The organism is Flavobacterium oreochromis, from assembly GCF_019565455.1.
Taxonomy (GTDB): domain Bacteria; phylum Bacteroidota; class Bacteroidia; order Flavobacteriales; family Flavobacteriaceae; genus Flavobacterium; species Flavobacterium oreochromis.
In genome coordinates this window covers 3,177,845-3,408,530 of the sequence record NZ_CP067377.1, presented here as the reverse complement: position 1 = coordinate 3,408,530, position 230,686 = coordinate 3,177,845, and the positions used below count along the sequence as shown (strand labels likewise).

Sequence of the window (230,686 nt, the reverse complement as noted above, 5' to 3'; positions counted from 1 at the left end):
AGCAGTATCTTTTTTTATAATATTGATAATGATTTCTTCTTCGTTTTTATTTAACTTTTTGTTGCGATCAATTGATTGTTTCATAAATTCCCCTGTCTTATGCGATATAGGTCTTCTAGCTTCTTGTTTTTGAGTACAGCAAGTAACTAAATTCATGCTAAGGACTATGAATGTAATGATTCTTAATGTTTTCATTTTCTTATTTCTTTAACAATACTTATAAATTGATTTACAGTTTCTTTTAAACTCAAAGTTGATTTACCTCCTGCTGCATTTAAATGCCCGCCTCCATTAAAATAATTTCGGGCAAATTGATTAACATCAAAATCTCCTTGAGAACGGAATGAAATTTTAATAATTCCTTCTTCTTTGTTTTCTATGAAAATAGCTGTAAAGTCTATTCCTTTTATGCTTAGTCCATAATTTACAAAACCTTCTGTATCTCCTTTTTGATGAGAGAAATGATTTAATTCTTCTTGATTTAATGTAATATAAGATGTTTTATAATCTTGCATTAATTGCATATTTTGTAAAGCTTTACCTAATAATTGTAGTCTGTTATAAGAACTAGTATCAAAAAGGTTGTTGTGTATTTCAGCATTTCTAATTCCTTTTTTATTAAATCAGAAGCTACTTCGTGTGTGGTACTGGTTGTAGAAGAAAATCTAAAGGATCCTGTGTCAGTTACTAATCCTGTATAAATACAGGTTGCTACAGTACTATTAATTAAATTGTCATATCCCATGAAGTGAATAAAATGATAAACCATTTCGCAGGTAGAACTCATAGATGTATCAGAATATTTGTAAAGCGCGTAAGAATCGGGTAATTGATGGTGATCAATCATGATAAAGGTTTTGTTAAGTGTTAACAAAAAGCTTTCCATTAAATCACCTGTTCTGTGTAAGGCGTTAAAATCAAGTGTGAAAATTATATCTGACAAGTTGAGTTGTTCTTGACAATGTTGAATTTCTTTTTCATAGATTAATACTTCTTCTGAGCCAGGTAACCAAGCTAAAAAACTTGGAAAATCATTTGGAGCCATTACGATGGTTTTATGTCCTAATTGTTTTAAAATATGACATAATCCTAAAGTTGAACCCATAGCATCACCATCTGGATTGCGATGAGGTATAATCGTAATATTTTTTGGGGTAGCTAATAAGTTTTTTATAGCTATAATTTCATTTGCATTCATCATAATGCCAAAAATAGTATTTTTTTATTCAAATATATTAAAGATGATAGGTCTTTATGTTTTTTTTAAAATAGTTATCTTATAAAAGCAGAAGGTTGTATTAATTTTAATACAACCTTCTGCTTTTATTTAAGAGATTTTAAGTTTATTTTTCAAAATAATTAGTCTCTTTCCCATTAGATTTTATTGTAATGAGAGTTGGTTTTTGATTAGATTGACAATGTATAGTATCAGTTCCATTTACATAGTTAGCACCTTTAGACCAAGCTTCTACTTGAGTGTATATAGTTGATTTTCCAGATTTAGTAATACGTAATAAATGTAATTTTTCTGTATTGATGTATGCTAATTCAATTTGATCATCTTTATCTTGATTGTTAATAGCTATTGAATTTAGAGGACTTAATAAAACAAGTTTTTGATCTTTATCATCTATTTTTAATATCGCTTTATCTCCATTGCTTTCTAGAGTATATTTACTATCTTGGTAAATAGCTCCTTTAGCCCATGCTTGTTTTTGCGATAATGTAACTAATTCTTTTTCATCTAATGTTATTATAACTACTCTTTTTCCTTCTTTTTCTGTATAATAAAAAGAGTAGTTCTTACCATCTAAAGCTTTGTAAGTATAAGTATTACTTGCTTTTTCTATAGCTTGATCATTGTTTTCTTCATTTTTTGTTATACTATCTACACTTACAAGTGTATCATTTTTAATTGAATTATTAGTTTCAGTGGTAACTTCTTTTTTGCAGCTTATAATACATAAAAGAATTCCTAAGCCTAATGTTATTTTTTTCATGTTTTATATATATAATAATGACAAATTTAAATTTATTTTGGTTATTATAATTTTTAAAATTATAAATTAAATGTAGAAATATTTAATAGATAAAATTTTGGTTAATTGAATTTAAATAGTCATAGAAAATAATTGTCTTTGCGGTGTTTTTCTTTTTAATCTTAAATCAAATGCCATGCAAATGTTACGGACAAAAGGTTTCCCTTTTTCAGTTACAGTTATTGCATTGGGTTGAAGAATAACTAATCCGTCTAATTCCATTTCTTTTAATTGGTCAAGAATAGAAGGGATATCTTTTAGAAATAAATGGTTTGTATCCCATGAAGTGGTAAATTGACACATTATATTTAGTATATGCTTACGAATGATTAAATCTTCTTTTGATAGTATATGACCTTTACAAATAGGTAGTTCATTATTTGATAAAGCGGTATAATATTCTTCAATTGTTTTTTCATTTTGAGCAAAACTATACCAACTGTCACTAATGGAAGAAATTCCTAGTCCAATCATTAATTGAGTTTTAGAAGCTGTATATCCCATAAAGTTACGATGCAGTTTTCCTTCTTGTGAAGCGACATAGAGTGAATCTTTTTTCGAGCAAAATGATCCATTCCAATTTCGTGATATCCTTTTTTATGTAAAAGTTGTTTTCCTATTTCGTATAATGTTCTTTTTTCTTCATCCTTAGGTACATCCTCATCATTAAATCCTCGTTGTCCATTACCTTTTATCCAAGGAACATGTGCATAACTATAAAAGGCTAATCGTTCAGGTAAAAGCGATTTTGTTTTTTCAATAGTGTCTACTATATTTTCAACTCCTTGAAAAGGAAGACCAAAAACTAGGTCATGTGATATAGAGGTATATCCTATTTCTCTTGCCCATAAAGTAACTTTTGCTACATTTTGAAAAGGTTGTATTCTATTAATTGCTTTTTGAACTTGTTCACTATAATCCTGAACACCAAAACTTACTCTACGAAATCCTAAATCATAAAGAGTTTGTAAATGTGCTCGAGTTGTATTATTAGGATGTCCTTCAAAGCTGAATTCATGATCTGGAGCTATTTTTGCTTTTGACAAAATTCCATTAATAAGAAATGTAAGGTTTTCATTAGAGAAGAAGGTAGGAGTACCTCCTCCTAAGTGAATTTCTTTTATAATTGGCGTTTCTGCAAAGAGATTACAATATAAACTCCATTCTTTTAATACAGCTTCTATATAAGGCTTTTCTACTTCATGACGTTTAGTAATACGTTTGTGGCAACCACAAAAAGTACAAAGGCTTTCACAAAAAGGAAGGTGAATATATAAGCTTATACCTTCTTTTTGATTACTTTCTTGAAATGATTTTAATACTGTTTTTGTCCATTCTTTAACAGTAAATTCCTGATCTTCCCAATAGGGTACAGTAGGATAACTAGTGTATCGAGGACCAGGAACGTTGTATTTCTGTATTAATGATGTTGACATACCTAATGATTTACATAATCAAAGGTAGTCTACAGTAAAGGGATCTAAAATGATATTTGTCAGTTTTATTATTCTATTGTAACTTCCATAATCCAATATTCATCAAAAAAACGATTGTTATAATTAGAAAAATAATCAATTTTTATTTTTTCTAAATCAGTATAATAATCAAGATAAGTATAATAATATTGGTTTTTTGGATTAATAAAATAAGAAGGGGTAAAGCCTCTTTTTTTTAATAAGTCTATGTATTTTGAAGCATTTGTTCGAATTTCAAACACATTAGAAACTAAATAATAACCTTTTTTTAAAGTAGAATTAGAATTGTTGATTTTTATAGTTGCAATTTCTTTTTCAATCCTATTTGTATTTTTGTAAGAACTTGATAGGGGATTATTGATATGTTGAATTTTAGCAATCCAATATTCTTGAAAATACGTATTGTTTATATTGTTATAATAGGCTTTTTCTGCTTCTATTTGTGATTTATAATGATTTAAAGTCAAATAATGTAACTGATTATCTGGATTTTTAAAGATAAAGGGTTTAATTTTTTTGTTGTTTATTTTGTTTGCAAAATCATTAGCATAATTTATATTTTGATAAGCATTGGCAATTATATAATAACCTTCAGGAGCTACGTTAGAATTAAATAAATAAGTTTTTATTTCTTTTGGTTTTCGGTTATGTATTGTAGCTATTGATTGATTAATCGTATTTGTTTTTTTTCAATTATAGTTTTTTTTGGAGAAGTTGTATCAACTGGAATTCTATTTATTGTTTCTGCTATTTCTAGTTTTGTCTTTATAGTTGAATTTGTAGTAGATGAAAAGGGGGGGTTTTTTCTAGCAAATTCTTCACTTACTTCAATACTAAAACCTATATTCGTTACATAAAATTTATCACCTAAAGAACTTATTTTTAAATTAACTTGATCAATATTACTAAAAGAAAGTTCCTTTGTTTGTATTTTATCTAAAAAAACGTCATATCCTAAAGTATTTAAAGAAGCGGGTGTTCTTTTTTGAAAATCAGTATCATAATAAGTGATTTTACTATTAAATATGTTTTGTCCGTTTCGTATAGAATTCCCAATATATGACCATTTATTAGTATTAGAGGTATTTATTCTTAAATTATCTCCTTCGATATTTAAGTCTCCTTCTAATGCTGCTACGGTAAGTTTTGGTATAATTTTTCCTGTTTTTGGTGTAATAAAGTCTTTAAAATGGATTTCAACGGGTTTATTATAGATATATGAAAAGCCATCATATAAACTGATTTGATGATAGGGTTCTAAATCAGATTCATAAACAATATAAAGAACCCAACCAGCAGCACTTCCTCCTTCTATTTTTTCTTGAGAAGCTTGAATATTCGCTATAGTATAAGTTCCCCAAGGATTTTTTTTAACCTCGTTAGTTATTTCTGAAAAGCATAGGTAAGGACTATTTGTATTGTGCTTATCATGTTCTTTTGCATCATATATAATATCTCCATTTATTGTAAAATACTTTTCAGACTGTGGTGTTTTAATTAATATTTCGGAGATAGGTTGTGTTGATTTGTCTCTATTAGGCAATGTGGCAGACCAATATAGTCCCGCAAAAATAATTTTATCATTTGAATGAATAGGTTCTAATGTAGCTGAACTAGATGAAAAAGTTTGAGAATCTTCATCTATGTCTATATAAGACATAGTAATTTCATCATTTAATTTTGCACTAGAATTTACTTTATTATAGGCTTCATTAGCATTTTTCCCGATTTTTTCCCGATAACAGTATTAGCAATAAAATGAATATCACCTTTTAAATAATTTTGATATCGGATATTGAATGTCTTTTCTTCTTGGGCTTTTGATAGATAAGGAAATAAGAAAAGTGATAACAGGAAAATATGTTTAATCATTTTAGGCGGTTTTTTGTACTACTTCAAAAATAGCTCCATCTTCACATTTTAATGTTTTAGAAGGGTATTTCATTAATAGCGCATAATCGTGTGTAGCCATTAAAATTGTTTTTCCATTTTGATTAATTTTACGAAGAACTTCCATAACTTCCATACTAGTTTGAGGATCTAAGTTACCTGTTGGTTCATCTGCTAATATTAAATCAGGATCGTTTAATAATGCACGAGCAATAGCTACGCGTTGTTGTTCTCCTCCTGATAATTGATGAGGCATTTTATTTGCTAAATTTATAAGACCTACTTTTTCTAAAACTTCATCAATTTTTGCTCTCATGTCTAATTCATCTGTCCAACCAGTAGCTTTTAGGACAAAATATAAATTAGCATGTATACTTCTGTCAGGAAGTAGTTTGAAATCTTGAAATACAATTCCAATTTTTCGTCTTAAAAAAGGAATATCGTTGTCTACAAGCCCATGTAAATCATAATCTACTATAGTACCTTCACCTTGTGTAAGGGGTAAGTCAGCATAAAGTGTTTTCATTAAACTACTTTTTCCAGAGCCAGTTTTACCTATAATATAAATAAACTCTTCCCGGAATAACATTTAGGTTGATATCTGATAGAATTTTATTTCCTTCTTGATAGATAGTTACATTTTGGAGTGATAATATAGTGTGTGACATGAAATATATGTTTAGTTTGGTAAAAATAATAACTTAAGTCTCGTATTCAAAATAATTTTTAGAATATGTTGTCTTTTTGATATTTATTATCAAAAAGAATCTTATAATATGATTATAAGTAAGAGGTATTAAGTTTTTAATTATTAGGTAAAGTTAGTTTGTATATCTGTTATTTTTAAACAAATAATAAAGAAGGTGTCCTAAAACTAAAAAATAAACGTACCATTTGTCACTCTGAAAGAAAGAGGAGTCTAATGAGTTATTATGTGATTTCTTTCTTAGGTTAAAATGGGCAAAGTTACAGCCTTTTAGGAGACCCTCTTTCTATTAAGTTAATTGGGTATATTCTTTTGTTTGAGTTGGAGTAATATGTAAAATTGAATTCCAAAAAGTATAGATGCTAATAAAAGATGTATTGTTTGTGAACCAAAAGGGAAATTCATATAGTATATAAAAATTCCTGAAAGAATTTCAAGAACTAATAATAGTAATACCCAATTCATTTCTTTAAAGCCAAGACTTAGTTTTCTATTTCTCAAGAATAAAAAAAGATTAGTTACTAAGACTAAAATAGAAAAACTTCTATGGATATAGAACGTTACTTCTGGGTTAGATAGCCATAAGGTTGGATTTTCGATTCCTGATTTGACTTGTTCGTCTATGAATTGTCTAACTTGAGTACCTAAAATGACTTGTATAAATGTCATGATAATAGTGATCCACATTAGATTTCGGAATGTAAGATCTGATTTCTTTGAGTAAGATTTTGCATCAGCTAGAGTAATTATGTAAATGATGAAGGCTATGATAATTAAAGCCATTACCATATGCAAAGTTATTTTAACGGGATTTAATACAGAATATACTACGGTAGCTCCAAGCCAAGCTTGAAAGCCCATCATAAAAACAACAAGCAATGATAAAACAGGAATTAGTCTGCTTTTGTTCCAGTAATTAAAAGAATAAAAAGCCATAAATAAACAAGCAAAGCCTGATAATGCGCCAAAAAGTCTATTGATATATTCAACCCAAGTATGAATAGGGTTAAATTTAGCGTAGTCATGTTTAGTATATTTATTCCATTGTTTGGAATCAAAATTTTTGCCAGTAATGCAATCTTCTTTGGCTACAAGTAATTGTTTATCTTTAATTATAACTTGTCCTTTTTTAAATAATCTATTTTCAGTCCAAGTTAATTCCTGGATATTTGTTGGAGGAATGTAATAACCAAAACATTTTGGCCAGTCTGGACATCCCATGCCGGATCCAGTCATTCTAACTAAAGCACCAGCTATTACAACCAGATATACTAAAATAAGTGCCGTTTTTGCTATTTTTATAAATTTCATTTTATCTTTTTTAAATACAAAATCATTAAAAAAAATTATCAAAACGTATGATTTAAATCATGTATCATTTTACGTAAAGATTATTTAATTCTTTTTAGTCCCATTTTTTCCGCTTTTTCTAAAACGAAAGCTAAAGCGGGTTCGTATTCATTAGTGATTATACCTTCTAAAATGGCTTCTTTTACAGCTTCTTTTAATGTACCAATTTCTTTTGAAGGTTTTAGATCGAAAATTTCCATAATTTCTTCTCCTGTGATAGGAGGTTGAAAAACTCGTACGCGATCACGTTCTTCTACTTCTATTATTTTTTCACGAACAATTTTGAAATTGTTATGGTATTTTTGAAATTTTTTTGGGTTTTTAGTAGTTATATCTGCCTCGCATAAAGTCATGAGATTTTCAACATCTTCACCTGCGTCAAAAACAAGTCTTCTAACCGCACTATCTGTTACAATATCTTGTGCTAAAACAATAGGACGTGAACTCATTTGAACCATTTTTTGTACAAATTTCATTTTATGATTTAGAGGCATATGCAAACGGATAAAAATGTTTTTTACCATTTTGCCTCCTAAAAATTCATGGCCATGAAAAGTCCATCCTTGCTTTTTATGAAATTTTTTAGTTGGTGCCTTTCCTATATCATGTAATAAAGCAGACCATCTTAACCATAAATCTTCTGTGTTAGGACAAATATTGTCTAGTACCTCTAATGAGTGATAAAAATTATTTTTATGTGTATGACCTTCTAGTTCCTCTACGTTATTTAAAGCTGTTAATTCAGGTAAAATAATTTCCAACAGTCCTGTTTGGTGTAGTAATAAAAAACCTAGAGAAGGCTTAGTAGAGAGTAAAATTTTATTTAATTCATCTACAATTCTTTCTCCTGAAATGATGTGTATACGATCTTTATTTCTTTTTATTGATTCTATGGATTCTAATTCAATTTCAAAGTTTAGTTGTGAAGCAAAACGAATAGCTCGCATCATTCTTAAAGGATCATCACTGTAAGTTATATCAGGATCTAATGGAGTACGTATGATTTTTTTGTTTAAATCTGTAACACCTTCAAAAGGATCTATGAGATCTCCAAAATTATCTGTGTTTAAAGAAAAAGCTAAAGCATTTATAGTAAAATCCCTTCGTTCTTGATCATCTCTTAAAGTTCCGTTTTCAACAACTGGTTTACGACTATCAAAATTGTAACTCTCTTTACGAGCACCAACAAATTCGATATCGATATCTTCAAAACGAAGCATAGCCGTGCCATAGTTCTTAAAAACTTGTACTTTCGGATTATGTGGAATTAATTCGGATACTTTTATGGCTAAATCAATACCGCTACCTACAGCCACTATGTCGATGTCTTTTTTATGGTCACGGTTTAGTAGAATATCTCGCACAAAACCACCAATTACATAACATTCAAGGTTTAGTAACTGAGCGGCTTCTGATACAATTTCAAATATTTTGTGATCTAAATGTTTTTTATAATTCATTAATATGTGTTTAAAAATGTAGTTCAAAGTTTTTACAATTCTTTAAACTTTAGATTTGGAATAAATTATTTACGAATAATTTTTACCTGACTATCATTCGTTATTTTAATGATGGTAGAGGGTTTATTGCAAATCTTTTCGTGTTGCAAATTTACTACATAGTCTACACCTTTAATAATTTCGGGGTTAATTTCTTTGAAAGAAAAGGGAGTAGGGTGATTAGATATATTAGCAGAGGTTGAAACTAATGGTTTTTTCATTCGTTCCATTAATTTAAAACAAAAAGCTTCTTTTACCACACGCATGGCCAAGGTTTTATCTTCTGCTATGATGTTTGGTGCTATATTTCTAGGGTTATCTAGAACTAAAGTTGTGGGTTTTTCGGATAAATCCATAATTTGCCAAGCTACTTCAGGTATATTGTTAAATATGTTGTGTATCATACGATCCCCATTTACTAAAACAATCATACTCTTACTTTCTTCTCGTTGTTTGAGAGTATAAATTTTTTTAATAGCTTCGGGATTAGTAGCATCACAACCTATTCCCCATACGGTATCGGTAGGGTATAGGATGATACCTCCATTTTTAATGACTTCAAAAGCATTGTGTACTTCAGTGTTGATGTCCATAATTTTAAAATTCTAAAGGTGCTATTTCTTTTTTAATCACTGCGGGGATACCTGCAACCATGCAATTATCAGGGATATCCTTTGTAACAACAGATCCAGCTGCAATAATTACATTAGAGCCAATTGTTATTTTGGGGAGTATAGTGCTATTTGTACCTATAAACGTATAGGAACCAATGTTACAATTTCCAGAAATATTCACACCAGGACAAATTTCAACATATTCTTGAATTATAGTGTCATGACCTATCGTGCAATTTAAATTTATTAGGCTCCCTTTTTTTATTGTCACATCATTTGTTATAACTGTACCAGTCATAATATTACATCCATCTTCAATAGTATTTCCAAAATTCCCAATTGAAGATTTTGGACTTATAGTAGAGGTAAATTGTCCTCCTAATTCAGTAAATGCTTCGAAGGTTTTTTTTCTTAGAATGGGATTACCAATTCCAATGGTAAATTTATTTGTTTTTGTTTCAAAAAATACTTTTGCTTCTTCAAAAGATTTTAGAATAGGAAAAACTTCATATAAATTGCCTATTACTTCAGGATTTATATTGTCAAAAAAGCTACATTTTGAAGGTTATTAGATTGATGAATAATTTCTAAAACCTCTTTAGCAAAACCTCTAGCACCTATAATTAGCATATGGAATTGATGATTGATGTGATTAATTTTAACTCATTTTCTTGTAAGCCTACGTATAGTGGTAGGCATAAAACACAGGCTGCAATAGATTCTGAAACAGGCATTTCTTTACCATTTATATAATTTATTTTATTTAATGATGGATAAAAATATCGTCTAGGTATTACATTGTGTTTACTTAATTCTTGTTGAACTTTTAATAGAGTATTTTCTGAGTTAAAAATAACAGGATAATAACTATAATTCCAATTAGTATTTTCGCGGATTTTAAGAACTTGTATTTTTTCTAAATTTAAATGAGAATTATAAAACTTAACAACTTTTTTTCGTTCTTCAAAAATGTGATCAATAGAATCAAATACTGCTAAGCCCATTGCTGATTGCAGTTCTGAAATTTTAGCGTTAATTCCTAAACCATGAAAATCTAAAGGGCCGTTGTGACCAAAATTATGGCTATAAAAAAGTTTGTGGTTTAACTCATCATTGTTGCAAATCATGGCACCACCTTCGCCTGTGTGAAAAATTTTTGTAGCATGAAAACTACAAGTACTCACATCACCAAAGTTAAAAATTGACTGATTTTCATACGTTACCCCAAAAGAATGAGCCGCATCATATATAACATGAAGATTATGTTTTTTTGCAATACTTTCAATTTCATTCACGGCACAGGGGTTGCCAAAAACATGAGTAGCAAGAATAGCCGTCGTATTTGGAGTAATAGCATCCTCAATTTTAGTTTCATCAATAGTTAAATATTCAGGATGAATATCTACGAAAACTGGTTTGCAATTTTCCCAAAGTATTGATGATGTTGTTGCTACATATGAAAAAGGAGTAGTGATTATTTCTCCATTATTACCTAATATCTTTAATGCAATTTGAATAGGAATAGTACCATTATTAGTTATAATAATATTGTGAACTCCTAAATATATTTTTAACTTTTCTTCTAACTCAAGTGTTAATTCACCTCTATTTGTTAGCCACACTTTTTCCCAAGCACGATTAAGGTATTTTATGTATTCTTCTTGTTCTGGTAAGAAGGTTTTGGTAACATTAATTGTTTTTGATGACATCAGAATAAATTTTCTTTAAATTATTTGCAAAGGCTTTATTTTCAAATCTATCAAGAATATTTTTTGATATTTTTTTATTATCAAAAATAATCTCTTTTTTATACATTTATCAATAGATTTAGCTAAATTGACATAATCTTTAACTTGTACTAATATACCATTTTCATCATTTATTATTTCTTCAACTCCACCACATTGTGTCGTAACAACAGGTATCCCACATGCTAATGCCTCTAGGACTGAAACTGGCATCCCTTCTACTAAACTTGAAAATACAAATAAATCAGAATGTTGTAACAGATTCGCTAATTCATTTCTTCCAAGTAAAGGGAATAATTCAATTTGAATGTTTTTTAAGTTATATTCTTTTATTAAGTTGTTAACGTATTCATTCATTTCTACACCCCATCCATTGAATCCGATCCATTTGAATATAATTTTTTGATTATATTTATGCTTGTCTAATATTTTTAAAGCATTAAATAAAGTTTTATGATCTTTTTGCAGCGAATATGCACCTACGGTAGTAATAACAAAATTTTTATCATTAGTTTTAATTTCTTTCTGAAAAAATATTTTTTGAATCGATAGAATTTCCAACTATTAAAAAAGTATCTCTAAAAAAATTATTTGTAGCAAATTGTCTTATTTTATCTGAACTTACAACTAAAATTTCTTTTGAATTTTCAAATGCTTTTATTCCGTATTTTAGGTCTAATTTTGTTTTGTTTAGTAAAGTAATTTGATCATGTTCTGTTATTATGTAAGGGATATTAGTTTTCTGTTGATAGTGATAAGCATTTATACCAGCATTAAATAAACTTTGAGCATGTATTAAATCAATATGCTTTGCCTCATTTTTTAATTTTTTTTTAAATTTTTTTATGCTTCTTTTTAGTAAAAAGAATTAAAAAAATTAGGTAAAAATAAAAAATTATTATATTCAACACTATAGCAATCAATGAAATTATATATCTTTTGATTTTTAATTTCAGTTTTTTTATACTTAAAAATATCTTTTAATTTGTATTTTTTTTTGTTGAAAAAGCATAAAATAAAAATATAATCATCACTAAGGGCATATGCTTGCTCCCAGAAAAATACACCAATATTTTTCTTAAAGTCTAACCATGAGCAAATCATTAGGATGGTTTTTTTATTGTGCATATTCTATTTTCTTGATAAAAAATTTGATATTTTTTTAAAAAAAGTAGTTTTTCTTCTAGGTAATTTTTCTAATTGTATTTGTAGTATATCTTGAATTTCTTGATTAAAATGAGGTTTGATATTTGTAATGAACCTATTTAAAATTTCTGCACGTTCTAAAGAATTCTTTGTAGACCAGTAAGAACTGTCATGTATTCTATAATTAGCCATTTTTTCTTTTATATAGAAAATATCGCCTTTTCTTGCATTTAGCAAATGTAAGAAATAATCACCAATAGGAGAAGAAATAAAATAATTGGGTAATTCATTAATTAAACCATTCCTATAAACTACTGAGCAGTTTACAATATAATTTTCTTTAGCAAGATCTTTAATGCTAGTAATTGACTCTTTATCAGAAGTATAATCAGTTATAGATCCATTATAATCTGAATTTACTTGATGATAACAAATTGCAATGTTTAAATTAGATTCTAAAAGATCAATCTGTTTTTGTAGTTTTAAAGGATCAGTCCAATAATCATCTCCATCACAAAGTGCAATATAATTGCCATCACAGTGTTCTAAATTATGAATGAAGTTAGGCATCATTCCTTTGTTTTCTAAATTATTAAAATATTTGATTTTAATATTAGTATTATTGGTTGCAATAACGTCTTTAATAATTTCATGTGTATTATCCGTTGAATTATCATTAGATATTACTAATTCAACTTCAAAATTTGTTTTTTGCATCAAAACTGCTTCAATGGCTTGAGCTATATAATTTTCATGATTATAAGTAATCATACTTACACTGACTTTCATCATTATAGTTATTTATAATATTTTTTGTATGGATCGGCAAATATGCTTGAATGGATTTGAATTTTATTTAAATCTTTGAATTTTAAATATTTGAGGTGTTTTCAATTGTAAAAAGTAAATAGAACCTTTAATTTATTTTAAAAAAACACTTTTAATATTATCTAAAATTATTTTTTTCTTTCACGTAATGCTATTTTTTTTTATTCTTGATATGTGAAGCTATTTGTTTTTTAAGAATTAATTGAACTTCAGTATTAAATAATGGGGTTATTTTTTCTAAGAATTCAATCCAAATTGAAATTCGTTCTTTATCAGCTTTACTAGACCAATAGGAAGAGTTATGAATACGGTAATTCGCCATTTTTTCAGATATATGATATATATCTCCGTATTGAGCGTTTAGGAGATGTATAAAATAATCACCAACTGGTGCATCATAAAAATAGTCAGGAAAATTGACAAATAAATTGTTTCTATAAACAACTGAACATGTATGTATGTAATTTCCTAAAGCTAAATCATGTATTGTGGTATGTTCATTAACTTTTTTAGTAATGTGATCTTCCGAAATTGTAGTACCGTCATCAATAGCAACTGAATGGTAACAAATTGAAAAACTAGGATTTTTATCTAAAAAATCTACTTGTTTTTGTATTTTTTTAGGGTCTGTCCAATAATCATCACCTTCACATAAAGCAACATATTCTCCTTGGCAGTTTTGGAGTGCCTGCACAAAATTTAGCATCATACCTAGATTTTGTTGGTTTTTAATATATTTTATTCTATTTGCTTTTGGATGAGATGTTAAAAGATCATTGATTACTTTATCCGTATAGTCATTAGAATTATCATTTGAGATTATTAATTCAAAATCAAAATCTGTTACTTGCATTAAAACACTTTCAATTGCTTGTTTTATATATTTCTCATGATTATAGGTAATCATGCAAACACTTATTTTCATCTTTTTATTTTAATAATTTCTTAATGTTTAAAGCTATTGATTTTGCTGCTAATGCCCCCCAATGGGTATCGTCAAATAAGTAAACATCTTTCTCTTTATTTATTTCTTCTTTCAATATACTCTTACTGTCTAAGTATATATAATTTTTTGGTAAAGAGTTGAATATATTAAAGAAGATTGGGGCTGGATATTTATCTTTATTTTGAAAATATGGATAGTAGATATCATATTTATCTGGACTTATTAATGTTATTAATTTTATATTTTTTGAGTTTAATATTTTAGATAAATTATTTAAATATTTATTTGTTTGCTCTATAGCACTTCTATCACATCTTTTTTTTCTGAAATCTAAATCATCTTTGTAAAAGAGACAAAAATTATTATTTGTACTAAATAATGATTTATTAGTTTTTACGTGATATGTTTTTGATATATACGCATTATCACTAAATAGATACAAAAAATTATAAAGAGGTAATCTTATAACATCTTTTGAGAAGAAATTTATTTTATATTCAAGATTTAATTTTTCATTTACCTTATCTTTCTCTCTTTTAGCATTAATGCTATCAAGAGATGAAATATTAATATTATTTTTGTTTTGATCGGCTAAAAAATAGCCTCTTTCGGTAATGTATCTTTCTACACTTTGTAGTATAATATATTTACACTTTATTTTTTCGAAAAAATCTCCTTTAGCAAGGCGTTTTACGGTTTCAAGAGGATTATCATGATAGAAACGATCTAATTGTAATACTTTTTTTCCTGTGTATTCAGCTAAAAAATCTTGATGAGAATAAGCTCCTTGTTCTGTGAAAGAGTCTCCAATTGCTAAAAAATCATATTGATGTTTTTTAGATAGGTCTATTTCAGAAACTAAATCAAAATGTCTTTTTCTTTTATATTGATCACTATTGAAAAGTTTTTTCCACTCGTAATTATAATTATGAGTATAATAGCCTAATCTAAATAAATCTCCTTGATAATGTATATAGAAATACTTAAGTACTATAAATGATACAAAAAGGGAGTGGAAAATAATAGGGTTTTAAAAATTAATTTTTTCATTATTTAAAAAATAAATCTATATTGTTTTTAGATTAAACGATTTTAAAAATCAAAATATATAAATTGTTGTTCTTTCCCTCCAAACCAAAATAAACAAATAATTATGGCTATATAAAATGTATATCGGAGTGATGAGGCCCATTTTAAACCGAAATTTGCTATAGCATATTCTTGGTCTCTTCCAATCCATTCTATTAAGAAGAAGATGATAATGGGAATAATAAGATCTTCTCTAACATTTAGGTGCAATCCTTCTGTAAAGCTAAAAAGTCTAATGATAAAGTTTAAAGCATTATTCATGTCTAAGGATCTAAAGAAAATCCACGCAAAAATGGTTAAAGCAAAGGTAGATGTTATTTGAATACTTTCTTTTAATGAGGGTAATAATTTTCCTTTGGCAACTATTTCTAAATAATTTCTATTCGTTTTGAAAATAATAGATGGTATAATGTATAATGCATTAAGTAATCCCCAAACTATAAAAGTCCAGTTTGCTCCATGCCAAAAACCACTTACAATAAAAATAATAAAAGTATTTCTTACACGCATCAAAGTCCCTCCTTTACTACCTCCAAGTGGTATATATAGATAATCTTTGAACCAAGAAGATAATGAAATATGCCATCTTCTCCAGAATTCAGCTATATCTCTTGAAAAGTATGGGAATGCAAAATTGCGGAGTAGTTCAATACCAAATAATCGAGCTGTTCCTAAAGCTATATCCGAATATCCAGAAAAATCACCATAAATTTGAAAAGTAAAAAAGATAGCACCACCTATTAAACTAATACTTGAATATTCTTGATAGTTTCCAAAAATGATGTTGGCCATTTCGGCGCATTGATCAGCAATAACAATTTTTTTAAATAATCCCCATAATATTTGTCTTAAACCATCTACACTTTTGTGATAATTAAATTTACGTGATACTTTGATTTGTGGTAATAAATGAGTTGCTCTTTCAATAGGGCCTGCTACTAAAAGAGGAAAAAAACTCACAAATAATGAGTAATCTACGAAATTTTTTTCTGCTTTTATTCTACCATAGTAAATGTCAATAACATATGATAAACCATGAAAAGTATAGAAAGATATTCCAACAGGTAAAATTATTTTTAGCGACCAAGAATTGATTTGATATCCGAAAACTGAAATTAGATGAGTAAATTCAGTAACAAAAAAATTATAATACTTGAAGAATCCTAAAAAGCCTGCATTTATTATGATACTTAACCAAAGCCAAAATAATTTTTTATTTCTAGAAACTGATTTGTCAATCTTTAACCCAGTAAAATAATCTAATAATGTTGAAAAGATTAATAAAAATAAAAACCTCCAGTCCCAGCAAGAATAAAAATAATAGCTAGCAACTAAAAGTAGAATATTCTGTAATTTTAAATTGTTATTAGTTATAAACCAATATAAAATAAAGACTAAAGGTAAAAATAATGCGAAATCTAAAGTGTTGAATAACATTGTTTGAATTTGTTAAGTTTTCAAATATATGAAAAAATGTAATCTCTTTACTTTTTAATATTTTGGGGTAATTTTATCATTAATCAAAATTTCTTTTATTTAGTATTTTATCTGAAATAGATAGTAAAAAAAATTTAATAGGATGTTTTTTTTTCATTTGTCTTTTATTACGTTGGTATTGTTTTATAATTATCTCTTTATTACTTTTAAGTAAGGAGCTTAGTTTCAAATTTGTTTTTTCTAATTCAGAATTTAGCTTATAATTTGAAATTAGTTTTCTTATTCTTTTCTTGTATATATTGAAAGAATTAATAGGGCTTTCAAAATTAAAAATATCCAATAATTTTTGTTTTTCAGATTTGTTTTTTTTATAAAAACTCCTCCAACTTGTTGGTTGTTGTGTATTCTATAGTAAAAGTATTGTTTATCTAAGAAGCTAAATTGATTTTTTGAACTTGTAATCATAGCAATCCACTCATCATGATGAAAATTATCTATTGTAGGGAAAGGTAAGATGTCTTCAATTATAATTCTCCTAAAAGCCATTGATGCACCAGTAGCTATATTTCTACCTAGTATAGTTAATTGATGATAATTAAAATCTATTTTCTTTTCTTTTAAAAATTTAGGAACATCCCATATAGAATACATCTCATGCTTTTTAGAATTTTCATCTATATAAAAACCGTTTGATGCGATTACATTGATTTCTGGATGTTCTATAAAATATTTTATATAATCTTCTACTTTGTTATTACACCATATATCATCTTGATCTGATAAGAAAATAATATCTCCATTGCATAAATTTATTGCTTTTTCGAAATTTTTAACACTTTTAAGGTTATTCTCATTTTTATAAATTTTAAAAATATTAGGGTTTTCTTTTGCAAAATTATTTATAATTGAAAAAGTATTGTCAGAAGATATATCATCACAAATAATAATTTCATCTACTTTTTTTGTTTGATTTAATATAGAAAGGATTTGCTCCTTGAGATATTTTTCACCGTTATAGGTGCATAATGCAACGGAGATTTTCATTTTCATTTTTTAAACAAAGGTAAAGAATAAAAATTTTCTTTTGAATAAATATTTTTATTTGCTCTTCTTCTGGAAATATATTACCATCAGGTAAAACTGTTCATGTTTTTCTAAAATAATGAATAAATTTTTTAAATGTAAATTTTTATTATCTTTAAGGTATAAATAACTTCTGGATTTAAAAGAAGGCTTAATCGTTGTGTGAATAATAAGATTTTTGTAGGATTATAAGAGCTTATTTAATATCTATTTTTTCTTAATCAAATTATCTTTTTAATGTATGAAAACGAAAATATTGATAGCAGGAGTAGGAGGGGTTGGAGGATATTTTGGAGGATTGTTAGCTAGTTGTTTTAATAATAGTGATGCTATTGAAATTAATTTCTTAGCTCGTGGTGAACATTTAAAAATTATTAAAAATCAAGGGCTTACTGTTTTAAAAGAAGGAGCTGATTTTATTGCTAAACCTTTTATTGCATCTGATAATTCATTTGATTTTGGAGTAGTAGATTTAATAATCATAACTACTAAAAGTTATGATCTTGATGATGTAATTTTACAACTAGATCCATGTATTGCTAAGCATACTATTTTACTCCCTTTACTTAATGGTGTTAATAGCAAAGAGCGAATAAAAAGAAAATATCCTAATAATATTGTATTAGAAGGATGTGTATATATTGTTTCACGTTTAAGAGAAGCAGGTGTAGTTGAAAATATAGGTAATATTGAAACTCTTTTTTTGGAGATGTTGAATATAGAGATGATAAATTAATATTTTTTGAAAAGTTAATGAAACTAGCGGGTATTCAAGCTACTTTATCTCAAGATATTTTATCTATAATTTGGGAAAAATTTATTTTTCTTTCTCCTATTGCTACAGCTACTAGTTATTATAATAGATGTATTGGAGATGTTATTTCTACATCTGAAAGCTTAGAAACTATAAAATTATTAATAGAAGAGGTAAAGATACTAGCTCAAGCAAAAGGTATTATTATTTCAAAAGATATAACAGAAAAAACTCTTATGAAATATTCATCTTTACCTTATCATACAACTTCATCTATGCACAATGATTTTAAAAATAAAAAAGAGTATACTGAATTAGAAACATTAACAGGATACATCATTAAATCAGCGGTGGATTTTGGAATAAAAACCCCTACATATTCAAAATTATATAAAATTCTTATTGATAAATAAATATTTACAAAGAGTTTTTAAAAGGAAAAATCATAATAAATTTAAAAATATAAAAATGGATCTAGAAAAAATTATATTCCAATTGGATTATACTACTAATGAAATATTGAATTTCATAAATACTACAACAGAAGCTGAACGAAATTTTAAAAAGCAAGAAAATTGGAATATTCCCGAAATTTTAGAGCATGTTTATTTAACTGATCAAATTATCTTTTCTATTATTTCGAAACCTTCTTCTACAATAAGTACTCAGACTGAAATTGTTGGAAATGACAAAATAAGAGAAGGTTTAATGGATAAAAGAAAAGAGCAAAAAATTTTAGCCCCTGAATTTCTTTTACCAAAAGGAGAATTTAAAGAAATGACTATTCTTACAGAAGTTTTTATTAACGAACGAGAAGCTTTTAAAATTGCCCTAAAGAAAGGTGAAGTATTAGTAGATAATAGGGTTCATAAGCATCCTAAAATAGGAGATATGACCATTGTAGATTGGTTAAATTTCATGATTCATCATACCCAAAGACATATTGAACAAATGAAAGATAATTTGAGTGATTTTAGGGCTAAATAAATTATTGAATTTGAAGATATAGTTAAAATGTAATTTTTTGTTCTTTATCCAAGGAAGTGTTTAAAAATAATTTAACTATATCTTTTTTGAATTCTTTTATTTATTATACAAAAAAATCTCTTTCAATGATTTTATGCCCTGTTTTTTTAGTACCTAAAAATAAATTTTTAGCTAATTCTTGACCTGTAATTGAACGGTACTTTTTCATTTTACCTATCAAAAGAAATCGTAATCCGTTAATTAATAATTTAGCAATATTTTCTATAAAACGTTTATCCCTTCTTTCTCCATAAATTAGGGAAGGTCTATAAATAAGTATGTTAGGGATTTTGTACTGTAAAATAGTTTGCTCCATTAGACCTTTAGTGCGACTATAAAAAACAGATGAATTAGGGTTGGCGCCAATGGCGGAAATTACGCTAAAAGTAGAAATGTTGTTTTGTACACATAATTTAGCAGCATTAACAGGTATACCATAATCAATAGCAAAATATTCTTCTTTATTAGGTGTTTGAGCTTTAGTTGTACCAATACAACAAAAACTTCATCTGCTTTAAAATCTTTAGAATATTTCTCCAAATGAAGAATATCTCCTGTAATTTCATCTAACTTTGGGTGTTTTATACCAGTACTTTTTCGCGTAAATATTTTTACTTTTTCATAATTTTCACTTGTTAATAATAATTTTAATAAATAACTTCCAGTAAGTCCTGTGGCTCCAAGTATGATAGCAGTTTTTTTCATTTTATATTTTTTAAATGCTAATAATAAGTTTCTAAGGTAGAATTATAGTTTTTGTATTATGAAAATAATGAGTTGCACAACTCTGAATTAAAATGTTTTTATATAATTCTATAGTTGTGCAACAGTTATTAGTTTGTTACGTTTTGTTTGTTTGATCTTGAAGTAAGTATAACAAGATGTTTTTTGTATTTAACATATTAATTATTTTCTTTTTCAAGAGCTAATTCTCTTAGAAATAAATAAAAAGGAAATGTAAAAGCGACAGCAATTAAAAAAGTGAGAGGAATTAAAGTCCACCAATATTTAATTTTCAAACGGATAGCATCAGGAATGTAAAAAGCAAAGAACGTTAGAACTACTACCTTTAAATCTGCTTCTAGTGATTGTGCAGGAAGACTACATTTTGCATCTCTAAAGAAATTTAGAAGAGAAGGATCCACTGCTGTTTGAAAATATTGAATATTAAAAAACCAAGTGTAGCAAATTCCCAAGATACTTAATAATAAATAGATATGTTTTCTTTTCATACGGTTTGTTTTATTGTTTATTTTCTGAAGTTTCGTTTTGTTTTTTTAAATGGTTCCAAATACCCCATGACCAAGCTAAAAATATAAATTGGAAAGGTAAGCGTATGATAGCTAATTTATGAGATCCTATAGAAGGATTTTCAACTAATACATCTTTAATATGTATAGGTAAAAAGACTAGCATTAATATAAAAATTCCCAATCCTGCATATTTTGCTAAATTGTTCTTTAAAAGTAATAAGATACCTAAAGCTAATTCTATAATCCCTGATCCGAGTATAATAAATCCTTTAAAAGGAAGAAAATCAGGAACAAAAGGAGTATAAAAATCAGGTTTAATAAAGTGTTGAGCACCAGCATTTATCATAAATAGCGCAAGTAAATAGCGTAATACTATGAAACTAATTGATTTAAATTTGTTCATTGTTAGAATAATTATTATTTAAAATTAAGATCATTTATTGTCGGTTCTATTATAGGTTTATTATCTCGTTCATGACGAAATTTTGATAAAGCTTTATAAATCTCTATTCTAGCACGGTTTATTCCTCCAATTGGTCTATGGGCTTCTAATGAATTAGATGGGGAAAATGATAACTGTTCAGCAAGATCAAAACGTTCTTCTGTATTAAAATTTTGAATAGGAATTTCTATTTCTGCAACTTTTATAAAAGGACTATTCCATTCAATTCCAGCATTTTCTATAGGAGTATTTATTTCATCACTGAAAGGCTGAATAAAAAAATCAAATGTTGCAATATCCTTTTGAAGATGCGTTATCATATTTTCAGTTAGATAATTTTCACTAAGAACTTTTGGTAATTCGCTTTTAGTATTGGAGGTAGGAACTATCCTAAACTTTATTTGTTTATCTCCATACATATAGGGTGTTGTACTCCAATAAGTTAAGTCTAATGGGCTTGTCTGATTTTTTTTAGCATTATTGAGTTCTTTCAAAATTTTGCCATTACCAGTAAAAAACATTTTCATTGCTAAAATCAAAGGATTCCATTTTACTGCATAATATATAGCGTCTCTAAAAAGTTTTATAGTGCCAAGAGGCATTGTAGGATGAGATATCATTAAAAAATCTTGCGTATGACTTTCAGTAGTATCAAAACGTTTTCCTTCTATTTCAATAAGTTTCATAGCAAAACCTCTGATATCTTTTTCTTTATCAGATTGTACTTTTCCACTAGCATTAGATATTCTTACAAAAGATTTATAAATTTTACCAGGTTGAAATATGCCTACTTGTAAATCTATTGGTAAGTTTTTTATAATCTTGAAATTAGCTTTTAATAATCCTAAAGATCTAGGATGTGCATCTCTTTCAGTTTTACCTTTAGCATAATCTTTCTCCATTTTTTCTTGGAGAATAGTTTGCATATTTAATATTAGTTCTTGTTCGCTCATTATTTTTATTTAAAATATTTTGATTAATCTCAGAGTGTATTATTTTTTAAATTTTATTAAAAAGTAATATTTCATTTTTTATAGTGTACAATCATTCTTTTGAATTGTATTATGTATAAGTAATTAAGTACTTCAAAAGAAGTTTATACTTATATTGTTTTAATTGCTTCTTTTTCTTTGTTTACTGAAAAATTCACTGTGTAAAATTAAAAAAATAAATGAACGTTCATTCATTTTTGAGTAAAAATTCAAATTTTTGTTTTTTATTTGTACTATAGATTGAAAATAAAGAGGCTCTCCAAAAAGTCCGAAATCTTGTCACTTCGACCAAAGGGAGAAATCACATAGTACTGATTATAAGACTCCTCCTTACGTCGGAGTGACAAACTGTGTGTTGATTTTTTACTTTTAGGACAACCTCTTTGAATTTTAAAAGTTTATTTTTTAAGTTCTAATATTTTAGTTTACGTTTTAAACTAAATGAATTGTGATGAAAAAGGATCAATTTTAATATTGAAGATAATTGCTTTTTATATTTGAAATATAATGATAGCTTTATAAGTTACCTTGTTTGAAAAATTTAGTTTTAAGATGATACTTTTGTTTGTAATTAAAATTATAAACAAGTTGCAATTTATAAATTACCTCATTATTTTCGGTTTAGATTTACTTGTATTGGATAGATTTTCATTAATTTCATTATGATGAATTTTTCCACCAGATGTACCTACTGGTTGTGAAAGAATTATTCCTATTGTTCCTGTAATTAATATTAAAATTGCTATTAAATGTGTTTTAGAATGCTTTTTGTTGTTAGCAATTAATCCTATAATAGATGTTACGCCCAGTATATACATAATTTTCATAAAGATTTCTGCCTTTTCTTCATGAATTTCAATTAAGTTATTGGAAAAGTTATTCATTTTTTCTATAAAATCTTCTGCTTTATCCCCTGTAATCATCGATAATTTTCCGGTTACCATTGAAAAAATTAAAATCATATAAGCAATATTCAAAACTAAATGATTTCTTTTGAAAATTCCATAAATTAAAATAATTATACCAAAAAATAATCCAATAATAGGAAAGTGATTGATCAATAAATGTAAATGTGCAGAATTCATTATCTAAAATTTATACTATGCCAAAATTAATAGTTAATTTTGCCAAAATTTAAAAAACAATGAATTTTTTTGAAAAAAAGTCGCCCTACAAACAGCTATTAAATCTATTTTTACTTAGTAACTTTATTTTAAGAATTATACTCTTATTTCATCCTATTACTTCTACTAGTTTTACTTGGAAAGAATTAGGGAAAATTTTTCTAACAGGATTAATTTCTGATTTTTTTGTTTTTACTATTGCTTCGGGCTTACTATGGCTGTATTTATTATTTTTATCTAATGATAAATATAAAAAACCTTGGGGATACATTCTTTTTGGATCCTTTTGTGTCCTTTTATTTTATGTAAGTTTTGGTAACACAATTTTAAACGAATACGGAGGTGTTTTACCTGAAATAGGTATAACTTTTATTGCCCTTAAGACTTTATTCTTTGGGTTAATGCTTTTTCTTCCTAAGCATAGAACCCTAATACGTACTATTTTATTTTCAATAACGGTTTTCATTGTGGTTCTTATCATAGTGCAAAATACCATTAGTGAATTCTTTTTTGGAATGAATTTGGTGTCCGTTATAATTTTATAGCTGTTGATTACTTAGTTTATACAAATGAAGTAATAAAGAATATAATGGAATCGTATCCTATTGTTCCATTGTTTACTGCTGTTGGATTGATTACTGTTTTTTTTACATATAGAATTGTGAAAAAATCTTCTAATTTTTTAAATAAACTTCCTTCTGTTCAAGATAAATTGAAGTCAACTCTAGCTTATATTTTTTTAACTTTTATTGGTGTTTTAGTAATTCCTATTTTAGTTAAACAAGAAACTTCTTCAAATGTTTTTGTTAATGAATTGCAAGCAAATGGACTGTATCGTTTTTATTTAGCATTTATGAATAGTGAATTAGATTATCAAAAATTTTATAAGACTATTCCCCAAAATGAAGCATTTACATTATTAAAAGAACAATTAGGAGATTTGAAAGAAGAAACGTCTCAAAGAACAATTATCTCTAAATTACCAGAAACAAAGAAAAATGTAGTATTGATAACAATTGAAAGTTTGAGTGCTGATTTTATGAAATGTTATGGAAATCAGCTTAATGTTACTCCTTTTTTAGATAGTTTAGCTGTTCAGAGTACGCAGTTTACTAATTTATATGCAGTTGGAAATAGAACAATTAGAGGATTAGAAGCCGTAACTTTATGTCTTCCTCCATCACCAGGAGAAAGTATTGTAAAAAGAAAAGATAATAAAAATAAATTTTCTACAGGTAGTGTTTTTAAAGAAAAAGGATATACCGTAAAATATTTATACGGAGGAGATGCTTATTTTGATAATATGGAAGATTTTTTTGGAGGAAATGGTTATGAAATAGTTGATAAGAAAACATTCAAATCTACTGACATAACCTTTTCAAATGTTTGGGGGTTTGTGACGAAGATATGGCTAAAAAAGCAATTCAAGTAATGAATGAAGAAGCTAAGTCAGGAAAACCTTTTTTTAATCATTGGATGACGGTAAGTAATCATAGACCTTTTACTTATCCAGCGGGTAAAATTGATATTCCAAATGATGCAAAATCGCGTGAAGGAGGGGTTAAATATACAGATTACGCATTGCGCCAATTTTTTAATAAAGCAAAAAAGCAAAGTTGGTATAATAATACCGTTTTTGTTATTATTGCAGACCATTGTGCATCAAGTGCTGGAAAAACAGAATTGCCAATGGATAAATATCGTATACCTGCTATGATATTTGAGCCTAATAAAAAAGGAACTATAAATCCAATTTTAATGTCACAAATAGATATTATGCCTACATTATTAGGGAGATTAGGTTTTAGTTATACAAGTAAGTTTTATGGACAAGATGTTTATTCTTTGAGTTATAAACCAAGGGCTTTTATAGCAACTTATCAAGATCTTGGTTATATAAAAAATAATATACTTACAATTATTTCACCTAAGCAAAAGGTGAAACAATTTGATTTAGTTCTGCAACCATCAGCTTTACCAAAAGAGTTTCAGATTATGTATGATGAAATTCCTAAAAAAGTTTTAGATAATCAATTAGAGAAAGAGACGATTGCGAATTATCAAACAGTTTCTAAAATTCTTAAATTAAAACAATATCAAAAAAAATAGTATTATTTAATCTTGATAATTATGTAGGAGCTATCTTAAAATAAACTCGATACCCTCTTTTTACTTTAAATAATTAGTGTTTTATAGAAAGATAAAAAAGAAATAGAAATGACTAATGAAAGAATATTATCCTAGTTTAACAGGAATACGCTTTATTGCTGCCAGTATGGTTTTTTTCATCACTTTAATCCAATTTCAAATAGAAAATCATTACCATTTATATATGATTTTTTTACAGAATTACATGTTGGCGTGACATTATTCTTTTTTTAAGCGGATTTTTGATTGCGAATCGATATTTTGATGAAAAGGTAATATGGAAATCATACTTTATAAATAGATTTGCAAGAATTTATCCTAGTTTTTTTATTCTGACTACTCTTACTTTTTTGTATACATCTTATAAAACTAATGTATTTAATGCTGAAATATATTTATCAAACATAACTTTTATAAAAGGTTTTTTTAATAACTTAAAATTTACAGGTATAGCTCAAAGTTGGTCGTTAACTGTAGAAGAATTTTTTTATTTATTAGCTCCTTTTTTCTTATTAAGAAAAGAAATTTTTTTGTTTATTTCTTACCTATTATTAGTATTTTATTAGGACTAATTTTTTATAGAAATGATATTACTTTTATGCTAGATTTTACCTTTTTTGGTAGATGTTTTGAATTTTTTTCAGGGATACATCTAGCATCATTTATAAAAAGGAATAAAGAAAAACAGTCTAAAAATATGACTTATATTGGGACTTTATTTACTTTCTTAGGTATTTTTTGGTTAGTATATTTAAAGCCAACAGCTGGATTATATGGGAATGATCTTTTGGTAGGAAAAATTATAAATACGATTTTTTTCCATTATTTTGTTTTACACCTCTTTTTATAGGGTTAATTAGAGAAAAAACGATTATTAGTAAATTTTTATCAACTCAAATAATCCAAATTTTAGGTAAAAGTTCTTATGCTTTTTATTTAATTCATTTGGGAATTTTATATGATTTCTTTCATAAATATTTTGGTTACTGGACCATTTTTGTAATCATAAATTTAATATCAATATTATTTTATACAAAAGTAGAAACTTTCTTTTATAAATTAATCAGAAATCAAACACAATTAAAATATAATTAATTCACATAGGGACTTTTGGGAGTATGTCTAAAACGTATTCGTGCATTACTTGACGGTAATCTAAATGTGTTACCATACGCAATTTTCCTTGTCCCATTGAACTGATGTGTATAGCTCTACTTTTAAGTTTTTCAAGTATCATTTTTTCATCTAAATAAGGTTGAATAGAAAAGATGACAATATTTGTTTCTACAGGCTCTACAGAGGCTACCCAAGGTAATTGCTTAAGCATTATTGCAAGTTCTTCCGCTCTTTTATGATCTATTTTTAATCGTTCAAAGTGATTGTCTAAAGCATAAATACCAGCAGCTGCTAAATAGCCTGATTGACGCATACCACCACCAAATATTTTACGAATTCGAAGAGCCCTTTTTATCGTTCTCTCATCTGAAATTAATAAAGATCCTATAGGAGCTCCTAATCCTTTTGAGAGGCATACAGATATGGTGTCAAATAATTCTCCAAATTGTCTAGGAGATTGTCCTTTAGCAACTAAAGCATTCCAAATACGAGCACCATCTAAGTGATATTTCAGATTGTTTTGAATACAAACTTGTTTTATTTCTTTCAAGGTTTGAACATCATAACAAGCTCCACCTCCTTTATTTGTAGTATTTTCTATGCTAACTAGGCTTGTTTTAGGGGCATGATAAAATTCAGGATCGTTAATTGCTTTCCGTACTTGATCTGCATGTATCATGCCTCGTTGTCCTTCAATTAAATTTAATGAACAACCACTATTAAAAGCGGTTCCACCTGCTTCATATAAATAAATATGAGACCAGCGATCACAAATAATTTCATCTCCTGGTTGTGTATTTAATTTCAAGGCTGTTTGATTTGCCATAGTACCAGATGGAAAAAATAATGCAGCTTCCATACCAAATAAATTGGCAACTTTATTTTCTAGAGCATTAACTGTTGGATCTTGTTTATATACATCATCACCTACTTTTGCATTGTACATAGCATGTAGCATTTCTTGTGTAGGCTTTGTAACGGTATCACTTACCAAATTTATTTCCATAATTATAAAAGGATTGGTACTTTTGCTTAGGAAAGAACTCTGTATATTTACAGATGATGTTCCAAGTAAATACAAAAATAGTATTTTAATTTTTTTTTAAAAACTCCAAAAATAGAAATTTATTATGACAAATGCCGATCAAATTAAAGGTATTGTAGAACGCCTAGGTGCGTTGAGGAGGTATCTTTGACATAGATGCCAAAATAATTGAAATTACAAATGAAGAAGAAAAAACATTTGCTCCAGATTTTTGGAATAATCCAAAAGAAGCAGAAGTTATTGTAAGAAATTTACGCTCAAAAAAGAAATGGGTTGAAGATTATAATAAAGCCATTGAATTGGCTGATGAGCTTCAAATAGCATTTGATTTTTATAAAGAAGGAGAATTTTCGGAAGAAGAGCTGGATGATCTTTATTTTCAAACTACAGAGCATATAGAAAATATTGAATTCCGTAATATGCTTTCAGATGAAGGAGATGTAATGAGTGCAGTTTTACAGATTACAGCTGGAGCAGGAGGAACAGAAAGTTGTGATTGGGCGAGTATGCTCATGCGTATGTATCTAATGTGGGGAGAAAAAAATGGATACAAAGTCAAAGAATTAAACTTTCAAGAAGGAGATGTAGCAGGAATTAAAACCGTTACTTTAGAATTTGAAGGAGAATTTGCTTTTGGTTATCTTAAGGGAGAAAATGGAGTGCATCGTTTAGTTCGTATTTCCCCATTTGATAGCAATGCTAAACGTCATACCTCATTTGCATCAGTTTATGTTTACCCTCTAGTAGATGATACTATTGAAATAGAAATTAGCCCTGCTGATATAGAAATAACCACAGCTCGTTCAAGTGGGGCAGGAGGTCAAAATGTTAATAAGGTAGAAACAAAAGTTCAATTATTACATAAGCCAACAGGGATTCAAATTCAATGTTCTGAAACACGATCTCAACATGATAACCGAGAAAGAGCGATGCAGATGTTGCGTTCACAGTTATATGAAATAGAGTTAAAAAAGCGATTAGAACAAAGAGCTGATATAGAAGCTAGTAAAATGAAAATTGAATGGGGCTCTCAAATTAGAAATTATGTAATGCACCCTTATAAATTAATAAAAGATGTTAGGACTCAGTATGAAACCAGTGATGTAGATGGTGTTATGAATGGTAATCTAGATTCATTTTTAAAAGCTTATTTAATGATGATGGGGCAAAAACAAGAATAAATAGTGTAAAAAAGGTTTCTAAAAAAATAAATCTCTAGTTTGATCTTCTCATGTTTTGGAAAACATAAAGTTTTGATTTTTTTGGATCCCTTTTTTATCATAATTTTTAAACAGGACTTTTTAGTTTATTTTATAAAATAAAAAAAGAAATAATTTTAACTTAATTTTGATCTTTTAAGTTTATTATACTATAACTCTATATCAATAAAAAAAATATGGCTCAGTTTCTAAAGATTTATCCTCAAAATCCTAATGAAAAGGAAATAGCAAAAGTTATTAAAGTTCTAAAAGAAGGCGGACTTATAATTTATCCAACGGATACTGTTTATGGTTTAGGATGTGATATTACAAATAGTAAAGCTTTAGAACGAATTGCTAAAATTAAAGGAGTAAAATTAGAAAAAGCAAATTTTTCATTTGTATGTAGTGATCTAAGCCATATATCAGATTATATAAAACAAATAGATACATCTACTTTTAAAATTTTAAAGAGAGCATTACCAGGACCATATACTTTTATTTTGCCAGGTAACAATAATTTACCAAAAGAGTTTAAAAAAGAACAACAGTAGGTATTCGAGTACCTGATAATACAATAGCTATTGAAATAGTAAAACAATTAGGAAACCCTATTGTTTCTACCTCAATTCATGATGAGGATGAAATTATTGAATATACAACAGATCCTGAGTTAATTTTTGAAAAGTGGCAAAATATCGTTGATTTAGTTATTGATGGTGGTTATGGTGATAATCATGCTTCAACCGTAATTGATTTATCAGGTTCAGAACCAGAAGTAATTCGCGAAGGAAAAGGAAGTATTGAAATTTTTTAAGTATTAAATTTTACTATTTAGAATTTACTTAATTTTAAACAATAGGAAGAATGAAAATAGCAATAGTAGGTTATGGTAATTTAGGAAAAACTTTTGTTGGGAGTTTTATAAAATCACATTTTATAAAAAAAGAAGATATCTTTGTTTACACTCGTACATTGCCAAAAATTCAGGATTGTTTTTCAATTCCCTTAGATAATTTTTCTATAGATAACTTTCCTTTTAACCAAGATATAGATATTGTTATATTAGCAGTAAAACCACAAGAATTTGAAAAAGTAGCACAGGTCTTAGAAGGAAAACTAAATAAGCAAACGATTGTTTTATCTGTTATGGCTGGTGTTTCTATTAAAAAAATAACTCATTTGTTAAAAGTAGATAAAATAGTACGTTCTATGCCTAATTTAGGAACTCAAATAGGACAAGGAATGACTGTTTTTTCAGCGTCAGATAAAACAGATAGAAAAGATCTATTTATTATTCAAAATTTGATTAATACGACAGGAAAATCTATTTATGTTGAAAATGAAGAAATGCTTAATCCTGCAACTGCTGTTTCAGGTAGCGGACCAGCCTATGTTTTTTATTTTATGAATGCTATGATAAAAGTAGCTCAAGAATTGGGATTTTCTACAGCTGAAGCAGAATTATTAGTACATCAAACTTTTTTAGGAGCAGTTAATTTACAAGCTTCTTTTGGATTATCTAATGATGAGTTGATAAAAAAGTAGCTTCTAAAGGAGGTACAACAGAGCAAGCAATTTCAGTTTTTGATCAAAGTAATTTGAATTCTATTGTAGCTATGGCTATTAAAAAAGCAAATCAAAGAGCAATAGAGTTAGGAGACTAAATAATGTATTTAAGAAATTTATAATATTGTACTATTGTTAAAGATCAATTTTAAAACAAATGTTAATAGAAAATTAGTTGTAATCACTTCTATTATTACAGAGGGAGGAATTTTGTGAAGAATTATTAAAATAATAGAAACAAAGAAGTGTTTCAAAATATTTGTTTTTTGTTATTTGAATAGTAACCTCTCTAAAAAAACTTTTAAAGAGGTCGTTTTTTATGTTCTTTAATAAAAGTTTTGAGTTATCACTTTTATCAGTAGTAGCTATTATTCTTTATTAAGTTGATTTTGGAATTCATTTAAATACTTTGCAATATGAAAACCATCCACTAATCCATGATGAGCTTCTATAGAAATAGGAAGCATTTTTTTCCCTTCTCTAATTGTAAACTTTCCAAAAGTAATTTTTGGGACAGATTCTTTTTGATAAAAATTAGTTGGGTGTAGTAATCCACTAAATGAATTCCAAGGAACAGTTGAATGTCTGATTAAATCTTTTTTAATATCATCATCATTAAGTCTTAAACCAGAACAACTTTTAACAGCTAAAATTTCATTTTGTAATTCGATATTAAAAGTTTCAAAATCTTGAGAAAAATTAACAAAACCAAAGCCAAAAGTTTCATCATCTCTTCCTATAGTTATTCCTGCATGAATTTTTTCGAATTCTATTATTTCATCCTCAATAATCCTATATTTTAGTTCGTTAACAGAGTTAACAGCAATCATTGATTTATGTAAATACATTGCAAAGAAAGATTTGCCATTCTTTTTAGAATTCTTATAGCATTCATCGCAGTCAACTTCGGTAACTATTCCGAAAATTGGACTGGTCATTTTAGAGAAAAATTCAAAATGTTCTTTTCTTTTCCAGTTAGCTAAGTCAATTTTTTTCATTATTATTTCATTAGATTATTTAAAAAGCTTTTTTTAAAAATCATTACTACAACGGGCTAGTGTATTTAGTGGGATTCGTGGAAATGGCTCTAAGGATTACTTTTAATTTGATTTTTGAAGTTAAGATATATTTTGTGTCCTGTTTTTATTGGTAAAAATAAATTAAATCACTTTTGTAAAATAAAAATATTTTAATTGCAGAGATCCTGTTTCCACATCAGTTACAGTTGGTCTGAATAAAGCAGGTATCTCCAAAATTTTTTTAAATTTTTCATCAGTAATTTTAGTGTTGAATTTTTCTAAATCAGGGTTCGTAAAAATTTCACCAAATACCCAAAGTGAATAATAACCTGTTTTTTCAATGATTAAAGTATGATTAGTATATTCAGCTTTAGTTTCTAGAATAACTTTTCCACTTAATAATTTGATAAACATTATGATTGATATTAAAAATATAATTGCACAAAAAGTTATTATTAAATATTCCATTATTTGTTTTTTATTGGTTTCAAATATAGTTTAAAACTAGCTATCAAAGTATATTTCGCTTTAACTTATAAATATTTTCTACCACGGTTAGCTATCTTCGATTGAAAACAATCTTTCTAACTTTTAAAATAGTTGTTCACCTAATGCAACAGCACCAACAAAATCATCCCATTGAGAAGTAAGCATTGCAATCAAGTTAAGCTTTTTTAGAATCTTCCTGCGTCAGATTGACAAACTGTAGGGTAAAAAAGTTCGATACCTCTACACGCAATCTTGTCACGCTGAGGCACGAAGCGTCTTTTCTTTTTAATTTGTTTTTATGGTTATATATATTCTGTATTACTATTGCTTCGAAACTCATTTTATGTTATTACTTTAATAATGAGTTTTAATTATTTTAGCTGATTGATGTTGTGAAATTTTTATAAAGTTTCCATTCTCCATTTACTTTTCTATAAACTTGTTTTCCTCGAGCTTTAAATCCTTCTTTATGTAAAACTTCAGTAGTGATTATTACAATTTCTTTGTTTAATGAGAATATTGGCAAGCTTATAGAAAAAAACGATTCAGTTTCATATTCGTTTTCAAATTCTTTCCAAAAAGTGTTTAGATTTCTATTTTCACGAAACATTTTTTTTAATTTTCCTTCTGGAATAACATCGTAATCATTTAAATATTCTGAATTAATAGAGAATTTATTTTCGTTTCCTATTTGTTTTTTTATATACACCAAATCTTTTTCAGTGAGCATACTCTTCAATTCTTTATTTTCTTGAACAAATTCAAGAACATCATCATTATTACATTTTGTAATGGATTTCGTTTGATTCTTTAAAATAGAACTCAAAAAACTATAAATTTCTTTATCTGAAACAATATGATTCTTGTCGGTTATTTCAGATATGTTTTTGTTCTTACAAGAAATACTTATGATTGAAAAGTATATTAAAATTATTTTTCTCATTTCTATTTTAAAGCTTTTTTGTTTGTTTATATAAAAACTAAAATATAATTAATTCGTTAAATGAATAAGAAATAGGTGTTAGATTTATCAAGTTTTTACTAACCTTTCTAACTTTTGAAATAGTTGTTCCCCTAATGCAACATCACCAACATAATCATCCCATTGACAAGTAGGAGCAAACCAATGCCATAATTGGGGTAGTACACTTTTATCACCGCCTTATAGCTTTTGTATTTTGTTTACAAGGTCTTTATGAAATGCTTCCGCTGAGGTATATTTCACTGAATAACCTCCTGTATATTTAGATAAAATGGTAGCTGCTTGATGTAAATCTTTTAATAAGGATTTCATATTTAGTGGGATTTGTGGAAATGGTTGTAAGCGAGTTTTTTAATTTTTTTTTTTTGATGGATAAATTACTTTATGTGCTACTGTTGTGGACACAGATTACTAGTTGCAATTATTTTGTTGTGTATAATTTGTGCTTCTTGCTAAACGGAGAATTAAATACTTAAATTTTACTAACAAACAAATAAAATACTATTTAGTATATTAAAAAAACTTACTATTTAATTATAGATTTTTTTGCTCTCTGCATCAGTATATATTATTTTTACTTGAAACCATAATGTATTTTTGATTTAAATATTTTACATCAAATAAAATGAAAAAATAATAAAATGATAGAAATCGAATTTCCAAATCCATTTTCGTTTGATTTTAAAACAGATGAAATACTTCAGAAAATAGATTTTCAAAGCATAAATAAAGAAAATCAGGATTTTATAAATTTCTCTATAGAATGCAATAACATATATGTAAAAAGTGTAAATAAAATATTAAGTGTTTTCTCTACATTTAGTAATAAACAAGAAATCTTAGACTTTATATACAATTCTATAAACCAGATTCAACTAAAAGCATACTCTGATATTTTTAAGCAAGCTCTTGAAGGAGAAACTTTATCTATTAATACTGAGAGTCTTGCTTTTATAAAATATAATAATAATGAAAATGTTGAGATTAATGCAAAAGATATCTTGGAGAGAGGAGGTGATATTCTTAATATATTAATATTTATACTTGAGAATTATCTTAAAAGTAAGCAGGATATAAAAAAATGTTTACCTGAAGAAGAGAAAAATTTTTATGTAGTATGGCACTTTGCAAGTAATTTACATAGCTTTAAATCTTTCTACGAAATTCTTATAGAAGAAAGAGGTTCAATATTGATTGATGAAGAATTTAACAAAACGAAAATTACAATTTCAGAAGAATTCAAAAAAATTAAAACTTTTATAACTACTTCAGATATAAGAGATAGAAATCATATCAATGAATATAGGGCATTTACACATAAACATAATAAAAAATTCAATTTTATTAAGAACACCATACTAGACTTAGAAGTTGTAAAAGGCAATATTTGTAATGTACAATTTAAAAAATCTAATCAACAAGATGATAATGAATCATTGGATTTTTCTAGGTATTTAAAAACAGATAAATATATTGAAAACATAATTCTTTCTTACTTTGATAATTTGAAATTAATAGATATTTATCAAATAATAATTTACATAGAAAGAATTATTAATCATCAAATTAGAAAACACTTTAATGCAGAAAATAATTCACTGGCGTACAAAATAAAAAAACAAGATTTAATAGATGCAATATTTTATTTAAGCTCCGTAGAAAAAGATTCCATTGGTAAAATTATTGATGCAATAACAGAGACAGACAAAGAGCCTTATTTTTGGAGAAAACCATTATTTTGTTTTGATGAAACAATATATTTATCATTTTCCTTATTAAGTTCACCAAATGTTGATTTATTGTTAGAAAGCATTTTTGAATATGTTAATGTTAAAATAGAAGATCAAATACTTAGTTTTAAAAATGAATTAATTGAAGGACTAAATATAGACAATGGATATAAATTTGATTTGATAGAAAACAATGAAAAAGGATTTGAGAATAATATTATTTATGAGCTAAGAGATTACATACTGCTAATTGAAATTGTTCTATTAGAGAAAATGCCTATTGAATTCTCTGAGATTGCTATTTCGCTAAATTATATAAATGAACACATTGAGAGGATTCCAGGAAAAATAGAATTTTTAAAGGAATCAAATGATATCAAAAGTATTTTGCCAATAGTGTTAATAAACTATTCTCTTTTTTCAGGAATGTTTCTAAATGGAATAAGTGTCTTTGATAAGAGATTACTGAAAAATTATTTTGTAACTGGGGAATTTCAAAGAGCAAGGATAAATTATAATTCTAAAAATCAAAAAACTTCTATCTACAATAAATTTAGATACTATGAAAATGAGGATGAGTTTAATGATGTTTTTATTAATTTTCAATATAATCCTTTACCAGTTGTTGAAATATTAAATAAACTATATTGGAAAGAGGTTTCTGTTTTCCCTAATTCAACTTTAATGCAATTATATATTGATGTTTGTGATTATGTGGATGAAAATGAAAATATTGAAGCTAAAATTCATCAACTGAATTCTGTGTTAAAAGAGCAATATTATAATTCTTATAATGATAATGAAATTAAAAAAATTGATAAATCCATTCAATATTATTTAACGGATATTTTTAATTTATTAGCTCACTGTAAATATGACTTTAGCTTGAATAGATTTGAAATTTCAAGGTCTTTTCAAAAAATTAATATAAGAGGATTTGCCCATTTAATTCATTATTTTACTAATACACTGAATGAACTCGGAGGTATAAAAATTAAGAGTACAAAAACTTTTAATACCGTAAAATTTGAAAGTGATAATGTTATGAAATTAATGGATAAATTAATTGGGGATAAAAATTTAATTAGAATTTCGGAATTTAAATCAGATTCAATTTTTACCAAAATTGAAGAAAAACAGATAATAACTTTTAATCTTAAAATATTATCTACTGTTACAATTACCAGATATTCTCCTGATGATTTTCAAAATTTTTTATTATCATTGAGTATTATAAAAAATTTTAAGGAAAAATATTTTTTACATTTTGAATTTTATAGTGCTGTTAACAATATTATATCTGCATTGAATTTTAACAATCATTATCAAACAGCCAGAAACCTTTCAGAAGAAATTCTCTTAATTTCAATTCAAGAAAAAAAAGTTTATAGAGGTTGGGGAATTCTATTTTTATGTTCTGAACAACAGAAAAATATATTTGATGCAACTGTTTATGGATGTTTATATATAACTTCATTATCGATTGAAGAAAACTTAACTTATTCAGAAATTGTTGAAGTGTTTTTTAATATCTTAAAATTCTCAAGAAATATTTATTCAACCCATTTAATTAAAAGTGTTTTTAACTTTCTAAAATCAATCAAACTTAAAGACTATGATGAACAAAAAATTCATTTAAGTTATTACTTATCAGCATTTTTAAATGCAAATATCAAAAATAGGGATTCGTTAATTGAAGATTCTTTTACTTATTTTAACAAAAGTGTTAACAAAATTCTTAAGTATAAAGAAAAGGGGATTTTACCTTGGTTAAATTATTTTTACAATATCAAGAGGTTAATTAATGATGGTTTTGTAAACGAAAAATTTGATGTAGATAAATTCATTGAGTTACTTGAAAGTAAAGTAGACCAAGAATATTTCTTACCAATAAAAGAAAAACATTTTTCTGATGAAAATCTGAAAAATAATTTTATAGAAGCCATAAAAAAATCATTAAATACTATATCATTTTCTGATTATATTTTTGAAAATCAAAACCTCGAATTAGATATGCATAATCTTATTCAACAAGGAATAACAAACAATGACATTGAAAGCATTTTGTTATCTGGTTTAATTGCAAATGACATTAGACTAATTTATAAGAACTCATATTTTGAAAAAAATACTCTAGTACCATTTATACAGGATAATAGTGATTTAAATTTTATTGATAATTATTTTGAATTTATCAAAAGTAAAATTAAGATAAAAGAAAATCAGCTTTATGTTTATTTGTTTGAATCAAATAAAGAAGTTTACTATTTATTGATAAATTCTGGCGGAGATTTTTTGATAAGAAAGCCAAGAGAATGGAATGCTGATAAGATGAATAGTTGGCTCAAGAATAAAGAAAATTTTTACTTTAATTCTAAGAATTATTTTGATATTAGTGAACAAGAAAGTGCTTATAACAAACTCCTAAATGACTTATCTTTTACAAATTTGGAGTTAAACTTTGAATATGATGAAATTTTAATTTCAACAAGTTTAGATTTAATTAATTATCCAATTAATTTGATAGTAGACAATGGAGATTTTCTAGGTTCAAAATATAAATTAACTAATGTAATTTTATTAGAGTGGTTTATTGAAAATAATAAAGAATTTATAATAAAGAAAGATTTTACTTCTACTTGTTGGGTTCCATTAGAAGCAGCAGACCCTGCAATAAGTTATGGTTATGAGAAATTAAAACCTGTTTTAGAAGTAAATAATGTAAAAACAATAACTAGTATCGATTTAGAGTCAATAGATTCAAATATAAATATTTTCTTTGCTCATGGAGAATTAAATGGGTCATCGTTTAAAGCTATCTATGAGAGTCAAGAAAACTACAGTGCGATAATCTCGAATAAGGTATTGTTTGGCAAGGGTGATGTAGCAATATTATTTGTTTGTCATTCTGGTAAAATGGATAAAAACTTTTTCTCTAATAGCGTTATTTCGTTGGTGCATGAAATTATAGAACTAGGATATAAGAGTGTAATTGCTCCATGTTGGGGATTAGAAGTTACTATCCCCGAGTTTTGGTTTGATGAGTTTATTAAAAAATTTAAAACAGGTGTTTATATAAGTGAAGCAGTTTTTTATGCCAATAATGAATTAGCAAGATACAAAGAGTCAAATTCAAACGCATATTATGTAGCAGAAGGGAGACTAGCAATGCACTTGTTTGGAAATCCTAATTTAAGGATTGAGGTTATATAAAATAAGTTTATAAATACAAAGTGTTTGTTATAATGCTTATAGAATAAGTGTTTTGTTGATGTTTTTGGAAGTTTTTTTATTATAAATTCAAGGAGAATATTTAGTAATTAGCTGTTAAAAGTATATTTTATAAAAAAAAGCCTGAAAAAAATTCAGGCATTTCCTTCATCGCAACAATTTCACAAAATCATCTATCCCATTCACTCCATTCACTCTCAAATACTTAATAAACGCACTACCTATAATCGCGCCCTTTTGGTACGTAGTCGCTTGTTGAAACGTTTCCTTGTCTGAAATACCAAAACCAACAATTTGTGGGTTCTTTAAATTCATAGCAGCAATGCGCTCAAAATACTCCATTTGGGCGGTGCCAAATCCTGTTTGATTTCCTGTAACACTCGCGGTACTTACCATATAGATAAATCCGTTAGATAAGGCATCAATCTGGCGAATGCGGGTTTCGGTTGTTTGTGGGGTAATCAAAAAGATGTTGGTTATCTTATATTTTTCGAAAATGCTTTTGTATTCGGCTTCGTAAATGTCCAGAGGAAGGTCGGGGATAATTAAACCATCGATACCTATTTCGGCACATTTCTGACAAAATTTTTCGACACCATATTGCATCATTGGGTTAAAATATCCCATAATTAATAAAGGGATAGAAACGGATTTTCGAATGTTTTTTAATTGCTCGAAAAGTAGGGCAGCAGTCATTCCGTTTTCTAGTGCAATGGTCGAACTTTCTTGTATGGTGGGACCATCGGCCAATGGGTCGCTAAAAGGCAAACCTATTTCGATCATATCGACTCCGTTTTTTTCTAAGGTCTCGATAATGGTTACGGTGTCGTTTAGGTTGGGGAAACCTGCGGTAAAATAAAGGGAAAGAACAGCCTCCCCAACCCCTCCAAAGGAGGGGCTTGTTGTTGCGTTTATTTTTGATGTAAAAAGATTGTTTATTCTATTCATTGTTTTAATTTATATATGATATTTATTTAGATGAATTGTTGCATACAGTTAAGCCCCTCCTTTGGAGGGGTTGGGGAGGCTTTAAAGTTTAAAATAATCAATATACGTATTCAAATCTTTGTCGCCTCGTCCAGAGAGGTTAATCACCACAATATCTTCGGGTTTAAATTGTTTCTGGTTGAGTACCGCCAAAGCGTGCGAACTTTCTATGGCGGGGATAATACCTTCTTGTTTACAAAGGTTTAGACCAGCTTGCATTGCTTCGTCATCGGTAGCCGACATAAAAGTGGCGCGTCCGCTTTTGAATAAATGCGCGTGTAAAGGCCCTACGCCTGGGTAATCGAGTCCCGCTGAGATAGAATAAGGTTCTGTAATTTGTCCGTCTTCGGTTTGCATCAACAAGGTTTTGCTTCCGTGAATGATACCTTCTTTCCCTAATACCGAAGTCGCTGCGCTTTCTCCTGAATGAATTCCTTTTCCAGCGGCTTCTACGGCGATTAATTGTACTTTTTCACTATCTAAAAAATGGTAAAATGCTCCAGCGGCATTACTACCTCCGCCTACACAAGCAATCACATAATCTGGGGTTTCGCGACCTTCTTTTTCGAGTAATTGTTTTTTTATTTCTTCGGAAATAATACTTTGAAAACGCGCTACCATATCAGGGTAGGGATGAGGTCCTACTACAGATCCTATGATGTAAAAAGTGTCTAACGGATTGTTAATCCAGTCGCGTATGGCTTCGTTGGTAGCATCTTTTAAGGTTTTTGAGCCCGAGGTTGCAGGTCTAACTTCGGCACCTAGCATTTTCATACGAGCTACGTTAGGTGCTTGACGCTTGATGTCGATTTCGCCCATATACACAATACATTGCAAGCCCATCAAAGCACATACGGTTGCCGTTGCCACACCGTGTTGACCAGCACCTGTTTCGGCAATGATTCGATGTTTGCCTAAACGCTTGGCAAGTAAAATTTGACCAATGGTATTATTAACTTTATGTGCGCCTGTATGACACAAATCTTCTCTTTTTAAATAAATCTTGGCTCCGAATTGTTTGGATAAATTTTGCGCTAAATATAAGGGCGTTGGTCGGCCTACATACTCTTGCAATAAAGCTATATACTCGGCTTTAAATTCTTCACTTTCAATGATATTTAAATACTGTTGGCGTAATTCTTCCACATTAGGATACAACATTTCAGGAACAAATGCCCCTCCAAATTCGCCGTAAAATCCTTTTTCGTTAACGTTATATTTCATTTTATATTTTTATATTTTTTTGTTTCAAGTTTCAGGTTTCAAGTTTCAGGTTTCAAGTTTAAAGTTTTTCTAACTGAACACTGATAACTGAATACTGAACACATCTAATTACTTTTCACTCTTCACTAATCACTAACTCCTCAATAAATTTCTTGCAAGCTGGAAAGTATTTCAACCCTGGTTCAATTTCTAATTGGCTATTGATATCTAATGCGTGGCACCATCGTGCTTTTGTGCTTTTTAAGAACTGTTTTACTTCTTCTAATTCATTTATTCCGATGCCTCCACTCAAAAAGAAAGGTTTTTCAGAGGGGTAGTTGTCTAAGAGTTTCCAATCGAAAGTTATTCCGTTACCTCCGTGTTGTTTTCCTTTGGTATCAAATAAGAAGTAATCGCAAACTGCTTCATACGGAAGTAAGGTGCTAAAATCGAAAGTTTCACCCACCGAAAAGACTTTGATTAAGGATATCTTTTTCGGAAGGGTTTCCACGTAAGCTTGTACTTCTTTGCAAAAGGCAACCGATTCATTTCCGTGTAATTGAAGGACATCTAAATCGTACTGATTTATTTTACTTTTGATTTCTTCTACTGTAGCATTTACAAAAACACCCACTTTTTGAATGTTTTCTGGAAGTGTTGGAAGTGTATTGATTTCAACGTTTCGAGCACTTTTCTCATAGAAAATAAATCCGAGATAATCGGGTTGCAATGAAGCGATCTCCTGAATGTTTTCAGGGTATTTCATTCCGCATATTTTTATTTTTATTGCCATTTCTTTTTTTTGGAACACAAAGTTTCTCAAAGTTTAACACGATGTTTCACAAAGTTTTTTAAAATACTTCTGTGACTTTGTGCTTTACTTGGTGTGACATTGTGTAACTGATATTTTGATTTTTATTGCCATTTCTTTTTTTGGAACACAAAGTTTCTCAAAGTTTAACACGATGTTTCACAAAGTTTTTTAAAATACTTCTGTAACTTGGTGTGACGTTGTGTAACTGATATTTTGATTTTTATTGCCATTTCTTTTTTGGAACACAAAGTTTAACACGATGTTTCACAAAGTTTTTTAAAATACTTCTGTGACTTTGTGCTTTACTTAGTGTGACATTGTGGAACTCATATTTTGATTTTTATTGCCATTTCTTTTTTTGGAACACAAAGTTTCTCAAAGTTTAACACGATGTTTCACAAAGTTTTTTAAAATACTTCTGTAACTTGGTGTGATGTTGTGTAACTGATATTTTGATTTTTATTGCCATTTCTTTTTTTGAACACAAAGTTTAACACGATGTTTCACAAAGTTTTTTAAAATACTTCTGTGACTTTGTGCTTTACTTGGTGTGACATTGTGTAACTGATATTTTATTGTTCATATTGATTCATAAATTCTTTCAATGCTAGTTCTGGATTATCCGTTTTCATAAAGTTTTCGCCTATTAAAAATCCTTGATAACCATAAGGTTGTAATTCTTTAATAGCATCAATGTGGCTGATACCGCTTTCTGATACTTTTACGAATTCGTTCGGGATTTTTGGAGCAAGTTCTTTACTGAAATCCAAACTCACCTCAAAGGTTTTTAAATTACGATTATTTACGCCTATCATATCTAAACTTGGCATAATTGATTTCTCTAGTTCTTCCTCATTATGCACTTCTAATAAAACCTCTAAGGCTAGAGATTGGGCGAACTCTGATAAATGTTTTATTTCTTCCCGACTTAATACGGCTGCGATTAATAAAATTACATCAGCGCCATAAGCTTTGGCTTCTACCAATTGGTATTCGTCAATGATAAATTCTTTGCGAAGGATAGGGATAGAAGTAGCGGATTTTGCTAAAAGTAAATCATCGAGTGAACCTCCAAAATATTTTCCATCGGTTAAAACTGAAATTCCTGAAGCGCCTGCATTTTGATATCCCATTGCGACTTCATCGACCGAAAGACTTTGATTAATCACTGGTTTTGATGGCGACCGACGCTTATGCTCGGCGATAATGCCCAATACATTGTTTTTTAAATTTTTACTTAATGATTTTGTCGCAGAACCAAATAAAGGAAATCCTTCTAATTGACTCGCCGAAATCAAACGCTTTTTTAGCTCGACTTCTCTTTTTTTATCTGCTATTATTTTGTCTAGGATGGTCATTTTTATTAAGTGATTAGTGATTAGTGAAAAGTAATTAGTGATTAGTTGTTTGGAGAGTGCAGAATAATGAACATTACATTTAATACTACTAGCTCTTTACTCTTCACTTTTCACTTTTCACTCAATAATTGTAACTTTTTCAGCTTCTCCAATGCCTTTCCGCTTTCAAGACTTTCTTTTGCTAGGGCAAAGCCTTCATTTATCGAGCAGTTATTTACCGTAGCAATGGCAAGTGCGGCGTTTGCACAAACTACATTATTTTGTGCTGTGCTTCCGTTGCCTGATAGAATTTCATAGAATAACTTAGCCGATTCTTCTACAGTAGTTCCTCCAGCAATATCGATTGCATTTAGTTTCGTCACCTCAAAATCTTCGGGTTTTAGGATTTGTTCTTTTTGGCGAGAAATGACTTTAGTATCATTCGTTAACGATATTTCGTCATAACCATCTAATCCGTGTAAAATGGTAAAATTGGTTTCGGTATTTTGGTACAAATACGCATACATACGTGCTAATTCTAAATTGAAGACACCCACCATTTGGTGTTTAGGGAAACTCGGATTCACCATAGGACCTAACATATTGAAGAAGGTTTTTACACCTAATTCTTTACGGATAGGAGCTACTTGCTTCATCGCCGGGTGGAAAAGCGGTGCGTGCAAAATGGCAATATTTGCTTCTTCGATGCATTTTGTAAGATAATCAGAGTCATTGCTAAATTTTACGCCTAAGTTTTCCATTACGTTACTCGATCCAGAGATAGAAGAAACGCCGTAGTTTCCGTGTTTAGCCACTTTAACACCTGCACCCGCCGAAATAAACGAAGCTAAGGTTGAAATATTAAACGTGTCTTTACCATCGCCGCCTGTTCCGCATAAATCTATAGCTTCATAAGCCGAGAAATTGACAGGAATACATAGTTCTAATAATGCTTGACGGAAACCTGCCAGCTCGTTAATGGTAATAGGGCGCATCATAAATACGGTTAGAAACGAGGCAATTTGGCTCGGATTGTATTGTCCGTGTGAGATGTTAACTAATATTTGGTACGCCTCAGCTTGTGACAGCGTTTCGTGTTGGAATAATTTATTAAGTGTTGATTTCATTGGATTTTATTTAATTAAATTTTTTTGTTTTGTGATGCTACAAGGAGCACAATGTTTCACAACGTTTTCACAGCGTTTCACAATGTTTAAAAACTTCTTTGACTTTGTGTGACTCTGTGTACCTACAAGGAGCACAATGTTTCACAACGTTTTTCACAACGTTTCACAATGTTTAAAAACTTCTTTGACTTTGTGTGACTCTGTGTACCTACAAGGAGCACAATGTTTCACAATGTTTTTCACAACGTTTCACAATGTTTAAAAACTTCTTTGACTTTGTGAAAGGACTTTGTGTGACTCTGTGTACCTATTACCCACGCCAATTCACCCAATTCTCCAATATTTTTTTACCCAACGGAGTCAACACACTTTCAGGATGGTATTGCACCCCACGCACTTCATACGTTTTATGCTTTAACGACATTATTTGTCCGTTTTCATCTACCGAAGTAACCTCCAAAACCGCTGGAAAGTTTTCATTTGCTACCACCCACGAATGGTAACGACCCACTTCAAATTCTTGAGGTAGATCTCTAAAAAGTACCTCGTCAGGATGAGTTAATGTAACTTTTGTGGCTACCCCGTGATATACTTTTTCTAAATTGGTTAGATGCCCACCAAAAACTTCTCCTATTGCTTGTTGACCTAAACAAACCCCAAGAATGCTTTTTGTAGGAGCATATTTTTCAATTACTTTTTTTAGTAAACCCGCCTCATCAGGAATACCAGGGCCAGGTGAAAGAAGAATTTTATCGAACTTTTCAACTTCTTCTAATTCGAACTCATCGTTGCGATATACCGTTACTTCACAATTTAGATCCTCCAAGTAATGCACTAGGTTGTAAGTAAAACTATCGTAATTATCTATGACTAGGATTCGCCCCCTAGCCCCCAAAGGGGGAATATTTGTATGTTGTGTATTCATAATCTTTTATTTTTAGTTGCTCTTAAGCCCTCCTTTGGAGGGTTTGGGAGGCTTATATCGTTTCCGCCAACTCCAACGCCTTATTCAACGCTGCTAATTTGTTAAACACCTCATTTTTTTCATTTTCTTCCACCGAATCATTTACAATTCCTGCTCCGGCTTGGAAATGCAGTTCGTGATTCAGACTGATAAATGTTCGAATCATTATGGCGTGGTTAAAATTACCTTCAAAATCCATTACACCTATGGCACCTCCGTAAAACGAACGGTTGATGTTTTCAATATCGTCAATTAACTGTAAGGCTTTGTGTTTAGGAGCACCCGAAAGCGTACCTGCAGGAAAAGTATCGGCTACGACTTGCATCGTGGTTGCTGATTCGTGCAACTGACTGGTAACTTTGGAAACCAAATGAATTACGTGTGAGAAATACTGCACTTCTCTGTATTTTTCCACTTGTACTTGATGACCGTTGCGACTCAAATCGTTACGTGCTAAATCAACCAGCATTACGTGTTCGCTATTTTCTTTAGGATCTTCCGAAAGTTCTTTGGCTAATTGCGCATCTTTTTCATCGTCACCTGTACGTTTAAAAGTCCCTGCTATTGGGTGAATTTCGGCTTTGCGATTTTGAATGATAATTTGTGCCTCGGGAGACGAACCCATAATTTTGAAATTACCATAATCAAAATAAAATAGGTAAGGAGAGGGGTTTATGCTTCGTAAAGCGCGATACACATTAAATTCGTCGCCTTTAAATTTTTGTGAAAACCGACGGGATAAAACCAACTGGAATACATCGCCACGTGCACAATGTTTTTTGGCTTGTGCTACTTGCTCTTTAAAAAGCGCATCCGTTAAGTTAGAGTTTATGGCTCCCTCGCGAGTAAAGCTATAAGAAGCAAAAGTTTTAGATTGGATGTATTGTTCAATTTCGGCTAAATTATCGATGCCAGTTGTGTTGTGACAAAATAGATAAGCCTCATTTTTAAAGTGATTGATGGCAATCACATTTTGATAAACACTATATTGCAAATCGGGTAAATTCAAATTTCCTTCTTTAGGGGTAATGGCTGTTTTTTCAAAATAGCGAACGGCATCGTAAGTAGTAAAACCAAAAAGTCCATTAGTAATAAATTTGAAATTACTTTTATCTGTTTGAAAACTATCTTTAAAATCTTGGATAGCCAAAATAACTTCTTTTTTATCAGTAATAGGTTTTACAACCAAAGTTCCGTCAGGAAAAGAAGAAGTAATCGTTTCGTTTTCCACCTTGATACTCGCAATAGGGTTACAACAAATGTACGAGAAGCTATTATCGTTAGTATGATAGTCATTACTTTCCAGTAAGATACTATGCGGGAATTTATCCCTAAGTTTTAAATAAATACTAACCGGCGTAATCGTGTCGGCAAGGACTTGTTTAAAAGATGTTTTTAAAATGTATGTGTTCATAGATGTTTGTTTCAATTTTTTAAAATTTAATCAATAAAAAAAGGCTTGTCGTGATTGACAAGCCTTTATTGTATATGTTTATTTAAACTTTACATAGCTGGTACCGCTCACGACGTTTGACGTAAGTTGTTCCACCACCAAGTATTGTTTAAAATATTTTGCATTTTTTTATGTGTACGTTTTGTATGTTGCAAATGTATAGAATTATTTTTTTAATATCCAAAAATATTTTTTTAAAAAAGTTTTTTCTAAATCTTGTATTATTTTATCTATTTGTTTTAAATCATCCCCTTTTAAAGGTATTATTTTAGTATGGAAATTTGGAAAAACTTTGTCAATTTTCTTGAAATTGTTGTAATCTGTAAAATATTCTGCAAAGAAAAGTTTTTCGGACATATTCTTGTCTGGAAAATAACTAACAGCTATTATAGCGTTGTCAATTTCTATTTTTGAATTTTTTGCATTAAATTCAGTTAAGTTATAACATTTGTAGTTTTTCTCTTTTCCACAACAATTACCAGATAACTTTTCATCGGTTATTTCAATATTATCAATTTTTAACATATTCCCTTGAATTTGATTTTTTTATAAATATAAATAATATTTTCAAATGAAATTTTGTTATGTAAATATTTTAAAAAATTATCGTTTTATTTTAATTAATTATTATATTTGTAGTGTTAATTAAAATAAATCGAATATGAAATTAGTAAAAATAATAGCCCAATTTCTTTTTTATATAGTACGAATAGTGGCAGTTGGGTATCTACTTACTTCGTTATTTGTGTTAGTGAGTACCTTGTTTAAATTACCCAATTTGCAAATGCTTGATGCGAAACGTTTTGCGATTAATTTACCTTTTTCGGATTTTCCTCTTTTATTGGGAACGGAGTTTACTTTTAACTATGTAACAGAAATGGTTTTAGGAATAGGCCTTTATGGTTTGTTTTTTTGGGTGCTGAGTGGTGTTTTTAGTACCTTTAAACAGGAGCGTTTGTTTACTGTGCAAGGAATGACCAACTTAAAGTATTTTTATTTATTTAATTTGATTGTTTATCCTTTGTTAATCATCGTTTGGGCGGTGGTGTCAATAGAAGATTTTCCGTTTTTAGTAATGGTTATTGCTCACGCTATTATGGGCGTCTTTATTCTTTTTATGTATGCTATTTTTGCGCAAGGTGTACATTTGCAAAACGAACAAGATTTATACATTTAAGTTATGCCTATTATTGTAAATATAGATGTGATGCTTGCCAAACGAAAAATGCAATCGAAGGAGCTAGCTGAAAAAGTAGGTATTACTACCGTGAATTTATCCATACTCAAAACGGGAAAAGCTAAGGGGCTTCGGTTTGATACTCTCGAAGCTATTTGTAAAGCACTCGATTGTCAGCCTGGTGACATTATAGAGTATGTAGCTGAATAATAAGAGTTTATTGGTAAAATGCAAACATCGGTGAAAGCCCGATAGGGAGTGTTTTGCTTAAACCTGACAGGTTTTATACTTGTCGGGTTTCAAAAACCTGTCAGGTGTAAAACAACAATCATCATAAATCATCAAAAAATGAACAGTTTAATCATCAAAAATCTCCAAAAAACGTACAGTAACGGAGTGCAAGCTTTACAGGAGGTATCGCTTGAAATTACCAACGGAATGTTTGGTTTATTAGGGCCTAATGGGGCTGGAAAGTCGAGTTTAATGCGAACTATAGTCGGCTTGCAATGTGTCGATTCGGGGGAAATTTTTTTCAATGGGGTCAATGTACTTGAAAACCCAAGATACCTTCAGGAACGTCTTGGATTTTTGCCTCAGGATTTTGGAGTATATCCTAAAGTTTCGGCTTATGATTTGTTGAATCATTTGGCTATTTTAAAAGGGGTATCCGATAAAAAGAACGCAAAAATCAAATTTTGGCCTTATTGGAAAAAGTCAATTTAACTGCACACCGAAACAAAGAAGTGGCGACATTTTCAGGAGGAATGCGTCAGCGATTTGGAGTAGCCCAAGCCTTGTTAGGGAATCCATCAATTATTATTGTAGATGAACCTACAGCGGGTTTGGATCCCGAAGAGCGTAATCGGTTTAATGGTTTGTTAGCCGAAATTGGCAACGAAAAAATTATCATTCTTTCCACCCACTTGGTAGAAGATGTCCAACATTTATGCGCCCAAATGGCTATTATCAAAGGCGGAAAAGTAATTCTTCAAGGAAGTCCTAATGATTTGGTTAGAGATTTAGAAGGTAAAATTTGGCGTAAGAAAATCAGTCCCAATGAACAAACCTCTTTTCAAAAAGATTTCCAAATGATTTCTTCGCAATATGCAGGGGGACAGTTGTATGCTCAAGTAGTTTCGGAAGAGGTTTTACCTCAATTTGAAGCTGTGCAACCCACACTCGAGGAAGTTTATTTTTATCAGTTACACACTAAAACGATCGAGAAATGAAAAGCGTGATTACATTTGATTTGAAATCGTATTTGACTAAAAAATCTCTTTTAGGAATACTGATTCTGGTTGGTTTTGGGATTTTTGCAGGGAAAGCAGCCCGATTTACTTTAAGTGAAGGTTTGTGTTATAACGGAAGTTATCAAGTTGCATTTATTACAGGTTTTTTGAGTTTGACAGGTATTTTCTTTGGTACTTTTTTTACTGCACAAATGGCAATGAAAGAAAAAGATAATCATTTTGAACTTATTTATTTTTCGCTGCCCATTCCTAAAACACAATTCTTATGGAGCCGATTCTTTTCCATTTTCAGTATTAGTGTTATTTACACTTCTTTGTTTGCGTTGAGTTTTTTTATAGGTAGAACATTATCAGCAACAGGTTCAAAAGATGCAGGTTTTCATCTGTTGTATTTTGTATTGCCTTTCGTAACGCTTACAATAGTTAATGTTTTACTTGTGGCAGTAACAACAACTTTAGTGTCGTGGTTAACCCAAAATAAAATGCTGGTTTATGTAAGCGGATTGCTTTTGTATGTACTTTATATGGTTGCCTTGGTGTTTTCAGGTTCGCCTTTTATGGCCAATCAAATGCCACAATCAGAAAGCACACAAATGTGGTCGGCAATACTTGATCCTTTTGGGATTTCAGCCTTTTTTTATCAAACAGCAGGTTTATCGGTCGGTGAAAAAAATAGCGAATTACTTTCTTTGACTGGAATTTTATTAGGAAATAGATTGGTGATTGCCCTTTTATGTTTAGGTAGTCTTTATTGGGTGATTAAGCGATTCAATTGGCAACCTCAGTCAAAAAGTAAAGTCAAAAAAGCAGTAGAAATCGTTTCTAAAACCAATTTTATAATTATTCCTAATGCGAAAACAGCTTATGATTTCAAAGCCCAACGACAAGCTTTTTTTTCTTTCGTGCAACTAAATTTAAAATATGTTTTAAAAGGAATTCCGTTTGTCGTAATTGTACTGAGTTTGCTTTTTGCTGTTGGAATGGAAATGTATGCCGAAATTGAAAAAGGAATTCGCATCCCACAACGTTATGCTACTTCAGGGCTGATCTTATCAACAATTATCCAAAATTTTTACGGATTAGGTGTATTGGCTATAACATTTTATGCGCACGATTTGTATTGGCGTAGTCAAGTTTCCCAATTTAATTTTTTTGAAAATACTACAGCGCATAGTACTTTGCGATTCTCGACTTTATGGTGTACTTTATCTCTAGTGGCTATTTTGTTGTCAGTTATTTTAGGTATTGAAGGAATGATATTTCAATGGTTTTATCATTATCCAATCGAAATCGCTGTCTATAGTCGATTATTTATTTTTACGACTTTCCCTTTGGTATTAGTGAGCGGAATTGCGCTTGTTTTTCAGCGGATGATACCACAGCGTTATGTTGCATTGGCAGTATCGGCAATTGTTTTAGTACTGATGACCACCAGTTTAGGAAAAGTAATTATTACGCATCCGTTGCTTAAATTTTTATATACACTAAATGCCGATTATAGCGGTATGAATGGTTTTGGAAGCTATGAATGGGCATTCATCCAGCGATTGCTTTTTGGGTTTTCGATAGTTTTTGTATTGATTTATAGTAGCAAACTCACCAAAGAAAAATTTCGAAGTTTCCGTTTTTTAGGGGTTTTAATTTTAGGAATAGTTTGCAGTTTTTGGTTGGGTTTTCAGGTAATAAAAGCGTACCAACCTAAAGACAAAGAAGCGCAACTTTTGGCACAAGCCCAATATGAAAAGCAGTTCCGAATTTTTCAAAAAATGCCGCAACCTACCATTACTAAAGTACTTACCCAAGTAGATTTGTTTCCAACCTCTAATGCCTACCGAATACACGGAACGTATTGGCTTGAAAATAAAACCAATAAACCCATTGAAAAAGTGGCGTTCAATTTTCAAGAAGATTTTACAATTGAAAAAGCGATAGTAACTAGTTCTTCCAACCAACAAAAAGTAACCCAACACCGCCAAATCATAAATTTAGACAAAGCCCTCCAACCAAAAGAGTCTTTGCAATTTGATTTTACGATTTTCTACCAATGGCATCCCGTGAATAACCATCAATCTTTTAATGCAATTGTAGAAAACGGAAGTTTTATGCGTATTAGTCGTTATTACCCGCAAATAGGATACGATAGCAGTAACGAAATTGAAGATAAAGTAGAGAGAAAACGATTGGGTTTAGGAAATCCAACGGCATTACTGAAGTTAGAAGCCCCCAAAACTTTACGCAATGAAATGATTGATTTAGAAATGACCATTACCACTGATGGAAACCAAACAGCGGTAGGAGTGGGGCAATTAGTAGAAACAATTCGAGAAAACAATCGTAAAAGGATGCTGTACAAAGCCAATCAAATTCCTTTTAGATTTGCCATTTCGTCGGCAGATTATGCGGTTAAAAAAGAACGTCATAAAGGTAAAATGATTGAGGTTTTATATCACCCTAATCATTATCAAAATGTAGCTCATTTAATTAAAAATGCAAAAATTACGCTGGATTATTGTCAGAAGAATTTTGGAGTTTATCCTTATGATACGATTCGGTTTGCCGAGATTTCAAGCTTTACAAATGGATTTAATGCCACAGCTTATCCAGCTACGATTTATATGGTTGAAAATATGGCATTTCACTGCGATATTACTGCCGATGAGCAGCAAGATGTGATAAACGAATTAGCAGGACACGAACTAGCGCATCAGTGGTGGGGCAATGCTCAAATAGATCCAGACAACCGAGAAGGAAGTCCTTTGCTCACCGAAACTCTAGCGATGTACACTGAACTAATGTTACTTAAAAAAATGTATGGGAAACCCCGAGTAGCAAAATCGGTTGCGATGCATAAGGATATTTATGAAAATGAAAAAGGCTTTGAAGGAGATCTTCCGTTGATTAAAACTACTCCCGAAATGCCTCATATTTCTTATTCAAAAGGAGCTGTGGTTATGTACCAACTTACGCAATGGATAGGGGAAGAAAAAGTGAATATTGCTTTGCGTAATTTTTTAAACAAGTATAAAAATAATTCTTACCACCCTGTTTCTACCGATTTCCTGACGGAAGTGTATGCCGTTGCCGATAAAAAATGGCATAAAAAGATAGGGAAGTTGTTTGAGAAGTAGAATTTTAAGAGTTTTTTGGGCTTATTTCTATAATATTCAGCACTTTGATAAATTACTCGCCACTCTTAATTTTAGTGTAAACGCTTAATTAATTCGACCATTAAGATTATTTAGGAATTAAGTTTTGCTTAATAAATTAAAAGCTTAATTCCTTAAATTATTAAAGATTAATTAAGAGCATTGAAATGCTATTACTTTTAGAATTAATCGATTTTTTAAAGAAAAAAGGTTGTTATTAATTCCCTTCATATACAGAAAAGATTTTCAATTTTGTTCACTAGTAATTAATTCAAGTTGCTAGTTATGAAATTAAAAAACAAAGCAAAGGTTAAGTAAATTTGTTTTGCTGACCAATAAACAAAACCAATGCTTTGCAAAGACAAAATTATTTCAATTTTTTGTTTAATTGATGATATTTTACAAGGAATTAACCATAAAGAAGATATAAGAAGACAAGTAAGTGATAGCGAGATTATTCTAACAGCAATTGTTTCTTCAACAAGTTTTTATGGTAATCATAGCTCCGCTATCCAATTTATGAAGCAATATGGATTTATTCCTAATATGTTAGAAAAAAGCAGATTTAACAGACGTCTTCATAAAATAGGGAAGCTTCTTTATGAATTGTTTGAAATTGTAAGTTGTTATTTTAAAGATTTTTGCTGCGAAATGCAGTATATCATTGATTCTTTTCCAGTTGCTATATGTAATAATATGAGAATCGCAAATTGTAAAATAGTAAAAGAAAAGAAGTGGAGAGGATACACAGCCAGTATGAGAAATTATTTTTATGGAGTTAAAGTACAATTAGTAACTACAAAAGATGGAATTCCAATTGCTTTTCATTTCACACCAGGAAAAACAGCTGATGCAAAAGCTCTTGGGAAAATGATAGATAAATTACCTGTTGAAGCCTCAATTTATGGCGATAGTGCTTATTTAGATTATGGTTTGGAAGATGCTGCTTTTGAAAGAAAATGTATTTCTTTAAAAATTCAACGAAAATCTAATTCCAAAAGAATCGATACTTTAGAACAAAAAATAGAGAAATTAAAAATGAGAAAAAGAGTAGAAACAACTATCAGCGATATTAAAAAATTATTTCCAAGAACCATACATACTGTTACCTTGGATGGATTTCTAATAAAACTAACATTGTTTGTATTCGGATTACAATTAAGTAAATCAATCAACTAGCAACTTGAATTAATTATTGTTTTTGAATAGATTTGTACGTTTTAAAGTCATTAGGTATGAAGAAAATTATTGCTATTGTATTCTTATTTGTTACGAGTGTTTATTCTCAAACAGATTTAGATTCCTTAATTGATGTAGGGAATAAATATTATAACGAAGGGCAAAAAGAAAAGGCACTTAGAGTTTGGGAAGATATTATTTCAAAAGCTAATGATTCTACGGCTACTTTTGGCACAACGATGCAAAATATTCAATGGTATTATATTGAGGCAAATAATGAAAAAAAGTTATTGGAAGCTTATGAAAAAATAAAGAAATCAAAAGTAAAAGATAAAGCATTGAATAACCAAATAGGAAAACCATTTAAAAATTATAGGTACTATTCTACAACAAACTTAGCAACTTTTTTTGCCAAAAATAAAAGATATCAAAAAGCATTAAAATATGCTAATATTGCAGATAATGATTTGGTTTTTTATACAACAAGTTTAACTTCTTATATTTTCCAAAAAGTAGATTTGGCTTTTTTAAAATATAGATTGTATAATGATTTAGGAGATAATGAAAAAGCTAATTTTGAATTAATAAAAAGAGCTCTTGAATACAATTATCACTTAATGTGTAAAGACTGGGCAACGAGATCTCAGAGTAATGACGAGTTAGAACTTGCAGAAACTATTTTAAAAAACCAAGATGCTAAAAAATTTTTAGAAGAAATGAATGGTTCTATTGAACAAATAGAATTTAAAAATGATAAAACAACTGTAATCTATCTTTCATTCAGAAATCAAAAATATGAAATTAATGTATTTGATGTTTTGAAAAATAAAGAAGAATGTATTCGTTATTTAAAGGAGTCTTTTTTGTATAAATATTTAAGTAGAAAATAAGATTAAAGGAATTTACGATTGAAATTTTTGTAGGCTCTAGTTTATTATGAGCCTACCTTTTTAGAGAAAATACAAAAACTTTGAATTTTGAAATTGAATAATGAATTATAATTTTCAACACCCCACCTCGAAGCCGAAATTTATTATTTAACCGAAGCCGAAGGAGGAAGGAAAACCGCTGTAGCATCGGGGTACAGGGGGCAATTTTTTTATGATGGTAGAGACTGAGATGCTCCTCAAGAATTTATAGATAAAAAATATTGTAATCCAGGTGAAAAAGTTCAAGTGAAACTAACTACGTTGAGTCCTTTTCTTCATATTGGTAAATTTAAAATTGGGATTAGGGAAAGAGGGAGAAATTTATATGAAGATTTTATAAAAAGAGGTATTTTTGATGAGGTGATATTTTTAGCTTATTTTAACACAGAGACGAAATATTATTATTTAGAACAATGATTATCTTTGTAGCGAAATAAATCAAAGAATGGATACAATAAATACTTCAAATATACTCCCAACAGGAAAACCTAAATGGCTTAAAGTAAAACTTCCTATTGGTCAAAAATATACAGAGCTTAGAGGATTGGTAGATAAGTATAAACTTAATACAATTTGTACTTCAGGAAGTTGTCCTAACATGGGAGAATGTTGGGGAGAAGGGACTGCTACTTTTATGATTTTAGGAAATGTTTGTACAAGATCTTGTGGTTTCTGTGGTGTAAAAACAGGACGTCCAGAGGACATTGAATGGGATGAACCAGAAAAAGTAGCACGTTCTATTAAAATCATGAAAATTAAACATGCTGTTATTACTAGCGTTGATCGTGATGATATTAAAGATATGGGGTCTATTATTTGGGCAGAGACAATTAAGGCAATTCGTAGGATGAATCCTCAGACAACTTTAGAAACATTAATTCCCGATTTTCAGGGAGTTGAACGTAATATAGACAGAATTATAGAAGCTAATCCAGAAGTTGTATCGCACAATATGGAAACAGTTCGTCGTTTAACTAGAGAAGTGCGTATACAAGCTAAATATGACAGAAGTTTAGCTGTTTTAAAATATTTAAAAGAAAAAGGTATTCGTAGGACTAAATCTGGAATTATGTTAGGTTTAGGCGAAACAGAAGAAGAAGTTTACGAGACTATTCGTGATATTCGTAATCAAAATGTTGATATTATTACAATAGGCCAGTATTTACAGCCTAGTAAAAAACATTTACCAGTAAAACGTTATATTACTCCAGAAGAATTTACTAATTACGAAAAATATGCGAAAGAATTAGGTTTTCGTCATGTAGAAAGTGGTGCATTAGTACGTTCAAGCTATCATGCAGAAAAGCATATACTTTAGAAATAGGGTAAAAATTTTAATAAACAAAAAGCTAAAAAGTATTTTAGCTAGTAATTTTATATTTTGAAATTGAAACTTGATACGAAAATAAGAATTGCCATAAATGGTTTTGGGCGTATTGGTAGAAATCTATTTAGATTGTTACTTAATCATCCAATGATAGAAGTGGTTGCTATTAATGATATTGCAGACAATAGGACTATGTCTCATTTATTAAAATATGATAGTATACATGGTGTTTTACCTTTTGATGTTTCTTACAATGAAGATTCTATTATTATAGATGAAAAAGTCTATGCTTTTTTTCATGAAAGAGAAATAAAAAATTTGAATTGGAGCGATTTAGAGATTGATTTTGTTATTGAAAGTACAGGAAAATTTAAGACATATGAAGAAATATATGCTCATATTAAGGTAGGTGCTAAAAAAGTGATATTATCAGCACCGGCAGAAGTAGATACTATCAAGACAGTAGTTTTAGGAGTGAATGAGAATATTTTAGATGGAAGTGAAGTTATTATTTCTAATGCAAGTTGTACTACTAATAATGCTGCACCTATGATAAAAGTAGTAGAGGAATTGTGTGGTATTGAACAAGCTTATATTACTACTGTACATTCATTTACTACGGATCAGAGTTTGCATGATCAACCTCATAAAGACTTGCGTAGAGCAAGAGGAGCTTCGCAGTCTATAGTGCCTACAACAACGGGAGCAGCAAAGGCATTAACTAAAATATTCCCTAATTTAGTAGGAAAAATAGGCGGTTGTGGCATCAGAGTTCCTGTTCCAGATGGTTCTCTTACTGATATTACATTTAATGTTAAAAAAGAAGTTAGTATAGAAGAAATTAATCAAGCATTTCTTGATTCTTCTAAAAATCAATTAAAAAATATTTTAGCATATACAGAAGATCCAATAGTTTCGGTTGATATATTAGGTAATACCCATTCCTGTTTGTTTGATGCACAATTGACATCTGTAATAGATAAAATGGTAAAGGTAGTAGGGTGGTATGACAATGAAATAGGTTATTCTTCAAGAATTATTAATTTAATTGAATATATTATTAAAAAATAATTATATTTAGGGAGTTTTTTCAACTCCCTATGAACAAAATATATTTATATATACTTCTTTTTATTAATTTACAAATTTCAGGATTTTATGATAATAGAGGCACTTCTATAGACAGTTCTTATTATTATTCTGAAAAGGCATTGCGTTTTAAAGATTTTAAGATTTATGAAAGAGCTTTAGAAAATGCAAATAAATCAATTGTCTTTGCACAAAAAGTAGCTAATAATGCTTCACTTGCAAATGGTTATTATACTTTAGGAATTATTTATTTGGATTTCGAAAAGTATGATGATGCTATAGAAAAGTTTATCCGAGCCATTTCTATTTACAATACCTTAGAGCCATCTAATAAATTGGCTTTATCTTATTTTAAAATAGGGATTTGTCATTTACATAAAGCAAATAATATAAAAGCAGAAGCTTATTTTAGTAAAGCTAACTCAGTATATGATAATATAGATTTGCCAGAAGCAAAAGTTGTATTATTATTAGAAAAAGCCAAAATTTATATTGAACAAAAGAGTTTAAGATTAGCTGAAGCTAATTTATTAAAACTATTAAACAGTCCTCATACAAAAGAAATTGATAAAAATAGATCAGAAATTTTTTTTCAATTGGGTATTATAAAGCGTAAGGAAAAGAAAAATATAGCTGCTTTAGAATATTTTAAAAAATCTTATTTGTTAAGTAAAAAACAAAAGAATGCTTGCTTACAATTACGATCTACTGAAGAATTAAGTAAGATATATGAAGCAGCTTCTTTGACTAATAATTCTTTATTGTTTTTAAAAAAACATCTTCATATTAAAGATTCTTTGGAAATAGTTGGTGAACTCAAAAATCAACATTTAATCAATGAGCAGGTTAAAGTAGACGATTTAATGAAGTCAATGGAAAAAATGGATAAGGATAAGAAAAGTCAAGAAAAAGCTACTCAATTTTCGAAACTGATCAATATTTTAGCAATAGCACTTATTACAATCCTTTCATTGTTGAGTCTTTCTCTTTATAAGAATAATATTATTCGTAATAAATCTAATGAGCTACTAAGGGAAAAGAATAATGAATTAAAAATAGCAAAAGAAAGAATAGAAAAAGCATCTAAAGCTAGAACGGAATTTTTATCTACCGTAAGTCATGAGTTAAGAACGCCTTTAAACGCTATTAATGGTATTTCGCATTTATTATTAGAAGAAAATCCTAAAAAAAGCCAGATTGAATATTTAAAATCGTTAAAGTTTTCAGGGAATTATCTTTTGACTTATATAAATGAAATTTTAGAAATTAATAGAATTGAATCAAACAATATAGAAATAGAGCTGATTAATTTTAATTTTAGAGAACTAGTAAATAATATTCATAAGTCTCTAAAAGAATTAGCGGAGCAAAATAATAATCTTTTTAGATTAGAAATTGATGAAAGAATCCCAAAAAATTTAATTGGAGATACAACTAAAATATCCCAAATTTTTATTAATCTAATAAATAATGCTTTGAAATTTACAAAAAATGGAGAAGTTATATTTATTGCGAAATTACTTTCAGAAGATAAAAACTTCTGTAATATTCATTTTGAGATTAAAGATACAGGAATTGGAATACCAGAAAATAAACAAGAAGAAATTTTTGAAAGTTTTTCACAAGGATCAGTTGAAATAAACAGAAAATATGGTGGTACAGGATTAGGACTTACAATTGTAAAGCGATTAGTAGCCTTAATGAAAGGAAATATAAAAGTAGAAAGTACAGTAGATAAAGGTTCTCGATTTTATTTTGATTTAAAATTAGAAAAAGGACCTTCAGAAATAGAAATCTCAGATCAAGCATTAAATAATGAAATATTTATTGGTAAAAAAGTCTTACTTGTAGAAGATAATAAAATCAATCAAATGATTACAAAGAAAATATTAGAAAAGAAGAAAATGCTTGTAACCTTATGTGAAACAGGAGAAGATTCTATTGAAATGATGCGAAAAAACCATTATGATATAACTTTAATGGATGTTCACTTGCCAGGAATAAATGGTACAATTGCTACTGAAAAAATTAGAAAATTTGATGATGAAACACCTATTATTGCGCTAACGGCAATTTCTTTAAATGAAAATAGAGAAATGCTCTTATCATATGGTATGACAGATGTTATAACCAAACCGTTTAATCCCGATGATTTTTATAAGATCATCGAGACTAACTTAGTTTGATGTAGATAATTAATACTGTGAAATTATTTCTTTTATTAATTTACGTATTTGAGGTTCTGTACTTTTTACTGCTTGTAGTACTTCCTCGTGCGTTACACTGTCTATATTTTCAGCATCCCCCATATCAGTGATAACTGAAATTCCAAAAGTTTCTAGCTCCATGTGTCTAGCAACAATAACTTCTGGTACTGTGCTCATTCCAACACAGTCACAGCCAAGAGCTTTTACCATTTTATATTCAGCTAAGGTTTCATAAGTAGGTCCCTGTAATGCTAAATAAATTCCTTCATGTACTGTAATTCCTAAATCATTTGCAATTTCTTTTGCTTTTGATAACATTTGTCTGCTATAGGGTTCGCTCATGTTTACAAATCGAGGACCAAAACGTTCATCATTTTTACCACGTAAAGGGTGTTCAGGCATCATGTTTACATGATCTTTTAATAAAACAATAGAGCCTACATTGTAATCAGTATTTACACCACCAGAAGCATTGGAAACAATTAATTTGTTTACGCCAATGTATTTCATAACTCGTACAGGAAAAGTAACTTCCTGCATTGTATAACCTTCATAATAGTGAAAACGTCCTTGCATTGCTACCACTTTTTTTGAACCTATAGTTCCGAATACTAATGCTCCTTTATGCCCTTCTACTGTAGATACAGGGAAATTAGGAATTTCACTATAAGATAATATAAACTCAACTTCAATATCATCAGTAAAACCACCTAATCCAGAACCTAGAATGATACCGTATTCAGGTTCAAAATTGATTCTATTTGTAATGTAATCAACGGTTTCTTGTACTTTTTCCCACATAGTTTAAAATTTCAGATTCAAATAATATATTTTCTTTACTTAATATACTTTTTATAGGTAGATAATATAGCTGTTCATTTGGTAATTTTCCTTTTAAACGAACATAGTCTTTTTCTGTTGTTATAATTTTTCTACCTGAAGCACGATTTAAAATAGTTTTTAAATCACTTGCTGTAAAATTATGATGATCAGAAAAGACCATTTGATTTTCTTTTTTTACTTTCAAAAAATTAAAAAAAGGCTCAGGTTTTGCAATCCCTGATATTACAAGACAATCTTGTTCAAGAGATAAGATATTAATAGCTCCCTTCTCGTTAAATACTTTTTCGTCATATCCTATATAAGAAAAATAAATAGGGGTAGCTTTTTTAGAAAATTTCTTTACCTTTTCTATTATTTTATCTTTTGCAATTTCATTAATTTCTTCAGGACATTTTGTGATAATTATCATGTCAGCTCTTGTAGCCCCCTTTTTATTTTCACGCAAGTTGCCGGTTGGCAACATGCAATCATTATAAAATAAGTCATCATATGAAGAAAGCATTATATAAAACCCAGCTTTTACTTTTCTATGCTGAAATGCGTCATCTAATAAAATAACCTCTGGTTGATCCTGTAATGATAATAATTTTTTAATCCCTTCTTTTCTATTAGCATCTACAGCTACTTTAATATTAGGGAATTTTTGAAAAAATTGATAAGGCTCATCTCCTAATATTTCACTTGTAACATTTTCATTAGCTAATATAAAACCTTCTGATTTACGTTTATATCCGCGGCTTAATGTTGCTACTTTGTATCGGTCAGATAATAAACGGACTAAATATTCAATTTGTGGTGTTTTACCTGTTCCTCCTACACTTAAATTACCAACTGCAATAATGGGAATATCAAAGTTATATGATTTTAAAAATCCTTTATCATATAAATAATTTCGAATATTGGTTATTAAACCATATAATAAAGAAAAGGGAAAAAGTAGTTTTCTAAGCGTTTTCATTCTAATACAAATAATACAAAGGTAACAAATCATATGGCAACAGTAAAAAATATAATTTGACAGAAATTAAAAAAAGAGTTTTTAAAAAATAACGGTTTTATTAATATCCGTTTTTTATTTATTAGATTCCTTCTAAAATGAATAAATTTGTAAAAATTCAAGAAATAAAAGTTTATGGTGCTGAATGATATAATTACTATTTTAGATGAAATGGCTCCTTTAGCCTATGCAGAAGATTTTGATAATGTAGGTTTATTAGTTGGTAATAAAGATCTTGAAGTTACAGGTGTCTTAGTCTGTCATGACGCTTTGGAAACAGTAATTGATGAAGCTATGTTTAAAAAGTGTAATCTGGTGGTTTGTTTTCATCCTATACTATTTTCAGGTATTAAAAAAATTACAGGTAAAAATTATGTAGAAAGAGCTATTTTAAAAGCAATTAAAAATGATATTGCTATTTATGCTGTGCATACAGCATTGGATAACCATCAAGAAGGAGTTAATAAAATATTTTGTAAAGCTTTAGGGTTACAGCATACTAAAATTTTAATCCCAAAACCTCATTTTATTCAAAAGCTGGTTACGTATACTATTCCAGAAAATGTAGAGCAAGTTCGGAATGCCTTATTTGAAGCAGGAGCTGGTAAGATTGGTAATTATGAAAGTTGTAGCTATAATTCAAAAGGTACAGGGACTTATAAAGGAAATGAAAATAGTAATCCTAAAATAGGAGAGCGTCAGGAATTTATAGAAACAGAAGAAGTTAAAATAGAAGTGACATTTGAAAAATACAGACAAGGAAAAATATTGAAAGCCCTTTTTAAAAATCACGTTTATGAAGAAGTAGCCTATGAAATATATAATTTAGAAAATTTACACCAAAATATAGGGTTAGGAATGATAGGAGAACTAGAAACACCTATGAATGGAAAGGAATTTTTAGAATTTGTAAAAGAAAAGATGCAGTGTGGAGGTATTAGACATACTGATTTTACAGAAAAACCAATAAAAAAAGTAGCTGTTTTAGGAGGTTCAGGAGCTTTTGCAATTAAAAATGCTATTCAAAATGGGGTAGATGCGTATCTAACAGCTGATTTGAAATATCATAACTTTTATGAGGCTGAAAATAAAATTTTATTGGCAGACATTGGACATTTTGAAAGCGAAAGATTTACAAAAAAATATATTGTTGATTTTCTTAAGAAAAAAATTTGTAGTTTTGCGAACTATTTGTCGGAAGACAGAATTATATTATCTGAAATAAATACAAATCCAGTTAATTACTTGTAGAAATATGGCAACAAAAGAATTGAATGTAGAAGAAAAATTAAGAGCGTTATACGACTTACAATTAATCGATTCAAGAATCGACGAAATTAGAAACGTAAGAGGAGAATTACCTCTTGAGGTGGAAGATTTAGAAGATGAAGTTGCTGGTTTGACTAAAAGAGTTGAAAAATTAAAAACTGATTTAGAGTCAATCGAAGAACAAATAAAAGGTAAAAAGGGTTCTATAGAAGAACACAAAGAAGCTATTAAAAAATATACTGCACAACAAAAAGAAGTTCGCAATAATCGTGAATTTAATTCTTTAACGAAAGAGGTTGAATTTCAGGAGCTTGAAATTCAATTAGCAGAAAAACATATTCGTGAGATGAAAGCTTCAATTGAACACAAAAAAGTTTCAATTGCTCAAACAAAAGAAAAATTAGAAGGGAAATCAACTCACTTGAAGCATAAAAAATCTGAATTACAAGAAATTATGGCTGAAACAGAGAAAGAAGAAGCTTTCTTAGTAAGTAAGTCACAAGAATTTGAAGACCAAATTGAAGAACGTTTATTAAAAGCTTATAAGCGTATTCGTGGAAATGTTCGTAACGGTTTAGCAGTAGTATCTATTGAACGTGGTGCTTCAGCAGGTTCATTCTTTACAATTCCACCGCAAACACAAATGGAAATAGCAGCTCGTAAAAAAGTAATTACTGATGAGCACAGCGGAAGAATTCTTGTTGATGCTGTTTTAGCTGATGAAGAAAGAGAAAAAATGGAACAATTATTTGCTAAAATATAATTATACTAAATCCCGAGAAATCGGGATTTTTTTTTATGAATCAAATTTTTTATTTTTTATTTACGAAATCTATAGGTTTATATCTTAATTTTTTAAGTTTTTTGTTTCCTGAAAAAGCTATAAATATTGCATTTAAGCTTTTTACAAACCCTAGAAAAGGGAAATTAAAGAGAGAAAAGCTTCCTGAATTTTTACAAAATTCTAAAATAGAAAAGTTAAATCATGAAGATTCTTTTTTTACACTTATGTTTGGGAGGGTAACGATATTAAAATACTTTTAGTTCATGGCTGGGAAAGTAATTCTTCACGTTGGGAATATTTATTCCCTTATTTAAAAAATACAGGAAGTACTATTATATCTCTTGATGCACCTGCTCATGGGCTTTCTGAAGGAAGTGAATTTAATATACCTCAATATAGTCAATTTATTCATAAAATAGTTCAAAAATACCAACCACAATACCTAATAGGGCATTCAATAGGAGGGAAAACTTGTTTGTATTATCAATATACTTTTCAAATACCTTTTATAGAAAAAATAATTATTCTAGGAGCACCTTCTGATTTTACAATTATTCTAAAAAAGTACACTGATTTGTTAAGCTTAAATTCAAGATTAATAAATGGATTAAAGAATAAATGGAGTATAAAATATGAACAAAAATTAGAAGAATTTTCAGCTCAATTATTTGTGAAAGAAATACGAACAAAAGGATTAGTTATTCATGATCTAGAAGATAAGACAGTCTCTATAGATGAAGGAAGAAAAATTATACAATCATGGAAAAAGGCTCATTTTATTCAAACTAAAGGATTCGGTCATTCATTACAAGATGTAAAAGTATTTAATGAAATTTGTCTGTTTCTGTTTGCTTAAAAAATAAGTGTAATTTTTGTGAGTTAGTGTGAAAAAACTTAAATAAGAAAAAAATAGTTGATTCATTATAACTGTTTTTTTTGTAAAACTATGATCTGATTTCTAACATCTAAAATTATAATTTTAATATCTATTACTATCTTTGTAAAATGGAAGAGAATAAGACAAGAATTAATAAATTTTTATCAGAAACAGGTTTTTGTTCCCGTCGTGAAGCAGATAAATTATTAGAACAAGGAAGAATAACGATTAATGGGAAAGTACCTGAATTAGGAACAAAGGTATCTTTAGAAGATGAAATAAGGGTTGATGGTAAGCTTATTCTAGAAAAAAAAAGTAAGCCTATTTATTTAGCTTTTCATAAACCTATAGGGATTGAATGTACGACTAATTTAAAAGTTAAAAATAATATAGTTGATTATATTAATTATCCTAAGCGAATCTTTCCTATTGGTCGATTAGATAAAGCTAGTGAAGGACTTATATTTATGACAGATGACGGAGATATCGTTAATAAAATATTAAGGGCTCGTAACAATCATGAAAAGGAGTATGTTGTAACTGTAAATAAACCTATAAACGAACGTTTTATACAACGAATGGGAGATGGAATTCCTATTTTGGGAACTGTAACACGTAAATGTAAAGTAGAACAAATTAATACTACAACTTTTAAAATAATATTAACACAAGGATTAAATAGACAGATTCGTCGTATGTGTGAATATTTAGGTTATGAAGTATTACGTTTAAAAAGAGTGAGGATAATAAATATATCGTTGGATATTCCTGTAGGTCGTTATAGAGATTTAACAAAGAGTGAAATAGATGAGTTGAGTAAATTAATTGCACCTTCTAGTAAAACAGAAGAGGCTAGTTTTTTTAAATTAAATAAGAACAAATAATTTTCTTTAAAAGAGAATATAGATTACAAAAAAATCCAATTATGTATTTACATAATTGGATTTTTTGATAATTAGATTATTATTTATTAATTGTTATTATTCGTTTAAATGCTGATAAGCTCCTAAATCAGGTGGAGAGGTTCTATTTATACCACTTAAGTCCTTAGGTATTAAGAAAGCATTGTTTCCTTTGGCAATAGCAGGAGAATTTTTAAGTATGTTAAGGTTATTTTTTGAAGGATCTTTAAATTTGGGATCAAAATTATTAAGTCTTGTGTCTACAATATTATTATTACTAGCATTTTTTATAAAATCATATAAAGGAATATTGTATTGATTATTTGTGTCATTGAATTTTATTAAACAATAGTTAAACTCAACGTTAAATGCTGCTGAATCATTTTTTTCAGTCCTATTTCAAGATTATAATTGCCATATATAATACAATTTACAAAACTGGCTAAAATTAGATCAGAGACAAATAATGTGTCTTTTTGTTTATAAGAGTTATCTATGTAAACACATGGAATTTGGCGATGGCTATTGTTCCAGTAATTAGCAAAAGTGCAAGATTTAAAACGATATTCTCCTCCTAAAATACAGGCTAAACTGGCTTGCCCACATTTGTTTATAGCAATATTTTCACCATAGATTTTCCCTTTTCTAGCAACTAATCCATAATCGCTAGAATTGTATATCTGCGTATTGAATATATTAGTGGTAGATCCATCATTTCGATCTACAAAGATGCCAAATGAACTATTTTTTATTGTTAAATTATGAAATTCATTGTTACTACTTCCTTCTGCTAAATAAATTCCTCCCCATTGACCAGGTATTTCAGCATATTGAGGTTCTAAACGGTCTCCTTCAAATACAACTTCTTTTTCTAATTTCTTTTGATCAGTAGATACTTCTCCATTTATTTTAATACTTCCTGATTTTTTTACAAAAATTCCAGACTGATTATGACAGTATATTCTAGCGCCAGGATCTATAATAAGGGTTTTGTTAGCGGGAACTCCAGCATAACCATAAATAACATATGGTTTTTTGTTTGTAAAATGAAGCTCATTACCATTAATTGGGTCTTTATCATTTAATTCAAATCCATAAATAGTATTGTTTGGGATTAAATTATCAAGAATTAATTGTTCTTTTTTTCAGGATACAAAAAAACAGCATCTTGAATAAGTGTTACTAAATCAACTTTTTGCTGATTTGTGCCTGTATCAAATAAAATTTGATCAGTATAGAGATAATCGGTTGTGTTAGCATCTTTAATGTCAGCTGTTTCTTCAATAAAAATATATAAACTGTCATTAGCCAAAAGCTCTATATTATTGAAGTTTTTTCCTTGATTATTTATTCCTGTAGTACCATCAATCATGAGTCTATATTTTGATAGAGTACCTTTGGCTAACGAAATAGTAGGTATGTGTATATCTTTGTTACTTCTATTGTATACTTTTAATGAATAAGTACTGGAAGAAATACCTGAAAAAACAGTATCAAGATAGATTGTATTTTTAGAAAAAAATAATTGTCCGTTACTAGGGTCTGTTTCAAAATCTTTCCGACAAGAAATAAATATTGAAATCATACCGATTAAAAAAAAGAAGTATTGACGCATTATAATCATAATTTGGTATAAAAATACTGAAAATAAAAATGTAAAATATTGTTTTTTTATCCTCTCAATATCTTTTAATGCTAATTTTGTACTTTTGATAGGATATTATTTTATTAATATGATACTTGATAAAGAAAAATTTGTTGAAAAATGCAATGTTTTGTGTCAAAATACATTGATGCAAACTTTAAAAATAGAGTTTATAGATGCGGGAGAAGATTATCTTGTAGCTAAAATGCCTGTAGACAGTAGTGTACACCAACCAATGGGATTGTTGCATGGTGGGGCTACTGTAGCTTTAGCTGAAAGTGTAGGAAGTGCAGCATCATTGATGTTTATAAATCTAGATAAACAGGAGGTCAGAGGTATAGAAATATCTGCTAATCATTTAAAAAGTAAAAGGACAGGAATGGTAACTGCAACAGCTAAATTACTTCATAAAGGAAGATCTTTGCATTTATGGGAAATAAGAGTTGAAGATGAAAATAAATCGTTGATCTCATTATGTAAACTAACAAATATGATATTACCTAGAAGAGAGCAGTAGTTTGTTTTTTTGGGGTAGTGTTTCAACTAAGTAATAAAATTAAATGAAAAGCATATTTGAAAGGGTGAGAATTCAACAAAAAATGAATTTACCATTTGTTGTATATCGTAAACCTAATACGAAAACATTAGTAGGGATTTTTCAAGAAAACGATCATATTTATTTTACAGAAGATTTTGTAGAAGAAGCCTTTGTTTTTGCTCCTTTTAGTGGAGTGCCTATAATTTTTCCATTGGAAAAATCTGAAATAAAATACAACTCCGTTTATTTTGATCATCAAATACAAGAATTAGATGCTAATATTTTAGAAGATCAAGTGCAAAAACAACGTTTTATGGAGTTAGTTCAAAATGGGATACAAACCATAGATGCTGGTGTTTTTCACAAAGTAGTACTTTCAAGGACAGAAGAGGTTCAAATAGATGATTTTAATTTATTTGAAACTTTTGAAAATATCCTTTTTAAATACCCTTCTGCTTTATGTTATGCTTGGTATCATCCAAAGATTGGATTATGGATGGGGGCAACTCCAGAAAAATTATTTAGTATTAAAAAAAATGAGTTCCAAACTATGGCTTTAGCGGGGACTCAAGTTTTTAAAAATGAGCAATATAATGTGGTATGGGGTGATAAAGAGAAGAAAGAACAACAATTTGTAACTGATTTTATAAAAAACGAATTAGAGACTATAGTTGATGATCTTCATGTTTCAGAAGCTTATACAAGTAAAGCAGGAAATTTATTTCATCTAAGAACAGATATTAAAGGATTTATTAATACTACTGTTTTAAAACAACTTATAAATGTCTTACATCCAACTCCAGCAGTATGTGGAGCACCAAAGAATTTAGCAAAAGCTTTCATAGAAAAATCAGAAGGATATGATCGAGAGTTTTATACTGGATTTTTTGGAGAATTAAATTTTGATTTTAGTACAAATGAAAAATCAACTGATTTATATGTTAATTTAAGATGTATGAAGGTTTCAGAAAAAAAAATAAATTTATTCATGGGATGTGGAGTTACAATAGGTAGTAATCCTGAGTTAGAATGGTACGAAACGCTCAATAAGAGTAAAACTATGCGAGTAATTATAAACAATTCTAAATAATAATAATTCAAATAATGAAATTAGATATATTAGCATTCGGTGCTCATCCTGATGATGTAGAATTAGGTTGTGCAGGAACTTTGGCAAAAGAAGTTAGTTTAGGTAAAAAAGTAGGTGTAGTAGATTTAACGAGAGGAGAGCTAGGTACACGTGGTACAGCTGAAATTAGAGATTTAGAAGCTTCAAAATCAGCTCAAATTTTAAAAATACAAATACGAGAGAATTTAAACTTTAGAGATGGTTTTTTTAAGAATGATGAATACCATCAAATAGAAGTTATAAAAATGATTCGTAAATATAAACCTGAAATAGTATTGTGTAATGCTGTTGAAGACAGGCATATAGATCATCCAAAAGGAAGTAATTTAGTGTCTGATGCTTGTTTTTTATCAGGATTACAAAAAATAAAGACAGAGTTAGAGGGGCAGTTTCAAGAAGCTTGGCGTCCTAAGCAAGTATACCATTATATACAATGGATGAATATAAAACCAGATTTTGCTGTTGATATTTCAGGGTTTATGGAATTAAAAATGCAATCTATTTTAGCTTATTCATCTCAATTTTATGACCCTAATTCATCAGAACCAGAAACTCCTATAACCTCAAAAAACTTTTTAGATAGCGTTCAGTATCGAGCACAGGATTTAGGAAGATTAATAGGAACAAATTATGCTGAAGGATTTACAGTAGAAAGATGTTTGGCTGTCAGTACTTTAGATAATTTGTTATAATTTTTTAATAAAATTGTTTGCAAAACTAAACTTTTGTAGTATATTTGCACTCGCAATACGGAAGTGATTGGTGTTGTGTAAAAATGGTGATTGTAGCTCAGTTGGTTAGAGCGTCGGATTGTGGTTCCGAAGGTCGTGGGTTCGAGACCCATCATTCACCCCAAGTAACGCTTACAGCGTTTTTTAAAAAGATATATAATGGTGATTGTAGCTCAGTTGGTTAGAGCGTCGGATTGTGGTTCCGAAGGTCGTGGGTTCGAGACCCATCATTCACCCTAGTTTTTTAAAGTCCCGCTCTTAGAGCGGGATTTTTTTATTTTAATATTTCTCTAAAAAGATAAACTCCTAATTCTTGAAATATTAAAATAAATCATATTAAATTTTTACTTTAATCATATAGTCAGTTATAACTCAAAAAAAGTATTAGTTATAATATTAGAATTGCCCCAGTAAAAATGAATATAAGATGCTATAACATTCTTTAATTTATAAATAGGAGTAGTTACTTCTGTTCCTTTAGCATTAAAAACCTTTCCTATACTTAAGATGTTATTTTCTTCAATAACTTTAGAATAGTGAAATTCATGTCCTTTAATAATTTTATTATCAAGTTGTACCTCCCTATATCCTAAAGAAAGTTTAGCTTTTTCCATTGATGTTTTTATAGGTAAAAAACCTACCATTGAATATTCAACTCCTTCATTATTAATAATTTGATTACCTAAGTACATCATACCACCACATTCTGCTATTACTCTTCCTCCATTAGAACAAAAATTTAAAATAGATTGGCGCATAGAAGTATTCACAGTTAAGTTTTCTAAATATAATTCAGGATAACCCCCAGCTAAATAGAGGATATCAGCATTAGGCATTTTTTTATCATTTAGAGGGCTAAAATAGATAACTTTTCCAATGTTTTTTAAAGCTTTTATATTTTCAAAATAAGTAAAATTGAAAGCATCATCATTTGCTACTGCTATAGTATAATTTTTTGAAAAAGATGATTTTGTTGTTTTTAAGTTTATTAATTTTTTTTCAATAGGAACATTAGAAATATTTGTATTACAAATACTTAAGATACGATTTATATCAATAAATTTTGCTAAGTGCCTAGCTGCATTTTCTATTATTGATTCATAATCATTTTCTGGGGATATAAACAATCCTAGATGGCGAGAAGGGATTGCTATTTCTGAATTAGAAGGAATATATCCCAAAGCTTCAATACCTACATCATCACAAGCATCTTTTAAAAATGAATAATGACTTTCTGTATTTACAAAATTAAAGATGACTCCAGCAATTGTTATATTTGGATTAAAATGCTTTAGTCCAAATAATAACGGAGCTATGCTATAGGCTATAGATTTAGCATTAACTACTAAAATAACGGGAATATTCAGTAAAATAGCTATTTCAGCACTACTTCCTTGCATACGATTAGCACCATCAAAAAGTCCCATTACTCCTTCAATGATAGAAACATCAGCATCTTTATTATATTCATTATATAATGATTTAACATGCTTTTCACCCATCATATAAGTATCTAAATTAATACTTATTTGACACGCTGCTTTTGTGTGGTGTTTTGTATCAATATAATCAGGTCCACATTTGAACGGTTGGACTTTATATCCTTGATTTTTTAATAATCGTAATAAACCTAAAGTAATGGTCGTTTTTCCAGAATTACTAGAGGGTGCTGCTATAAGAAATTGTGGTTTCATAATTTCAAAGATAAAAATCAATTCCCAATTTTTATCTTTGTAACCTTATAAAGAAACAGAAAATGACAATTAAGATTACTACTTACGCTAAAGTGGGGGAGCTCATACAAGGGGTCTTTGATATGAATCAACCATTTTTAGTAAGCAATAAGTCTTCTAAAATATTTAAAACCAATACTATTGTAAGTATAAATCCTATAGATAATGAAACAATCTTAGATTTTAAATCTAGACAAGCATTAGAATTATTTCATACATTAATAAAAGAAAAAAAAGGACTCTTATTAATCCGATATACTTTTATCAAGACCGAAACTTTGAAGAAGGTAAAGGATTATCTTCTAGTTCAACGGATATATTAAGTCTTTTGTTAGCTTTGAATCAATTGTATAAAACACATTACACAAATTCTTTTCTTTATAAAATAGCATCTCAAATAGATCCTACTGATCCTTGCCTAGATCAAAATTCTTTATTGTTTAATCAAAAATCAGGTGAAATTATAGAAAACCTTCATGTTATTCCTTATGTTATGTTGTATTTTGATTCAGATCCTGATAAAGATGTTGATACTGTTAAAATATCACGAGATAGAAAATATTCTGAAAATCAAGTAGAAGAGTTTAAAAAGCTTTATTATAACTTAAAAATAAGTATGGAAAGAGGGTATTATACAACATTTTTTGAATGTGTTACACGAAGTGCAGTTATTAATCAAGCTATTTTGCCTAAAAATAAATTTGATGTATTATACCATTTTGCCTTAGCAAATAATTGTGGTTTATTTGTAGCGCATAGTGGAACATATATGGGGTTACTCATAGAACCCTATCGTTTAGAATCGATCGAAAAAGAAGTTAGCGATTTAGTAGCTAAACATTGGCACACAAAGCTAATTATTGAATAAAATTTATGCAAAAGTTACGTCCTATAATGTTTGTTGGTACAGCCTCTGATGTAGGTAAAAGTATCATTAATACTGGATTTTGCCGTATTTTTAAACAAGACGGTTATACACCAGCCCCTTTTAAGTCGCAAAATATGTCGCTTAATAGTTTTGCTACTCCAGACGGACTTGAGATAGGTCGTGCGCAGGCGGTTCAAGCAGAGGCTTGTGGCATAGCTTGTAGTACTGATATGAATCCTGTTTTATTAAAACCTACAAACGATAAAAGTTCACAGGTGGTTTTAAATGGTAAGCCTTTAGGGAATCAATCTGCGTTTGATTATTTTATGGGGAATGATAAAATGGAATTGCTCAAAGAAGCTCAAGCGGCTTATGATCGATTGAGTGAAAAATACAACCCTATTGTGTTAGAAGGAGCAGGAAGCATATCCGAACTAAATCTAAAACATAGAGATATTACCAATATGCGTATGGCAAAATATGCTAATGCAATGACTTTTTTAATTGCAGATATTGATAGAGGGGGTGTATTTGCTAGTGTTTATGGAAGTATAGCATTATTAACACCCGAAGAAAAAGTTTTAATAAAAGGAATTATCATTAATAAATTTCGTGGAGATGCACGACTTTTTGAAGAAGGAAAAAAATAATAGAGGAGCTTTGTGGTATTCCTGTGGTGGGCGTTGTACCTTATCGAGGGGATATTTATATAGAAGAAGAAGATTCAGTAGGACTCCAACATAAACGTTTCGCTACAGTTGATGATAAAATAAATATTGCCGTTATTTTACTGAATAGATTATCTAATTACACCGATTTTAATGTGCTGGAACGTCAAGAAAATGTAAATCTATTTTATACAAAAGATCCTTCGGAAATAGAAAAAGCCGATATTGTAATTCTTCCAGGGAGTAAAAACACCATTTCTGATTTGATTGATATTAAAAATAATGGCGTTGCCAAAGCCATTATTAAAGCGTATAAAAATAACAAAACAGTTATAGGAATTTGTGGCGGTTACCAAATGATGGGACAAATTGTGGAAGATCCTAATCATATAGAAGGAACAGTCGAAAGTATGTCAGGATTAGGCATACTACCTATAAAAACAGTGCTTAGCTCAGAAAAAACCACCCGACAGGTACAATTTCAATTTAAAAAATACCCCGAAATATGTGAAGGGTATGAAATACATATGGGGATTTCGACTATGGAAAATGAGGGATTTGATCTTAACTGTTTTGATAATGATAACAAGGAAGGCTATTATCTATCAGATACTTGTTGGGGTACGTATATTCACGGTATTTTGGATAACGAAATAGTAATTCAAGATTTACTTTCGCAAACAAAAAAAGAAGTAGTAGCAACTTCTTTTGATTATAAAACTTTTAAAGAAGAGCAATACGATTTATTAGCTCAGCATTTAAGAGAGCATATAGATATCGAATATATTTATAACGTTCTTAAACAGACAGAAATATGATTTTAGGACACGGTGATGATGGGTATTTATTTAACGGAAAAATAAAAGTAAATTTTAGTTCCAATGTTTTTTATGATGGACCACCTAAAGGCTTGCAAGAACACCTTATGTTACAATGGGACAATATTGCTCGTTATCCAGAAGCTAATGCCGAATCGCTACAAAATGAATTAGCGAAATGGCATCGGTTGGAACCGCAACAAATTATAGTGACTAATGGAGCTACCGAAGCCTTTTATTTACTGGCTCATTTTTTACAAAAGAAATCGGCTACTATTATAATTCCGTCGTTTGCAGAATACAATGATGCTTGCCAAATTCATAACCTGTCATTAAATTTTGTCAATTGGTCAGAAATCACCGAAACGAGTCGGTTTGCTACTGATGCTCTGTTTTTAGGAAACCCAAATAATCCTACGGGCTTGTTGCTTTCTAAAAACGTTCTTTCTTCGTTGTTACAAAATAATCCAGAAACCCTCTTTGTTATTGATGAAGCTTATGTTGATTTTACGACCCATCCAATTTCTATGATCGATGAAATTACCAATTTTTCAAACTTAGTAATAGTAAAATCGTTAACAAAAACGTATGCTATTCCAGGTTTACGATTGGGTTATATTATTAGTCAAAGCCAAAATATACAAGCCATAGAAAAAAATAAAATGCCTTGGTCTGTTAATACATTTGCCATCGAAGCAGGGAAATATATTGTAAAAAACGCATCAAAGTTGTTATTACCCATAGAAAAATTAATGACCGATACAGCTCATTTTTACAATGCTTTACAACAAATTGAACATATAGAAGTCTATCCTACAAATACTAATTTTTTCTTGTGTAAAACCCAACTAAAAACGGCTTCTAATTTAAAAGAATACCTCTTGCATAATCATCAATTACTCATTCGTGATGCCAGTAACTTTAGAGGACTGTCTGCACACTATTTTCGAGTAGCGACTCAAAAACCTTTGGAAAACCAATTATTAATTGATACAATTTGCCAATGGACAATGCTGTAATTTTATTTTCAATTCCGTTGCTGTTGGGGTATTTATTCGACCTACTTTTAGGAGATCCAAGAAAGTTGCCACATCCTATTCGGCTTTTTGGGAATCTTATTTATTTTGGCGAAGGTATTTTAAATAAAGGGAGTTTTAGAATAGCAAAAGGAGTGGCACTAACCCTGTTGTTATGCACTGCCGTTTTTACTTTTTTTTATTTTATTTCTAATTTGTTGTTTGCACTTCATCCGCTGTATTATATACTTTTTACCACCGTTTTTGTTTTTATGGTCTAGCCAATAAAAGTCTTCTTCAAGAAGGAAAGGAAGTGTTTACTACCCTACAAGAAAAAGGATTAGAGGCAGGAAGAAAACGATTAGCTTGGATAGTAGGAAGAGATACTACATCACTAACTGAAAATCAAATACGAATTGCCGTTTTTGAAACCTTATCAGAAAACTTGAGCGATGGTGTTATTGCCCCTCTCTTTTATTACGCTCTAGGCGGATTGCCTTTTATGATGGTTTATAAAATGATAAACACCTTAGACTCAATGATAGGCTACAAGAGTGATAAATATTTCTATTTTGGAAAATTTGCTGCTCGATTAGATGATGTTGCAAATTATATTCCAGCTCGATTCACTGCTTTTTTGATGATTGTAATTAGTGGAAAACTTGATTTATTTTTTTTTGTATTGAAATTTGGAAAGCAACACGCCAGTCCTAATTCAGGTTATCCGGAAGCCGCCTTAGCAGGAATTATGAATTGCCGTTTTGGAGGACCTAATACCTATCACGGAAAAATAGTTGATAAACCATTTATTGGAACAAATCCTAGAACTATTGCACATTCTGAAATAAAAAGAGTAAGTTGTATAAATCATTCCGTTACTTTTCTTGCTATTGTTGTCATATTGATAATAAACGGTATAGTTTTAGGTTGTTTTTGATAATACTTCAGTAGAAATAAGTTTTTTATAAAAAACGCTCTGCTTTTTTGTATTTTCGTACCCGCAAATGGTTGAGGCTGTCCAAAAAGTCAAAAATCAACACACAGTTTGTCACTCCGACGTTAGGAGGAGTCTCATAATCAATATTATGTCATTTCTCCCTTTGGTCGAAATGACAAGATTGCGGACTTTTAGGACAGCTTTATTAAAAGGGAATCCAGTGTAAATCTGGGACAGTACCCGCTGCTGTAAGTTCTAAAAAAAGATTATAACAAAAGGCCACTATTTTCATTTAAAAAGAAAACGGGAAGGCGTTATAATTAGAACAAGTCAGAAGACCTGCCTTTGCATTGATTCGCGGCTTTCGGAGTAAAGGCTAACGAGTGAATGTAATGCTTCCCTTATTTCACACGTCCTTTTTCTATGGTCGCTAATAATCAGTTAACGGGATTATTAACGAAAAAAAAAATTAACATGTCAAAGGATCTATCAAAGATTAAAAAAATCATTTATTTATGTAATGGTACTTGTTGTACTGATAATGGAGCAGAAGAAAATATTCAAACACTCCGAAAAAGTCTAACAGAACAAGCACTTAATGAAGAAATTCATACGATTAGAACCAAGTGTCAAGGTTTTTGTAAAAAAGGCCCTATCATAAATATTCAACCTGAAAATACTTGGTATAAGGAAATGAATGTTCAAACTTCAAATGATTTAGTTACTACTCATATTTTAAAAAATACGAAACTAAATGATCACTTGCTTTTTTCTTCAAGTAATACGATTGAACAACTTATACCTAAAAAAAATAAAACTCATATACTAACAAGATTATTTAATATAATTTGTTTTTCGTTACTACTATTTTTATCTCCTACTTTACAATCACAAAGTACTATTAGTGGTTATGTTATAGATGCAACGAATCAAAATAAAATAGAAGGAGCCACTATAAGAATAAAAGAATCAGGTCAAAGTACCATATCACAAGAAAATGGAGCTTATAAAATAGAATCTATTTCAGAAGGAGCTAAGACAATTATTATTTCTCACATGGGATATAATTCGCTTAATTTAAACCTTAATTTTAAAAAAACGAACAAAAAACGCTTAATATTACCTTGTTGCATAATGTGATGAACTTGGCGGAATTAGTTATTTCAGCTTCATCTATTAAAAAACAAGAAAATAAAATAGATCAAATAAGCTTACAATTACAACCTATAAAATCAGCTCAAGATTTACTAAGAGCCGTTCCAGGGCTATTTATTGCACAACATGCTGGAGGAGGAAAAGCAGAACAAATTTTTGTTAGAGGAATAGATAATGATCACGGAACTGATTTTTCTATTCAAATGGATGGAATACCTGCAAATATGCCTTCTCATGCACATGGTCAAGGATATGCAGATATGCACTTTATGATTCCTGAAACTATAGGTTCAGCTAATTTTTTTAAAGGACCTTATGAAGCAAGTCTTGGTGATTTTTCCGTAGCAGGAGCAGCCCAATTTAATTCTAAATATCGTTTAGAAAAAAATATGATCAAGCTTGAATCAGGCTTGTTTAATACCCAAAGAGCTTTAGCTATGATACAAGTTTTAGATCAAAAACATTTAGTTTCAAAATGGAATGACAATGCTTATTTTGCATCAGAATACAATTATACAGATGGTTTTTTTTGAAAGTAAATTAAAATTTAAACGTTTTAATTTTTTTGGAAGATATAATGCCCAATTAACAGAAAAAACTTCATTATTGTTGTCAGGATCGTATTTTTCTAGTAGTTGGAATGCTTCTGGTCAATTACCTTTACGAGCAATAGAAAAGGGTTTGCTATCTAGATATGGTTCTTTAGATGATTCTGAAGGAGGAATAGCGTCAAGAATTAATGCAAATATAATTTTAGATACTAAATTCAGTGAAAATCAGTCTTGGAAAAATCAATTATATTACTCTAAAAATATTTTTGACTTATTTTCAAATTTTACCTTTTTATGAATGATCCTATTAATGGAGATGAAATATTACAATGGGAAAAAAGAGATTTATTCGGTTTTAAAAGTACTTACAGTAGATTAGATAATATAAGTTCAACAAAATTATCCTCTGAAGCAGGATTAGTTACCCGAACTGACATTTTAGGATTAGGTAGAGATTATGTTTTAAGAAGAGGATTTTTAAGTAAAGCAGCAAACGATCATTTAGCAATTACTAATTATAGTTTTTATTTAGATGAAGATTGGCAGTTTGCACCAAAATGGTCTCTTAAATTAGGTTTTAGAAATGAACTTTTTGATTTTTATTTAAATGATAAAATGAACAATGATAACTCTGGTAGAAAAAAGGTTTATCGTTTCAATCCAAAAGCACAATTATATTTTAATCCTACTACTAATTTTACAGTATTTACAAAATGGGGTATAGGATTTCATTCTAATTATGTACATACAGCCGTTAGTAAAGATCCTGTAGCTGATAATCCTGTTCCTCAATCTGAAAGTCTTGATTTGGGTTTTATTATAAAATTGTATAAAAAATCTATCTTTAGCTTTACGTCTTGGTGGACAGACAGTGGTTCAGAATTTAAATTTGTTTCAGATGATGGAAGCTTTGAAAATTTAGGTCGAACTAGAAAATACGGAATAGATGCGTCTTTAAAAATTCAATTTGCAGATTTTCTATGGGCAGATACTAATCTAAATTACGCCTATAGTTTTTTGAGAGATGCTCCAAAAGAAGAAAATTTTATTCCTTTAAATACTAGATGGAATTCAACCGGAGGATTAACGCTAAAATTAGAAAATGGGATTAATGCTAGTTTACGCTATCGTTTTATGGGTAAACGCCCTGCTATTGAAGATGGATCTGTATTTTCTAAACCCTATACCATAGCAGATTTAGTGATCAGATATACTAAACCTAAATATGAAGTTAGTCTTTCTACTGAAAATATATTAAATATTAAATGGGATGAAGCACAGTTTTATGACAAATCACAATTAAAAAATGAAGTAGAACCTGTTATGGATTTTCATAATACACCAGGGACTCCTTTTTTTGTAAAAGCCAGCTTTTCCTATTTCTTTTAATCTTAGATAATAAAAACAATGGAACTACTTAATAATAATTTATCGGCTTTATTAATCCTATTTATTTTAGGTTTACGACACGGCTTAGATCCAGATCATATTACTGTAATTGATAATTATACGTATCGCTTACATGAAAATAAAAATTCTTGGTCTAGATGGGTTGGAACGCTATTTACTTTAGGACATGGTGTTATGGTTACTTTAATAGCTTTAGCATTAAGCTATTTAAAGAATAATTTCGAAGTTCCTTCTTCAGTTGATTTTTTACTTAATTGGTTACCTATGTTCTTATTATTTGTAATGGGAGTAAGTAATATAATTTCATTATTAAAATTTAAACCAACCAATTCTCTTAGTTTAAAAAAATATCTTATACCTAAATTTTTAGATAAAAACTTAAGTCCCATTACAGTCTTTATAACAGGAGTAGTTTTTGGATTTATATTTGATACCTCTTCCCAAATAGCAGCTTTTGGCTTGGCTGTTTCTGGAACCCATCATTGGTTATTCTCAGTTATAGGAGGATTTATTTTTTCTATTGGGTTAATGTTTACAGGAACCATTGATTCCTATTTATTGAGTAAACTATTAAAAACATTTGATCGTACAAATATTCAAAAACATCGTTTTAAATTAAATATACTTATTACAGTAATGTGTTTTATTATTCCTATTTATAAATTAACCACTGTTTTTAATCCTAGTTTAGAATTAAATGATTTGCAAAACAATATAGTAGGTTTAGGATTTCTTGGAATCATTCTTTTACTATATTTTGATTTGTATCTTCGCTCTCAAAAAAGAATAAAAGAAAACTAATGAAAAGACAAAAAATAAGTATATTAGGTTGCGGTTGGTTAGGTTTACCTTTAGCCGAAAATTTAGTGAAAAAAGGTTTTTACGTAAATGGTTCTACAACCAGTTATGATAAAATAACTTTACTAAAAGAAAAAGGAGTTCAACCTTATCTTATTTCAATAACTAATACCGCTATTGAAGGTCCAGAAATAGTAAATTTTCTAGATTCTGATATTTTAATTATTAATTTCCCGCCTAAGCGAAGAGCAGATGTTATTGCTTTTCACACAGGTCAGATAGAGCAATTATTATCTGAAATTTTGAAAAGTAATATTAAAAAAGTGCTTTTTATAAGCTCTACTTCTGTATATCCTGATACTAATGGAGTTGTGACTGAAACAGAGTTACAATTACCTGAAAAAGAGAGCGGAAAAGCATTGCTTTTAGTAGAAAAAATGTTACTCGAACAAACTCAATTTGAAACTACGATAGTCCGTTTTTCAGGATTAATTGGCTATGATCGTATGCCAGGACGTTTTTTAGCAGGTAAGAAAGAGGTAGAAAATGGTGAGGCACCTATAAATGTAATTCATCAAGATGATTGTATCGCTATTATTGAAAACATTATAGAAAAAGAAATTTGGGGCGAATTATTTAATGCAAGTACAGATATACATCCTAAAAGAAGAGAATATTACGAACTAGCAGCTGAAAAAATTGGGTTAGAAAAGCCTACATTTGCTACCACTCAAAATTTGACATATAAAATTATTAATTCAGAAAAGTTAAAAACACGATTAAACTATCAGTTTAAATATCCTAATCCGTTGGATCTATTAAATGAAGAGTAGTATATGGATTTACAAAATAAAAAAGAAAAGACCATAAGTATTGTGGGTGCAGGACCTGGCGATGCTGAATTGCTTACTGTAAAAGCTGTAAAACGCATTCAAGAAGCAGAAGTGATATTATATGATAATTTAATCTCAACAGAAATTTTAGATTTAGCTTCAACTCATGCTCAAAAAATATATGTAGGTAGAAAATATGGTGATGTGCAAGACGCTATGGAACGACAAGATACCATACATGAACTTTTTATTAAGTATGCAAAAGAAGGAAAAAAATTGTACGTCTTAAGTCAGGTGATTCCTTTATTTATGGTAGAGTAGCGGAAGAAATTCGTTTTTTAACCCAAAATGCAATTTCTTTTGAAGTAGTACCTGGAATTACCTCAGGAATAGCAGCGGCTAACTCGCAACATATTCCACTTACAGAACGTAACAAAACAAACTCTGTATTATTTTGTACAGGGCATACAGCTACTTACGATTTTGAGCAATTAGAAGCATTAGCGAATATGCTCAAAACAGGAACTACACTCATTATGTACATGGGGTATAAAAATTTAAAAGAAGTGATTGCAACTTTTAAGAAAATTACACCTCATGAAATACTTTACATTTCGGCAGTTTCTAAAGTTTCTCAAGAAGAAGAAACAATTTTTAGCGGAACTTTAGATGAAATGGAACAAAAATTAAAATTAGAAACAGTTCCTATGCCTGTAGTGTTTATAGTAGGAAAATATGCTTTTCCTATAGATAGTAATCCGATTAAAATTATAGAAGAAAATGAATGCTAAAAAGGAATTCTAATTTGCGGACACGGCAGTCGTGATCCCGAAGGTGTAACTGGATTTAAAGAATTAGTACGTCTTTTAAAATTACGTTATCCTAACTATGAAGTAGATTACGGGTTTCTAGAATTTTCTCATCCAGTATATGCTGCCGCTGTAGAACGTTTGTATACAAATGGAGTACGTGAAATTATTGCTATTCCTGCAATTCTTTTTGCTGGAAGTCATGCAAAAAACGACATACCATACGAAATGAATGCAATACAAAGTCAGTACCCTGATTTAAAAATTACATTAGGGAAACATTTTGGAATCACTCCTTCTATATTGCAACTTTCAAAAAAATTAATAGAAAACATAGAGGTAACCTTGCCCAGTATTGATAGAAAAGAAACCTGCTTGTTAGTAGTAGGTCGTGGTACTGCCGATCCTGATGCTAATTCAGATATTGCAAAAATGACCCGAATGCTTTGGGAAGGTATGGGTTTTGGCTTTGCTACAACTACATACATAGGAGTTACACAACCTTTATTAAATGATAGTTTAGTTTTAGTAGATAAACTCCCTTTTAAACGAGTAGTGGTTTTACCAGTGTTTTTATTTACAGGAGTTTTATTAAAAAAATATATTCGCAAGTAGAAACATTTGCTCAAAACGCTTCTAATGAATATCATTATACAGCTTCTTTTGAATGTGACGAATTGTTATTACAAACGATAGACGAACGTATTGCTGAGGTAGAGCAAGGAAGTCCTAATATGAATTGTCAGTTGTGTAAATACCGTACACAAATAATTGGTTTTGAAGAAGAAGTAGGCAAAGAACAAATAGGACATCATCTAGCGGTAAAAGGAATTTTGTTTGAAGAAGAAGAAAAAATTACAACTAAAAAATCAAGTTTTTCAGGATTAAAAAAACTTTTAGGAATTTAAAGCTCGTTCATAAAGATATAATTCATGAAAAAAGGAAAGATTTATGCCGTTTCGTTAGGGCCTGGTGATCCAGAATTGATTACGTTGAAAGGATTAAAAATTCTAGAAAAGGCGGATAAAATTTATTATCCAGGTTCTTTATTGACTAATGGGAAAACAACAAGCTTTTCGTTACCTATTTTACAATACCATCAATTAGATGAACGTAAATTAGTTGGGATGTTTCTTCAAATGTCTGATGATCGCTCACAAGCTGAAGCTACTTATTGGGCTACTTTTCAATCCATCGTACAAGACTATGATAAGGGGTTGACTATTGCTTTTGTAAGTGAAGGTGATAGTTTGTTTTACAGCACCTTTGCTTATCTTTTGGAACATCTACAAAAACACCAGTTAGAGGTCGAAATTATAGCAGGAGTTCCTTCATTTATCTTAGGAGCGGCACAACATCAAATGCCTTTAGCTATTTTAAATGAAAAGATTGTTATTATCCCAAGAATCCAGCATATAGCTGAATTAGAAAAATCATTACAAGATAATGATACGGTGGTTCTTATTAAGATAAGAAGTGTCTTTCATAAATTAAGTTCTTTTTAGAATCGAATAATTTAACCGTTTTATATTGCGAACGATTAGGCACCACACAGCAATACATTACCACTAATTTAGAAGATATTAAAAATAGAGAGATTCCTTATTTCTCTTTGTTAATTATAAAAAAAGAAAATGAAATTAAGCGTAGTAGGCATAGGCCCTGGAGGACAAGAATATATTTTACCTTTTGCACAAAGTGTTTTAGCAGATGCCGATGTGGTTATAGGTTATCATTATTATTTTCAATTTATTGAACACTTGCTAAAAGAAAACTGTGAGTGTATAGGTAAAGAATTAACCGAGGAAGAAGCACGTGCTGTTTTAGCAGTCAATGCCTGTGAAAAAGGGAAACACGTAGTGGTAATAAGCTCAGGCGATGCGGGAATTTATGCAATGGCATCTTTAGTTTATCAATATGCCAGTACACAAACAGATAAGGATATAGACTTACAAACTATTCCAGGAATTAGTGCCTTTATTGCTTCAGCAGGAAAATTAGGAGCGCCACTAGGACACGATTTTTGTTGTATTTCATTATCTGATTTAATGACTCCTTGGACAACTATTGAAAATAGAATTTATGCCGCTGCTAAAGGTGATTTTGTAACTTCATTATACAACCCAAGAAGCAAAAAACGTTTTTGGCAACTCGATCGATTAAAAGAAATTTTCTTAGAATATCGTAATCCAGCTACACCTGTAGCGATAATCCGCCAAGTAACACGCCCTGACGAACATATTACTATCACCACTTTGGGTGAATTTGAAACCGAAATGGTGGATATGTTTTCGCTGGTAATGATAGGAAACTCACAAACCTATCAGTTCAAAAATTTCTTGGTGACACCTAGAGGATATTTGGCACGAAAACCACATACTGGACAAGAAATTCAGGAGGAAAGTTTTCGTCAAATAGAAGGAAATTTACAACGAAACGATCTTGCTGAAAATGATAAATGGGCAGTAATGCGTTGCATTCATACCACTGCCGATTTTGAATATGAGGATCTTTATATAGCTAATGGAGATGCTATAAATAGATGGAATACTTATCTTAAAAACGGTGGCACTATTATAACCGATGTTACAATGGTACAATCAGGTATTACCAAAGCGTTTTCAAAAGAATATAATAACCAAGTGCTATGCTATTTGAATGATCCTGAAGCAACCGCTTTAGCCGAAAAAGAGAATATCACACGTAGCCAAGCAGGAATTAGATTAGCCTTACAAAAACATCCAGAAGCTTTGTATGTTATAGGTAATGCTCCTACAGCCTTATTTGAAATTTGCGAACAAATAATAGAACAAAAATGTAACCCTATAGGAGTTGTAGGTGCTCCAGTAGGATTTGTTAATGTAATAGAATCAAAATTAAAGTTACAAGCTTTGTTAACCATTCCTTATGTTATCATCAAAGGGCGTAAAGGAGGAAGTAATGTAGCAGCAAGTATCGTGAATGCAGCTTTTACAGTACATACAAAAAATAATTATCAGGATGGAAAAAGGGAAGTTGTTTAGTAAACAAGAGGCTGCTCTTTTAGAAGAAATCATTGTAAACAGAAGAGATGTTCGGGGTACTCGATTTTTAAATAAGGCTATTGAAAATGATTTACTAGATAAATTATTATTTTCCGCATTACACGCACCATCGGTAGGATTTTCTCAACCGTGGGAGTTTGTAATTATAAAAAATACAAGCATTAAAGAACAAATAAAACAAAGTTTTGAAGAAGAAAATCATAAGGCTTTAGATTATTTTAAAGATGAAAAACAAGAAGAATATATTAAACTAAAATTAGAAGGAATTTTAGAAGCACCTATAAATATAGCAGTATTCTATAAACCAGCCGAAAAACCAGTACTTGGTCAAACGAGTATGCCTGAAATGGGTTTATATAGTGTGGTTTGTGCCGTTCAAAATATGTGGCTTACCGCTCGTTCTTTAAATATAGGACTGGGATGGGTAAGTATTTTAAATGAAGAAAAAGTGAAACATATTTTAACTGTACCTAACGAAAATAAGTTGGTAGCTTATTTATGTGTAGGATACGTTGATAAGTTTTATACACAACCTGAATTAGAAACCCTTAAATGGGAAAAGAGAAAAGAAAAAAACAGCGTGGTTAGAACGATTGATTAACGAAGTACAAATTATGAATAACAATAATTTACCTTATACAACACCCGTTGAAGCCTGTACTTTACCATTTTCATTGGTAAAATATTACGTTATTGGTATTTCAAATAATCCACAAATGGATTTAAGTGCTGAGGTAAAAAAAATAGTACAGCAACATCAGGTTTTCTCAGGAGGAAAAAGACACTATGAACTAATAAAAGAGTTTTTGCCTACTAACCATCAATGGATTGAAATTGCAAAAGAAATGTCAGTTCTTTTTGAAACGTATAAAAAAATAGAACAACCAATAGTTGTTTTTGCCTCAGGCGATCCTTTATTCTATGGTTTTGCAAATACAATCAAAAAAAATGACCCTACGGCTAGAGTTCAAATTTACCCGCATTTTAATAGTTTGCAATTATTGTGTCAAAAAATACCATACCGTACCAAAATATGGTAAGTACTTCGGTTCACGGACGTTCTTGGAAAGAATTAGACATAGCACTTTTACAGCAAACTAATTTGATAGGAGTGTTAACAGATGCCACAAAAACACCTAGTGCCATAGCACAAAGAATGCTTGACTATAATTTTGATAATTATACAATGATTGTAGGAGAAGCTTTAGAAGGTGAAAATGAAAAAATATCTTCTTTGAGTTTAAAAGCTGCCTCCCTACAAACATTTGATGCACTCAATTGTTTGTTGTTACTAAAAAAAACTGAAAAGAAAAAACAGTTTGGTATCAAAGATGCAGCCTTTATAGGCTTAGAAAATCGTCCAAATATGATTACTAAAATGCCTATACGATTAATAAGCCTTTCGCAATTAGATTTGCCTAATCGAAAGACTTTTTGGGATGTAGGCTTTTGTACAGGATCAGTTTCTATCGAAGCAAAAACACAATTTCCACATTTAGATATTTTTGCTTTTGAAATACGAGAAGAGTGCAGCTCCATTTTTGATGAAAACACAAAAAAACATTCCACACCAGGAATCAATAAATTAATAGGTGATTTTTTTGAAATAGATTTAAACACAGTTACCGCTCCTGATACCGTTTTTATTGGTGGACACGGCAACCGATTAGAAGAACTTATCTTGTTAATCGATCAATATCTAGTAGCAGGCGGAAGAATCGTAATGAATACAGTAAAAAATGAAAGTAAGGAAGCTTTTATTAAGTGTAGTAACAAAATAAACTATCAGTTACTTGAATCTATAGAAATTACCTTAGATAAACATAATCCAATTACCATATTAACAGCAGAAAAAAGAAAAAATGAATAAAACAGCCATCATAGCAAGTACAGATAAAGGTGTAGAACTTGGATTAATCATTCAAAAAGAATTTCAAAAATCAATAGTAGTTTCTACTAGATCTCATAGCAAGGTTACTCAAATAGAATCTATCCATTCTTTTTTAGAAAACAATTTTTCAAAATTTGATTCTTTTGTTTTTATTGGTGCATTAGGAATTTGTGTAAGAAGTATTGCACCTTATATTGAAAATAAAACAAAAGACCCCGCTGTAATAAATATTGATGATGCAGGTACTTTTGTTCAAGCTGTATTATCAGGACATTTAGGAGGTGCAAATGCTTTAACCCAAAATCTTTCTAAAGTTATAGGGGCACAAGCAGTTATTACCACCTCAAGTGATACACAAAATATTTGGGCATTAGACACTTTACCTGCAACTTATAATTGGAAAAGTAAAAGTAGTATCGAAATGAATAAAATCATTTCCTTATTTGTGAATAATAAACCTACCGCCTTATTATTAGATATAAAAGATAAAGGATGTACATTCTTAGAAAGGAATAAACCTGATTTTGTAACTATACATTATCGATATAACGATATTGATTTTTCTAAATATGAATTATTAATTGCAGTAACCTATAAGGTATATGAAGCACCCATACCAGCCTTATACTATTATGCGCCCGTAATAACTATGGGAATGGGTTGTTCACGTGGTATTGAATACGATTTGTTAGAAAATTCATTTAGAAATCAATTGCAAGAACAACATATAGCAGTTGAAGCTATAAAATCGTTAGGTTCTTTGGATGTAAAACACGACGAAGAGGCTTTTATAACTTTGGCTACTACTTTAAAAATTCCATTTATCACTTTTACGGCAGAAGAATTGAACTCAAAAAATGCCATAAATCCATCGGAAGTAGTAATGAGTAAATTAGGAGTTTATAGTGTTTCCGAAGCAGCAGCGATGCTATTAGCACAAAACAATGAAGTAATTTTAGAAAAGAAAAAAATACATTTATCATCAGGTAAAAAACACACCATTGCTTTATCATTAGATGCCAAAGCACAGCGCAAAGCTGAAATTATCATTGTAGGGGCAGGTCCAGGAGCAGCCGATTTAATTTCTGTAAAAGGAAAAGAATTATTAGAAGATGCCGATTTAATTTTATATGCAGGGAGTCTTATTCCTATAGAATTAACACATTATGCTAAACCAAGTGCAATTGTACGTAATTCGGCAAGTATGACTTTGGAAGAACAAATTGAAATAATGTGTGAGCATTATGAAAAAGGAAACTTAATTGTTCGTTTACAATCAGGAGATCCTTCTATATATGGAGCAATTCAAGAACAGATGACAATTTTTGATGAAAAAGGAATGGAATATTCTATTGTTCCTGGAATTTCCTCTTTTCAAGCAGCAGCAGCCTATTTAAAATCAGAATTTACCATTCCAGAAGTAGTACAAAGTATTATCCTTACCAGAGGAGAAGGAAAAACACCACTTCCTGAAAATGAAAAATTAAACGAAATGGCAAAACATCGAGCAACGATGTGCATCTTTTTGAGTGCTACAATTGCTAAATCAGTTCAAGAACAATTATTAGAACATTATCCCGAAGATACACCTGTAGCGGTTTTATACCGAGTTACTTGGCAGGACGAAAGAGTATTTGTGGGCAAACTCACAGAATTAGCTCAAATTATTCGTGATAACAAACTAACATTAACCACTTTAGTAATTGTAGGAGCGGCCATTGGAGCAAGAAAAAATCGTTCGTATTTATATAGTCCAGAATGGAAACATATTTTTAGAACTGGAAAAGAAGTGAAAATAAATAATAATTGACAATGGACAATTAGCAATGAACAATGGATAATTAACAATGGACAATTAACAATGGACAATTAACAATGGACAATTAACAATGGACAATTAACAATGGACAATTAACAATGGACAATTAACAATGGACAATTAACAATGGACAATTAACAATGGACAATTAACAATGGACAATTAACAATGGACAATTAACAATGGACAATTAGCAATGAACAATTAACAATGGACAATTAGCAATGAACAATTAACAATTAACAATGGATAATTTAAATTACACGGTATCTAATAATTGTCAATTATCAATTATCAATTATCAATTATCAACTGTCAATTATAAATTTTCAATTAAAAAAAAATATGATATTAGTTTTTGGTGGTACAACCGAAGGAAAAAAGTAGCAAAGTGGCTTGAAAAACGAGCTTTGCCTTACTTTTATTCTACTAAAACGGAGATTGAATTTGATCAAGGTCAATTCGGACACTACCGTTTTGGTGCATTCACTACGACCGATTTAATTTCGTTTTGCCAAAAGAACCACATAAAAACAATCATTCACGCTTCACATCCATTTGCTGAATTATTGCATCAGTGTATAGAAGAGGTAAGTACTGTTTTAGCAATTCCAGTATTTCGTTTTGAACGAGCTTATCCAGAAAGAATAGTTTCTAAAGAAGTTAATTATGTAAAAAATTATGAAGAAGCTATAAATTATTTGCATACTCATACTTTTTCTAATTTACTAGCATTGACAGGTGTGCAAACTATTGAAAAGCTAAAACCTTATTGGGAAAAACACACCACTTACTTTAGGATTTTACCTAGAGAAACTTCTGTGACTATAGCTGAAAAAGTAGGATTTCCAAGCCAAAATTTAATTTTAGAATTTCCTAATACTAATATAGATGATGAAATTGCAACGATAAAAAAATACAATTGCGAGGCAGTCATTACTAAAGAAAGTGGAGAATCAGGATATTTGTCAGTAAAGATAAACGCAGCAAAATATTGTAATATTCCTATAATAGTTATAGAAAGAAAACCTTTGCCAAGTAGTTTTATACTCGTTTCCAATGAAAATGAATTGTTTAACTCTTTACTTATAAATCAATAAAATGGCTCTACTACCCGTTCCAGAAGGTCCTTTACGCAGTGGTTATACAACTGGTGCTTGTGCAACGGCTTGTGCTAAAGCCGCATTGATAAGCCTTTTGGAACAAAGAGAGATAAACGAAGTAGAAATTACATTACCATTAGGCGAAAAAGTAAAATTTAAAATCACTTCTTGTGTTTATACTTCCGAATATGCTACCTGTACTACTATTAAAGATGCTGGTGACGATCCTGATGTTACGCACGGAGCTACGATTGGTTGTATCATTTCATTAAATGAAAGTCAGGAGGTTCTTTTTAAACAAGGTAAAGGTGTGGGCGTGGTTACTTTGCCTGGACTTGCTATTAAAGTAGGTGAACCTGCTATAAATCCTGTCCCTAGAAAAATGATTACCGATGCAATACACTTCGTAAAGCATACAAAGCAATGTAATAAAGGTGTAAACGTGGAAATTTTTGTTGAAAATGGAGAAGAAATTGCAAAAAAAACACTCAATGCAAGAATTGGCATTTTAAACGGAATTTCAATTTTAGGAACAACAGGAATTGTGAAACCATTTAGCGCATCGGCTTATATAGCTAGTATTACACAAGGTATAGATGTTGCCTTAGCTAATGGTTGTAATGAAATAGTTATCAATTCTGGTGGTCGTTCAGAAAATTTATTAAAAGCACAATTTAACCATTTACCAGATTTTGCTTTTATTCAATACGGAAATTGGATAGGTGAAACTTTGACAAAAATAAATTCGGTAGCACTCCAAAAAGTAACTATTGGAATAATGATTGGTAAAGCGGCTAAATTAGCACAAGGCGAATTAGATACCCACAGTGGTAAATCGACTTGGGATAAAGAGTTTATTTATGAAATGGCAAAAAAGTGTGGTTATACTAACGAACAATGCGCTCCAATTTTAGATTTGAATATGGCTAGAAGACTTACTGAGATTTTTGATTTTACAGCGGAAGAACCATTTTTTAAATCTTTACAAGAACATTGTTATACTGTTTGTAAATCCCATATTCCAAAAGTAGAACTAAAGATTCTTTTAATTGATGCAAATGATAAGATAATAGATGTTAACTAAATGATTATTAGTTAAATAATGATATGTGAAAATAATAAAATAATAGGTTATTTATTTACAAATAATTAATGTAAATAATAAGATAATAGGTGTTAACTAAATGATTATTAATTAAATAATAATATATAAAAATAATAAAATGATAGGTTATTTATTTACAGATTCACTTTTACTAGGTATACAACACTCTTTTGAACCCGATCATATGGTGGCGGTTTCTGTATTAGCATCAGAACGTAGAAGCAATAAAATAGGTTTAGGAACACTTTTATGGCGCTCTTCCCAATGGGCTTTAGGGCACTCTGTATCCTTATTGCTTTTTAGTGCTTTTGCCTTATTATTAAAATCTACATTACCACTTAATTTATCTACTTATGCTGAAATGTTAGTAGGACCTGTAATGATTTGGTTAGGTATATCAGCCATTCGTCGTAATCATGAACTTAAAAAAATAATGGCTGATCATCGAGCTATTCCAGATCATGAACATACTACAAACGTATTACATATACACGGTAAGCAAGGAGAAGAAATAGCTATGAACTTATTAAGTCGTACCTTTTGGGTAGGAATGTTACACGGTTTAGCGGGTACAGGTGGAGCTTGTTCTATTGCACTCGTTATGGCATCAAAAGATGCTTATACCGCCATAGGGGTTATTGTTTTGCAAAGTATAGGAATTATCATCGCTATGACTACTTACAGTTGTGTACTGACTTTCTCGGTTTCTCGCTTTATTGAACGAAATCAAATAGCTTTCAAAATAATGAATGCAACAGTAGGTGTTTTCTCTATATTTATTGGAATTCTTTGGATTTATAACGCTATAAATAGTTAATATGGAACACAAAAGTTTCCCTTTTACAGCCATTTGTGGGCAAGACGATTTTAAATTGGCCTTACTTTTATGTATGATTGATCCATCACTTGGAGGAGTTTTAGTTCAAGGAGATAAAGGAACAGGAAAAACAACTACAGTTCGTGCTTTGCAAGGCTTGATGAAAAATATTGAAACAGATTTTCCCTTTGTTAATTTGCCAATAGGAGCTACCGAAGATCGTGTTTTAGGTGCTATTCATTTAGAGCGATTAATTAATGATAAAAAAGTAGAAGTACAAAAAGGATTATTAGCCAAAGCACATCAAGGTATTTTATATATTGACGAAATTAATTTGTTAAATGATTATTTAATGGATGTTTTGCTAGATGCTTCTTCAAGTGGAGGGTATTATTTAGAACGAGATACCATTTCGCAATGGCTAGATAGTAAATTTTGTTTGGTAGGAACAATGAACCCAGAAGAAGGCGATTTGCGTCCGCAATTATTAGATCGTTTCGGATTATCTGTGACTATAAAAACACCGAGTGATAAGGATATAAGAATAGAGATTGTAAATAGGCGTTTGAATTTTGATATTGATTCAAATTTGTTTTGCCTTCAATTTGAAAACCAAGAAAAGGAATTAGCTAACCAAATAGCAAGAGCAAGAAGACAACTTTCTCAAATACACTTTTCGTCCGAAATAAAAGAAAATATTGCCGAAAAATGTATTTCCCATCAAGTAGAAGGATTACGTGCCGATATATTGCTAATGAAAGCCAGCCGAGCTTTTGCAGCTTTTGAAAATGTTAATGAAGTCACCTTAGACCATCTTGAAAAAATAGCGCCTTTGGTTCTAAATCATAGAGCAAAACATTTTCCAGAAAATAATCAAAATAACGAAAACAAAGGAAATAACCAGCAAAATAACGAAACTACTCAAGAACAAAATGAAAATACAAACTCGGGATTAAATGATTATTTGTTACAAGCCACAGCTACAAATCAGTATCTAAAAATTCAAACCCCCGAAGGAATCTCAAAAAAGGATTGTTTTTTAAAAGTGAGATGTTGCAGAAAAACAAAACAACTTCTTTTGGAACAACATCAACAAGTATAAACGTTTTGCAAACAGTAAAAGAATATTTACTTACGAATGCATTTAAGATTCATTATAAAAATGCTATTTCGCAATCTAAAATTCACTTGGTATTTTTAATAGATTCCAGTAGTTCGATGATACAAGACCAACAAATTTCTTTTATAAAAGGATTAATTTCCCAAACGCTGCATAAATTTAAACATAAAAAAATCCTGCTTTCTGCGGTGGCATTACAAAATGGTACAGCCTCGATTGTGTTACAACTTTCGCAAAATATAGAAACATTCATCGCACAAATTCAGCAATTACGCTCAGGAGGCAAAACAAATTTAAGCGCTGGATTACAATTAGTACACCAATTATTAAAATCAAAAACGCCACAAGAAGAAACACTTTTATACATACTCACCGATGGTAAAATTAATCAAGGTAAAACTGAAAACCCATTTGTTGAGGCAGTTTCGTATTTTAAAAAATACCTAAAAATGTTTAACCATACAACGATTATAGATACTGAAAAAGGTTTTATAAAATTAGCTTTAGCTAAAAAATTAGCAAACGAAATGAGAGTGAGTTATCAATCTATGTTACATTAAAATATTAAATAAATGAAAATATACACTAAAAAAGGAGACACTGGTAAAACAGGATTATTTGGCGGAAGCCGTGTTTATAAAGATGATGTTCGAGTAAATTGTTATGGCACTTTAGATGAGGTAAATTCTACCATTGGATTACTGCGAGCTAAATTAGGACCTACACACGAATGGCAACCTAATTTGCATAAAATTCAAAAAGATATGATGGATATGATGTCGCATTTAGCACGTCCGTCTGATTGTAAAAAAATTAACCCGAATCCAAAACCTGAGGATGGTGCTTCTTTTTGTGAAACTTGGATAGATGAATTGGAGGCTGCAATGACAACCAAATCGGATTATTTTTTACTTCCTGGGGGAAATGAAATATCTGCTTTATGTCACGTGGTACGTACACAAATTCGTCGAGGTGAACGATTATTAGTAAGTTTAATGAAAGAAGATGAGGTTGATGATTATATTCCTGCTTATATAAACCGACTTTCGGATTTGTTCTTTATTTTAGGTCGTGCCGAAATGGACAAAGCGGGTGTAGCCGAAGAAAAATGGCAATTGTTTTTGTACAAAAGAAAGAAACAACCTGAAGGGAAATAATGATAGTTATACCTGTCAGGTTTAAGAGACCTGACAGGTATAGCTTTCCTACATCATAATTATTCTGCATTTATAAAAAGTTGCTGTAGTTTTTCTAGTGTTTCAGGTTTTGGTTCTTTCCACATACCCCGCTGAATTGCTTCAAGCATTCTTTCGGTCATATCTCTTAATGCCCAAGGATTTACTTTTTCAATAAATGCTTTGTTTTCGGGGTTAAATAAATATTCTTGCGTAATGCCTTCATACATAAAATCGTCTATCATATCTGTAGTAGCATCATAGGCAAAGAGGTAATCCATTGTGGCTGCCATTTCAAAAGCACCTTTATATCCGTGTCGTTTTACTCCTTCAATCCATTTCGGATTAATTACTCGGGAACGATATACTTTTAATAATTCTTCTTTGAGTGTTTTTACTCTAGGATTTTCAGGACGAGAATGATCACCAAAATACACTGTAGGTTGCTGACCACTTACCGTTTGCACCGCATTAGTCAATCCTCCTTGAAATTGATAATAATCATCAGAATCTAAAATATCGTGTTCTCGATTGTCCTGATTGTGCATTACAATTTGAATGTCAGACAAACGCTGTTCGAAAACTTCGTGTGCCGATTCGCCTAGTCTATCATTTCCATAAGCATACCCACTCCATTGCATATATACTTTGGCTAAATCTTCTTTGGTTTGCCAATTTTTCTCATCTATCACCGCTTGTAATCCAGCACCATAAGCACCAGGTTTTGAGCCAAAAACACGAAACAATGCGCGTTTATGTGCCTTCTCTTCAGTAATTCCTTTGGATAACCAAGTCGCTTTTTCTTTTAAAAAACGTTTTCTTATAGGATTGCTTTCTGGATCTTCATCTAGTTGAGCTAATCGTTCAACTACTTTATTAAATAATGAAATTACATCTGGAAAAGCGTCTCTAAAAAATCCAGATATACGTAACATAACATCTACCCTTGGTCGTTTAAGAGTTAAAAGAGAAATGATTTCAAAATCAATTACTCTACGATTAGCACCTTCCCAAACAGGTTTTACCCCCATTAAAGCAAAGGCTTGTGCAATGTCGTCACCACCTGTGCGCATCGTAGAAGTTCCCCATACCGAAAGTCCAATAGTTTCAGGATAATCGCCATTTTCTTGCAGATAACGCTCAATGATTAAATTGGCACTTTTAATTCCTAAAGTATAAGCAGTAGGGGAAGGAATGGTTCGAACATCTACCGAGTAAAAATTTCTACCCGTAGGCAATACATCTAAACGACCTCTTGTAGGCGCGCCTGAACTTCCTGAAGGAACATATTTTCCATTCAATCCTGCTATTAAATGTTCAATTTCATTAGTTGTTTGCAGGATTTTTGGATAAGTTGTATTTGCTATATAATCAAGTACTTCATCAAAAGACGAATGTCCTGTTACTTTTCTGTTTATTAAAAACTGAGAAAGGTATTCTCTTGCTAATAATTCGAGTTGCTCTATTGCATCTCCAATTGTTCTGCAATATACTTGCAGAATTTTATTTTCAAAAGGGTTTGAATAATCACACTGTAAAGGATCAAAAGCTAAGGTTAAGTCGAAAGCTAATGCCTGTGTTATTCCTTTAATTGCTCCTGATGGCAAACGATGTAAGGCAATTAATAAGTCTAATAATTGATCATTTTCAGGTACTTTTCCAAAAATATGTAAACCATCTCTTATTTGCGCTTCTTTTAAATCACATAAATAGCCATCTAGTTTTACTAATAATTCGTCTATGTCTTCCGCGGAAGTTTGTAAATCAGTATCCAAATGCGCTTCTTGAACCAAAGCTTTAATTTGTTTTTTAAGAGCAGAAGCTCGTTTTGGATCAAGGGTAAACGCTTCATAGTATTCGTCTATCAAATGCTCTAATTTAGTAAGACTACCATAATTTTCTGCTCGTGTCATAGGCGGAATAAGATGATCTAGTATTACTGCTTGATTTCGGCGTTTTGCTTGTGTGCCTTCACCAGGATCATTGACAATGAATGGATAAAAATGCGGAATGGCTTCAAACAATACGCGTGGATAACAACTTTCTTTACTTAAGGCGATACTTTTTCCTGGTAACCATTCTAAATTCCCGTGTTTACCTACGTGTACCACTGCATCGGCTTGAAAAATAGAATTTACCCAAAAATAATAAGCTAAATAGTTGTAGGTAGGAGGTAAATCAGGTGAATGATATATGGCTTTTTCATCTTGATTATAACCTCTCGCTGGTTGAATACTTACAAATATATTACCCAATAAAAAACCAGCAATCGCAAATTTTCCATTACTACAAAAAGGAGAATCTTCGGGTTTTCCCCACTGTTTTTCAAGTTGTGCTTTTAGTTGCGGGCTTAGAAAATTGTATTTTTTATAAAAATCTTCTAATGACAAAGAAATTTGAAACGGACGAGTTTGTGTGGTATCAACATCATTCGTTATATAATGAGTAATTAATTGAATTAATTCTTCGCTCGAGTTAGGAATAAAATTTCCTAACTGGTATTCATTTTCTTTAAGTGCTTTGATAATGTTAATCATACTTTCAGGCGTGTCAAGTCCTACACCATTTGCTAGACGACTATCTTTGTTAGGATAGTTAGGCATTATCAAAGCAATGCGTTTCTCTGTATTTTTTTTGGTTTGTAATTGATGCCAGCGATAAGCAAAATCAACTACAAAATCGACACCCTCCTGATGAGTTTCATATTTTAAAATATCAGAATCCGTGATAGAATCTTTCCCTAAAGCTACTTTAAAAGAAACTGCTGTAGTAATAATTCGACCATCTAGTTCGGGTAAAGCGGCATTTATCGCAATATCTGTAGGAGTTAAGCCAAATAAATTATTTTCCCAAATGGTTTTTGTACACGAAGCAAAAATTGCTTGAATAACTGGAATATTGAGTTTTTGAAAAATAAAATCGTCTTCGTTTTCGGTAAGTGATTTTATTGAAAAACTCGTTGTGTTAATAAGCGAACTTAGTGCTAGATTTTGATATTGGGTAAGTAATTCGTGCAATTCATTCGTTGTGTTTTTATCTCGAAGATTATTAGCAAAAGCTATAATAGGATGTATATTTTTTTCTTTCAGTTTTTGATAGATTGCATATACAGGTTCTAAATTATCTGCCAAGTAATGAGATTTATAAACTAAAATTACCGAATTGAATACTCTATTTAATGTTTGTTCTTTGGTTAAAATTCCCTCTTCTAAATCATACAAAAATAAATCAGGGATACGTTGTGGTTCTTTATAAACTAATTCTTTTGCACCAAAAAAATGATGCTGAATAAAACGTAATAACTCGATTAAATTATCTTTTCCTCCTGCACAAAAATATTTCCAAACCAAATCAGAAACAGCTACATCTACAGTGGATAGATTCATTAATTCAATATCAGGAATATCATATCCTGATAAGAAAAGTACAGGGATATTTTTTTTCGGCACACTATTTCTAAGGATTCAACCAGATAAGGATAATAACTTTGTCCTCCTAATAACCTGCATATAACTAGTTTAGATTCGGAAATAACCTCTTCAACATATTTGTCTATAGTGAGTTCTTGTTTTAAGTAGGTAAGGTTAGTCATTCTAAGACTAGGTATCTCGTTTGTTATCTTGCTGTTTTTAAATTCTTTATAAGCATTATTTAAAGAGTTGATTTCAGTATCTGCTGCCGATAAAAAAATGATATCACCTTTTGATTGTTCGATGTAAAACACACCGTCCTCATTAGGATTCCATCCTCCAGGAATTGTTGGTATTAAATGCATTTCTAGTAGTCAAAATTAAAAAATGGATAATCAACAGTTGTTAATTACCCATTCAAATATACTTTCAATTTGGTTTAATTTAATCTTTCGTTGATAATTTGTTGCAAATTTTTATGCTTTAATTCATCACCTATGATAACTAAACTCGTTTTTCTAGTTTCGTCTTCTTTCCATTTACGATCAAAATAACTTTCAAAACGTGTTGAAACACCTTGAAGTACCATACGCATTGGTTTTTCAGGAACATTTATAAACCCTTTTATTCTATAAATTTCGTGTTCCTCAATAATTTCTTTCAAAGTTGCTACTAAGGTTTCTTGAGTATGCGGTGCAGTTATTTCAACTACTACAGAATCAATATGATCGTCGTGATCGTGTTCGTGACCATTTGCGTGGTCTTCCTCGTGATGTGAGTGACGGCTTTCTAAGTCGTTTTCTGCTTGTGCTCCCACACCAAGTAATATATCTGAAGCAATATTTCCTTTATTAGCACTTACTATTTTTACATTAGGTCTAATTTTGTTTGTAATAATCGTTTGAACTTCTTCAAATTGATCGTGATCTAATAAATCTTTTTTAGTCATTACGATCAAATCTGCACAAGATAATTGATCTTCAAACAACTCTTCAATAGGAGTTTCGTGATCTAAGGAATCATCTGCTAATCGTTGAGCTTCAACTCTAGCACGATCACATATTTCACCCGTAGCTTGACCTACTGCATCAACCACTGTTACCACCGCATCTACCGTGATTTGTGGTTTTAATTCTGGCCAATTAAAAGCGTGTAATAAAGGTTTAGGTAAGGCAAGTCCCGAAGTTTCAATTATAATATGATCGATAGTCTCTTTGCGTTCCATCAATTGCAACATAATGGGTAAAAACTCATCTTGTACAGTACAACAAACACAGCCATTATTTAATTCCATTATATCTTCTTCAAAGGCGCAACAAGATTTTAATAATTCGCCATCAATTCCCATTTCTCCAAATTCATTTACAATAACAGCTAATCGTTTCCCATTGTTGTTTACTAATAAGTTTTTAATAATAGTAGTTTTTCCTGAACCTAAGAAACCTGTTATTATCGTTACTGGAATTTTATTTGTCATAATAGTTCTAGAATTTATTTTATTGGTTAAAAATACTATATCTGTAAGTAAAAAAACAAAAATAGTTGAAGGAATTTTAATTTACAGGAAAAAAAAATCAGCATCAGAAGAATGAGGTAAGGTTAGATTTGTTTTGATTATGATTTGTTTACTCGTATTAAATTATGAAATGATAGAGGTTAAAAGTATATGTTTTTTCTATATGATCTAGCAAATTTACTCATTAGGTCTAGTTGTTCATTAGTGAAATGATTTCTACAGAATCCTGGTGAATAGCTCATAAAATTTTGAATAGGAGGGGTGTAGTTTTTATAATTAATGCCAACGTATTGGCAGTTTTTATCTATAGGCAAATTATAATCTGTAGGTGTATCACAGATAAAATCTCCCTCAGAATTACAATTGTTACCTTGTATACTTTCTTTTGAGCTAAATTGTTTTGATGAAGATCCGAAGGTGTGTTGTAGTCCAAAAAAATGTCCAATTTCATGTGCAAATGTGGCTAATCCTATGGTTGGATTATCAGATATGTATATTAAATTATAGCCTAGTCCTAGGTAATATTCAAAATTTTGGTTTAAAGTATAAGTAAAACCATTTAATTTTTTAGCGGAAGGTACAATAATAAAAGTTAATTGCCTTGTTGTTATTTTTGATTCAATTTTTGTTCTTATTGCATCATTATAGGCTATTTCATCAATAGTATATTTTTGATGAATGCGACGTATTTTAGAATTAAGTATGATTTTAATTTTTGATTTAGTTATTTTATAATTTAGGTTTTTTATTATGTTTTTATATTTTAAATAATTTTTAACATGAGGAGAAGCTATAATTATATTAGCTGGAAAGTATATGTAGTGTGTATAATTTAGTGTGTTTTTTAGATGAAGTAGTTCCTTTTTTCCGTTTGTATTGCAAGGTTTTGAAATACAAGTGTATTCTGTATTATTGGGATGATTATTCTGGCAAGCAACTAATAAAAAAGCAAACCCCAAAAATGAATGGATGAATAATGGTATTTTTTTGTGGTTTGCTAATCGTTTCATTATTATTTTATTCTTCAATTTTAATACCTTTCCAGAAGGCTACATAATTTTCTATGAATTTAGCATTATTTATTATTTCTGGATAATACCATGCTGCGTCATCTCTAAATTTACCATTTACTTCAATATTATAATATTGAGCTATACCTTTTCATTGCAAATTGAGTTTATTTTACTAGGTTTAAAATATTCTTTTTTATGCTTTGATGTGGAAAATAAGTAGTTCCTTCATGACTAATAGTATCATTACTTTCAGCTATAATTTTGTTATTAAAAGTTGCTTTCATAGGATGAATATTATTTTTTAATTAATGGGAGAGTTAGATGTTTGTATTTTAATGTTTTACAAAGAAGAAAGATACTTTTGAATTATGATAATAAGTCTACAATTTTTAATAGATCAGTTGCTGATTTTTTTTCACCTGTAGTATGTAGCGCATAAATAAGGTTCTTCATTACTCTTTTAATAATATCTAAGTTCGTTGCTGGAAGAAAAATTTTTTCATTTAAATCAAAATTAATTTCAGTTAGGATGGAATTAAAGCGATCGTTTCCATAAAATACTCCTTGATAAAACGGATCTATAAAAAAGTCTATTTGATTAATAGGTTCATCGTTGTAAAAGGATAATTCAGTAGGGTTATTATTTAATATAGCTAATATGAAATGTTTTGGAGAATTTATTCCTATTAGATGTATGTTTAATTGTTGTGCAACTAATAGATACAAAACACATATCATGATAGGGTTTCCTACTTTATCTTGTATAACTTTGTTGATGAATGAGTTGTTAATTCCTTTATAATTTTTATAATTACCTCCAAATTTATGATCATCTAATATTACAGTATTCATTGCTTGCATAATTTCATAGTTGCTTTTGTTTTGCACTAATGGTTTAATTTCTTGGGTGAGCAATTGAATTGTTGTTATTACTTCATTTTCATTTAAGTTTGGATAACCAAATTTAGCAATCAAAAATAATCCTTTGAGTAAATTGTTTGTTTCATTTTGACTCCATTTGACTATTTCATTCTTTAAATGTTCTAATTTAAAATTATCGAGTAGTTCTGCTAGGCGGTATTTTTGCAGATCACTATTTGAATGATCAAATTCTTCTTGTAAAAAAGGAATTAGTTGACTTCCTAATAAGAGTATTTCTTTTTTACTGTATTATATATTTCTGTATTCGGATCGTCTAATAATTGTATTAATGCGGTTGTTTTATTTTTATCAATATTTAATGTTTTCACGGTTAATTCCTTTCATAATGAGATTTTTTTTAGTTTATCGCTTTTATTAACGATTGTTTTAATGTATGAACATATGGCTATTCCTTTTATTTTATGTTCGTGTAGATATTCAAAGGTTTTTTCTACTAATTCTTTTCCTATTCCTTGACCTCTCAATTTTTTGGGAACTTCTGAATGAATTAAATAGTAACAGTTGTTTTTTTCGGTATATTCTATTTTTGCAAAGTCGTCCCCAACTTTCATGATGAATATTTTAAGTTCCGGGTAATGTTGTATGTCTGACATGGTCATGATTGGTTTATTTTATCTGTTTTAAGTAGCTAATTGCTTTTTCTGTATCTAAATGATAATCATTAAAAACTACGTTATCATTTTGGTCAATAAATATAAACCAAGGGGTACCACCTGTTCTATAGTTTACCATTATATTTGATATATTGTTAGTGCTAGAATTTCCATTGTCTTGAGCAAATGGAATTTTTAGATTGTATTTTTTTTGAATTTCTAGCATTTTTTCATAGGTATTACTACTATTCCCTTCAAATACGGTTTGAATAGCTAAGAATTGTATGTTTTTATTCTCTTTTAGTGCTTTTGTCATTGCTTGTAAGGAAGGAAGTCCTATACTATGACATCCAGGGCACCAACTTTGAAAGCAGTAAATAACCTTAAATTTTCCTTTTAGATCGGATAGTTGAATAGGGTTTCTTTTGTTTCCATTTTCGTCTACCCAAACTTTAATATTCCATTCGGGGGCCTTTAATCCTTCGATGCCATATGATTGAGTTGTGTTCATTGTATGTTTTTTTGTGTTGTTAATATGTTTTTTTTGTATTTTACTACAGCTTATTAGAAAGATAAGTAATGCTATCGTAAAGAAATAGTTATGTAATATTATCTTTGATTTTGTCTGCATACATTTTTTTAATTTTGAAATTTTAGGTGTAATGACTGCTTGACAATAGCCTGCATAAGTGTTTTGATTATAATAATCTTGATGAGAATCTTAAGCAGGGTAAAAAGTTTTTATTAGGTGTAAGTTCAGTAATAATTTTATTTTGATAAAATGGATTTAATTTTTAATTACTTCTTTAATAATGTTTTTTTGTTGAGTATTATGATAAAATATAGCTGATCTATATTGTGTTCCATAATCTGCTCCTTGATGATTTAGTGTGGTAGGATTATGATTAGTCATAAAGATAATCAGTAATTCTTCGTATGATAAAATAATGCTATCAAAAGTTATCTGTATGACTTCTGCATGTCCTGTATTACCATTGCATACCTCTCTATAAGTGGGGGGGTGTCCACCTGTATACTCAGAAACCACCTTTTCTACGCCTTTTACTCTTTGAATTATAGCTTCAATACATATTTTACCTGTCTCAAATTCAACGTTTACTACTTTTGAATGTTCTGTTTTCCTTCCGCATAAATTTGAATAATTAAATGAATAAAGTTGATTCTAGTATATCTTATAAATACTATTATTACTTCAGATACATTTTACAGGTATTTTTATTCTTCAAAAACATTTGTTACTAAGATTTTTTTATTTTTCGTCTTTATTTAATGAAATAGAATTAATACAGTAGCGTAACCCGCTTGGTTCTGGTCCATCAGGAAAAACGTGACCTAAATGAGCATCACATACATTGCACATTACTTCTACTCTGATCATTCCAAATGAAGCATCTTTTTCGTACTTAATAGCATTTTCTTTTATTGGTTGAGTAAAACTAGGCCAACCAGTTCCTGAATTAAATTTTTCTGTTGAATCAAAAAGAGGAGTCTCACAACAAGCACAATTGTATATTCCTGGTTCATGGCGTGAACAATGTTCCCCTGAAAAACGAGCTTCTGTGCCTTTTTTTCTTGTAATATAAAATTGTTCGTCAGTTAGTATATTTCTCCATTCATCATCTGTTTTTTCAATTCGTTTATCAGGTGTTAGGTTTCCTTTGTTAGTAAATCTGATTACATCTGCCCAGTTTAATGTTTTTGCATCCATAATTTTTATTTTTTATTTCGTTACACAAAGTTAGAGTTAAGTTCTTTAAAAAAGATAGTTTAAAATTCCTAAATATTTGTGAATAATTCCTGTAAATAGAATGCTGTTAAGAGGGATATTTTGTTTTTTAATACCTATAGAGGTGATTTTTAAATGTAAATATATGAAATATACAAGAGTTAAACTTATTAATAATTCCTTTTGTTTATTTAGATTGTTTTGTAGTTTTTTAAAAAATAGTTTGATAATTTTAATTATATTCTCTTATGATTATGTAGAATTAGATAATTTAAAAGTGTGTTTAAATAAGATACATTAAAAGTCTTTTAATAATTATTTTAGGGATAAGAGATAACTTTAAAAATATTTGTAGTAAAATAAAGTAAGAAAACCCCATAAATTTGCATCTAATACTCAACTGCTGTCCATAAACTATGTGCAAAAGGTATTGATATAACTGTTTTAAATAAAGTACTCGCTCTTACTATTGCTAAACAAAAAGTTTTTGTGGATGATTTTGCTAATACCACTTCTGGTAATTTAAATAAACTTCAATATAATGGTTTATTTGAAATATGGGAATCATTTGCAACTGAAACTAATATTTTAGCAGTAGAAATGCAAGCAAGATACATAAGAGATTTAATGTCTCTTGAAGCAAATATGGATGTAATTGCTTCGAGTATAAACAAAACAATTAGACCAACAGTTAGTAATAATCGTTTTTTTGCAATATCTGGTGGAGGACAAGATATTGAGGCTAATATAGTTGAATATTTTATGGATCTTTTGGCTCGTGAAAAAGATATCAAAAATACCCAATGGAGCAGATAGAACTAAATTAGTAGAACAAATTTTAAGCGGCTCAAATGTAAAAATTAATATTACTACCGAAATGAGTCCTTGTGAGTCTTGTGAAGCTATTATTGGTAAATGTAATGAAAGTAAAGCAGGAGTTGAAGTAAAAGAAAAGCACGGAGTTATTTATTAAAAAAATAATTATGAAAAGAGGAGAGAAATATATTCCATTTTATGAATCTGTGAAACAGTTTGTATTAGATACAAAACTAACATTAGTTGATGAAGTTGAAGGTTTAGATGAAACTGTTATACATCAATTTGAAAAAGAGCATCAAATTAAATTTCCAGCGGCATTGTATGCTTTTTTGATTTTATTTGGGACTAAAATAAGAGTAAGAAAAACAGAAGATTATTTCGATATGACAATAAACGACATAAAAGAGGCGATGTCGGTGGGTATCAATGAGAATTATAAAGAAATAATTATAAGAGAAAAAGGTTTTCTTGATTATGATACTGGTGATGATGATTTTTTTATTTTAAAGATATTATTGATGTTAATAAATTAATTTTCATAACACAATACCATCGTTGGTTTAGTTTGGGTTTTATTGACAGTCGCTCAGAAAATCCTATTATTTACCATATTAATGAGAAAGAGTATTATTCAACACGAGGAGGAGTAAGTTTTACTTTTACCTCTTTTATAAGAGATGTTTTATTTCTTGCTATAAACTGGAGATTTGATATAGAGTCTATTACTGATGAAAATATTGAAAAATCATCAGAATCGGAAAAAGAATCACTCATAGTGATAAAAAATCTAATTATAGACAAACTCCCTTGGGCGAATTTTTATGTTGAGAATGTTGATATTTTTTATAGTTCTAAATGTAATTACAGAAAACATCGATTAAATTTTTATAAAATTATAGAAGAACAAGAAAAGCAAACAGGTTATATAATGACTGTAGATGAGTTTGAATGGGCATTTATTGATTATTTGAAAGAGCAAGGTGTATTGAATAAGATAGAGGAATGATTTGTAAGTTTTTCCTCGATAACTATGGTTTTTTCGAGGTACTATAACATAAACTGTGTAAGTATAAAAAATAATGGGGTTTTAAAACCCCATTATTTTTTTGTTTAATTTTAAATATTACTCAGTCTTATGAAAAAAGAAGATTTATTATTATCAGATGATTTTTTGAAGCAATTCAAAACAGGCGAAGATCTAAATGGATTTCTTGCCCAATTACAAAAACGTGGATTAGAAGCTATCTTAAATGGTGAGTTAGACTCTCATTTAGGTTACGATAAACACGAAAAATCAACTTCTTCCAACTCTGGTAATGGTTTTTCAACTAAAAAAGTTAAAACCTCATTTGGTGAATCTGAGATTCAAGTTCCTAGAGATAGAGAAGCTTCATTCAATCCAATGATTGTCCCTAAAAGGCAAAATATGGTTGATGGTTTAGAGAATGTAATCGTGTCATTATATGCAAAAGGGATGAGTGTTAGTGATATTGAAGAACAGATTAGAGAAGTATACAACTTTGACATTTCTACTTCGAGTATATACCGCATTACTGAATTAGTGTCTAATGACATTATAGCTTGGCAAAATCGACCATTAGATCCAGTCTATTTAATTGTTTGGATGGATGGCATTGTATTTAAAGTTCGTGAAAACTCAAAGGTTATCAATAAAACTATTTATCTAGCCGTAGGCCTTAATAGAGATGGTAAAAAAGAGGTTTTAGGTATGTGGCTAGGCAAGAATGAAAGCGCTAGTTTTTGGTTGGGTGTATTGACCGATTTAAAAGCCAGAGGTCTTGAAGATATCCTCATTACAGCCACTGACAACCTAAAGGGCTTTACCCAAACCATTAAAAACGTATTCCCAGAATCACAAACACAAATCTGTGTGGTACATCAAATCAGGAACTCAGCTCGCTATGTAGTCTGGAAAGATAAAAAGAATTTTCTAGAGATATGAAGCAGATTTATGACGCTCCAACCAAACAAGCCGCCAAAGGAGCTTTGGAAGATTTTGCTAATAAATGGAATCATAAACATCCTTATGGAGTAAAATCTTGGGAAGAGAACTGGGAAGAACTACCGTTTTTTTTGACTTCTCTTTAGAAATCAGAAAAATCATTTATACCACTAATTTAATTGAAAATCTAAATGGGAAAATTAGAAAATACACTAAAAACAAATTATCATTCCCTACGGATGAAGCTGTTTTAAAATCTGTATATTTGGCATTAAGAGAAGCAACCAAAAAATGGTCAATGCCAATACCTAATTGGGGACTAATTCTTAATCAGTTCTTAACTATATTTGAAAAAAGGGTTCAACTTTAATTAAAAGTCAAACCCCATTATTATAACTTACACACTTTTTAGGATAGTGTCTTTTAAGCTTAAAGGAAGGACCAAAGAATTAATTTTAAAGTAATACTTAATAAAGCATTTTAATTTCTTTTATTCCGAATACTTTAATACTTTCATCTTCTAATATAATTTCAATTAGCCCATCTTGATTCACCTTTTTAATAATTCCCATAAATTTGTGGTTAAATGAATCTTCAAAAGCAGCAGGTTTGTTGAATTTAAATAAAAAATTGTGATATTTTTCCCATAGTATCATCTTTTTACCTTCTTTTATTTCTTTTAGATTTTTCTCTAGTCTTTTTAAAATAGAAAATAATATTTCCTCTATCACATATTCCTTTCCTGTAATAGATTTCAAAGAAGATGCTTTAGGTAAATTATCAAAATTTTCTTGATTAATATTTAGACCAATTCCTATGATAGATTCAACTTCCTGATTTTCTTTAAAGTTGTTTTCAATTAGTATACCTGAAATCTTTTTATTGCCTGACATAATGTCGTTGGGCCATTTTATAGATAAGTCAGGAATTTCATATTTTTCAAGAGCTTCTTTTATCGTTACTGCAACCGTTATATTAAGATCAAAAATAGTAATATTTGTATTAATTATTTTTTTTATTAATATACTGGTTATTAAGTTTTTATCTTTTTCTGTAACCCAGTTGCTACCCATTTGTCCTTTACCTTTCCATTGGCTTTGAGCTGTTACTACAGTAAAATTTTCAAGGTATTGATTTTGTGAAAGTTTTTTTAAAAATCATTTGTAGAATCTATGGCATTGAGTTTGATTAACTTCATGTACTGTGATTTGAAATAGTAAAATTTAAGTATCTATTTTTTATCTTTCAAAATAAAGACAAAAAACAATAACTTTGCGAAAAATAATTATTAAAGATAAATGGCGAACAAAGAAGTAGGAAACGATATTTTATTAGCAAATATCATTAAAGGTATTGAAGACGTAAAAGGTAATGATATAGATATTTTAGATCTTAGAGAATTAGAAAATACAGTTTGTGATTATTTTGTTATTTGCAATGGTACCTCAAATACACAAGTAAATGCAATTGTAAATTCAGTTCAAAAAGCTGTTTCAAAAGAGCTCAAAGAAAAACCTTGGCATGTTGAAGGAACTGATAATGGAGAATGGGTATTAATGGATTATGTACACATCGTAGTTCATGTATTCCAAAAACATATTAGAGAATATTACAACATAGAAAGTCTTTGGGGAGATGCTAAAATTACATCAATCGAAAATAAATATTAATTGTTAGAGTATCTATGTCAAAAGAAAATAAGCAAAATAATTTTAAATTTAATCCTTGGTGGATATATGGCTTGATAGGAGCTGTATTTATAGGGATGTATTTATCAGGGCAGTCTCGTTGGGTTGAGCCTACTAAAACAAATGTTTCTAAATTTTATGAGTTTTTAGAAGCAGGAGATGTAGATAAAGTAGAAGTTGATAATGATCGTTTCGTTACGGTTTATTTAAAAGAAAATGCTTTATCCAAAGAAGCCCATAAAAAACTAGCTAAAGAAGATATATTAGGTAATAAAAATTTAGGTCCTCATTATTCTTTTGAAATTAGTGGGGAAGATGGAAGTTTTTCTAAAGACCTAAAAGAAGCAAAATTAGGAAAAAAAATCTCCCAATATGAATATAAAACATCAGGAGGTTGGACTGACTTTATGATTCAATTACTACCAATTTTTATTCTAATTGGATTTTGGGTTTTTATGATGCGCCGTATGTCTGGAGGAGGTTCTGGAGGAGGAGGTCAAATTTTTAATATTGGCCGTTCAAAAGCAAAACTTTTTGATGAAAAAACAGATGTAAAAGTTACATTTAAAGACGTAGCAGGATTAGAAGGAGCCAAAGAAGAAATACAAGAAATTGTAGAATTCTTAAAAAATCCTCAGAAATATACAGATTTAGGAGGTAAGATACCTAAAGGAGCTTTATTAGTAGGTCCTCCAGGTACAGGAAAAACATTATTAGCAAAAGCAGTAGCAGGTGAGGCTAAAGTGCCATTCTTTTCTCTTTCAGGATCAGATTTCGTAGAAATGTTTGTTGGAGTAGGAGCTTCTAGAGTACGTGATTTATTTAAACAAGCCAAAGAAAAATCACCAGCAATTATCTTTATTGATGAAATAGATGCTGTAGGTAGAGCTAGAGGAAAGAGTAATTTTTCAGGTTCTAATGATGAACGTGAAAATACATTAAATCAACTTTTAACAGAAATGGATGGTTTTGGAACAGATACAAGTGTAATTGTATTAGCAGCCACTAACCGTGCAGATGTGCTAGATAAAGCATTAATGCGTGCAGGACGCTTTGATAGACAGATTTATGTTGATTTACCAGATATTAGAGAACGTAAAGAAATTTTTGAAGTACATCTAAAACCTTTGAAAAAGGTAGAAGGATTAGATACTGACTTTTTGTCAAAACAAACGCCTGGATTTTCAGGAGCTGACATAGCTAATGTATGTAATGAAGCAGCCCTGATTGCAGCTAGAAATAATAAGTCAGCAGTAGATAAACAAGATTTTTTAGATGCTGTAGATCGAATTATTGGAGGATTAGAAAAGAAAAACAAAATTATTACCCCAGAAGAAAAGCGAGCAATAGCTATTCATGAAGCAGGACATGCTACAGTAAGCTGGATGCTAGAACATGCTGCACCATTAGTAAAAGTTACTATTGTGCCAAGAGGACAAAGTTTAGGGGCAGCTTGGTATTTACCTGAAGAAAGGCAAATTGTTAGACCACATCAAATGTTAGATGAAATGTGCGCAACAATGGGAGGTCGTGCTGCTGAAAAAGTAGTTTTTGATATGATTTCTACAGGTGCTTTAAGCGATTTAGAAAAAGTTACAAAACAAGCTCGTGCTATGGTTACCATATACGGATTAAATGAAGCATTAGGGAATGTAACTTATTATGATTCATCAGGTCAATCAGATTATAACTTTTCTAAACCTTATTCAGAAGAAACAGCTTTAACAATTGATAAAGAAATATCCTCTATTATTGAAAAACAATATCAACGTGCTATTCATATTCTTCAAGAAAACAAAGAAAAGTTAGAGCGTTTAGCAGATATTTTAATTGAAAAAGAAGTAATCTTTAAGGATGATTTAGAAGAAATCTTTGGAAAACGTCCTTATGACAAACCTTTACAAGAAGAAATTGTTTAAAACTTAGTTAATAAAATCTTTAAAAAACTCAATCTTATGTTAAAATTAGATTGAGTTTTTTTTAACTTTGCCTATTAAACCAAACTACTTCTATTTGTAAGTAATATATGAGTATTTTTAGGAAAATTTTTGGGTCAAGTAATGATGCTTCTCAAGAAGCTAATGAAAGTGAATATAACCCTTTTCAAGAAGTAAATGTTAATTTGCCAGTAGATGAATTGTTTACCTTAAATTTTAAAAAAATGGAGGTAAATTCTTATACTGCGAGAATTTAGCAGAACTAAACGAACAGTTTGAAAATATCTTAGAAGAGAATGATTGGTTCGAATCAGAAGCTATTTGTCTAGAATCAAAACTATTTCGGATGCTTGATTCGAATAATATAAGTTATTCTAATATTGCAAATCCTAAATTTTTATTAGCAACTTGTGAAGGACTAATTGCTGAAGATGGCTCTATTATGTTTTCTTCTAGTCAGATAAAACATAATAAAATTAATGAATTACCAGATAACATAGTGGTTATAGCAGCTACTAGTCAAATGGTTCCTGGTAAAAGTGACGGATTACGTGAGATAAAAAAACGTTACACGACCAACTATCCGACTAATATTACAACCATTAAGTATTTTGAAAAAGTCAAAGAAGAAGATTTTCTTCATTATGGAAGTTCTCCAAAAAATTTGTATTTACTTTTATTAGAAGATTTATAGCATGAACGAAACATTAGTCCGTGCATTATCAGGCATTGTATATGTTGCTTTGTTAGTGTCTGCTACTCTATATTCAGAAGAATCCTTTTTAATTCTTTTTGGACTTTTCTTATTGCAAGCAGTAAATGAATTTACCAATTTAGTTAAAATAAATAAACTATTAGCTTTTCTACTAGCTGCTGTTTCTTATCTAAACTTTACCTATTTTAATAATTATCATTTTAATAATTGGATGTTAACCATTATTAGCTTGATTGTTTTAATATTTCTTATCAATTGGTTACTTGATAATAAAATTAAAAATATAAATTACCTAAATTGGATTATTTTGATAGGTTATATTATTATACCGTTTATATTAATTACCAAATTAGGACAAATAGAAACTAAACATTATCCCCATATTATTATAGGAATTTTTATTTTGATATGGACAAATGATACTTTTGCCTATATCGTTGGGAAAAAATTTGGGAAGAAAAAATTATTTGAAAAGATTTCACCTAAAAAAACAATAGAAGGTTTTTTAGGAGGAACTATTTTTGCCATCTTGGCAAGTTTTATAATCAGTCGATATTATGTAAATTTGTTACCAGTAATATATTGGGTTTTAATTGCTCTATTTACAAGCTGTTTTGGTACAGTTGGTGATTTAGTAGAATCAAAATTCAAACGTTTAGCTGGAGTTAAAGATAGTGGAAATATTATGCCTGGTCACGGTGGAATATTAGACCGACTAGATAGTATTATTTTTACAGCCCCATTTGTTTATTTATTATTAAAAATTGTAGGATATGTTTCATAAAGAAGGAATTAAAATTATTTCAGTAGCTTCATTAATAATGATTATTAGCTTATTTTTAGCTGATAAGTTTTTAATTAATATTACATGGTTACGTTTGACTATACAAATAGTAGTCTTGTTTCTATATGTAATGATTTTACAATTTTTTCGAAATCCTAATAGAAAAATACAACCTAATGAGCATACAATTTTAGCACCTGTTGATGGTAAAGTAGTAGTGATAGAAGAGGTATATGAAGAAGAATATTTTAAGGATAAACGTTTAATGGTTTCTATATTTATGTCACCTATCAATGTACATGTTACACGTTATGCTGTATCAGGTGTAGTGAAATATAGTAAATATCACCCAGGTAAATACTTAGTAGCTTGGCATCCAAAAGCTAGTACAGAAAACGAACGAACATCTGTAGTGGTAAAAAATGAAGCTTTTGGTGAAATTATGTATCGTCAGATTGCAGGAGCCCTAGCCAAAAGAATAGTAAATTATGCTGAAGAAGGAGATGTAGCCGTTCAAGGTACAGATGCTGGATTTATAAAATTTGGTTCTCGCGTAGATTTATATTTACCTTTAGGTACTAAGGTTAATGTAAAATTAGAACAAAAAGCAATTGGAAATTTTACAGTTATTGCCCAAGCCTAAAATGTTTGATCAAGAATTAGATACGAAATTTAAAGAAGCTTTTATTAAAGTTTCTAAAATGCAACAGGATTCTCTTCCTCAAGACGTTATGCTACGTTTATATGCTTATTATAAACAAGCGAGTTATGGTTCTATGTCTAATATGAATTATAATAGTTTAGACGTACGGGATGCTTTTAAATTAAATGCTTGGATGCAAGTAAGTAATTTGTCTATTGAGGAAGCTAAAAAAAATATATAGATTTAGTAAACGAAATAGTTACAATAAATGAATAAAAAAGTTTTTTTTATCATAAACTGCCTTGTATTATCTCTTTTAAGTTGTAAAAAAGATACTTTAGTAGAAGTTGTAGACGTTCCAGCTACTCCTATAATGGCTGTTGAAAAGACAGAGACTAAACCTTCAGACTTAAAAGCTAATGAAGGAGCTTTTCAATTATATAATTTACCTTTTGAATATAAAGCTTTAGAACCTTATGTAGATTCTAATACTTTGGAGTTGCATTATTCAAAATATTTATTACCTTATGTAAATGCTTTAAATAAGGCAGTTATAGGTACAAAATATGAAGTATTAGATCTTTTAAATATATTTAAAAATTTAAATTATTCTGATGCAGATATTCGTAATTATGCAGGAGCAGTATATAATCATAATTTTTACCTAGAGTCTATTGCTCCAAAAGCAGGAGGGCAGCCTAGCGGAGAATTATTAGATGCAATTAATAGAGATTTTGGTTCTTTTGATCAATTTATACAAAATTTTTCAGATACTTCTGTAAAAATTAATGGTTCTGGTTGGACTTGGCTGCTTTCAGATAGATATGGAAAATTAAAAATTATAACAACAGCTAATAATGATGCTCCTCAAATGAAAGGATTAGGTATTAAAGGAGTTCCTTTGTTATGTTTAGATATGTGGGAGCACGCTTATTATTTAAAATTTCAAAATAGAAAAAAAGAATATGCAAATACATTCTTTAGTATTGTTAACTGGCCTAAAATAGAAGAGAGATATAATGCTTTTTCAAAATTGACTTATCCTACAACAAATCCTGTTTCTACCACAACCATAGAAGAAGAAGTTGATTTAGTTCCTTCAGAAGATAAAAAAGAAAAAGAATAATTTTTTTAATAATAAAGAGTCCAATAATAAAGAATGTATTTTAATTATTATTGGACTCTTCGCTTAAAATAATATATCTATAGAAAATATATAGAGAAGATGTATTTAATACAATATTAATAGGTTCAAAAAGTTTTTCTAGAGTATAATATTTTTGAAGAGTAAATATTAAATTTTGCATTACAAATAAAATAATGGTAATAAGTAAAAAATAGTTTTTATTACTGACTTCATTGTTTTCTAAATAATAATTAGATAGAGCAAGCCCTCCAAGTATAGACATTAAAACAGCATTAGAGATAAGCATTAAAAAATTTAGATTATAAAAATCATCAATTAAAAAAATTACATATAGATAGAAAAATAAGAATGGAAATGTAGCAATTAAAATTGGAATTATCCTTTTTTTACTTATAGTTTTATAAACTAATATAAGGCTTAACAATCGATTAATTAAGTAGGCAATTAATCCATACACTAAAAAAGATTTTACTTTATTTTGAAAAAAGAAGTTACTTATAATAACAAAAAGAATAACACCTATAAAAAGATAATTTCTCTTAGACGAACTGTATATATAGAGGATTTGTAATAAAATAAGTCTTAATAAACCAAAATATGATAATAGAGGATTTATTTTAAAGATTTCGTTTATTAAAAAGAGCAATGCAGTAGCAAAGTAAATAAAACTTACTAATCGTATTGTCTTTTTTTGACTAAATCCTCCATAAATTTATTTTAAACATTATATTACGCTGTTTATAAAAGATAATATGATTTAAGAATTATAATTTAAAAGAACTAATTCTTATTCTCAAATTTAGTAAAAAAAAAATAAAAGTATGTAGGAAAATAATGCTTAAATTTTTTATAATTTAAACAAAAAAAGCTATATATTTGAATTATTTTTTTCGAAAAAATTTTGCTAATTTCTTTTAGTTTATTTTTTCTTTCTATTTTCTTAGTTTCATTTTTAATTTTAGCTTTTCTCAATTTAGTATTAAATTTCTGAATATTTTCTTCATTTTTACGGCTCATAAATATTTCTTTTTTATTTCGTCTAAACTTAATTCAGTATATGTTAAATCATGTATTATTTTTTTTCTTAGAAGTGAAATCTCTTCATCAAAATATTTTGCCCAGTTGGTGAGATTTAAAATATTACGAGCATTTTTTAATCTTTTTTGAGTTTCTTTACTTGTTCTTAAAATAGCTAAGCCATCATAATTCTTTGTTTGTTTATGTTGATAATGTATTTCATTATGAGTTTGATCCCAATGAATATAGTATAATTTTTCAATATCATTATCCGGAAAAAAACTATCCCAAGTGGCAAAACCTACTTTGTATTTCGAAGGTTCTAATGAATTGTCTATCAGTCTCCATTTAGCATTAGCAAATCGTCCCCAATGATTAGATAATCTGTAAATTCCTTTCTGAGAGTAATAATATTCACTTCCCGATTTACTGATAAAATCAGGAGTTAAATTAGAAATTGATGAATGTGATACCTCTTGAAAGACACAAAAAGTTTTCTTTAAAGAATTTACTTTAGGGTAATATTTGGAATTTGTTTGTTTCAAAATTTTAAATAAAACTTAAAAATGATTTATGTAAACACAAAAAGGTTATTTTTGTGTTTCAAAATTAGTAAAACTATTTTATAGTTTTTTATATTATTAACAAATACATACAGATGAAAAAAATTTTAGGAATTAGTTTAGTAACTTTGGCTATTGCATGTAATGGTATAATAGGTGATGGATTTAAATTTGAAGGAGAAGTAAATGGTCTGAAAGATGGAACAAAGGTTTTTTTACAAAAACAAGATGAAAATACAGGAATGCCAGTAGCTATTGACACTGCAAAAATAGAAAAGGGTAAATTTGTTTTTGAAGGAGAAGCTAAAGAACCACAGGTGCATATGGTTTCTATTGAAAATCAACAAGGAGGATTTATATTTATTTTAGAAAAAGGAAATATAACAGCAAAAATAAATAAGGATAGTATACCTTTAGCTAAAATTGCAGGTACTTATAATAATGATGAATTAGTTAAATATAATTCTCAAATGATGGGTATTTCTAAGCGTATGATGTCATTTCAAAAAGCAAATATTGCAAAAATGCAAGAAGCTCAGAAAGCTAATGACTCAGTAACAATGAAGAAGTTAAATGCTGAATTTTCTAAATTTCAAGAAGAATTTATTGTTTCTGGAGATAAATATATTAATGAAAATCCAAAATCATTTATTTCCTTATTATTAATTCCGACACTTTTTAATACACCTAACGCAGATATAGCTAAGATAAAAAAATCGTTCGATGCTTTAGAAAAGGATATTAAAGAAACAGCTGCTGGTAAAAAGATTAAGAAACAATTAGAGGAATTTGAAAAAACAATGGTAGGAGCAAAAAAAAAAATGAAATAAAAGCTCCCAATTTTACGGCTAAAACACCTGAAGGGAAAACATTAAGTTTAAAGCAAGTTTTAGGAAAAGTGACTTTGATTGATTTTTGGGCTTCTTGGTGTGGTCCTTGCCGAAAAGAAAATCCAAATGTGGTGGCACTTTATAAAAAATGGCATCCAAAAGGATTAAATATTATAAGCGTATCTTTAGATAAAGATGTAGCGAAATGGAAAGAAGCAATTAAGAAAGATCAATTACTATGGAATCATGTGTCTAATTTGATGCAATGGGAAGATCCGATTGCTAAAATTTATCAGATAGAAAGTATTCCTTCAACGGTTCTCGTTGATGAAAAAGGGAAATATAATAGGAACTAATCTTTTTGGTAAAGATTTAGAAAACGAAATTCAAAAAATATTAGTTAAATAATCAATAAAGTTATATAATATTATATTTATAAAGTAGAAATATTTTTTTCTGAATACCCCGAAAAGTTAAATACTCTTTTGGGGTATTTTTATGAGGAACTATTCATAAAAATATTATTTATTCTCTTGATTTATTTTTTATCTTAATAAATAAAATATAAAGTTTAATTACTTTTATAAAAAACATTTTATTTGTGAAATAATAAACAGGTTACTGAAGAAAAAGACCTCTATCAAAATATTTTAATAGAATACTTTTTTCTATCAGAAATGAAACAGTGATATCCCAATCATAAGCAGATTTTCTTTGAATTATTTTTGTAATGTCTAACTACTATACTAGTCCTTTGTTAATTTTTTTGTTGTTCTGTTAATAGATTTTCAGAATGCTTAGAATGGAAGTTTTTTAGTTGTTTCTGTTTACCCGTTTCCTTATTATATTTTGAACTATTATCATATAAATTGATGAATATTAGAGAAATACCTTGATTAAATCGGCTACTTTTTGTACTTATTGATATCTGTAAAAATATTTGTTATTTTTAAAGAATTTAAATCTGTAACTCTTTTATAAAAAGATTATACTAACTAAAATTTATATATTTATTTTAGTTCTTAAATATTAAAATGAAATAGAGTACTCGTTCGAGATATTTTTTTGAATTTATTGAGGTTGTCCTAAAAGTAAAAAATCAATACACAGTTTGTTACTCTAAGGGAAGGAGGAGTCTTATAATCAGTACTATGTGATTTATCCCTTTGGTCGCAATGACAAGATTGCGGACTTTTTGGACAGTCTCCTTTATTATAGTAGACATCAGACTATTCAAAAAAATATGAAGTAGTAGTCATATGAATTGAAAAATAATTGATTATATAATTCAATTAAAAATTTATAGTTTAAAGAGAATAGGTGTCTAAAAAATATAAGTTTATTTATTTTAATAAATTTTACTTAAAAGTTAAGCTTATCTTATCATTTTATCTTAACAAAGAAGTTTTTCTTAAGATAAGGATAGAAGATGAAATGTTAATTTTTAAGACACCTATTTAGTATATTTATTTTTGTTTTGCAACTAATTGTGCTATTTCTATAATTACATCTACGGCTTTTTGCATACTTTCTACAGGAACGTATTCATATTTTCCATGAAAGTTATGACCACCAGCAAAAATATTAGGACACGGTAATCCCATATACGATAATCTTGATCCATCAGTACCACCACGTATTGGTTTAATAATAGGAGTAATGCCTAAATTTTTCATAGCTTTTTCGGCTATTTTTACTATATGCATCATTGGTTCTACTTTTTCACGCATATTATAGTACTGATCTTTTATTTCTATATCTACAATATTGTCACCAAATTGTTTTTTATATTTTGAATTGATTTTATCAGCTAGTTTTTGTGCTATTTTTTTGCGTTTTTCAAATTTTTTACGGTTATGGTCGCGAATAATTAGTTGAACGGTTGTTTCTTCTATGCTACCTTTTATATCAACTACATGGAAAAAACCTTGATAATCTTTTGTTCTTTCTGGTACTTCTTTTTTAGGTAATTTGCTAATATATTTATTAGCCAAAAGCATTGAATTGATCATTTTACCTTTTGCATAACCAGGATGAACACTTTTACCTTTAAATGTAAGTTTTACACCAGCAGCATTAAAGTTTTCATATTCTAATTCACCTATTTGACTACCGTCCATGGTATAGGCCCAGTCGCAACCAAATTTTTCTACATCAAAGAAATCAGCACCACGACCTATTTCTTCGTCAGGAGTAAATCCTACTTTTATTGTACCGTGCTTAATTTGTGGATTTTGAATTAAGTACTCCATCGCAGTCATAATTTCAGTTATACCTGCTTTGTCATCAGCACCTAATAGGGTAGTCCCATCCGTAGTAATAAGCGTTTGCCCTTTGTATAGCAATAAATCCTCAAAATAGCTAGGTGAGAGAATGATGTTTTTTTCTTGATTTAAAACAATATCTTTACCATCATAGTTAGGTACAATTTGTGGTTTTATATTAGCACCTGTAAAATCAGGTGTTGTATCAAAATGTGAAACAAAACCAATAGTAGGGACTTCTTCGTTGATATTAGAAGGTAAAGTAGCTTGAATATAGGCTTTATCGTCTATACTTACATCCTGCATTCCTATGTTTTTTAACTCTTCTACTAATTTGTTAGCTAAATCCCATTGTTTAGCAGAACTTGGTGTTGTATTAGAATTTGGGTCTGCTTCTGTATCTATTGTTACATAGCCTATAAAGCGATCTATGATATGTTGCATAAATTACGATTTTTGTTCTTTATTGAAATACACTAAATAATAATACATCTGTCTTTCTTCATCCCAACCTTTTTCTACAAATTTTTCAGCACTTTCTGGGTTTACGAAATCTAATTTTATTTGAATATTCGTATCTAATTCTATTACATTTTTCATTTTTCTACGAACATCTGTTACGGCTTGATTAGCAATTGGAAAATTAGTTAAATCTTCAATACTATATTTTTCTCCTTTATCAACTTTGTAATTTTTAAATTCAGAAATTAAATCAGGATTATCTAATACGTCATTTAAAAATGTTGATTCTTCAAAATTATCATTTTTAGCAAAATGATTTACAGCTCGGTTCATAAAAAGAACTTCTTCTTTTTTATCTTCAGCTGGTAAAACTACTTCTTTTGCAAAATCTTGACAGAATTTTAAATATTTTTTAGTCATAAAATTTTCATCTTGAAAAGCATCAACACTTAAGAAATGCTCTAACCAATAACGGGCATCATAGCGATTACTATCTACCGTTAGAATTTTATAACCTTCTTCTTTTTTGTAGTTAAAAATAAGACAACCTTTATCTAACTTTTGTAAGTTAATTCCTTGTTGCAAAATCATCTCAAGATTAGTTCCTTTTTCTTCAAATTGAAGAAAATCTGATTTTATTTCACTTTTAAAAACACCAATTGCATCTACTGGTTTATTGTCAATTGAAACGTTTGTTAGATAGGTAATGTATACTTCACCATTCTTGATATGCGGATGGTTAGACTGCTCAAAAAGATGTTTTGTTATTTTTTTTGAAAGATCGTGAATGTTAGCAGGATTTGAAAAAATTTCGGTTGCTAGATTGTACATTTCATTGTACTCTAAATCTACATCATGTGCAAACTGATAGTAATTTTCTTCTTTTTCTCTAAAAGGTTTGAAGAAGAACTCTTTTAGTAAAGGCATGATTTCATCATTTAAACCATAAGGTTGATCTGATAAAAATATAGCTTCATTTCTGCTTTTATTTCCTACACGATGAATAGATAGGTTTTCTATTTGAGTATTAAAAAGATTAATCATATTTTATAATAAACGAACAAATATTTATATAAATTATTTTTTAAATATTTGTTTTCTTAGGTTTTATGGTGTTTTTAAAATTATTTTTTAACTCTTTTAAAAAGAATTAATTCCAGTTTTCTTCAAACCCAAAATCATTAAATGAATCATCACCATCAAACACATCAAAATCTTCATCATCATAATCATCTTCAAAATCACTATAAAAATCATCTTGTTCAGAATCAAAATCTTTATCTGGTGCTGTAAGTGGTAATATTCCGTGTGAGAATAATAAATCAGGATAAGCAATACCTTGTTCAGGTTCTTCAATCGCAGCCAATTCAACAAAGAAAGTCCACATATTAAGGAAATCGTATACGTAGATTATTTTTGTGTTGTTTTTATCAAAAGTAGATGATAAGACATGATCTGCCATCGTTAACCCTTCACCTGGGTTATCGCTTGTGTCAAATAAAGGAATTTCTTGATCTTGATTCCATTGATCATCACAGGTATAAAAAGCTGCCATTTCCATACCATCAAAACCAAAAGCGTTGACAATAGCGTTATGTAAATCTTCTAAACTATCATTTTCTTCAATAGCTATATCTCTAAACACATCCTCTTCAGCATCAAGGATAACTCTGAATTTGTAAATCATAAAACGAATTATTTGCTAGGGTCAAAGGTAACTATAATTTTAGAAAACGAAATTTAGAATTGTTTTTTATTAATAATATTTTTTTATTCCTTTTTTAATATCTAATGTTTATAACCTCTTAGAATGGTTAATTTTTAAAAGAAATCATAGTAGTCGATTTATAAGGTAGTTTTAGTAAGTTATAGTTTTTTATTTTTTTATACAATAATATATAATTGTTTAGTTTGGGTTTTGTAACAAAATAATAAATTTTATATACTGTGGATTGCTATATACGATAAAATTGAAGTATTTTTGCCTAACGCATGATAAAATCTAATAGTTTTGGTTTTATTTTTTAAGTGTTAATTATTAATAATTTTATAATAAAATAACTGTATTGTTATGAGTAAAATACAATGGGAAACAGCCCTAGAATTTGAAGATATTACTTACAAGAAATGTAACGGTGTTGCTCGAATTGCCTTTAATCGTCCAGATGTTCGTAATGCTTTTAGACCCAAAACGACTTCAGAGTTATTAGTTGCTTTTAAAGATGCCCATGAAGATACATCAATAGGTGTAGTATTATTATCTGCTGAAGGACCTTCTTCTAAAGATGGTATTTGGTCTTTTTGTAGTGGAGGAGATCAGCGAGCAAGAGGACATCAAGGTTATGTAGGGGAAGATGGATATCATAGATTAAATATTTTAGAAGTACAACGTTTAATTCGTTTTATGCCAAAAGCTGTTATTGCTGTGGTTCCAGGATGGGCTGTTGGTGGAGGACACTCTTTACATGTAGTTTGTGACTTAACATTAGCAAGTAAGGAACATGCAATTTTTAAGCAAACAGATGCTGATGTTACAAGTTTCGATGGAGGGTATGGTTCTGCATATTTAGCTAAAATGGTAGGACAAAAGAAAGCGCGTGAAATTTTCTTTTTAGGTAGAAATTATTCTGCACAAGAAGCATACGAAATGGGAATGGTAAATGCTGTGATACCACATGCTGAATTAGAAGAAACAGCATATCAATGGGCTCAAGAAATATTAGAAAAATCACCTATTTCGATTAAAATGTTGAAGTTTTCAATGAATTTAACTGATGATGGTATGGTAGGGCAGCAGGTTTTTGCTGGTGAAGCCACGCGATTAGCTTATATGAGTGACGAAGCTATTGAAGGAAGAAATGCGTTTTTAGAAAAACGTAAACCTAATTTTGAAAAAAATATATTCCATAGGAATAATATTTTAAATTACTTCTAACCCTTTGTATTCATATATAGAGTTAGAGGTATTTTCATTATGATTTTTTATATTAGTCATAATGAATGCTATTAGAAAATTAGGGTTTGAAAATTATAGAGTATATAAGGAGGTTCGTATTTTTTTATTATATTTGACCTATTGCCTCCATTATTTCTACTAATATCTGATTTTATACTAATTAGTTTCTCCTAAATAATCTTAGGAACTTGTAGTTTTTCGTCGAATTTATAATTTTGACCTCATTTTAAAAGAATTATTAATTTTGTAGCCTAAATAATTTAATTGCTAATATTTTGTATATTAATTGATTAGCATTTGTTGGTTATTGTTTATTTAAAATATATGAAACACTGGATACAAGCCGCACGCCTACGAACTTTACCTTTATCGTTGTCAGGTATTTTAATAGGTAGTATGTATGCTTATAAAACAAGTAGATTTACTAATGAATTGTTTGATTGGCAAATTTTTATATTAGCTATTTTTACAACCATAGGATTTCAAGTGCTCTCTAATTTTGCAAATGATTATGGGGATGGAATTAAAGGTACTGATGCCAATAGAATAGGAGAAAAAAGATTAGTAGCAAGCGGAGAGATAACTCCTAAACAAATGAAAATAGCTGTATATGTTACTGCAATAATTAGTCTTCTATCAGCATGTCTACTTATTTATACTTCCTTTAAAGGGATGTATCTTAATTATTCTTTATTTTTTCTTGGATTAGGAGTAATTTGTGTTATAGCTGCTATAAAGTACACTGTTGGGAATTTTGCCTATGGTTACAGAGGATTAGGCGATGTTTTTGTTTTTATTTTCTTTGGATGGGTAAGTACTTTAGGAGTTAATTTTTTATTTACAAAAGATTTTAGTATCTTATTAGTTTTACCAGCATCAGCTATTGGTATGCTCAGTGCAGGAGTATTAAATTTAAATAACATGCGTGACGAAATTTTAGATCGTCGATCAGGTAAAAATACAATAGTTGTAAAAATGGGAGGTAATAATGCGAAAAAATACCATTATTTTTTGATTATTACAGCTATGTTATTAATTCTCGTGTTTGCATATTTATCTAATTTTAATTGGGAACAATATTTTTTCTTAGTGGCCTATTTCCCTTTGATAAGTCATCTTATGACTGTTTATAATTGTCCTGACAATAGAACGCTAGATCCTCAATTGAAAAAATTAGCAATAAGTACTTTTTTAATATCTTTAATATTATCACTAACATTAATTTTTAATCAATAATGAATTGTAGTTATCATCCAATTACAGAAAAAGAAATAAACGAATGGTATTGTGATTTGAAATTTCAAAGTATATTGGATCATGTATATTATGAAATTGTAAAAAATGGTAGACGTTTTAATCTTGGTGAAGAAAGTTTAAAGTCCTATGTTGAAATAATGAAAATGGCAGCTAAAAATGCCCAATCAAAAAATAATTTTGATGAAGCTCATGGTTACAACATAGCCCTTGTTCAAGGTCTTTTTAGGAAATATTTTTATTTAAAAGATTTTTCTTTTTCAAAATTAATAGACAAAAAATCTTATTTCGAGCGATATACAAAAAAATGGCAAGAAATAGTAAATCAAGAAAAAGATATACTTCTGAACGTTAATAATAAGATTTCAGGAGAAAAGAGTGGAGGTGTCTATATTCCTTATAATAAAGTAATAGAATTGCTACAAGATTATGGTAAAAAGGGAGTGTACAAAATGATTTAAATTCTTTTTTTGGTGAGTATATCACTATTTTTTTAAATAGTTTAGAATATGCTAAATCAAATAATTTAGGAATACTAGAAGCTGTAGGTATAATAAACAAAGATTTTTTAGTTTCTTCAAATGATGTAAGTGATATTGTTATAGAAAATTGTGATGCTCAAAGTTTGCAATTTGCACCTCAGAATGGTCTATCAAAACAAGAAAAACCACTTAGAAAAACAGAGTTAGACGTTCCTATTCCTAAAATAGAAAAAAAGAGTCTTTGGAAAAAGTTATTTGGATAGTTAGATTAAACCAATAAAATATATATTAAAGGCTGTTTAAAAGTTAAAAAATAAATTATTTTTTAGTAAATAGAGATTTATCTATAAGACAAAAAGTAAGTATTATTTTATTTATTTTTGACTTTTGAACAGTTTATTTTTTTAATATTTGATAGGATTCAGATGAAATTTTATTTTTATAAAGTATTTTTTATTTTAAGTTATATTACAGCATATACACAGTCTCCATCTGGTTATTGGGATAATCAAAGAGGAACTACTAAAGAAATAAATCTTTCTGCTGGTGAAAAATTAATTGTAAAAACACAAGATTTGCCTGTAGGAACAACTGAAATTGCTTACAGGATTACTTTGCTTGATGAAAATCAAAAAATGGTAAATGATCTTGCTTCTGTATTAAAAGCAATTCCTGATCCTTATTTTATAGGAAAAGGTACAGGAAGTGCTATTTCATTAGTATCATCTATTTCAGGGATAGATAAATGTACCTATGCTATATTTATAGATGAGTCGTCTAGTAATGAATTTATTAAAACAGAATCAATTCAAAAAGCTTGTTTATATCAAAAAAATCCTGTTAGTAAGGATGGCAAACTAATTTCTTTAAAATCAGCATGTCTGAATGAAAATACTAAAAACCTTTGGTTTACTTTTAAAAGCCAAAATTGGTTAATGAGTGAAAAGATAATATTAGAGGTAATCCCTTGGGTTGATAATATAGCGAGTAGAGGATGGACTAAGAATAATAAGGAAATAGCTATAGAAAATATTAAACAAATCTCTTTATCTAAAAATTTAAAAATAGATTTATCTAATACAATTGCTTTTTGTTTACTTAATAAAGTAATGGATAAATATCGTTTTCAAGATTTTTTAAACTTAAGTAAACAAGAACAAATTCTTTTTATAGAAGAAAATGATGCAATATGTTTTAAACAAGCAAATTGTATGCCTTTTTATAATAATTTAATCTGCCAACAAGCTGAAAACTTATTTAAAAGTAAAAAAGAAGAAGAGGCTATTAATTGGATTCAAAATAGATTAATTAGTACAGAATATGCTACTGCTTTAGATTATAATTTTTTAGCAGAAATGTATATGAATACAAATCAATTTGAAAAATCATTGCAAACATTACTCTTAGCAGAAGATAAAGATAAAAGCGAGTTGAAAATCAAATTAAACTTAGCGCATGTTTATATGTTTTTAGATGAAGTATCTAAGTCTAAAGAGATTCATAAAAAATATAAAACTCAAAACATTTCAGCCAAGCAAACATGGATTAATAAGGTGGTAAATGATTTAGAAAAATTTAAAGTATCTTCTTCTTTACCACAAGAAAATATAGATAAGATTTGGAGATTATATAATTAATTTTAGTATCTGTAATCCAAAAATGAAAGCTACTTATATAAATTATTTATTAGATTTTAAACGTCCTGCAGGAACTTCAAGAGGGGTATTAAATCAGAAAGAAACATGGTTTCTTATTTTAGAAGAAAATAAAAAAAAAGGAATAGGAGAGTGTGGAATACTTCGCGGATTATCAGTAGATGATCGACCTGATTATGAAGAAAAACTAAAATGGGTTTGTCAAAATATTCATCTAGGAAAAGATAAACTTTGGAATGAGCTTTTAGAATTTCCTTCAATACAATTTGGAGTTGAAATGGCTTTTAAATCATTAGAATCTACCAATTCTTTTGAGTTATTTCCTTCTAAATTTACAAAAGGAGAAGCTGCTATTCCTATTAATGGTTTAATATGGATGGGAGATGAAGCTTTTATGAAGCAACAAATAGAAGAAAAAATTAATCTAGGTTTTTATTGTATAAAAATGAAAATAGGAGCTATTGATTTTGATGCTGAATATAAATTATTAAAATTCATTCGCTCCAATTTTTCAAAGGAACAGATAGAATTACGAGTAGACGCAAATGGAGCTTTTGATCATGAAACTGTATCTGATAAATTACATAAATTAGCTCATTTGTCTATTCATAGTATAGAGCAGCCTATATCTAAAGGACAAAGAAAAGAAATGAAAGAACTATGTAGTCAATCTCAATTACCTATTGCTTTAGATGAAGAATTAATAGGAATTTTTTCATTAAGAGAAAAAGAAGCTCTTTTGTTAGAAATAAAACCTCAGTATATTATATTAAAACCTAGTTTTATAGGAGGGTTTAAAGGTACTGATGAATGGATACAATTAGCTGAAAAATATAATATAGGTTGGTGGATTACTTCCGCGTTAGAATCTAATATAGGGCTCAATGCTATTGCTCAATATACTTTTATGAAGAAAAAACTTACACCACAAGGTTTGGGTACTGGTGCTTTATATCTCAATAATATTGATTGTCCTTTAGTGGTTAGTAATGGATTTTTATCATATAATCCTTCTCAAGAATGGAGTTCTAAATTTATAAATACTTTTTTATCGTAATTATTTACTTACTGAAAGCATTCTATTAATTTAATACTCACTTTACTAAAATGATATAAGGATTTTTTAAAGAGTAAATAAAAAACTGTATCTCTTAATTTATAACTCTAATCTTAGTTAGAATATTTTTTTAAAAGCTGTAATAATTTTAAAGATTTTATAAAAAAGTTTAACCTCTTTCTAAAGGTTAAACTTTTTTATCGATAGTGTATGAAATTATATTTTTTCATGATACATGGCTTTTATAATTCCATCTGAAAGACCTATTTTAGGAACATAAATTTTATTTGCTTTACTCCATTTCATTGCATTTAAATAAATTCTAAGGGCATGAATGATAACATCTGCTCGGTCTGTATTTAATCCTAGTTCTGCAATTCTTTCTTCGTAAGATAATGAGGAAAGATATTGATATTGTGTATTTAAATAAATATAGGATAAAGGTTTGTCTTGTTGTTTACCAGATAGTTTAAATATTTTATTGATATTACCTCCAGAGCCAATTAAGGTAATTTCTTCATAAGGTTCTGTAACACATTTTATCCATTTTTCAATTTCTTCCCATACAACATTATTTACCATTTCATTTAGTAGTCGTACAGTTCCATTTTTAAATGATTTAGAAGCCATCATTCTTCCTTCACTAAATAATGAAAATTCAGTACTTCCTCCTCCTACATCCACATATAGATAGGTTTGTTCTGTTTTTATAAAAGAGTGTAAATCAGAAGCTGCTATTATGGCTGCTTCTTTTTTTCCATCAATAATATCAATTTTTACTTCAGCTTTCTTTTTATTAATTCTACGACCTCTTTTGCGTTATAAGCTTCTCTCATGGCTGAAGTTGCACAGGCCTTATATTTTTCTACTTTATAGACTCCCATTAGTAATTTATAGGCTTTCATAGCATCTATCATTCGATTAATATTTTCCTGAGTAATTTCTCCTACAGTAAAAGCATCTTGTCCTAATCGGATAGGTACTCTAAATAGAGCACTTTTGTTAAATTGAGTTTCTTTTCCTTTTTGCTCTACTATGTTCATAATTAGTAACCTGACAGCGTTAGATCCTATATCTATTGCTGCATATTTTTTTATATTAATCATTTGAATTGATTTAAATTATTTCTTCTATAACTTCTATTTTATTTCGATAATATTGATAGGTTTCTAATTGTGCTCTGAAAACAGGATTATTTCCTCTTAGTCGATATTTATTATCTAATTTTTCTGAGTGAAAACGGGCTTTAACATTGCCTTTCCAGCCTATATCAAAAGTATTTATTAATTCTTCTTTTATATCTTCATCATAAATAGGGCATGATACTTCTACTCGGGCATCTAAATTTCTAGTCATAAAATCAGCGGATGAGATAAAGACATCAGGATTATTTTCGTTACAAAAAATGTAAACTCTAGAATGTTCTAAATAAGCATCAACTATAGAAATAGCTTCTATATTTTCACTCATTCCTTTTATACCAGGAATTAATGAACAAATACCTCTAATGATTAATTGTATTTTTACACCTGCTCTGCTAGCATCGTATAATTTATCTATCATTTTATAATCAGATAAACTATTCATTTTGAGTTTTATATAAGCGGGTTTTCCTAATGAAGCATTAAGTATTTCACGATCAATTAATTTACAAAATTTTGATCGGGTATAATGAGGTGAAAGAATTAAGTGTTTATAACGATGTACTTTATAATTAATTTGAAAGAATTCAAAGACTTTAACCATGTCTTTTAAAATTTTTGATGTGCCGTAAATAAGGTAACATCTGTATATATTTTAGCACTAGACTCGTTAAAATTACCTGTAGAGATAATTCCATAGCGTTTTAATTTTCCTCTTTCATCAATTCTTTCAACATAGCATATTTTACTGTGTACTTTTAAACCTTTTACTCCAAAAATTAATTCTATACCTTCTGTTTGCATTATTTCTGCATAGGAAATGTTACTAGCTTCATCAAATCGAGCTTGAAGTTCTATTTGAACGATGACTTTTTTTCCATTTTTAGCAGCATTAATCAAGGAGCTTACTATTTGTGAGTTTTTTGCTAAGCGGTATAAGGTAATTTTAATTGTTGTAACATAAGGATCTAATGCAGCTTCTCTAAGAAATTTTATTATATAAGAAAAAGACTGATAAGGAGCATTTATTAAGTAATCTTTGTGTTCAATTTTTTTTAAAAAGCTACCTTCTATGCTTAATCCTTTTACAGATAAAGGAACGTTTGATTTATATAATAGATCAAATCGACCTAAATTAGGAAAATCCATATAATCACGACGATTATGGTATCGTCCACCCGAATTAAGCTGTCTTTTGAATTTATCCCCATTTTTTGTAAGAAAAATTTAAGGGTATCTTTATCAATCGTCTGGTCGTATACAAAGCGTACAGGTTCTCCTATTCGTCTGTCTTTGACTCCTAATGAAATTTTTTCTAAAAAACTTTTATTTAAATCAGTATCAAGTTCTAATTCTGCATCACGAGTAATTTTAATCATATGAGCAGTTATGCTATCGTAATCAAAAATGGTAAATATTTGATGAATATTATAGCGTATTACATCATCTAGCATGATGATATATTGTTTGTCATTATTTGAAGGTAAAACGACAAAACGATTAATAGTTTTAGGAATTTCAATTACGGCATATCGAACATCTTTTTTGAATTTTATTTTTTCCAAAATAGAAGACTCTTCTTTTGGTTTCATGACCATTTTTATTGCTAAGTATCCTGATGTGTCTTTTAATAAAGGAAATTCATCTAAATCATTTAATATGATAGTTACTAATTCAGGGCTTACTTTTTGAATAAAAAAGTCTCTAATAAAATTTTGTTGCTCTTTGTTTATTTCAGTTTCATTAATGATAAAAATACCTTCTTTTCCTAGTTCTTTTTCAATAATGCTTAATATTCTAAGACTTTCAGATTGTTGTTCTATAACTGTATCTGTAATGTCTTTGATTAATTGTTGTAATGATATTCCTCCTAAAATTTCTTCATTTGTTTTTCCTTCTAAAGCAAGTCTTCTAATGGCGGCATATCGAACGCGGAAGAATTCGTCTAAATTATTTGAAAAAATTCCTAAGAACCGTAAACGATCTAATAAAGGTACTTTTTCATCACCTGCTTCTTGTAATACTCTAAAGTTAAATGCTAACCAGCTTTTTTCACGGTCTATATATCTATTTTCATTATTTGGCATATATATACTTTATTTCTTTTGCTACTATTGATGATTTAATGTTTAGTTTTATTTAATTTAGAATTGTTTGAGAATACAATAAGAAATAAAAAATTAACTAAAACATTTTATATAATACCATCAAATTTATTGACAAAATTTGTAATGGCATCATGATCTTTAAAAAGAATTAATTGTTTAACAATATTTTTACATTAATTTTATATTAAAATTAAAAAATAAGTATTCTAAAGGATAAAATACGATTGTTTTTAATTCTTTAATTTGCTGATATTTAGTTTTTTATATAAAATAAGTAAGTCGCGTTATGTAAAAAGATAAAGTGTATAACATATTGTGTTTTTATCAAACATTAATCTTTTAATGTTTAAATATAAGTTATAATCTAGTGTAAAAAACTCTTTTTGTATTAAGGAATTGATATGAAGTGATTGGGGTGTAATAAAAAAGTTATACTATTTAAAGTTACGTTGTCTTTTTGCTTCAAAAATTAGGATAGCGGCTGCAACGGATACATTCATACTATCTATGGCTCCTTGCATAGGTATTATTATGTTTTGAGTAGCTTCCGTTCTCCATTTTTCACTTAATCCTGTAGCTTCAGTACCTACTATAAGGGCAGTTGGTTTTGTATAATCTTGTATGTGATAATGTGTTGAATTTTGAAGGGTAGCTGCATAAAAATTAATATGGTTAGTTTTTAGAAATTCTATAATTTCATTAGTCGTACCTGTAGCAATTTGATTTGTAAAAAGACATCCTACGCTAGATCTTACAATATTAGGGTTGTAAAGATCACTTTTAGGATTAGCAATAATTACAGCATCTAAATTAGCTGCATCTGCTGTACGAAGTATGGCTCCAATATTTCCTGGTTTTTCAGGAGCTTCTGCAACTAGTATTAAAGGATTATTAGGTAGTTTTAAATCTTCTAATTTAAATGATTTTGTTTTGGCAACAGCAAGAATTCCTTCAGTAGTATCACGATAGGCTAATTTGTGATATACTTCTTTTGATATTTCAATAATTTGATTGTATTCAAATTCAGAGCTATTAAATTTGGGTATTATTTCAGTACATGTTAAAATGGTATCTATTTGATAACCACCTTTTTTAGCTAATTCTATTTCACGTATTCCTTCAATTAAAAAACTTCCTGTTCTCTTTCTTTCTTTTGCTTTTTCTTGTAGTAAGTTTAATGACTTGATATAAGAATTTTGAATTGAGCTAATTTGTTTCATTGTATTTTAAATAAAAACCAAAATTATCTAAAAAAACTGAGATGTTAAAATTTGTATTGGCATATTAAAATGTGTACTTTCGATTTTAATTTTTAAAATTTAAGTTTGTTTACAATCGTATTATATAATTCTAATTACTATACTATTTGGAATCGATTTATTGAAACATCCGAAAATGCTACTTTTTTATTTCATCGTGATTATATGGAATATCATCAAGAGCGTTTTGAAGATTTTTCATTAATGATTTTCGATCATAAAACATTAGTAGGAGTCTTGCCAGCTAATAGGATAGATGAAGTATTATACTCTCATCAAGGATTAACCTATGGAGGTTTTTATTTTTCATCAAAATTAACTTTGGATAAAATAGAAATAATTCTTCAAGATATTTTTCATTTTTTAAATGAAAACAACATAAAGGAAATTATATTAAAACAAATTCCAAATTTATATCTACAATACCACCAAGGAATAGATTTTCTTTTATTTAATCGTTATAAGTCTTTATTAGTTAAACGAGAAATGAACTTAATGATTAATTATAGAACATTATTTTCAATTTCAAAGAGTAAAATGAAGCGCTTTAATAAATTAGATAAATTAGGGTTAGAAATAAGAAAAGAAACCAGTTTAATGCCTTTTTGGACTAATGTTTTAACACCTAGACTAATGGAACGTTATAAAACAAAACCAGTTCATTCCTTATTAGAAATTCAGAAATTGCGAGATTTATTTCCTTCTAATATTGTACAATATTCTGTTTATTTTGAAAATAAAATTATAGCTGGAATTACACTTTTTATATCAGAAAGAGGAATAAAATCACAATATGGAGCTACTACTGTATTAGGGGAGAAATACCGAGCACTTGATTTTTTATTTATCAAATTAATTCAAAAGTATAAAGATTCATTTCATTTTTTTGATATGGGAACAGTTAGTAATAGTAGTTCTTTAGGGTATAATATAGGTTTACTACAACAAAAAAAGGAATTAGGCTGTTCAATTTATAATTTAGATACATATAAAATTGAAATTGGAAATACAGTTAATTAAATTCAAAAAATGATTGTATAATAGAAATTAAAATTTTATGAACTATATAGAACCTAATCCTAATTTAATGAATGTCTCTTTTTGGATCTAAAGAAAATAAATGAGCCTTATGAAATGCTTTTTCAAGATAAATTGCAAGAATTATTGCAATCAGGATGGTATATTTTAGGAAAAGAAGTGACTTTGTTTGAAAAACAATTTGCTAGATATTGTGAATCTAGTTATTGTGTAGGAGTAGGGAATGGACTTGATGCAATAACACTTACTTTTTTAGCATATATAGAAAAAGGTAGTTTAAGTAAAGGAGATGAAATTATAGTACCAGCTAATACTTATATAGCTTCTATTTTAGGGATTATACAAGCGGGTCTTATCCCGGTATTAGTAGAACCTGAAATAGATACGTATACACTTGATCCTTCTAAAATAGAAGAAAAAATCACCTCTAAAACAAGAGGTTTGTTGATCGTTCATTTATACGGTCAATTAGCTCATATGGATGCTATTATGAAAATAAGTTGTCATCATAATTTGTTGGTCATAGAAGATTGTGCTCAGGCTCATGGCTTAAAGTTTAAAGGAAATCATACACGTACTTTTAGTTTTTACCCAGGTAAAAATTTAGGTGCTTTGGGAGATGGAGGGGCTATTGTGACAGATGATGAATTCATTGCAAAAACTATACAAAAACTACGTAACTATGGCTCTTCAAAGAAGTATTATAATGAATTAAAGGGTTTTAATTCTAGATTAGATGAATTACAGGCTGCATTTTTAAACATTAAGTTGCCAAAATTAGATTGTGATAATAATGCGAGAAGGAGGATAGCAGATTCTTATTTAAAAAATATTCAAAATTCTAAAATCATTCTTCCTAAAATTACAGCTATAACAGAACATGTATTTCATGTATTTGTTATTAGGTCTAAAGAACGTGATGTGTTACAGAAATATTTAGAGGATAAAGGAATTCAAACACTTATCCATTATCCTGTTCCACCGCATAAACAGGAAGGAATGAGTGAGTGGAATCATTTAAGTTTTTCTATAACAGAACAAATTCATGATGAAATACTTAGTTTACCAATAAGTCCTGTAATGAGCGAGGAGGAAGTGAATTATGTAATTAAAATATTAAATGCTTTTTAGTATTAATTTTACATTAATAAGTTTTATTAAATGTATTATTCTTGCTTTATATTTTTATAATTATGGAAGAAGAAAACCTAAATATTAAAAGTTATAATAAAACCTTCGTTAATACACTAAGTTTTGGACTTGTACAGTTTATAAATGTTGTAATTGCCTTATTTAAAGGTAAAATAATGGCTGTTTTTTTAGGACCTTCAGGTATTGCTTTAAATAATCTTTTTAATTCTACCCTAAATATTGTTTCTACTTTTAGTTTGTTTGGTTTAGAGCTAAGTGTTGTACGGGAAATATCAAATAATTTGGAATATGATGATAAAAAGGCGTTAGAAAAAAGTACTAATATTTCTATTTTATTGTTTTTATTTTCAGCTTTTTTTGGTGCCTTATTGACCTTAATTTTTGCTAAACAATTAAGTTTGTTTACCTTTAATTCATTTAGATATTATAATGAGTTTGTTTGTTTGTCATTATGTGTATTGTTTACGATTTTAGGAAAAGGTATACAAACTATTTTCAAATCCTTACAAATGATAAGAGATATTATTATCTCAAGTATCTATATTTCTATTTTTAGTTTTTTATTATCAAGTTTCTTCTTTTACACTAATAAAGAGCAAGGCGTCATTTATTCAATTTTAGGCTCAGCATTTATCAGTTTTATAATTTCATTTTTTTATTTACTAAAAAATAAAATAAAAGTAAATTTTAAATTGGATCGTACCGTTTTATTGTATGCTAAAAAAATTATACAGTTAGGTTTTGTTTTAATTATAGCTTCTCTTTTAGCCTTAGTTACGAATCAAATAATAAATGTTTTTATAGAAAAAAGAGGAGGTTTAAAGGATTTAGGGTTGTATTCAGCTGCTATTTCATTGACAACTCAATATGTAGGTTTTCTATTAACAGCATTAGCAACTGATTTTTTTCCTAGATTGTCTATGGTGTCTAAAAATAATGATAAAATTAAACAGTTAGTTAATGAGCAAACAGATGTGGTTGTTTTGTTAGTTTCTCCATTATTAATTTTATTAATAATTTTAGCACCTCTTTTAGTACAATTATTTTTATCTAAAGAATTTATTGATTCTGTTTTATTAATTCGATTAATTTCTTTTGCAACTTTTTTTCAATTAGTTTCTTATTGTATGGGATATATCTCTTTTGCTAAAAGTGATAAAATATTTTATCTTCTTTTTGAAGGTGTATATGGAAATTTAATTAAACTAGTGTTTTATATCTATTTTTATATCTATCATGGAATTAATGGCTTAGGATTTGCTTATTTAATTCACTTTTTTCAATACAATATATTAATTTATTTGATAGTTAAAAAACGTTATTCGTTTGAATTTGAGCGATCAATTTTAAAAAATAGCATCGTCATGATGTTTTTGTTAGCCATTGTTGTTTTGATATTTATTTGTCAAAAATCAACTTATTGGAGTTATATCGTATCTTTTTTTATATTCTTATTTAGTATAAAATATTCTTTTAATGAATTAAAAAAGAATAAGGTAGCAACAAATCCAATATTGAGTGATTTAACATATAGAATTAATAAATTTTTAAAAAAAGAATTTTAATTTATAAACGGAGATCGAAACCTCCGTTTGGGGCGGTAACCTAAAAAGAGGATTTTTATGATAAATCTTTTTTGAAATTTTATTTAATGGAGAAAAGATTAAGTTTTAAAAGGAGTAGACCATTTAGGATCAGTATATACATTAGTTCCAGATAATGTTTTTAAGAAAGCAATAACAGCATTAACCTCAGTTGTATTAAGATGAAGTTGTTGTCCAAAACCATTAGGTTTTAATTTGTTATCAAGATTAGGATTATTTACAGCAGCATGAGTTAAGTTTCCGTAATGACCTATAACTGCTTGTAAAGTTGTAATAACTCCTGTGTGCATCATAGGACTATTTACAGTTCCATCTGTTTTGACTAAATCTCTTAAGCTAGGGGCTTTGGTAATAGTAAAATCTGATCCACCATTAATAGATCCTCCTATACCATTATTTTTACTATTAGGATTTATGTCAAATTCTGGAGCAGCATGACAAGAAGCACAGCCAAGTCCTCCACTTATTCTATTTCCTGTGGCATCAAATGTTGAAGGTGTAAGAAATAAATTTTTCCCTACATTTTCTTGCGTTGTAAAGTTAGGAAATGATTGGTTGTCATTTGCAACAAGTGCTCTACCTATATCATATTTAGAATCAAAAGATTGTATACTTTTTACAAATTGAGCTAGAGCAAGTTGTATTTTTGTTTCAGTAATTTCTTCAGAACCATATACAAACTTAAAAAGTTCTTTGTAATAAGAAATTGTATTTAATTTACTTATTAGTGCATTAAAATCTAAATCACCATTTGTACCACTAAATCCCATTTCAGTATGATTTCTGATTGGTTGAGTAACTTGAAATTCTAGACTAGTAGCACGTTCATCCCAAAAAAACTTTGTTTCATTAGCAAAACGATTATTAACTAGTCGCATAGAATGTCTATCAGTAGTGCCATTAACTCCTTTACTTGCTAATTCAGTATCGCTAAAAGCGTTGATTTGCTGATGACAACTAGCGCAAGAAATAGTATTATTAGAAGAAAGATTTTTATCATAAAACAATACTCTTCCTAAAGTAGCCCCTTTATCAGTTATAAGATTTGAACCTGTGTTAGATTTAGTTATATATTGAGGAATTGTTTGATTAGCATAGTTATATAGATTGTTTAAGTCTATTTTATTGCTAAAAGTAGATACAACATTAGGATAAGCTTCTGTTGTTTCAGGGATTTTTAGATATGAGTTATTATTAGACTCACAAGCTATGCTAAAGATTGAGCATAATGATAAGTAGGTTAGTTTTTTCATGAGGTTTGAATTTTAGGTGATTAAGAGCTTTTAGTACTGTTACATATATGACTGAAGAAAAATAGAAAGGTTTAATTTTAAATTTAAAATCTTATAGAATAATATTAAAGTATTTTTATATTTGTTCGACCAAACAAATTATAATACATATTAAAAAAATAAAATGAAATTATTAGAAGGAAAAGTAGCTATTATTACAGGTGCTAGTCGTGGTATTGGTAAAGGGATAGCAGAAGTATTTGCTAAAAACGGAGCTAATGTAGCTTTTACTTATAGTTCATCTGCAGAAAGCGCATTAGCATTAGAAAATGAATTAATTGCGTTAGGGGTTAAAGCAAAAGGATATAAATCGAATGCTGCTGATTTTACTGAATCACAAAAATTAATAGATGATGTTTTAGCTGAATTTGGTACAATAGATATTCTTATAAATAATGCAGGAGTTACAAAAGATAACTTATTAATGAGAATGTCAGAAGAAGATTTTGATGCAGTAATAGATATAAACTTAAAGTCTGTATTCAATATGACCAAAGCAGTACAAAAAACAATGTTAAAAAACCGTGCTGGATCCATTATTAATATGAGTAGTGTAGTAGGAGTAAAAGGAAATGCTGGTCAAGCAAATTATGCTGCCTCTAAAGCAGGTATGATTGGTTTTACTAAATCGATAGCATTAGAATTAGGATCTCGAAATATTCGTTGTAATGCTATAGCTCCAGGTTTTATTGAAACAGAAATGACAGCTAAATTAAACGAAGAAGTGGTACAAGGCTGGAGAGATACAATTCCTTTAAGAAGAGGTGGTAAACCAGAAGATATTGCAAATGCTTGTGTGTTTTTAGCTTCTGATATGAGTGCTTATGTTACAGGTCAAGTATTAAATGTAGATGGAGGAATGTTAACTTAGTAGGTAATAACAGTTTTAGGAAATTAATACAATTTATAAACTGAGTCTTATTAACTGAACATCCAACACTTTTTAAAATATGTCGATAAATACAATTTTACTTTTACTTTTAGCAATAATAGTTTCTGCTGGAATTGCTTTTTATCAATATTTATATAAAGCCAATTACAAATCGCGTTTGTATTTGTTTTTGGCTTTTTTGCGTTTTGCTTCTTTATTTTTAGTTTTATTACTATTGATTAATCCAATTATTAGTAAAACTACTTATGAAACGACAAAAACCCCTTTACCTATAATTGTTGATAATTCAGAATCAATAGAATTTTTGAATCAAAATAAAATAGCAAAAGAGGTATCTCAAAAGATTTTTGAAAACTCAAAACTTCAAGAAAAATATCAAGTACAATTATTTTCCTTTGATCAAGATTTAAATATAAATCAACCACTTGACTTTAAAGGAAAACAATCAAATATTTATAAAGTTTTTGAAAATTTAAAGCAACTATATCGTACGCAAAATCATCCAGTAGTTTTATTAACAGATGGAAATCAAACACAAGGAAATGATTATGTCTTTAATATTCAGCAGAATACAAATGTTTTTCCTGTTGTTTTAGGTGATACGATTGAACATTTAGATTTAAAAATTAATCAATTAAATACTAATAAATACGCTTTTTTAAAGAATAAATTTCCTGTAGAAATATTTTTAAATTACACAGGTAATAAATCAATAAATGCTAATTTAAGTATACAAACAACTGATAAAACTATTTATAAACAGAATGTTTCATTTTCAGCTAATAAAAAATCAGAAATTATATCTGTATTATTAAATGCTGATAGAGTAGGAGTCCATACTTATAAAGCAGTTATCACTTCTAGTGAAAACGAAAAAAATAAAATTAATAATACTAAAAATTTTGCTGTAGAAGTAATTGATCAACGCACAGAAGTTGCTTTAGTATCTTCTATTGTTCATCCTGATTTAGGAGCCATTAGAAGAGCTATAGAATCCAATGTACAACGAAAGGTAACTTTAGTTAAACCAAAAGATATTAAAAATTTAGCAGATTTCAGTGTCTTGTTTCTTTATCAACCAAATTCAGAATTTAAATCTATTTTAGAGCAAAATAAAAGTAATAAGATTAATACTTTTATTATTACAGGACTTAATACTGATTTTAATTTGTTATCACAGTATTATAATCAATTTGACTTTAAGATATCTAGTCAAAAAGAGGATTATTCAGCTAATTTTAATAGTAATTTTAATTCTTTTTCGATTGATAATTTTGGTTTTGAACAATTCCCTCCTTTAGAAAATCCATTTGGAACGATTATATCTAAATCTAATGTAAATCCTTTGCTTAATGCGCGTATAAGAACAGTTTCTACTGAAAATCCTTTGTTAGCTTTTAGTGAAAGTGGTATTAATAGAAATGCTTTTTTATTTGGAGAAAATATTTGGAAGTGGCGATTAGAATCTTATTTAAGAGAGAAATCTTTTGAGAAATTTGATGTTTTTTTCGATAAAATGATTCAATATGTAGCTTCAAATTCTAAAAAGAAAAATTTAGTTGTAAACCATGAGAATTTTTATAATTCAGGTGAAACACTTATACTTTCAGCTCAATATTTTAATAAAAATTATGAGTTTGATGAAAATGCACAATTAACGATTCAGCTAAAGAATAACAATACAAAACAAACAAAGATATATGATTTTGTTAAGGGAAATACTGATTTTTCTGTTGCTTTTGATGATTTAGATGCGGGTAATTATAATTTTATAGTAAAAGAAAAACAATCAGGAACTCAGTATATAGGGGGATTTCATATCTTGTATTTTGATGCAGAGAAGCAATTTGTTAATGCTGATTTAATTCGATTAAAACAGTTAGCAGAAAATACAGAAGGACTTGTATATACTCCCAAACAAATACATGAACTTATTAATTATTTAGAAAAATTAGAAAAATATAAACCTGTACAAAAAGAAGTTGTTAAAAAGGCTCCTTTTATAGATTGGGTTTATGGATTAATTTTGTTAATAGTCTTATTAAGTACTGAGTGGTTTACTAGGAAATATAACGGATTACTCTAAATTTTATTATAGAGAAAAATCAAGTATTAAAGTTTAAAATTTATAGAAACCCAGTATAAAATCATATTAAATACTTCTAATAATTTTGTTATTTAATTTTAAATACTTGATCTAGAGTGACTTTTTTGTTATTTTTGGTGTATAATTATATGCCAAAATGTTTGATTTAAAGCCCTACAGTTTCGATTAGGTTCGCATCGCAACCAAAAGGTAATTTTCATAACTTTTGAAAAAAGAGATTCTTTAATTTTACCTATTAGATCTTTAAAAGGTAGTCGTTGGAGTCAATCGCAATTAGCTTGGTATGTTCCTGACGTACTTCAATATCGGAAATTTTTTGGTTTAACAATAGATTATCAAGTCAGTCAATTAATTCATTCTAAAATTTATCCAGATAATCAAATTGAACTTAACAAAATGGTTAATCAATTAAATTTGTTAGGTTATAGTCAAAGTACAATAAGATGTTATGTACAAGAACTCGCTCAATTTTTATATTTTATAAAGGATAAAAAAGCTAGCAAATGTAAACTTGAAGATATTACAGAATTTCTTTTGCACTGTTTAAGTGCTTTAAAATTAAAAGAAAATACAATTCATAGTAGAATTAATGGTATTAAATTTTACTTTGAAGAAATATTGAAACAACCAAAGATTGTACTTGAAATTCCAAGACCAAAAAAGCAATTAAAACTACCTAAAGCATTACATAGTACTGAAATCAAAGCTATTTTTAATGTCACAGAAAATTTGAAGCATAATACCATTTTAAAACTTTGTTATGGAATGGGGCTTAGGGTTTCAGAAATTGTACAATTGAGAATTTATGATATTGATAGTAAAAATATGAGAGTACATGTTCAAAAGGGAAAGGTAAAAAGATAGATATGTAAATTTACCAGAAAGTATTTTATCTCAGTTACGAAAATATTATCATGAGTACAAACCAAAGAATATTTATTTGAAGGGCAGTATGGAGGGCAGTATTCTATAAGAAGTATTCAAAAAATTTTTAAAGAAGCATTATGTAAAGCTGGTATTCGTAAACCTATAGGAATTCATAGTTTACGACATAGTTATGCTACTCATTTATTAGAAAATGGAACAGATATTCGATTTATACAAGAGTTGTTAGGTGACAATGATATAAAAATGACTTTAATTTATACAAAATTGACAGATATGAGTTTAAGAAAAATTATTAGTCCTTTAGATAACTTGTAGAAAAGTTATATATTTAGATGAAAAGATTAAAAACAATTTAAAATACGAAGTACATATTTTTAAATTGTTTCAATAATAACAATAAAAACGATTAAGATAGGTTCGCCTATTTATGAGTTAGCAGTAATACTACCAAGAAGAACAAAAAATTATGCCCGAAGTATTGAATTTACTATATGATTTATATTTAAAAGCAAAAAACAATGTTGCAAACTTTAAACATCTACCTGAAAAAGACATAAGAAGAAAACACATTGAACTTTTCCAAAGTGAAATAACAGTTGCTTACATAAATTATGATATAAACGTTCGTTTTTCAACAGAAAATAGAAACGAATTTTTAAAAATATTTAATGATGATATTATTCAAGCACAAAATTATTCATTCAACTTGACTCAAAATCTAAATAAAAATATTATTGATACAATACTTTTTCAAACAGAATTAATTTTTAGATTTTACTACTCAAAAATAACAGGATTAACTCCTGGAAGTGAAAAAAAATTTTTAAAATTATTGCAACTCTTTTTGATGATTCAGAAAATAATTGGCAGAATGAAGATTGCAAGTTTCTTGTATTGTTTTGGACTTTGCGAAACACAATTCATACTGGAGGAATATATTTTGTAAAAGAAGAAGGTCGAAAGATTGAATATAAAGGAAAAGAATATGTATTTGAATATGGTAAAAGTCCAGAATTTTTAAAAGATAATTTTTCTTTGAGCCTTATATCAGATATTATAGATGTTTTAAAAAATCTTTTTGAAAGACAAAATATCATTGATTTGGGATATATAGAGCATCCATCTTATTTTGCGTTAGGAAAATAAGTACTACTGCTAACAGCTAAGGTTTCGTTGCGTGCGAAGCAAGAACAATGAATTGTAATCACTGAACACCAAAACAAAATAGAAACTCAGTGAAGTAAACCTCTGTTGAACGGAACCGATTGCATTCCATCGACTCACTATGGGAATTTCGAACTAAAAGTTTAATGATATACAAGAGGCACTCTGTGCCTCTTTTTTGAAGTCTGTATTTCGGAAGTTTTTTATTGTTTCCCTTTGATACTGGGTATCAATACTTGTCTTCTAAGCAGGACAAATGTAACTGATTACGCGAGATTCCTTGGATGTGTTGTTTATTTAAAAATACGAAAAATCGATTTTTTAACAAACTATTTTGGCTATATTTGACAGGGTTTGTGAAGTTTTTTCACAGACTGACGTTGGCAGTAATTATAAAAAACGTTGTAAAATTTAATGTATCTATTAAAAAAACATAAAATGAAATTAATTGGGCTAATTATATTTGTCTTTTTTTTAATTTCTATAAATTATATTTTTTTCAACAAAACAGAATTCATTGTCCTTAATCACCTGACGAGAATTGACACTATTGAAAATAGAATTGATGAAATAATCTTAGTTAAAAATCATCCAAAATCCTCCAAAATCCTCAAATGAATTAAAACAAATGATATTAGATTTTAATTCAAAAAGACAAGTAAAATACGAGAATATTAGGCAAACTTTTATAAAAGAACACGATTATAAATTATTTCCTGCTTTATTTTTAAGTGAAAACTATAGTTATGATGATATAAACACCAAGTCAGATAAACTTGATAATATTGACTTTTTAGCTGAACGATCAAAATATATAAATTGGAATAAAGTAATAATAGACACTGTAAGATGCTTTGTGGGGAAATATGACTATTATAAAAAATAAAACCTACTTTTAATAGCGGTTTGCCAAGAGGGAGAATTTTGTAGTAAATTCACGTTTACATTTCACAAGAAATATTATATTAGCAGAAAGAACTCGGTCACGAGTCCGCCACTTCATGAAGCCACAAGACGTTAGCAGTAATTGTATAAAAACGAAATGAAAAATAAACTTTTACATACATTTTTGATTATTACTTTGATTTCTTGCAATAAAAATGGAAAATCTGAAATAATTGAAAATGATAAAGCAAAAAATAAAACTGTATTTAAGCTTGATTTTTTTAAAACTATTCCCGACACGATTGACGGATGCGGAGATTATTTCACACTCGAAAATGAAAAATCAGTTGATCAGAATTATATATTTCTATCAAATCTATCCAGTTTTGCAATTATAAAAGTTAACGGCAAAAACGTGTTTTTGGAAAAAGACACAATAAATAGTAAAGAAATTTCTAAAAACGAATACATAGAAATCTACAGCGGAAATGGATATAAAGCAACTTTAAAAACCAAAATGATAAAACAATATGATGAAGGAGGATTTTGTAAAGGAACTTTAAAAATAAACAATAAGTCCGAAGAAATCGAATATAAAATCAAGGGAGAATTTGGCTGCTGAATAACAACTACTGCTAACAGCTAAGGTGTATTCATTCGTTTATATTGTTTTTTTATAGGTATTCATCATCACTCCGTGGGTCGTTGCGTGCGAAGCACGAACAATGAATTACAATACTTCGTCAATTTGCCTATGGCTCGGGTTAATGAACACCTATGAAAAATATAAAAATAGTGAAGTAAACCTCTGTTGAACGGAACCGATTGCATTCCATCCACTCACTATGGGAATTTCAAACTAAAAGTTTAATGATATAAAAGAGGCACAGAGTGCCTCTTTTTTGAAGTCTGTATTTCGGAGTTTTTTATTGTTTCCCTTTGATACTGGGTATCAATACTTGTCTTCTAAGCTGGACAAATGTAACTGATTACGCAAGATTCCTTGGATGTGTTGTATTTTAAAAATACGAAAACTCGATTTTTTTAACAAACTATTTTGGCTATATTTGACAGGGTTTGTGAAGTTTTTTCACAGACTGACGTTAACTGTAATTTTTCGCCGAACGAAAAAAAGAGGATTTATTTTTTAATTGTTACCAAATTTTGGTAACTTTACGAAAAATATTTAAAATTATGGGACGTAACACATCTGTTTCTTTAGGTAATTATTTTGAGACTTTTGTTGACAACAGAATCACTGAAGGTAGATTTAAAAACGCTAGCGAAGTTATTCGTGCTGGTCTAAGATTATTAGAAGAAGAAGAAAACAAAATAATTGCACTTAAAAAGGCAATTAATGAAGGAATTGAAAGTGGAATTGTAAAAGATTTTAATCCAAAAGAGCATCTTGAAACATTAAAAGCCAGAAAAAGAAATGGCTAAATATTTCCTAACTAACAAAGCTCTTGAAGATTTATCAAAAATTTGGGATTATACATACGAAGTCTGGTCAGAAAAACAAGCAGACAAATATTATTTTGAACTCTTAAATGACTGTCAAGAATTAGCAGAAAATCAAATATTGGGTAAAAATTATGAAGAAATAAAAAATGAAGTTTTCAGTTACCAATCTGGTAAACACCTAATTTTTTACAGAATTTTAAATGCTCACGAAATTGAAATAACTAGAATCTTACATTCAAGAATGGATTTAAAAAATAGAATTCAAGAATAAAACTACAGTTAACAGCTAAGGTTTCGTTGGGCTCGAAGAGCCAATAATGAATTGTAATCACTGAACACCAAAACAAAATAGAAACTCAGTGAAGTAAACCTCTGTTGAACGGAACCGATTCAATTTCATCGACTATAGGAATCTTGAACCAAAAATTTAATGATATACAAGAATCTGTTTCAGAGGTTTTTTTAAATGTTTTCCTTCATTTTTTGGCATACTAACTTATCTTCTAAACTGTATAAATGTAACTATCGTACGAGATTCCTTGAATATGTTGCATCATTAAAAACACAAAACCACTTCTTTTTCTACTAATTATTTTAGCTATATTTGGCTGATGCTGTGAAGTTTTTTCACAGACTGGCGTTGGACATCATTATACACTAAAATATAGACAAAATGAACGATACTTTTACAATTGACGATTTGCAAGATTTATGGGGAAAAGTTAGTATTTTACATAGTGGACAAACATATGGCGGACAAAATCCTGGCCAAAAAATTGAATACATTAATCATATAGGAAGTGTTGTGTTTGAAATAATTAATGCCTCGAAAAACACATCAGAATTTAATTTCGAACTTGCTATAAAATGTGCACTATTACAAAACAACTTTATTAGTGTAAAACAATTAATTTTTTTAAATAAAATTATATTAAACTCATGTATTTTAAGAATGATTTGTTCTATCTCAAGTCTAATTCAAAAAAGAAATTACTATTTAGCTTTTCCTGCTATACAAATTACAATTTCACCTTTTGGAGGTTTTGTTTCAAAATGTTTTAATACTTCTTCTGCTTTACCTCTTACTGTTTCTTCGTGAAGTTTAGAAAGTTCTCTAGAAACACTTACCAAACGATCAGGACCAAAATATTGAACAAATTCAGTTAATGTTTTAATTAATTTATGAGGTGAAACATATATAATTATCGTTCTGGTTTCCTCAGTTAATTGTAAAAAACGGGTTTGTCTTCCTTTTTTATCAGGTAAGAAACCCTCAAAAACAAATTTGTCATTAGGTAAACCACTATTTACTAATGCTGGGACAAATGCTGTTGCGCCAGGTAAGCATTCTACTTCTATACCATTTTCTATACAAGCACGTGTTAATAAAAACCCAGGGTCAGAGATGGCAGGAGTACCAGCATCACTAATTAATGCTATATTTTGCCCTGTTTGTAAGCGTTGTACTATTTGATCAACTGTTTTATGTTCATTGTGCATATGATGACTTTGCATAGGAGTAGTAATTTCGAAATGTTTAAGAAGTTTTCCACTCGTACGCGTATCTTCTGCTAATATGTAATCTACTTCTTTTAGAATTCTTATAGCTCTAAAAGTCATATCTTCTAAATTACCAATAGGTGTAGGAACTATGTATAATTTACTCATTTTTTAAATTCATTTTATCTAGTTGAAATAAATTTTAGTTTATTTACTAAAAATATTAATTAATCAACTGTATTTTGTTATAATGAAAGCAAACAGTCGGAATAATTTATTCCGACTGTTTAGATGTATTTAATGTATTAAATTTGTAAAATAATATTATACAAATTTACTTGTTATATATTCCATAAAGCGTTCTTCATAATCCTCACGCCCTAACCAGTTATTATAATCTGGTTTTACCATTTCTTCTATAAAATCCTTAGCTTCTTGATAACTTTTAAATGTTTCTAGTTGTGATAAAACACGATTTAAATCTTCTGTACTTCCATCAAATAAATGTTTCTCAAATGCCATACGATCATTTAATGATAGGCCAACGGATCTCGAAATTTTGTCATTTAAATTACTTAAAGGTTTTTCTATTACACGTTCAAAAGTAATTTCATTGAAATTAGGCATAAAATCTGGAAAAATTTCTTTTACAGGTGATGTGTTTATTTCATTAACTGTATTTTTTATTTCGTTTATTTTTTCATCTGATTCTATATTTATTTTTTTCAGAAACGGATTTAGAATGTATTTGATTAAGAAAATCATCTATAGATATATTTTCAATTTCTTCTTTATTTTCAATTATTTGTGGAATAATTTCGATCTCTCTATTAAGATCTATTTTTTCTTGGTTTGTTATAGTTTCCTCAATTTGGAGACTTGATTCTTGAAAAGTTTCAATGGGTTGATTTTCAGTAATTTCTTCTTCTTCTTCTTCTAGTTCGGCTATTATTACTTTATTATCATAATCAAAAGTACGTTCTAGTTTTTCTTCTATTTGTTTTATTCCAATAGTAGGTTGTATATCACTAAAATTTTCTTCAACAAATAGTAAAACAGAAAGTTTTTCATATAATCGTTGTGCCTCACGATGTAATTCACGTACATCTTCTTTATGCTTTAATTGTAAAACTTTATGGGCAATACTAATCAATTCGGCTTCCAATTTCTTTTTCATTGCGTTTAAATTTTTAGTGATGAAAGAATTAAAATTTATTAATAACTTTATCAGTTAAGCTGTAAAACAACCAGTCTTTTTTAATAATTTTGCGAGTTACAAAGTAATAAAAACTATTCATTTTTATCATTATAAAATTAAAAAATGTTTTTAGAAAATACAGTAAACCCAAAAGAACAGTTTGGATGGATTGAAGTAATCTGTGGATCAATGTTTTCAGGAAAAACGGAAGAATTAATCCGTAGATTAAAAAGAGCTCAGTTTGCTAAACAAAAGGTAGAAATTTTTAAACCAAGTATTGATACACGCTATGATGATGAAATGGTAGTTTCTCATAATAAAAATGAGATTCGTTCAACCCCTGTGCCAGCAGCTGCTAATATTCGTATTTTAGCTCAAGGTTGTGATGTAGTGGGTATTGATGAGGCGCAATTTTTTGATGAAGAAATAGTATCTGTTTGCAATGATTTAGCAAATGCAGGTGTAAGAGTAATTGTAGCTGGTTTAGATATGGATTTTAAAGGAAATCCTTTTGGTCCTATGCCAGCTTTAATGGCTACGGCAGAATATGTTACAAAAGTACATGCGGTATGTACTCGTACAGGAAATTTAGCGCATTATAGTCATAGAAAAACAGCTAACAACAGTTTAGTACTTTTAGGAGAAAAGGAAGAATATGAGCCTTTAAGTAGAGCCGCTTATTTTAATGCTATGCGTAATAATATTGAAGTAGTTGATGAACAAATTATAAAGAAAGAAAAGGATAAATAATGGCTCTGATACTTAAACAAATTGTAACAGCATTGTCGTGTGAATTTATAGAATTAGACAGTTCTATTTTAATTAATACAATTTCAGTAGATAGTCGATCACATCAGAATGCAGAATCTACACTTTTTTTTGCTCTTGTAGGACCCCATCATGATGCGCATCAATATATAGAAACTTTAATAGCACAAGGAGTAAAATCATTTGTAGTACAAACAGTTGATGAAAAATGGTTAGGTAAAGCTAATTTTTTAAAAGTAGTAGATACCTTAGAAGCTTTACAATTATTTGCTGCTTATTATAGAAGTTTATTTTCATTTCCAGTAATAGGAATTACAGGTAGTAATGGCAAAACAATTGTAAAAGAATGGTTAAACTTTTTGTTAAGTCCAGATTATACAATTATAAGAAGTCCAAAAAGTTATAATTCACAAGTTGGAGTACCTCTTTCAATAATAGGTATTAATGAAATGCATAATTTAGGAATTTTTGAAGCAGGAATTTCTACTGTTAATGAAATGCGTAATTTGCAAAAAATAATTCAACCAACTATAGGGATTTTAACTAATATTGGTTCAGCTCATGATGAAGGTTTTTTAAATATTTCTCAAAAAATAAGAGAAAAATTAAAACTTTTTGATAAGGTTGAAGTTCTAATTTTAAATAAAAGTCAAGTAATAGAAGACTGTTTAAATAAGTCCATAAAAACTTTTACATGGAGTACAGAGGATAAAAGTGCTGATGTATTTTTTCAAAAAAAAATTATTGGTCAAAATACTATTTTTACCCTTTTTATAAGGATTTTAGTTTTAAAATACAACTTCCTTTCATAGATGAAGCATCATTAGAAAATAGTATACATTGTATTTTAACAATGTTGTATTTAGGGTATGATCAGGATATAATTCAAGAAAGAATAGCTGAATTGTATCCTGTAGAAATGAGGCTAAAAATCAAAAATGGTATTTATAATTGTACTCTAATTGATGATAGTTATAGTTCTGATTTTGAGTCACTAAAAATTGCTTTAGATTTTTGCAAAATCAGAGACAACATAAAAAAGAACCCTTATTATTTCAGATATTTTTCAATCAGGATTACCTGATGAAGAGTTGTATTCTAGAGTAGCACAGCTTATTGTATCGAATAGGATTACAAGAGTTATTTGTATTGGAAGTACAATTACTAAATTTAAAAATTTATTTTTAAATACTATTTCTTTTGAATCAACAGCTTCTTTTGTTAATACCTTTGATACTCTTGATTTTTCAGATGAAACTATTTTGATTAAGGGAGCTCGTGTTTTTGAGTTTGAAAAGATTGTTTCCTTATTAGAGGAAAAAAAGCATGAAACTGTTTTAGAAATTAATTTAAATTCCTTAAGTCATAATTTTAATTATTATAAAACTAAAATAAAATCAACAACCAAAATAATGGGAATGGTAAAAGCTTTTGGTTATGGAAGTGGAAGCTTTGAAATAGCTAAATTATTAGCACATCATAAAGTTGATTATTTAGGGGTAGCTTTCGCAGATGAAGGGATAGAATTGAAAAAAGCAGGAATTGAAGTTCCTATTATGGTTATGAATCCTGAAATGACAAGTTTTAAATCAATTATTAAACATGGGTTAGAACCTGAAATTTATAGTTTACGTGGTTTAAAAGCTTTTATAAAAATTTTAGAAGAAAAAAAGAAAGAGCAATATCCTATACATATTAAGATTAATACAGGAATGAATCGTCTAGGATTTGATGAAGAAGTAATTCCAGACTTAATAGAGGTAATTCAAACTAATAAATGGATTAAGATCAAAACAATTTTATCCCATTTTGCTGAAAGTGATAATGCTATTGATAAAACGTTTAGTTTAAAACAAATACGATTGTTTGATATTCTTTCCAATCAAATTATCAATGTTTTAGATTATAAACCTATCCGTCATATTTGTAATTCTTCTGGAATTAGTAATTATCCTGAAGGTGAGTTTGATATGGTTCGATTAGGAGTAGGTATGTACGGGGTTTCTAATGATTTAACTGAAATGAAATATTTAGAAACAGTAGGAACCTTAAAATCTGTTATTTCACAAATTAGAACATTAAAAATAGGTGATACCGTTGGGTATAATCGTCGTTTTGTTGTAGAAAAACCAATGCGTATGGCTGTAATTCCAGTTGGTTATGCAGATGGAATATCTAGAAAATGGGGGAGAGGAGTTGGTTATCTTTTAGTTAATGGTCAAAAAGCACCTATTTTAGGAAGTATTTGTATGGATATGCTTATGATAGATGTAACAAATATAGCTTGTGCAGAAGGAAATGAAGTAATTATTTTTGGAAAAGATTTGCCTGTAACAGTTATAGCTACTGCTATTGACACTATTCCTTACGAGATATTAACAGGTATTTCACGTCGTGTGTCGAGGATTTTCTACAGAGAATAATTCTTAACTTGTTATTTAAATTTTAGTTTTGTAACTTTAATTAACTAAAAAAACAATTACAATTATGAGTATTATTTCTGAATTTAGAGATTTTATAGCAAAAGGAAATGTAATGGATCTTGCGGTAGGAGTAATTATTGGTAGTGCTTTTAGTGCTATTGTAAACTCTTTGGTAGCAGATGTTATTACTCCTGCCTTATTAAATCCAGCTCTAAAAGCTGCACAAGTAGAAAATTTAGCTGAATTAAAAACAGACGGAGGAATTTTATATGGTAAGTTTTTAGCAGCTATTATTAGCTTTTTGGTTATTGCTTTTGTTATTTTTATTTTAGTAAAAAGTATTAATTCATTAAAGAAAAAGAAGAGGCTGCACCAGCATCAGCTGCGCCAGCAGGTCCTACACAAGAAGAATTATTAATTCAAATTAGAGATTTATTAAAAAAATAGTTAAATAAAATTTCTTTTAAACTTATATAAAAACCTCAAGTATTTTGCTTGAGGTTTTTATTATTCTATTTTATAACAAATTTGTTACATCTATTCTTTTTATTACTTTTACCCTCTAAAATATTATAGAATTATGTCAACAGCTAAAAGTGATTACAAAAGAGTAACTACGAAATCGTTATTTGATATGAAAGCCAAAGGTGAAAAAAATTTCAATGCTAACTGCATATGATTATACAATGGCTAAAATTGTGGATTCATCAGGTGTAGATGTAATTCTTGTAGGAGATTCAGCTAGTAACGTCATGGCAGGTCATGAAACAACATTGCCTATAACATTAGATCAAATGATCTATCATGCTTCTTCAGTTGTTCGTGCGGCTCAAAGAGCATTAGTAGTTGTGGATTTACCTTTTGGATCTTATCAATCTGATTCTAAAGAAGCATTACGTTCTGCTATTCGAGTTATGAAAGAAAGTGGTGGTCATGCTGTAAAATTAGAAGGAGGTAAAGAAATTAAAGATTCTATAAGAAAGATATTACAAGCAGGTATTCCTGTAATGGGACATTTAGGACTCACACCACAATCTATTTATAAATTTGGAACATATACTGTAAGAGCCAAAGAAAATACAGAGGCAGAAAAATTAATAGAAGATGCAAAACTATTAGAAAAAGTAGGCTGTTTTGCTTTAGTTCTCGAAAAAATACCAGCGCATTTAGCTCAAAAAGTAGCAGAAAGTATTTCAATCCCTGTCATAGGAATTGGAGCAGGTAGCGGAGTAGATGGACAAGTACTTGTTTTACATGATATGATCGGTATGACACACGAATTCAGTCCTCGTTTTTTACGTAGGTATATGAATTTATATGAAGAAATGACACAAGCTATAGGGCAATATGTAGCAGATGTTAAAGCTGTAGATTTTCCAAATCCTAATGAACAGTATTAAGAGTATATAACTTATATTTATAGTAAAATTGCATAAAAGTAGTATTTTAATAAATAACTAAATATTGTTTTTTTACTATAATTTTTATCATTGAAAAATGAAAATAGTTTCAGATAAGAATAACCTAAATGTTCTGTATGAAGATAATCATCTAATTGTAATTAATAAACGGGTAGGTGATATAGTACAAGGGGACAAAACGGGTGATAAGCCTTTGTCAGAGGTAGTAAAGGAATATATCAAGGAAAAATATAATAAACCTGGGGAAGTTTTTTTAGGAGTAGTACATCGTTTAGATAGGCCTACAACGGGAATTGTGCTTTTTGCTAAAACATCAAAAGCATTAAGTAGACTTAATGATCTTTTCAAAAATAGAGAAACCCAAAAAACCTATTGGGCAGTAGTTAAAAATAAACCAGACCAAAAGGAGGCAACTCTTATACATTATTTGAAAAGAAATCCTCAGAAAAATACATCTAAAGCCTATATAAAAGAAATCCCGGATAGTAAAAAGGCTATTTTAGATTATAAAATTATAAAAGAATTAAATAATTATTTTGCTTTAGAAATAAATTTACAAACAGGACGACATCACCAAATACGATCACAATTAAGTGCTATTGGTTGTCCTATAAAAGGGGACTTAAAGTACGGATTTGATAGAAGTAATATAGATGGTGGAATTCACTTACACGCACGTAATTTACAATTAATTCATCCAGTATCAAAAGAAAAAATTAATATTATAGCTCCTGTACCTGACGATGTTATTTGGAAATCAATAGAATAAAATATTACTATGTATACCGTAACCCAACGAAAAAAAGTTTTAAAAAAGTTACTAGATAATCTAGTAAAATATGAAACTGATATGCAAGAAGCCCTATATAAGGATTTTAAAAAACCTTATTTTGAAAGTATGGTTTCAGAAACAGAATATATTATTAATGAATTAAGATATACAATAAGGAAACTAGATTCATGGGCAAAACCCAAAAGAGTATTTCCATCATTACTTAATTTTCCATCAATGGATTATTTGTATTCTGAGCCATATGGTAAAATTCTTATTATCAGTCCTTGGAATTACCCTATTCAATTAGCATTTTCACCGCTAATTGCAGCAGTAGCAGCAGGCAATAAAGTAACATTAAAACCTTCAGAGCTTACTCCAAATTGTTCTTCTATTATTTCTAAAATTATTAGAGAGTCTTTTGAAATAGAGCAAGTAGTTGTAATAACAGGAGATTATACTATTGCGCAAGATTTATTAAGTAAGCGTTGGGATTATATTTTTTTACAGGAAGTGTATCAGTAGGAAAAATCGTAGCTAAAGCAGCAGCAGAACATCTTACTCCTGTTACATTAGAACTAGGAGGAAAAAGCCCTTGTATAGTAGATCAAACAGCAGATTTAAAGTTAGCGGCTAAAAGAATTATATGGGGAAAATTATTTAATGCTGGACAAACTTGTATTGCTCCTGATTATTTAGCAGTTCATAAAAGCGTAAAAGAAAAACTTATTCCTTATTTAATAGAAGAAATAAAAAAAGCATTAGGAGATACTATAGAAAAATCAGATGATTTTGCTCGCATCATTAATCTAAAAAATTGGAAACGTCAACTGAATTTACTAGAAAATCAAAAAATATTATTTGGAGGTCAAACAACTCAGGCTGATCTATATATAGCACCAACTCTCTTAGATGAACCAACTTTAAATAGTTTAGTTATGCAAGAAGAAATATTTGGTCCTATTCTACCAATTATTTCTTATACTACTGAAGAAGAATTATATAATCTTATTAATCATTTTGAAAAACCACTCGCTTTATATCTATTTACAACAGATAAATCTTTTGAAAAAGAATTGCTTTCTAAATTCTCTTTTGGGGGAGGATGTGTTAACGATACATTGTCACATTTTTCTAATAAAAATTTACCTTTTGGAGGAGTAGGACAGAGCGGTATTGGAGCCTATCATGGTAAATTAGGCTTTGAAACATTTTCACATCAAAAATCAATAGTAAAAAAATCAAATTGGATTGATTTACCATTTCGATATGCACCTTATAAAGGTAAATTTAAAATGGTAAAAAAAATCTTAAAATGGCTATAATTAAAAATGAAAAAATTTAAAAAAATTGACTTATATCAAGTAATTAAAGAAAGTATAGAATTGTATAAAAAAAATATATTTCTTGTTGGATTTGTTTTTTTAATTCTAACAATTGTATTAGTTAGTTTACTTAATATTGGGATTAAAACACTGTATAAAGGAGATGGTTTATTAGAATATTTAAAACATTTTAATCCTGAAAAATTTTCAATGCAAGCTAAATTTTTATATTTATTAGCAGTAAGTATAATTGTTGTTTTAGTTGCACCTTTTAATGCAGGAATCTTAAAAATGATGAAAGATGCTCAAGAAGGTAACAAAATGAGTATTAAAACTTTTTATTATTATATTAACAGTCCTTATTATTTTTCAATAGTTCTTGTTACTTTGTTAATTAGTGTATTAGGTTTATTTTTTACTATAATTCTAGAAGGATTAATAAGTAATGATATTCTTAGAAACTATTTTTCATTTTTTACTTCTGCATCTACTTCCATACTTACTTTTACAGCACTACCAAATGTTATTTTTAGCGATTTAAAACCAATGGATGGAATAACTAAAAGTTTTAAAGATTGTTTTTTTAATTTTGGTAAAATATTTATATTAATTATTGTATCAGTAGTTTTTGGCTATTTAGGATTTTTTGCTTTTTTTATAGGAATCTTTTTAGTTTTCCATTTTACTTTGCGATACAATATAAAGTATATGATGAATTAAAATAAAGAGTATTTATCATTTACTACTCAAGAAAGTTTAGACAGATTTAAATTTAATTTTTTATTATAATGAGCTCGATATTTTTTATCGGGCTCATTTCCTTTAAAATAGACTTTATTTTTGCTTTTATAATAACCTATATATTGTTTTATTTTATTCTTTTAATTATTTAATATAGTTGTTTTTTATGGGCTAATAATTAAAATGTAATAAATATAATATATAAAAAACCCCGAAAACCCCTTTAAAAACAAGTAATTAGGCCTAAAAAGGCCTTTTTTTTGTTTAATTCAAATTGTGCAAAAATGTATAATTAATTGACGTTTAATTACCTGTTAATTATTCTTTAAATACTATTTAAACCCTGTTATTTTCCGTTTTAGTTGATTAACTGCTACATACTACTATATACAAGCAGTTAAGCCCTAAAAATGCCTTTAAAAACCCTTAATATTTATCAGGTTTTAATACCAAATCGTTATAACCTAAAAAAATAACGATTTGTGTCATTTTCTACATTATTTACTACTCTATTTACTACAAATGTGTGTTTTATTTTATAAAACACGGCTTGATTAAATGCAAAAAACCGGATTTTTAGCAACAAAACGCAGAACTCACGCAAGATAATTGCATTTACTCTATAAAATAAAAACAATTTAACTTATTGAATATCAGTTATTTATATTAATAATAATACTCTTTATTTTATAAAATGTTAGTGAATAATCTAAATATTTAGAGTTTTTACTCTAATCTTATAACTCCAACAACTAACGCGAAGCCGACAATCTCCTCTTTTGGCACTTCAAACGGATCATAACTTTGATTGTCAGAAATCATGCATAAAGTATTATCAGTTGAGCCCTTTTTTACTCTCTTGATAATAATACCTTGATTTTTTGTTGCTATAACGTGGGTTTTATTCCATTGTATGAAAGAGCTTTCGTTTATCACAGTACAGGCCACAATATCCCCGCTACTATATTTCGGATACATACTACTACCCTCAACCTCAATCATAAAGTCAATTTTTTTGGTTTTAAATTTTGGTATTACGTAATAATCTCTAACATCTTGATTTGATATTGAAAAAGTCGAGTTTCCAAATCCACCAATTGCCGTTACTGCAACTAAAGGAATTCCGGTTACAACACCATTTGCAGGTATTGCGATATTTCCCTCGCTTTTAGTCATAGCACCTTTTCCCATAAGTAACCAATCGGGGCTAATATCCGGGTATGTATTGAGTATATTCTCAATTTTAGACGCCCCAACATCCTTTACTTTGTCTAAAAAGCCATTCGAAAGACCGGTTTCATTATAAAATTTATTCTTACTAATTCCTTTAAAATCAATTATTTGCAGAATTCTATCAACAATCATTTTGTTAAATTTAGATTATTTACTCAATTTTATTTTTTTATATAGAATACACTCTATGTATTTGCTACATAATAAGAAACAATTAAAGCGATGAACAAAGGTATCACAAAAAACAAGAAATACACGTATAGCCCTGAAATTATTTCGGCTTTGGTTGTAAAACACGGTTTTAGCGCTCAATACATTAGACAATGTTTAAGCGGCAATAGAGAAAGTATAACGGCTGATACAATTCGTAAAGAGTACAAGGGATTAAAAAGTGAGTTAGATAAAACTCTAGATAAATTCAAAAAAAAGCTAAAAAGCGAATTGTACTAAAAACAAAATCAATTAAAAACGATTTAATCAAGATTTAAACTATGCCATTTGAATACTCACATAACGTTGTTGCTGTCGAAATTGAGGAGCTTGTTCCAAGATTTTGGAGTAAATCAAAAAGTTTATATCAAGAGCTTTGGAGATACAAAGAGAAACCTTACGGAATCAAGCGTATTGAGAACGCTTTTTTAAACGGTATTCCTTTAATCAATTTTGACAGCCTTAAACCGGAATATCAGGAGGCACTTGGTGACCCTCGAAAAGTAAATCATCCATTAGACTTATTTTTTCAATTTGATGCTGAGGCCGTAAGATATTACGCCGCGTTTAAAAGAAACGGTTCGGCTTTAAAATCAGACGAGCAAGAGCGATATATAATCAACGCTAGTGTAATGCAGGCCGTTATTAAGTTAGAGCAAAAAAGAATTGAGGAGCGAATCAGAATGAGAGGCTCACTTCGCGGAATAATGGAAACTTTGATTTATGATGTTGAGAGCTTCCAACATACTTTAAAAGTCAAGTATAAAACGGAGCACACTCTCCCAACTTCAAAACGCTTTAAAGATGCTTTAAAGGATTTTAAAGAAAATAGTTATTATTCGCTAATAAAAGACCCGAACGGAACCGGTAAGCAAAACGCCCGAAAAGTTGACGAACGCGTAGAAATGATTTTTAACGCACTTTTTAAGAATCAGATACACAAACCTACCCCGACAGAAGTTGCGCGCAATTACGAGGCGTTTTTGAATGGATACGCGCAAGTTTTTAATGAGGACACCGGAGAACTTTACAACCCAAAGGAATTTAAGAAACTTTCACAGGCCACAATTATAAATTATATAAACAAGTGGGAAAACAGAATCGCCACTCACCACGAAAGAAGTGGAGATCGTCAAAAATTCATGGGAAAATACAAACCACACCATCAATTAGATTTACCAACGTTGGCCGGTGAACTTATTTCAATCGATGATAGACAACCGCCATTCGTTTATAACCAAAACGGTGACAGAATGTGGTTTTATTTAGGGCTAGATGTAGCGAGCCGTTGTTTTACAACATTCGTTTACGGGAAAACTAAAGAGGGATTAATATTGGAGTTTTATCGTCAAATGGTACGCAATTATACAGAATGGGGATTTTGCTTGCCGTATGAGTTAGAGTGTGAGAGTTCATTAAACAGCAGTTTTAAAAACAATTTATTACGTCCGGGAGCAATGTTTGATGCCGTAAGAATTGAGGCTAACAACGCCCGAGGAAAATATATCGAGCGAGCTTTTGGAACCCTAAGAAATAACGTCGAAAAACAAAATTTAGGTTGGTTAGCAAGGCCACACGCAAAAGCAGAGGCAAATCAAAAACGTACAGATAAAAAACTGATCATTCCTTACGACACATTGGTTAATGAAAGGCTTTTAGATATTGAAATGTCAAATAATATGCCTCACCCGGAAAATAAAGAGCTAACACGTTGGGAATATTTCCAAGCAAATCAAGCCCCGAACTTAAAACCAACAAATTGGGCGGCAATACTTCCGGTACTTGGTCACAAAACACCAACCTCTTGCCACTTAGGATATGTAAACCTACAAGGCCGTAAAAGAGCCATTGCAGAAAACGGGAAAATCCTAACAGGTGAGGCCTTAATACAACAAATGAAAATTATTGAGGGCAAAGATGTGGACGTTTATTGGCTTGACGCAAACGACGGCTCAGTACTTAAAGCATTGGTTTACTACAAAGATCGTCTTATCTGTGAAATTATGGAAATGCCAAGATATAACAGGGCGTCAATGAATAGAACCGAAGCGGACAAAGAGGCTCAACTTTTACAAAGTGCTTATGTTGCATCGGTAGAGGCTTTCGCCAAGAGAAAACGAAACAACATCGAAAACATTAACATCATTGATAGCACTCCTAAAACGCTTAACAATGGCTTTAGAATTCCAAACCTAAAACGCTTTGAATTAAACGAGGAGCCCGCTGAAGTTTTCGACGATGAATTACAAGAGGAATACGCATATAACACAAATCAACGGCCAACAGAATGGCGCTCAAATTTTAACCTTTAAAAAAATTAATTATGAACCTAACAAATGAATTCAGACAAAAAGTAGTAAACGCACTTTTAGAGCAAAGAGAAAATTACGGTGGTTCCGATTCAGATTACGCAAAATCAAAAGGCATAAAACCGGCTATTTTCTCAAGGCTTAAAAACGGGGGAAACTGAGCGCCTTTTATCTGACACCGCTTGGATATCACTTGGACGCGAATTACAAGTAAAAGTTTATGAGGACACTTGGAAAATTACTCGCACATCTGTTTACGCCAATATGGAGGACAGCTTAAACTTTTGCAAAGAATTGAGTAAGTCAATGATGTTAGTTGACGATTGTGGAATAGGAAAAACGGCCTGCGCAAAACACATCAGCCGAAAAATGAAAAACACCTTTTACGTTGATTGTTCCCAAGCTAAAACCAAACAGCAGTTTATTAGACTTATTGCAAAAACTGTGGGTATAGACAATGCCGGAAAATATATTGATGTAAAGGCAAATCTAAAATACTACTTAACCACACTTGAAAAACCTCTTATCATACTTGACGAGGCTGGAGATTTAGAGTACAGCGCATTTTTAGAAGTAAAAGAGTTGTGGAATGGTACCGACGGCGTTTGCGGTTGGTATATGATTGGAGCCGATGGGTTACGCTCAAAAATTGAGAAAGGTATCTCAGGCAAAAAAGTTGGTTACGCCGAAATTTTCAGCCGTTTCTCTGACGAGTTTATCAAACTGGTACCAAACGGAAAAACAGAAAGGCAGGCTTTTTATAGTGACCTAATTGGAACCGTCGCAAGTGCCAACGTGGAAGACCAAACAAAAGTAAAACCTCTTATAAACAAGTGTATAAACAAAGAGGCGACACTTAGATATTTAGAAACCCTGATAAAGATAGGAGCTTAACTATGGCAAGAGCAATTTCAACAAAATCACTTTTAGAAAAGATATACAAGAACTTCGAGTTCGACGGGATTTGGCTCTTAGTTCTTGGAGTTATCGCAAAAGGGGGATTTTGGTTGATATATGGGAACGAGAAAAACGGCAAAACGCTTTTCGCCCTAAAACTCGCCGAGTATTTAACCAAGTTTGAAAGTGTCCTTTATGTATCTGCCGAGGAGGGAACTGGTAAAGAGTTTCAAGCAAATGCAGAGAGGGCAAAATTAGACCCCAAAATTAAACGATTAAAGTTCATTGAATACATTGATTTGGAAACGCTAAAAACGAAATTAAGAAAGCGACAAAGCCCAAAAATTGTAATAATAGACAATATAACGGTTTATGTGAGCGAGCTTAAAAACGGACAGCTTTACACCTTGAAAGAGGAGTTCCCAAACATCACTTTTATTTTCATGGCTCACGAGGACAAAAACGAACCTTATACCTCTACGGCCAAGTTATGTAAGAAGTTAGCAAAAGTAATCATTCGAGTAGTAGGATTAACCGCTTTTGTTTCCGGTAGATGTCCGGGAGGCCAAATCGTAGTAGATGAACAAACAGCAATGTTATTTCACGGGAGTAAAATCAAAAACAATTAACAAATGAACGCAATTTTAGTAAACCTGAACATTACACAAGAGCAATACGAGTTTGAAGTCTTAGACATTTTTTTACGTTGGTCCATGGACTTTGCAACAAACTATGAAAATGACCTGCAAAAGATTGTACAAAACGCGCCAGTATTTAATTACTTCAAAACGGAGTTTGCTAAGTGCGAAAGAGAGTTTTTAAACATTATGAAAGAGTACGAGAATCAGCCAAACATTAAACCGAAAGACGTTAAAGAGGCTTTTAATCGATCTACAATTTCAATCTTTAACAAATACCCAAAAAGTTTAATCATTAACGCTAAAAAACCAATCATTATAGCTTATGACATTGCAGCAAATTAAAAACAAAATCGGAGAGCTCAAGTATTGGCTTGAGCACAACGTAAACCACCCAAATAGAACAACTATTGAGGGGGATTTAAGAAAATTAACCGAACAATTAACAGAGGCCGAGAATGGTAGAGTTTGAGTACACCCCGGAAAACATAGACAATCGACTTAGTGACCTTTACTCAGTTTTAATGTATGACTCAGAACAAAGTGAGCTAACAGTTTGGGAGCGAATTCTTATCAACCAAGAGCGGGGCTCTTTGTTCGATAACCAAAATTACAACTCCGGTTTTTTAGAGCAAAAACAAACTCGTAAATACCAAGTACCGGAGGAAATAGAAATTAAAGTTCAAACCATTTTAAAAACCATTCAATTAACCTTTTGGGCGCCAAAACCGTACAAATTTAATATTTCAGAAATATGAGCGCAACAATCAATTTAACAGACTTAACGCCGGAACAAAGAGCGGCACTTATCGAGGAGGCGAAAGACCTTAACAAAAAACAGAAAGAGGAGAAAAAGAAAACGTGAAAGCATTAAAAGAGCTTTCTGAGGATTTCGTAAGGGGCAATATTGATGACCTTGTTTTCCAACAGGAAAAAGTGGAAAATCTGATCATAAACCTTTTTGAAGATTATAATACCATCAAGGAAATGAAAGCGGAGATTTACGGACTTGAGAAAAACGCACAAGACAGTCACACAAGTACACTATCTGATGGTTCCGCATCAATAACAATAGGCTATAATGTAACAATCGGTTTCGACGGTACAGAAAGCGCCGGAGTTGAAATTATAAAAGAGTTTATCAGTTCATTGGCCACAGATGACGAGAATGTAAAGAGGTTGTCAAAAATGGTTAACACTTTTTTGAAACCAAACGCAAAAACCGGGATGTTAAATCCGTCAAAAATAATCGAATTAAGCAAACTCCGTGACGAGTTTAATAACGAAAGGTTTAGCGAGGGAATCGACATCATATTAAACGCACAACAACGTCGTCAAAACAGTATGTACGTTTCCGGTTGGAAGTTCATCGAGCATAACGGACTACCTAAAAAAATAGAGTTCAGATTTACAGTATAATCCCGCAAGGCATACGGAGCGGTTCGAGTCCTATCAAAACAACAACAAAATGGAAAAAAGGGTAAAACTATTTGACTTTACAAATTTATTACAGTGTACACTTTTAAAAAGAATAGGTAAAGGCGAAAAAGATGTAATTGTAGTGACAGTATACAGGTATACTCGTTTAAGAGACCATGTTGAGTTTAGCTATGAAATTGCTTTCAATAACGAGGAGGACAGAGATTTGACATTTATGGAAATAACATCGGAGCTACTGTTTGAAGACATTAAAAAAATAATTTCAAGTAATAACATACCAATTTTAATTTAAACAAAATGGCTAAAAGAAAATATACTAAAAGCGGCGAAACCCCAAAAGGTTATGAGTGCACAAATAGAAAATGCAAATGGGCGGGTACAGATGACGAGAAAGCAATGAAGCCAATTGAAAACGGATTTTTAGAGCACGTTTGTCCTCAATGCAAAAATAACGAGTTCTACGGCCTTTTGGAAAACCCTAATATCTGTTTGCAGAAATGTGAAAGTTGCGAAAATGATTTTGATATAAGTAAAATGGCACAGGACGCAGGCGATAATTACTTATGCCACGATTGTTGGGACGAATTGTGGCCAATTATGGCACAGCAACACTCAGAAATGAAAGCAAAAGGAGAAATTGACTAACCGACTAAATAAGATAACCATGGCAACAAAAACAGAAGCAAACCAATCACCACAGGAATTTATGAAAGCTCACAAGCCAATTGCCGCACAGGCATTGGCTAAAGCAAAAGCGCAGGAGCAAGAAAAAATAAACAATGGCTACCGATATGTAAGAGTCGGTAACTCTTTAATCTTAAAAAAGTATGGCGACAACTAAAGTAAAGCCAAATGAGACCATAGGCGACCATTTACCAATACTTACTTGGCAAGTTAACCGGATAATGAAAAACGTCCATTACAAGAAGGATATTAAAGCCGAATGGGTGCAATGGGTAACCGGTGATGTAAAGAATACGAGCTTAAAATCAATAACCCAAGCTCAAGCAAAAAAATAATAATGTCTCAAGAGGGTTCAACACCGGTAAACGAACCAAAAACCGCCTCCGAAAACTGGGCGATGTTCGATAAAAATAACCAAAAACACCGTGTTATACTTTCCTGTCTGTATCAACTGCAATGGACGGTACCAAATGACCGCCGCGGAGAGCTACCGGACTTGGAACGCCTGAGCAACTTTTTAAAGAGTGATAAATCTCCCATTAAAAAGCCTTTAAAAGATATGCAACCGTTTGAACTGGATAAAATAATAACGGCATTAAACGGTATAATTCAAAGCAGATTTAAGTAAATGGAAAATTGCGTCCACGAAAAAAAAAAACAGTAGTCCTCGAAGTGGCGGCAACGTGCGAAACAACCGCCGTTTTTTGCGAGGACTGTAACGAACAATTAACAAAACCTAAAACTGATTGTGTATGAAAATATCTATAATATTAACACCCGAAACGTTATTACTAGTTTCGTTAACATTACAGCCGGTTTATAATACAAGAGCTCATACTCGTAGAGAAAAGTCAACATTATCAATCGCCTTTGACGTTTCTAAGAAATTGGAAAGTAAGGCCTGTAATTTAAAAGGACAGCAAACAATATTCAGCCCAAAAAGAAAGTAACGGTATCACTAAAGCATCACGAGGCCGATATGCTAGAGCTTTTACTCATTGACCAAATAAAAACCGTCAATGACGAATTTATTAAAACGAAACTCCAAGGAGTTATTAATCAAATAAATCAAAAATTGGCATAATGGAGCAAGTAACAACCTACACAGTAAAAAGCAAAATGGACTGTTTTATATGGGTATTTAAATACAATTTAAACGGCGTTTTTAGAAGTTTTGAAGTACTTGATGGTGAGTTATCCCCAAAGCAATATAATTGGCTTTTTAACTCCGGTCAGTTTCCGGGTGTACAAAGTATGATTGATTCTTGGAGAGAAAAACTAAAAGAAAACTTTGAAATCATAAAAGCGGAGCCGGTTCTTGACTTCGATGTATTTTGGAAACTATACCCATACAACCCGCTAAGTAAAAAGAAAACTGCAAAAGAGCGGTGGGAAAAGCTCAAGGATGCTCAAAAGATTAAACTGCTTATGAAGCTCCCAGAGTATAAAAAATTAAAAACCAAAGAGGGTACATCGTTTCCTTATGCGGAGGTATTCATTAAAGGTGGTTGGTGGGATGACTAAACAAAAAGAAAGTATTTTTAAATATAAGTCTTACACCGGTGTAAATGTAATATGGAAATTCATTTGTTTAACTGTGGTTGCAAAAGTGTTTATAGGCATAAGTTTGATTATGGCAGCACTTTTTTGAGGGTCACTTTCATTGTATTGGGTGCAAAAAAGAGGTTAACTATGCCTCAGACGATTTTATAAGAATTGAAATTAATAATAACATTCAACTAAAACTATTTTAACATGTCAAAAGACTTCATTAAAGTAACACAAAGTTACTCTACCAAAAACAGAGTACAGGAATTGGTTTTAAATAGCCTTATAATTTTAGATCATACTCTTTCCTCTGACATTGGAGCGGCAAAGAAAATGATTAAAAAGAACTTCAACTCGGGTGTTAACTCATACAATGGCCGGGCAAAGCTCCCAGAATTAAGGGAGTACCAACCCGATAACAATACAACCACTTTTATAGTTGATGATGTTATCATTATACAAGTTTATAAAGTATCAATTGATTTTACACATTAATAATATGCAAAGTATATCAGCAACTTACACAGGAAAAACAACTAATGATATTGTAAATGGTAAAACTTACATTATCCAAGTAAATAAAAATTCAATGATTGTCAATGTGGGAAAAGTGAAAATTCCATACAAAAGCATTTATGACTTTTTGGGTAACTGGACTAATTTAATGCAGGAAGTATGATACTATCATTTAGCACACAATTAAAGGGGCATCCAACGCTTTTTCCTGAGAAAATATTGTCGGGATTGTTAAAGGAGTATGAGATTAAAGAAAATCAATTATTTAAAGAGGTCCCCGATTTTATTTATAATTACGGCGAGTTTACGGGTTATCATTCTGCAGATTGTATACTTCAAGTGGTTGACCAATCAACCCCGAAAATTCACACTATTCGTGAAGACAAAAAAGAACGTTGGAAGCTCGGCGTTAAAATAGATTTCTTTATAAACTCTCGTAAACCTGATATGTTTCGCTTCGCTCCGGTTCTGCCGGGTGGTTAGCACACAGGAAATTGAGATAGTGTATTATCACAATAGGGAAACATTTGTTAATGACTTGCTACAAAAAAAGGCGGTATTTATTGGTAAAAGGCGGTTGAATAATGAAGAAATAAAGTCTTTGTCACAAAATGATGGTTTCGATAGCGTAGATGATTTTTTTACGTACTTCAATACTGATTTTGTTGGAAAAATAATCCATTGGACTGATTTAAAATACTAAAGTAATGGAACTAGAGGAGGAACTTAAAATTATTGAGGAGCAACTAGAGGAGCTTTTAGCCTGTGGCTCAAATGATGAGAAACTGGTCACTAGAAAACGGGAAATTCAAAAACAATTACGTGAATCCGTAAAGAATTAATTTATAAACTTTATACTTTTACAAATGAGACTATTTGAAACACATAGCGATTTAAAAACAATTGAAAAAAAAATTATTTTTTGCATTGGAACTGCCTTTGGAGTAATTATTTCATTTTTGGTTATGACAATTATACATTTTTTTATTTTTTAAATTAGACTCGAAAAGGCGAACGACTTTGTACACCGTTCGCCTTTTTTTATTTTTAACTATATTTGAGCCATGAGAGACATTTATAAAAAATATATTACATACGAAACAACGGCGGATAAATTACACAATTTAATTACTGAAATTGGGCAAAAAACATTTGATGTTTTAGATAATACAGATGGACGACAGGAAAACATAAAAGTTTTAATGCCGGAGTGGTTAAGAGAGTTAATTGAGGCTTATAACAGGCAAAATATATCAATAAACTCGCCACATAAGAATAAAGAGATTTATGGCTATGAAGTACTGCCAAACTATCAGAATGAAATAGTAATTTATAACAAGTATTTTAACCCAAAAGAATCAAGTAAACATCATATTATAAAATTGTAAAAAATGAACAAAACAAAACTTATCATCGGAGCCGTGTTATTTGTAGCCGTTTTAGGCGGTGTAAAAGCCTGTAAAGGAGAAAGCGAAAGTGTTCCCCAGGAGACAGTTAAAAAAGACAATTCCGAGGCAATAAATAAAGCCGCTGTCGAAGTAATCAAAAAAGAGCCAAAAGTTAAAGACGCCTTTTTAACAGATGCAAACATATTGTACGTAGCTGTAGAGAGTGACGGAACTGACCGAAGTGGTTACGCCTCATACATCTGCGAAACGTTAAAAGAAAACAAGGCCAAAATTGACGCGGTTAAAGTTGTAGAATTCGGAACAACAAACAGTCCGGACAAAGACAACGCCTATGGAGTTCTTTTAGGAGAAAGCCGATGTAATTAACATTATAAAAGCCCACCAAAATGGTGGGCTTTTTTTTATAATAAAAAATTCGATTTGTAAGATTTATGTCAACTCATTATATTTGCATATGGCCGCTAGAAAACAAAGACTTACCGAAAGAAACTCACAAGTACGTAAATTATTTTATGATTTACTTGCTAAAAATCCAAAATGGAGGATTGATGCGGTTATTGAGGAGGTTGCAAAAAAAGTATTTTTATCTAACAGAACGGTCGAGGCGATTATTAATTATGAGGGTATTTATAACGACCAAGCTACACCTCAAAAAAGTAATCAATTATCAATTTTTAACGGTATTTAAAAACCATTTAAAAAGAATTCATATATTTGCATTATAAATAAGTCTACTACAATTCAGTATAAAAATGCAGTCGAGGTGTAAACTGAGACAGCCCGAACGATAAAAGCCCCTTTACGGGGCTTTTGTCATTTTAATACGTCAAGGTTTTTGAAATCTCTTTTAATAATTTGCTCTCGGGTTAAATGAGCCGCTTTGCCTTTATACTGAAAAATCATTCCTTTTATTGACCGACCCCTCTCGCTTGTAATTTTGCGTTGTAAGGTTCTTATAATCTCGTCAACGTCGAGACCTTTAATTTTGTCAAAATCCCAAACAATGTAATACGGAATTTGCTCCGGGTTAACTGCCTTGTTTAGCATTTGTTTTTTTGGCGTCGTCAATAACTCCGCGCATATTATTCAAACCATCAATTGATTTACGATCACCAAGAAATTTATTAAAAATTAAATACTCCGGGTTAGTAAGTCCTTTGAGCTCTGAGTGCGTTCTGATTAAGAAATCAATATTTAGCTTTTTAGAGCAAATGTCGGCAACTTGGTAGTTTCTTCTTAAGTCTTGATAATCGGCTCCTAAACTAATTTTAACACGTGAGTTTTTAGTATTTATTAAGTTTGTTTCAGACTCCAAGAAAGTAGAGAGGTTTTTCTTGGCCTCTTTTATTTCGTCGTTTCTTAATCCATCAGCGTAAGGATTACTTTTAAAAACTTTTCCACTATAATAGGGGTTATTTTTAAATTCCTCTTTAAACTTAAAATTCGGTGCCTTTTCGTCCGGCTCCTCGTCTGTTTGTATAATTATACAGCGGCAACCCCAATCGAAAGGCGGTGTATGTGTTTTCCAAAAAGGGTGATTAATTGGTAAAATCACGCCATCTAAAACCCTGTGCGAATCCCTTACTCGAGCATCACCGGCGGTTACAATTTTAAGGTTTGGATACAGGTCTGCATCGGCCTCAAAATCTTGCCATTTTTCGGCCATATTGGCGGCCGCAACTGTATGGTGATATTCAGTTTCTAACCAACGGCGATTATAGTCTATATTAAGGCTATCCGCTACTTTCTTAAATTCTGACCACGGCACAATTTTACCGTCTTTTACAAGAGCGGCCTCTAATTGTTTTCTAAAGCTCGTTTCTTTGAGAGCAGAAAATTGAGCAATGTTGTATTTTAACGAATGAGCTAAAGCCGGGTCGTACATTTCCAAGCTTGGACTGTAACCAACATCGACACCTTTAGCAAAAGTGTTATAATAAAGCTCAACGGCTTTTTGTTGGTTTTCCGAGCTTATTTCACGAGTTCCAAATATTTCCTTAATGTAGTCCTCAAATAGCCCGCTTAAGTCGATTTTATCCGTTTTATCTAATTGTATAGGCGTACTACAACAATTCGTACGGTAAAACAATTTAAGCAGGCTTAGGGCTTTTTTGAGTTGTCCGGCTTAGAGTTTTTTCCGTCTCCTGGGGATGGCATAAATTCAACCTCTACTCCGTAAGTTCCCTCTACATATTTTTGTTTTAATATGTAACCATTAGACATTAATTGGCTATCGATTTTAATTTGCTTTTCGGGTCGGTAGTTTTTTCAACTGCAATTTTTGCTTTGTCAGGTATTTTATAACCAAGTAGGCGCATTGCCGGAACCAACTTATTATTTAAGAAAGCAAGCTCTTTCTTTTCATCTGCATAAATAACCTCGTTTAAGGTGTTTTCGTGTACTTCCCCCTGTGATTTACTTGAGCCGTTTTCGGTAGTCATTGTTTGATGTAAAACTAACTTTGAAAGCTCAGCGTCCAATGCTTTAATCTTTTGAAAGAATACGTTAAAAGAATCCGTTTTACTATTTTCTTTAATGTCAACCTCTGTACCAATTGGGAAAACACCATAAGGAGCTGACCCCATTTCCTCAAGCCAACCGGCAACCTCATTTTTGACGGTTTCACTTTGAGAGGCAATTTTTGCAATCCTGATCGGAATACCGAAAAGCTCCTCGAATTCGTCCCAACTTCCCCACGAGTGACGTTTTAGAATTGTATAAACGGCGGCCTTTTCTAATAAACCTATATTATCGTAAAATTGGGCATATAAAAGAATGTCTTTTATTTCGCTGTAATCGATACCCTTATCCGAGTTAACGTCATATAAAAGCACACTATGCTCAGGTATAACGATACCTCTATCGATGAGCTCAACTTTTTTAATTTCTCCTTTTGCCCAATCACTTACCCAAATTAGAGAATATCCGTAGTAAGTTGATTCGTGCGCCCATTGAATAACGTTTTCGAACCATTCCTTATCCTTTATAAGTTCTGTTAAAGCGTCGTCTTTAATGCCATCAATGGTAAAAATGTAATCTTTGTTTGTTGTTCGTAAAGTTCGGTTTCCCGTGATACCCGTTAAATGGCCGTCAAGCATAACATCTTGATAAAGTTCTTGCATCGGGTAAGTTTTAGGTATTTCGGCCTGATAACGTGCATATCTTGGCGCCGTCCAGTCGTTCAACTCTTTACGCCAAAGCCTCCTTTGACGACGAATTACGTCAACCATTAATTGAGTAACCTTTTCAATATTATGGGCATCACCGCCGGAAAGGTTTACTTTTTTCCCCCAAAGCGTTGCCAGATAAATGAACCGTGTTTTTTGTTGGTCTTGCGGTTGTTTTTTCAACTGCTTGTTGTCCTCTACTTCCAAATATTTTGCTTAACATACTATCGTAATAATTTATCTAATTCCTTTTTAATTTTCGCGGCAATCTGCTTGTTTAAATATTCAGATTTACCCATAAATTGACGTTTTGGCATTCCGTCTAATCCCTCGTTATGTCTTGCGGCATAACCTTTATAAGTGTAAAAACTTACTGAGGAGCTGCCTAAACTTATTCGGTGCCGGAATGAGCTCTTTAGTTTATCGCCTCCAGTTCCATGACCGACCAATATTGCCCGGTCTTTATTCTTGCTACCGTATCGGTTAAGATTTCCCTGTTTCCCTCGTCGGTTGGTTCTGTAACGGGTAATGTCTCGGCCTCGATTGTCTTCGGTTTTTCTTTCTTCCCATTTTTTTGTACTCACGTCAGTAAAGCCCTCGTCTCTAAAATTCTTTTGAATGAAGTTCAAACCCTCAACACCAATAATCCGTAAGGCTTTATCCGGCATTTCTTTTGCCGCCTTATTTAATAAGTTTTGTAAGTCTGCTAAACTGGCCATTTAAAAGTGATTTTTATAGTTTTTACGGCTACCGCATTTCATAAATGTTGCCGGAGTGTCGGGAGTTCCATCGCCGTTTGTGTCGTTTAACCTGATCGGCAAAGGTGGCTTAATTTTTCCCTCTGATACTTTCTCAAGCCATAACATAGCCTCGTCGTATCTTGTTTTTGCAACCTCGTTGAAAGTCTTAGTACGGCGAATGTATATTTCGTGTATAACGATTCCTTTAAGTTGTTTTAAAATGGTTTTATTTCGAGGCGTCTCCTGTGGCCCCGAAAATTGTTTCAGTATTATAATACTGGTATAAATAACCGGACATTAAGTCGATACTCTCGTCAATAATATTGGTTACAATTGAATCATCGTTATTGATGATTTTATTGATTATTTCGTCCGTTGCAACGGTCTTTAATTCGCTTTTTTCTAAAAACATAGTTTTAAGGTGTTGGTTGGTTTATACTTAATGATGCCTTGCCGTATTTTGGATTTATTCGCCTGTAAATATTCGTGGTAAAGGAAAGCGTGTAAGTCATAATTCCGTTTTCTTCACCGGCCACCTCCTCGCTTAGCTCTAACACTTTAAAATAGTCGCCCTGCAAAAATTGTAAGCTCTCGACCATTTTATCAATTAAATCAATCTCGATTAAACCGTGCTCGTCGTCTGCGGTTCCGTTGTGTTGGTCAAGCCAACCGTCTTTACAATAAAGCGTAACGTCAACCGTACAAGTGCCCTCTTGTTTTTGCTCGACCATACTTTCCCAACGGATTGAGGAAATAGCAATTAAAGCCGCCGTCCATACTGTACCATATTCACTCTCTGGGTTAGAAAATTGCTTTCTCTGTAAATCCACTTTTTCAAGCTCCGGGACATTATCACTTAAAGCCTGTTTAACCTTTATAAAAAGTTCTTTTCTTGGTGTCATACTCTGCGTTTTTTGTTTCTTGTGCCTATTACTGGCCTCGAGTTATTTACGGCGTCTTGAGAATAGCCGAAATAGTTTCGGCCTAACCTTACGGCGTTTTCTAATGTGTCGGGAAAGTCATCGTGTGCTTTAGTTCCTTTTTCAAATGATAATATTTGCTCCTCTGCACTTTGCCAGTCTGCCGTATCTTTTAAGCCTTTATTTATACTAAGCAGTTTGTTGAAAAATACGTCCGTTAATGTGGCCTCAATTCTTATGTGCTTATCTGAGTTTGTATGATTTGGCAAAGGAACTGAGGCGTATTTTTCACGCTCTGCCGTAGATAGCCAAGCAGTTGAAAAAACGGCCGCTTGTGATACTGTTGCGTCGTAAAACGACAAAACAGAAACCCCTTTAGAGGTGTATTCCCTCATTTTAGAAAAGTGCCACTCCATTGCCTCCGGTAAATCACATTGACGACAAAAAACGTCTAATAAATAAGCCTTACCACTTTTAAAGCCTACAATCGCACAGGCTTTAAAATCCCCGTTTCTCGTATAAGATAAATCCCAATGCGCTATAAGACCGTCCCACATCATATCGCCCGAATATCGACGTATTTAAGCCACTCAGCTTTAAATAATTTTCCTTTTTCAATTGGGTTATTGTAGTCCTCTCTTTGCGACGTGTAGTAGTCTGTTTTTTTGTTTATTTGGATTACATCTTTTTACTTAATCTTTGGTGCCAACTTGGGTTATTATTTTCGTCAGATAGGTTGACTATGGACTCGTCAAAGTGTTTGGAGTTTTTAAAAGCATCTTTAATTCCGTCGAGAATTCCGCCTTTTACTATGTAGTTATTTGGAACCAATAAACGGCCACGTCTCAAGTGAAAAGCTTTACCTAAATCACCTGTAATTTTTTCAACGTTCTCTCGTGTTAGCTCGATATTTTTAGCCTGTTTTCTGTCCTCGCAGTCATCAACTGAGGCGAAGTCAATACGGTTGGCTCCTGACCTTAAACCCCTAAACGGTTGATTAAGCCCCAAGGCCTTAAATTTCTTATTGTCGGTTGTATCAAACTCGCCATCTGCCCAACTACCGTAACTCATTTGCATACCAAAATCTTTGATATACCTTTCATTAAACTGTAAATGTTGTTGCAAATCTGATAAAAGGATTTTGGCTAAATTTTCATTTTTACCAATTAACACACCAAAGTAAAGCTCGTCGTTTTGCTTTAGATGACACATATTTCCAACGTTAGTATGGATTGATTTTGCGCTACCTCGATACCACTTTCTTAATTGAACAATAAACCGATCATTAAATACTTTTTCGTATGAGCTTTGGTGAAAATCTGCGCAAGGTGCATCGGCCAAAGAAAAAGCAACCCCAACCCCAAAATAATAATCAAAGAATTTAGTGTAATTTTCAGGTCTAAGTAAATACGCAATTCGCTCCTCTTGCTCCTCAATAGTTTCTTTTACTATTGAGTTGTAAGTAAGCTCCTGTATTTGCTTTGACTTCATTTTAAAGTTTTCTAAAGCCGTTTTAAATTCGGTTGCTGTCATTATATTAAGGTTTCAATGTAACTGTCTTGTAATGTTCTAACGGTTTTTAAAATCTCGAGGTTTTTATCCCTTTTTGCCCCTTTTGATTTAGCCACTATGTCGGTAAACCAATCAACAAAGCTGTCGAAAGCCTCCATTGAGTAAACCGCCTTTTTCTTATTGTCGTCCATTTTTTCCCATGCTGCCGCTAACTTTGAAATATCATCCGGTTTATATGGCATTTGTTTACCCGTTTTAATTGCTGCAATATTTGAGCGAATCATTTTTTTGATTTCGTTTGGCGAGATATTTTGGAGGCTTTTCTCCTCATCCCAATTATGAGCTTTTTTCCAAGCCGTTAATGTTTTAACACCTACTCGAATTGTTTCCATTTCGGAAATCGTTTGCAAAGAATATCCGCGAATGTACAGGCCAAGAGCGTCTTGCATTTTTTTATCTCTTTCGGAGTTTTTAAGCCTGCCACTACTTAAATTATTCTCGTTAGTTTCCTCCTCAATCGGCTTTAATTTTTTACTTGTAATCCCCATCGATGTTTAAATTTCCGTTAGCTTCAAATTTGATGTTGTTGATTTTCATACCGTCATACTCAAGGTTCTTTTTGGCCTCAATTAATACGCTCATATAGTCGTCGTCGTCAAGCATTTGAACAATGCTGACACCAAGCTCAGGGAACTCCCTAAATTCTCCTTTGTTGGCAATCAAAATATGCTCTTGATGTTGGTTGTTGGAGTATCCTATTTCTAAGTCCCCATTCTTGAAACTTAAATCGCCATTACTGTCTAAAAGTATATCGTTCATAAAGGCAAAATTCGGCTAACAATAACTACTATAAAATTTCAATTTCAACGCTTGTATAAAAGTTGTACAAACCTTGTATTTAAAAGGCACAAGCATTGGAAACCGATTTTTTTTTACTTCAAAATCGATACAATTTTGCCTCAGAAATCAGAACAAACAGTACTTAAAAAATGACTTACGATTTTATCATAAATACCGAAAATGTAAACGAGTACTACTACCGTGTTTTAACATCCGAATTGATTACACGCAGTATATGCGTAACCCGGTTGTATTGTTTATGCACGAGAGAGAATACGATAAAGACTCAGATAATAAAGGCACGGCCGTAATAGGTAGATGTATAAAACTTTGGACTCGAGGGACTGAATTAATAGCCTCGATTGAGTTTGACATGGCCGATGAATTTGCGGCAAAAATTGCGGGTAAAGTTGATCGCGGTTTTATCAAAATGGCCTCAATGTATGCCGACGTAATAACTGCATCGTCAGACCCGGAGCTTATTATGCCCGGACAAATATTTGAAACTGTAACCGCTTGTAAGTTGGTTGAGATTTCAATTGTAGAAATAGGCGGCAACGATGACGCTTTAAAACTTAATAAAAAGCACTTGGAGCAGGTACAACTTAAAAAACTTAATTCAGAAAAAAAATCAGATATGTCACAATTTAAAACAGTTGCATTAGCATTAGGCCTTTCGGCGGATAGCCCGGAGGACACAATTTTAAAAGAAGTCCAATCTCTAAAGTTAGCAAAACAAGCGGCTGAGGATAAGGCGACAGGCTTCGAAAATCAGTTAAAAGGAATTCAAACGGCAGAGGCTACAGCTTTAACAGATAAAGCGGTGTCTTTAGGTTTAATTCCTGAGAGCTTAAAAGATACTCAAATCAAAGCGTTTGAGGCTAACCATGAGGTACAAAAAGCCATTCTTTCAAAATTAATTGAAGAAAAAGAGGGCGATGACACTCAATCAGAAACGCACAAAGCAGTCAAAGAGGTTGTTCTTTCAGGAAAAGGAAAACAGGCAGTCACAACTACCGAGGAAACTTTCGACTATTTGCAAAAACACAATCCTGTGAAACTTGGCCTAATCCGAAAAGACGATCCGGCAAAGTATGAGCAATTAGCAAAAGACTACGCTAACGGAGTAAGACACAAAGAAGATAAATAATAACTTAAAAATAGACAAATGCCAGGATTACAAAAAGAAGTATGGATTGCAGGTATTCAAGAAAACCCAATCCCGGATAACAGTTTCGTTTTCGCGTCGGTTGATAAATCCGAATATGTAGAAAACAATAAGCTACACCTTGCTGAAGCCGGAATCGAGCCGGACGTTTACGAGGACTATTTTGCAGGCAACGAAAATGACTTGCCATTACAAGCAATTACGGACATACCTAATGAGGTAGTTTTAAAGACGTATTCAACTGCAAGAACTCGCCACAGAAAATTACAAGAGGTTGAGTTAAGCTATAATAAGCGTATGAGTGTTATTGGACGTCACAAAACATCTTTAGCTAGAAACATGGGTGTGAGAGCTGCTTATGCATGGTCTCCTACAGCAAGTAACACGTTTAATAAAATCGCTAATCTAGGAGCTAATGACTCAATTATCGACGCAATTATTGATATGGAGGCATTTTACAATGGCCTTGATATTTATGATGGGTTAAATATTTGTTTGACTGCTGAGCATATGGCTCGAATCAAAAAAGAGAATAAAGTTCTGCATAAAGAAGTTTTGAACACAAATGAGATGTTTGGGTTTAAAGTTTACAGATACAACAAAAACGCTCTTTATACTTCTGCGGGTGTAAAAAAACCTTTTGGAGCTGTTAAAGAGGCAGGTGATAAAGTTTGCTCTTTTACTTGGTGTAAAGACGAGGTTTTCCGTTGTTTTGGTGACACAGATATGTATGAGACTTTAGCATCGGCCGCTTCTCAATCTGATGAGCTTTCATTTGCTCAAAGAGCTCTTGTGGGTAACATTCGTGCAACAAATCCTAAATATCTAGGAGCAATTCTGTAACCTATGAGTAAAGAAAACTTAAATGAGTCCACTTTAACCGAAGTGGACTTAAAATCAAAAGCCTACAAATATTTTGAAGAAAATAAAAAAGTCAAAGAATTACACTTAACTGACGACGGATTTATTTTCCTAAAAAGAAATTTTGCCGCTGATCATGCTCAGACATTGGAGGGAAAACAAGTCCACACCTTTAAAAATCCTTTACAAATTGATTTGGAGGTTGAAGAGGTTATAGAAACTAATAATGTCCTTTCCGCTGATGAAAAAAAGTTATTAGCTACCGAATTGTTAAGTAAAAACTACCCCGAGATGAAAGCCCTTATTAAGGCTTTAAATATTAATGTAGTTGACGGAAAAGCAGAAACTTTAATTACGGCATTACAGGAATATAAAGACAAAATCCAAAAGTAAACATGAGAATTATAAAATATTTAGCCGTGCATTGCACCGCAACGGCACAGAGTGCAACCGTTGAAAACATTAAAAATTATTGGCGTGAACATCTTAGATGGCAAAAGCCCGGCTATCATTTTATAATAATGCCAAACGGGACTGTGGTTCCATTATTGCCAATTGAGGAGGTTTCCAATGGCGTGAAAGGCTTTAATAGCGTATCTATAAATATCTCCTACATAGGAGGCGTTGATGGAAAAGGAAAGCCAAAAGATAATAGAACTGAAGCACAAAAGGTAAGCTTATTAAAATTACTCAAGGACTTAAAAAGAAATTTCCAACCGCGATAATTCAAGGGCATAGAGATTTTCCAGACGTGAAAAAGGCATGTCCAAGTTTTGACGCTAAAACAGAATATAAAAATGTATAAGAAAACGCTCATTTTATTAGTGTTTTGTGTTAGTTGTTTGATGATTTCCTGCCGAACTACACGGCAGGAAATTCAAAAAATAGAAACCGAAACAAAGGCTACATCTGAGAAATCAGTAACCTATAAAGACACTACTTTGTTTGCGCCAAAGGCCGAAACAAGCCTTAAAATTCCGGTTAGTGAATTGGGAATTAAACCCGGTTTAAACACCGTTTCAAAGCCGAATAGCTACACCCAAAAAAACGGCCAAGCAAAAGTTAAAATTCGGATTGTACACGATACAATTTACGCAACTGCCACCTGTGATAGTTTAGCACTTCGAGCTCAAATTAAAACCGAGCTCATTAAAGAAATGCAAAGGGAAAGTAAAAACAACCAAAAGGGAACAACTAAAAAAACCGGGTTCACATTTCTTTATTTGATTTGGGCTTTTATAGCGGGATTTGCGGTTTGTTATCTACTTAAATTTTTCAGAATAGTATGAGTTTACCAAACATAAAATTTAACATCTCAAAGAACGGTTTGGGATTGGCAACTGCCGAAATACAAAAAATACCTGGTCTTATTTTAACCGGTGTTACTGTATCAGGAACTAACAAGGTTACGGCTGGCGTTGCTTACCAAATCTTCTCGCTTGAGGAGGCCGAAAACTTAGGTATTGAGGCGACAGGAACCAACGCTTTTGCGCATAAGCACATAGCGGCGTTTTACGGCGAAGCCCAAAAAGGTGCCGAGCTTTGGTTTATGGTTGTTCCGGGAACTATTACACTTACCGAAATGGCCGATTTAACCAACCCATACGCAAAGAAGCTATTATCTGACGCAAAAGGTAAAATTCGTGTTTTAGGGTTCTTGAAAAAATCGGGAACAACGGAAACAATCACCGACGGTTTAGACGCTGATGTACATACGGCAGTTGTTAAAGCTCAGGTGTTAGCCGATGACTTTGCAAGTAGATACTTTCCAGTTCGTACAGTAATCTCCGGGAATAAGTTTTCGGGAACTGTAGCCGATTTAAAGGATTACTCTACTACGGAGTTTAACCGTGTATCAATTTTATTGGCAAATAACGACGGCTCAAAAGAGGCCTCAATTGGTTTGTTTTTAGGCCGACACGCAATTATTCCAAGCCAAAGAAAAGTATCCCGAGTTAAAGACGGTGCAATTGAACCGCTAGCGGCTTATTTCACTAACGGGGGGCCTGTGGAATCATTAGACACCGCTTGGGACGCAATATCAAATAAGAACTACATCTTTTTGAGAGGCTTTGCGAATCGCTCAGGTTATTGGTTAACTGGAGACCAAACTCTAACACTTCCAACGGATGACTTTAAAATACAATCGCGTGGTTTGGTAATGGACGAGGCTGTTTTAATTGCCTATGATACAATGATTGAGGAGTTGTCGGATGAAATCCCAGTAACTGAGTCAGGAACTGTACACCCGGCAATCATTAAAGGGTGGCAAAATAAAATCGAAAGTAACATTAACCGAAATATGATTCAAGTCGGAAAACTTTCAAGTGCGAAAGCCTTTATCGACGAAAATCAGGCCGTTTTAACTAATAACGAAATAGTTATTCAGTTACAGTTATTGCCGGTTGGGTATAGCGATTTTATTACAATTAATATCGGATTCACAACAAAAATAGAATAAAATGGCAGATACAGTTAGCAGCGCACAATTCGGTTGGAATGACATTTCCATTGCGATAGGTGGTAGAATTATTGAGGGGTGTTCTGAAGTTGAATATACCAAAAAACAAGATAAGTCAGTATTGAGAGGTCGAGGCAGTAAAGGGCATAGGATTTTAAGGGGAGACGTCAATGTCGAGGGTAAAATTACAGTTTGGCAAAGCGAGCTTGAGGCAATGGCTGCCGACGCCCCGGACAAGGACATCCTTAAATTGACTTTCGATATTATTTGGAGTTTTGCGGCTACGCCATCAGACCCAAGCGTCACGGACGTTATTCAAACTTGCGAATTTACAGAGTATAAAAAGGCATGAAACAAGGTGATAAGAACATGACCGTTGAGCTTCCTTTTATTGCTTTAGACGTAAAACCACAACAATAAAAAATTTAGATCATAACTATAAAAAGCCGCTTTAAGCGAGCGGCTTTTTTTAAAACAACTTATAAATGACACCAAAACAAATTAACGAGTTAAAAGAAAAACACGGAGACATTTACGAGCTTCCGGTTGAAGATAAAAAGGCGTATTTAAGAACGCCAAAAATGACCGATTATAAAAGAGCATTTACGGCTTTACAAAATGACGGTGAGATTGCCTTTGGAGAGGTTCTACTAAACTTATTGTTCGTTGGCGGTGACGAGGAAATTAAAACAAATGATGATTATTTCTTCCCGGCACGTAAAGAGTTAAAAGAATTCTTTATTTACGATGACGCACAAATTACAAAAGAAGGTTACAACTCAATTATTACAATTGGTGAGGCTAAATGTAAAATTAGAGTTATTGGCCGTGATGATATTAAAATCGCGGAAAAGAAAAATCCATCAAATAAAGCCTTTGTTACTCAAGAGAAATTATTTGATATGGTTTGTATTGAAAAAGACGACGCTTTTAACGATACAAACGACGCCTCAATTAGAATGCCACTTTATCAAGCCATTGAAAAGCTACAAAATAAAAAAGTTGCAATCCTAAAAAAGCTTTAGAAGAGGCGGTTATCGACAAAAATGACCCCTCGGCCTTTAAACTGGCCGAAAATATCAACTATAGATTATTTGACGCCTATTTAAAGTATTACATGCACATTCCTAAGCCTAATAAATTGAACGACGTGGAATGGGCTGAGGCAATACAAGAATTACATTACATAAGAACGAACGAGGAGAAAAGCTCACAAATATAGCCATAAGAAAATGAATGCTTACGAATTTATGATTAAAATGAAAGACTATGCGAGCTCCGCCGTGCGAAGCTTGGCTAGTTCCGTAGGCATTACCACGAATAAAATTGACGGTATGGACGGCTCTTTGAAAAAAGTTGATAAAACATCAGCGGGCTTGGGCAATACATTGGGCAAACTAAAAAACTTAATTGCCTCAGTTTTTGCAATTGCCGCCGTGTTTTCATTTACAAACAAAGTCATCGAGGCGCGGTCGGAGTATGAAAAGTTTAACGCAGTTCTTACCAATACATTCCAATCCGATAAGGTTGGAGCGGCCGCCTTAAATATGCTCACCGATTTTGCAGCTAAAACGCCGTTCCAGTTGAACGAGTTAACCGGGGCATTTGTCAAATTAGTTAACCGGGGTTTCAACCCAACTAAAAACGAAATGACAAAACTCGGCGATTTGGCAAGCTCTCAGGGCAAAAGTTTTGACCAATTAACTGAAGCAATGCTCGACGCTCAAACAGGTGAATTTGAAAGGCTAAAAGAGTTCGGAATTAAAGCCTCAAAAAGTGGTGATAAAGTAACCTTATCTTTTAAAGGAGTCACCAAAGAGGTTAAAAATAATGAGTCGGCAATACGTGACGCTTTAATGCAGTACGGACAAATGACAGGAGTTGCCGGTTCAATGGAGGCAATCTCTAAAACTTTAGGGGGTAAAATATCAAATTTAGGAGACCAATGGAATAGCTTTTTAGTTGCCGTTGGTGGTGAATCTGGAGGGATTTTCACGGCCGTGATTTCAATACTAAGTGCCGGTCTCGGTTTTTTAACGGAGTATTTACCTTATATATCAGAGTGGTTTAATATCCTTTGGACAATGATTGAGCCGGTTGTAATTGCCTTGGGTGAGCTAATAAAAGCCGTTTTTGGGTTTACCGACGCTGGTACCGCAATGCAATCCTTTGGGGATATTATGACTTGGGTTTTAGTTGGTATCGATTGGTTAACGACCGGCTTAGTTACGGTTATTGGATGGTTAATGCCTTTTTCGGATTATATCTATGCGGCTGTGATAGCTTGGGCGGCTTTGAATTTGGTTTTTGCTATATCGCCATTAGGTTGGATTGTTATGGCCATAATGGCAATAATTATGGTTATTGGAATGGTCGTAAAATATACAAGTGGTTGGGGCGAAAGTTGGAGGCATACCGTTAATGGGGCTAAATTTCTTTGGCAGGCTTATACTGATTATGTAAAGGCAAATTTCAACACTCTTGTCAATGTTTTAATGATCGGAATCGATAAAATTAAACTCGGTTGGTATAAGTTTAAGGAGGCCGTTGGTATGGGCGACAGTTCGGAAAATCAAAAGATGATTGCCGAAATAAACAACGATGTTGAAGCCCGTAAAAAGTCAATTGCTGACGGTTATAAGAAAATGCTTGACTCGGCCAAAAACGCCAAAAATGAGTTTAACCAAGCAGGAATAAAAGTCGATACTGAGGGAATTAAAAAAAGACTTCGCCGGGCTTAAAAACAAGTTTAGAGGTTTGGGCCAAAAAGATACCGGGACAGGAGCTTATGACGATTTTCTCAGTAAACAAAAAGGCGGAGGTCTTGGAAAAGATAAAGCTGACAGTAAAGGGAAAAAAGAAAAGGACTCTATTGTTTCCGGAGGCTCTAAAATCACTCACATAACAATCAACATAGAAAAGCTTCAAGATGATACTAAAATTTATGTTGAAAGTACAGAGAAAGGCTTAAGCAATTTGGGCGAGAAAGTTCAAGAAATGTTATTAAGAGCTGTTAACAGCGTAAACCAAATGCAAACAGGATAATGGCAAATATTGATTTAAGGCAACTAACGTACCGTATATTTTATGATTATATCGGGCCAAGTTTCCCGGAATGGTGGAAAACAAACAAGAAGTTTTTCGAATTGCCTGATTTAAGAGGCATTAATTCGGAGCAGGTTAAAGGCGGCAAGTACTTTATGCAACTAAAGTTGTCTTATAAAGGGCAAGTTTTCGAGCTTCCAAATGAGCCGTTAGTTTCTATCTCTCGAACTAAAACCATTGTTAAAACGGTCACCGTTGGTAAAAAAGAAAAGGAACCGTAAAGGAATTTATTACTAAAGACGACGAGGTCATTAATATAAAAGGGGTTTGTATCAATATTGATGAACCGGAACTTTACCCGGCTGACCAAGTGGCGATATTAAACGATATATACGAGATTGACGATGCCCTCGAGATTGAATCGAATGCCTTTTTTGAGCTCTTTGGAATTAGAAAGCTAGCAATTGAAGACATTAAGTTTGACGAAATGGTTGGGGAATCAGGGCTACAGAGTTACACGATTTCGGCAATTAGCGACCAAGATTTTTACGCTGATTTAAACGAAAAAGACACGGAGAAAAATAATTTATTAGGCTAATGTTTATACTTGATAGTAAGGTAGAAATTGGGGAGTACGTTTTTAACTCTATTCACGAAATCGAAATAACAAAATCGGTTGAGGATATGAGTGACACGGCAGTAATAAAATTGCCAACGCGCTTTAAAGTAAGGCAGAACGACGAGCAAAAATATACCGAAAACGCAATTAAAGTGGGCGACAAAGTTGTTATCACTTTGGCCTATGAGGGAAAATACTCCGGTGTTGAGTTTACCGGTTTTGTAAAAAAGATTAGCCCTAAAACACCTCTTGAAATTCATTGCGAGGACTCCCTTTGGTTGCTTAGACGTAAGAACATAACAAAGAGTTGGGAAAGTACCACAATGAAAGAAATTTTAAAGGAGGTTGTAAAAGATACTCCGGTACAATTGGCCGATAATATACCGCACGTTAAGTTAGATAAATGGATTATCAAAAACGCAAACGGTGCTCAGGTTCTTGAGAGTTTGAAAAAAGATTTACTAATGTCTGTTTTCATTGATGACGCGGGCAAATTGTATTGCGGTCTAGAACAACTCACAAATGTTAGCCAAACTGTGGTTTATGATCTAAACTACAATTTAGTTGAAAATAACCTCGAGTTTAAAACCAAAGAGGACAGGAAAATAAAAATTAAGTACACGTACATAGACAAAGAAAACAAGCGGCAAAGTATTGAAGTTGGTGACCCTGACGGGGAGCAAAGAACTTACCATACCTCTGTTATTTCTGACACTAAAAAATTGGAGGAAATGGCAAAAGCCGAAATTGAAAAATTGAAATATGACGGTTTCGAGGGCGATGTTACAGGCTTTTTAATTCCATTCGCCACCAGGGGAATGAAAGCAAAAATTTTGGACAGCGAACACCCAAACAGAGAGGGAAACTATTTTATTAAAAAAGTAGTCACCACGTTTGGAACCGGAGGAGCTCGTCGAAAGGTAACGATAGGTAATAGACTGTAATGGAAAAAGAGCTACAAGACGCATTTAGAAAACTTAAACAAAGGGACGTCGATACGTTCCCGGTTGAAGTTATCTCAATTGATAAATCGTCCGGAACCTGTAAGGTTAAAGACGATGCTCTCGAATACACAAACGTAAGACTATCATCTGTTATAAAGGCAAACGGGAAAGCGTTTTTCTTGTTTCCTAAAGTCGGGAGCTCTGTTTTAGTAAGCCCAATTAATGAGGATTTAAAGCAGCTTTATATTGAGGCATACTCTGAGGTTGAAAGTTTAGATTTTAACATTGAACAATCGCAGTTATTTATTGATAAAGATAAATTTTTGTTTAAACGCGATAAGGTAGAGTTTGAGATTGACCAAGAGGGTTTTCTTCTTAAAAAGGAAAACGAAACCCTTAAAAAAATAATGGCCGATTTAGTAAAAGCGTGTAAGAAATTAAAATTTACGACAAATACCGGCTCTACAATTCAACTTGTAAATATTGCCGATTTCGTTGATGTTGAAAACCGAATTAATCAATTTTTAAAATGATTTTAAAATGCCTTTAAACGAGCAAAGATTAACAAATAAGATTGTCGCCATATTGGACGAGTGCCAACAGGAAAATGATAATCCAAATGCCTCAAAACAAAACTTTGCCTCAAAATTGGCAAAGGCAATTATTGAAGAAATTAAAGAAGCAAAAATAAATTATACGACCGGTTTAGTCGCCCCGTCAGGTGGTGGTCCGGTTACTGGAACAATAACGCATACAATTACTTAACTATGAGTTTAACTTTTTTTACGGCACTTTTAACGTCGACAGGCGGTGCAGGGATTATTACATTTTTATTTACTCGAAGTAAGTATAAAGTTGATGTAGAAAACACAGCTATTGAAAATGATATAAAACTATCAAACCATTACCGGGGTATGCTTGACGATTTGGAGCGACGATATGAAAAAAAGTATATCGAGTTTGAACAAATTATGCAAAGAAAGGTTCAGATTTTAGAGGAGGAAAACCAGTTAAAAGACCGTAAAATTAGGCTTCTTGAAAGAGAGATAACGGAGTTAAAAAAGAAAATAAACAGCTCAAAAATGCAAAAAACAATCCTACATAACCAAAGCCTTTTAGATTTCACTTTGCACCATTGCGGAACCTTACGCGGTATTTTGGCAATAGCTGTAGAAAATAATATCAGTATTACTGAAATGTTGTCGCCCGGTGATCAGTTAAATGTACCAAATGAAATCGCAAAAGAGAATGATATAGTAGAGTTTTACCAAAACAAAAAATTAATACCGGCCGCCGGTTTTGATACAATGGAAAAACAGACCTTACAAGATTTGTTTGCCTATGAGTTCCCAATAATGTTATAAGTATGTCAAGAAATATAAACGAAATTCAAAAAACTATTTTAGACGCAAAAGCGCAAGCCGGGAGCTTTCCACTTTGGAAATTTTAACGGATGATGAAAAAGCGTTTAACAATATAAACAGTACTAGCAAAGCGGCAGTTTGGCGCTTATGGGTTTGGATTTACTCTTTTGCCCAATTCGTACAAGAGCAATACTGGGATACTTTTAAAAAGAAGTTGAAAAACGAATCGCGGAATCGCGCATACATACACCAAAGTGGTACCGCGAAAAAGCTCTTGCCTTTATGTACGGTATTCCATTGGTCTTTGAGAAAGATTATTATGATTTATCAGGGCTTACGGACGCTCAAATTACAGCGGCTAAAATTGTAAGTAATGCGGCAACGGTTCGAGTTGTACAAAACGGTTATGGGACTTTAAGGTTAAAAGTTGTTAGAACTGTAAACGGAGAGTACGTTCCTCTAATACCTGAGCAAGTGACCGCGTTAAGCGATTATTTTAACAAAAATGTTGCAGACGCCGGAACCGTGGTAAATGTAACAACCGGCAACGCCGATATGCTAAAATTGAAATTGGATATTTATTACAATCCTTTGGTTTTGGCGGCCGATGGTTCAAGGCTTGACGGAACTGAACAAAGCCCAGTAATAAGCCAAATTAACAAGTACTTAAAGTCTATTGATTTTGAAAACGGAAAGCTTGTTTTGACCTATTTAGTTGACAAGTTGCAACAAGTACCAGGAGTAATATTGCCGGGTCATAAAAGAGGCCTTTTCAAAATATGGTGATTATGATTACACAACGCCTGACATACAAAACGTAGGGGCAATAAATGAGATAAGAATTGCCGACGCGGGGTATATGAAACTTGACGAGCCAAATTTGTTAATTAACTATATACCGTATTCAGAATAATGGAAAACGCATACAGTATAAACTGGCGAACTTTTATAATAATTAATCTTCCGGTCTTTTGCCGAAAGTTTAAATATATAAAATTGTTCGAGGTATTTTTTAAGCCGATTATTTGGTTACACCTCGAGTTTTTGGATTTTAGAAAAGAGTCGCTTTATAAGTTAGACCATAACAGCCAAATATGCAATTTACAAGCTGTATTGAATGATATTTTTGATAATACAGAAAGACGAATTATTATAAGAAATGCCGTTTTGAGAGAGCCATTATGGTTCTATGAACCCGAAGAAAATAAACCAGTATTGTTTTATGAAGAAAGCGATAACAAGCCCGTTTATTTTCGTGAGGAAAGTGAGTTTATTGGAGATGGAGCAGACTTTTTGGTGTTAGTGCCAATTAATTTGAAACCAACCAACACACAAGAAGAAAATGCCTTTTTAATTAAAATGAGAGCGCAACTAGATTATTACAAACTATTCGTTAAAAATTATAAGATATTATGGGTTTAGGTAACAAATTAATCGTATCGGCAACTGGCTTTCCTGGCACAAATAAAACCTTGCGTTTTATACAGGATGCGTTCCGTGAACCACTTGGAGCTTTGGCGCAATTAGCAGGAGACAAAACCATTATTACTGGAGTTGTAAATACTGCAGGTGTAGTATCAAATGGTTTCATTACTTACAATGGCGAAATTATACCATTTCAAGGTGGTAACTATGCTTCTACTGTTACTATTGTTGAAGCGTTTGAAAATGTAAATTACAATACAGATGCAAACGATGATACGGTATTAGATAGTTTGCCAGCGTACCGAACTATTTACGCAATGTGCGGAACTGGTGGGATTGATATTTTCAATTTTTCGGAGTTGGCACCACTTAAAACAATCAAAGAACTTTCTGCATTTTCATTACCTGCAGGAATTGTTATTGATCCTAATTATGTTCATACAGATAATAATTTCACTTTATCATTGTTGAATAAGTTGAATTTTTACAGCAACCCGATTGGAACGATTCAAACTCTTTAAGTGGAGGGTATATAAAAAATAAACCAGCCAACTTGCTTAATTATTTGTATAAAGGTGTAGCGATATTAGGAGATTTTCCAAACGACTTAACGGCAACTGTTTATATTAATTTTCCTAATATAGGAACTAGTAATTATATGGTTTTGGGCACAATTCACTCTTTTAGACCTTACGGTAATGCGGCAGAGGACTTAATTGTTTGGTTTACCGCGGCCCACGAGCCTACTAGGTTCAGACTAGGCGGTTATGAGCCGTTTGGAGGTGGTCAAAACATACGATTTGAATATTTAATTATATCACTATAACTATGATATACTATAAAGCTCAAGCACTAGAAAAAAAACCATTTATACAGTGGGAAAGTGTAGCTCTAAGTTTGAAAGAATTGCAAGCTTCAGGACTAGAAGGCAACCCTTTGGTAATGGCTGAGGACGCCATTCCTGATTTTATGTTTGGAGTTTGCCCTTTGAAAATTGTTGACGGTCAACTTGTAGAAAGGGATGACATAGAGATGGATGTGTTTGAAAATGAATTCAACACACCAAAATTATCAACTATTCAAAAAGAAGTGGGCAATTTAATATTGGAAATCGAAGCATTAAATAATTTAGGGGAAAACGTAACACTATTAGAAATAAAATTAAATGATTTGAGAATAAAGTATCAATTCATAAAATATAAGGAAGCATTAGTTCCATTAAATTTTTAACACATGAAAGAAATAGAAATAGAACAAATTGAAATTAAAGAAGACAGCGTATCAAAGTTAAACGCTGTAGCAGGATTGCCAAAAAAAAACGTGTTGTTTGCTAATGAGTTTAATGCCGTTGTAAAAGCCGTTAAATATGCTAAAATTATTAAACCGGGTGAATTCACAATATACAAAGTTCTGCCTAACCATGACAATACAACTTTAGAGGTTGGCGACTTTGTTCAAGGATTTGTTGAAGGGCAATTTATTCAGGGTAATTATTTAGGAGGATCCCCTCAATTATTGGAAAGTTATGGTATTGAAACCTCCATAAATTTAAAATAAGTATGAAAAGAGTATTTATATTATGCTTTTTTGCTATCGGGATGATAGCAAAAGCACAGACTAATCAGATTATTACAAAGAACTTGCAATTAAACAATGTACCCGCTGGAGATGTTGTTGATAAGGTTTTAGTACGCGGTTCGGACAAAGTAGTTAAAGAAGTGTCACGTAGCAGTATTGCTGGTTCTCCAACTATACAGCAAGTATTAACATCTGGCAATTCCTCCACATTACCTATTAATTTAACGAATGCTTCTTTTTCGGCTTTATCCGCATCTAATCAGACAAGTATACAGGGTGATTATATCATGCAGTTTGATTTCAAGAATCCGTCGACTTATACGATGATGTTGTTATGGAAAAACAGGCTAGAATTTACAAGGCCTGATTATACTTATGTATCTTATGAAGATAATAAAATTCGATTTTGGAAATCTCCCAGCATATACAGGCATATTGATGTTGCGAGTAATGTCACAGGTGCTTTAGAAGTGAATTTTCCAGATGCTTCTGGCACTATATCTCTAATAGGAACTAAGGCACCTGCATCTTCTAACTCGGAAGGGAAATTAGGAGAAATTAGAGTAACGCCAACCTATATATATGTTTGTACAGCCACAAACACGTGGGTAAGAAGTGCATTAGCAACTTGGTAAAATTATTATAATATGATACAGTTTTTAAACGCCAATTTAAACTATTTGTTATTGGCAATCATTATCGTTGGAGGTTTATTTATCACAAAATACACTAAACCGGTCAAAATTAAGGACACCTACAAAGTGTTAATTGCCTCGTTGGTATTCTCATCAATTTTTTACATCATTGATGGTTGCGGTCAAAAGTGCCTAAACAGTTATTTGTTTACGTATTTGTTTGCGACATCATTGTATGAGCTTATTGTGAAATACTTTTTAGAAAAATTGAAGCAATTGGAATAAACATTCCCAGGGGGCGGGAATAAAAAAAAGTCCTCCAACAAATTAAAAACTTTCTCAGGGTAATTTAATTTATAGCAACAAAGCCACGCGTTGGAGGACAATATGTCTTCTTAATGCGTGGCTTTACTATTTTTAAATTAACCTGAGAGGTGCAAATATAATCATCAATTTTAATAAATCAATCATTAATCAAAAACGAATGGCGAAATTTAATTATAAAGAACAGCATGCCGTTATAGTGAAATGTAGTAGCGAAACGGAGCAAAAGCAAGTATTTGAGAAACTTAAAGAAATGGGGTTTAAAGATTTAAAAGTTGTAAGTGTATGAAAATTGAAGTAAACCATAGCTCTAAAAACTTTAATAGTTTCAGAGCGCAAAAAGTAAAATCATTGTTTAACGCTGAAAATGGCCACGAATGGAAGCACACCGCCGAGTTACCAGTAGAGGATAATGATTGGCAAATTGGGCTTATTGTCGGTGCGTCCGGTTCAGGTAAAACGTCAATAGGTCGTCAGATTTGGCCAAATTTAGCTATTCACGACCTTTACTCGGGTTGGGATAATAGTTTACCTATTGTTGAGAATATCGCTCCGCAAATGGCCTTAAATGAAGTTACGGCCGCTTTGTCCGCTGTAGGGCTTGGAGACGTGCCCACTTGGCTTCGACCTTTTGGGGCTTTGTCTAACGGGGAACAATATCGCGCCGGATTGGCTCGATTAATTTGTGATGCACCGGACAAAGTAGTTATTGACGAGTTTACGAGTGTAGTTGATAGACAAATCGCCCAAATTGGTGCGGCGGCTTTTGCTAAATCGTGGAAACGAAACGATAATAAGCAAATCGTTTTACTTTCTTGCCATTATGATATTGTTGAATGGTTGCAACCGGATTGGGTTTATGATACCCGAACCGGTGAAGTAAAAAAAGTCCAAAAACGACCGCCTATTAAACTCGACATTTGGAAGACAAACGGAAGTTACTGGAAGTATTTTAAAGAGCATTATTATTTAGACTTACCACACCCGCCGGCGGCTGAGTATTTCGTCGGAACTGTTAACGGCGAGCTTGTGGCTCACTTGGCCGTTTGCCCGTTGTTTACGGCAAAGGCATACCGCGCAACTCGTTTGGTAGTAATGCCGGAGTGGCAAGGTGCCGGAGTTGGAACCGCTTTTTTGAACGAGGTTATGCAATACCACTTAGACGGCAACGGGCGTTGCGGCCATAAGTATTACACTTTTTTTCATACATCACACCCGCAGTTATGCGGCTATTTACGACATTCAAAACTATGGAACCAAACGGCGGCAAAATTGCACGGCGACAACAAAATAAGAAGCCAAAAGAGTATTTTAAAAACGGGAAAAAAACAGGGTATAAAAGGCTGTGGATACGGCGGCCACTTTAGGGCGGTTCAGGCGTTTAAATATTTAGGAAAATGAAGAAATTAAGAGTATTTATATCGGGACAAAAATATTTTGGAGACCAAGTTTTATCGTTATGCAATAGGCTTGAGTTTGTCGAGGTTGTTGGCGTTTGCTCTCCATTAGACGACAAACACGTAACTAAAACGGCGCATACTTTTGGTATAAAACACGTTCCGGCTGGAACTTTAACGGCCGACACGTTCCCTGATAATGTTGACGTAGGCATAACGGCGCACTCGTTTGATTATATAGGCCGTAAAACCCGTTATAAAGCTAAAGTCGGTTGGATTGGTTTTCACCCAAGTTTATTGCCTCGTCATCGTGGCCGCTCATCTATTGAGTGGGCAGTTAGGATGCGCGACGCAATAACCGGCGGTACTGTTTTTTGGTTAAATGACGGCATTGACTGCGGTGATGTAGCTTACCAAGACTTTTGCTTTATTGACCCTAAAATGTACGCAATGGAGCCAAAAAAGGCCGCTAAATTGTTGTGGGAACATGAACTTCAATCTATGGGGCTAAGACTAATTGAGCAAGCTCTTAAAGATATTAGCAACGGCATAATAATAAAAAAACCACAGCGTAGTGAGTTTAGCACTTTTGAGCCTAATACTGACATTAAAGACGTTTATAAGCCCGATTTACTTATGATTGAGCAAAACGCCTCTCCAAGCACATAAAAAGCCCCAATTAAGGGGCTTTTAAATTATGTTTAAACCGGATTTAAAGTTTTGGCTATATTTGTCAAAAAAATGACACATTTCGATTTAGAAAAGTCACATTTCAATTTTTCGATTATATTTTTATATAAAAATCTAATTTTTAAGTGTTTAAATACTTTTTAAACATTTGTATTATCTTTTTTTGTTTTTATAAGCATTAATAGTATTTCATTTCTTACTTATGATCATATAGTTTCTGTTTTGTCTAGTCAATAAACTTGATTTAAGGTAGTGTAATTTAAAGTACTTTTTTTATACTAATTATTTTAAATTCTACTAGATTTCATCTGTTAACTAAAAATATAAGTTCAATACTATGTAAAATCAGGGGGGTATAGGTATTTTTGTTTAATTTTACCATAATATGTATAAAAACAAAGGGGGTTATGTGTTTTGTTTTTAAAAAATAATTACTTTTGTGTAAAAATTAAAAGTAATAAACTACTTAACAACATTCTTATGACAACATTTCGTTTTCAATCGCTTCAAAAAGCAACTAGTAGACCAACTGTAGTAGTGGAAGAACTAGATAGAAAGTCAGCCATTTTTGGTACTAATGTATTTAATGATAAAGCAATGCGTCAGTTTTTGACATCTGAAGCTTACAAAGCAGTTCAGAATGCTATTCAGCATGGAATAAAAATTGATAGAAAAATTGCTGATTATATAGCAATGGGAATGAAAGAATGGGCTTTATCAAAAGGAGTGACTCATTATACACACTGGTTTCAACCCTTAACAGGAACTACAGCAGAAAAACATGATGCGTTTTTCGAAACCTCTTTTGATGGTTCAGATCCAGTAGAAAAATTTGGAGGGGAGTCAATTAGTACAACAAGAACCAGATGCTTCTTCTTTTCCTAATGGAGGTATCAGAAATACATTTGAAGCTCGTGGATATACAGCTTGGGATCCTACATCTCCTGCTTTTATTTTTGGTACTACTTTATGTATTCCTACTGTTTTTATTTCATATACAGGGGAAGCATTAGATAATAAAACACCTTTATTACGCGCTTTACAAGCAGTTGATACAGCAGCAACTGAAGTTGCTAAATATTTTGATAAAAATGTTAAAAAAGTGACTCCTACCTTAGGTTGGGAGCAAGAATATTTTTTAGTTGATTCAGCTTTAGCATCATCTAGACCCGATATTTTAGCTACAGGAAGGACATTGTTAGGTCATACTTCTGCTAAAGGACAACAATTAGAAGATCATTACTTTGGTTCTATTCCAACTAGAGTTCTAAATTATATGCGTGATTTAGAAAATGAATGTATGTTATTAGGAATTCCAGTTAAAACACGTCATAACGAAGTAGCTCCTAATCAATACGAATTAGCACCTATTTTTGAAGAAACTAACTTAGCAGTAGATCATAACTCTTTATTAATGGATGTAATGCAGAAAGTAGCTGAACGTCATAGCTTTAAAGTGTTAATGCATGAAAAACCTTTTAAGGGAGTAAATGGTTCAGGAAAACATAATAACTGGTCATTAGCAACTGATACAGGAGTAAATTTATTATCACCAGGAAAAACTCCAATGAGTAATTTACAATTCTTGACATTTTTTATAAATACAATTAAAGCTGTACACGATTATGAAGAATTATTAAGAGCTTCTATTGCTTCTGCAAGTAATGACCATAGATTAGGAGCAAATGAAGCTCCTCCTGCTATTATATCTGTATTCATTGGTCAACAATTAACTAAAGTATTAGAAGAATTAGAAGGTGTATCAAATGGTAAACTATCACCAGAGGAAAAAACAGATTTAAAATTAAATGTTGTAGGTAGACTACCAGATGTATTTTTAGATAATACAGATCGAAACAGAACATCTCCATTTGCTTTTACAGGTAACAAGTTTGAATTTAGAGCAGTAGGTTCTTCAGCTAATTGTGCTACTTCTATGGCTACTTTAAATACAATTGTAGCAAAACAATTAAAAGTATTTAAACTAGAAGTAGATAACTTAATAGAGGAAAAAGGATTGAAAAAAGATGAAGCAATTTTTAATATATTAAGAGAGTATATTAAGCAAACTAAAAATATCTTATTTGAAGGAGATGGTTATAGTGATGCTTGGGAAGAAGAAGCAGAAAAAAGAGGTTTAAGCAACCATAAAACTACTCCAAAAGCTTTAAAAGCAAAAGTTTCAGAAAAAGCAGTTAAGCTATTTGAAGAGATGGGAGTAATGAACCATGTAGAAGTAGAAGCACGTTATGAAATTGAATTAGAAGAATACACTAAGAAAATTCAAATTGAAGGAAGAGTTTTAGGAGATATTGCTCGTAATCATGTAATTCCAACTGCTATTCGTTATCAAAATATCCTAATTGAGAATGTAAAAGGATTAAAAGAAATATTTGGCTCTGATTTTGAAAATGTAGCAAAAGAACAAATTGGTTTAATAAAAGAAATTTCAGCTCATATTGAAGGTATAAATAAAAATGTAGATCAAATGATAGAAGAGCGTAAAAAAGCAAATAATTTAAATTCTTCTGAAGCGATGGCAGACGCATATTGCGATAACGTAAAACCTTATTTTGATATTATTCGTGAACATTGTGATAAATTAGAGTTATTAGTTGATGATGAATTATGGACATTAACAAAATATAGAGAATTGTTATTTACAAGATAAGCTTGTTAATTATAAATACAAAATCATTAACAAAAAGAGCCTTTTTTAAGGCTCTTTTTTTTTTTAATACAATAGCTGTAAAACATGTATATTTTAACAAAATGTACGGAAAAACCTCAATTAACTTAAAATCAAACCAAGTAAATTTCACTATTCTATAAAACTAATTGATTAACAATTATTTATATTAATAAAATCATTAGTTCTCACTAAGAATGGTTATTTTTTATCTTAGAGATATTAAAATAACACAATACAATTAAAATGAATAAGGATTGGACACCCTTAAGCAAAATCTCTAAAAAGATTATGAAAGTGTAAAAAGTATTATTCTATTAATAAAAGATAGCTTTTAAAACTTTTATATCTTTTAGAGTTTTTGAAAAAATATAAAGTCCACAGCAAATTAAATATTAGAAATTATTTGAATCGTTTGGGAAAAGTCAAATAAATTTCAAGAAATTTTAATTAAAGATATTTTAGAAAAGACTACATATTGGTTTTAAATGGGTTAGCAAAAAGCTAAATAAAATATATTTTAAAAAAGAATGCAACAATTAAAACAAATTATTTTTTTACTATTTATTATAGGAAACTCGATAGTTACTAATGCACAATTTGTGATTACAGGTAAACTAATGAAAGAGAACAATCAACCTATAACAATGGCTGAAGTTATTTTATTAACTTCAGAAAATAAAGCAATTATTAGTCAATTAATAAACGAGCAAGGTGATTTTAAACTAATAAGTGAGAAAGGTAATTATACAATACAAATTAAACAATTAGAGACTATTTTAATAGAAAAGAGCATTAAATTAGATCAAGACATAAATCTAGGAATCTTATACCCAGAAATTACAAAAAAGCTAAATGAAGTTTCTATAATTACTCCTAAAAAAATAATAGAAAGGAAGGTAGATCGAGTAGTTTTTAATGTGCAAAATTCTACTAGAGCTGCAAGTGGAGATGCTCTAGAAGCTCTCAAAGTAACACCTGGAATACAAGTGCAAAATGATGGCATAACAATGATAGGAAAAAGTAGAATGGGATTAATGATAGACGGTAGATTAATGCAACTATCAGGAGATGATTTAACAAATTATCTTAAAACTATTTCTGCTGATAACATAAAATCTATTGAAGTAATAACCACTCCACCAGCAAAGTATAGCGCAGAGGGAAATAGTGGTTTAGTAAATATCATTCTTAAAAAAACAAAAAATGATAATTGGAATGCAAGCATTAAAACTAACTTTAGACAAAGTTCTTTTACAACAGGTGGTTTGGGAACTACCTTCACTTACAAAAAGAACAAAAATAGTTTTGTAATTAGTACACTTTATTCAAATGGCAGTTATAAAGGCATTGAAAATTCCACTATTTATTATCCAAATCAACAATGGCAAAATAGAGGAGAAGGAAAATACTATACTAATGTTTGGAGTAATCGTTTAGGTTATGATTATCAAATAAATAAAAAATGGAGTATTGGAATACAATATATAGGTAATGTTAACAAGCCAAATATTGATGACTCTAGTAAAGTAACTCTTACAGATAATATTACACAACAATATACAGGTAATATAAGTTCAAAAGGGGAGAGTAAAAGAAAAAAAGAATTAAATTCCTTTAATTTTCATTCCAATATAGATTTAGATACAATCGGCAGAAAATTAAGCATAGATATTGATTATTTAGCCTATAAATCAAATGTTTATCGTGATTTTAATACTATTACTTTAGGACTACCTATCTCAGGATTTCAAAGTACCCTAAACAAAACCAATCAAAATATTAATAACATTTCTACCCAATTAGATATGCAACATCCATTAAAATGGATTAATCTAAACTATGGTATGCGATTTTCATTTTCAAATACTAAAAATAGTATAGACTTATTTGATACCACTACAGGAGCCTTAATTTTGGATACAAATCAAAGTAATATTTTTGAATTTAAAGAAAATACACAAGCAGTTTACATTTCAGGAAATAAATCTTTTGATAAAGAAAAATGGGAAACCCAAATAGGTTTACGAGTTGAAAATACACAAACTATGGGAAATTCTATTACTTTAAATCAAATAAATAACATAAACTATACTCAATTTTTTCCTACTTTATATCTAATGTATAAAATAAATGATAATAAATCCATTTCTATAAATTATTCTAAAAGAATTTATAGACCTAGTTTTTCTAATTTAAATCCTTTCAGATGGTATACATCAAATTTTTCTTACTCAGAAGGGAATCCTAATTTGAGACCTTGTATCTCAAATAATTTTGAATTAAATTTTAATTATAAAGATAATATTGGATCAAGCTTTTCATTTTCAAAAGAAACTAACAATTTCGGACAAGTAGTCATTCTTAGTTCTAATGAATACTTACAAAAAGTAACACAACTTAATTATTTTGATAGTTATAACATAGCTTTTAATCAAATGATTAATTACAGAAAAAAGAGTTGGTGGGAAAACCAAAATAGTATTTATATCTATTTTCAACATTCTGATTCTAAAGTCTATCCACTTACACCTATAAGTAATGAAGGTTTTGGAGCGCAAGTAAATACTAACAATAATTTTGTCTTAAACAAAAATAAAACGATTTCTGCTGGATTTGATCTAAGTTATACTTTACCTTATAAATCAGGAGATTTAGTATATAATTACGGAAGAACATTAATAAGTCTTTATGGAAAAGCTTCCTTTTTAGAAAAAAATTACAGGCAACCATTACTATTGAAAATGTATTAAAAACGAATGATATTAATACATTAAGTATTCGAAATAATATTGATACTAAATATAAAGGATACTATGATTCTCGTTACATAAACTTACAGTTAGTATATAAATGGGGAAGCACTAAAATAAATAGTAAAAATCGTAAGGTAAGTAATGAAGAAGAAAAAAATAGAACAAACTAAAAATATTTAAATCCCTGTGATTTGTAGTGTACAATGCAAAAAACAGGAATTCTAAATACTTATTTGCGCAAATTAACCGACTGTTCGGTGAAATAATAAGCAGAAATAAAATAATAATATTTATTCTAGTAAAAATGAAAACAAATAAAACTGAAAAATTTGATCTATCAAAATTTGAAACTCTTGAAATTAATGGAGAAACATTAAAAGGAGGCTTTTCCGCAGCTTTAACAATAAATGCAGTAGGAGGTTTGTTAAGAGACGGAGATAATTATTATAAGTGTGGTCAGACAAATAATTGCCAAAGCGGTAACTGTGTTGCAGGTTGCGGAGGTGATACTAGTACAACAACATTAGAAGCTTAATAATTAAGTTAAAATAAAAAGGAGTTGTTCGGAAAGTGTTATAACTATTTCTAATAAGAAGAAATAAATAAAAAGTGATTATGATATAATTAAAACGATTACGTATTTCCTATTTAAATATATAACTACTTTTCGAACAGTTCTCCTTTTAAAAAGGTGCAATCTATGAAAATTTTAAATTTTGAAAGACTAGATCAGGCAGATAATCAAAAATTAGTAGGAGGCTTTTCTTCTATATTTAGTATAGTAGATACAGATTATCAAGAATCAAATATAGCTAATAATTGTCATGGAGGAAATTGTGCAGCAGCTACTTGTAAAAAACAAAAACCAAGTAAAGAAAAAGGGAAAAATACTAACTGTATAGGTAACTGTGTACCAGGTTGTGGATCAACTACTAAATAAAATTTATTAAGGAAATTCTTTTATATCTTTATGAGATAGAGGCAGGCGAGTCTTATTTTAATTTTACAAACTAATTAGACTAAAAACATGAAAAAATATAGTCGCTTTAATAGCATATTACCTTATCAAGGAAAATATGCCTTATACAATTCATTAGAACAAAAATTTCTTTTTATAGAAAGAGAATTAAAAGAAATTTTAGAAGCTTCTATTATAGAAGGTATTAGCAATTTAAAAGAAATACACCCTACTTTTTTTGAATACTTATCAGAAAATAACTTCATCATTAACAGTAATATAGATGAAACAGAAAAACTAAGAGAAATCAGTATAAAAGTAGATGAAAACTATTCTACCTTTTTACTTACAGTAAATCCTACAATGAATTGTAATTTCAAGTGCTGGTATTGTTATGAAACTCATATAAAAGATTCCAAATTAGATTATTCAGTTTTAGATTCAGTAAAAAAGTTTGTTACAAAAACAATTTCAAAACCTGAAATGGAATATTTCTCATTATCATTTTTTGGAGGAGAACCTTTATTGTACTTCAAAATGAATGTAGCTCCATTAATAGATCATCTAAGAGAAGAGTGTAATTATCATAATAAAAAATATTCAATTAGTTTTACAACAAATGGGTATCTCGTTAATGATTATTTTATAGAATATTTCAAAAAATATGATATGTATGCTAGTTTACAAATTACTCTAGATGGTTATAAAGAAGAACATGATGAAGTTCGGTTTGTAAATAAAAAGAAAGGAAGTTACAACGAAATTATAGCTAATATTAAAAAATTGCTTTTAAATGAGCGTTTTAATATTACACTTCGTATAAACTATACGGACAAAAATATTCATAATTGTTTCAAAATTATTAATGATTTTGAAGACCTTCCAATAGAAATTAAAAGAAAAAAATTACTGATAGACTTTCACCGTGTATGGCAAAATGATCAATTAGATGATAGTAATAAGGTTTTAATGGATAATATATCTATTATGGAATCAAAAGGTTTTAGAACAAATATGATCTATTCTCCAGATAATGTAAAAGCTTCTTGTTATGCTGATAAAAGAAATAGTGCAACTATAAACTATAATGGAGATTTATTTAAATGTACTGCAAGAGATTTTCTTTCAGAAAATAGAGCTGGTTATATTTCACAGGAAGGAGATTTAATCTGGGAAAATGGTTATTTAGATAAAAGAATGGATTCTAAATTTAAAAATAAACCCTGTCTTACTTGTAGAATTATGCCTCTTTGCAATGGTGGATGTACACAACATGCTATGGAAAATGTAGGAAAAGATTATTGCGTTTTTCATGGAGATGAATCAGAAAAAGACAAAGTTGTTTTAACTAAAATAGAGCAAATATTACAAGAAAATGCTACATTACAAGAAGCCTAAAATAACTTTTTTTTAATCAACTTGAAAGTACTGATTGTGGTGCGGCATGTTTAGCTATGATCATTAGCTACTATGGAAAAAAAGTTTCTTTATTACAAGTAAAAGAACAGTTTGAATTTACTAGAATAGGAGTGTCTATTCAAGATATTATAGAGGTAGCATCAAATATAGGATTTCAAGCAGTTCCTTTAAAACTGACACAACAGCAACTTGAAGAAATTCCTTTGCCCTCAATTTTATTTTGGAAGCAAGAACACTTTGTTGTACTTGAAAAAATAACAAAAAAAAAGAATGAAATAGTATATCATATACTTGATCCAGGTTATGGCAAAATAATTTTAGAAAATAATATTTTTCTAAAAGAGTGGCAAGGAAATAATGAAAAAGGAGTTGGAATTGTATTTCAAGAAACTGAGAATTTTAAAAAATTTGAATGGCAAGAAGAAGCAAAAAAAACATTATTAAAATCGGATTCATTCAAAACTGCTTTTTCATTTTTAAAATTGAATAGATGGAAATACATAAGTTCTGTTATACTACTAATAGTTAGTTTAATAACTTCTTTTTTTATTCCATTTACTTTTCAAAAAATCATTGATTCTGGTATTGTTTTAAAAAATATTAATATAGTTTATTATTTTTTAGTAGCTCAAATGGTGCTTTTTATATCCAGTTTTATATCTGATTTTTCAAGTACTTTACTTTTAACAAAAATTAATTATAAATTAAGTATTCAATTAAAAGAAAACTTATTGCTAAAATTAATGCGTTTACCTATACGATTTTTTGATACCAGACTCAATACAGAAACTTTACAACGCATTCAAGATCAGAATAAAATACAAAATTTTATTACTTGGAAAGGAATTGATTTCAGTTTAAGTATACTTAATATACTTATATTTAGTAGTTTACTTTGTTATTTCAATCCTATTATATTTAGTATATACATGACATTGTCAGTATTCTCAATCATTTGGGTAATCTTTTTTTACAAAAAGAGCAATGTTAGAATACGCTATGTTCTTAGGGCAATCTGAAAATAGTAATGGTATTTATGAGTTTATAATGAATATGCCTGAAATAAAAATAAATCATGCGCAGGATAAGACAGTTAATAAAATATTGAATGTCAAAAAAAATTAAACAAGTTAGAACTTCGCAATTTATTTTTAAATATGTATCAAAATATAGGTGTTGAATTTTTAAGTAAGTTTAAAGAAATTATAGCTGTTGCCATTTGTGCTTACCTAATTATAAAAGGAGAAATGACAATAGGGACCCTATTGAGTATTTCATATGTTATAGGTCAGTTAACAAATCCTATTCAGAATTTAGTTGGATTTGTTAGAGATACTCAAGATGCAACGATTGCCAATAAGAGGATAAGTGAAATTTATGATAATAAAGAAGAAGACAATAATCAAAAAATACATATTGAAAATACTTCCTTCCAGACTATAAAAATAGAAGAAGTTTCTTTTAAATACCCAGGAAATTTTAATCCATTTGTTTTAGAAAATATTTCTTTTTCAATTCCTGAAAATAGTATTACTGCAATTGTAGGGTCAAGTGGTAGTGGAAAAACATCTCTTTTAAAACTACTACTTTCTTATTATCCTCCTACAAAAGGAAATATTTATTTAGATGAATTAGATTTAGAAAAAGTTAAAGCTAATCATTGGAGAAAAAAATGTGGAATTGTTTTACAAGAAGGAAAAATATTTAGTGGTACAATTGCAGAAAATATAGCGATAGCAGATGAAAAAAATTGATGAAGATCAATTAATAAACGCAGCGAAAATAGCCAATATATTAGAATTAATAAAAGTACTACCTATGGGATTTAATACTAAAGTAGGAAATTCAGGAATAGAACTTAGTGGAGGACAAAAACAACGAATTTTAATAGCTCGTGCTGTTTATAAAAATCCAGAATTTATCTTTTTTGATGAAGCGACTTCAGCATTAGATGCAGAAAATGAAAAAATAATTCATGATAATTTACAAGAATTTTTTAAAGGAAAAACTGTTGTTATTATAGCGCATCGCTTATCAACAGTAAAAAATGCTGATCAAATTATAGTATTAAAACAAGGTCAATTAGTAGAAAAAGGGAGTCATCAGGAGCTAGTTGATAAAAAAGGAGATTATTTTAACTTAGTTAAAAATCAATTAGAATTAGGAAACTAAACAAAATTATGACAAAAGACACCTAAATAAAGATTGATTAAATTTAACAAAATATACGGAAAAACCTCAAATAAATTAATTTTGAAGAAAGTAAATTGCGCCCTGTAAAAACTTCTTGATTAGTAATAATTAAAAACATTTTATTATTCTAATATAGATTGCTATTCTTTGATATTATAAATAGAAATAGTAAAATTACAGTTAAAATTGGAAGAGGGATTGGACACCCTTAGATGAAAACTCTAAAAAGATTATAAAGTAAAATAAGTGATGTTTTTAGTATTTAAAAAGTGATTTATAAAGATATAGCTTCTTTTCATTTTTATATCTTTTAGAGTTTTTAAAAAAATAAAAATCCTTCATTTTAGATCTGCCTAAAATAAAATTATAGGCTTCTAAATATATAGCTCTTTGATAATTAAATAATCTTTATAGAGGTACTCAAAATGTAATACCTATTTTTATGAGTACTCGTATAAAACATGTTTTTATAAAATATGTTTTTGTAATTAAAAGAGATTATTCTATATAAAAAACATGAAAAGAATAATTATTTTAATAGGAATTTTAATACCGATACCTTTTTTGTTAAAAGAAGGTAATATATTTTTTTTTTCTAATAATGAATATTTTATAAAGCTAACAGAAGAAAAAATAAAAGTGGTTAATAATTTTAAAAAATCACTTTCTTTAAAAATTGATATAGATAAGGGAGGAATAATTAGACCTCCAAGAATTAATTAATAATGTATAGAATTTTAGGATCGATATTTATTATAGCATCAGCATTAATATCGTATTTAGATAAATATGTAATAGTCTATAGTATCCGTTTTAATAATAATTTTGGTTATAATAGTTCAGCTGACTTGGTTTGGGCAACAAGTACTACTATCGCCCCTCTTTTGTTAATAATAGGTGCTAACTTAAGACCTTATAAAATCAGCTATATATTTCCTGTTTATACATATACTACTTATTTATTTTGGGTATTTAGAGGAGAAAAAACAGATTATGGATGGTCTAAATTTTATGCCATTTTTATAACCCTTTTATTTGTTTTTTTTATGATAGGGATGTCAAAAATTAAGAAAAAGAAAAAAAGAAAAAGAAGAAACAAAAAAGAAAATTATGTTTCTAGAGAAAATGTTGGATTTGTCGTATATAGTAATAAATAGGTATTAGCTTATGAGTAAATATGATGAATTAATACGTCTTTCAAAATTAGCCAATGAATCATATGATAATAATGAAATTGATGAAGATACTATTAAAAAAATATTTTCTCAATGTTTGAAAGAGTATAGAAGAATACAAGCAGAAGAAAATGCAAGAATAAAAAAAGATTGTATAAATATGTTTTTTAAAAAGCCTCTACAATAGAGGCTTTTTTGTTTTTCTCTCATTTTACTTAATTGATTTATTAATTCTTTTTCTTTGAAAGTTTCATATAAATAATCTACTTTGTCATCAATTGTTTTTACCAAATTATCATATTGCATAATCGAATATTTATCCTTGTAAAAAGAAATTTGTTCTCTTAAAAAATTATTTTGCTCTTTAAGTAATGCAATTGTATCATGAGCCATTTTTAATTCATTTTCTAATGAATTAATTTTAAATAATTCATCATTATTAAAATCTATAAAATTTTGATTTAAATTATTTTTATTAGCCAAATAGTTATGTAGTATTTTTAAAGTAGATTTTCTTGGTTTTTTAGAAGTTCCATTTAATATTTTATTAATCCCCACTTCTGTAAGTTTTGTTTCTTCAGCTATTTTGTAACCCGTTAAACCTCTTTTTTTTATTTCTAAAATTATAGAATCAGCATCCATTATTATTCATTTTAGCTTTTAAAAGTATGATAGTTATGTTAAAATCATATGTTTAGTTTTGTATTTACATAACTATTATGTATGTTTGTCTCATACAAATCTAACAAAAAAACTAATTGTTTAGTTTAGAATTGCAAAACAATAGTAATTTAAAGGAAAGAATTTAAATATTTTTTTAAAAACTCTAAAGAATGTTAAGTAAAATTAGTATATATAAAACTCTTTAAATTTATAATTCATGGTAGTATTTCTTGAAAAACAAAGTTGTTTTTTTATATCTATCAGAATATAAATAGATTAGTTTCTTTTTAAAAAACATCTTTAAATTAATTTAAATGAAAATGGGAGATAATTTATAAATTAATATGGTAAGATGTGGAATATACATAATAAATTAGTTAATGATAAGGGGAATAAATTATTATTTAAAAGTTTTGTTTTAGAACTTTTATTGTTAAAACATAATTAATTAGATTTTATTGTTTTTAATGATTTTATTTTCATTTTTTTGTTAAACGAGCTTTTAGGATGAAATTTTCTTCCGTTAGTATATTAATTTTTTCTTTTAATAAATTTATTATTTCTTCCCTAGCTTCAGCTAATTCTTTGTAGTTTATTTTTTCATTATTATCAAAATTTTTATCATCAGCGTAATCTTTTAACATATTACCTTCTCCTTTTAATAACCACTCTGGATTTAAGTCTTTATAGTGTTCTATAATTTTCAAATAGTTATCAGTTCTTATTGCTCCTCTTTTGTCAAGGTACCCCATTGCAAAGCCTAATTCTTTACAAAATTTGTAGGGTGTAATTGTTTTGTAATTAATATATTGTAGGATTCTTTCTTGGATGGACATGGTGTTTGAAAAAAAGTTAATAAATCATAATTTGTTTGAAAAAAAGTATATATATTTGCTTGTGCTCTTTGTGAGTACATTTACAAATGTAAATATAATAAAGTAAGTTTATGGGGTCGTCAATTAATTTAGGTACTAAACATCATCAAGTTCTTAGAAAAGAGTTTCAAGAGGTTTCAAGACAAACAATTTATAGCGCTCTTAGATATTTCAATAATTCGGAAACAGCACAAAAAATACGTAACCGAGCTATTGAATTATTAGAAGAAGAAATAAAAGAATATAAGAATTTTAATAATAAATAGTATACTAGAATTAGTTTTAAATATTGAATAAAAGAGTAAAGTCATAAATTACGTGTTTATATATACCTTCAAATATGTTCAACTAAAAAGTTTAATATTTATTTTATTTCTTTATGCTATAGAGTAATTATTTAGTTTTTTTATCACACAGATTTAAATTATTTTATTGTGGATTTTTAAAACTTTAACAAATATACAAGGAAGATGGGGACTTTTTTGTTATTTTTTCGTTATTAAGTTATTAAATCAACAAAAGTACATACTCTATAATAAGTATGGGTGTTTAACTGTGGGCATTTTAATCTAAAGCAAGATGCTTAAGATAAAAAGGGCTGGTTTTGCGATAAGTAAAAACCAGCCCAAATGTTTCTTTAATTTATTTTATAAGCTATAACTTCATTTTATAGATATAATCTCCGAAAAACTTAATTTTTATAAATTTAATATTATAAAAAGATAGAAGTGTTTTTTATTAAAATCTTCATTATCTTTCATGATAATGGAGGATATATATAAATTTAGGTTATATATATATACTATTAATTAGTGTATTCTCTTGTTACTTTTTCAACTCCATCAATTTTTTTAATACCTTCAATCATTTTTTTAAGGATAGAAATATTAGGAACGACAACTGTTATTTGTCCTGTAAAAAGTCCAGCTTCACCGCTTAAAGAAATACTTTGAATATTAACATTTAAATTATTAGAAATTACTCTTGTTAATTCATTAGTAAGACCAAGGGTATCCATTCCTGTTATTTTTAGAGTAGCTTTAAAATCTTGTTGAGTAGAATCAATCCATTTTGCTGAAATGATGCGATAAGCATAATTTGATTGTAAACTAATAGCATTAGGACAATCTTTTTTATGTACTTTAATACCTTCATTTATAGTAACAAAACCAAAAACAGGATCGCCAGGTATAGGATTACAACAACTTGATAGTTTGTAATCTAGTCTATCTTGTTCGATTCCAAATACGAGTAGGTCATACTTTTGAGTAATTTCTTCTTTTTGGATAATTTCCGGGTTAACTGTTTGTCCTTTTTTAATTTTTCCTCTAAAGAAGTTAATGAAAGTATTATTTTTTTGTGCTGCATAATCTTTTAGTTGCTGATTATCTATAGAGCCAATTCCTACTCTATAAAATAGGTCTAAACTAGTTTTAAGTCTTAGAAAAGCTACAAGCTCATTAATAGTATTTTCGTTAAAATTTATTTTTAAATGACGAAGTTTTCTTTCTAATATTTCTTTACCATCTTCTCCAATTTTTTTGGTATTTTCATTTAAAACATTTCTAATTTTATTTTTAGCTCGAGAAGTAGTAACATAATCTAACCATGTAACTGTAGGTTTTTGATGTGCAGAAGTTATAATTTCTACTTGATCACCACTTTTTAATTCGTGATTTAGTGGAACTAACTTACCATTAACTCTGGTGCCACGTGTTTTTATACCTATTTCGGAATGAACTGAAAAAGCAAAATCTAATGCAGTAGCTCCTTTGGGTAATGATTTTATTTCTCCTTTTGGAGTAAAAACATATATTTCTTTTGCATAAAGATTCATTTTAAAATCTTCAACAAAATCAACTGCATTGCTATCAGCATTTTCGAGAGCTTCTCTTAATAGATTTAACCAAGTATCAAGACTAGTTTCTTCTGTTGCGCCTTGTTTATATTTATAATGTGCTGCATAACCTTTTTCTGCAATTTCATCCATTCGTTCGCTACGAACTTGTATTTCCACCCATCGGCCTAGTGGCCCCATAACTGTTATATGAAGAGCTTCATAACCAGTGGATTTAGGAGAAGAAATCCAATCTCTTAAACGACTAGGGGAGGGGCGATAATGATCAGTAACAATTGAATAAATTTTCCAAGCAAGGAATTTTTCATCATGAGGGTTTGATTTATAGACTATACGTAAAGCAAATTTGTCATATACTTCATCAAAACTTACTTTTTGTGCAGCCATTTTTCTTCTAATGGAATAGATTGATTTTGGTCTTCCTTTTATTATATAATCTATTCCTTCTTCATCTAATGATTTTTGTAAAATGTCTGAAATACTTTTTATATACGCATCTTGTTCTTCTTTTGATTCTTTTATTTTACTCACAATATCATTATATACAGAAGGTTCAGTATATTTTAATCCTAAGTCTTCTAATTTTGTCTTGATATTATAAAGTCCAAGGCGATGGGCTAGGGGAGCATAAATATAAAGTGTTTCAGAGGCGATTTTTAATTGTTTATGTTCTGCCATTGATTCCATCGTTTGCATATTATGTAAACGATCAGCTAATTTGATTATAATAACTCGTACATCATCATTAAGCGTTAGTAGCATTTTTCTGAAATTTTCTGCCTGCATAGATATATTCATATCTTTTTTAACTTGAGAAATTTTAGTTAAGCCTGCTACTAATTGAGCAACTTTAGGATTGAATGTTTTTTCTATTTCTTCTACTGTTATGTCTGTATCTTCAACTACATCATGTAATAATGCAGCAGCTATTCCTGTAGCTCCTAATCCAATTTCTCCAGCAACGATTTTTGCAACCGCTATAGGGTGAAAAATATATGCTTCACCTGATTTTCTTCTTTGATCTTGATGAGCATCAACCGCAAAATCAAATGCTTTACGAATCAATTTTTTATCTTCATCACTCAAAGTTTGATAACTTATACGAAGTAATTCTTTGTATTCTTGAGCGATTGCTTTATTTTCCTTTTCGATGTCAATTTCAACCATTGTGTTTTGGGGTATATGTGTTGTCTAAATTTAATAAAAATTTAATAAAATTACAATTTTAAAGAAATGATTATTATCTGATTTTTTTAACAGGAAGTTATAGGTGTTATAAGCGAAATTTAAATTTTATTTTTGTGTTTAAGTTTTTAAATATCAATACTTTATTTTCTAAATGGTTTGTATTTTGAAAATTAAAGTTGTAATTATTGTTTGTGAATGAACTTAAAAAACAAACCATTATAAAAATATTATAATGGTCTATTTTTAGGTATATTACATTCATACAACAAAATTTTGAAGTAATAAATATAATTTATTTAAGTATATTTTATATTATTTTCCAAAAAGTTTTCCTAATAATCCTCCAAAGCCTCCTTTTTTGTGGCTACTGTAACAGCATCATTAATGCCTAATTGACCATCTCCATCTTGATCTAGTATAGATGTGATTGTTGAATTTCCTCCTAATAAACTACTTAATAGTCCTCCTAAATCATTTGTATTTTGAACATTAGCTGATTTTGCTTTACCTGCTAAAAATGACATTAGTAAAGGAGCTGCCATTTGTAAAATTGAACTGATTTTATCGGATGGAACACCTGTGGATAAACTTAATTTATTTTCTAAATTAGATTGATTATTACCTAAAATGTGACCTAATATTTTTCCTCCATCTTGAGTATCTATATTTCCTGAATTAAATAGATCTCCAATGTTTTCTAATAAACCTCCATTATGTTTACCATTTAATAATGCACTTAACAATCCTCCAGTACCTGTTTCTGTATTTGAATTAGTTTGCATAGCATTAACTAATTGAGGAAGAGCTGAACTCAATACATTTGAAGTTTCTTTTTCTGTTGTTCCAACTGTATTGCTTATGTTTCCAACAATTTGTTTCCCTAAATCACTATTGATTAAATCTAAAATTTCTGACATTTTATTGGTTTTTTGGTTAAGACTATAAAAATAATGATTAAAAATGAGATTTCTTATCTGTATAAATCAATAATTTTATTTGCTAATTCAATAGACATTTTATTTAAAGTTTCACTAGTAAAACCTCCAATGTGTGGTGTTAGTGATATATCTGGATGCATTAACAATTGTACAGCGGGATTAGGTTCTTCTTGAAAAACATCTAAACCTACAAAACTAATTTTTTTGTTTTCTAAATATTCTATTAATTCTACTTCATTTATAAGCTCACCCATAGAGGTATTAATTATACCAACACCTTGTTTCATTTTTTCAAACTCGGTAGCAGTTAGGAGATAGCTTTCTTGTTTAGGCACATGTAATGATATGAAATCAGCTAAAGGAAGTAATTCTTCTAAAGGCATTAAATCAATTGTAATGGTAACTTTTTGTCCTGTATAAAATTCTATGTCTACAGGTGCTTGCATTTTTTCTTTTGCTGTTGCAATAACTCTCATTCCTAATCCTAATGCTTTTTTTGCTACAGCTTTACCTGTTTTTCCAAAACCAATAACAGCTAGGGTCTTTTCTTTTAACTCTAGACCTGTACTGTATACTTTTCTTAGTTCATTAAAATGTGTATCACCTTCTAATGGCATATTTCTATTAGAATCATGTAGATAACGAGCACCAGAAATAAGATGACCGATTGTTAATTCGGCAACAGCATTTACAGAAGCATTGGGCGTATTTAAAAAAAATATATTGTTTGGATGATTATTGTTTATTGTTATAGTATCTTTTTCAATTCCTAATTTTCCAATTACTTTTAAATGAGGGCAAGCATCTATTATGGATTGATTGATTTTAGTAGCTGTATGTACAATTATTATTTCTATTTGATTTTTATTTAAATAATTACTTAGTTGCTCTTGTGCTACTTTAGTAGTTATTACTTCAAATCCATTTTTTTCTAATAGTGAGATGGCTTGATTAGAAAGTCCATCATTTGCTAAGATTTTCATCTATAATAAGTTATTTTTTAAACTAAATTTTCAAATTCTTTCATTGTATCTACTAAAATTTGAACGCTTTCTAAAGGTAAAGCATTATAAAGAGAAGCTCTATATCCACCAACAGAACGGTGACCTTTTAATCCTGAAATTCCTACTTTTTCACAAAGTTCATTAAATATAGATTCATATTTTATATTTTCTAAAACAAATGTAGCATTCATAGAACTTCGATCCTCTTTTATAGCGGTTCCTCTGAATAAAGGATTTCGGTCTATTTCTGTATATAAAAGCTTTGCTTTTTCATTGTTTATTTTTTCAATAGCATGAATTCCTCCTATTTTTTCTAACCATTTTAATGTTAACAAAGAGGCATAAATAGAAAATACAGGAGGTGTATTATACATACTTTCTTTTTTAATGTGAAGTTTATAATCTAACATAGAGGGAATAACACGTCCTGTTTTTCCTAAGATTTCTTCTTTTATTACCACTAGTGTTGTTCCAGCGGGTCCCATGTTTTTTTGAGCTCCAGCATAAATTAAATCAAATTGACTAAAATCTAAACTTCTTGAAAAAATATCTGAACTCATATCACAAACCATTACAGTGTCTGTTTTGGGAAATGATTTCATTTGAGTGCCATAAATTGTATTATTACTTGTACAATGAAAATAGTCTAAGTTATTAGGAATCGTATAATCCTTAGGGATATGATTAAATTGTTCATTTTTTGAAGAAGCAACCACAAGTGTTTCTCCAAAAGAGTTGCTTCCTTAATAGCTCCACTTGCCCAGGTTCCTGTTTCTAGATAACCTGCTTTTCCATTTATTTTCATTAAATTATAAGGAACCATTAAAAATTCTAAGCTAGCTCCTCCATGTAAAAAAAGAGCTTTATAACCTTTATTTTGTAAGCCTAGAAGATTAAGAACCAAAGATCTTGCTTCTTCTATTACTTCTACAAATTCATTACTACGGTGTGAAATTTCTAAAAGAGATAATCCCATTCCATTAAAATCTAAAATAGCTTTTGCAGATTGTTCAAAAACTTCTTGTGGTAAAATACATGGTCCTGCACTATAATTATGTTTTTTCATTATTTGCCTTTTATTAGATTTTGTAAATAACCGATTACTATTAATACGAGCTTCTAAATTAAAATAAGGTTTATGTAAATGAGTCTCTTTTTCTTTTTCTTTTTTATAATATCTGAAATTTTAATTGCCATTTTTATAATGAATTTAAGAAAGCAATGGTATCAATATTATCTGCATAATCCCAAAGTTTTGGTTTTTGAGTTTGACCAAAAGGAATACTGTTTTCTGTTAAATGATTTGAAACAACACATTGAATTAGATCTTTATCTCTTAGAAGACGATTTGTAATGTCTTCTAAATTTTCATAATATTCATAAAATAATGAAGAAATAGGAGAAGCATAGCTTGTATCTTCTTTTATAGTTAAAAATTCATTATCTAATATTTTAAATAAACTCATTAGAAATACAGCTTTATTATAATCATAATTGTTAGCATATTTTTCATAATGAATAATTTCTCCATATGGGTAAATAGCTTCAAAAAATAATTTAAAATCATAATTTTTAGGGATAAAGATTTTGGAGACATTACGACAACCTAGACCAAAATAGCGAAAGATATCTTCACCTAATAAAAACAGTTCTTCTTTATTTTCACTACCATTTAATATAGCTACAGAATTTCTATTTTTTCTTATAATAGAAGGTTTGTTTCTAAAATAATATTCAAAATAACGAGCCGTATTATTACTTCCTGTAGCAATCACAGCATCAAAATTTTCTAATTTTTCTTCAGAGAAAAGAATTCTTTCTTTAAATTTTGGTTCTATTTTTTTTAGATAATTAGCTAAAAAAGGAAGTAATTTTTGATCATTAGAGGATAATTTTGCTAACACTTTATTACCACTTACTAAAACAGATATAAAATCATGAAAACCTACTAAGGGGATATTCCCAGCTAAAACTAAAGCAATTGTTTTGATCTTTTCTTCATTATATGTATAGGGTCTTAACCATTTAATTAGATTTTCTTCTGTCAAAGCTTCAGCCCAAGATTGAATTGAAAAATAAACCTGTTCAGATGTAAACCAACCATTATGTGATTTAGATGTTTGAATGAGTTCTGCAAATGAGTCAAAAAAGAGTTCATTGTAAAGTACTTGCTCATTCGCTATATTACCTTGAGGGGTAAATTGTTTTAAGAAATTTCCTAATTTCGAAAATGCAATAATAATTTCTTTTTGTGACATAGGTTACTTGCTTATGTATGGTTTAGATTGTATTTTTGCACAAAAATAAGATATTTAGCTTTAGGAACTACAATAGCCTAAAGCTTTTAAAATAGTTGAACGCTTATAGCTTAGGGCTTGAGGTATAAAACATAAAAATATGGCAATTATAATTACAGACGAATGTATTAACTGTGGGGCATGCGAGCCAGAGTGCCCTAATACTGCAATTTATGAAGGAGCTGATGATTGGAGATGGAAAGACGGTACTAAATTAACAGGTAAAATAGTTTTACCTGATGGAACAGAAGTAGATGCAGAAGTAGCACAGACCCCTATTTCTGATGATATATATTATATTGTTCCAGGTAAGTGTACTGAGTGTAAAGGTTTTCATGAAGAACCACAATGTGCTGCAGTATGTCCAGTAGATTGTTGTGTTCCTGATGATAATCATGTTGAAACAGAGGAAACATTACTCAATAGACAGTCTTTTTTACATAATGAGTAATTTTTTATATTAAAAAAACAAAAAGCTGTTTGTAAATAAACAGCCTTTTTTAGTTTTTTTTTAAGAATATCAGAAGGTTTTGTCTTATTAGTTGTTAATTCTGTTTTTTATTCAAAAAGAGTAAATAAATTGTTCATAATATTTTAAAAAATAAATTTAGTTGTAATTTTAGGATCACAAATAAAAGAATTAAATTTATTATTAAATATATGCTTTATAGCGAAAAAAATCTCAAGAAAAAGTTTTTTTGATTTTATTTTTTATAATTGGATTACTTGAAGTTGTAGCTGAGTATTTTAATCAAGTTTTATTAATATATATATTAAAACCTTTGCTAATGCCTATCATGATGCTGATGTATTGGAAGGTTTCAAAAGAACGAAATATATATTTTTTATTAGCTTTATTTTTTGTATTAATAGCAAATATTCTCTTTGTTTCAAGAACTTTTAGTAGTGCTGTAATAGCGTCTATTTTCTTTTTTATATATAGGGGGATTGTTATATGCCTGGTGATTCAAGATGAACCTATCAAGAAAAAATTACCTGTAGTAATAGGAAGTCTTCCTTTTTTACTGCTTTTGGATATTTAACTTTTTTAACTAAAAATGAGCTAGGAAAAGGAATTTATATTTATTTAATTCAAGTAATATTTCTTTCTTTTTAGGAGGATTAGCACTTTCTAATTATATGATTGAAGGATGTAAAAAGAATTTTTGGCTTTTGATTAATGCTGTTTTTTTTGCTATAATCCAATTTATACTAGTTTTAAAACTTTTTTACATATCAATTTCCTTTTTTCCATCTATATCTATGTTTTTGTATCTTTTTGCACAATTCGGATTGTATAAGTATATGTTAGAAAGAGAAAAAAAGAATTGTAAGCCTAAAGATTATTCTTTTCTAGATGACTAAGTATTAATTTTTTTTAATGAATATTTAATAATTCTTTTAAATATTTTTTAAGGTACTGGATCATATCCATTACCTCCCCAAGGGTGACAACTTAATATACGCTTAATACCTAAATATAATCCTTTTAAAGGGCCATGTTTTTGTAAAGCTTCTATCATATAATGAGAACAAGTAGGTTGGTATCTACAAGTTGGAGGCATTAAGGGGGAAATTATATATTGATAAACTCGTACTAAAAAGATTAGTGGTAAAATTAATATTTTTTTAAAATTCATGGTTTTACAATAAAAAGAAACCTGTTAGTAAATAATTATTTAATCTAACAGGTTTTTATGTTTAATAAGTATAACTTGTACCTTCTTTACCATCTTTTAGTTGAATACCTAAAGCTAGTAATTGATCACGAATCTGATCTGAAAGCGCCCAGTTTTTATTCTCACGAGCTTCTTTACGCATAGTAATTAGCATTTCAATCACTCCATTTAATTTACTTGAATGATTATTTGTAGTTGATTCATTTTGAATACCCAAAATATCAAATACAAAATCATACATTGTTTTTCTTAGTAAATTTAAATCGTCTTTTGTAATACTTTCTTTGTTATCTCTTAAGACATTGATAATGCGTGCCCCTTCAAATAGATTAGCAATTAAGATAGGTGTATTAAAATCATCATTCATAGCTTGGTAACAGCTGCTTGCCCATTGTTCGATATCTATAGAAGATTGATTTGTTACTGTAATTGAATCAATACTTTTGATAGCTTCCATTAATCTATTATAACCTTTTTCACTAGCTATCATTGCGTCATTAGAGATGTCTAGTTCACTTCTATAATGTGCTTGTAAAAAGCAAAAACGAATAATACTTGGACTAAAGGCTTTTTCAAAAAAAGTGTTATCACCTGTAATTAGTTCTAATGGTAAAATAAAATTACCAGTAGATTTACTCATTCTCAATCCATTCATAGTAAGCATATTGGCGTGCATCCAGTATTTTACTGGTTCAGTGCCATTACAACCTTTTCCTTGTGCAATTTCACATTCATGATGAGGGAATTTTAGATCCATACCCCCCCATGAATATCAAAATTTTTACCTAGGTACTTTGTGCTCATGGCAGTACACTCTAAGTGCCACCCTGGAAATCCTTCACCCCAAGGAGAATTCCATCTCATAATATGAGCAGGAGATGCTGATTTCCATAAAGCAAAATCTTGTGGATTTCTTTTTTCATTTTGACCATCTAAATCACGTGTATTAGCTAATAGATCGTCTATATTTCGATTACTTAATTCACCATAATTAAGTCCTCTTTTATTGTATTCTTCTACATCAAAGTAAACAGAGCCTTGACTTTCGTAAGCTAATCCTTTATCTATTAAATTTTGAGTCAATTCAATTTGTTCAACAATATGACCTGTAGCGGTAGGTTCTATATTAGGAGGTAAAAAATTAAATAGATCTAAAACTTTATGGAAATAAACCGTATATTTTTGTACGATTTCCATTGGTTCTAGCTTTTCTAAAATAGATTGTTTTACAAAACGATCATTTTCTATATTTCCATCATCGGTTAAATGTCCAGCATCAGTTATATTACGTACATAACGAACATTGTAGCCTAAATGTAATAAATAGCGATAAATAACATCAAAACTCATGAAAGTTCTTACATTACCTAAATGTACATAGTTGTATACTGTAGGACCGCATACGTACATACCTACATTACCCTCATGTACAGGGATAAAAGATTCTTTCTCGCCACTTAAGGTGTTATAAACTTTGATAGGATTGGATGTGTATAAATGCATTGGTTAGAATTTGAATAATTTAATTAGACTTACAAAACTTAAATTGTAAGTCTAATTAATAAGCTGAATACTTAAAATTTAGTTTCTAATTTTATATAGTCTAAAAATTCTTTACGAGTTGCCTCATTTTTGAATTTACCACCAAATTCAGCAGTTACTGTGCTGCTTTCAATATCTTTTATACCACGTGAGTTAACACATAGATGTTTTGCATCTATTACACAAGCTACATCATCAGTACCTAATACATTTTGTAATTCTTGCACAATTTGCATAGTTAAACGTTCTTGTACTTGAGGACGTTTAGCATAATAGTCTACTATACGGTTCATTTTAGACAGACCAATTACGGTGCCATTTGAAATATAAGCAACATGGGCACGACCTATAATTGGTAAAAGATGGTGTTCGCAAGTAGAATAAACTACAATATTTTTCTCTACTAACATTTCATTATATTTATAATGATTTTGAAAAGTAGAAGATCCAGGTTTTTTATTTGGGTTTAATCCTCCAAAAATATCTTTAACAAACATTTTTGCCACACGATTAGGTGTACCGCTTAAGCTATCATCTGTTAAATCCATTCCTAAAGTGTTTAAAATATTTTCAACATCTTTACGGATTGAAGTAATCTTTTCTTCGTCCGATAAATCAAAAGCATCACTACGCAAAGGGGTAGTGGCACTAGTTGCTATATGACTGTGTCCTAATTCGTCGTGAAATTCTTCGTTATGAGCCATTAATATAAATATAATTTATTTCAATTTTTTTTTGAACTGCAAATATAGTGAATTACTGAAAACTAAAATAATTGTATTATTTGTTATATACTTTCAGTGCTTCACCTAATATTTTAGCCGATTTGATAATATCTTCTTTTTTTAATACGTAAGCAATGCGAACTTCATTAAGTCCTACGCCAGGGGTTGAATAAAATCCAGCTGCTGGAGCTACCATTACGGTTTCACCATTAAAATCAAAAGATTCTAATAGCCATTGTGCAAAATCATCAGCATTTTTTATAGGTAATTGTGCTATACAATAAAAAGCTCCTTTAGGAGTAGCAATTTTTACTCCAGGAATTTTGTTCATTTCTTGAATTAAAGTATCACGTCTATCCTTATATTCTTTGATCACTTCATCAAAATAACTTTGTGGTGTATCTAAAGCAGCTTCACTTGCTATTTGTTCGTAAGTAGGAGGAGAAAGTCTAGCTTGTGCAAATTTCATTGCAGTATCCATTACTTCTTTATTTTTAGAAACGATACATCCTATACGTGCACCACACATGCTGTAACGTTTTGAGACTGAATCAATCATAATTGCATGATTTTCTATACCTGTAATATTCATAACAGAATAATGTTTAGCGCCCTCATCATAAACAAATTCGCGGTATACTTCATCAGCAATTAAGAATAGATCATATTTTTTTACTAATTCTGCTAATTGGTTGATTTCATCTTGAGAATACAAATAACCAGTAGGATTTCCTGGATTACAAATTAAAATTGCTTTTGTATTAGGAGTTATTAATTTTTCAAAATCAGTAATTGGAGGTAAAGCAAAACCAGTTTCTATTCCTGACATTACAGGAACTACTTTAACTCCAGATGCAGTAGCAAATCCATTATAGTTAGCATAAAAAGGTTCTGGAATAATAATTTCATCTCCTGCATCCATTGTACTTCCTAAAGCAAATAACAGTGCTTCAGATCCTCCTGTTGTTACAATTATATCTTCTTTTGCAATTGGTAATCCTATTTTATTATAACTCTCAGAAAGTTTAGTTCTATAACTATCAAAACCAGCAGAATGACTATATTCTAAAACTTTAATAGCTGTGTCTTTAATAGCTTTTAAAGCTACTTCTGGTGTTTGAATATCAGGTTGACCTATGTTTAAATGATATACTTTGTGCCCTTTTCTTTTTGCAGTTTCTGCATAAGGTACTAACTTTCTGATAGGAGATTCTGGCATTTGAAGCCCTTTATTTGAAACTTTTGGCATGATTTAATTAATTTGGTAATGCAAATTTGCAATAAAATATTTAAATAAACATTTTTTTAGATAATGATTTAATTGATATCTCTATAACTTATTTTATATCCGAGATTATTTTGCACAAAGTATAGAACAAAAAGTCCTTTTATCAAAAATAATTAACTTTTTATAAAGAAATTTTTCCTGTACAATGTGTGAAATGAATTTTGTATTTAAATATAAAAGCTTAATATGAGGTTTTATTTAGTTTAGATGTAACTGATAAAGTAAATATTCAAAATGTTTAAAAAGATAGAGATAAAAGATTAGGAATTTAAAAAACTATCGAAGTCTATAACTTATTAAGTTAATTATTGAAGATTATTTTGATTACAATAATTAAAATTATATTTTCAGATAACATTTTAGTTTTATTATAATGTGGAAAGGAAATAGAAAATAATAGTGAAGAAATTATAAAAGAAATTCTAGTTTCTAATTTAATGATAAAGGAGGTATTCGAAGCCTACATTTTACATTTCAAATATTAGAAAAATAGTACTAACAAAAAGATCAGGTATTTTAAATAAAGAAGAAGTATTTAAAAATAATTTATATTTAATTAAAAGCAGAAAAAATGAAATTTTAGAAGATAAATTTTATTTTTTAAAACTTATTAGATTGCTAAAACAAGTTTCTTATTAGCCTATATTAAAATCAAAGTTTTAAGTTTAATTTTTAAAAAGATTTTATTCAAAATAAAATTTCAAAAAAATATTTATTCTTTTATTTTTGGATTTTATTGTAGTTTTTTGAATAAAAAGAATAATTTCTTTAAATTGAATTTTATAGTCTTATCTTATCTAAATTAAACCTAGATTATTAGGTGAATAAAGCTTATAATCTAGGTTTAAATAATCAATTTTAAAAAGGAAGAGCAATAAAGTTTGAAGTATTTCCTGTTAATGAAAAGTTAAACAAACTACCATTTATACCACTTTTAGAATCTGTTAAATTTGCAATTCCTGTATTATTTCCATTAGCAATTCCTTGATTCATTTTATAATAATATAATAAACCAGAGGTGGCTAATGGCATATTAAAATTATCTTTATTAGTAAGTATTTCAACTGCAGTTCTTGCTACATTCCATATTCTTAATTCTGTCATTGTCATATCACATAACCCAATACCAGTAGAGCCAGATGTCATAGCGGTAGTAGAATTATATTCAGAACCTATAGAGAAAATAGCATTACTAGTTGTAGTTATTGTAGGTATTGTTCCAACATTAGTAACACTTTGTCTTACACCATTAAAATAAATTTTTAAGCGTTCTGTTGTTATGGCTTGGGTACCATCAAAAACAACAGCAATATGAGTCCAAGTATTAACAGGCATTGTAGAAGTGGTAATAATATAATTTGATCCAATAAAAGCATAAACTTCGCCTGCTGTTGAGCCAAATTGTATGTGAGCAACTCGTTCCGTATCAGTAATACGTTTACTTATCATAGTTGTCCATTGTACAAAGTTTGCAAAACGCCCCCAATATTCAATAGTGTATTGAGAAATGTTATTTAAGGCAGTAATATTTCCCAGTGAAACAGCATCATTAATTCCATCAAAATCAAGACCTATTTTATTTGCTACGATATTAGGAACGATATAAGGAGTTCCTACTACCTGACTATTTGATTTATTATTAAATAATAAAAATCCAATTAAAAGTAAAACATATTTTTTTATCATACAGTTTTCTATTAGATAAACTATGGTGATCTAGTTTATTTTAAATTATTTAAAATATTTTATTAAAATCCTGTTACCATATAAAAATATACCGTAGTTCCTATGACCAAAAAAGTATATAACGTTTCTTTCCCAGAGGTTGTTGCTCCATTATTAACAGATTTAAGAGTAAATCCTGCTGCTGTAAAGCTTGCTGTTCCAGAAGTAGTTCCGCGTACAGAAAGAGTATAAGTTCCTCCATCTTTTAAATTAGTTAAGGAAAAAGTATTTCCAGGGTTAGCAGTTGTATAAGCTAAATTACTTAAAGAAAAATCTATTGTAGTACCAGCTACAGCATTATAGGCGCTAGCGTTTGTTGCAGCTCCATTTACTGTTAGTTTTGATCCAGGTGTATTTGTTCCTATTCCTACATTTCCAGCATTGGTAATTCTCATTCTTTCATTAAAAAAGGAGAAGCAGCAGTACCTGTAGAAAAGATTATTGATTTAGTATTATTTGCATTAGCAATATACATATCCTGACCACTGCCAATATAAGAAACATCATTAGCTCCACCTATATTATAAGCTGTAGGGAAATTAAAAGTAGAATTATTAATCCCCATCCAAGCAAATCCTGTGGTAGCGGAACCATTATCTGCTGTAGCTGAATAGCCGCTCTGTGCTTGTGTTCCGTTACTTGTGTTTTGAACATTAAATTGTAAAAAATCATTAATACTACCTGTAGCATTAATGACAGTTTGTGTTGTTGTTATTCCAGATGCTACGTCTAGTTTTGATCCAGGTGCTACCGTACCTATTCCTACATTACCAGAGCTTCTTATAGTTAATCTATCTGAAAAATTTGTTGAATTTCTTGTTTTAAAAGTTAATCCAGCATAAGAATTAGTTACATCTCTATCGATTCCTTCAATAGAAGCACCTGTCAAACCTGTATAATTGGTAGAAGGAACAAAATTAAAAGAGGCAAATGTTTGATTTGTTCCATTCATATTATACAATATTAAATTTCTAGCTGTTCCTTGTCCACATGTTGTACCACAATTATTAATACCTATTGTTAGGGCATCTACCGTATTTCCAGCTACATTATTTGTTATTTCTGCAACAGAAGTTCCTAAAGAACCAGTTACATGAAATTTTGATGTAGGAGCATTAGTACCTATTCCTACTGCACCAGCAGAAGTTATTCTCATTTTTTCTACATTATTTGTTCTTGTAACAAAATCAACTGGGTCTGTAGTTCCTATAAAATTTGTTGTAGCAGAAGTTCCTGCATTACCTGTTAATGTCCATTCAGATAGATTTGGATTTGTTTGACTAGTTAATAATAGCCAATTAGAACCATTCCAATAGTAATATCCAGGTATAACATTGTTAGGAGCTACTCCATTTATAGCGGTGTTATAAACAATAGTCCCAGCTATAGGTGTTCCTCCTTGAGGATTAACTACTGGAGTTGATACATTTGAAGCGATTAAGATAACCTGAGGAGGCAGAAAACCATTTGTTGAAGAATTTATTTCTAATGCAGCTCTAGGTGTATCTGTGCCAATTCCTACTTGACCTTTTGTTTTTTGATATCCAAAATAAATAAAAGATATAAGAAATAATTTATAAAGTAATTTTTGTTTCATAATTCTTTTTTTTTATAATAATCATTAAAAGGTGTTTTTGTTAAATTTACAAAAAAAATAGAATTATTTTTAATTTTATTCTTTTTATTGATTAATGATAAGAAAATTCTTTAGTTACGTATTAAGATCGATGTTAAGCAAATCCTATCATATAGATTAAAATAGCTTTAATTATATTCTTTTTCCATTTTTTAAAAAATCCTTAATAAATCTTAACTTATTTCAATTAAAAAAAATATTTGTATCAATAAGACATTTAATATAAATTTGTCCCTTACCTCAAATCTAGCCGAAAATTATATTCTTTTGATGATTAATATAATTTATGTTTTCATTTATATTGAACAACTTATTTATAATTTATTATCTTATAAATAATTCAATTATTAAGTTTTATGATAGAGTCTAAAATAAAGTTTTCAATATTAATTACTACAAAAAATCGTTTAGTTGATTTGAAAGTTACTCTTGAAAACTTATCTTTATTAATAAATAATGAAGAAGTTGAGTGCCTAGTTTATGATGATGCTTCAACAGATGGAACTTTTGATTTTATTAAAAGGAATTATCCGAAAATTATTTTATTAAGGAATAATAAAACGTTAGGATTAATTCACAATAGAAATATTTTACTTGAAAAATGTAATGGGGAATACGCTATTTCAATTGATGACGACTTACATTTTCTAACTCCTGAAAATCCTTTAGAAGTTATTGAAACTTTTTTTTTAAAAAAAATAAGCAAGCGGGAGTCTTATCATTTAGAGTTTATTGGGATAAAAAGAACCAGATACGTATCAAACATATCAAAAACCTGTCAGAATAAAAAATTTTTTAGGAGGTGCTAATGTATGGCGTATGAGTGTTTGGAGACAAATTCCAAATTATCCAGAATGGTTTATATTTTATGGAGAAGAAGACTTTGCTTCGTATCAATTATTCAAAATAAAAAAGAAATATGGTATTGTCCTGAAATTTTAACATTACATAGAGTAGATTTACTGGAAAGAAAACAACAGAAAGATTACATAATTAGAACCCGTCGTTCTATTCGTTCAGGTTGGTTTTTAATGGGATTATTTTATCCTATTAGGTTAATCCCTAAAAGATTTTTATATACTTTATATATACAACTAAAAAATAAAGTTTTTAAAAGAGATTTTAGAGCAGCATTAGGAATCTTATTAGCCTTATTTGATGTTTTAATTCATATCCCAAAAATAATAAAAAATAAAAATAGATTAACAATTAAAGAGTTTAAAGCATATAATGAATTAAACTCAACAGAAATATATTGGTATCCTGAAAATGATAAATAAAAATATAAAATTTAAAATATTAAAATTTAAAAATCGTATTTTCAAAGGTAGACCAGTATTGGTACTTGTGTATCACAGAATAAATGATGTTGTAGATTTTCAGAATGCTGGTTTAACGGTATCAGTATCTGATTTTGAAAAGCAATTAATCTATTTTAAAGAAAATTTTGAAATATTAAAACTTGGAGATGATTGGAAAAAAATAAAAAAAATGCTCTAGTTATTACATTTGATGATGGATATGCAGATAATTATTTAAATGCTTTACCTCTTTTAGAAAAATATCAGATACCAGCAACTATTTTTATTTGTTCTTATAATATAAATTCTAATGAAGAATTTTGGTGGGATAGATTAGCTAATCTTTATAATCAATTACCTAAAAAGTTTATTAATTTAAAAGGAAAAACAGTTGATAAAAGTCAATGGAGCTATAAAGTTTTAGAAAAAAGTGTTAGGGATAAAAATGTATTTAAAATAGTAGAGAATTGTAAAAAAATAGAAGAATTAAATAATGTTAATATTGAACTAAGAGAATCTTTTAGATCTTTAACAACTGAAGAATTAATAGAATTAGAAAAAAGTAGTTTTATTGACATTGAATTACATAGTCATTCACATAATCATTTTTCTTATTTATCATTTGAAGAACAAAAAACAGATTTGATTAAAAATATTTCTGAACTTAAGAAAAGTTTGAATAATAAAAAGTTTAAATATTTTGCTTTACCTCATGGAGCCTATAATTCAGAAACCTTAAAAGTTATTTCAGAAGAAAATTTAGAAGGATGTTTATTAGCTAATAATTATTATTCAAATTATAAAAATAAGTTTAGTAAAAAAATAAATAGGATATTAATACCTTCTATAACCGGTCATAAATTAAAAAAATATTTAAATAAATATATTTTTGATTTGTTTTAAGGCAAGTATTACCGCTATAAGGTGATTAGTATAATAACAAAAAAATCTATTTAGAACAGAAATATTTTTATACTTTCATTAACAATTTTTTAAAAATCAGAAGCTTATATTTGAAAAAACTATTTAGATGATACGATTTATAATAGGAGCTGTAGTTTTTCTAGCTTCTTTACTTTCCCATTCTCAAATAAAAGTGCCACAGGCAAGTCCTAAAGCTCTTTTAACACAAACTGTTGGATTAACAGAAGTTGAAATAGAATATTCACGTCCTAGTATAAAAGGAAGAATTGTTTTTGGAGATTTAGTTCCTTTTGGTAAAATATGGCGTGCAGGTGCAAATGCTAATACAACTATTACTTTTTCAGATGATATCATAATTAATGGAGCTACTTTAAAAAAGGAAAGTATGCGTTATATGTAATGCCCAAACCAGATGAGTGGGAAATTTATTTTTATAATGATACAAATAATTGGGGGATTCCTGAAAAATGGGATGATGCTAAAGTTGCATTAAAAGCATCTGCTAAGACAGAAATATTAAATAAATCAATAGAAACATTTACTATTGGAGTTTCTAATACTGATTTTAATGGTGCTAATATTGAGTTCTTATGGGAAAAAACATCTGTTTCACTACATTTTGATGTACCAACAAATAAAACAGCTATTGCTTCAATAGATAAGACTTTGAATGGACCAACATCTGGAGATTATTTTACCGCTTCACAATATTATTATAATACAAATGTAGATTTGAATAAAGCTTTACAATATGTCAATAAAGCTTATGAAATGAATGAAAAAAAACCTTTTTGGTACACACGTCTTAAATCACAAATTCAAGCTAAATTAGGTGACTATAAAGGAGCTATTGAAACAGCAAAAAACTCATTAGAAGGAGCGAAATCAGCTAATAATTCTGATTATATAAAGATGAATGAAGAAAGTATTAAGGAATGGGCTAAAAAATAATTAATTCCTTATTTATTAAAAAAAGATTATTAAATTTAATTTAAAAAGTACTCCTAAATAATATTTTCTGATTTAAAACTATTAAGGTTTTATTTTTCATTAAAAGGAAAAAAGAATATTCTGTATAATTAAGTTTCTTTAATAATCTTTTTTATATGTATATTTCAAATGATAATTATCATTTTGTTTATAAATAGTTAGAGGTAAATTAGACTATCAATATGAATAAAAAGAAATATCTTTATAGATAAACTATCATAACTAAAACTTATACATATGAAAACTATTTTAGTCCCTACCGATTTTTCAGATTCAGCTAATAACGCAAGTCTTTTTGCTTTAGAATTGGCTAAAAAAAATCAAGCAAAAGTCCTTTTATTACATACTTATAATTTACCTATAGTAGATGTACAATCAGGTGTATTAAGCGCAAATATGGTTTATTCTAGTGTGGACCTAGATGAATTTGAACTTTTTAAAGAAAATAATAAAAAATTAAATGAATTAGCTTATTCAAAAGGATTAGAAGATGTAGAAATAAGCCACAAAATTGTCCTAGGAGAATTGAATATAAGCATCAATCAATGTGTAAAAGAAGAAAATGTTGATTTTGTTGTAATGGCTACTTCTGGAGATGATGATTGGTTTTCTAAACTCATGGGGAGTAATACAGATTCTGTAATTTTAACTACAAGTGTACCAACCTTAGTCCTTCCTGAAGGATGTAGTACTAATGAATTGAAAACAATGGGATTTACTACACGATTCAGAGAAAAAGATAAAATAGCTTTTATAGAAACAATCAAATTAGCTGATAAATTAGGATGGTCTATTAAGTGTTTACATATTACAAATTCAGAAGATCAAGTATCAGAGGAAATAATAAATTTATGGAAAAAAGAATTTGAAAGTGATAAAGTTAGTTTTGTTATTAATAAATCCGACAGTGTAATAGATGGAATTGAATACTTTATTGATAATTATGAAATAGATTTATTAGGAATGGTTACTTATAAACGAGATTTTTTTACAGAATTATTTACAAAACGTTTAACTCAAAAAATAACACATAGAGTACATATTCCGATACTTGTCTTCCATGCTTAGTGATTGTTTTATTTATTATGATGGTATCTATTTAGTAAAGAAAGAAACTAAATAATACTCTTCCATTTATACGAATATTTTATAAAAAGAATATGCTATCTAATCTTAGACAGCATATTCTTTAAAATTGTATGTGATTTAAAATATATTCTGTAAAAATAATAGCTCCTTTATTGTTTAGGTGGCCACAAGAGGAAAAATAATGATCATCCGTTACTGAATTTTCAAAATTATAAATTTCAGGATAAATTTTATTTAGTTCAAAAAAATAATTCATTCCTTTTGTGCATTTACACATAGGAGTCATTACTATAACTAATCGAATATTATTTTTTTACAAATTTGTTTAATATCATCTAAATAATAATTACGAATAGGTTTTAATCCTGAAATATTATTTTTCATTCTTTCCCAATTTGTTCCGTTTAATGGATAATATCCCTCGTTATCTAATAAAGTTGTTTTTTCTTTAAAAAGAGCTTTATTCATTTCTCTAAATCCAATTTTATTATCAAACTTAATATAACGATAAAAAGGGATATAATAAAGTTTTAAAAAATCATCTTCAGATTTAAAATGATTTCTTATGACTTTATTAGTGTGTAAGTAAGGCATAAAACGTGCAGTTGTTCCTTCATCTCTTTTTTCATTACACACACTTAAATCTGCTTCTAATAATAAAGTTTTAATCTTAAATTTCTGCTGAAGCATTATTTTTAACATTAAATTGGTTTCAAAAAGATGTGAGCCACTCATACCAAAATTAAAAGCTTTATATCCTCTCTTTTTGAAAAGAGAAGGAATAAAATGATTATTAGCACGAGAAGTTCCCATTATTACAACATCATATACCTTTTGTTTTGAATGTAATACATATTCAACTTTATTTCGTTTACTTGAAGATGAAATAATAAATGTATAAAGTAAATCTAAAATAACACTACTTAATATAATAATAAAAAGTAGAGATAAACTATGTTTTAAAAAATTTCTCATTAGAATTGAAAATATATAAACTCTTTATAATCAGAATAAACACCTAATGCAATTAAAGCTAGAATTAAAATAAATAATTTTAAATAAACAAATTTTCCAGAAATAGGTTCAATTTTATTCCTATTAAACCATTCAAATATTATAAAACAAGATATTAAGGGGATTAATTCATATGAATAACGTTCATTATCTAAGTATTGTACAGAAAGATCTCCGTTAGTAAATAATTTATAGATATACTTATAAGCATCTGTTATAGATTTAGCTCTAAAAAATATCCATGCTAGAGTAGAAAGAGCAAAAGTTATAATCATATTAATTAAAACTTTAATTCCTGATAAATTCCACTCAAAATTAATACTATCAACATTATTTCTATTCTTATTAAATAGTAATAGTGGTAAAAAATAAACAGCATTTATAAGTCCCCATACAATAAATGTCCAATTAGCACCATGCCAAAATCCACTAACTAAAAAAATAATAAAAGTATTACGAACCTGCATCCATTTACCTCCTTGGCTTCCTCCTAGAGGTATATATAAATAATCACGAAACCAAGAAGATAAAGAAATATGCCAACGACGCCAAAATTCAGCAATATCTCTAGAAAAATAAGGAAAGTCAAAATTCTTTAATAAATCTATTCCAAATAATTTAGATGTTCCTAAAGCTATATCTGAATAACCACTAAAGTCCCCATATATTTGAAAAGCAAAGTAAATAGCTCCTAAAATTAGAGAATAAGAATTCATTCCGTTTGCATGATCAAAAATAGCATTTGTATACAATGAGCAGGAATCAGCAATTACTACTTTTTTTACTAATCCCCATATAATTTGAAAAGTTCCTTCTTTTGCCTTTTCAAAATTAAAGTCTCTTTTTATTTTTACTTGGGGAAGTAGGTGTGTAGCTCTTTCTATAGGACCAGCAACTAGTAATGGAAAATAACTAACGAATAATGAATAATCAATAAAATTATATTCCGCTTTAATTCTCTTTTTATATATATCAATAACATATGATAAACCATGAAAGGTATAAAAAGAAATACCAACAGGTAATACAAGTTTTAACAAATAAGGATGAGTCTGAAATCCTATTTTAGTACATAAATCAGCGAAAGACTCTGCAAAAAAATTATAATATTTAAAAATTCCTAAAAAACCTAAGTTTATCACAATACTTAGCCAAAACCAAACTTTAGATTTTTTTTGATTATTACTAGTCTCTATTTTTATACCTGATATATAATCTAAAAGAGTTGAAAAAATTAATAAAAATAAAAATCGCCAATCCCAACATGCGTAAAAGTAATAACTAGCTATAATCAATAAAGTATTTTGACTTTTTTTAGATTTATTAAAAACAAACCAATAGAGTAAAAAAACAATAGGTAAAAAAATTGTAAATTCTAAGGAGTTAAAAAACATTTTATCTTAAATTTTATTTATAATAAATCATGAATGATTAATCAAAATATTAATTATTTCTAGACTATTTTGAGTGCACAAAAATAATTTAATTTATACTTCTTAAGACTATTTTATCTAATTCTTTTAAATTAGATAGAAAAAGATAAGATACTAAAGTCACTCAATAGAAAACTTTTTTGCTTTTTAGTAAATATTTAATGATTTATAAATTGCTCACTCTTTAGAAATATGGTATTTTCGCTTTTTAGAATTTTAACGAGTCATAAACCATTTTATAAAAAAGGCAAATCATGAGTTATTATACCATAAAGGATTTAGAAAACTACTTTAAAATGTATAAAAAATCGGTACGTGAACCCAAAAAGTTTTGGGACAAAATAGCCGATGAAAATTTTGTTTGGTACCAAAAATGGGATAAAGTTTTTGATTTTGACATGCAAAAAGCCGAATTTAAATGGTTTATTGATGCAAAAGTTAATATAACAAAAAATTGTATTGATCGTCATTTAGCTAGACGCGGTGATAAGACGGCTATTATTTTTGAACCTAACAATCCCGAAGAAGACACACAAAAAATTAGTTATAATGAGCTTTATCAAAGAGTTTCAAAAATGGCTAATGTTCTTTTAGAACAAGGAGTAGAAAAAGGAGATAGGGTTTGTATTTACCTCCCTATGATCCCTGATTTAGCAATTGCTGTTTTAGCCTGTGCTAGAATTGGGGCTATTCATTCTGTTGTTTTTGCTGGTTTCTCAGCTGGAGCATTAGAAGCTCGTATTAATGATTCTCAAGCAAAAATGGTAATTACATCTGATGGGGGTTATAGAGGTGATAAAAAGATTAATCTTAAAAGTATTGTAGATGAGGCTCTAGACCGTTGTCATGGTGTTAAAACTGTTTTAGTTGTTGAGCGTACAAAAGAAAAAAATAGAAATGAAAATAGGGCGTGATCAATGGTTACAACCTCTATTAGATAATGCCTCAGATACTAGTGTTGCTGAAATAATGGATGCTGAAGATCCGTTATTTATTCTATATACTTCAGGTTCAACAGGAAAACCAAAGGGTATGTTACACACAACAGCTGGATATATGGTCTATACAGCTTATACATTTAAAAATGTATTTAATTATAATGATGGTGATATTTTTTGGTGTACAGCAGATATTGGCTGGATTACAGGACATTCTTATACTTTATATGGACCTCTCTTAAATGGAGCTACTACCGTAATAAGTGAAGGAATATTATCTTATCCTGATTTTTCACGTTATTGGCAGATAATAGAAAAACATAAAATAACACAGTTTTATACAGCTCCTACGGCAATTCGCTCTTTAGCTAAAGAAAATCTAGATTATGTACAAAAATTCCCTCTAAAATCATTAAAAGTAATTGGTTCAGTAGGAGAACCTATTAATGAAGAAGCATGGCATTGGTATAATGATCATGTAGGAGGAAAACGTTGCCCATTAGTAGATACTTGGTGGCAAACAGAAACAGGAGGAATTATGATAGCTCCCATTCCGTTTGTAACACCTACTAAACCTACATATGCAACTCTTCCTTTACCTGGAGTGCAACCTGTATTAATGGATGAATTAAGAAATGAAATAGAAGGTAATCAAGTAGTAGGCAGTTTATGTATTAAGTTTCCTTGGCCAAGTATTGCTAGAACTATTTGGGGAGATCATGAACGTTATAGAGAAACTTATTTTTCACAATTTCCTGGAAAATATTTTACAGGTGATGGGGCATTACGAGATGAAGTGGGGTATTATAGAATAACAGGTAGGGTAGATGATGTTATTATCGTTTCTGGACATAATTTAGGAACAGCCCCTATAGAAGATGCTATTGATGAACACCCAGCTGTAGCAGAAAGTGCTATAGTAGGATTTCCTCATGATATAAAAGGAAATGCTTTATATGGTTTTGTTATTCTAAAAGAAACAGGAGAACATCGTGACCGTGAAAATTTAAAAATCGAAATTAATCAAATTATTTCAGACCAAGTAGGACCTATTGCTAAGTTAGATAAAATTCAGTTCGTTAGTGGTTTACCTAAAACTAGATCAGGTAAAATTATGCGTAGAATATTAAGAAAAATAGCATCAGGTGATTTAGAAAATTTTGGTGATATTTCTACTTTATTAAATCCAGAAATAGTGGATGAAATTAAAAATGGAAAAGTTTAATTAAAATATTTAAGCCCATTAATTTAAATTAATGGGCTTAAATATTTATAAATTAATTAAAAATAAGGATCAGTTAAGATATATTTTAATTAAATCAATTAATTTTTAATTTTCCTCTCATTTTTAAAAATAATAAACCAATATTAAAGGCTAAACTACCAGAAGTTACTATTTCTGGATTTTTTATTTTATAATTAGAAAATAATTCTTCTAATGAAAATGCCTTAGAATTTGAATCTAAGATTCTGGTTTCCATAACTTCTATATCCAATAAATTATTTTTTATACGGCCACTATGTAATTTTGATAAATATTCATTTAAAATATCAATGTCATAATGTATACGATGCCCTATAAGTGTTGCATTACCTATGAAATGAATAAAAGCTTCAATTGCTTGCGCTTCTTCATATGTAAGTTCTTTTGCATTAAGAATTCTTTCTTTTTCTAATTCAATTTCTAGACTTTGTTCTACTAAAATTTGATTATTTTCAATAGCTATAGCTCCTATTGAAATAATTTTATCTTTTGATGAGTTTAATCCTGATGTTTCAATATGTAAAGCAACCTTTCGTACTGAGGGTGTTTCTAATTGAATTAAATAATTTTTCCAAAAATCTGGATATTCTTTTCCTAAATGTTTTAACCAATCGAGCATTTTATGAAAATTGTGTTAATTGAAAGGTGTCTTTTACTATTTCTTCTAAATCTTTTAATACAGAAAGTGATTCTTTTAAACGTTCTTTCTCTATCTTAGGTAAATGTTCTACATCTATATACTCACCTGTATTGTCATTTTTATAACCTTCTAAAATTCTATATTTTGATAATAATAAGAAGGTCTCTGATGCTTGACGATAAACTACTTCATTATCAAGGTCTTTTATTGCTAGTTCTTTGTATCTAGAATACGTATTGTTAATTCCTTTTAATTCAAATTGTATTGCTAGTAAACGAGCAATATCTACAATTTGATTAAGAGCTTTTTCTTTGATATTAAATTTACCGTAATGAGAACCTGTATCTTCTTCATTAAATTTTTTAAAGAAGTTAAGTGGAGCAGGTTTTTTAAGTGCATCATTTCCTAAATAATCTAAAAATAAAACTTTATTTTTAATTTTGGAAATAGTATCTGTTATAGCTGTTTCAAAACTTTGATCACCATATACAAACTCGTAATCAAAGAATATAGCACAATGTTCATTAGTAAATTCTCCAGGAGATTTAATCCAATTTTCATATTGCAAAACCCATTCTGTTAAAGGTTTACACCATTTTTCATTAGTAACAGAATTACCAAATTCACAATGTTTATATCCTAGTTTTTCAAGTGTTTCAGCTACTTTTTTAGCTAGTTGACTAAAATAAAAACGAGTATTTCTAGCTTGTTGTATATCTACATCCGCATAAATTAGCATATTATCATGATCTGTTAATAATAATTGTTCTTTTCTTCCTTGACTCCCTATACTTAAAAAAGCAAAAGGAACAGGAGGGGAGCCTAAATCTAAGATGGCTAATTCTATAGAACGATTAATAATTGCTAATATAATTTCTCCAGCTACATTATAAAGATGTTGTAATGGGATATTTTTAGTAAGTGCTTGTTGCATCATAGAAGCCATAGATTTATAAACAGCTCTTAATTCTGAAGAAGAATTAGCTCTTTTAGCTTCTTTTATTAATACACCTGGAGAATTAGCTTGTGCTTGTACTAAATCTTGTTGAGTAATAACCCCTTTTACTTCACTATGTGGAGTTCCATCAATGGTTACACATAAGTGATGTACTTTGTGAGACAGCATTACTAATTGTGCTTCAGATAATGAAATGTTTTCAGTAACGGTTATTACTGGATAAGTCATAATTTTATCTATATGAGATTGAATAGCATTTTTACCTGTAGCAACTTTATATTTAAAGTCTGCATCTGTAACTATACCAGCTAATTTATTATTTTCTATAATAAACGCATTATCTAACATTCTATCTGTCATTAATAGGGCAACTTCTCTAATAGTTTGCTCTCTTTGAACTAATAAAGGGGAGTGGTTGTATGTCAATGTCTGTATAAATGAAAAATCATTTTGAAATTCAGAAAGTTGAACATTATCTGCTATTAATTGCTTTTTATCTTGATCTGTTGGATTGTTTGAGTTTAATGCAAAACTTTCTAATAAAAAATTTAGAACTTGTGAATTTTGTATAACAAAAGGTCTGATCTTTTCAATTGGTATTGCAAATAAAAAGGCTTCTTCATTTGCTTTTGCTGTCATTTGATAATTATTTTTAGCAAAAAATGGTCTTAAGCCAAAAATATCTCCTGTATAGCATTTATTTAATAAAGTTTCCTCTGCATCTGATACTACAGTTAGATGTACAACACCAGAATTTACAACATAAAAACTATCATGTAAAGGATCATTTATTTGAAAAAGTTTTTGTTTTTTATCTAAATGAATAACTTTTATATATCGCGCAATTTGTTCTAAATCTTCAAAAGATAAAAAATTAAATGGCTTAAAATCTTTTAAAAAATTAGCAATATTAGTGGCTATAGAATTTTTCATAGAATTATTTAATTTTTTTAAACGTTACGCTACAATTATTAAAATTATTATAATGTAAAATTATCAAAGACTTTGCCAAACTAGGATTATTAATTGTCTTTACTTAGAAGTAAAATTAGAAACATTTTTTATAGAAGCAAAAGGAAATGTTTAATTTTTCTATTTTACATAATATAAATTATAGTTCAAAAACATTCTTGAAAACAGAGGCTCTCCAAAAAGTCCGCAATCTTGTCATCCTATGTTTGTATAAGTTCGGATAGTACTCATTAGGACAGCTTCTTTATTTTAATAGGATTTTTAAATAAAAATTAATTGTTTTAAATCTTAAAATAAAATTATCCATAGACTAAAAAATAATTGTTTATTCCCTAATTAATTTAATTTCCATAAAATGTTTATTAATCCCAGATTACGCGTTAGAAATTTTTTAACAAAACTCATTTTGTAATTTTCATAAAAACAAATGTTTAACTGAATATTTTTAAAATAAATACATTTTTTATGGTATAATTTTTGTTAAAAATATATTTGTAAAATTCAAATTTATTCTAATGTGTAATCTGGGTTAATTATGATGTTAATATTCTATAAATATGTTTTACTTAATAAGTATTTTATTTATTTTCAAAATACTAATAATCAACAATTATTTGGCAGAGTACCGATACGTTAATTATATTTGTGAAAATATAATTAAATGAATAAACTTAAAGAACGTTGGGGAATTAAATCTAATTATCAATTAGTAGTTATTTTTATTGTATTTGCAATAAATGGTTCATTATCTGCTCGTATTTCTTCGTATTTTATGCAGTTCATAGGATTGACTAAAGAAGATATACATTGGTTTTTTTATTATTTTCTACTCTTAATTTTAGTTTTACCCCTCTACCCTTTTATGTTAATGTTTTTTGGCTGGCTTTTTGGTCAATCTAAGTTCTTTTTTCCTTTTAGCAAAAAAATGTTACATTCAATAGGTCTTGGATTCATTTTTAAAAGCTAATTGCTTTATTAAATTTAATCGTACAATTCTATTTTTACCAGAGGCAATTGCAGTAGTAGAGTTAATAAATTTAAAAGCAACAAAATCATTATCAGGTAATAATTTATTCCAATTTTCACCTCTGTTTTTGGAATAAAAATGCCTGCTTCTGTTGTTGCTAATAAGCCTTTTCCGTTTGTATTAGGGATAAATTGTATACAAGATGTATATCCAAAAGCCTCTTTTTTAGTTAATAATTGCCAGTTTTTTCCTCCATTAAAAGTAATTGCTTTATTTAATGTATTATCATTTAATTTTTCATAATTACCTCCTGCTATTATTCCTATTTTATCATTTAAAAAATCAGATGTAAATATTCCTGTCATACTTTCTCCCTGAATAATAGGAGTTGAGTATTTATTCCAGCTAATACCTTTATCTTTAGAACTATATAGATTGGAAGATTTACCTCCAGAAACCATAAAGAGTGTCCCTTTTTGATAATTAAGATTTGTATTACTTGCTGCAAAAAAAGATTCTCCTGATCTAAAATATGGCAGATTGGCTTCATTAATTTTTTTCCAAGTAATACCTCCATTTTCTGTTTTTATTATACAAGGATGTTCATTTATAGGGTCTCCTATAGCAAATCCTTCTTTGTTATTTATGAATAGCATAGCATCATAAAAAACTTTTTCATGATGCTCTTCATATACTTTTTCTACTATTTTAGTTTTTTTATTAACTTTATAAAGTAAAGCTGGATTTGCAATACTTAATAGAAAAATATCTTCTTTAGTTTGTGCGATACTTCTAAATTCTAACTTTATATTTTTTTCAACAATTTTAGATCTAAATATAGATTTATCTTTTAAGGAAATACATCCGAAATTTCCTTGATTTGCTCCAAACCAAACATAATCTTCATCTATGAGTAAAGCACGACTACTTATTTTATCTATTAATAATGTATCTATTTTTATAGTATTTACAGTATGTAAAAAATCATTTTTAACTGTATTACAGGCAGATATTAAAAGAAAAATATTAAATATTAAAAATACTTTTTTCATTGATTAAAACTTTTGATACTTGTTTATAAAAAAAAAGCTTAAAAATACAAACAATTAATTGTAAATATTTAATTTTGTCGTTTATTTTATTAACTTCAAATATGAGCGCAACGCATCATCAAGATCTCCACAGTAAATTTACCTTAGGTGGAATTCTTGTTACTTTAGGAATTATTTATGGTGACATCGGTACATCTCCTTTGTATGTAATGAAAGCTATTATAGGCAGTCATGCTATAAGCCCCGATGTAGTTTTAGGAGGAATTTCAGCTATTTTATGGACACTGACTCTCCAAACAACTTTAAAATATGTAATTATGACACTATCTGCTGATAATAATGGCGAAGGTGGAATTTTTGCATTATACGCATTAGTAAAACGAACGAAAGTTAAATGGCTAATTATACCTGCAATTGTAGGAGGTTCTGCCTTATTAGCTGATGGAATTATTACACCTCCTATATCTGTTTCTTCTGCTGTAGAAGGTTTACAATTGTATTTTCCTGAAATTAATACAGTTCCTATTGTAATAACTATTTTAGTATTACTTTTTTTAATTCAACAATTTGGTACAAGCTTAGTAGGTAAATTTTTTGCCCCTATGATGACTATTTGGTTTGGAATGTTAGCTATCTTAGGAATTATTCAAATTTCTCATAATTTTGATGTATTAAGAGCTGTTAACCCTTACTATGCTATTCATTTATTACAAATTCATCCTGAGGGATTTTATGTTTTAGGTTTTGTTTTCTTATGTACTACGGGAGCTGAAGCTCTATATTCTGATATGGGACATTGTGGAAGACAAAATATTAGAATTAGTTGGTTTTTTGTAAAAATTGCTCTTTTGTTAAATTACTTCGGTCAAGGTGCTTATTTAATTAAACATCAAGGAGAAACTTTAAGAAATATTAATCCAAATAATATTAACCCGTTTTATTTAGTAATGCCTGACTGGTTTCAACCTTTTGGAATTTTAATTGCTACATTGGCAGCTGTTATTGCTTCACAAGCACTAATTTCAGGTTCATTTACCCTAATTAATGAAGCAGTTCGATTAAATTTTTGGCCGAAAGTTAAAATTAAATATCCAACTGTTTTAAAAGGCCAATTATATATTCCTTCTATAAATTGGTTATTATTAGCAGGCTGTATAGGTATTGTATTGTACTTCAAAGAGTCTAGTAAAATGGAGGCGGCTTATGGATTAGCTATCGTTTTATGTATGATCATGACTACTATTTTATTAATGTATTATATGGTTATGAAACGTATTGCTGTTTATATAATAATACCTATTATTTTATTTTATTTAGCAATTGAGTTTAGTTTCCTAATTGCCTGTTTAGATAAATTTGCACATGGTGGATACGTAACTCTTATTATTGCTTCACTATTAATATTTGTCATGGCTGTATGGTATAGAGCTAAGCAAATAGGTAAAAACTATACAAAATTTGTAAAAGTTGAACACTATAAAAAAGTATTAGCAGAATTAAGTGTAGATTTATCAATTCCTAAATATGCTACTCACTTAGTATATATGACTAATGCAGGGCGTGTAGATGAAATTGAAGAAAAAGTAATGTATTCTATCTTACAAAAGCGTCCTAAACGTGCTGATATCTATTGGTTTATACATGTTAATGTTACAAATGAACCTTATAGAAAAGAATATCGTGTAACTGAAATAATTAAGGATGATCTATATCGTATTGATTTTAACTTAGGATTTAGAGAGCCTACTAAAATTAATTTAATGTTTAAAGAAGTTATTAAAGATATGGTAGAAAAAGGAGAAGTAGATATTACCAGTCGATATGAATCTTTACATAAAAATAAAATTTTAGGTGATTTTAAATTTATTCTATCTGAAAAATACCTTTCTAATGATAGTTTCTTAGATTTTGCTGAAAAAATAGTAATGAATACTTATTTCTTTTTAAAGAAATTTTCATTATCAGAAGAGAGCGCTTTCGGATTAGATATTAGCTCTGTAAAAGTTGAAAAATTCCCGATGGTTCTTCATGCTCCAGAAAAAATAAAATTAGAAAGAATCAAAGAAAAAGAATAATATGATTTCTTATAATACGAAAGATTGGTTTACCTTTATTTTTAGATTTCATAAAGCAGATACCTTCAGACAATTATTACCTTTAATAATTAGTATTGGAATATACACAGGAATTATTGCTTATTTAGAACTAGAATATTTCAAATTATCAGAAAATCATAATTTAAAAAACATACCCATCATGCACAGCATGTTGGGTTTTGTTATTTCTTTACTTTTAGTTTTTAGAACAAATACTGCTTATGATAGATGGTGGGAAGGAAGAAAACAATGGGGAGCTTTAGTAAACAATAGTAGAAATTTAGCAATTAAAATTTCTGCAATTTTAATAAATAAAGAAGATAGATTATTATTTAAAAAATTAATTCCATATTTTGCACAAGTACTTAGTTTACATTTAAAAAATGAAGAAATAACTCATGAGTTATTTGATGAATTAAATATTGATATTAGTCATAAAAAACATAAACCTAGTCAAATTATAAGGGTAATGACTAGGAAAATGATTGAATTAAAAAAGATAATAAACTAACAGATGAAAATTTGTTATTTATCAATAATGAGTTAATCTCTTTTTTAGATATTTGTGGAGCTTGTGAACGAATTAAAAATACACCTATTCCTTTTTCATATAGTATATTTCTTAAAAAATTCATCTTTTTTTATGTGATGACTTTACCTTTTGGATATGTTTTTAGTTTAGGCTATTTAACAATTCCTGTTGTTATTTTTATATTTTATGTTTTAGCTAGTTTAGAGCTTATTGCTGAGGAAATTGAAGAACCTTTTGGTAGTGATCAAAATGATTTACCTACTGATAAGATTGCTGAAAATATTAAAAAAAATATAGAAGAAATTTTATAGCTGCTTCCCTCCTATTTTTCATTTTAACTCATTCTTTAAAAATAATTGTTCCTTATCCGTAAGATTAGGTAAAATAACTTCAAAAGCTTTTTTGAAATACTCTTTTTTAACATTGCTCTAACTGTATTTTTTGAAAAACGTGCAAATTGCCATTTATGATGTTGGGTACCATTTATTAAAGATTGTAAAACAATGGGGTGAACAGGATTTATTTGAAGAATAACTTCCAATGCGTTTTGTCTTATAGTTGAACTAAATTTAAGTGTTGTATATTCTAAAAGTTCTGATAAAAGTAAATCATTAACTTCTTTGTTGTATACCTTTGATTTTAAAGCTATTCCTAACCAATTAATTCTAAAACTTCTATCATTTAATCCTATTATTTCTTTTGTTTTCTCTAGATAATTAACAGTATTTTCTGGAAAATATTTACATAATTGAACTAGAGCAATTTCTTTAGTTATATAAGATTCATCATTTAAAAATTTTTCATATTCTAATTTAAACTCTAAAGGTATTGTTTGCATTGATTCAGCTACTGTTTGTCTAATAGCTATATTTTTAGTATCTATTGCTATTTTTAATAGTTCTGCTTTTTCTTTATAAGAGATATTAGCTAATTGATAAACTATTTCTTGAGATAATGCAGGGTATTGATTTAATAATAAAATATTTTTGAAGAAATTTTTTTATCATTAAATGGTATTGTTTGCATTTGTTGCAATTCAAAATATTTTTTAACCTGTTGATTTTTACTTAAAATTTGAATTACTTTTTCAATATTAAAATTTGATGATTCTAACCATTCTTTTTAAACTCAAAAATATTGAAATCAGGAGCTACTTTTTTTATTTCATTTAAAAAATCTTGTGTATCAACA

240 protein-coding genes, 2 tRNA genes, 24 pseudogenes and 1 riboswitch (2 of these 267 cut by a window edge) are annotated in these 230,686 nt (G+C 29.7%); of the genes and pseudogenes, 166 read left to right on the top strand and 100 right to left on the bottom strand.

What is annotated here, in order from left to right:
- The 21 genes and pseudogenes from gldI to JJC03_RS16355 all read right to left on the bottom strand — a co-directional run.
- Positions 1–195, bottom strand: partial view of a gliding motility-associated peptidyl-prolyl isomerase GldI gene (gene gldI / locus JJC03_RS16450; RefSeq protein WP_088398962.1) — the 5' portion only. 402 nt of this gene lie to the left of the window's left edge; 195 of the gene's 597 nt are visible here — the first part of the coding sequence; it begins with the start codon at positions 193–195; its stop codon lies beyond the left edge, outside the window.
- Positions 192–1,201: pseudogene (locus tag JJC03_RS16445) on the bottom strand (DHH family phosphoesterase). The gene gldI and the pseudogene JJC03_RS16445 overlap by 4 nt, the downstream one beginning before the upstream one ends.
- A gap of 142 nt (positions 1,202–1,343) precedes the next feature.
- Complete coding sequence (locus JJC03_RS16440; RefSeq protein WP_235873720.1) at positions 1,344–2,000, bottom strand: hypothetical protein; 657 nt, start codon at positions 1,998–2,000, stop codon at positions 1,344–1,346.
- Between the two features lie 111 nt (positions 2,001–2,111).
- Positions 2,112–3,475: pseudogene (hemN, locus tag JJC03_RS16435) on the bottom strand (oxygen-independent coproporphyrinogen III oxidase).
- Between the two features lie 68 nt (positions 3,476–3,543).
- Complete coding sequence (locus JJC03_RS16430; RefSeq protein ID WP_235873719.1) at positions 3,544–3,981, bottom strand: hypothetical protein; 438 nt, start codon at positions 3,979–3,981, stop codon at positions 3,544–3,546.
- A 191-nt stretch (positions 3,982–4,172) separates the two neighbouring features.
- Entirely contained in the window at positions 4,173–5,174 is a 1,002-nt protein-coding gene (locus JJC03_RS16425; RefSeq protein WP_235873718.1) for a hypothetical protein, read from the bottom strand.
- Positions 5,175–5,206: 32 nt separating this feature from the next.
- The gene (locus JJC03_RS16420) at positions 5,207–5,386 is read right to left on the bottom strand and encodes a hypothetical protein (RefSeq protein WP_235873717.1); all 180 of its coding nucleotides are present in this window, start codon (positions 5,384–5,386) and stop codon (positions 5,207–5,209) included.
- 1 nt (position 5,387) lies between these two features.
- Positions 5,388–6,072: pseudogene (locus JJC03_RS16415) on the bottom strand (cell division ATP-binding protein FtsE).
- Positions 6,073–6,404: 332 nt separating this feature from the next.
- Positions 6,405–7,421: a COX15/CtaA family protein gene (locus JJC03_RS16410; RefSeq protein WP_088399014.1), complete on the bottom strand. Its 1,017-nt coding sequence runs from the start codon at positions 7,419–7,421 to the stop codon at positions 6,405–6,407.
- A gap of 80 nt (positions 7,422–7,501) precedes the next feature.
- Positions 7,502–8,920 carry a CCA tRNA nucleotidyltransferase gene (locus JJC03_RS16405; protein WP_235873716.1) on the bottom strand — a complete coding sequence of 473 codons (1,419 nt, stop codon included), beginning with the start codon at positions 8,918–8,920 and terminating at the stop codon, positions 7,502–7,504.
- A gap of 65 nt (positions 8,921–8,985) precedes the next feature.
- The gene (locus JJC03_RS16400) at positions 8,986–9,552 is read right to left on the bottom strand and encodes an L-threonylcarbamoyladenylate synthase (RefSeq protein WP_088444365.1); all 567 of its coding nucleotides are present in this window, start codon (positions 9,550–9,552) and stop codon (positions 8,986–8,988) included.
- A gap of 4 nt (positions 9,553–9,556) precedes the next feature.
- The gene (locus tag JJC03_RS16395) at positions 9,557–10,069 is read right to left on the bottom strand and encodes an LbetaH domain-containing protein (RefSeq protein WP_258932643.1); all 513 of its coding nucleotides are present in this window, start codon (positions 10,067–10,069) and stop codon (positions 9,557–9,559) included.
- Positions 10,070–10,107: 38 nt separating this feature from the next.
- Complete coding sequence (locus JJC03_RS18420; RefSeq protein WP_258932007.1) at positions 10,108–10,203, bottom strand: PglD-related sugar-binding protein; 96 nt, start codon at positions 10,201–10,203, stop codon at positions 10,108–10,110.
- Entirely contained in the window at positions 10,197–11,282 is a 1,086-nt protein-coding gene (locus JJC03_RS16390; protein ID WP_088444367.1) for a DegT/DnrJ/EryC1/StrS family aminotransferase, read from the bottom strand. The genes JJC03_RS18420 and JJC03_RS16390 overlap by 7 nt, the downstream gene beginning before the upstream one ends.
- Before the next feature lie 15 nt (positions 11,283–11,297).
- Positions 11,298–11,882 (bottom strand): glycosyltransferase, encoded by a 585-nt coding sequence (locus JJC03_RS16385; protein WP_235873715.1) that lies wholly within the window; start codon positions 11,880–11,882, stop codon positions 11,298–11,300.
- A complete protein-coding gene (locus JJC03_RS19340; protein WP_374226273.1) occupies positions 11,836–12,117 on the bottom strand; it encodes a hypothetical protein in 282 nt (93 codons plus the stop codon). The genes JJC03_RS16385 and JJC03_RS19340 overlap by 47 nt, the downstream gene beginning before the upstream one ends.
- 335 nt (positions 12,118–12,452) lie before the next feature.
- Positions 12,453–13,259 carry a glycosyltransferase gene (locus JJC03_RS16375; protein ID WP_088444369.1) on the bottom strand — a complete coding sequence of 269 codons (807 nt, stop codon included), beginning with the start codon at positions 13,257–13,259 and terminating at the stop codon, positions 12,453–12,455.
- 187 nt (positions 13,260–13,446) lie between these two features.
- Complete coding sequence (locus JJC03_RS16370; RefSeq protein ID WP_235873714.1) at positions 13,447–14,220, bottom strand: glycosyltransferase; 774 nt, start codon at positions 14,218–14,220, stop codon at positions 13,447–13,449.
- A gap of 4 nt (positions 14,221–14,224) precedes the next feature.
- The gene (locus JJC03_RS16365) at positions 14,225–14,683 is read right to left on the bottom strand and encodes an alginate O-acetyltransferase AlgX-related protein (protein WP_235873713.1); all 459 of its coding nucleotides are present in this window, start codon (positions 14,681–14,683) and stop codon (positions 14,225–14,227) included.
- A gap of 650 nt (positions 14,684–15,333) precedes the next feature.
- Complete coding sequence (locus JJC03_RS16360) at positions 15,334–16,767, bottom strand: MBOAT family O-acyltransferase (RefSeq protein ID WP_088444372.1); 1,434 nt, start codon at positions 16,765–16,767, stop codon at positions 15,334–15,336.
- 279 nt (positions 16,768–17,046) lie between these two features.
- Positions 17,047–17,817 carry a glycosyltransferase family 2 protein gene (locus JJC03_RS16355; protein WP_258932006.1) on the bottom strand — a complete coding sequence of 257 codons (771 nt, stop codon included), beginning with the start codon at positions 17,815–17,817 and terminating at the stop codon, positions 17,047–17,049.
- Between the two features lie 274 nt (positions 17,818–18,091).
- Here JJC03_RS16355 and JJC03_RS16350 point away from each other — a divergent pair, with 274 nt between their 5' ends.
- From JJC03_RS16350 to JJC03_RS16340, 3 genes are read left to right on the top strand one after another with little or no spacing between them, the layout of a single operon-like run.
- Complete coding sequence (locus tag JJC03_RS16350; protein WP_235873712.1) at positions 18,092–18,586, top strand: ketopantoate reductase family protein; 495 nt, start codon at positions 18,092–18,094, stop codon at positions 18,584–18,586.
- Positions 18,587–18,603: 17 nt separating this feature from the next.
- On the top strand, positions 18,604–19,017 hold the full coding sequence (locus JJC03_RS16345) for a ketopantoate reductase family protein (protein ID WP_235873711.1): 414 nt from the start codon (positions 18,604–18,606) through the stop codon (positions 19,015–19,017).
- Positions 19,018–19,072: 55 nt separating this feature from the next.
- The gene (locus JJC03_RS16340; RefSeq protein ID WP_088444374.1) at positions 19,073–19,591 is read left to right on the top strand and encodes a DinB family protein; all 519 of its coding nucleotides are present in this window, start codon (positions 19,073–19,075) and stop codon (positions 19,589–19,591) included.
- 103 nt (positions 19,592–19,694) lie between these two features.
- Here JJC03_RS16340 and JJC03_RS18415 read toward each other — a convergent pair whose 3' ends face one another.
- The 6 genes from JJC03_RS18415 to JJC03_RS16315 all read right to left on the bottom strand — a co-directional run bounded on the left by JJC03_RS18415 (position 19,695) and on the right by JJC03_RS16315 (position 23,402).
- A complete protein-coding gene (locus tag JJC03_RS18415; RefSeq protein ID WP_258932005.1) occupies positions 19,695–19,946 on the bottom strand; it encodes a Rossmann-fold NAD(P)-binding domain-containing protein in 252 nt (83 codons plus the stop codon).
- Positions 19,947–20,005: 59 nt separating this feature from the next.
- Entirely contained in the window at positions 20,006–20,335 is a 330-nt protein-coding gene (locus JJC03_RS18410) for an NAD-dependent epimerase/dehydratase family protein (RefSeq protein WP_258932004.1), read from the bottom strand.
- A 197-nt stretch (positions 20,336–20,532) separates the two neighbouring features.
- The gene (locus JJC03_RS16330) at positions 20,533–20,862 is read right to left on the bottom strand and encodes a DUF2834 domain-containing protein (RefSeq protein ID WP_088400480.1); all 330 of its coding nucleotides are present in this window, start codon (positions 20,860–20,862) and stop codon (positions 20,533–20,535) included.
- 10 nt (positions 20,863–20,872) lie between these two features.
- Positions 20,873–21,286, bottom strand: coding sequence for a DoxX family protein (locus JJC03_RS16325; RefSeq protein ID WP_123867138.1), 414 nt, complete (start codon positions 21,284–21,286; stop codon positions 20,873–20,875).
- Between the two features lie 14 nt (positions 21,287–21,300).
- Positions 21,301–22,278 carry a catalase family protein gene (locus JJC03_RS16320; RefSeq protein ID WP_235873710.1) on the bottom strand — a complete coding sequence of 326 codons (978 nt, stop codon included), beginning with the start codon at positions 22,276–22,278 and terminating at the stop codon, positions 21,301–21,303.
- 641 nt (positions 22,279–22,919) lie between these two features.
- Positions 22,920–23,402 carry a hypothetical protein gene (locus JJC03_RS16315; RefSeq protein WP_088400474.1) on the bottom strand — a complete coding sequence of 161 codons (483 nt, stop codon included), beginning with the start codon at positions 23,400–23,402 and terminating at the stop codon, positions 22,920–22,922.
- Between the two features lie 59 nt (positions 23,403–23,461).
- On the opposite strand from JJC03_RS16315, the pseudogene JJC03_RS16310 reads away from it, so the two are divergent.
- Both JJC03_RS16310 and JJC03_RS19335 read left to right on the top strand, forming a co-directional pair.
- Positions 23,462–25,550, top strand: a pseudogene (locus JJC03_RS16310) (LTA synthase family protein).
- Positions 25,551–25,789: 239 nt separating this feature from the next.
- Complete coding sequence (locus tag JJC03_RS19335) at positions 25,790–26,155, top strand: acyltransferase family protein (RefSeq protein WP_374226272.1); 366 nt, start codon at positions 25,790–25,792, stop codon at positions 26,153–26,155.
- Positions 26,156–26,685: 530 nt separating this feature from the next.
- Here JJC03_RS19335 and JJC03_RS16305 read toward each other — a convergent pair.
- Positions 26,686–27,711, bottom strand: a complete 1,026-nt coding sequence (locus tag JJC03_RS16305) for a threonine aldolase family protein (RefSeq protein WP_088400494.1) — start codon at positions 27,709–27,711, stop codon at positions 26,686–26,688.
- Positions 27,712–27,835: 124 nt separating this feature from the next.
- On the opposite strand from JJC03_RS16305, the gene prfB reads away from it, so the two are divergent.
- The 4 genes and pseudogenes from prfB to JJC03_RS19505 all read left to right on the top strand — a co-directional run bounded on the left by prfB (position 27,836) and on the right by JJC03_RS19505 (position 30,616).
- Positions 27,836–28,931 (top strand): peptide chain release factor 2 gene (prfB, locus tag JJC03_RS16300; protein WP_235873709.1). Its coding sequence is split into 2 segments (ribosomal slippage): positions 27,836–27,898 and positions 27,900–28,931, totalling 1,095 coding nucleotides; the frame shifts between segments, so codons are not numbered across the junction.
- A 215-nt stretch (positions 28,932–29,146) separates the two neighbouring features.
- Positions 29,147–29,766: pseudogene (locus tag JJC03_RS16295) on the top strand (L-threonylcarbamoyladenylate synthase).
- Positions 29,767–29,816: 50 nt separating this feature from the next.
- Positions 29,817–30,497: a pyrroline-5-carboxylate reductase family protein gene (locus JJC03_RS16290; RefSeq protein ID WP_258932002.1), complete on the top strand. Its 681-nt coding sequence runs from the start codon at positions 29,817–29,819 to the stop codon at positions 30,495–30,497.
- A 29-nt stretch (positions 30,498–30,526) separates the two neighbouring features.
- On the top strand, positions 30,527–30,616 hold the full coding sequence (locus tag JJC03_RS19505) for a hypothetical protein (protein ID WP_258932642.1): 90 nt from the start codon (positions 30,527–30,529) through the stop codon (positions 30,614–30,616).
- 270 nt (positions 30,617–30,886) lie between these two features.
- Here the strand turns inward: JJC03_RS19505 and JJC03_RS16285 are convergent, their stop codons facing one another.
- From JJC03_RS16285 to JJC03_RS18400, 4 genes are all read right to left on the bottom strand, one after another.
- Positions 30,887–31,516 carry a CatA-like O-acetyltransferase gene (locus tag JJC03_RS16285; protein WP_088400462.1) on the bottom strand — a complete coding sequence of 210 codons (630 nt, stop codon included), beginning with the start codon at positions 31,514–31,516 and terminating at the stop codon, positions 30,887–30,889.
- A gap of 162 nt (positions 31,517–31,678) precedes the next feature.
- Entirely contained in the window at positions 31,679–31,951 is a 273-nt protein-coding gene (locus JJC03_RS16280) for a hypothetical protein (RefSeq protein WP_235873708.1), read from the bottom strand.
- 451 nt (positions 31,952–32,402) lie between these two features.
- On the bottom strand, positions 32,403–32,969 hold the full coding sequence (locus tag JJC03_RS16275) for a hypothetical protein (RefSeq protein WP_235873707.1): 567 nt from the start codon (positions 32,967–32,969) through the stop codon (positions 32,403–32,405).
- A 219-nt stretch (positions 32,970–33,188) separates the two neighbouring features.
- A complete protein-coding gene (locus JJC03_RS18400; protein ID WP_258932001.1) occupies positions 33,189–33,320 on the bottom strand; it encodes a hypothetical protein in 132 nt (43 codons plus the stop codon).
- Positions 33,321–33,649: 329 nt separating this feature from the next.
- On the opposite strand from JJC03_RS18400, the gene JJC03_RS16270 reads away from it, so the two are divergent.
- On the top strand, positions 33,650–37,951 hold the full coding sequence (locus JJC03_RS16270; protein WP_235873706.1) for a hypothetical protein: 4,302 nt from the start codon (positions 33,650–33,652) through the stop codon (positions 37,949–37,951).
- 165 nt (positions 37,952–38,116) lie between these two features.
- Here JJC03_RS16270 and trpA read toward each other — a convergent pair whose 3' ends face one another.
- The 8 genes from trpA to JJC03_RS16230 form a co-directional block, all read right to left on the bottom strand.
- The gene (gene trpA / locus JJC03_RS16265; protein ID WP_235873705.1) at positions 38,117–38,917 is read right to left on the bottom strand and encodes a tryptophan synthase subunit alpha; all 801 of its coding nucleotides are present in this window, start codon (positions 38,915–38,917) and stop codon (positions 38,117–38,119) included.
- 81 nt (positions 38,918–38,998) lie between these two features.
- On the bottom strand, positions 38,999–40,180 hold the full coding sequence (gene trpB / locus JJC03_RS16260; RefSeq protein WP_235873704.1) for a tryptophan synthase subunit beta: 1,182 nt from the start codon (positions 40,178–40,180) through the stop codon (positions 38,999–39,001).
- Positions 40,181–40,295: 115 nt separating this feature from the next.
- A complete protein-coding gene (locus JJC03_RS16255) occupies positions 40,296–40,952 on the bottom strand; it encodes a phosphoribosylanthranilate isomerase (protein WP_258931999.1) in 657 nt (218 codons plus the stop codon).
- 593 nt (positions 40,953–41,545) lie between these two features.
- A complete protein-coding gene (gene trpC / locus JJC03_RS16250) occupies positions 41,546–42,331 on the bottom strand; it encodes an indole-3-glycerol phosphate synthase TrpC (protein ID WP_235873703.1) in 786 nt (261 codons plus the stop codon).
- 110 nt (positions 42,332–42,441) lie between these two features.
- Entirely contained in the window at positions 42,442–43,437 is a 996-nt protein-coding gene (gene trpD, locus JJC03_RS16245) for an anthranilate phosphoribosyltransferase (RefSeq protein WP_088444383.1), read from the bottom strand.
- Positions 43,438–43,747: 310 nt separating this feature from the next.
- Complete coding sequence (locus JJC03_RS16240; protein ID WP_235873702.1) at positions 43,748–44,362, bottom strand: anthranilate synthase component II; 615 nt, start codon at positions 44,360–44,362, stop codon at positions 43,748–43,750.
- Between the two features lie 52 nt (positions 44,363–44,414).
- Complete coding sequence (locus tag JJC03_RS16235) at positions 44,415–45,815, bottom strand: anthranilate synthase component I family protein (RefSeq protein ID WP_235874402.1); 1,401 nt, start codon at positions 45,813–45,815, stop codon at positions 44,415–44,417.
- A gap of 204 nt (positions 45,816–46,019) precedes the next feature.
- Positions 46,020–46,379 (bottom strand): hypothetical protein, encoded by a 360-nt coding sequence (locus tag JJC03_RS16230; protein ID WP_235873701.1) that lies wholly within the window; start codon positions 46,377–46,379, stop codon positions 46,020–46,022.
- Positions 46,380–46,515: 136 nt separating this feature from the next.
- Between JJC03_RS16230 and JJC03_RS16225 the strand changes: the two genes are divergently transcribed.
- The 11 genes and pseudogenes from JJC03_RS16225 (at position 46,516) to JJC03_RS16180 (ending at position 58,137) form a co-directional block, all read left to right on the top strand.
- Positions 46,516–47,031 carry a hypothetical protein gene (locus tag JJC03_RS16225; RefSeq protein ID WP_235873700.1) on the top strand — a complete coding sequence of 172 codons (516 nt, stop codon included), beginning with the start codon at positions 46,516–46,518 and terminating at the stop codon, positions 47,029–47,031.
- Between the two features lie 3 nt (positions 47,032–47,034).
- Positions 47,035–47,241, top strand: coding sequence for a helix-turn-helix domain-containing protein (locus JJC03_RS16220; protein ID WP_103715394.1), 207 nt, complete (start codon positions 47,035–47,037; stop codon positions 47,239–47,241).
- A gap of 138 nt (positions 47,242–47,379) precedes the next feature.
- Positions 47,380–47,754, top strand: coding sequence for an ATP-binding cassette domain-containing protein (locus JJC03_RS19330; protein ID WP_374226238.1), 375 nt, complete (start codon positions 47,380–47,382; stop codon positions 47,752–47,754).
- Positions 47,736–48,260: an ATP-binding cassette domain-containing protein gene (locus tag JJC03_RS19325; protein WP_374226237.1), complete on the top strand. Its 525-nt coding sequence runs from the start codon at positions 47,736–47,738 to the stop codon at positions 48,258–48,260. Before JJC03_RS19330 ends, JJC03_RS19325 begins: the two co-directional genes overlap by 19 nt.
- The gene (locus JJC03_RS16210) at positions 48,257–51,409 is read left to right on the top strand and encodes a M1 family aminopeptidase (RefSeq protein WP_235873699.1); all 3,153 of its coding nucleotides are present in this window, start codon (positions 48,257–48,259) and stop codon (positions 51,407–51,409) included. Before JJC03_RS19325 ends, JJC03_RS16210 begins: the two co-directional genes overlap by 4 nt.
- A gap of 366 nt (positions 51,410–51,775) precedes the next feature.
- Complete coding sequence (locus JJC03_RS16205; protein ID WP_235873698.1) at positions 51,776–52,606, top strand: IS982 family transposase; 831 nt, start codon at positions 51,776–51,778, stop codon at positions 52,604–52,606.
- A gap of 56 nt (positions 52,607–52,662) precedes the next feature.
- On the top strand, positions 52,663–53,496 hold the full coding sequence (locus tag JJC03_RS16200; RefSeq protein ID WP_235873697.1) for a hypothetical protein: 834 nt from the start codon (positions 52,663–52,665) through the stop codon (positions 53,494–53,496).
- Positions 53,497–53,631: 135 nt separating this feature from the next.
- Positions 53,632–53,724 (top strand): annotated as a pseudogene (locus JJC03_RS19320) (hypothetical protein); the annotation flags it as partial.
- Between the two features lie 256 nt (positions 53,725–53,980).
- A complete protein-coding gene (lipA, locus tag JJC03_RS16190) occupies positions 53,981–54,853 on the top strand; it encodes a lipoyl synthase (protein WP_088399305.1) in 873 nt (290 codons plus the stop codon).
- A gap of 69 nt (positions 54,854–54,922) precedes the next feature.
- Complete coding sequence (gene gap, locus JJC03_RS16185) at positions 54,923–55,933, top strand: type I glyceraldehyde-3-phosphate dehydrogenase (RefSeq protein ID WP_165624322.1); 1,011 nt, start codon at positions 54,923–54,925, stop codon at positions 55,931–55,933.
- A gap of 29 nt (positions 55,934–55,962) precedes the next feature.
- Complete coding sequence (locus JJC03_RS16180; RefSeq protein WP_235873696.1) at positions 55,963–58,137, top strand: tetratricopeptide repeat-containing hybrid sensor histidine kinase/response regulator; 2,175 nt, start codon at positions 55,963–55,965, stop codon at positions 58,135–58,137.
- A 9-nt stretch (positions 58,138–58,146) separates the two neighbouring features.
- On the opposite strand, the gene JJC03_RS16175 is transcribed toward JJC03_RS16180, so the two are convergent.
- Both JJC03_RS16175 and lpxK read right to left on the bottom strand, forming a co-directional pair.
- On the bottom strand, positions 58,147–58,959 hold the full coding sequence (locus tag JJC03_RS16175) for a purine-nucleoside phosphorylase (protein ID WP_235873695.1): 813 nt from the start codon (positions 58,957–58,959) through the stop codon (positions 58,147–58,149).
- Positions 58,931–59,959, bottom strand: a complete 1,029-nt coding sequence (lpxK, locus tag JJC03_RS16170; RefSeq protein ID WP_088444392.1) for a tetraacyldisaccharide 4'-kinase — start codon at positions 59,957–59,959, stop codon at positions 58,931–58,933. Before lpxK ends, JJC03_RS16175 begins: the two co-directional genes overlap by 29 nt.
- 174 nt (positions 59,960–60,133) lie before the next feature.
- Between lpxK and JJC03_RS16165 the strand changes: the two genes are divergently transcribed.
- The 4 genes from JJC03_RS16165 to rluF all read left to right on the top strand — a co-directional run bounded on the left by JJC03_RS16165 (position 60,134) and on the right by rluF (position 63,812).
- Positions 60,134–61,249, top strand: coding sequence for a Nif3-like dinuclear metal center hexameric protein (locus JJC03_RS16165; protein WP_088399313.1), 1,116 nt, complete (start codon positions 60,134–60,136; stop codon positions 61,247–61,249).
- A 4-nt stretch (positions 61,250–61,253) separates the two neighbouring features.
- Positions 61,254–62,030, top strand: a complete 777-nt coding sequence (locus tag JJC03_RS16160) for a zinc ribbon domain-containing protein (protein ID WP_088399315.1) — start codon at positions 61,254–61,256, stop codon at positions 62,028–62,030.
- Positions 62,031–62,295: 265 nt separating this feature from the next.
- Positions 62,296–62,907 carry an alpha/beta fold hydrolase gene (locus tag JJC03_RS16155; RefSeq protein ID WP_309597814.1) on the top strand — a complete coding sequence of 204 codons (612 nt, stop codon included), beginning with the start codon at positions 62,296–62,298 and terminating at the stop codon, positions 62,905–62,907.
- A 149-nt stretch (positions 62,908–63,056) separates the two neighbouring features.
- On the top strand, positions 63,057–63,812 hold the full coding sequence (rluF, locus tag JJC03_RS16150; RefSeq protein ID WP_235873694.1) for a 23S rRNA pseudouridine(2604) synthase RluF: 756 nt from the start codon (positions 63,057–63,059) through the stop codon (positions 63,810–63,812).
- A 96-nt stretch (positions 63,813–63,908) separates the two neighbouring features.
- On the opposite strand, the gene JJC03_RS19025 is transcribed toward rluF, so the two are convergent.
- Together JJC03_RS19025 and JJC03_RS19020 are read right to left on the bottom strand one after the other, a co-directional pair.
- Positions 63,909–64,010, bottom strand: a complete 102-nt coding sequence (locus tag JJC03_RS19025) for a hypothetical protein (protein ID WP_309597813.1) — start codon at positions 64,008–64,010, stop codon at positions 63,909–63,911.
- 949 nt (positions 64,011–64,959) lie between these two features.
- The gene (locus JJC03_RS19020) at positions 64,960–65,415 is read right to left on the bottom strand and encodes a hypothetical protein (RefSeq protein ID WP_309597694.1); all 456 of its coding nucleotides are present in this window, start codon (positions 65,413–65,415) and stop codon (positions 64,960–64,962) included.
- A 148-nt stretch (positions 65,416–65,563) separates the two neighbouring features.
- Here JJC03_RS19020 and JJC03_RS16140 point away from each other — a divergent pair, with 148 nt between their 5' ends.
- The 5 genes from JJC03_RS16140 to JJC03_RS16120 all read left to right on the top strand — a co-directional run bounded on the left by JJC03_RS16140 (position 65,564) and on the right by JJC03_RS16120 (position 68,110).
- Complete coding sequence (locus JJC03_RS16140; RefSeq protein ID WP_088399321.1) at positions 65,564–65,992, top strand: PaaI family thioesterase; 429 nt, start codon at positions 65,564–65,566, stop codon at positions 65,990–65,992.
- Positions 65,993–66,074: 82 nt separating this feature from the next.
- Entirely contained in the window at positions 66,075–67,103 is a 1,029-nt protein-coding gene (locus JJC03_RS16135) for a chorismate-binding protein (RefSeq protein ID WP_088399323.1), read from the top strand.
- A gap of 14 nt (positions 67,104–67,117) precedes the next feature.
- A complete protein-coding gene (bshB1, locus tag JJC03_RS16130; protein WP_088399325.1) occupies positions 67,118–67,834 on the top strand; it encodes a bacillithiol biosynthesis deacetylase BshB1 in 717 nt (238 codons plus the stop codon).
- Positions 67,835–67,920: 86 nt separating this feature from the next.
- Positions 67,921–67,997 (top strand) — tRNA-His (locus JJC03_RS16125).
- 37 nt (positions 67,998–68,034) lie between these two features.
- Positions 68,035–68,110 (top strand) — tRNA-His (locus JJC03_RS16120).
- A gap of 128 nt (positions 68,111–68,238) precedes the next feature.
- On the opposite strand, the gene JJC03_RS16115 is transcribed toward JJC03_RS16120, so the two are convergent.
- Positions 68,239–69,567, bottom strand: a complete 1,329-nt coding sequence (locus tag JJC03_RS16115) for a cobyrinic acid a,c-diamide synthase CobB (protein ID WP_235873693.1) — start codon at positions 69,565–69,567, stop codon at positions 68,239–68,241.
- 62 nt (positions 69,568–69,629) lie between these two features.
- Between JJC03_RS16115 and JJC03_RS18395 the strand changes: the two genes are divergently transcribed.
- From JJC03_RS18395 to JJC03_RS15985, 27 genes and pseudogenes are all read left to right on the top strand, one after another.
- The gene (locus JJC03_RS18395) at positions 69,630–69,929 is read left to right on the top strand and encodes a hypothetical protein (protein ID WP_258931996.1); all 300 of its coding nucleotides are present in this window, start codon (positions 69,630–69,632) and stop codon (positions 69,927–69,929) included.
- Positions 69,812–70,474, top strand: a complete 663-nt coding sequence (locus JJC03_RS16110; protein WP_374226271.1) for a GHMP family kinase ATP-binding protein — start codon at positions 69,812–69,814, stop codon at positions 70,472–70,474. The genes JJC03_RS18395 and JJC03_RS16110 overlap by 118 nt, the downstream gene beginning before the upstream one ends.
- A gap of 5 nt (positions 70,475–70,479) precedes the next feature.
- Complete coding sequence (locus JJC03_RS18390; protein WP_258931994.1) at positions 70,480–71,124, top strand: cobyric acid synthase; 645 nt, start codon at positions 70,480–70,482, stop codon at positions 71,122–71,124.
- Positions 71,125–71,150: 26 nt separating this feature from the next.
- Positions 71,151–71,960, top strand: coding sequence for a cobyric acid synthase (locus tag JJC03_RS18385; protein ID WP_258931993.1), 810 nt, complete (start codon positions 71,151–71,153; stop codon positions 71,958–71,960).
- Entirely contained in the window at positions 71,957–72,979 is a 1,023-nt protein-coding gene (locus JJC03_RS16100) for a pyridoxal phosphate-dependent aminotransferase (RefSeq protein ID WP_235873692.1), read from the top strand. The genes JJC03_RS18385 and JJC03_RS16100 overlap by 4 nt, the downstream gene beginning before the upstream one ends.
- Positions 72,964–73,913: pseudogene (gene cbiB, locus JJC03_RS16095) on the top strand (adenosylcobinamide-phosphate synthase CbiB). The gene JJC03_RS16100 and the pseudogene cbiB overlap by 16 nt, the downstream one beginning before the upstream one ends.
- Positions 73,914–74,074: 161 nt before the next feature.
- Positions 74,075–74,274: riboswitch (cobalamin riboswitch) on the top strand.
- A 113-nt stretch (positions 74,275–74,387) separates the two neighbouring features.
- Positions 74,388–75,053, top strand: coding sequence for a carboxypeptidase-like regulatory domain-containing protein (locus JJC03_RS16090; protein ID WP_235873691.1), 666 nt, complete (start codon positions 74,388–74,390; stop codon positions 75,051–75,053).
- Positions 75,053–75,601 (top strand): TonB-dependent receptor plug domain-containing protein, encoded by a 549-nt coding sequence (locus JJC03_RS16085; RefSeq protein WP_235873690.1) that lies wholly within the window; start codon positions 75,053–75,055, stop codon positions 75,599–75,601. Before JJC03_RS16090 ends, JJC03_RS16085 begins: the two co-directional genes overlap by 1 nt.
- Positions 75,588–75,917, top strand: coding sequence for a hypothetical protein (locus tag JJC03_RS16080; protein WP_235873689.1), 330 nt, complete (start codon positions 75,588–75,590; stop codon positions 75,915–75,917). Before JJC03_RS16085 ends, JJC03_RS16080 begins: the two co-directional genes overlap by 14 nt.
- Complete coding sequence (locus JJC03_RS16075; protein WP_235873688.1) at positions 75,914–77,008, top strand: TonB-dependent receptor domain-containing protein; 1,095 nt, start codon at positions 75,914–75,916, stop codon at positions 77,006–77,008. The genes JJC03_RS16080 and JJC03_RS16075 overlap by 4 nt, the downstream gene beginning before the upstream one ends.
- An 18-nt stretch (positions 77,009–77,026) precedes the next feature.
- Complete coding sequence (locus JJC03_RS16070; RefSeq protein WP_088399339.1) at positions 77,027–77,830, top strand: HoxN/HupN/NixA family nickel/cobalt transporter; 804 nt, start codon at positions 77,027–77,029, stop codon at positions 77,828–77,830.
- Positions 77,830–78,660: an NAD(P)-binding domain-containing protein gene (locus JJC03_RS16065; RefSeq protein WP_088399341.1), complete on the top strand. Its 831-nt coding sequence runs from the start codon at positions 77,830–77,832 to the stop codon at positions 78,658–78,660. The genes JJC03_RS16070 and JJC03_RS16065 overlap by 1 nt, the downstream gene beginning before the upstream one ends.
- A gap of 3 nt (positions 78,661–78,663) precedes the next feature.
- A pseudogene (gene cobA / locus JJC03_RS16055) lies at positions 78,664–79,451 on the top strand (uroporphyrinogen-III C-methyltransferase).
- Positions 79,452–79,457: 6 nt separating this feature from the next.
- Entirely contained in the window at positions 79,458–80,084 is a 627-nt protein-coding gene (locus JJC03_RS16050) for a sirohydrochlorin chelatase (protein ID WP_309597812.1), read from the top strand.
- Positions 80,085–80,146: 62 nt separating this feature from the next.
- Positions 80,147–80,377, top strand: a complete 231-nt coding sequence (locus tag JJC03_RS16045; protein WP_235873685.1) for a hypothetical protein — start codon at positions 80,147–80,149, stop codon at positions 80,375–80,377.
- Between the two features lie 24 nt (positions 80,378–80,401).
- A complete protein-coding gene (locus tag JJC03_RS16040) occupies positions 80,402–80,974 on the top strand; it encodes a precorrin-2 C(20)-methyltransferase (protein WP_235873684.1) in 573 nt (190 codons plus the stop codon).
- A gap of 129 nt (positions 80,975–81,103) precedes the next feature.
- A complete protein-coding gene (gene cobJ, locus JJC03_RS16035; RefSeq protein WP_235873683.1) occupies positions 81,104–82,492 on the top strand; it encodes a precorrin-3B C(17)-methyltransferase in 1,389 nt (462 codons plus the stop codon).
- Positions 82,470–83,114 carry a 5,6-dimethylbenzimidazole synthase gene (gene bluB, locus JJC03_RS16030; RefSeq protein WP_235873682.1) on the top strand — a complete coding sequence of 215 codons (645 nt, stop codon included), beginning with the start codon at positions 82,470–82,472 and terminating at the stop codon, positions 83,112–83,114. The genes cobJ and bluB overlap by 23 nt, the downstream gene beginning before the upstream one ends.
- A gap of 13 nt (positions 83,115–83,127) precedes the next feature.
- Positions 83,128–83,553, top strand: coding sequence for a hypothetical protein (locus JJC03_RS16025; protein WP_235873681.1), 426 nt, complete (start codon positions 83,128–83,130; stop codon positions 83,551–83,553).
- Complete coding sequence (cbiT, locus tag JJC03_RS16020) at positions 83,547–84,383, top strand: precorrin-6Y C5,15-methyltransferase (decarboxylating) subunit CbiT (RefSeq protein WP_235873680.1); 837 nt, start codon at positions 83,547–83,549, stop codon at positions 84,381–84,383. The genes JJC03_RS16025 and cbiT overlap by 7 nt, the downstream gene beginning before the upstream one ends.
- Positions 84,376–86,214, top strand: a complete 1,839-nt coding sequence (gene cobM, locus JJC03_RS16015; protein ID WP_088399351.1) for a precorrin-4 C(11)-methyltransferase — start codon at positions 84,376–84,378, stop codon at positions 86,212–86,214. Before cbiT ends, cobM begins: the two co-directional genes overlap by 8 nt.
- A 254-nt stretch (positions 86,215–86,468) precedes the next feature.
- Entirely contained in the window at positions 86,469–87,323 is an 855-nt protein-coding gene (locus JJC03_RS16010) for a precorrin-6A/cobalt-precorrin-6A reductase (protein ID WP_235873679.1), read from the top strand.
- Between the two features lies 1 nt (position 87,324).
- Positions 87,325–88,410 carry a cobalt-precorrin-5B (C(1))-methyltransferase gene (locus tag JJC03_RS16005; protein ID WP_235873678.1) on the top strand — a complete coding sequence of 362 codons (1,086 nt, stop codon included), beginning with the start codon at positions 87,325–87,327 and terminating at the stop codon, positions 88,408–88,410.
- Positions 88,411–88,549: 139 nt separating this feature from the next.
- Positions 88,550–89,248: a hypothetical protein gene (locus JJC03_RS16000; protein WP_088399359.1), complete on the top strand. Its 699-nt coding sequence runs from the start codon at positions 88,550–88,552 to the stop codon at positions 89,246–89,248.
- 1 nt (position 89,249) lies between these two features.
- Positions 89,250–90,350 (top strand): magnesium chelatase ATPase subunit I, encoded by a 1,101-nt coding sequence (locus JJC03_RS15995; RefSeq protein WP_235873677.1) that lies wholly within the window; start codon positions 89,250–89,252, stop codon positions 90,348–90,350.
- A gap of 5 nt (positions 90,351–90,355) precedes the next feature.
- On the top strand, positions 90,356–90,928 hold the full coding sequence (locus tag JJC03_RS15990) for a vWA domain-containing protein (protein ID WP_235873676.1): 573 nt from the start codon (positions 90,356–90,358) through the stop codon (positions 90,926–90,928).
- A 12-nt stretch (positions 90,929–90,940) separates the two neighbouring features.
- A complete protein-coding gene (locus JJC03_RS15985; RefSeq protein WP_088400962.1) occupies positions 90,941–91,525 on the top strand; it encodes a cob(I)yrinic acid a,c-diamide adenosyltransferase in 585 nt (194 codons plus the stop codon).
- A 59-nt stretch (positions 91,526–91,584) separates the two neighbouring features.
- On the opposite strand, the gene cobN is transcribed toward JJC03_RS15985, so the two are convergent.
- The 10 genes from cobN to msrB all read right to left on the bottom strand — a co-directional run bounded on the left by cobN (position 91,585) and on the right by msrB (position 100,746).
- The gene (cobN, locus tag JJC03_RS15980; RefSeq protein WP_235873675.1) at positions 91,585–94,992 is read right to left on the bottom strand and encodes a cobaltochelatase subunit CobN; all 3,408 of its coding nucleotides are present in this window, start codon (positions 94,990–94,992) and stop codon (positions 91,585–91,587) included.
- Positions 94,929–95,318, bottom strand: coding sequence for a hypothetical protein (locus JJC03_RS15975; RefSeq protein WP_235873674.1), 390 nt, complete (start codon positions 95,316–95,318; stop codon positions 94,929–94,931). Before JJC03_RS15975 ends, cobN begins: the two co-directional genes overlap by 64 nt.
- A gap of 74 nt (positions 95,319–95,392) precedes the next feature.
- Positions 95,393–96,430 (bottom strand): cobalamin biosynthesis protein CobW, encoded by a 1,038-nt coding sequence (cobW, locus tag JJC03_RS15970; protein ID WP_088400966.1) that lies wholly within the window; start codon positions 96,428–96,430, stop codon positions 95,393–95,395.
- 179 nt (positions 96,431–96,609) lie between these two features.
- Positions 96,610–97,479: a M43 family zinc metalloprotease gene (locus JJC03_RS15965; protein ID WP_088400968.1), complete on the bottom strand. Its 870-nt coding sequence runs from the start codon at positions 97,477–97,479 to the stop codon at positions 96,610–96,612.
- A gap of 7 nt (positions 97,480–97,486) precedes the next feature.
- Positions 97,487–97,606, bottom strand: a complete 120-nt coding sequence (locus JJC03_RS19015; RefSeq protein WP_309597811.1) for a DUF427 domain-containing protein — start codon at positions 97,604–97,606, stop codon at positions 97,487–97,489.
- Positions 97,607–97,848: 242 nt separating this feature from the next.
- Complete coding sequence (locus tag JJC03_RS15955) at positions 97,849–98,457, bottom strand: transglutaminase-like domain-containing protein (RefSeq protein WP_235873673.1); 609 nt, start codon at positions 98,455–98,457, stop codon at positions 97,849–97,851.
- A 287-nt stretch (positions 98,458–98,744) separates the two neighbouring features.
- Positions 98,745–98,975 carry a GNAT family N-acetyltransferase gene (locus JJC03_RS15950; RefSeq protein WP_103714652.1) on the bottom strand — a complete coding sequence of 77 codons (231 nt, stop codon included), beginning with the start codon at positions 98,973–98,975 and terminating at the stop codon, positions 98,745–98,747.
- 55 nt (positions 98,976–99,030) lie between these two features.
- Positions 99,031–99,528, bottom strand: coding sequence for a peroxiredoxin family protein (locus JJC03_RS15945; protein ID WP_088400976.1), 498 nt, complete (start codon positions 99,526–99,528; stop codon positions 99,031–99,033).
- Positions 99,529–99,804: 276 nt separating this feature from the next.
- Positions 99,805–100,065 (bottom strand): peptide-methionine (S)-S-oxide reductase, encoded by a 261-nt coding sequence (locus JJC03_RS19010; RefSeq protein ID WP_309597693.1) that lies wholly within the window; start codon positions 100,063–100,065, stop codon positions 99,805–99,807.
- 222 nt (positions 100,066–100,287) lie between these two features.
- Positions 100,288–100,746 carry a peptide-methionine (R)-S-oxide reductase MsrB gene (gene msrB / locus JJC03_RS15935; protein ID WP_088444405.1) on the bottom strand — a complete coding sequence of 153 codons (459 nt, stop codon included), beginning with the start codon at positions 100,744–100,746 and terminating at the stop codon, positions 100,288–100,290.
- Positions 100,747–101,253: 507 nt separating this feature from the next.
- Between msrB and JJC03_RS15930 the strand changes: the two genes are divergently transcribed.
- The 5 genes and pseudogenes from JJC03_RS15930 to JJC03_RS15910 all read left to right on the top strand — a co-directional run bounded on the left by JJC03_RS15930 (position 101,254) and on the right by JJC03_RS15910 (position 103,916).
- Entirely contained in the window at positions 101,254–101,580 is a 327-nt protein-coding gene (locus tag JJC03_RS15930) for a hypothetical protein (protein ID WP_235873672.1), read from the top strand.
- The gene (locus JJC03_RS15925) at positions 101,543–101,737 is read left to right on the top strand and encodes a hypothetical protein (protein WP_235873671.1); all 195 of its coding nucleotides are present in this window, start codon (positions 101,543–101,545) and stop codon (positions 101,735–101,737) included. Before JJC03_RS15930 ends, JJC03_RS15925 begins: the two co-directional genes overlap by 38 nt.
- A gap of 10 nt (positions 101,738–101,747) precedes the next feature.
- Positions 101,748–102,116 carry a hypothetical protein gene (locus tag JJC03_RS15920; protein ID WP_235873670.1) on the top strand — a complete coding sequence of 123 codons (369 nt, stop codon included), beginning with the start codon at positions 101,748–101,750 and terminating at the stop codon, positions 102,114–102,116.
- Between the two features lie 32 nt (positions 102,117–102,148).
- Positions 102,149–102,589, top strand: a complete 441-nt coding sequence (locus JJC03_RS15915) for a hypothetical protein (protein ID WP_235873669.1) — start codon at positions 102,149–102,151, stop codon at positions 102,587–102,589.
- Positions 102,590–102,718: 129 nt separating this feature from the next.
- Positions 102,719–103,916 (top strand): annotated as a pseudogene (locus JJC03_RS15910) (IS256 family transposase).
- A 97-nt stretch (positions 103,917–104,013) separates the two neighbouring features.
- Here JJC03_RS15910 and JJC03_RS15905 read toward each other — a convergent pair.
- Positions 104,014–104,640, bottom strand: a pseudogene (locus JJC03_RS15905) (biotin--[acetyl-CoA-carboxylase] ligase); the annotation flags it as partial.
- Between the two features lie 204 nt (positions 104,641–104,844).
- Here JJC03_RS15905 and rsfS point away from each other — a divergent pair.
- The 7 genes and pseudogenes from rsfS (at position 104,845) to JJC03_RS15870 (ending at position 110,439) form a co-directional block, all read left to right on the top strand.
- Positions 104,845–105,216 carry a ribosome silencing factor gene (gene rsfS, locus JJC03_RS15900; protein WP_014164525.1) on the top strand — a complete coding sequence of 124 codons (372 nt, stop codon included), beginning with the start codon at positions 104,845–104,847 and terminating at the stop codon, positions 105,214–105,216.
- 14 nt (positions 105,217–105,230) lie between these two features.
- Positions 105,231–107,153: an ATP-dependent zinc metalloprotease FtsH gene (ftsH, locus tag JJC03_RS15895; protein WP_088401063.1), complete on the top strand. Its 1,923-nt coding sequence runs from the start codon at positions 105,231–105,233 to the stop codon at positions 107,151–107,153.
- Between the two features lie 107 nt (positions 107,154–107,260).
- Positions 107,261–107,865 (top strand): annotated as a pseudogene (locus JJC03_RS15890) (LUD domain-containing protein).
- 1 nt (position 107,866) lies between these two features.
- A complete protein-coding gene (locus tag JJC03_RS15885) occupies positions 107,867–108,670 on the top strand; it encodes a phosphatidate cytidylyltransferase (protein ID WP_088401059.1) in 804 nt (267 codons plus the stop codon).
- Positions 108,660–109,313 (top strand): phosphatidylserine decarboxylase family protein, encoded by a 654-nt coding sequence (locus tag JJC03_RS15880; protein ID WP_088401057.1) that lies wholly within the window; start codon positions 108,660–108,662, stop codon positions 109,311–109,313. Before JJC03_RS15885 ends, JJC03_RS15880 begins: the two co-directional genes overlap by 11 nt.
- 1 nt (position 109,314) lies before the next feature.
- Positions 109,315–109,554 (top strand): acyl-CoA-binding protein, encoded by a 240-nt coding sequence (locus JJC03_RS15875; protein WP_309597692.1) that lies wholly within the window; start codon positions 109,315–109,317, stop codon positions 109,552–109,554.
- A 27-nt stretch (positions 109,555–109,581) separates the two neighbouring features.
- On the top strand, positions 109,582–110,439 hold the full coding sequence (locus JJC03_RS15870; RefSeq protein ID WP_235873668.1) for a superoxide dismutase: 858 nt from the start codon (positions 109,582–109,584) through the stop codon (positions 110,437–110,439).
- Positions 110,440–110,479: 40 nt separating this feature from the next.
- Here the strand turns inward: JJC03_RS15870 and JJC03_RS15865 are convergent, their stop codons facing one another.
- Both JJC03_RS15865 and JJC03_RS15860 read right to left on the bottom strand, forming a co-directional pair.
- Positions 110,480–110,917 carry a hypothetical protein gene (locus JJC03_RS15865; RefSeq protein WP_235873667.1) on the bottom strand — a complete coding sequence of 146 codons (438 nt, stop codon included), beginning with the start codon at positions 110,915–110,917 and terminating at the stop codon, positions 110,480–110,482.
- Positions 110,918–111,473: 556 nt separating this feature from the next.
- A complete protein-coding gene (locus JJC03_RS15860) occupies positions 111,474–112,022 on the bottom strand; it encodes a hypothetical protein (RefSeq protein WP_235873666.1) in 549 nt (182 codons plus the stop codon).
- A 113-nt stretch (positions 112,023–112,135) separates the two neighbouring features.
- Here JJC03_RS15860 and JJC03_RS15855 point away from each other — a divergent pair, with 113 nt between their 5' ends.
- Positions 112,136–112,870 carry a DUF4369 domain-containing protein gene (locus tag JJC03_RS15855; protein WP_088398823.1) on the top strand — a complete coding sequence of 245 codons (735 nt, stop codon included), beginning with the start codon at positions 112,136–112,138 and terminating at the stop codon, positions 112,868–112,870.
- A complete protein-coding gene (locus JJC03_RS15850) occupies positions 112,867–113,226 on the top strand; it encodes a peroxiredoxin family protein (RefSeq protein ID WP_235874398.1) in 360 nt (119 codons plus the stop codon). Before JJC03_RS15855 ends, JJC03_RS15850 begins: the two co-directional genes overlap by 4 nt.
- Before the next feature lie 1,110 nt (positions 113,227–114,336).
- Here JJC03_RS15850 and pepT read toward each other — a convergent pair.
- The 3 genes from pepT to JJC03_RS15835 all read right to left on the bottom strand — a co-directional run bounded on the left by pepT (position 114,337) and on the right by JJC03_RS15835 (position 117,283).
- Positions 114,337–115,578 carry a peptidase T gene (gene pepT / locus JJC03_RS15845; RefSeq protein ID WP_088398825.1) on the bottom strand — a complete coding sequence of 414 codons (1,242 nt, stop codon included), beginning with the start codon at positions 115,576–115,578 and terminating at the stop codon, positions 114,337–114,339.
- 3 nt (positions 115,579–115,581) lie between these two features.
- Positions 115,582–116,640, bottom strand: a complete 1,059-nt coding sequence (locus tag JJC03_RS15840; protein ID WP_088398826.1) for a nucleoid-associated protein — start codon at positions 116,638–116,640, stop codon at positions 115,582–115,584.
- A gap of 106 nt (positions 116,641–116,746) precedes the next feature.
- On the bottom strand, positions 116,747–117,283 hold the full coding sequence (locus JJC03_RS15835; RefSeq protein WP_088398827.1) for an IS1096 element passenger TnpR family protein: 537 nt from the start codon (positions 117,281–117,283) through the stop codon (positions 116,747–116,749).
- 384 nt (positions 117,284–117,667) lie between these two features.
- On the opposite strand from JJC03_RS15835, the gene JJC03_RS15830 reads away from it, so the two are divergent.
- The 5 genes from JJC03_RS15830 to JJC03_RS15810 all read left to right on the top strand — a co-directional run bounded on the left by JJC03_RS15830 (position 117,668) and on the right by JJC03_RS15810 (position 123,000).
- A complete protein-coding gene (locus JJC03_RS15830; RefSeq protein ID WP_235873665.1) occupies positions 117,668–118,531 on the top strand; it encodes a 1,4-dihydroxy-2-naphthoyl-CoA synthase in 864 nt (287 codons plus the stop codon).
- A gap of 345 nt (positions 118,532–118,876) precedes the next feature.
- Entirely contained in the window at positions 118,877–119,788 is a 912-nt protein-coding gene (gene menA / locus JJC03_RS15825) for a 1,4-dihydroxy-2-naphthoate octaprenyltransferase (RefSeq protein ID WP_088398829.1), read from the top strand.
- Positions 119,788–120,267 (top strand): hypothetical protein, encoded by a 480-nt coding sequence (locus tag JJC03_RS15820; RefSeq protein WP_235873664.1) that lies wholly within the window; start codon positions 119,788–119,790, stop codon positions 120,265–120,267. Before menA ends, JJC03_RS15820 begins: the two co-directional genes overlap by 1 nt.
- A gap of 446 nt (positions 120,268–120,713) precedes the next feature.
- A complete protein-coding gene (locus JJC03_RS15815) occupies positions 120,714–121,925 on the top strand; it encodes a tetratricopeptide repeat protein (RefSeq protein WP_235873663.1) in 1,212 nt (403 codons plus the stop codon).
- A 22-nt stretch (positions 121,926–121,947) separates the two neighbouring features.
- Complete coding sequence (locus JJC03_RS15810; protein ID WP_235873662.1) at positions 121,948–123,000, top strand: o-succinylbenzoate synthase; 1,053 nt, start codon at positions 121,948–121,950, stop codon at positions 122,998–123,000.
- A gap of 216 nt (positions 123,001–123,216) precedes the next feature.
- Here the strand turns inward: JJC03_RS15810 and JJC03_RS15805 are convergent.
- The 3 genes and pseudogenes from JJC03_RS15805 to JJC03_RS15795 form a co-directional block, all read right to left on the bottom strand.
- A pseudogene (locus JJC03_RS15805) lies at positions 123,217–124,106 on the bottom strand (Ppx/GppA phosphatase family protein).
- Between the two features lie 10 nt (positions 124,107–124,116).
- A pseudogene (ppk1, locus tag JJC03_RS15800) lies at positions 124,117–126,229 on the bottom strand (polyphosphate kinase 1).
- Positions 126,230–126,684: 455 nt separating this feature from the next.
- Positions 126,685–127,470 (bottom strand): TrmH family RNA methyltransferase, encoded by a 786-nt coding sequence (locus tag JJC03_RS15795; protein ID WP_088398834.1) that lies wholly within the window; start codon positions 127,468–127,470, stop codon positions 126,685–126,687.
- 105 nt (positions 127,471–127,575) lie between these two features.
- Here JJC03_RS15795 and JJC03_RS15790 point away from each other — a divergent pair, with 105 nt between their 5' ends.
- From JJC03_RS15790 to JJC03_RS15780, 3 genes are all read left to right on the top strand, one after another.
- Positions 127,576–128,529: a FemAB family protein gene (locus tag JJC03_RS15790; RefSeq protein ID WP_088398835.1), complete on the top strand. Its 954-nt coding sequence runs from the start codon at positions 127,576–127,578 to the stop codon at positions 128,527–128,529.
- 81 nt (positions 128,530–128,610) lie between these two features.
- Positions 128,611–129,678, top strand: coding sequence for a DegT/DnrJ/EryC1/StrS family aminotransferase (locus JJC03_RS15785; protein WP_309597691.1), 1,068 nt, complete (start codon positions 128,611–128,613; stop codon positions 129,676–129,678).
- A 62-nt stretch (positions 129,679–129,740) separates the two neighbouring features.
- Complete coding sequence (locus JJC03_RS15780) at positions 129,741–131,264, top strand: oligosaccharide flippase family protein (RefSeq protein ID WP_235873661.1); 1,524 nt, start codon at positions 129,741–129,743, stop codon at positions 131,262–131,264.
- A gap of 98 nt (positions 131,265–131,362) precedes the next feature.
- Here JJC03_RS15780 and JJC03_RS15775 read toward each other — a convergent pair whose 3' ends face one another.
- Positions 131,363–132,556 (bottom strand): cytochrome-c peroxidase, encoded by a 1,194-nt coding sequence (locus JJC03_RS15775; RefSeq protein WP_235873660.1) that lies wholly within the window; start codon positions 132,554–132,556, stop codon positions 131,363–131,365.
- A gap of 163 nt (positions 132,557–132,719) precedes the next feature.
- Between JJC03_RS15775 and fabG the strand changes: the two genes are divergently transcribed.
- The 9 genes and pseudogenes from fabG (at position 132,720) to JJC03_RS15730 (ending at position 140,266) form a co-directional block, all read left to right on the top strand.
- Positions 132,720–133,466, top strand: coding sequence for a 3-oxoacyl-[acyl-carrier-protein] reductase (gene fabG, locus JJC03_RS15770; RefSeq protein ID WP_088398838.1), 747 nt, complete (start codon positions 132,720–132,722; stop codon positions 133,464–133,466).
- A 79-nt stretch (positions 133,467–133,545) separates the two neighbouring features.
- Entirely contained in the window at positions 133,546–135,573 is a 2,028-nt protein-coding gene (locus tag JJC03_RS15765) for a hypothetical protein (protein ID WP_235873659.1), read from the top strand.
- Between the two features lie 417 nt (positions 135,574–135,990).
- Positions 135,991–136,797 (top strand): annotated as a pseudogene (locus tag JJC03_RS15760) (tyrosine-type recombinase/integrase).
- A 151-nt stretch (positions 136,798–136,948) separates the two neighbouring features.
- The gene (locus JJC03_RS15755) at positions 136,949–137,428 is read left to right on the top strand and encodes a hypothetical protein (protein ID WP_235873658.1); all 480 of its coding nucleotides are present in this window, start codon (positions 136,949–136,951) and stop codon (positions 137,426–137,428) included.
- The gene (locus JJC03_RS15750; protein WP_235873657.1) at positions 137,389–137,628 is read left to right on the top strand and encodes a hypothetical protein; all 240 of its coding nucleotides are present in this window, start codon (positions 137,389–137,391) and stop codon (positions 137,626–137,628) included. Before JJC03_RS15755 ends, JJC03_RS15750 begins: the two co-directional genes overlap by 40 nt.
- Positions 137,629–138,274: 646 nt before the next feature.
- Entirely contained in the window at positions 138,275–138,532 is a 258-nt protein-coding gene (locus tag JJC03_RS15745) for a hypothetical protein (RefSeq protein WP_088445486.1), read from the top strand.
- A gap of 156 nt (positions 138,533–138,688) precedes the next feature.
- The gene (locus JJC03_RS15740) at positions 138,689–139,153 is read left to right on the top strand and encodes a hypothetical protein (protein WP_103715650.1); all 465 of its coding nucleotides are present in this window, start codon (positions 138,689–138,691) and stop codon (positions 139,151–139,153) included.
- A 572-nt stretch (positions 139,154–139,725) separates the two neighbouring features.
- Positions 139,726–139,974 (top strand): type II toxin-antitoxin system ParD family antitoxin, encoded by a 249-nt coding sequence (locus JJC03_RS15735; RefSeq protein WP_088445072.1) that lies wholly within the window; start codon positions 139,726–139,728, stop codon positions 139,972–139,974.
- A complete protein-coding gene (locus JJC03_RS15730; RefSeq protein ID WP_088445073.1) occupies positions 139,967–140,266 on the top strand; it encodes a type II toxin-antitoxin system RelE/ParE family toxin in 300 nt (99 codons plus the stop codon). The genes JJC03_RS15735 and JJC03_RS15730 overlap by 8 nt, the downstream gene beginning before the upstream one ends.
- 722 nt (positions 140,267–140,988) lie before the next feature.
- On the opposite strand, the gene rsmI is transcribed toward JJC03_RS15730, so the two are convergent.
- From rsmI to JJC03_RS15715, 3 genes are all read right to left on the bottom strand, one after another.
- Positions 140,989–141,663, bottom strand: a complete 675-nt coding sequence (rsmI, locus tag JJC03_RS15725) for a 16S rRNA (cytidine(1402)-2'-O)-methyltransferase (protein WP_088398844.1) — start codon at positions 141,661–141,663, stop codon at positions 140,989–140,991.
- 156 nt (positions 141,664–141,819) lie between these two features.
- Entirely contained in the window at positions 141,820–142,260 is a 441-nt protein-coding gene (locus JJC03_RS15720) for a DUF8457 domain-containing protein (RefSeq protein ID WP_235873656.1), read from the bottom strand.
- Positions 142,196–142,672 (bottom strand): hypothetical protein, encoded by a 477-nt coding sequence (locus JJC03_RS15715; RefSeq protein WP_235873655.1) that lies wholly within the window; start codon positions 142,670–142,672, stop codon positions 142,196–142,198. Before JJC03_RS15715 ends, JJC03_RS15720 begins: the two co-directional genes overlap by 65 nt.
- A 144-nt stretch (positions 142,673–142,816) precedes the next feature.
- Between JJC03_RS15715 and JJC03_RS15710 the strand changes: the two genes are divergently transcribed.
- From JJC03_RS15710 to JJC03_RS15680, 8 genes and pseudogenes are all read left to right on the top strand, one after another.
- On the top strand, positions 142,817–143,443 hold the full coding sequence (locus JJC03_RS15710) for a thymidine kinase (protein WP_088398846.1): 627 nt from the start codon (positions 142,817–142,819) through the stop codon (positions 143,441–143,443).
- A complete protein-coding gene (locus JJC03_RS18380) occupies positions 143,443–144,273 on the top strand; it encodes a Mur ligase family protein (RefSeq protein ID WP_258931989.1) in 831 nt (276 codons plus the stop codon). The genes JJC03_RS15710 and JJC03_RS18380 overlap by 1 nt, the downstream gene beginning before the upstream one ends.
- A 279-nt stretch (positions 144,274–144,552) precedes the next feature.
- On the top strand, positions 144,553–145,884 hold the full coding sequence (alr, locus tag JJC03_RS18375) for an alanine racemase (protein ID WP_258931988.1): 1,332 nt from the start codon (positions 144,553–144,555) through the stop codon (positions 145,882–145,884).
- A 64-nt stretch (positions 145,885–145,948) separates the two neighbouring features.
- Positions 145,949–146,331, top strand: a pseudogene (mscL, locus tag JJC03_RS15700) (large conductance mechanosensitive channel protein MscL).
- A gap of 133 nt (positions 146,332–146,464) precedes the next feature.
- Positions 146,465–147,284 (top strand): annotated as a pseudogene (panB, locus tag JJC03_RS15695) (3-methyl-2-oxobutanoate hydroxymethyltransferase).
- Positions 147,285–147,381: 97 nt separating this feature from the next.
- Positions 147,382–148,074 (top strand): RluA family pseudouridine synthase, encoded by a 693-nt coding sequence (locus JJC03_RS15690; protein WP_088398850.1) that lies wholly within the window; start codon positions 147,382–147,384, stop codon positions 148,072–148,074.
- A gap of 9 nt (positions 148,075–148,083) precedes the next feature.
- A pseudogene (locus JJC03_RS19315) lies at positions 148,084–149,402 on the top strand (aldehyde dehydrogenase).
- A gap of 6 nt (positions 149,403–149,408) precedes the next feature.
- Positions 149,409–150,122, top strand: a complete 714-nt coding sequence (locus tag JJC03_RS15680; RefSeq protein ID WP_235873654.1) for a hypothetical protein — start codon at positions 149,409–149,411, stop codon at positions 150,120–150,122.
- Between the two features lie 747 nt (positions 150,123–150,869).
- Here JJC03_RS15680 and JJC03_RS15675 read toward each other — a convergent pair.
- Positions 150,870–151,508 (bottom strand): S24 family peptidase, encoded by a 639-nt coding sequence (locus tag JJC03_RS15675; protein ID WP_235873653.1) that lies wholly within the window; start codon positions 151,506–151,508, stop codon positions 150,870–150,872.
- 90 nt (positions 151,509–151,598) lie between these two features.
- On the opposite strand from JJC03_RS15675, the gene JJC03_RS15670 reads away from it, so the two are divergent.
- The 21 genes from JJC03_RS15670 to JJC03_RS15575 all read left to right on the top strand — a co-directional run bounded on the left by JJC03_RS15670 (position 151,599) and on the right by JJC03_RS15575 (position 161,715).
- Complete coding sequence (locus JJC03_RS15670; RefSeq protein ID WP_235873652.1) at positions 151,599–151,826, top strand: hypothetical protein; 228 nt, start codon at positions 151,599–151,601, stop codon at positions 151,824–151,826.
- Between the two features lie 41 nt (positions 151,827–151,867).
- Positions 151,868–153,898, top strand: a complete 2,031-nt coding sequence (locus JJC03_RS15665; protein ID WP_235873651.1) for a hypothetical protein — start codon at positions 151,868–151,870, stop codon at positions 153,896–153,898.
- Between the two features lie 11 nt (positions 153,899–153,909).
- On the top strand, positions 153,910–154,056 hold the full coding sequence (locus JJC03_RS15660) for a hypothetical protein (RefSeq protein WP_235873650.1): 147 nt from the start codon (positions 153,910–153,912) through the stop codon (positions 154,054–154,056).
- Positions 154,057–154,201: 145 nt separating this feature from the next.
- The gene (locus JJC03_RS15655; protein ID WP_235873649.1) at positions 154,202–154,789 is read left to right on the top strand and encodes an AAA family ATPase; all 588 of its coding nucleotides are present in this window, start codon (positions 154,202–154,204) and stop codon (positions 154,787–154,789) included.
- A gap of 2 nt (positions 154,790–154,791) precedes the next feature.
- On the top strand, positions 154,792–155,421 hold the full coding sequence (locus JJC03_RS15650; protein ID WP_235873648.1) for an AAA family ATPase: 630 nt from the start codon (positions 154,792–154,794) through the stop codon (positions 155,419–155,421).
- 3 nt (positions 155,422–155,424) lie between these two features.
- Positions 155,425–155,775: a hypothetical protein gene (locus JJC03_RS15645; protein WP_235873647.1), complete on the top strand. Its 351-nt coding sequence runs from the start codon at positions 155,425–155,427 to the stop codon at positions 155,773–155,775.
- 113 nt (positions 155,776–155,888) lie between these two features.
- Entirely contained in the window at positions 155,889–156,188 is a 300-nt protein-coding gene (locus tag JJC03_RS15640; RefSeq protein WP_235873646.1) for a hypothetical protein, read from the top strand.
- Positions 156,189–156,291: 103 nt separating this feature from the next.
- Entirely contained in the window at positions 156,292–156,849 is a 558-nt protein-coding gene (locus JJC03_RS15635) for a DUF3164 family protein (RefSeq protein ID WP_235873645.1), read from the top strand.
- 49 nt (positions 156,850–156,898) lie between these two features.
- Positions 156,899–157,162: a hypothetical protein gene (locus tag JJC03_RS15630; protein ID WP_235873644.1), complete on the top strand. Its 264-nt coding sequence runs from the start codon at positions 156,899–156,901 to the stop codon at positions 157,160–157,162.
- 5 nt (positions 157,163–157,167) lie between these two features.
- Positions 157,168–157,515: a hypothetical protein gene (locus JJC03_RS15625; RefSeq protein ID WP_235873643.1), complete on the top strand. Its 348-nt coding sequence runs from the start codon at positions 157,168–157,170 to the stop codon at positions 157,513–157,515.
- 19 nt (positions 157,516–157,534) lie between these two features.
- Entirely contained in the window at positions 157,535–157,711 is a 177-nt protein-coding gene (locus tag JJC03_RS15620; RefSeq protein WP_235873642.1) for a hypothetical protein, read from the top strand.
- Complete coding sequence (locus JJC03_RS15615) at positions 157,698–157,889, top strand: hypothetical protein (protein ID WP_235873641.1); 192 nt, start codon at positions 157,698–157,700, stop codon at positions 157,887–157,889. The genes JJC03_RS15620 and JJC03_RS15615 overlap by 14 nt, the downstream gene beginning before the upstream one ends.
- Positions 157,890–157,891: 2 nt before the next feature.
- A complete protein-coding gene (locus tag JJC03_RS15610; protein WP_235873640.1) occupies positions 157,892–158,182 on the top strand; it encodes a hypothetical protein in 291 nt (96 codons plus the stop codon).
- A gap of 455 nt (positions 158,183–158,637) precedes the next feature.
- A complete protein-coding gene (locus tag JJC03_RS15605) occupies positions 158,638–159,078 on the top strand; it encodes an LvrA C-terminal domain-related protein (protein WP_235873639.1) in 441 nt (146 codons plus the stop codon).
- Positions 159,079–159,309: 231 nt separating this feature from the next.
- Complete coding sequence (locus JJC03_RS15600) at positions 159,310–159,597, top strand: hypothetical protein (RefSeq protein ID WP_235873638.1); 288 nt, start codon at positions 159,310–159,312, stop codon at positions 159,595–159,597.
- A 4-nt stretch (positions 159,598–159,601) separates the two neighbouring features.
- Positions 159,602–159,781, top strand: a complete 180-nt coding sequence (locus JJC03_RS15595; protein ID WP_235873637.1) for a hypothetical protein — start codon at positions 159,602–159,604, stop codon at positions 159,779–159,781.
- Positions 159,778–160,101, top strand: a complete 324-nt coding sequence (locus tag JJC03_RS15590) for a hypothetical protein (RefSeq protein WP_235873636.1) — start codon at positions 159,778–159,780, stop codon at positions 160,099–160,101. Before JJC03_RS15595 ends, JJC03_RS15590 begins: the two co-directional genes overlap by 4 nt.
- Before the next feature lie 224 nt (positions 160,102–160,325).
- Positions 160,326–160,460, top strand: a complete 135-nt coding sequence (locus JJC03_RS18370; RefSeq protein ID WP_258931986.1) for a hypothetical protein — start codon at positions 160,326–160,328, stop codon at positions 160,458–160,460.
- Between the two features lie 222 nt (positions 160,461–160,682).
- Complete coding sequence (locus JJC03_RS15585; RefSeq protein WP_235873635.1) at positions 160,683–161,006, top strand: hypothetical protein; 324 nt, start codon at positions 160,683–160,685, stop codon at positions 161,004–161,006.
- A 3-nt stretch (positions 161,007–161,009) separates the two neighbouring features.
- Positions 161,010–161,393 carry a hypothetical protein gene (locus JJC03_RS15580; RefSeq protein ID WP_235873634.1) on the top strand — a complete coding sequence of 128 codons (384 nt, stop codon included), beginning with the start codon at positions 161,010–161,012 and terminating at the stop codon, positions 161,391–161,393.
- A gap of 88 nt (positions 161,394–161,481) precedes the next feature.
- On the top strand, positions 161,482–161,715 hold the full coding sequence (locus JJC03_RS15575; RefSeq protein ID WP_235873633.1) for a hypothetical protein: 234 nt from the start codon (positions 161,482–161,484) through the stop codon (positions 161,713–161,715).
- 339 nt (positions 161,716–162,054) lie between these two features.
- Here JJC03_RS15575 and JJC03_RS15570 read toward each other — a convergent pair whose 3' ends face one another.
- The 9 genes from JJC03_RS15570 to JJC03_RS15535 all read right to left on the bottom strand — a co-directional run bounded on the left by JJC03_RS15570 (position 162,055) and on the right by JJC03_RS15535 (position 168,185).
- Positions 162,055–163,116, bottom strand: a complete 1,062-nt coding sequence (locus tag JJC03_RS15570; protein WP_235873632.1) for a phage head morphogenesis protein — start codon at positions 163,114–163,116, stop codon at positions 162,055–162,057.
- Positions 163,117–163,249: 133 nt separating this feature from the next.
- On the bottom strand, positions 163,250–164,401 hold the full coding sequence (locus JJC03_RS15565) for a phage portal protein family protein (RefSeq protein ID WP_258931985.1): 1,152 nt from the start codon (positions 164,399–164,401) through the stop codon (positions 163,250–163,252).
- A 17-nt stretch (positions 164,402–164,418) separates the two neighbouring features.
- Positions 164,419–164,913 carry a phage morphogenesis protein gene (locus JJC03_RS15560; protein WP_235873631.1) on the bottom strand — a complete coding sequence of 165 codons (495 nt, stop codon included), beginning with the start codon at positions 164,911–164,913 and terminating at the stop codon, positions 164,419–164,421.
- Positions 164,914–165,114 (bottom strand): DUF1320 domain-containing protein, encoded by a 201-nt coding sequence (locus JJC03_RS18365; protein ID WP_258932638.1) that lies wholly within the window; start codon positions 165,112–165,114, stop codon positions 164,914–164,916.
- A 236-nt stretch (positions 165,115–165,350) separates the two neighbouring features.
- Positions 165,351–165,836: a hypothetical protein gene (locus JJC03_RS15550; RefSeq protein ID WP_235873630.1), complete on the bottom strand. Its 486-nt coding sequence runs from the start codon at positions 165,834–165,836 to the stop codon at positions 165,351–165,353.
- On the bottom strand, positions 165,833–166,414 hold the full coding sequence (locus tag JJC03_RS18360) for a hypothetical protein (protein ID WP_258931984.1): 582 nt from the start codon (positions 166,412–166,414) through the stop codon (positions 165,833–165,835). The genes JJC03_RS15550 and JJC03_RS18360 overlap by 4 nt, the downstream gene beginning before the upstream one ends.
- 118 nt (positions 166,415–166,532) lie before the next feature.
- Positions 166,533–167,387 carry a hypothetical protein gene (locus JJC03_RS18355; protein ID WP_258931982.1) on the bottom strand — a complete coding sequence of 285 codons (855 nt, stop codon included), beginning with the start codon at positions 167,385–167,387 and terminating at the stop codon, positions 166,533–166,535.
- A complete protein-coding gene (locus JJC03_RS15540; protein ID WP_235873629.1) occupies positions 167,387–167,914 on the bottom strand; it encodes a terminase gpP N-terminus-related DNA-binding protein in 528 nt (175 codons plus the stop codon). The genes JJC03_RS18355 and JJC03_RS15540 overlap by 1 nt, the downstream gene beginning before the upstream one ends.
- Complete coding sequence (locus JJC03_RS15535) at positions 167,898–168,185, bottom strand: oxidase (RefSeq protein ID WP_235873628.1); 288 nt, start codon at positions 168,183–168,185, stop codon at positions 167,898–167,900. Before JJC03_RS15535 ends, JJC03_RS15540 begins: the two co-directional genes overlap by 17 nt.
- 280 nt (positions 168,186–168,465) lie before the next feature.
- Between JJC03_RS15535 and JJC03_RS15530 the strand changes: the two genes are divergently transcribed.
- The 36 genes and pseudogenes from JJC03_RS15530 (at position 168,466) to JJC03_RS15365 (ending at position 195,889) form a co-directional block, all read left to right on the top strand.
- Positions 168,466–169,356: a hypothetical protein gene (locus JJC03_RS15530; protein WP_258931980.1), complete on the top strand. Its 891-nt coding sequence runs from the start codon at positions 168,466–168,468 to the stop codon at positions 169,354–169,356.
- A gap of 18 nt (positions 169,357–169,374) precedes the next feature.
- On the top strand, positions 169,375–170,217 hold the full coding sequence (locus JJC03_RS15525) for a hypothetical protein (protein WP_235873627.1): 843 nt from the start codon (positions 169,375–169,377) through the stop codon (positions 170,215–170,217).
- Positions 170,218–170,220: 3 nt separating this feature from the next.
- Positions 170,221–170,628 carry a hypothetical protein gene (locus tag JJC03_RS15520; protein ID WP_235873626.1) on the top strand — a complete coding sequence of 136 codons (408 nt, stop codon included), beginning with the start codon at positions 170,221–170,223 and terminating at the stop codon, positions 170,626–170,628.
- Between the two features lie 26 nt (positions 170,629–170,654).
- A complete protein-coding gene (locus JJC03_RS15515) occupies positions 170,655–170,960 on the top strand; it encodes an N-acetylmuramoyl-L-alanine amidase (protein WP_258931978.1) in 306 nt (101 codons plus the stop codon).
- A gap of 72 nt (positions 170,961–171,032) precedes the next feature.
- The gene (locus JJC03_RS15510) at positions 171,033–171,524 is read left to right on the top strand and encodes a hypothetical protein (RefSeq protein WP_235873625.1); all 492 of its coding nucleotides are present in this window, start codon (positions 171,033–171,035) and stop codon (positions 171,522–171,524) included.
- Positions 171,521–172,696: a DUF2586 family protein gene (locus JJC03_RS15505; protein WP_235873624.1), complete on the top strand. Its 1,176-nt coding sequence runs from the start codon at positions 171,521–171,523 to the stop codon at positions 172,694–172,696. Before JJC03_RS15510 ends, JJC03_RS15505 begins: the two co-directional genes overlap by 4 nt.
- A 1-nt stretch (position 172,697) precedes the next feature.
- Complete coding sequence (locus tag JJC03_RS15500; protein WP_258931977.1) at positions 172,698–173,048, top strand: hypothetical protein; 351 nt, start codon at positions 172,698–172,700, stop codon at positions 173,046–173,048.
- A 133-nt stretch (positions 173,049–173,181) separates the two neighbouring features.
- Complete coding sequence (locus JJC03_RS15495; RefSeq protein WP_235873623.1) at positions 173,182–173,721, top strand: hypothetical protein; 540 nt, start codon at positions 173,182–173,184, stop codon at positions 173,719–173,721.
- 207 nt (positions 173,722–173,928) lie between these two features.
- Positions 173,929–175,437 (top strand): tape measure protein, encoded by a 1,509-nt coding sequence (locus JJC03_RS15490; RefSeq protein WP_235873622.1) that lies wholly within the window; start codon positions 173,929–173,931, stop codon positions 175,435–175,437.
- Positions 175,438–175,453: 16 nt separating this feature from the next.
- Positions 175,454–175,741: a hypothetical protein gene (locus JJC03_RS15485; RefSeq protein ID WP_235873621.1), complete on the top strand. Its 288-nt coding sequence runs from the start codon at positions 175,454–175,456 to the stop codon at positions 175,739–175,741.
- Positions 175,741–176,022, top strand: coding sequence for a hypothetical protein (locus JJC03_RS18350; RefSeq protein ID WP_258931976.1), 282 nt, complete (start codon positions 175,741–175,743; stop codon positions 176,020–176,022). The genes JJC03_RS15485 and JJC03_RS18350 overlap by 1 nt, the downstream gene beginning before the upstream one ends.
- 8 nt (positions 176,023–176,030) lie before the next feature.
- Positions 176,031–176,339: a DUF6046 domain-containing protein gene (locus JJC03_RS18345; RefSeq protein ID WP_309597810.1), complete on the top strand. Its 309-nt coding sequence runs from the start codon at positions 176,031–176,033 to the stop codon at positions 176,337–176,339.
- Complete coding sequence (locus JJC03_RS15475) at positions 176,339–177,304, top strand: DUF3568 domain-containing protein (RefSeq protein WP_235873620.1); 966 nt, start codon at positions 176,339–176,341, stop codon at positions 177,302–177,304. Before JJC03_RS18345 ends, JJC03_RS15475 begins: the two co-directional genes overlap by 1 nt.
- The gene (locus tag JJC03_RS15470; protein WP_235873619.1) at positions 177,304–177,837 is read left to right on the top strand and encodes a hypothetical protein; all 534 of its coding nucleotides are present in this window, start codon (positions 177,304–177,306) and stop codon (positions 177,835–177,837) included. The genes JJC03_RS15475 and JJC03_RS15470 overlap by 1 nt, the downstream gene beginning before the upstream one ends.
- 7 nt (positions 177,838–177,844) lie before the next feature.
- On the top strand, positions 177,845–178,069 hold the full coding sequence (locus tag JJC03_RS15465; RefSeq protein ID WP_235873618.1) for a hypothetical protein: 225 nt from the start codon (positions 177,845–177,847) through the stop codon (positions 178,067–178,069).
- A gap of 2 nt (positions 178,070–178,071) precedes the next feature.
- Positions 178,072–178,668 carry a hypothetical protein gene (locus JJC03_RS15460; protein WP_235873617.1) on the top strand — a complete coding sequence of 199 codons (597 nt, stop codon included), beginning with the start codon at positions 178,072–178,074 and terminating at the stop codon, positions 178,666–178,668.
- Positions 178,669–178,950: 282 nt separating this feature from the next.
- Complete coding sequence (locus JJC03_RS15455; RefSeq protein ID WP_235873616.1) at positions 178,951–179,454, top strand: hypothetical protein; 504 nt, start codon at positions 178,951–178,953, stop codon at positions 179,452–179,454.
- Positions 179,455–179,664: 210 nt separating this feature from the next.
- Positions 179,665–180,090 (top strand): hypothetical protein, encoded by a 426-nt coding sequence (locus tag JJC03_RS15450; RefSeq protein ID WP_235873615.1) that lies wholly within the window; start codon positions 179,665–179,667, stop codon positions 180,088–180,090.
- A gap of 50 nt (positions 180,091–180,140) precedes the next feature.
- A complete protein-coding gene (locus JJC03_RS15445) occupies positions 180,141–180,614 on the top strand; it encodes a hypothetical protein (protein WP_235873614.1) in 474 nt (157 codons plus the stop codon).
- Between the two features lie 32 nt (positions 180,615–180,646).
- Entirely contained in the window at positions 180,647–180,919 is a 273-nt protein-coding gene (locus JJC03_RS15440; RefSeq protein WP_235873613.1) for a hypothetical protein, read from the top strand.
- Between the two features lie 2 nt (positions 180,920–180,921).
- Positions 180,922–181,323, top strand: a complete 402-nt coding sequence (locus tag JJC03_RS15435; RefSeq protein ID WP_235873612.1) for a hypothetical protein — start codon at positions 180,922–180,924, stop codon at positions 181,321–181,323.
- Positions 181,324–181,326: 3 nt separating this feature from the next.
- Positions 181,327–181,650: a hypothetical protein gene (locus JJC03_RS15430; RefSeq protein WP_235873611.1), complete on the top strand. Its 324-nt coding sequence runs from the start codon at positions 181,327–181,329 to the stop codon at positions 181,648–181,650.
- 2 nt (positions 181,651–181,652) lie between these two features.
- Entirely contained in the window at positions 181,653–182,306 is a 654-nt protein-coding gene (locus JJC03_RS15425; protein WP_235873610.1) for a hypothetical protein, read from the top strand.
- 609 nt (positions 182,307–182,915) lie between these two features.
- Entirely contained in the window at positions 182,916–184,031 is a 1,116-nt protein-coding gene (locus JJC03_RS15420; RefSeq protein ID WP_235873609.1) for a GNAT family N-acetyltransferase, read from the top strand.
- Positions 184,028–184,696, top strand: coding sequence for a formyltransferase family protein (locus tag JJC03_RS15415; protein WP_235873608.1), 669 nt, complete (start codon positions 184,028–184,030; stop codon positions 184,694–184,696). Before JJC03_RS15420 ends, JJC03_RS15415 begins: the two co-directional genes overlap by 4 nt.
- Positions 184,697–185,197: 501 nt before the next feature.
- A pseudogene (locus tag JJC03_RS15410) lies at positions 185,198–187,388 on the top strand (glutamine synthetase III family protein).
- 548 nt (positions 187,389–187,936) lie between these two features.
- A complete protein-coding gene (locus JJC03_RS15405; RefSeq protein ID WP_235873607.1) occupies positions 187,937–190,159 on the top strand; it encodes a TonB-dependent receptor domain-containing protein in 2,223 nt (740 codons plus the stop codon).
- Positions 190,160–190,466: 307 nt separating this feature from the next.
- A complete protein-coding gene (locus JJC03_RS15400; RefSeq protein ID WP_088398855.1) occupies positions 190,467–190,697 on the top strand; it encodes a hypothetical protein in 231 nt (76 codons plus the stop codon).
- A 165-nt stretch (positions 190,698–190,862) separates the two neighbouring features.
- Complete coding sequence (locus JJC03_RS15395; protein ID WP_235873606.1) at positions 190,863–191,102, top strand: hypothetical protein; 240 nt, start codon at positions 190,863–190,865, stop codon at positions 191,100–191,102.
- A gap of 87 nt (positions 191,103–191,189) precedes the next feature.
- Positions 191,190–192,518 carry a radical SAM/SPASM domain-containing protein gene (locus tag JJC03_RS15390; protein WP_235873605.1) on the top strand — a complete coding sequence of 443 codons (1,329 nt, stop codon included), beginning with the start codon at positions 191,190–191,192 and terminating at the stop codon, positions 192,516–192,518.
- Between the two features lie 26 nt (positions 192,519–192,544).
- Positions 192,545–192,880 (top strand): annotated as a pseudogene (locus JJC03_RS18340) (cysteine peptidase family C39 domain-containing protein); the annotation flags it as partial.
- 141 nt (positions 192,881–193,021) lie between these two features.
- Positions 193,022–193,558, top strand: coding sequence for an ABC transporter transmembrane domain-containing protein (locus tag JJC03_RS18335; RefSeq protein ID WP_258932636.1), 537 nt, complete (start codon positions 193,022–193,024; stop codon positions 193,556–193,558).
- Positions 193,559–193,696: 138 nt separating this feature from the next.
- Positions 193,697–194,293 (top strand): ATP-binding cassette domain-containing protein, encoded by a 597-nt coding sequence (locus JJC03_RS15380; protein ID WP_235873603.1) that lies wholly within the window; start codon positions 193,697–193,699, stop codon positions 194,291–194,293.
- The gene (locus JJC03_RS15375) at positions 194,280–194,711 is read left to right on the top strand and encodes an ATP-binding cassette domain-containing protein (protein WP_235873602.1); all 432 of its coding nucleotides are present in this window, start codon (positions 194,280–194,282) and stop codon (positions 194,709–194,711) included. Before JJC03_RS15380 ends, JJC03_RS15375 begins: the two co-directional genes overlap by 14 nt.
- 537 nt (positions 194,712–195,248) lie before the next feature.
- On the top strand, positions 195,249–195,455 hold the full coding sequence (locus JJC03_RS15370) for a hypothetical protein (RefSeq protein ID WP_088445080.1): 207 nt from the start codon (positions 195,249–195,251) through the stop codon (positions 195,453–195,455).
- Positions 195,456–195,457: 2 nt separating this feature from the next.
- Positions 195,458–195,889: a hypothetical protein gene (locus JJC03_RS15365; RefSeq protein ID WP_235873601.1), complete on the top strand. Its 432-nt coding sequence runs from the start codon at positions 195,458–195,460 to the stop codon at positions 195,887–195,889.
- A gap of 108 nt (positions 195,890–195,997) precedes the next feature.
- Here the strand turns inward: JJC03_RS15365 and JJC03_RS15360 are convergent, their stop codons facing one another.
- Both JJC03_RS15360 and JJC03_RS15355 read right to left on the bottom strand, forming a co-directional pair.
- Positions 195,998–196,549 carry a hypothetical protein gene (locus JJC03_RS15360; protein WP_235873600.1) on the bottom strand — a complete coding sequence of 184 codons (552 nt, stop codon included), beginning with the start codon at positions 196,547–196,549 and terminating at the stop codon, positions 195,998–196,000.
- A 500-nt stretch (positions 196,550–197,049) separates the two neighbouring features.
- Entirely contained in the window at positions 197,050–197,406 is a 357-nt protein-coding gene (locus tag JJC03_RS15355) for a hypothetical protein (RefSeq protein WP_088398863.1), read from the bottom strand.
- Between the two features lie 110 nt (positions 197,407–197,516).
- Here JJC03_RS15355 and JJC03_RS15350 point away from each other — a divergent pair, with 110 nt between their 5' ends.
- Positions 197,517–197,711 carry a hypothetical protein gene (locus tag JJC03_RS15350; protein ID WP_088398864.1) on the top strand — a complete coding sequence of 65 codons (195 nt, stop codon included), beginning with the start codon at positions 197,517–197,519 and terminating at the stop codon, positions 197,709–197,711.
- A gap of 539 nt (positions 197,712–198,250) precedes the next feature.
- Here JJC03_RS15350 and JJC03_RS15345 read toward each other — a convergent pair.
- The 5 genes and pseudogenes from JJC03_RS15345 to JJC03_RS15325 form a co-directional block, all read right to left on the bottom strand.
- Entirely contained in the window at positions 198,251–200,470 is a 2,220-nt protein-coding gene (locus JJC03_RS15345) for a RelA/SpoT family protein (protein WP_088398865.1), read from the bottom strand.
- A 353-nt stretch (positions 200,471–200,823) separates the two neighbouring features.
- Complete coding sequence (locus JJC03_RS15340) at positions 200,824–201,408, bottom strand: DUF937 domain-containing protein (RefSeq protein WP_258931973.1); 585 nt, start codon at positions 201,406–201,408, stop codon at positions 200,824–200,826.
- Positions 201,409–201,461: 53 nt separating this feature from the next.
- Positions 201,462–202,412 carry an NAD(P)-dependent oxidoreductase gene (locus tag JJC03_RS15335; protein WP_103715665.1) on the bottom strand — a complete coding sequence of 317 codons (951 nt, stop codon included), beginning with the start codon at positions 202,410–202,412 and terminating at the stop codon, positions 201,462–201,464.
- Between the two features lie 17 nt (positions 202,413–202,429).
- Positions 202,430–203,499 (bottom strand): annotated as a pseudogene (serC, locus tag JJC03_RS15330) (3-phosphoserine/phosphohydroxythreonine transaminase).
- 133 nt (positions 203,500–203,632) lie between these two features.
- Positions 203,633–204,691 carry an acyl-CoA reductase gene (locus JJC03_RS15325; RefSeq protein WP_088401096.1) on the bottom strand — a complete coding sequence of 353 codons (1,059 nt, stop codon included), beginning with the start codon at positions 204,689–204,691 and terminating at the stop codon, positions 203,633–203,635.
- 139 nt (positions 204,692–204,830) lie between these two features.
- Between JJC03_RS15325 and JJC03_RS15320 the strand changes: the two genes are divergently transcribed.
- Together JJC03_RS15320 and JJC03_RS15315 are read left to right on the top strand one after the other, a co-directional pair.
- Entirely contained in the window at positions 204,831–205,181 is a 351-nt protein-coding gene (locus JJC03_RS15320) for a 4Fe-4S dicluster domain-containing protein (RefSeq protein ID WP_088401094.1), read from the top strand.
- A gap of 247 nt (positions 205,182–205,428) precedes the next feature.
- Positions 205,429–205,773, top strand: coding sequence for a hypothetical protein (locus JJC03_RS15315; protein ID WP_235873599.1), 345 nt, complete (start codon positions 205,429–205,431; stop codon positions 205,771–205,773).
- A gap of 369 nt (positions 205,774–206,142) precedes the next feature.
- Here the strand turns inward: JJC03_RS15315 and yidD are convergent, their stop codons facing one another.
- The 7 genes and pseudogenes from yidD to JJC03_RS15280 form a co-directional block, all read right to left on the bottom strand.
- On the bottom strand, positions 206,143–206,370 hold the full coding sequence (yidD, locus tag JJC03_RS15310) for a membrane protein insertion efficiency factor YidD (protein ID WP_088401090.1): 228 nt from the start codon (positions 206,368–206,370) through the stop codon (positions 206,143–206,145).
- Between the two features lie 61 nt (positions 206,371–206,431).
- Positions 206,432–207,912 (bottom strand): annotated as a pseudogene (gene cysS, locus JJC03_RS15305) (cysteine--tRNA ligase).
- Positions 207,913–207,983: 71 nt separating this feature from the next.
- On the bottom strand, positions 207,984–208,655 hold the full coding sequence (gene folE / locus JJC03_RS15300) for a GTP cyclohydrolase I FolE (RefSeq protein WP_088401086.1): 672 nt from the start codon (positions 208,653–208,655) through the stop codon (positions 207,984–207,986).
- Positions 208,656–208,731: 76 nt separating this feature from the next.
- Positions 208,732–209,925 (bottom strand): pyridoxal phosphate-dependent aminotransferase, encoded by a 1,194-nt coding sequence (locus tag JJC03_RS15295; RefSeq protein WP_088401084.1) that lies wholly within the window; start codon positions 209,923–209,925, stop codon positions 208,732–208,734.
- Between the two features lie 897 nt (positions 209,926–210,822).
- Complete coding sequence (locus tag JJC03_RS15290) at positions 210,823–211,650, bottom strand: LamG domain-containing protein (RefSeq protein WP_235873598.1); 828 nt, start codon at positions 211,648–211,650, stop codon at positions 210,823–210,825.
- 62 nt (positions 211,651–211,712) lie between these two features.
- Entirely contained in the window at positions 211,713–212,084 is a 372-nt protein-coding gene (locus tag JJC03_RS15285) for a hypothetical protein (protein WP_235873597.1), read from the bottom strand.
- Positions 212,081–213,286, bottom strand: coding sequence for a phage tail-like protein (locus tag JJC03_RS15280; RefSeq protein ID WP_235873596.1), 1,206 nt, complete (start codon positions 213,284–213,286; stop codon positions 212,081–212,083). The genes JJC03_RS15285 and JJC03_RS15280 overlap by 4 nt, the downstream gene beginning before the upstream one ends.
- Before the next feature lie 395 nt (positions 213,287–213,681).
- Here JJC03_RS15280 and JJC03_RS18330 point away from each other — a divergent pair, with 395 nt between their 5' ends.
- The 6 genes and pseudogenes from JJC03_RS18330 (at position 213,682) to JJC03_RS15255 (ending at position 217,608) form a co-directional block, all read left to right on the top strand.
- The gene (locus JJC03_RS18330) at positions 213,682–214,134 is read left to right on the top strand and encodes a glycosyltransferase family 2 protein (RefSeq protein WP_258931972.1); all 453 of its coding nucleotides are present in this window, start codon (positions 213,682–213,684) and stop codon (positions 214,132–214,134) included.
- A gap of 45 nt (positions 214,135–214,179) precedes the next feature.
- Positions 214,180–214,605: a hypothetical protein gene (locus JJC03_RS18325; protein ID WP_258931971.1), complete on the top strand. Its 426-nt coding sequence runs from the start codon at positions 214,180–214,182 to the stop codon at positions 214,603–214,605.
- Positions 214,595–214,825, top strand: a complete 231-nt coding sequence (locus JJC03_RS15270; protein WP_235873595.1) for a hypothetical protein — start codon at positions 214,595–214,597, stop codon at positions 214,823–214,825. Before JJC03_RS18325 ends, JJC03_RS15270 begins: the two co-directional genes overlap by 11 nt.
- Entirely contained in the window at positions 214,798–215,529 is a 732-nt protein-coding gene (locus JJC03_RS15265; protein WP_235873594.1) for a polysaccharide deacetylase family protein, read from the top strand. The genes JJC03_RS15270 and JJC03_RS15265 overlap by 28 nt, the downstream gene beginning before the upstream one ends.
- 127 nt (positions 215,530–215,656) lie before the next feature.
- Positions 215,657–216,501, top strand: a pseudogene (locus tag JJC03_RS15260) (DUF2911 domain-containing protein).
- Between the two features lie 276 nt (positions 216,502–216,777).
- The gene (locus JJC03_RS15255) at positions 216,778–217,608 is read left to right on the top strand and encodes a universal stress protein (protein WP_088445352.1); all 831 of its coding nucleotides are present in this window, start codon (positions 216,778–216,780) and stop codon (positions 217,606–217,608) included.
- 121 nt (positions 217,609–217,729) lie between these two features.
- Here the strand turns inward: JJC03_RS15255 and JJC03_RS18990 are convergent, their stop codons facing one another.
- Genes JJC03_RS18990 through JJC03_RS15245 form a run of 3 tightly spaced genes read right to left on the bottom strand, consistent with a single transcriptional unit; the run spans position 217,730 to position 220,037 of the window.
- Positions 217,730–217,885, bottom strand: a complete 156-nt coding sequence (locus tag JJC03_RS18990) for a hypothetical protein (RefSeq protein WP_309597685.1) — start codon at positions 217,883–217,885, stop codon at positions 217,730–217,732.
- 38 nt (positions 217,886–217,923) lie between these two features.
- Positions 217,924–218,604 (bottom strand): hypothetical protein, encoded by a 681-nt coding sequence (locus JJC03_RS15250; protein WP_309597684.1) that lies wholly within the window; start codon positions 218,602–218,604, stop codon positions 217,924–217,926.
- Complete coding sequence (locus JJC03_RS15245) at positions 218,604–220,037, bottom strand: MBOAT family O-acyltransferase (RefSeq protein WP_235873593.1); 1,434 nt, start codon at positions 220,035–220,037, stop codon at positions 218,604–218,606. The genes JJC03_RS15250 and JJC03_RS15245 overlap by 1 nt, the downstream gene beginning before the upstream one ends.
- A 293-nt stretch (positions 220,038–220,330) precedes the next feature.
- Here JJC03_RS15245 and acs point away from each other — a divergent pair.
- Positions 220,331–222,239, top strand: a pseudogene (gene acs, locus JJC03_RS15240) (acetate--CoA ligase).
- Positions 222,240–222,333: 94 nt separating this feature from the next.
- On the opposite strand, the gene JJC03_RS15235 reads toward acs, so the two are convergent.
- Together JJC03_RS15235 and JJC03_RS15230 are read right to left on the bottom strand one after the other, a co-directional pair.
- Entirely contained in the window at positions 222,334–222,897 is a 564-nt protein-coding gene (locus tag JJC03_RS15235; RefSeq protein WP_235873592.1) for a 3'-5' exonuclease family protein, read from the bottom strand.
- A gap of 1 nt (position 222,898) precedes the next feature.
- Positions 222,899–224,809 (bottom strand): DUF294 nucleotidyltransferase-like domain-containing protein, encoded by a 1,911-nt coding sequence (locus JJC03_RS15230; RefSeq protein ID WP_088401291.1) that lies wholly within the window; start codon positions 224,807–224,809, stop codon positions 222,899–222,901.
- Between the two features lie 700 nt (positions 224,810–225,509).
- Here JJC03_RS15230 and JJC03_RS15225 point away from each other — a divergent pair.
- The gene (locus JJC03_RS15225) at positions 225,510–225,815 is read left to right on the top strand and encodes a DUF6787 family protein (protein WP_088445334.1); all 306 of its coding nucleotides are present in this window, start codon (positions 225,510–225,512) and stop codon (positions 225,813–225,815) included.
- Between the two features lie 14 nt (positions 225,816–225,829).
- Here the strand turns inward: JJC03_RS15225 and JJC03_RS15220 are convergent, their stop codons facing one another.
- Entirely contained in the window at positions 225,830–226,867 is a 1,038-nt protein-coding gene (locus JJC03_RS15220) for a WD40/YVTN/BNR-like repeat-containing protein (protein ID WP_235873591.1), read from the bottom strand.
- A 101-nt stretch (positions 226,868–226,968) separates the two neighbouring features.
- Between JJC03_RS15220 and JJC03_RS15215 the strand changes: the two genes are divergently transcribed.
- Both JJC03_RS15215 and JJC03_RS15210 read left to right on the top strand, forming a co-directional pair.
- A complete protein-coding gene (locus JJC03_RS15215) occupies positions 226,969–228,942 on the top strand; it encodes a KUP/HAK/KT family potassium transporter (protein WP_088401200.1) in 1,974 nt (657 codons plus the stop codon).
- A 1-nt stretch (position 228,943) separates the two neighbouring features.
- Positions 228,944–229,806: pseudogene (locus tag JJC03_RS15210) on the top strand (bestrophin family protein).
- Between the two features lie 35 nt (positions 229,807–229,841).
- Here the strand turns inward: JJC03_RS15210 and JJC03_RS18320 are convergent.
- Together JJC03_RS18320 and JJC03_RS18315 are read right to left on the bottom strand one after the other, a co-directional pair.
- Entirely contained in the window at positions 229,842–230,333 is a 492-nt protein-coding gene (locus JJC03_RS18320; protein ID WP_258931970.1) for a hypothetical protein, read from the bottom strand.
- Between the two features lie 271 nt (positions 230,334–230,604).
- A protein-coding gene (locus JJC03_RS18315) for a M1 family metallopeptidase (RefSeq protein ID WP_258931969.1) crosses the window boundary here: on the bottom strand, positions 230,605–230,686 show its end. 1,250 nt of this gene lie beyond the right edge of the window; only the last 82 of its 1,332 coding nucleotides appear in the window; the start codon falls outside the window, past its right edge; the stop codon is at positions 230,605–230,607.

Coding starts and splice junctions, on each gene's coding strand:
- JJC03_RS16425 (WP_235873718.1), bottom strand. CDS start 5,174: ATGTCTTATATAGACATAGATGAAGATTCTCAAACTTTTTCATCTAGT.
- JJC03_RS16180 (WP_235873696.1), top strand. CDS start 55,963: ATGAACAAAATATATTTATATATACTTCTTTTTATTAATTTACAAATT.
- JJC03_RS16075 (WP_235873688.1), top strand. CDS start 75,914: ATGAATGATCCTATTAATGGAGATGAAATATTACAATGGGAAAAAAGA.
- JJC03_RS16115 (WP_235873693.1), bottom strand. CDS start 69,567: ATGAAACCACAATTTCTTATAGCAGCACCCTCTAGTAATTCTGGAAAA.
- JJC03_RS16175 (WP_235873695.1), bottom strand. CDS start 58,959: ATGTGGGAAAAAGTACAAGAAACCGTTGATTACATTACAAATAGAATC.
- JJC03_RS15660 (WP_235873650.1), top strand. CDS start 153,910: ATGAACCTAACAAATGAATTCAGACAAAAAGTAGTAAACGCACTTTTA.
- JJC03_RS15875 (WP_309597692.1), top strand. CDS start 109,315: ATGTTTGATCAAGAATTAGATACGAAATTTAAAGAAGCTTTTATTAAA.
- JJC03_RS16025 (WP_235873681.1), top strand. CDS start 83,128: ATGAATAACAATAATTTACCTTATACAACACCCGTTGAAGCCTGTACT.
- JJC03_RS15640 (WP_235873646.1), top strand. CDS start 155,889: ATGGTAGAGTTTGAGTACACCCCGGAAAACATAGACAATCGACTTAGT.
- JJC03_RS16065 (WP_088399341.1), top strand. CDS start 77,830: ATGAAAAGACAAAAAATAAGTATATTAGGTTGCGGTTGGTTAGGTTTA.
- JJC03_RS16410 (WP_088399014.1), bottom strand. CDS start 7,421: ATGAAATTTATAAAAATAGCAAAAACGGCACTTATTTTAGTATATCTG.
- JJC03_RS15460 (WP_235873617.1), top strand. CDS start 178,072: ATGAGTTTAACTTTTTTTACGGCACTTTTAACGTCGACAGGCGGTGCA.
- JJC03_RS15575 (WP_235873633.1), top strand. CDS start 161,482: ATGGCCGCTAGAAAACAAAGACTTACCGAAAGAAACTCACAAGTACGT.
- JJC03_RS15415 (WP_235873608.1), top strand. CDS start 184,028: ATGAAGAAATTAAGAGTATTTATATCGGGACAAAAATATTTTGGAGAC.
- JJC03_RS15820 (WP_235873664.1), top strand. CDS start 119,788: ATGAATTGTAGTTATCATCCAATTACAGAAAAAGAAATAAACGAATGG.
- JJC03_RS15765 (WP_235873659.1), top strand. CDS start 133,546: ATGTCGATAAATACAATTTTACTTTTACTTTTAGCAATAATAGTTTCT.
- JJC03_RS18330 (WP_258931972.1), top strand. CDS start 213,682: ATGATAGAGTCTAAAATAAAGTTTTCAATATTAATTACTACAAAAAAT.
- JJC03_RS15220 (WP_235873591.1), bottom strand. CDS start 226,867: ATGAAAAAAGTATTTTTAATATTTAATATTTTTCTTTTAATATCTGCC.
- JJC03_RS15710 (WP_088398846.1), top strand. CDS start 142,817: ATGTTTTTAGAAAATACAGTAAACCCAAAAGAACAGTTTGGATGGATT.
- JJC03_RS15720 (WP_235873656.1), bottom strand. CDS start 142,260: ATGATTTTCTTAATCAAATACATTCTAAATCCGTTTCTGAAAAAAATA.
- JJC03_RS16010 (WP_235873679.1), top strand. CDS start 86,469: ATGGATAATTTAAATTACACGGTATCTAATAATTGTCAATTATCAATT.
- JJC03_RS15215 (WP_088401200.1), top strand. CDS start 226,969: ATGAGCGCAACGCATCATCAAGATCTCCACAGTAAATTTACCTTAGGT.
- JJC03_RS16070 (WP_088399339.1), top strand. CDS start 77,027: ATGGAACTACTTAATAATAATTTATCGGCTTTATTAATCCTATTTATT.
- JJC03_RS16350 (WP_235873712.1), top strand. CDS start 18,092: ATGAAAACGAAAATATTGATAGCAGGAGTAGGAGGGGTTGGAGGATAT.
- JJC03_RS16345 (WP_235873711.1), top strand. CDS start 18,604: ATGAAACTAGCGGGTATTCAAGCTACTTTATCTCAAGATATTTTATCT.
- JJC03_RS15830 (WP_235873665.1), top strand. CDS start 117,668: ATGAGTAAAATACAATGGGAAACAGCCCTAGAATTTGAAGATATTACT.
- JJC03_RS16230 (WP_235873701.1), bottom strand. CDS start 46,379: ATGTTAAAAATTGATAATATTGAAATAACCGATGAAAAGTTATCTGGT.
- JJC03_RS18350 (WP_258931976.1), top strand. CDS start 175,741: ATGGCAAATATTGATTTAAGGCAACTAACGTACCGTATATTTTATGAT.
- JJC03_RS15620 (WP_235873642.1), top strand. CDS start 157,535: ATGGCAACAAAAACAGAAGCAAACCAATCACCACAGGAATTTATGAAA.
- JJC03_RS15405 (WP_235873607.1), top strand. CDS start 187,937: ATGCAACAATTAAAACAAATTATTTTTTTACTATTTATTATAGGAAAC.
- JJC03_RS16040 (WP_235873684.1), top strand. CDS start 80,402: ATGAAAAAAGGAAAGATTTATGCCGTTTCGTTAGGGCCTGGTGATCCA.
- JJC03_RS16280 (WP_235873708.1), bottom strand. CDS start 31,951: ATGTTTATCAAATTATTAAGTGGAAAAGTTATTCTAGAAACTAAAGCT.
- JJC03_RS15950 (WP_103714652.1), bottom strand. CDS start 98,975: ATGAAAGTTGGGGACGACTTTGCAAAAATAGAATATACCGAAAAAAAC.
- JJC03_RS16000 (WP_088399359.1), top strand. CDS start 88,550: ATGATAGGTTATTTATTTACAGATTCACTTTTACTAGGTATACAACAC.
- folE (WP_088401086.1), bottom strand. CDS start 208,655: ATGGCTCATAACGAAGAATTTCACGACGAATTAGGACACAGTCATATA.
- JJC03_RS15280 (WP_235873596.1), bottom strand. CDS start 213,286: ATGAAACAAAAATTACTTTATAAATTATTTCTTATATCTTTTATTTAT.
- JJC03_RS15560 (WP_235873631.1), bottom strand. CDS start 164,913: ATGGCCAGTTTAGCAGACTTACAAAACTTATTAAATAAGGCGGCAAAA.
- JJC03_RS16390 (WP_088444367.1), bottom strand. CDS start 11,282: ATGTCATCAAAAACAATTAATGTTACCAAAACCTTCTTACCAGAACAA.
- msrB (WP_088444405.1), bottom strand. CDS start 100,746: ATGGATGCAAAAACATTAAACTGGGCAGATGTAATCAGATTTACTAAC.
- rsfS (WP_014164525.1), top strand. CDS start 104,845: ATGGCGAACAAAGAAGTAGGAAACGATATTTTATTAGCAAATATCATT.
- JJC03_RS16275 (WP_235873707.1), bottom strand. CDS start 32,969: ATGAGAAAAATAATTTTAATATACTTTTCAATCATAAGTATTTCTTGT.
- JJC03_RS15995 (WP_235873677.1), top strand. CDS start 89,250: ATGGAACACAAAAGTTTCCCTTTTACAGCCATTTGTGGGCAAGACGAT.
- pepT (WP_088398825.1), bottom strand. CDS start 115,578: ATGCAACATATCATAGATCGCTTTATAGGCTATGTAACAATAGATACA.
- JJC03_RS19330 (WP_374226238.1), top strand. CDS start 47,380: ATGAACAGTTTAATCATCAAAAATCTCCAAAAAACGTACAGTAACGGA.
- JJC03_RS15580 (WP_235873634.1), top strand. CDS start 161,010: ATGAACAAAACAAAACTTATCATCGGAGCCGTGTTATTTGTAGCCGTT.
- JJC03_RS16355 (WP_258932006.1), bottom strand. CDS start 17,817: ATGAAAATGAAAATCTCCGTTGCATTATGCACCTATAACGGTGAAAAA.
- JJC03_RS15550 (WP_235873630.1), bottom strand. CDS start 165,836: ATGACACCAAGAAAAGAACTTTTTATAAAGGTTAAACAGGCTTTAAGT.
- JJC03_RS16240 (WP_235873702.1), bottom strand. CDS start 44,362: ATGAATACACAACATACAAATATTCCCCCTTTGGGGGCTAGGGGGCGA.
- JJC03_RS15715 (WP_235873655.1), bottom strand. CDS start 142,672: ATGAAAAAGAAATTGGAAGCCGAATTGATTAGTATTGCCCATAAAGTT.
- trpC (WP_235873703.1), bottom strand. CDS start 42,331: ATGACCATCCTAGACAAAATAATAGCAGATAAAAAAAGAGAAGTCGAG.
- JJC03_RS16220 (WP_103715394.1), top strand. CDS start 47,035: ATGCCTATTATTGTAAATATAGATGTGATGCTTGCCAAACGAAAAATG.
- JJC03_RS15230 (WP_088401291.1), bottom strand. CDS start 224,809: ATGAAAAATTCTATAGCCACTAATATTGCTAATTTTTTAAAAGATTTT.
- JJC03_RS15225 (WP_088445334.1), top strand. CDS start 225,510: ATGAATAAACTTAAAGAACGTTGGGGAATTAAATCTAATTATCAATTA.
- trpB (WP_235873704.1), bottom strand. CDS start 40,180: ATGAAATATAACGTTAACGAAAAAGGATTTTACGGCGAATTTGGAGGG.
- JJC03_RS15250 (WP_309597684.1), bottom strand. CDS start 218,604: ATGAGAAATTTTTTAAAACATAGTTTATCTCTACTTTTTATTATTATA.
- JJC03_RS15470 (WP_235873619.1), top strand. CDS start 177,304: ATGGAAAAAGAGCTACAAGACGCATTTAGAAAACTTAAACAAAGGGAC.
- JJC03_RS16225 (WP_235873700.1), top strand. CDS start 46,516: ATGAAATTAGTAAAAATAATAGCCCAATTTCTTTTTTATATAGTACGA.
- JJC03_RS16405 (WP_235873716.1), bottom strand. CDS start 8,920: ATGAATTATAAAAAACATTTAGATCACAAAATATTTGAAATTGTATCA.
- JJC03_RS18420 (WP_258932007.1), bottom strand. CDS start 10,203: ATGCTAATTATAGGTGCTAGAGGTTTTGCTAAAGAGGTTTTAGAAATT.
- JJC03_RS15630 (WP_235873644.1), top strand. CDS start 156,899: ATGGAAAAAAGGGTAAAACTATTTGACTTTACAAATTTATTACAGTGT.
- JJC03_RS15510 (WP_235873625.1), top strand. CDS start 171,033: ATGTATAAGAAAACGCTCATTTTATTAGTGTTTTGTGTTAGTTGTTTG.
- JJC03_RS16085 (WP_235873690.1), top strand. CDS start 75,053: ATGAACTTGGCGGAATTAGTTATTTCAGCTTCATCTATTAAAAAACAA.
- JJC03_RS15535 (WP_235873628.1), bottom strand. CDS start 168,185: ATGAACGATATACTTTTAGACAGTAATGGCGATTTAAGTTTCAAGAAT.
- JJC03_RS15975 (WP_235873674.1), bottom strand. CDS start 95,318: ATGCATTTAATACCAACAATTCCTGGAGGATGGAATCCTAATGAGGAC.
- JJC03_RS18415 (WP_258932005.1), bottom strand. CDS start 19,946: ATGGAGCAAACTATTTTACAGTACAAAATCCCTAACATACTTATTTAT.
- JJC03_RS15325 (WP_088401096.1), bottom strand. CDS start 204,691: ATGTCACAAAAAGAAATTATTATTGCATTTTCGAAATTAGGAAATTTC.
- JJC03_RS15985 (WP_088400962.1), top strand. CDS start 90,941: ATGAAAATATACACTAAAAAAGGAGACACTGGTAAAACAGGATTATTT.
- JJC03_RS15605 (WP_235873639.1), top strand. CDS start 158,638: ATGGAGCAAGTAACAACCTACACAGTAAAAAGCAAAATGGACTGTTTT.
- JJC03_RS15540 (WP_235873629.1), bottom strand. CDS start 167,914: ATGGGGATTACAAGTAAAAAATTAAAGCCGATTGAGGAGGAAACTAAC.
- JJC03_RS15920 (WP_235873670.1), top strand. CDS start 101,748: ATGAAAAGAGGAGAGAAATATATTCCATTTTATGAATCTGTGAAACAG.
- JJC03_RS16320 (WP_235873710.1), bottom strand. CDS start 22,278: ATGAGCGAACAAGAACTAATATTAAATATGCAAACTATTCTCCAAGAA.
- JJC03_RS15500 (WP_258931977.1), top strand. CDS start 172,698: ATGGCAGATACAGTTAGCAGCGCACAATTCGGTTGGAATGACATTTCC.
- bshB1 (WP_088399325.1), top strand. CDS start 67,118: ATGAAATTAGATATATTAGCATTCGGTGCTCATCCTGATGATGTAGAA.
- JJC03_RS15730 (WP_088445073.1), top strand. CDS start 139,967: ATGGCTAAATATTTCCTAACTAACAAAGCTCTTGAAGATTTATCAAAA.
- JJC03_RS16330 (WP_088400480.1), bottom strand. CDS start 20,862: ATGAAAAGAAAACATATCTATTTATTATTAAGTATCTTGGGAATTTGC.
- JJC03_RS16090 (WP_235873691.1), top strand. CDS start 74,388: ATGTCAAAGGATCTATCAAAGATTAAAAAAATCATTTATTTATGTAAT.
- JJC03_RS15680 (WP_235873654.1), top strand. CDS start 149,409: ATGAAAAAATTTAAAAAAATTGACTTATATCAAGTAATTAAAGAAAGT.
- JJC03_RS15505 (WP_235873624.1), top strand. CDS start 171,521: ATGAGTTTACCAAACATAAAATTTAACATCTCAAAGAACGGTTTGGGA.
- JJC03_RS15380 (WP_235873603.1), top strand. CDS start 193,697: ATGTATCAAAATATAGGTGTTGAATTTTTAAGTAAGTTTAAAGAAATT.
- JJC03_RS15335 (WP_103715665.1), bottom strand. CDS start 202,412: ATGAAAATCTTAGCAAATGATGGACTTTCTAATCAAGCCATCTCACTA.
- JJC03_RS15355 (WP_088398863.1), bottom strand. CDS start 197,406: ATGTCCATCCAAGAAAGAATCCTACAATATATTAATTACAAAACAATT.
- JJC03_RS18990 (WP_309597685.1), bottom strand. CDS start 217,885: ATGAATTATTTTTTTGAACTAAATAAAATTTATCCTGAAATTTATAAT.
- JJC03_RS15490 (WP_235873622.1), top strand. CDS start 173,929: ATGAATGCTTACGAATTTATGATTAAAATGAAAGACTATGCGAGCTCC.
- JJC03_RS16290 (WP_258932002.1), top strand. CDS start 29,817: ATGAAAATAGCAATAGTAGGTTATGGTAATTTAGGAAAAACTTTTGTT.
- JJC03_RS15810 (WP_235873662.1), top strand. CDS start 121,948: ATGAAAGCTACTTATATAAATTATTTATTAGATTTTAAACGTCCTGCA.
- JJC03_RS15465 (WP_235873618.1), top strand. CDS start 177,845: ATGCCTTTAAACGAGCAAAGATTAACAAATAAGATTGTCGCCATATTG.
- JJC03_RS15610 (WP_235873640.1), top strand. CDS start 157,892: ATGTCTCAAGAGGGTTCAACACCGGTAAACGAACCAAAAACCGCCTCC.
- lipA (WP_088399305.1), top strand. CDS start 53,981: ATGGATACAATAAATACTTCAAATATACTCCCAACAGGAAAACCTAAA.
- JJC03_RS15235 (WP_235873592.1), bottom strand. CDS start 222,897: ATGCTCGATTGGTTAAAACATTTAGGAAAAGAATATCCAGATTTTTGG.
- JJC03_RS16255 (WP_258931999.1), bottom strand. CDS start 40,952: ATGGCAATAAAAATAAAAATATGCGGAATGAAATACCCTGAAAACATT.
- JJC03_RS15270 (WP_235873595.1), top strand. CDS start 214,595: ATGATAAATAAAAATATAAAATTTAAAATATTAAAATTTAAAAATCGT.
- JJC03_RS16135 (WP_088399323.1), top strand. CDS start 66,075: ATGAATTTACCATTTGTTGTATATCGTAAACCTAATACGAAAACATTA.
- JJC03_RS15665 (WP_235873651.1), top strand. CDS start 151,868: ATGCCATTTGAATACTCACATAACGTTGTTGCTGTCGAAATTGAGGAG.
- JJC03_RS16100 (WP_235873692.1), top strand. CDS start 71,957: ATGATTTTAGGACACGGTGATGATGGGTATTTATTTAACGGAAAAATA.
- JJC03_RS16080 (WP_235873689.1), top strand. CDS start 75,588: ATGGTTTTTTTTGAAAGTAAATTAAAATTTAAACGTTTTAATTTTTTT.
- yidD (WP_088401090.1), bottom strand. CDS start 206,370: ATGAATTTTAAAAAAATATTAATTTTACCACTAATCTTTTTAGTACGA.
- JJC03_RS19020 (WP_309597694.1), bottom strand. CDS start 65,415: ATGATTTCAATATTTATTTCTTGTCGGAAAGATTTTGAAACAGACCCT.
- JJC03_RS18380 (WP_258931989.1), top strand. CDS start 143,443: ATGGCTCTGATACTTAAACAAATTGTAACAGCATTGTCGTGTGAATTT.
- rluF (WP_235873694.1), top strand. CDS start 63,057: ATGGAAGAGAATAAGACAAGAATTAATAAATTTTTATCAGAAACAGGT.
- JJC03_RS15840 (WP_088398826.1), bottom strand. CDS start 116,640: ATGATTAATCTTTTTAATACTCAAATAGAAAACCTATCTATTCATCGT.
- JJC03_RS15855 (WP_088398823.1), top strand. CDS start 112,136: ATGAAAAAAATTTTAGGAATTAGTTTAGTAACTTTGGCTATTGCATGT.
- JJC03_RS16400 (WP_088444365.1), bottom strand. CDS start 9,552: ATGGACATCAACACTGAAGTACACAATGCTTTTGAAGTCATTAAAAAT.
- JJC03_RS15755 (WP_235873658.1), top strand. CDS start 136,949: ATGCCCGAAGTATTGAATTTACTATATGATTTATATTTAAAAGCAAAA.
- JJC03_RS15350 (WP_088398864.1), top strand. CDS start 197,517: ATGGGGTCGTCAATTAATTTAGGTACTAAACATCATCAAGTTCTTAGA.
- JJC03_RS15400 (WP_088398855.1), top strand. CDS start 190,467: ATGAAAACAAATAAAACTGAAAAATTTGATCTATCAAAATTTGAAACT.
- bluB (WP_235873682.1), top strand. CDS start 82,470: ATGGAAAAAGGGAAGTTGTTTAGTAAACAAGAGGCTGCTCTTTTAGAA.
- JJC03_RS16315 (WP_088400474.1), bottom strand. CDS start 23,402: ATGAATTCTGCACATTTACATTTATTGATCAATCACTTTCCTATTATT.
- JJC03_RS15645 (WP_235873647.1), top strand. CDS start 155,425: ATGAACGCAATTTTAGTAAACCTGAACATTACACAAGAGCAATACGAG.
- lpxK (WP_088444392.1), bottom strand. CDS start 59,959: ATGAAAACGCTTAGAAAACTACTTTTTCCCTTTTCTTTATTATATGGT.
- JJC03_RS15740 (WP_103715650.1), top strand. CDS start 138,689: ATGAAAAATAAACTTTTACATACATTTTTGATTATTACTTTGATTTCT.
- JJC03_RS15475 (WP_235873620.1), top strand. CDS start 176,339: ATGTTTATACTTGATAGTAAGGTAGAAATTGGGGAGTACGTTTTTAAC.
- JJC03_RS15945 (WP_088400976.1), bottom strand. CDS start 99,528: ATGAACACAACTCAATCATATGGCATCGAAGGATTAAAGGCCCCCGAA.
- cobM (WP_088399351.1), top strand. CDS start 84,376: ATGAATAAAACAGCCATCATAGCAAGTACAGATAAAGGTGTAGAACTT.
- rsmI (WP_088398844.1), bottom strand. CDS start 141,663: ATGAGTAAATTATACATAGTTCCTACACCTATTGGTAATTTAGAAGAT.
- JJC03_RS15390 (WP_235873605.1), top strand. CDS start 191,190: ATGAAAAAATATAGTCGCTTTAATAGCATATTACCTTATCAAGGAAAA.
- JJC03_RS16210 (WP_235873699.1), top strand. CDS start 48,257: ATGAAAAGCGTGATTACATTTGATTTGAAATCGTATTTGACTAAAAAA.
- JJC03_RS15965 (WP_088400968.1), bottom strand. CDS start 97,479: ATGAAACGATTAGCAAACCACAAAAAAATACCATTATTCATCCATTCA.
- JJC03_RS15425 (WP_235873610.1), top strand. CDS start 181,653: ATGAAAAGAGTATTTATATTATGCTTTTTTGCTATCGGGATGATAGCA.
- JJC03_RS15600 (WP_235873638.1), top strand. CDS start 159,310: ATGTCAAAAGACTTCATTAAAGTAACACAAAGTTACTCTACCAAAAAC.
- JJC03_RS15375 (WP_235873602.1), top strand. CDS start 194,280: ATGAAAAAAATTGATGAAGATCAATTAATAAACGCAGCGAAAATAGCC.
- JJC03_RS18395 (WP_258931996.1), top strand. CDS start 69,630: ATGACAATTAAGATTACTACTTACGCTAAAGTGGGGGAGCTCATACAA.
- JJC03_RS15290 (WP_235873598.1), bottom strand. CDS start 211,650: ATGATAAAAAAATATGTTTTACTTTTAATTGGATTTTTATTATTTAAT.
- JJC03_RS15780 (WP_235873661.1), top strand. CDS start 129,741: ATGGAAGAAGAAAACCTAAATATTAAAAGTTATAATAAAACCTTCGTT.
- JJC03_RS15525 (WP_235873627.1), top strand. CDS start 169,375: ATGCCAGGATTACAAAAAGAAGTATGGATTGCAGGTATTCAAGAAAAC.
- JJC03_RS15880 (WP_088401057.1), top strand. CDS start 108,660: ATGTTTCATAAAGAAGGAATTAAAATTATTTCAGTAGCTTCATTAATA.
- JJC03_RS18355 (WP_258931982.1), bottom strand. CDS start 167,387: ATGACAGCAACCGAATTTAAAACGGCTTTAGAAAACTTTAAAATGAAG.
- trpA (WP_235873705.1), bottom strand. CDS start 38,917: ATGAATAGAATAAACAATCTTTTTACATCAAAAATAAACGCAACAACA.
- JJC03_RS18320 (WP_258931970.1), bottom strand. CDS start 230,333: ATGCAAACAATACCTTTAGAGTTTAAATTAGAATATGAAAAATTTTTA.
- JJC03_RS16200 (WP_235873697.1), top strand. CDS start 52,663: ATGAAGAAAATTATTGCTATTGTATTCTTATTTGTTACGAGTGTTTAT.
- JJC03_RS16325 (WP_123867138.1), bottom strand. CDS start 21,286: ATGAACAAATTTAAATCAATTAGTTTCATAGTATTACGCTATTTACTT.
- cobW (WP_088400966.1), bottom strand. CDS start 96,430: ATGACAAATAAAATTCCAGTAACGATAATAACAGGTTTCTTAGGTTCA.
- JJC03_RS16420 (WP_235873717.1), bottom strand. CDS start 5,386: ATGATTAAACATATTTTCCTGTTATCACTTTTCTTATTTCCTTATCTA.
- JJC03_RS15735 (WP_088445072.1), top strand. CDS start 139,726: ATGGGACGTAACACATCTGTTTCTTTAGGTAATTATTTTGAGACTTTT.
- JJC03_RS16360 (WP_088444372.1), bottom strand. CDS start 16,767: ATGTTATTCAACACTTTAGATTTCGCATTATTTTTACCTTTAGTCTTT.
- JJC03_RS15520 (WP_235873626.1), top strand. CDS start 170,221: ATGAGTAAAGAAAACTTAAATGAGTCCACTTTAACCGAAGTGGACTTA.
- JJC03_RS15245 (WP_235873593.1), bottom strand. CDS start 220,037: ATGTTTTTTAACTCCTTAGAATTTACAATTTTTTTACCTATTGTTTTT.
- JJC03_RS15835 (WP_088398827.1), bottom strand. CDS start 117,283: ATGATTTACAAATTCAGAGTTATCCTTGATGCTGAAGAGGATGTGTTT.
- JJC03_RS16375 (WP_088444369.1), bottom strand. CDS start 13,259: ATGATGAAAGTCAGTGTAAGTATGATTACTTATAATCATGAAAATTAT.
- menA (WP_088398829.1), top strand. CDS start 118,877: ATGAAACACTGGATACAAGCCGCACGCCTACGAACTTTACCTTTATCG.
- JJC03_RS15360 (WP_235873600.1), bottom strand. CDS start 196,549: ATGGATGCTGATTCTATAATTTTAGAAATAAAAAAAAGAGGTTTAACG.
- JJC03_RS16440 (WP_235873720.1), bottom strand. CDS start 2,000: ATGAAAAAAATAACATTAGGCTTAGGAATTCTTTTATGTATTATAAGC.
- JJC03_RS15885 (WP_088401059.1), top strand. CDS start 107,867: ATGAACGAAACATTAGTCCGTGCATTATCAGGCATTGTATATGTTGCT.
- JJC03_RS15585 (WP_235873635.1), top strand. CDS start 160,683: ATGAGAGACATTTATAAAAAATATATTACATACGAAACAACGGCGGAT.
- JJC03_RS15435 (WP_235873612.1), top strand. CDS start 180,922: ATGATATACTATAAAGCTCAAGCACTAGAAAAAAAACCATTTATACAG.
- JJC03_RS16235 (WP_235874402.1), bottom strand. CDS start 45,815: ATGAACACATACATTTTAAAAACATCTTTTAAACAAGTCCTTGCCGAC.
- JJC03_RS16340 (WP_088444374.1), top strand. CDS start 19,073: ATGGATCTAGAAAAAATTATATTCCAATTGGATTATACTACTAATGAA.
- JJC03_RS15655 (WP_235873649.1), top strand. CDS start 154,202: ATGATGTTAGTTGACGATTGTGGAATAGGAAAAACGGCCTGCGCAAAA.
- JJC03_RS16370 (WP_235873714.1), bottom strand. CDS start 14,220: ATGAAAATAAGTGTTTGCATGATTACCTATAATCATGAGAAATATATA.
- JJC03_RS16005 (WP_235873678.1), top strand. CDS start 87,325: ATGGCTCTACTACCCGTTCCAGAAGGTCCTTTACGCAGTGGTTATACA.
- JJC03_RS15295 (WP_088401084.1), bottom strand. CDS start 209,925: ATGCCAAAAGTTTCAAATAAAGGGCTTCAAATGCCAGAATCTCCTATC.
- JJC03_RS18400 (WP_258932001.1), bottom strand. CDS start 33,320: ATGAAATCCTTATTAAAAGATTTACATCAAGCAGCTACCATTTTATCT.
- JJC03_RS15345 (WP_088398865.1), bottom strand. CDS start 200,470: ATGGTTGAAATTGACATCGAAAAGGAAAATAAAGCAATCGCTCAAGAA.
- JJC03_RS15870 (WP_235873668.1), top strand. CDS start 109,582: ATGAATAAAAAAGTTTTTTTTATCATAAACTGCCTTGTATTATCTCTT.
- JJC03_RS15530 (WP_258931980.1), top strand. CDS start 168,466: ATGCACGAGAGAGAATACGATAAAGACTCAGATAATAAAGGCACGGCC.
- JJC03_RS16305 (WP_088400494.1), bottom strand. CDS start 27,711: ATGGAAATAAATTTGGTAAGTGATACCGTTACAAAGCCTACACAAGAA.
- JJC03_RS15285 (WP_235873597.1), bottom strand. CDS start 212,084: ATGAGAATTACCAATGCTGGAAATGTAGGAATAGGAACAAATACACCT.
- JJC03_RS15340 (WP_258931973.1), bottom strand. CDS start 201,408: ATGTCAGAAATTTTAGATTTAATCAATAGTGATTTAGGGAAACAAATT.
- JJC03_RS15690 (WP_088398850.1), top strand. CDS start 147,382: ATGAAAATAGTTTCAGATAAGAATAACCTAAATGTTCTGTATGAAGAT.
- JJC03_RS15775 (WP_235873660.1), bottom strand. CDS start 132,556: ATGAAAAAACTAACCTACTTATCATTATGCTCAATCTTTAGCATAGCT.
- JJC03_RS15365 (WP_235873601.1), top strand. CDS start 195,458: ATGTATAGAATTTTAGGATCGATATTTATTATAGCATCAGCATTAATA.
- JJC03_RS16165 (WP_088399313.1), top strand. CDS start 60,134: ATGGTGCTGAATGATATAATTACTATTTTAGATGAAATGGCTCCTTTA.
- trpD (WP_088444383.1), bottom strand. CDS start 43,437: ATGAAATCAACACTTAATAAATTATTCCAACACGAAACGCTGTCACAA.
- JJC03_RS15420 (WP_235873609.1), top strand. CDS start 182,916: ATGAAAATTGAAGTAAACCATAGCTCTAAAAACTTTAATAGTTTCAGA.
- JJC03_RS15745 (WP_088445486.1), top strand. CDS start 138,275: ATGATATTAGATTTTAATTCAAAAAGACAAGTAAAATACGAGAATATT.
- JJC03_RS15455 (WP_235873616.1), top strand. CDS start 178,951: ATGTACGGTATTCCATTGGTCTTTGAGAAAGATTATTATGATTTATCA.
- JJC03_RS15395 (WP_235873606.1), top strand. CDS start 190,863: ATGAAAATTTTAAATTTTGAAAGACTAGATCAGGCAGATAATCAAAAA.
- JJC03_RS18410 (WP_258932004.1), bottom strand. CDS start 20,335: ATGAAAAAAACTGCTATCATACTTGGAGCCACAGGACTTACTGGAAGT.
- fabG (WP_088398838.1), top strand. CDS start 132,720: ATGAAATTATTAGAAGGAAAAGTAGCTATTATTACAGGTGCTAGTCGT.
- JJC03_RS15495 (WP_235873623.1), top strand. CDS start 173,182: ATGACACCAAAACAAATTAACGAGTTAAAAGAAAAACACGGAGACATT.
- JJC03_RS15650 (WP_235873648.1), top strand. CDS start 154,792: ATGGCAAGAGCAATTTCAACAAAATCACTTTTAGAAAAGATATACAAG.
- JJC03_RS18390 (WP_258931994.1), top strand. CDS start 70,480: ATGCAAAAGTTACGTCCTATAATGTTTGTTGGTACAGCCTCTGATGTA.
- JJC03_RS15815 (WP_235873663.1), top strand. CDS start 120,714: ATGAAATTTTATTTTTATAAAGTATTTTTTATTTTAAGTTATATTACA.
- JJC03_RS15595 (WP_235873637.1), top strand. CDS start 159,602: ATGCAAAGTATATCAGCAACTTACACAGGAAAAACAACTAATGATATT.
- JJC03_RS16270 (WP_235873706.1), top strand. CDS start 33,650: ATGATAGAAATCGAATTTCCAAATCCATTTTCGTTTGATTTTAAAACA.
- cbiT (WP_235873680.1), top strand. CDS start 83,547: ATGGTAAGTACTTCGGTTCACGGACGTTCTTGGAAAGAATTAGACATA.
- JJC03_RS15590 (WP_235873636.1), top strand. CDS start 159,778: ATGATACTATCATTTAGCACACAATTAAAGGGGCATCCAACGCTTTTT.
- ftsH (WP_088401063.1), top strand. CDS start 105,231: ATGTCAAAAGAAAATAAGCAAAATAATTTTAAATTTAATCCTTGGTGG.
- JJC03_RS15625 (WP_235873643.1), top strand. CDS start 157,168: ATGGCTAAAAGAAAATATACTAAAAGCGGCGAAACCCCAAAAGGTTAT.
- JJC03_RS15370 (WP_088445080.1), top strand. CDS start 195,249: ATGAAAAGAATAATTATTTTAATAGGAATTTTAATACCGATACCTTTT.
- JJC03_RS15795 (WP_088398834.1), bottom strand. CDS start 127,470: ATGAAACAAATTAGCTCAATTCAAAATTCTTATATCAAGTCATTAAAC.
- cobJ (WP_235873683.1), top strand. CDS start 81,104: ATGAAATTAAGCGTAGTAGGCATAGGCCCTGGAGGACAAGAATATATT.
- JJC03_RS18360 (WP_258931984.1), bottom strand. CDS start 166,414: ATGATGTGGGACGGTCTTATAGCGCATTGGGATTTATCTTATACGAGA.
- JJC03_RS15675 (WP_235873653.1), bottom strand. CDS start 151,508: ATGATTGTTGATAGAATTCTGCAAATAATTGATTTTAAAGGAATTAGT.
- JJC03_RS15615 (WP_235873641.1), top strand. CDS start 157,698: ATGGCGACAACTAAAGTAAAGCCAAATGAGACCATAGGCGACCATTTA.
- JJC03_RS16140 (WP_088399321.1), top strand. CDS start 65,564: ATGATACTTGATAAAGAAAAATTTGTTGAAAAATGCAATGTTTTGTGT.
- JJC03_RS15670 (WP_235873652.1), top strand. CDS start 151,599: ATGAACAAAGGTATCACAAAAAACAAGAAATACACGTATAGCCCTGAA.
- JJC03_RS16205 (WP_235873698.1), top strand. CDS start 51,776: ATGCTTTGCAAAGACAAAATTATTTCAATTTTTTGTTTAATTGATGAT.
- JJC03_RS15430 (WP_235873611.1), top strand. CDS start 181,327: ATGAAAGAAATAGAAATAGAACAAATTGAAATTAAAGAAGACAGCGTA.
- JJC03_RS18325 (WP_258931971.1), top strand. CDS start 214,180: ATGGTTTATATTTTATGGAGAAGAAGACTTTGCTTCGTATCAATTATT.
- JJC03_RS16160 (WP_088399315.1), top strand. CDS start 61,254: ATGGCAACAAAAGAATTGAATGTAGAAGAAAAATTAAGAGCGTTATAC.
- JJC03_RS18370 (WP_258931986.1), top strand. CDS start 160,326: ATGGAACTAGAGGAGGAACTTAAAATTATTGAGGAGCAACTAGAGGAG.
- JJC03_RS15255 (WP_088445352.1), top strand. CDS start 216,778: ATGAAAACTATTTTAGTCCCTACCGATTTTTCAGATTCAGCTAATAAC.
- JJC03_RS16285 (WP_088400462.1), bottom strand. CDS start 31,516: ATGAAAAAAATTGACTTAGCTAACTGGAAAAGAAAAGAACATTTTGAA.
- JJC03_RS15320 (WP_088401094.1), top strand. CDS start 204,831: ATGGCAATTATAATTACAGACGAATGTATTAACTGTGGGGCATGCGAG.